Source organism: Aerococcus tenax (assembly GCF_003286645.3).
Taxonomy (GTDB): Bacteria; Bacillota; Bacilli; order Lactobacillales; family Aerococcaceae; genus Aerococcus; species Aerococcus tenax.
Window position 1 is genome coordinate 344,495 of sequence record NZ_CP127382.2, and the last position, 230,686, is coordinate 575,180.

The 230,686-nt window shown below is 43.1% G+C and carries 199 protein-coding genes, 1 tRNA gene, 1 pseudogene and 3 riboswitches (2 of these 204 cut by a window edge); of the genes and pseudogenes, 164 read left to right on the forward strand and 37 right to left on the reverse strand.

Going from position 1 to position 230,686, the window contains the following annotated elements; genetic code table 11:
• The 3 genes from DBT50_RS01585 to DBT50_RS01595 form a co-directional block, all read right to left on the reverse strand.
• Window positions 1-100 carry the 5' portion of a threonine/serine exporter family protein gene (locus DBT50_RS01585; protein ID WP_111852160.1) on the reverse strand. It extends 683 nt beyond the left edge of the window, so the window shows 100 of its 783 coding nt (coding positions 1-100); its start codon is at window positions 98-100; the stop codon falls past the left edge of the window.
• A gap of 66 nt (window positions 101-166) precedes the next feature.
• Entirely contained in the window at window positions 167-1,009 is an 843-nt protein-coding gene (locus DBT50_RS01590) for a Cof-type HAD-IIB family hydrolase (protein WP_181566139.1), read from the reverse strand.
• Between the two features lie 73 nt (window positions 1,010-1,082).
• Window positions 1,083-2,525 carry an RsmB/NOP family class I SAM-dependent RNA methyltransferase gene (locus DBT50_RS01595; RefSeq protein WP_111852158.1) on the reverse strand — a complete coding sequence of 481 codons (1,443 nt, stop codon included), beginning with the start codon at window positions 2,523-2,525 and terminating at the stop codon, window positions 1,083-1,085.
• Between the two features lie 182 nt (window positions 2,526-2,707).
• Here DBT50_RS01595 and DBT50_RS01600 point away from each other — a divergent pair, with 182 nt between their 5' ends.
• Window positions 2,708-3,730 (forward strand): lipoate--protein ligase, encoded by a 1,023-nt coding sequence (locus tag DBT50_RS01600; RefSeq protein ID WP_224785043.1) that lies wholly within the window; start codon window positions 2,708-2,710, stop codon window positions 3,728-3,730.
• Window positions 3,731-3,823: 93 nt separating this feature from the next.
• On the opposite strand, the gene DBT50_RS01605 is transcribed toward DBT50_RS01600, so the two are convergent.
• The 3 genes from DBT50_RS01605 to DBT50_RS01615 all read right to left on the reverse strand — a co-directional run bounded on the left by DBT50_RS01605 (window position 3,824) and on the right by DBT50_RS01615 (window position 7,174).
• Window positions 3,824-5,353, reverse strand: coding sequence for an IS1182 family transposase (locus DBT50_RS01605; RefSeq protein ID WP_195851428.1), 1,530 nt, complete (start codon window positions 5,351-5,353; stop codon window positions 3,824-3,826).
• 179 nt (window positions 5,354-5,532) lie between these two features.
• Window positions 5,533-6,087 carry a biotin transporter BioY gene (locus DBT50_RS01610; protein ID WP_013668916.1) on the reverse strand — a complete coding sequence of 185 codons (555 nt, stop codon included), beginning with the start codon at window positions 6,085-6,087 and terminating at the stop codon, window positions 5,533-5,535.
• Window positions 6,088-6,190: 103 nt separating this feature from the next.
• Window positions 6,191-7,174, reverse strand: a complete 984-nt coding sequence (locus DBT50_RS01615; RefSeq protein WP_111852798.1) for a biotin--[acetyl-CoA-carboxylase] ligase — start codon at window positions 7,172-7,174, stop codon at window positions 6,191-6,193.
• A gap of 187 nt (window positions 7,175-7,361) precedes the next feature.
• Between DBT50_RS01615 and DBT50_RS01620 the strand changes: the two genes are divergently transcribed.
• Window positions 7,362-7,559, forward strand: a complete 198-nt coding sequence (locus DBT50_RS01620; protein ID WP_111852797.1) for a CsbD family protein — start codon at window positions 7,362-7,364, stop codon at window positions 7,557-7,559.
• A 483-nt stretch (window positions 7,560-8,042) separates the two neighbouring features.
• Window positions 8,043-9,431 (forward strand): group II intron reverse transcriptase/maturase, encoded by a 1,389-nt coding sequence (gene ltrA, locus DBT50_RS01625; protein WP_224785078.1) that lies wholly within the window; start codon window positions 8,043-8,045, stop codon window positions 9,429-9,431.
• A gap of 264 nt (window positions 9,432-9,695) precedes the next feature.
• Here the strand turns inward: ltrA and DBT50_RS01630 are convergent, their stop codons facing one another.
• Window positions 9,696-11,243, reverse strand: a complete 1,548-nt coding sequence (locus DBT50_RS01630) for a ClC family H(+)/Cl(-) exchange transporter (RefSeq protein ID WP_111851920.1) — start codon at window positions 11,241-11,243, stop codon at window positions 9,696-9,698.
• Window positions 11,244-11,728: 485 nt separating this feature from the next.
• Here DBT50_RS01630 and DBT50_RS01635 point away from each other — a divergent pair, with 485 nt between their 5' ends.
• From DBT50_RS01635 to rlmH, 9 genes are all read left to right on the forward strand, one after another.
• Window positions 11,729-13,192 (forward strand): LysM peptidoglycan-binding domain-containing protein, encoded by a 1,464-nt coding sequence (locus DBT50_RS01635; RefSeq protein WP_111853074.1) that lies wholly within the window; start codon window positions 11,729-11,731, stop codon window positions 13,190-13,192.
• A 385-nt stretch (window positions 13,193-13,577) separates the two neighbouring features.
• The gene (gene yycF / locus DBT50_RS01640) at window positions 13,578-14,285 is read left to right on the forward strand and encodes a response regulator YycF (RefSeq protein WP_060777751.1); all 708 of its coding nucleotides are present in this window, start codon (window positions 13,578-13,580) and stop codon (window positions 14,283-14,285) included.
• 6 nt (window positions 14,286-14,291) lie between these two features.
• Window positions 14,292-16,163, forward strand: a complete 1,872-nt coding sequence (gene walK / locus DBT50_RS01645) for a cell wall metabolism sensor histidine kinase WalK (RefSeq protein WP_111851916.1) — start codon at window positions 14,292-14,294, stop codon at window positions 16,161-16,163.
• Between the two features lie 128 nt (window positions 16,164-16,291).
• Complete coding sequence (locus DBT50_RS01650; protein ID WP_146742895.1) at window positions 16,292-17,638, forward strand: hypothetical protein; 1,347 nt, start codon at window positions 16,292-16,294, stop codon at window positions 17,636-17,638.
• Between the two features lie 14 nt (window positions 17,639-17,652).
• Complete coding sequence (locus tag DBT50_RS01655; RefSeq protein WP_111851914.1) at window positions 17,653-18,552, forward strand: two-component system regulatory protein YycI; 900 nt, start codon at window positions 17,653-17,655, stop codon at window positions 18,550-18,552.
• Between the two features lie 15 nt (window positions 18,553-18,567).
• A complete protein-coding gene (locus DBT50_RS01660; protein WP_111851912.1) occupies window positions 18,568-20,226 on the forward strand; it encodes a DUF2207 family protein in 1,659 nt (552 codons plus the stop codon).
• A 19-nt stretch (window positions 20,227-20,245) separates the two neighbouring features.
• Entirely contained in the window at window positions 20,246-21,076 is an 831-nt protein-coding gene (locus tag DBT50_RS01665) for an MBL fold metallo-hydrolase (RefSeq protein WP_013669254.1), read from the forward strand.
• 88 nt (window positions 21,077-21,164) lie between these two features.
• Window positions 21,165-22,448, forward strand: coding sequence for a S1C family serine protease (locus DBT50_RS01670; RefSeq protein WP_111851910.1), 1,284 nt, complete (start codon window positions 21,165-21,167; stop codon window positions 22,446-22,448).
• A gap of 377 nt (window positions 22,449-22,825) precedes the next feature.
• The gene (gene rlmH, locus DBT50_RS01675) at window positions 22,826-23,305 is read left to right on the forward strand and encodes a 23S rRNA (pseudouridine(1915)-N(3))-methyltransferase RlmH (protein ID WP_111851908.1); all 480 of its coding nucleotides are present in this window, start codon (window positions 22,826-22,828) and stop codon (window positions 23,303-23,305) included.
• A gap of 451 nt (window positions 23,306-23,756) precedes the next feature.
• On the opposite strand, the gene DBT50_RS01680 is transcribed toward rlmH, so the two are convergent.
• Window positions 23,757-24,734, reverse strand: a complete 978-nt coding sequence (locus DBT50_RS01680) for a DUF1002 domain-containing protein (protein WP_111851906.1) — start codon at window positions 24,732-24,734, stop codon at window positions 23,757-23,759.
• Window positions 24,735-24,948: 214 nt separating this feature from the next.
• Between DBT50_RS01680 and DBT50_RS01685 the strand changes: the two genes are divergently transcribed.
• Together DBT50_RS01685 and DBT50_RS01690 are read left to right on the forward strand one after the other, a co-directional pair.
• A complete protein-coding gene (locus DBT50_RS01685; protein WP_111821431.1) occupies window positions 24,949-25,443 on the forward strand; it encodes an Lrp/AsnC family transcriptional regulator in 495 nt (164 codons plus the stop codon).
• A complete protein-coding gene (locus tag DBT50_RS01690) occupies window positions 25,440-26,609 on the forward strand; it encodes a pyridoxal phosphate-dependent aminotransferase (RefSeq protein WP_111851904.1) in 1,170 nt (389 codons plus the stop codon). Before DBT50_RS01685 ends, DBT50_RS01690 begins: the two co-directional genes overlap by 4 nt.
• A 47-nt stretch (window positions 26,610-26,656) precedes the next feature.
• Here the strand turns inward: DBT50_RS01690 and DBT50_RS01695 are convergent, their stop codons facing one another.
• Both DBT50_RS01695 and DBT50_RS01700 read right to left on the reverse strand, forming a co-directional pair.
• The gene (locus DBT50_RS01695) at window positions 26,657-27,970 is read right to left on the reverse strand and encodes a putative glycoside hydrolase (protein ID WP_111851932.1); all 1,314 of its coding nucleotides are present in this window, start codon (window positions 27,968-27,970) and stop codon (window positions 26,657-26,659) included.
• On the reverse strand, window positions 27,963-28,571 hold the full coding sequence (locus DBT50_RS01700; RefSeq protein WP_111851902.1) for a YkyA family protein: 609 nt from the start codon (window positions 28,569-28,571) through the stop codon (window positions 27,963-27,965). The genes DBT50_RS01695 and DBT50_RS01700 overlap by 8 nt, the downstream gene beginning before the upstream one ends.
• 262 nt (window positions 28,572-28,833) lie before the next feature.
• Between DBT50_RS01700 and DBT50_RS01705 the strand changes: the two genes are divergently transcribed.
• Both DBT50_RS01705 and DBT50_RS01710 read left to right on the forward strand, forming a co-directional pair.
• Window positions 28,834-29,799: an alpha/beta hydrolase fold domain-containing protein gene (locus DBT50_RS01705; RefSeq protein WP_111851900.1), complete on the forward strand. Its 966-nt coding sequence runs from the start codon at window positions 28,834-28,836 to the stop codon at window positions 29,797-29,799.
• A 71-nt stretch (window positions 29,800-29,870) separates the two neighbouring features.
• The gene (locus DBT50_RS01710) at window positions 29,871-30,578 is read left to right on the forward strand and encodes a zinc metallopeptidase (protein WP_111851898.1); all 708 of its coding nucleotides are present in this window, start codon (window positions 29,871-29,873) and stop codon (window positions 30,576-30,578) included.
• A 101-nt stretch (window positions 30,579-30,679) separates the two neighbouring features.
• Here DBT50_RS01710 and glnA read toward each other — a convergent pair whose 3' ends face one another.
• Entirely contained in the window at window positions 30,680-32,017 is a 1,338-nt protein-coding gene (glnA, locus tag DBT50_RS01715; protein ID WP_013669162.1) for a type I glutamate--ammonia ligase, read from the reverse strand.
• A 315-nt stretch (window positions 32,018-32,332) separates the two neighbouring features.
• On the opposite strand from glnA, the gene DBT50_RS01720 reads away from it, so the two are divergent.
• From DBT50_RS01720 to DBT50_RS01860, 29 genes and pseudogenes are all read left to right on the forward strand, one after another.
• Window positions 32,333-32,959, forward strand: a complete 627-nt coding sequence (locus tag DBT50_RS01720; protein WP_111851896.1) for a cyclodeaminase/cyclohydrolase family protein — start codon at window positions 32,333-32,335, stop codon at window positions 32,957-32,959.
• A gap of 133 nt (window positions 32,960-33,092) precedes the next feature.
• Window positions 33,093-33,261, forward strand: a riboswitch (M-box (ykoK) riboswitch).
• A 206-nt stretch (window positions 33,262-33,467) separates the two neighbouring features.
• Complete coding sequence (mgtA, locus tag DBT50_RS01725; RefSeq protein WP_390624492.1) at window positions 33,468-36,113, forward strand: magnesium-translocating P-type ATPase; 2,646 nt, start codon at window positions 33,468-33,470, stop codon at window positions 36,111-36,113.
• Window positions 36,114-36,443: 330 nt separating this feature from the next.
• Window positions 36,444-37,706, forward strand: a complete 1,263-nt coding sequence (gene tyrS / locus DBT50_RS01730) for a tyrosine--tRNA ligase (protein WP_111851891.1) — start codon at window positions 36,444-36,446, stop codon at window positions 37,704-37,706.
• Window positions 37,707-37,813: 107 nt separating this feature from the next.
• Window positions 37,814-39,814: a methionine--tRNA ligase gene (gene metG, locus DBT50_RS01735; protein ID WP_111851888.1), complete on the forward strand. Its 2,001-nt coding sequence runs from the start codon at window positions 37,814-37,816 to the stop codon at window positions 39,812-39,814.
• A 262-nt stretch (window positions 39,815-40,076) separates the two neighbouring features.
• Window positions 40,077-40,871 carry a TatD family hydrolase gene (locus DBT50_RS01740; RefSeq protein WP_111851884.1) on the forward strand — a complete coding sequence of 265 codons (795 nt, stop codon included), beginning with the start codon at window positions 40,077-40,079 and terminating at the stop codon, window positions 40,869-40,871.
• The gene (gene rnmV, locus DBT50_RS01745; RefSeq protein WP_111851931.1) at window positions 40,871-41,452 is read left to right on the forward strand and encodes a ribonuclease M5; all 582 of its coding nucleotides are present in this window, start codon (window positions 40,871-40,873) and stop codon (window positions 41,450-41,452) included. The genes DBT50_RS01740 and rnmV overlap by 1 nt, the downstream gene beginning before the upstream one ends.
• Entirely contained in the window at window positions 41,449-42,333 is an 885-nt protein-coding gene (gene rsmA, locus DBT50_RS01750) for a 16S rRNA (adenine(1518)-N(6)/adenine(1519)-N(6))-dimethyltransferase RsmA (RefSeq protein ID WP_111851883.1), read from the forward strand. Before rnmV ends, rsmA begins: the two co-directional genes overlap by 4 nt.
• Window positions 42,334-42,962: 629 nt before the next feature.
• A pseudogene (locus DBT50_RS01755) lies at window positions 42,963-43,643 on the forward strand (ABC transporter ATP-binding protein); the annotation flags it as partial.
• Window positions 43,644-43,647: 4 nt separating this feature from the next.
• The gene (locus DBT50_RS01760) at window positions 43,648-44,385 is read left to right on the forward strand and encodes a multidrug ABC transporter permease (protein ID WP_111853072.1); all 738 of its coding nucleotides are present in this window, start codon (window positions 43,648-43,650) and stop codon (window positions 44,383-44,385) included.
• Window positions 44,385-45,086 carry an ABC transporter permease gene (locus DBT50_RS01765; protein WP_111851877.1) on the forward strand — a complete coding sequence of 234 codons (702 nt, stop codon included), beginning with the start codon at window positions 44,385-44,387 and terminating at the stop codon, window positions 45,084-45,086. Before DBT50_RS01760 ends, DBT50_RS01765 begins: the two co-directional genes overlap by 1 nt.
• 175 nt (window positions 45,087-45,261) lie before the next feature.
• Window positions 45,262-45,495, forward strand: coding sequence for a Veg family protein (locus tag DBT50_RS01770; protein ID WP_013668576.1), 234 nt, complete (start codon window positions 45,262-45,264; stop codon window positions 45,493-45,495).
• Window positions 45,496-45,653: 158 nt separating this feature from the next.
• Window positions 45,654-46,469: a 4-(cytidine 5'-diphospho)-2-C-methyl-D-erythritol kinase gene (gene ispE, locus DBT50_RS01775; RefSeq protein ID WP_111853071.1), complete on the forward strand. Its 816-nt coding sequence runs from the start codon at window positions 45,654-45,656 to the stop codon at window positions 46,467-46,469.
• A gap of 139 nt (window positions 46,470-46,608) precedes the next feature.
• Complete coding sequence (locus DBT50_RS01780) at window positions 46,609-47,619, forward strand: metal ABC transporter substrate-binding protein (RefSeq protein ID WP_111851875.1); 1,011 nt, start codon at window positions 46,609-46,611, stop codon at window positions 47,617-47,619.
• A gap of 13 nt (window positions 47,620-47,632) precedes the next feature.
• Complete coding sequence (locus tag DBT50_RS01785; protein WP_070558632.1) at window positions 47,633-48,343, forward strand: metal ABC transporter ATP-binding protein; 711 nt, start codon at window positions 47,633-47,635, stop codon at window positions 48,341-48,343.
• Window positions 48,286-49,086, forward strand: a complete 801-nt coding sequence (locus DBT50_RS01790; protein WP_111851874.1) for a metal ABC transporter permease — start codon at window positions 48,286-48,288, stop codon at window positions 49,084-49,086. The genes DBT50_RS01785 and DBT50_RS01790 overlap by 58 nt, the downstream gene beginning before the upstream one ends.
• Window positions 49,087-49,259: 173 nt before the next feature.
• Window positions 49,260-50,072, forward strand: coding sequence for a pur operon repressor (gene purR, locus DBT50_RS01795; RefSeq protein ID WP_111851873.1), 813 nt, complete (start codon window positions 49,260-49,262; stop codon window positions 50,070-50,072).
• A gap of 140 nt (window positions 50,073-50,212) precedes the next feature.
• Window positions 50,213-51,709, forward strand: a complete 1,497-nt coding sequence (locus DBT50_RS01800; protein WP_111851872.1) for a lipopolysaccharide biosynthesis protein — start codon at window positions 50,213-50,215, stop codon at window positions 51,707-51,709.
• 4 nt (window positions 51,710-51,713) lie between these two features.
• Window positions 51,714-52,814, forward strand: a complete 1,101-nt coding sequence (locus DBT50_RS01805) for a polysialyltransferase family glycosyltransferase (RefSeq protein WP_111851871.1) — start codon at window positions 51,714-51,716, stop codon at window positions 52,812-52,814.
• A gap of 4 nt (window positions 52,815-52,818) precedes the next feature.
• Window positions 52,819-54,369, forward strand: a complete 1,551-nt coding sequence (locus DBT50_RS01810; protein ID WP_181566052.1) for an O-antigen ligase family protein — start codon at window positions 52,819-52,821, stop codon at window positions 54,367-54,369.
• An 89-nt stretch (window positions 54,370-54,458) separates the two neighbouring features.
• Window positions 54,459-55,787 carry a polysaccharide deacetylase family protein gene (locus DBT50_RS01815; protein WP_060777784.1) on the forward strand — a complete coding sequence of 443 codons (1,329 nt, stop codon included), beginning with the start codon at window positions 54,459-54,461 and terminating at the stop codon, window positions 55,785-55,787.
• 97 nt (window positions 55,788-55,884) lie between these two features.
• Window positions 55,885-57,642, forward strand: coding sequence for an ArnT family glycosyltransferase (locus DBT50_RS01820; protein ID WP_111851869.1), 1,758 nt, complete (start codon window positions 55,885-55,887; stop codon window positions 57,640-57,642).
• A 99-nt stretch (window positions 57,643-57,741) separates the two neighbouring features.
• On the forward strand, window positions 57,742-59,376 hold the full coding sequence (locus tag DBT50_RS01825; protein ID WP_111851868.1) for a cytidylyltransferase domain-containing protein: 1,635 nt from the start codon (window positions 57,742-57,744) through the stop codon (window positions 59,374-59,376).
• Window positions 59,377-59,386: 10 nt separating this feature from the next.
• The gene (locus tag DBT50_RS01830) at window positions 59,387-60,451 is read left to right on the forward strand and encodes an N-acetylneuraminate synthase family protein (RefSeq protein WP_111851867.1); all 1,065 of its coding nucleotides are present in this window, start codon (window positions 59,387-59,389) and stop codon (window positions 60,449-60,451) included.
• A 73-nt stretch (window positions 60,452-60,524) separates the two neighbouring features.
• Window positions 60,525-62,288 carry a hypothetical protein gene (locus DBT50_RS01835; protein WP_111851866.1) on the forward strand — a complete coding sequence of 588 codons (1,764 nt, stop codon included), beginning with the start codon at window positions 60,525-60,527 and terminating at the stop codon, window positions 62,286-62,288.
• Between the two features lie 116 nt (window positions 62,289-62,404).
• Window positions 62,405-63,361, forward strand: a complete 957-nt coding sequence (locus DBT50_RS01840) for a glycosyltransferase family 2 protein (RefSeq protein ID WP_111851865.1) — start codon at window positions 62,405-62,407, stop codon at window positions 63,359-63,361.
• Window positions 63,362-63,376: 15 nt separating this feature from the next.
• Entirely contained in the window at window positions 63,377-64,192 is an 816-nt protein-coding gene (locus DBT50_RS01845) for a glycosyltransferase (protein WP_111851864.1), read from the forward strand.
• A gap of 7 nt (window positions 64,193-64,199) precedes the next feature.
• Window positions 64,200-65,159 carry a glycosyltransferase family 2 protein gene (locus DBT50_RS01850; protein ID WP_111851863.1) on the forward strand — a complete coding sequence of 320 codons (960 nt, stop codon included), beginning with the start codon at window positions 64,200-64,202 and terminating at the stop codon, window positions 65,157-65,159.
• A 37-nt stretch (window positions 65,160-65,196) separates the two neighbouring features.
• Window positions 65,197-65,269: transfer RNA gene (locus tag DBT50_RS01855), tRNA-Arg, on the forward strand.
• Window positions 65,270-65,331: 62 nt separating this feature from the next.
• The gene (locus DBT50_RS01860; RefSeq protein ID WP_111851862.1) at window positions 65,332-66,417 is read left to right on the forward strand and encodes a bifunctional glycosyltransferase family 2/GtrA family protein; all 1,086 of its coding nucleotides are present in this window, start codon (window positions 65,332-65,334) and stop codon (window positions 66,415-66,417) included.
• A 107-nt stretch (window positions 66,418-66,524) separates the two neighbouring features.
• Here DBT50_RS01860 and DBT50_RS01865 read toward each other — a convergent pair whose 3' ends face one another.
• The 5 genes from DBT50_RS01865 to DBT50_RS01885 form a co-directional block, all read right to left on the reverse strand.
• Window positions 66,525-67,877, reverse strand: a complete 1,353-nt coding sequence (locus tag DBT50_RS01865; RefSeq protein ID WP_111851861.1) for a polysaccharide deacetylase family protein — start codon at window positions 67,875-67,877, stop codon at window positions 66,525-66,527.
• Between the two features lie 177 nt (window positions 67,878-68,054).
• Window positions 68,055-69,719 (reverse strand): ABC transporter substrate-binding protein, encoded by a 1,665-nt coding sequence (locus DBT50_RS01870; protein ID WP_181566051.1) that lies wholly within the window; start codon window positions 69,717-69,719, stop codon window positions 68,055-68,057.
• A 269-nt stretch (window positions 69,720-69,988) separates the two neighbouring features.
• Entirely contained in the window at window positions 69,989-70,276 is a 288-nt protein-coding gene (locus tag DBT50_RS01875; protein ID WP_064292240.1) for a hypothetical protein, read from the reverse strand.
• A 61-nt stretch (window positions 70,277-70,337) separates the two neighbouring features.
• Window positions 70,338-70,787, reverse strand: a complete 450-nt coding sequence (locus DBT50_RS01880; RefSeq protein WP_013669906.1) for a flavodoxin — start codon at window positions 70,785-70,787, stop codon at window positions 70,338-70,340.
• Between the two features lie 141 nt (window positions 70,788-70,928).
• On the reverse strand, window positions 70,929-71,636 hold the full coding sequence (locus DBT50_RS01885) for a GntR family transcriptional regulator (RefSeq protein ID WP_070558615.1): 708 nt from the start codon (window positions 71,634-71,636) through the stop codon (window positions 70,929-70,931).
• 265 nt (window positions 71,637-71,901) lie between these two features.
• On the opposite strand from DBT50_RS01885, the gene map reads away from it, so the two are divergent.
• From map to DBT50_RS01945, 12 genes are all read left to right on the forward strand, one after another.
• Window positions 71,902-72,717 carry a type I methionyl aminopeptidase gene (gene map, locus DBT50_RS01890; protein WP_111853070.1) on the forward strand — a complete coding sequence of 272 codons (816 nt, stop codon included), beginning with the start codon at window positions 71,902-71,904 and terminating at the stop codon, window positions 72,715-72,717.
• 19 nt (window positions 72,718-72,736) lie between these two features.
• Window positions 72,737-74,194: an LCP family protein gene (locus DBT50_RS01895; RefSeq protein ID WP_111851858.1), complete on the forward strand. Its 1,458-nt coding sequence runs from the start codon at window positions 72,737-72,739 to the stop codon at window positions 74,192-74,194.
• A 43-nt stretch (window positions 74,195-74,237) separates the two neighbouring features.
• A complete protein-coding gene (gene coaD, locus DBT50_RS01900; protein ID WP_111821397.1) occupies window positions 74,238-74,741 on the forward strand; it encodes a pantetheine-phosphate adenylyltransferase in 504 nt (167 codons plus the stop codon).
• A gap of 169 nt (window positions 74,742-74,910) precedes the next feature.
• On the forward strand, window positions 74,911-75,879 hold the full coding sequence (locus DBT50_RS01905; protein WP_111821396.1) for a GMP reductase: 969 nt from the start codon (window positions 74,911-74,913) through the stop codon (window positions 75,877-75,879).
• Window positions 75,880-76,063: 184 nt separating this feature from the next.
• Window positions 76,064-76,945, forward strand: a complete 882-nt coding sequence (locus DBT50_RS01910) for a DegV family protein (RefSeq protein ID WP_111853069.1) — start codon at window positions 76,064-76,066, stop codon at window positions 76,943-76,945.
• Window positions 76,946-76,978: 33 nt separating this feature from the next.
• Window positions 76,979-77,863: a DegV family protein gene (locus DBT50_RS01915; RefSeq protein ID WP_111821394.1), complete on the forward strand. Its 885-nt coding sequence runs from the start codon at window positions 76,979-76,981 to the stop codon at window positions 77,861-77,863.
• Window positions 77,864-78,035: 172 nt separating this feature from the next.
• Window positions 78,036-78,497: an NUDIX hydrolase gene (locus tag DBT50_RS01920; protein ID WP_111821393.1), complete on the forward strand. Its 462-nt coding sequence runs from the start codon at window positions 78,036-78,038 to the stop codon at window positions 78,495-78,497.
• 15 nt (window positions 78,498-78,512) lie between these two features.
• Window positions 78,513-79,262: a CpsB/CapC family capsule biosynthesis tyrosine phosphatase gene (locus tag DBT50_RS01925; RefSeq protein WP_111851856.1), complete on the forward strand. Its 750-nt coding sequence runs from the start codon at window positions 78,513-78,515 to the stop codon at window positions 79,260-79,262.
• 81 nt (window positions 79,263-79,343) lie between these two features.
• Window positions 79,344-80,072 carry a YveK family protein gene (locus DBT50_RS01930; protein WP_111851855.1) on the forward strand — a complete coding sequence of 243 codons (729 nt, stop codon included), beginning with the start codon at window positions 79,344-79,346 and terminating at the stop codon, window positions 80,070-80,072.
• An 18-nt stretch (window positions 80,073-80,090) separates the two neighbouring features.
• A complete protein-coding gene (locus DBT50_RS01935; RefSeq protein ID WP_013669688.1) occupies window positions 80,091-80,846 on the forward strand; it encodes a CpsD/CapB family tyrosine-protein kinase in 756 nt (251 codons plus the stop codon).
• 29 nt (window positions 80,847-80,875) lie between these two features.
• Window positions 80,876-81,037, forward strand: coding sequence for a hypothetical protein (locus DBT50_RS01940; protein ID WP_181566050.1), 162 nt, complete (start codon window positions 80,876-80,878; stop codon window positions 81,035-81,037).
• 1 nt (window position 81,038) lies between these two features.
• A complete protein-coding gene (locus DBT50_RS01945; RefSeq protein WP_111851854.1) occupies window positions 81,039-81,506 on the forward strand; it encodes a hypothetical protein in 468 nt (155 codons plus the stop codon).
• Between the two features lie 136 nt (window positions 81,507-81,642).
• On the opposite strand, the gene DBT50_RS01950 is transcribed toward DBT50_RS01945, so the two are convergent.
• Both DBT50_RS01950 and proB read right to left on the reverse strand, forming a co-directional pair.
• Window positions 81,643-82,899: a glutamate-5-semialdehyde dehydrogenase gene (locus tag DBT50_RS01950; RefSeq protein WP_111851853.1), complete on the reverse strand. Its 1,257-nt coding sequence runs from the start codon at window positions 82,897-82,899 to the stop codon at window positions 81,643-81,645.
• 29 nt (window positions 82,900-82,928) lie between these two features.
• On the reverse strand, window positions 82,929-83,735 hold the full coding sequence (proB, locus tag DBT50_RS01955) for a glutamate 5-kinase (RefSeq protein ID WP_111821389.1): 807 nt from the start codon (window positions 83,733-83,735) through the stop codon (window positions 82,929-82,931).
• Window positions 83,736-83,855: 120 nt separating this feature from the next.
• Here proB and DBT50_RS01960 point away from each other — a divergent pair, with 120 nt between their 5' ends.
• The gene (locus DBT50_RS01960; protein WP_111851852.1) at window positions 83,856-84,797 is read left to right on the forward strand and encodes a M15 family metallopeptidase; all 942 of its coding nucleotides are present in this window, start codon (window positions 83,856-83,858) and stop codon (window positions 84,795-84,797) included.
• On the opposite strand, the gene DBT50_RS01965 is transcribed toward DBT50_RS01960, so the two are convergent.
• Window positions 84,787-85,965: a haloacid dehalogenase-like hydrolase gene (locus DBT50_RS01965; RefSeq protein ID WP_111853068.1), complete on the reverse strand. Its 1,179-nt coding sequence runs from the start codon at window positions 85,963-85,965 to the stop codon at window positions 84,787-84,789. The genes DBT50_RS01960 and DBT50_RS01965 overlap by 11 nt on opposite strands.
• A gap of 232 nt (window positions 85,966-86,197) precedes the next feature.
• On the opposite strand from DBT50_RS01965, the gene DBT50_RS01970 reads away from it, so the two are divergent.
• Together DBT50_RS01970 and DBT50_RS01975 are read left to right on the forward strand one after the other, a co-directional pair.
• Window positions 86,198-86,746 carry a hypothetical protein gene (locus DBT50_RS01970; protein ID WP_064292986.1) on the forward strand — a complete coding sequence of 183 codons (549 nt, stop codon included), beginning with the start codon at window positions 86,198-86,200 and terminating at the stop codon, window positions 86,744-86,746.
• A 105-nt stretch (window positions 86,747-86,851) separates the two neighbouring features.
• Window positions 86,852-87,910, forward strand: coding sequence for a tetratricopeptide repeat protein (locus DBT50_RS01975; protein WP_111851850.1), 1,059 nt, complete (start codon window positions 86,852-86,854; stop codon window positions 87,908-87,910).
• 134 nt (window positions 87,911-88,044) lie between these two features.
• Here the strand turns inward: DBT50_RS01975 and DBT50_RS01980 are convergent, their stop codons facing one another.
• From DBT50_RS01980 to alr, 3 genes are all read right to left on the reverse strand, one after another.
• Entirely contained in the window at window positions 88,045-88,875 is an 831-nt protein-coding gene (locus tag DBT50_RS01980; RefSeq protein WP_111851849.1) for a helix-turn-helix domain-containing protein, read from the reverse strand.
• Between the two features lie 129 nt (window positions 88,876-89,004).
• Window positions 89,005-89,892 (reverse strand): 4-hydroxy-tetrahydrodipicolinate synthase, encoded by an 888-nt coding sequence (dapA, locus tag DBT50_RS01985; RefSeq protein ID WP_111851848.1) that lies wholly within the window; start codon window positions 89,890-89,892, stop codon window positions 89,005-89,007.
• Window positions 89,893-89,986: 94 nt separating this feature from the next.
• Window positions 89,987-91,144 (reverse strand): alanine racemase, encoded by a 1,158-nt coding sequence (gene alr, locus DBT50_RS01990; RefSeq protein ID WP_111851847.1) that lies wholly within the window; start codon window positions 91,142-91,144, stop codon window positions 89,987-89,989.
• A gap of 95 nt (window positions 91,145-91,239) precedes the next feature.
• On the opposite strand from alr, the gene DBT50_RS01995 reads away from it, so the two are divergent.
• Window positions 91,240-91,707, forward strand: a complete 468-nt coding sequence (locus DBT50_RS01995; protein WP_111851846.1) for a low molecular weight protein-tyrosine-phosphatase — start codon at window positions 91,240-91,242, stop codon at window positions 91,705-91,707.
• 94 nt (window positions 91,708-91,801) lie between these two features.
• Here DBT50_RS01995 and metK read toward each other — a convergent pair whose 3' ends face one another.
• Window positions 91,802-93,013 carry a methionine adenosyltransferase gene (metK, locus tag DBT50_RS02000; RefSeq protein WP_111851845.1) on the reverse strand — a complete coding sequence of 404 codons (1,212 nt, stop codon included), beginning with the start codon at window positions 93,011-93,013 and terminating at the stop codon, window positions 91,802-91,804.
• A gap of 208 nt (window positions 93,014-93,221) precedes the next feature.
• Between metK and DBT50_RS02005 the strand changes: the two genes are divergently transcribed.
• Complete coding sequence (locus DBT50_RS02005; RefSeq protein WP_111851844.1) at window positions 93,222-93,569, forward strand: hypothetical protein; 348 nt, start codon at window positions 93,222-93,224, stop codon at window positions 93,567-93,569.
• 152 nt (window positions 93,570-93,721) lie between these two features.
• Here DBT50_RS02005 and DBT50_RS02010 read toward each other — a convergent pair whose 3' ends face one another.
• A complete protein-coding gene (locus tag DBT50_RS02010) occupies window positions 93,722-94,834 on the reverse strand; it encodes a M24 family metallopeptidase (protein WP_111853067.1) in 1,113 nt (370 codons plus the stop codon).
• A 209-nt stretch (window positions 94,835-95,043) separates the two neighbouring features.
• Here DBT50_RS02010 and DBT50_RS02015 point away from each other — a divergent pair, with 209 nt between their 5' ends.
• The 4 genes from DBT50_RS02015 to DBT50_RS02030 all read left to right on the forward strand — a co-directional run bounded on the left by DBT50_RS02015 (window position 95,044) and on the right by DBT50_RS02030 (window position 102,318).
• A complete protein-coding gene (locus DBT50_RS02015) occupies window positions 95,044-96,414 on the forward strand; it encodes a Sapep family Mn(2+)-dependent dipeptidase (RefSeq protein ID WP_111851843.1) in 1,371 nt (456 codons plus the stop codon).
• Window positions 96,415-96,966: 552 nt separating this feature from the next.
• The gene (locus DBT50_RS02020; protein WP_111851842.1) at window positions 96,967-98,598 is read left to right on the forward strand and encodes a peptide ABC transporter substrate-binding protein; all 1,632 of its coding nucleotides are present in this window, start codon (window positions 96,967-96,969) and stop codon (window positions 98,596-98,598) included.
• A 250-nt stretch (window positions 98,599-98,848) separates the two neighbouring features.
• Complete coding sequence (locus tag DBT50_RS02025) at window positions 98,849-100,477, forward strand: peptide ABC transporter substrate-binding protein (protein WP_111851841.1); 1,629 nt, start codon at window positions 98,849-98,851, stop codon at window positions 100,475-100,477.
• 212 nt (window positions 100,478-100,689) lie between these two features.
• The gene (locus DBT50_RS02030) at window positions 100,690-102,318 is read left to right on the forward strand and encodes a peptide ABC transporter substrate-binding protein (RefSeq protein ID WP_111851840.1); all 1,629 of its coding nucleotides are present in this window, start codon (window positions 100,690-100,692) and stop codon (window positions 102,316-102,318) included.
• 217 nt (window positions 102,319-102,535) lie between these two features.
• On the opposite strand, the gene DBT50_RS02035 is transcribed toward DBT50_RS02030, so the two are convergent.
• Complete coding sequence (locus DBT50_RS02035; RefSeq protein ID WP_181566049.1) at window positions 102,536-102,916, reverse strand: DUF3899 domain-containing protein; 381 nt, start codon at window positions 102,914-102,916, stop codon at window positions 102,536-102,538.
• A gap of 73 nt (window positions 102,917-102,989) precedes the next feature.
• Between DBT50_RS02035 and opp3b the strand changes: the two genes are divergently transcribed.
• The 5 genes from opp3b to DBT50_RS02060 all read left to right on the forward strand — a co-directional run bounded on the left by opp3b (window position 102,990) and on the right by DBT50_RS02060 (window position 108,648).
• Window positions 102,990-103,934 (forward strand): oligopeptide ABC transporter permease, encoded by a 945-nt coding sequence (gene opp3b, locus DBT50_RS02040; RefSeq protein WP_013669345.1) that lies wholly within the window; start codon window positions 102,990-102,992, stop codon window positions 103,932-103,934.
• Window positions 103,935-103,936: 2 nt separating this feature from the next.
• Entirely contained in the window at window positions 103,937-104,974 is a 1,038-nt protein-coding gene (gene opp3C / locus DBT50_RS02045; protein ID WP_111851838.1) for an oligopeptide ABC transporter permease, read from the forward strand.
• Window positions 104,975-104,985: 11 nt separating this feature from the next.
• Entirely contained in the window at window positions 104,986-106,107 is a 1,122-nt protein-coding gene (locus DBT50_RS02050) for an ABC transporter ATP-binding protein (RefSeq protein ID WP_060777826.1), read from the forward strand.
• Window positions 106,100-107,029, forward strand: a complete 930-nt coding sequence (locus DBT50_RS02055) for an ABC transporter ATP-binding protein (RefSeq protein ID WP_013670088.1) — start codon at window positions 106,100-106,102, stop codon at window positions 107,027-107,029. The genes DBT50_RS02050 and DBT50_RS02055 overlap by 8 nt, the downstream gene beginning before the upstream one ends.
• Before the next feature lie 455 nt (window positions 107,030-107,484).
• On the forward strand, window positions 107,485-108,648 hold the full coding sequence (locus DBT50_RS02060; RefSeq protein ID WP_111851837.1) for a hydroxymethylglutaryl-CoA synthase: 1,164 nt from the start codon (window positions 107,485-107,487) through the stop codon (window positions 108,646-108,648).
• A gap of 159 nt (window positions 108,649-108,807) precedes the next feature.
• Here the strand turns inward: DBT50_RS02060 and DBT50_RS02065 are convergent, their stop codons facing one another.
• From DBT50_RS02065 to DBT50_RS02075, 3 genes are all read right to left on the reverse strand, one after another.
• Complete coding sequence (locus DBT50_RS02065; RefSeq protein ID WP_111851836.1) at window positions 108,808-110,118, reverse strand: hydroxymethylglutaryl-CoA reductase, degradative; 1,311 nt, start codon at window positions 110,116-110,118, stop codon at window positions 108,808-108,810.
• A 132-nt stretch (window positions 110,119-110,250) separates the two neighbouring features.
• Window positions 110,251-110,574: an iron-sulfur cluster biosynthesis family protein gene (locus DBT50_RS02070; RefSeq protein ID WP_013668858.1), complete on the reverse strand. Its 324-nt coding sequence runs from the start codon at window positions 110,572-110,574 to the stop codon at window positions 110,251-110,253.
• 105 nt (window positions 110,575-110,679) lie between these two features.
• Entirely contained in the window at window positions 110,680-111,507 is an 828-nt protein-coding gene (locus tag DBT50_RS02075; RefSeq protein WP_111851835.1) for an alpha/beta hydrolase, read from the reverse strand.
• Window positions 111,508-111,662: 155 nt separating this feature from the next.
• Here DBT50_RS02075 and pyrR point away from each other — a divergent pair, with 155 nt between their 5' ends.
• From pyrR to DBT50_RS02115, 8 genes are all read left to right on the forward strand, one after another.
• Window positions 111,663-112,196: a bifunctional pyr operon transcriptional regulator/uracil phosphoribosyltransferase PyrR gene (gene pyrR / locus DBT50_RS02080; RefSeq protein WP_224785035.1), complete on the forward strand. Its 534-nt coding sequence runs from the start codon at window positions 111,663-111,665 to the stop codon at window positions 112,194-112,196.
• Window positions 112,195-112,294, forward strand: a riboswitch (TPP riboswitch). Its footprint overlaps the gene before it by 2 nt.
• 52 nt (window positions 112,295-112,346) lie before the next feature.
• Window positions 112,347-112,913, forward strand: coding sequence for an energy-coupled thiamine transporter ThiT (thiT, locus tag DBT50_RS02085; RefSeq protein WP_111851834.1), 567 nt, complete (start codon window positions 112,347-112,349; stop codon window positions 112,911-112,913).
• Between the two features lie 330 nt (window positions 112,914-113,243).
• The gene (locus DBT50_RS02090) at window positions 113,244-114,500 is read left to right on the forward strand and encodes a cation:proton antiporter (RefSeq protein WP_111851833.1); all 1,257 of its coding nucleotides are present in this window, start codon (window positions 113,244-113,246) and stop codon (window positions 114,498-114,500) included.
• A 92-nt stretch (window positions 114,501-114,592) separates the two neighbouring features.
• Window positions 114,593-115,246 carry a Crp/Fnr family transcriptional regulator gene (locus DBT50_RS02095; RefSeq protein WP_111851832.1) on the forward strand — a complete coding sequence of 218 codons (654 nt, stop codon included), beginning with the start codon at window positions 114,593-114,595 and terminating at the stop codon, window positions 115,244-115,246.
• A gap of 117 nt (window positions 115,247-115,363) precedes the next feature.
• Window positions 115,364-115,675: a thioredoxin family protein gene (locus DBT50_RS02100; RefSeq protein WP_111851831.1), complete on the forward strand. Its 312-nt coding sequence runs from the start codon at window positions 115,364-115,366 to the stop codon at window positions 115,673-115,675.
• Between the two features lie 15 nt (window positions 115,676-115,690).
• Window positions 115,691-117,565 carry an aryl-sulfate sulfotransferase gene (locus DBT50_RS02105; protein ID WP_111851830.1) on the forward strand — a complete coding sequence of 625 codons (1,875 nt, stop codon included), beginning with the start codon at window positions 115,691-115,693 and terminating at the stop codon, window positions 117,563-117,565.
• Window positions 117,566-117,914: 349 nt separating this feature from the next.
• Window positions 117,915-119,804, forward strand: a complete 1,890-nt coding sequence (locus DBT50_RS02110; protein WP_111853066.1) for an aryl-sulfate sulfotransferase — start codon at window positions 117,915-117,917, stop codon at window positions 119,802-119,804.
• 138 nt (window positions 119,805-119,942) lie between these two features.
• Complete coding sequence (locus tag DBT50_RS02115) at window positions 119,943-120,932, forward strand: YeiH family protein (RefSeq protein WP_111851829.1); 990 nt, start codon at window positions 119,943-119,945, stop codon at window positions 120,930-120,932.
• A 61-nt stretch (window positions 120,933-120,993) separates the two neighbouring features.
• Here the strand turns inward: DBT50_RS02115 and DBT50_RS02120 are convergent, their stop codons facing one another.
• Complete coding sequence (locus tag DBT50_RS02120) at window positions 120,994-121,623, reverse strand: 50S ribosomal protein L25 (protein WP_111821358.1); 630 nt, start codon at window positions 121,621-121,623, stop codon at window positions 120,994-120,996.
• 288 nt (window positions 121,624-121,911) lie between these two features.
• Between DBT50_RS02120 and thrC the strand changes: the two genes are divergently transcribed.
• Both thrC and coaBC read left to right on the forward strand, forming a co-directional pair.
• Window positions 121,912-123,387, forward strand: a complete 1,476-nt coding sequence (gene thrC, locus DBT50_RS02125) for a threonine synthase (RefSeq protein WP_111851828.1) — start codon at window positions 121,912-121,914, stop codon at window positions 123,385-123,387.
• 9 nt (window positions 123,388-123,396) lie between these two features.
• Complete coding sequence (coaBC, locus tag DBT50_RS02130; RefSeq protein WP_111851827.1) at window positions 123,397-124,635, forward strand: bifunctional phosphopantothenoylcysteine decarboxylase/phosphopantothenate--cysteine ligase CoaBC; 1,239 nt, start codon at window positions 123,397-123,399, stop codon at window positions 124,633-124,635.
• Between the two features lie 69 nt (window positions 124,636-124,704).
• On the opposite strand, the gene def is transcribed toward coaBC, so the two are convergent.
• Window positions 124,705-125,283 (reverse strand): peptide deformylase, encoded by a 579-nt coding sequence (gene def, locus DBT50_RS02135; protein WP_070558554.1) that lies wholly within the window; start codon window positions 125,281-125,283, stop codon window positions 124,705-124,707.
• Between the two features lie 441 nt (window positions 125,284-125,724).
• On the opposite strand from def, the gene pdhA reads away from it, so the two are divergent.
• The 9 genes from pdhA to DBT50_RS02180 all read left to right on the forward strand — a co-directional run bounded on the left by pdhA (window position 125,725) and on the right by DBT50_RS02180 (window position 134,657).
• Window positions 125,725-126,828, forward strand: a complete 1,104-nt coding sequence (gene pdhA, locus DBT50_RS02140; protein ID WP_064292729.1) for a pyruvate dehydrogenase (acetyl-transferring) E1 component subunit alpha — start codon at window positions 125,725-125,727, stop codon at window positions 126,826-126,828.
• Between the two features lie 2 nt (window positions 126,829-126,830).
• Window positions 126,831-127,817 carry an alpha-ketoacid dehydrogenase subunit beta gene (locus tag DBT50_RS02145; protein ID WP_070558552.1) on the forward strand — a complete coding sequence of 329 codons (987 nt, stop codon included), beginning with the start codon at window positions 126,831-126,833 and terminating at the stop codon, window positions 127,815-127,817.
• 52 nt (window positions 127,818-127,869) lie between these two features.
• On the forward strand, window positions 127,870-129,495 hold the full coding sequence (locus DBT50_RS02150; RefSeq protein ID WP_111851826.1) for a dihydrolipoyllysine-residue acetyltransferase: 1,626 nt from the start codon (window positions 127,870-127,872) through the stop codon (window positions 129,493-129,495).
• A 15-nt stretch (window positions 129,496-129,510) separates the two neighbouring features.
• Window positions 129,511-130,920, forward strand: coding sequence for a dihydrolipoyl dehydrogenase (gene lpdA / locus DBT50_RS02155; protein WP_013669106.1), 1,410 nt, complete (start codon window positions 129,511-129,513; stop codon window positions 130,918-130,920).
• A gap of 141 nt (window positions 130,921-131,061) precedes the next feature.
• Window positions 131,062-131,487, forward strand: coding sequence for a hypothetical protein (locus tag DBT50_RS02160; RefSeq protein WP_111851825.1), 426 nt, complete (start codon window positions 131,062-131,064; stop codon window positions 131,485-131,487).
• Between the two features lie 276 nt (window positions 131,488-131,763).
• Window positions 131,764-132,498, forward strand: a complete 735-nt coding sequence (locus DBT50_RS02165) for an amino acid ABC transporter ATP-binding protein (RefSeq protein ID WP_013669549.1) — start codon at window positions 131,764-131,766, stop codon at window positions 132,496-132,498.
• Between the two features lie 14 nt (window positions 132,499-132,512).
• Entirely contained in the window at window positions 132,513-133,355 is an 843-nt protein-coding gene (locus DBT50_RS02170; RefSeq protein ID WP_111851824.1) for a glutamate ABC transporter substrate-binding protein, read from the forward strand.
• Between the two features lies 1 nt (window position 133,356).
• Entirely contained in the window at window positions 133,357-133,998 is a 642-nt protein-coding gene (locus DBT50_RS02175) for an amino acid ABC transporter permease (protein ID WP_111851823.1), read from the forward strand.
• An 11-nt stretch (window positions 133,999-134,009) separates the two neighbouring features.
• Window positions 134,010-134,657, forward strand: coding sequence for an amino acid ABC transporter permease (locus DBT50_RS02180; protein WP_013670079.1), 648 nt, complete (start codon window positions 134,010-134,012; stop codon window positions 134,655-134,657).
• A 99-nt stretch (window positions 134,658-134,756) separates the two neighbouring features.
• On the opposite strand, the gene DBT50_RS02185 is transcribed toward DBT50_RS02180, so the two are convergent.
• Window positions 134,757-135,488, reverse strand: a complete 732-nt coding sequence (locus DBT50_RS02185) for a pseudouridine synthase (protein ID WP_111851822.1) — start codon at window positions 135,486-135,488, stop codon at window positions 134,757-134,759.
• A 415-nt stretch (window positions 135,489-135,903) separates the two neighbouring features.
• On the opposite strand from DBT50_RS02185, the gene DBT50_RS02190 reads away from it, so the two are divergent.
• The 11 genes from DBT50_RS02190 to holA all read left to right on the forward strand — a co-directional run bounded on the left by DBT50_RS02190 (window position 135,904) and on the right by holA (window position 150,846).
• Window positions 135,904-136,176 carry a UPF0223 family protein gene (locus DBT50_RS02190; protein ID WP_064293536.1) on the forward strand — a complete coding sequence of 91 codons (273 nt, stop codon included), beginning with the start codon at window positions 135,904-135,906 and terminating at the stop codon, window positions 136,174-136,176.
• A gap of 82 nt (window positions 136,177-136,258) precedes the next feature.
• Complete coding sequence (locus DBT50_RS02195; RefSeq protein WP_111851928.1) at window positions 136,259-137,053, forward strand: inositol monophosphatase family protein; 795 nt, start codon at window positions 136,259-136,261, stop codon at window positions 137,051-137,053.
• A 201-nt stretch (window positions 137,054-137,254) separates the two neighbouring features.
• Window positions 137,255-139,093 carry a translational GTPase TypA gene (gene typA / locus DBT50_RS02200; protein ID WP_111821348.1) on the forward strand — a complete coding sequence of 613 codons (1,839 nt, stop codon included), beginning with the start codon at window positions 137,255-137,257 and terminating at the stop codon, window positions 139,091-139,093.
• 404 nt (window positions 139,094-139,497) lie between these two features.
• The gene (locus tag DBT50_RS02205; protein ID WP_181566047.1) at window positions 139,498-140,778 is read left to right on the forward strand and encodes an FtsW/RodA/SpoVE family cell cycle protein; all 1,281 of its coding nucleotides are present in this window, start codon (window positions 139,498-139,500) and stop codon (window positions 140,776-140,778) included.
• 79 nt (window positions 140,779-140,857) lie between these two features.
• Complete coding sequence (locus tag DBT50_RS02210) at window positions 140,858-144,289, forward strand: pyruvate carboxylase (protein ID WP_111851926.1); 3,432 nt, start codon at window positions 140,858-140,860, stop codon at window positions 144,287-144,289.
• A gap of 35 nt (window positions 144,290-144,324) precedes the next feature.
• Window positions 144,325-144,633 (forward strand): YlbG family protein, encoded by a 309-nt coding sequence (locus tag DBT50_RS02215; RefSeq protein WP_111851820.1) that lies wholly within the window; start codon window positions 144,325-144,327, stop codon window positions 144,631-144,633.
• A 455-nt stretch (window positions 144,634-145,088) separates the two neighbouring features.
• Entirely contained in the window at window positions 145,089-145,835 is a 747-nt protein-coding gene (locus DBT50_RS02220; RefSeq protein ID WP_111853065.1) for an LPXTG cell wall anchor domain-containing protein, read from the forward strand.
• A 184-nt stretch (window positions 145,836-146,019) separates the two neighbouring features.
• On the forward strand, window positions 146,020-146,601 hold the full coding sequence (gene rsmD, locus DBT50_RS02225; RefSeq protein ID WP_224785036.1) for a 16S rRNA (guanine(966)-N(2))-methyltransferase RsmD: 582 nt from the start codon (window positions 146,020-146,022) through the stop codon (window positions 146,599-146,601).
• Between the two features lie 91 nt (window positions 146,602-146,692).
• Window positions 146,693-147,439, forward strand: coding sequence for a helix-hairpin-helix domain-containing protein (locus tag DBT50_RS02230; protein WP_111851817.1), 747 nt, complete (start codon window positions 146,693-146,695; stop codon window positions 147,437-147,439).
• Window position 147,440: 1 nt separating this feature from the next.
• Window positions 147,441-149,765, forward strand: coding sequence for a DNA internalization-related competence protein ComEC/Rec2 (locus DBT50_RS02235; protein WP_111851816.1), 2,325 nt, complete (start codon window positions 147,441-147,443; stop codon window positions 149,763-149,765).
• A gap of 61 nt (window positions 149,766-149,826) precedes the next feature.
• Complete coding sequence (gene holA / locus DBT50_RS02240; RefSeq protein WP_111851815.1) at window positions 149,827-150,846, forward strand: DNA polymerase III subunit delta; 1,020 nt, start codon at window positions 149,827-149,829, stop codon at window positions 150,844-150,846.
• A gap of 75 nt (window positions 150,847-150,921) precedes the next feature.
• On the opposite strand, the gene rpsT is transcribed toward holA, so the two are convergent.
• A complete protein-coding gene (gene rpsT / locus DBT50_RS02245; protein ID WP_060777862.1) occupies window positions 150,922-151,176 on the reverse strand; it encodes a 30S ribosomal protein S20 in 255 nt (84 codons plus the stop codon).
• Window positions 151,177-151,357: 181 nt separating this feature from the next.
• On the opposite strand from rpsT, the gene uvrB reads away from it, so the two are divergent.
• Window positions 151,358-153,352, forward strand: a complete 1,995-nt coding sequence (gene uvrB, locus DBT50_RS02250; protein WP_013668746.1) for an excinuclease ABC subunit UvrB — start codon at window positions 151,358-151,360, stop codon at window positions 153,350-153,352.
• Window positions 153,353-153,480: 128 nt separating this feature from the next.
• On the opposite strand, the gene DBT50_RS02255 is transcribed toward uvrB, so the two are convergent.
• Window positions 153,481-154,371, reverse strand: coding sequence for a phosphatase PAP2 family protein (locus DBT50_RS02255; RefSeq protein ID WP_111851814.1), 891 nt, complete (start codon window positions 154,369-154,371; stop codon window positions 153,481-153,483).
• Window positions 154,372-154,595: 224 nt separating this feature from the next.
• Here DBT50_RS02255 and rpsO point away from each other — a divergent pair, with 224 nt between their 5' ends.
• From rpsO to cls, 6 genes are all read left to right on the forward strand, one after another.
• The gene (gene rpsO / locus DBT50_RS02260; protein WP_013668480.1) at window positions 154,596-154,865 is read left to right on the forward strand and encodes a 30S ribosomal protein S15; all 270 of its coding nucleotides are present in this window, start codon (window positions 154,596-154,598) and stop codon (window positions 154,863-154,865) included.
• A gap of 174 nt (window positions 154,866-155,039) precedes the next feature.
• Complete coding sequence (gene pnp, locus DBT50_RS02265) at window positions 155,040-157,160, forward strand: polyribonucleotide nucleotidyltransferase (RefSeq protein ID WP_111851813.1); 2,121 nt, start codon at window positions 155,040-155,042, stop codon at window positions 157,158-157,160.
• 294 nt (window positions 157,161-157,454) lie between these two features.
• Window positions 157,455-158,498 carry an aspartate-semialdehyde dehydrogenase gene (locus DBT50_RS02270; RefSeq protein WP_111851812.1) on the forward strand — a complete coding sequence of 348 codons (1,044 nt, stop codon included), beginning with the start codon at window positions 157,455-157,457 and terminating at the stop codon, window positions 158,496-158,498.
• A gap of 96 nt (window positions 158,499-158,594) precedes the next feature.
• Window positions 158,595-160,415: a ribonuclease J gene (locus tag DBT50_RS02275; protein ID WP_111821337.1), complete on the forward strand. Its 1,821-nt coding sequence runs from the start codon at window positions 158,595-158,597 to the stop codon at window positions 160,413-160,415.
• Between the two features lie 19 nt (window positions 160,416-160,434).
• Window positions 160,435-161,040: an energy-coupled thiamine transporter ThiT gene (locus tag DBT50_RS02280; protein ID WP_111851811.1), complete on the forward strand. Its 606-nt coding sequence runs from the start codon at window positions 160,435-160,437 to the stop codon at window positions 161,038-161,040.
• Window positions 161,041-161,179: 139 nt separating this feature from the next.
• Window positions 161,180-162,640, forward strand: coding sequence for a cardiolipin synthase (gene cls / locus DBT50_RS02285; RefSeq protein WP_111851810.1), 1,461 nt, complete (start codon window positions 161,180-161,182; stop codon window positions 162,638-162,640).
• A 240-nt stretch (window positions 162,641-162,880) separates the two neighbouring features.
• On the opposite strand, the gene DBT50_RS02290 is transcribed toward cls, so the two are convergent.
• The gene (locus DBT50_RS02290; RefSeq protein ID WP_111851809.1) at window positions 162,881-163,261 is read right to left on the reverse strand and encodes a hypothetical protein; all 381 of its coding nucleotides are present in this window, start codon (window positions 163,259-163,261) and stop codon (window positions 162,881-162,883) included.
• A 347-nt stretch (window positions 163,262-163,608) separates the two neighbouring features.
• On the opposite strand from DBT50_RS02290, the gene gmk reads away from it, so the two are divergent.
• The 45 genes from gmk (at window position 163,609) to DBT50_RS02515 (ending at window position 213,918) form a co-directional block, all read left to right on the forward strand.
• Window positions 163,609-164,235, forward strand: coding sequence for a guanylate kinase (gmk, locus tag DBT50_RS02295; protein WP_111853064.1), 627 nt, complete (start codon window positions 163,609-163,611; stop codon window positions 164,233-164,235).
• A 2-nt stretch (window positions 164,236-164,237) separates the two neighbouring features.
• The gene (gene rpoZ / locus DBT50_RS02300) at window positions 164,238-164,462 is read left to right on the forward strand and encodes a DNA-directed RNA polymerase subunit omega (protein WP_013669681.1); all 225 of its coding nucleotides are present in this window, start codon (window positions 164,238-164,240) and stop codon (window positions 164,460-164,462) included.
• A gap of 124 nt (window positions 164,463-164,586) precedes the next feature.
• A complete protein-coding gene (priA, locus tag DBT50_RS02305; RefSeq protein WP_111851808.1) occupies window positions 164,587-167,019 on the forward strand; it encodes a primosomal protein N' in 2,433 nt (810 codons plus the stop codon).
• Between the two features lie 44 nt (window positions 167,020-167,063).
• Complete coding sequence (gene fmt / locus DBT50_RS02310; RefSeq protein ID WP_111851807.1) at window positions 167,064-168,020, forward strand: methionyl-tRNA formyltransferase; 957 nt, start codon at window positions 167,064-167,066, stop codon at window positions 168,018-168,020.
• Complete coding sequence (gene rsmB / locus DBT50_RS02315; protein ID WP_181566046.1) at window positions 167,995-169,389, forward strand: 16S rRNA (cytosine(967)-C(5))-methyltransferase RsmB; 1,395 nt, start codon at window positions 167,995-167,997, stop codon at window positions 169,387-169,389. Before fmt ends, rsmB begins: the two co-directional genes overlap by 26 nt.
• Window positions 169,390-169,400: 11 nt before the next feature.
• The gene (locus DBT50_RS02320) at window positions 169,401-170,144 is read left to right on the forward strand and encodes a Stp1/IreP family PP2C-type Ser/Thr phosphatase (protein WP_111851805.1); all 744 of its coding nucleotides are present in this window, start codon (window positions 169,401-169,403) and stop codon (window positions 170,142-170,144) included.
• Window positions 170,141-172,192, forward strand: coding sequence for a Stk1 family PASTA domain-containing Ser/Thr kinase (pknB, locus tag DBT50_RS02325; protein ID WP_111851804.1), 2,052 nt, complete (start codon window positions 170,141-170,143; stop codon window positions 172,190-172,192). The genes DBT50_RS02320 and pknB overlap by 4 nt, the downstream gene beginning before the upstream one ends.
• Window positions 172,185-173,117 carry a ribosome small subunit-dependent GTPase A gene (gene rsgA / locus DBT50_RS02330; protein WP_111851803.1) on the forward strand — a complete coding sequence of 311 codons (933 nt, stop codon included), beginning with the start codon at window positions 172,185-172,187 and terminating at the stop codon, window positions 173,115-173,117. The genes pknB and rsgA overlap by 8 nt, the downstream gene beginning before the upstream one ends.
• Entirely contained in the window at window positions 173,114-173,761 is a 648-nt protein-coding gene (gene rpe / locus DBT50_RS02335) for a ribulose-phosphate 3-epimerase (RefSeq protein WP_064293559.1), read from the forward strand. Before rsgA ends, rpe begins: the two co-directional genes overlap by 4 nt.
• Before the next feature lie 15 nt (window positions 173,762-173,776).
• Complete coding sequence (locus DBT50_RS02340; protein ID WP_111851802.1) at window positions 173,777-174,448, forward strand: thiamine diphosphokinase; 672 nt, start codon at window positions 173,777-173,779, stop codon at window positions 174,446-174,448.
• Window positions 174,449-174,548: 100 nt separating this feature from the next.
• On the forward strand, window positions 174,549-174,737 hold the full coding sequence (gene rpmB / locus DBT50_RS02345; RefSeq protein ID WP_041706165.1) for a 50S ribosomal protein L28: 189 nt from the start codon (window positions 174,549-174,551) through the stop codon (window positions 174,735-174,737).
• Between the two features lie 204 nt (window positions 174,738-174,941).
• Window positions 174,942-175,304 carry an Asp23/Gls24 family envelope stress response protein gene (locus DBT50_RS02350; protein ID WP_013668911.1) on the forward strand — a complete coding sequence of 121 codons (363 nt, stop codon included), beginning with the start codon at window positions 174,942-174,944 and terminating at the stop codon, window positions 175,302-175,304.
• Window positions 175,305-175,325: 21 nt separating this feature from the next.
• Window positions 175,326-176,993 carry a DAK2 domain-containing protein gene (locus tag DBT50_RS02355; protein WP_070558491.1) on the forward strand — a complete coding sequence of 556 codons (1,668 nt, stop codon included), beginning with the start codon at window positions 175,326-175,328 and terminating at the stop codon, window positions 176,991-176,993.
• Window positions 176,994-177,057: 64 nt separating this feature from the next.
• Window positions 177,058-178,062 carry an MsnO8 family LLM class oxidoreductase gene (locus tag DBT50_RS02360; protein WP_111851800.1) on the forward strand — a complete coding sequence of 335 codons (1,005 nt, stop codon included), beginning with the start codon at window positions 177,058-177,060 and terminating at the stop codon, window positions 178,060-178,062.
• Window positions 178,063-178,089: 27 nt separating this feature from the next.
• On the forward strand, window positions 178,090-180,129 hold the full coding sequence (recG, locus tag DBT50_RS02365; protein WP_111851799.1) for an ATP-dependent DNA helicase RecG: 2,040 nt from the start codon (window positions 178,090-178,092) through the stop codon (window positions 180,127-180,129).
• Window positions 180,130-180,152: 23 nt separating this feature from the next.
• On the forward strand, window positions 180,153-181,172 hold the full coding sequence (gene plsX, locus DBT50_RS02370; RefSeq protein WP_111851798.1) for a phosphate acyltransferase PlsX: 1,020 nt from the start codon (window positions 180,153-180,155) through the stop codon (window positions 181,170-181,172).
• 39 nt (window positions 181,173-181,211) lie between these two features.
• Window positions 181,212-181,457 carry an acyl carrier protein gene (acpP, locus tag DBT50_RS02375; RefSeq protein WP_060777885.1) on the forward strand — a complete coding sequence of 82 codons (246 nt, stop codon included), beginning with the start codon at window positions 181,212-181,214 and terminating at the stop codon, window positions 181,455-181,457.
• 18 nt (window positions 181,458-181,475) lie between these two features.
• A complete protein-coding gene (gene rnc, locus DBT50_RS02380; RefSeq protein ID WP_083300404.1) occupies window positions 181,476-182,174 on the forward strand; it encodes a ribonuclease III in 699 nt (232 codons plus the stop codon).
• A gap of 14 nt (window positions 182,175-182,188) precedes the next feature.
• Window positions 182,189-185,749, forward strand: coding sequence for a chromosome segregation protein SMC (smc, locus tag DBT50_RS02385; protein WP_111853063.1), 3,561 nt, complete (start codon window positions 182,189-182,191; stop codon window positions 185,747-185,749).
• 538 nt (window positions 185,750-186,287) lie between these two features.
• Window positions 186,288-187,100: a Cof-type HAD-IIB family hydrolase gene (locus DBT50_RS02390; protein WP_111851795.1), complete on the forward strand. Its 813-nt coding sequence runs from the start codon at window positions 186,288-186,290 to the stop codon at window positions 187,098-187,100.
• 14 nt (window positions 187,101-187,114) lie between these two features.
• Complete coding sequence (gene ftsY / locus DBT50_RS02395) at window positions 187,115-188,140, forward strand: signal recognition particle-docking protein FtsY (RefSeq protein ID WP_111851794.1); 1,026 nt, start codon at window positions 187,115-187,117, stop codon at window positions 188,138-188,140.
• A 271-nt stretch (window positions 188,141-188,411) separates the two neighbouring features.
• Window positions 188,412-188,759: a putative DNA-binding protein gene (locus tag DBT50_RS02400; RefSeq protein ID WP_111851793.1), complete on the forward strand. Its 348-nt coding sequence runs from the start codon at window positions 188,412-188,414 to the stop codon at window positions 188,757-188,759.
• 3 nt (window positions 188,760-188,762) lie between these two features.
• Window positions 188,763-190,238, forward strand: coding sequence for a signal recognition particle protein (gene ffh / locus DBT50_RS02405; protein ID WP_111851792.1), 1,476 nt, complete (start codon window positions 188,763-188,765; stop codon window positions 190,236-190,238).
• Between the two features lie 24 nt (window positions 190,239-190,262).
• Window positions 190,263-191,513, forward strand: a complete 1,251-nt coding sequence (locus DBT50_RS02410) for a peptidoglycan bridge formation glycyltransferase FemA/FemB family protein (RefSeq protein ID WP_111851791.1) — start codon at window positions 190,263-190,265, stop codon at window positions 191,511-191,513.
• Between the two features lie 237 nt (window positions 191,514-191,750).
• Window positions 191,751-193,466, forward strand: coding sequence for an ABC transporter ATP-binding protein (locus tag DBT50_RS02415; protein ID WP_111853062.1), 1,716 nt, complete (start codon window positions 191,751-191,753; stop codon window positions 193,464-193,466).
• Entirely contained in the window at window positions 193,459-195,216 is a 1,758-nt protein-coding gene (locus tag DBT50_RS02420; protein ID WP_070558471.1) for an ABC transporter ATP-binding protein, read from the forward strand. The genes DBT50_RS02415 and DBT50_RS02420 overlap by 8 nt, the downstream gene beginning before the upstream one ends.
• Before the next feature lie 333 nt (window positions 195,217-195,549).
• Entirely contained in the window at window positions 195,550-196,152 is a 603-nt protein-coding gene (locus DBT50_RS02425; RefSeq protein WP_111851787.1) for an NfeD family protein, read from the forward strand.
• 58 nt (window positions 196,153-196,210) lie between these two features.
• Window positions 196,211-197,194 carry a flotillin-like protein FloA gene (gene floA / locus DBT50_RS02430; protein ID WP_111851786.1) on the forward strand — a complete coding sequence of 328 codons (984 nt, stop codon included), beginning with the start codon at window positions 196,211-196,213 and terminating at the stop codon, window positions 197,192-197,194.
• On the forward strand, window positions 197,194-197,769 hold the full coding sequence (locus DBT50_RS02435) for a hypothetical protein (protein WP_111851785.1): 576 nt from the start codon (window positions 197,194-197,196) through the stop codon (window positions 197,767-197,769). The genes floA and DBT50_RS02435 overlap by 1 nt, the downstream gene beginning before the upstream one ends.
• Window positions 197,770-197,938: 169 nt before the next feature.
• The gene (rpsP, locus tag DBT50_RS02440; protein ID WP_013668726.1) at window positions 197,939-198,211 is read left to right on the forward strand and encodes a 30S ribosomal protein S16; all 273 of its coding nucleotides are present in this window, start codon (window positions 197,939-197,941) and stop codon (window positions 198,209-198,211) included.
• 15 nt (window positions 198,212-198,226) lie between these two features.
• A complete protein-coding gene (locus DBT50_RS02445; protein WP_064293197.1) occupies window positions 198,227-198,481 on the forward strand; it encodes a KH domain-containing protein in 255 nt (84 codons plus the stop codon).
• A gap of 90 nt (window positions 198,482-198,571) precedes the next feature.
• Window positions 198,572-199,111, forward strand: coding sequence for a ribosome maturation factor RimM (rimM, locus tag DBT50_RS02450; protein WP_111821309.1), 540 nt, complete (start codon window positions 198,572-198,574; stop codon window positions 199,109-199,111).
• Window positions 199,101-199,859: a tRNA (guanosine(37)-N1)-methyltransferase TrmD gene (gene trmD / locus DBT50_RS02455; protein ID WP_111851784.1), complete on the forward strand. Its 759-nt coding sequence runs from the start codon at window positions 199,101-199,103 to the stop codon at window positions 199,857-199,859. The genes rimM and trmD overlap by 11 nt, the downstream gene beginning before the upstream one ends.
• A gap of 118 nt (window positions 199,860-199,977) precedes the next feature.
• The gene (gene rplS, locus DBT50_RS02460) at window positions 199,978-200,340 is read left to right on the forward strand and encodes a 50S ribosomal protein L19 (protein ID WP_013669011.1); all 363 of its coding nucleotides are present in this window, start codon (window positions 199,978-199,980) and stop codon (window positions 200,338-200,340) included.
• 72 nt (window positions 200,341-200,412) lie between these two features.
• On the forward strand, window positions 200,413-200,868 hold the full coding sequence (locus tag DBT50_RS02465; RefSeq protein ID WP_111851783.1) for a MaoC family dehydratase: 456 nt from the start codon (window positions 200,413-200,415) through the stop codon (window positions 200,866-200,868).
• Between the two features lie 154 nt (window positions 200,869-201,022).
• Window positions 201,023-201,556: a hypothetical protein gene (locus DBT50_RS02470; protein WP_111853061.1), complete on the forward strand. Its 534-nt coding sequence runs from the start codon at window positions 201,023-201,025 to the stop codon at window positions 201,554-201,556.
• A 336-nt stretch (window positions 201,557-201,892) separates the two neighbouring features.
• Window positions 201,893-204,196, forward strand: coding sequence for a CAMP factor family pore-forming toxin (locus DBT50_RS02475; RefSeq protein ID WP_181566044.1), 2,304 nt, complete (start codon window positions 201,893-201,895; stop codon window positions 204,194-204,196).
• 356 nt (window positions 204,197-204,552) lie between these two features.
• The gene (locus DBT50_RS02480; RefSeq protein ID WP_111851780.1) at window positions 204,553-205,431 is read left to right on the forward strand and encodes a LysR family transcriptional regulator; all 879 of its coding nucleotides are present in this window, start codon (window positions 204,553-204,555) and stop codon (window positions 205,429-205,431) included.
• Between the two features lie 260 nt (window positions 205,432-205,691).
• Window positions 205,692-208,310 carry an ATP-dependent chaperone ClpB gene (clpB, locus tag DBT50_RS02485; protein ID WP_111851779.1) on the forward strand — a complete coding sequence of 873 codons (2,619 nt, stop codon included), beginning with the start codon at window positions 205,692-205,694 and terminating at the stop codon, window positions 208,308-208,310.
• A gap of 185 nt (window positions 208,311-208,495) precedes the next feature.
• Complete coding sequence (gene tgt / locus DBT50_RS02490) at window positions 208,496-209,635, forward strand: tRNA guanosine(34) transglycosylase Tgt (protein WP_111851778.1); 1,140 nt, start codon at window positions 208,496-208,498, stop codon at window positions 209,633-209,635.
• A 38-nt stretch (window positions 209,636-209,673) separates the two neighbouring features.
• On the forward strand, window positions 209,674-210,057 hold the full coding sequence (gene yajC, locus DBT50_RS02495) for a preprotein translocase subunit YajC (protein ID WP_111851777.1): 384 nt from the start codon (window positions 209,674-209,676) through the stop codon (window positions 210,055-210,057).
• Between the two features lie 2 nt (window positions 210,058-210,059).
• On the forward strand, window positions 210,060-210,353 hold the full coding sequence (locus DBT50_RS02500; RefSeq protein WP_060777922.1) for a post-transcriptional regulator: 294 nt from the start codon (window positions 210,060-210,062) through the stop codon (window positions 210,351-210,353).
• Between the two features lie 120 nt (window positions 210,354-210,473).
• The gene (gene dinB, locus DBT50_RS02505) at window positions 210,474-211,592 is read left to right on the forward strand and encodes a DNA polymerase IV (RefSeq protein WP_111853060.1); all 1,119 of its coding nucleotides are present in this window, start codon (window positions 210,474-210,476) and stop codon (window positions 211,590-211,592) included.
• Window positions 211,593-211,611: 19 nt separating this feature from the next.
• Complete coding sequence (locus DBT50_RS02510; RefSeq protein WP_111851776.1) at window positions 211,612-212,925, forward strand: DRTGG domain-containing protein; 1,314 nt, start codon at window positions 211,612-211,614, stop codon at window positions 212,923-212,925.
• Window positions 212,926-212,952: 27 nt separating this feature from the next.
• Window positions 212,953-213,918: a DHH family phosphoesterase gene (locus tag DBT50_RS02515; RefSeq protein WP_111851775.1), complete on the forward strand. Its 966-nt coding sequence runs from the start codon at window positions 212,953-212,955 to the stop codon at window positions 213,916-213,918.
• 277 nt (window positions 213,919-214,195) lie between these two features.
• On the opposite strand, the gene zwf is transcribed toward DBT50_RS02515, so the two are convergent.
• Complete coding sequence (gene zwf / locus DBT50_RS02520) at window positions 214,196-215,653, reverse strand: glucose-6-phosphate dehydrogenase (protein ID WP_181566043.1); 1,458 nt, start codon at window positions 215,651-215,653, stop codon at window positions 214,196-214,198.
• A 183-nt stretch (window positions 215,654-215,836) separates the two neighbouring features.
• On the opposite strand from zwf, the gene DBT50_RS02525 reads away from it, so the two are divergent.
• Window positions 215,837-217,186: a DEAD/DEAH box helicase gene (locus DBT50_RS02525; RefSeq protein WP_111851773.1), complete on the forward strand. Its 1,350-nt coding sequence runs from the start codon at window positions 215,837-215,839 to the stop codon at window positions 217,184-217,186.
• Window positions 217,187-217,212: 26 nt separating this feature from the next.
• Here the strand turns inward: DBT50_RS02525 and DBT50_RS02530 are convergent, their stop codons facing one another.
• A complete protein-coding gene (locus DBT50_RS02530) occupies window positions 217,213-218,115 on the reverse strand; it encodes a DUF1189 domain-containing protein (protein ID WP_181566042.1) in 903 nt (300 codons plus the stop codon).
• A gap of 177 nt (window positions 218,116-218,292) precedes the next feature.
• On the opposite strand from DBT50_RS02530, the gene DBT50_RS02535 reads away from it, so the two are divergent.
• Entirely contained in the window at window positions 218,293-218,976 is a 684-nt protein-coding gene (locus DBT50_RS02535) for a class I SAM-dependent methyltransferase (protein WP_111851771.1), read from the forward strand.
• Window positions 218,977-219,037: 61 nt separating this feature from the next.
• Here DBT50_RS02535 and DBT50_RS02540 read toward each other — a convergent pair whose 3' ends face one another.
• A complete protein-coding gene (locus tag DBT50_RS02540) occupies window positions 219,038-221,722 on the reverse strand; it encodes a YfhO family protein (protein ID WP_224785060.1) in 2,685 nt (894 codons plus the stop codon).
• 183 nt (window positions 221,723-221,905) lie between these two features.
• Here DBT50_RS02540 and DBT50_RS02545 point away from each other — a divergent pair, with 183 nt between their 5' ends.
• The 9 genes from DBT50_RS02545 to DBT50_RS02585 all read left to right on the forward strand — a co-directional run.
• A complete protein-coding gene (locus tag DBT50_RS02545; protein WP_146742894.1) occupies window positions 221,906-224,026 on the forward strand; it encodes a penicillin-binding transpeptidase domain-containing protein in 2,121 nt (706 codons plus the stop codon).
• Window positions 224,027-224,134: 108 nt separating this feature from the next.
• Window positions 224,135-224,290: a 50S ribosomal protein L33 gene (gene rpmG / locus DBT50_RS02550; RefSeq protein WP_013670055.1), complete on the forward strand. Its 156-nt coding sequence runs from the start codon at window positions 224,135-224,137 to the stop codon at window positions 224,288-224,290.
• A gap of 394 nt (window positions 224,291-224,684) precedes the next feature.
• Window positions 224,685-224,770, forward strand: a riboswitch (TPP riboswitch).
• A 61-nt stretch (window positions 224,771-224,831) separates the two neighbouring features.
• Window positions 224,832-225,869, forward strand: coding sequence for a LuxE/PaaK family acyltransferase (locus DBT50_RS02555; protein ID WP_111851768.1), 1,038 nt, complete (start codon window positions 224,832-224,834; stop codon window positions 225,867-225,869).
• Window positions 225,862-227,280, forward strand: coding sequence for an acyl-CoA reductase (locus DBT50_RS02560; RefSeq protein WP_111851767.1), 1,419 nt, complete (start codon window positions 225,862-225,864; stop codon window positions 227,278-227,280). Before DBT50_RS02555 ends, DBT50_RS02560 begins: the two co-directional genes overlap by 8 nt.
• A 19-nt stretch (window positions 227,281-227,299) precedes the next feature.
• Complete coding sequence (locus tag DBT50_RS02565; RefSeq protein ID WP_111851766.1) at window positions 227,300-228,067, forward strand: SDR family oxidoreductase; 768 nt, start codon at window positions 227,300-227,302, stop codon at window positions 228,065-228,067.
• A 486-nt stretch (window positions 228,068-228,553) separates the two neighbouring features.
• Window positions 228,554-229,219, forward strand: coding sequence for a rhomboid family intramembrane serine protease (locus tag DBT50_RS02570; RefSeq protein ID WP_111851764.1), 666 nt, complete (start codon window positions 228,554-228,556; stop codon window positions 229,217-229,219).
• A 9-nt stretch (window positions 229,220-229,228) separates the two neighbouring features.
• Window positions 229,229-230,194, forward strand: coding sequence for an ROK family glucokinase (locus DBT50_RS02575; protein ID WP_111851763.1), 966 nt, complete (start codon window positions 229,229-229,231; stop codon window positions 230,192-230,194).
• A 3-nt stretch (window positions 230,195-230,197) separates the two neighbouring features.
• Window positions 230,198-230,620, forward strand: a complete 423-nt coding sequence (locus DBT50_RS02580) for a rhodanese-like domain-containing protein (protein WP_111851762.1) — start codon at window positions 230,198-230,200, stop codon at window positions 230,618-230,620.
• Window positions 230,620-230,686 carry the start of a DNA-3-methyladenine glycosylase gene (locus DBT50_RS02585; RefSeq protein WP_111851761.1) on the forward strand. The gene runs 560 nt beyond the window's last position, so the window shows 67 of its 627 coding nt (coding positions 1-67); it begins with the start codon at window positions 230,620-230,622; the stop codon falls past the right edge of the window. Before DBT50_RS02580 ends, DBT50_RS02585 begins: the two co-directional genes overlap by 1 nt.

Below are 230,686 nucleotides of genomic sequence, written 5' to 3' on the forward strand. Positions count from 1 at the left end.
TGGTATCTTCTACCCGATAAGATTCTGCCTGACTTTCACACATAATTTGTCCGGCAAGTAAGGCTAATTCTAAGATTTTTTTGACTTGCTGTTGCCCCATAGACATCACTTTCTAATGGTATTTGCCCTTGTACTTGGCAGAAGGTTAAGTGGCCTGATCCGAGTGCTAGTGTCGCTCTTTAAGTAAGTTAGCAATCACTTGGGCGACCCCATCCTCCTTGTTGCTAGGTGCTAGGTAGTTTGCCTGGTCTTTGACCAATTGACTGGCATTAGCCATGGCATAAGAATATTTGACCGGGTGGAACATGGAAATATCATTATGAGAGTCGCCAATGGTGAGTATTTCATCGCTTTGATAGCCTTTAGACTGGGCATAAGCCATTAAAGCATTGCCCTTAGTGGCATCACGTTGAGTAATTTCTAAATTATCAGTTCCAGAAGAAGAGACCGCTAATTCCGGATGACTATCAAAATGCTCAATAAATTGTTGGAGAATAGCATGATCTTCAGAAAAGACCATGACTTTTAAGGCAGGCTCATTTTCTCCATTAATATAGTCCCTAATATCACGGATATAATTGGTATCAAAAATAAATTGGGCCGCACTTGCCATGGCCTTGGGATCGCCCTGGCTGATGGCCTTAATTTGGTCGATAAAAGTTTCCGGATTATAGAGATAGTATTGGTTTTGGGTCATAATGGAATAATTAATGCTGTAATAGTTAAAGTAATCCAGCAGTTCACTAAGGAGTTGACCGGAAAAATATTTTTGTTGGCTGGCTTGACCATTAATATCAGTAAAAACTGCCCCATTTAAATTAATCATCGGGCAGCGTAAGTCTTGCATATCTAGTAAAGGTTGGGCCGAGTGATAGCCCCGTCCGGTAGCTACCATAAACTCAATTTCCTGGTCCTTTAAGGACAAGATCGCCTGGCGGTTAGCATCAGAAATGACATGGTGGTCATTGAGTAGGGTCCCATCCATATCAGTGACAAATAGTTTAATCAAGTTAGTCATCCTCCTTTGTCAAAATCCGATTCTTTGCCCCTAGTATAGCAGAAGCGCCTCTGACTTCCCATTGTCATGGGTGAAAACGCAATCCCTTGGGAAAGAAGTTTTTAACTGTTCCTTGGACTTGTTTGCCAAAGCTAATGACCATCCCTTGGTAAACTAAGAGGACCCAACCTTGGTTGCCAGGATAAGCTAAGGTGAGACCTTGGACATAGTTTACCCAGTCATCGTAGCTGATTTCAATTTGAGGGTAAGTGGCTTTGGGAGCCAAGGCCATGGCCCAAGCATAGCTGGGTTGAAAACGATTTTTAAGTAAGCTTCCCAGGTGGAGACCCAGACGGAGACTGTGTAATTGATTGAGGGGCCCCTCCACCAGCATCTGATAAGTGATGCTGGGGGGAAGGAGCCAAACCTGGTCGCCTTTAGCAATCAGTTCTCGATCTTGGAAGTCCTCATTAGGGAAGGATTGGCTTAGGGCAGCGAGAGTTTTCCTTTCTTCTGGCTCTAATAAGCGACAGGTTGAAGTATTAGACTTACCTGCATGCCTTTTGCCCTTTTTAGGACGACTCTTCTTAGCTTTTGGTGCTACTTGGTCAGTATTAAGGCTGTCTTTGGCCTTGAGACGGGCAATAAAGTGGCCCTCGCCGATGGAATGATGGGGCCAAATTCTCACACAGGCGGAGAGATCATAGTCAGATTGACACCAGTCGCTTCGTCCCCTAGAGATCGTTTCAGCAGGAAATTGATCAATCCATTCTAAGTCAAAGTCCCCTTGGTCTAATAGCCAAGCGATAATCTCTTCGTTTTCCTCTGGGGAGAAGGTACAGGTGGAATAGATTAATTGACCGCCTGCTTTTAGCATTCGAACAGCTTGGGTCAGAATTTCCTTTTGTCGCTCTTGGCAGAGGAGGGGCGTCTCTTTGGTCCAGCCCTCACGAGCCGCTTGACTTTTGGTAAACATGCCTTCACCGGAACAGGGGGCGTCAACCAGAACTTTATCGAAAAAGCCCGGGAAATAAGTAGCCAGACTTTCGGGATTGTGGTTGGTTACCAGCGCGTTGGAAATGCCCATTCTTTCAATATTTTCAGCTAAGATCTTGGCCCGCTTAGGAATAATTTCATTAGCGACCAAGAGCCCTCGGCCCTGCATATCAGCAGCAATCTGAGTAGACTTTCCTCCTGGTGCGGCACAGAGGTCAAGAATCTTTTCTCCCGGCTGGGCTTGGACCACACTAGCAACCGCCATGGCTGAAGCTTCCTGGCTATAGACCAGTCCAGCTTGATGGAGGGGAGAATGACCGTCTACTTGACCTAAATACCCCCATGGACTATAGGGACAGGGGGTTAATTCTTCTTCAAAGTAAGACTGGCAAATGGCTGGGGCCTTAGCTTTTAGAGGGTTGATCCGAAAGGCTTTCTGGGCCTCTCCTTTATTCAAGGCGGCGAAGAAGTCAGCGGCTTCATCGCCCAGGAGCTTGTTAAATTTATCAATAAATTCTAAAGCTAGCGACATGATTATTTTCCTTTCTGGCTTAATAAGTGCATATTACCATAGAATGAGCCATGCTCCAATAAGATTTCAAGGGACAAAGGAACAGAAAAGAAGGCGGTTTCTATGCTATAATTTAAAGTGTAAAATGTTTAAAAAATGTCCCGGTTAGAGGCTAGAAAATGAATAAGGAGGAAGATCTTTCCATGTTTTTTATTGATACGTCACGCCATGGTCAAGCGGTTTATGATCCTATTGTTAACCAATCGCTGGATAATTATCTGATCAATGACCTAGCTCTTGAAGGCCACGGTTTAATTATGTATATTAATGCTCCCTGTGTCATTATCGGTAAAAATCAAAATGCCTATGCAGAAGTTGATCTAGACTATTTAGAAAAGAATGATATCACCTTAGTCCGGCGTACGGGTGGCGGGGGAGCTGTTTATCAGGACTACGGCAACATTGTCTTTGAGAATATTGTCGTTGGTGACACCTCACATTATGGTGATTTTTCTTACTATGCCCAACCGATTATTGATGCCTTGACTGCACTAGGAATTGAAGGCGTCCAACTCAAAGGTCGTAACGACATTGTGGTGGACGACTTAAAAATTTCTGGCATGTCCATGGTCAAGGTAGAAAATGCCTTGGCAGCTGGTGGGACCCTCTTATTTGATTTGGATACCCAACAAGCAGGTCGGGTACTGACCCCTAATCAAGATAAGTTAAAAACCAAAGGGGTCAAGTCGGTAGATAAACGGGTCTCTAACCTCAAACCCCTCTTAAAAGGTGACTTAGCTGACTTATCTACAGAAGCATTTAAAGAGGCCCTGCTTAAAGAAATCTTCCATACAGAGGACTTGGATAGTATCCAACGCTATAGCTTAACCGATGAGGACTGGGCGATTATTGACCAACGGGTGGCTGATTTTTATGGGAAGGATGAGTGGAATTATGGGTCAAATCCTGGCTTCCATTACTATAAGACAGCCTATTACCCTGGGGTAGGCACCGTGGCTTTTAACTTTAATATTAATGATGGACTTATTACTGATTTCAAGACTTATGGAGATATGAGTTTTGGCCAACCGGACCAAGTCGATCAAGCCATGATTGGAAAGACTTATGACCAAGCTGGAATTGCTGCAGGACTAAAAGCTGGCAACTACCAAGATAATATTGGCAAGCTTCCTATCGAGGACTTAGTCTCTCTTATCTTGAATTAATTATAAATGAAAAAAGAGTCTGGGACAAAAGTCTGCGAACTCTAAAACTAAAAGAGAATCTACAAATTACTTAAGCGTGATTTGTAGATTCTCTTATTTTATTGCTTTTATTTTGCTATATTTTTTCAAATTATTGGCCATGAAGGCCAATCCAACATCAGTTTTAACCCTTGTTTTCCCTCTGAGGTTAAATCGAGTGAACCCTAAAATAGCCTTTATCTGGCCAAAAACTGGTTCAACGTCAATTTTCCGTTTGGAAAAGAGCTTAGATCCTTCTTCAGATAAAAGCTTCTGTGTTTCTATATTCTTTAATTCCTGATAGTTTTTATTATAGTAAAGCGCCTTTTGCGGCGCATTTTTTGGGTCCAAAGGCTTATAAACCTGAATTTCAGAAATATAACCACTCATTTTATTTTTTCGTTTTTGGAGATGACTAAAGAAATAAACCGTGCCGTCAGGATGTGTAAAAGTATTACTTTGCTTATCGTAACTCCAATTATCCATATTTTTAGCTGATTTTTTATGTTTCTTTTTCTGCTCTTTATCAAACCGATTATATTTAATCAAATGGTTAATTTTATGGTTATCTAAATAAGTAAGGTTTTCTTCGCTACCATAACCAGCATCAGCTATAATGCATTTCGGGAAATTAGGAAAACTTTCAACAAAGGGTTGTAAAGTCCGCGTGTCCGTCGGATTGTGGAAAATATCATAATGAAGGACAAACTGGTTTTCAGTCGCTACTTGGATATTGTATCCCGCTTTCAATTGCCCATTCATCATATGATCATCTTTCATTCGCATGAACGTAGCATCAGGATCTGTTTTTGAATAGCTGTTTCTTCCGTTAAATGTTTCAAACTGTTTGGCATACTTTTGTTTGCGGGGTAGAAAATCTTTACTCACTTTACGGTAATGTTTTTTCAAACGACGACGTTCTTGTTTACGTTGATCTGGCCCTTTTACAGGAGTTTCCTCAATATCTTCAGTGAGTTTATCGATTTCTTCCTTAAGAACTTTAGATATCTCTTGAAGCATATTTTCTTCTAGATCTAAATTTTCATCATATTGGATGCCAGCATCAACCATCGGTTGAATTTCATTAAAGTAATATTCACGTGAAGTCACTTTTAATTGCTCTGCATATTTTTCAGTTGCCTTTTTCCAAACAAAAGAATATTTATTGGCATTCGCTTCAATTTTAGTTCCATCTATAAAGCAATTTTCTAAATGAATTAATTTCTCTAACTTTAACTGAGTGGTAAACTCAACGAATAAATTTTCTAATAAACATCTACAATTTTCTGAGGAACGGAAGCGATTAATCGTTCGATAGCTAATAACTTGTTGAGCGACTAGCCACTGCATGGGTATATTTTCAACCATTAATTCTTCTATTTTTCTTCCACTAAATACGCCTTTACTATAAGCATATAAAAGCGCCATAATTAAAGGTTTTGGATGATAGGCAGGACGTCCGTCCTGGGTACTGAAGCTTTCAAAATGTTTTTCATCCAGAGATTCAATAAAATTATAGATTGAAAATACAATATGATCTGGATCGATACATGCAGATAATTCTAGTGGAAGTGTTGTTTGATTCATGTTATATTGTATGTACACAAGAAGCACCCCTTAATCTTTAGTGTGGTTACTAATATTATAGCAGGGTGCTTTTTTTATACCTAATTTTAAGTAAAAGGGATAAGAAATTAGTGAAAACTAACTTCTTATCCCTTTTTATTTCGAGGCTTTTGTCCCAGCCTCTTTTTATTTCGAGGCTTTTGTCCCAGCCTCTTTTTTTAGTCAAGTAAGTTTCTGCGTTTTAAGAGTGGACGTAAACGCAGGGCTAAGATAAAGGCCAGTGCACTTTTGAGGATTTCAGCCAGGATAAAGGGAGTGATCCCAATGGCTAAAAGTCCACCGATGGAAAGCCCCTTGCCCATATAGCTGTTTAAAATAAAGGCCATATAGACAAAACCAATTGAATTGGTCACTAAGTAATTAATGACTAGGGCAATGAGGTATTCTCTAGGCCCTGGATTGGCTTGCTTAGCTAAATAGGTTGAAACCAGGCTAGCGGCAGCAAGAAAGCCAATAATAAAGCCAAAGGAAGGAGTTAGGACACTTTGGAAGCCTCCATGGAAGCCAGCAAAGAATGGTAAGCCGATTAAGCCACCCAGCAAGTAGAGCAAGGTGGTAAGAAAGGCTTCCTTAGGTTTTAAAAATAAGGCAATTAAATTAACTGCAAAGGTTTGTAGGGTAAAGGGAACAATCCCAATCGGAATAGTTAACTGAGAAGCGATAACCAATAAGGCTATCATTAAAGCAATACGAGTAATTTCTTTGGTTTTCATTTTTGTTTTCTCCTTATGCAAAGATCGATTAACAGGGCTTATGAGCCGCTGTCCCTATTAAGTAAGAAAAATTATCTTTGCTTAATAAGTTTTTTGCTTCTAGCTAGTCGCTAACGAATTGTTGACTTCCAAAATGAATATTGGGGCTGACTAGGGCGTGGATGTCCCCAGCGCTATCTTCCACTAAGAGCTGGCCTTGTTCATTAATCCCTTTTATTTTCCCAGTTTTATTGACCTGGTTTTCTTGGTAGCTTACTTCTTTACCCAGACCCAGTAGGTGTTTTTTATAGGTGTCTAGAAATTCACCTTGGGCAAAGTGGTGATGGTAGGTCATAAAGCATTGGATAAGGTCAGCTAAGAATTGATTAATATTAAAGTCTTTAGGCAACTCTTTTCCAAAAAAGGTCCCAGCAATTTCCCTAATATCAGCCACTTTAGACAAGTCACCGGCTAAATTTAAACCCAAACCGACGACAATATAAGACACGCTAGGAATCTCTAAGTCAGAGACCATTTCGCAAAGGATTCCGGCTGCCTTGTGACCTTGGTAGAAGAGATCGTTAACCCATTTGACCTGGATGGATTCAGCTAAGTAACTCCCCAAAGTGTCGATCACGGCACTGGCCGCTAAGAGGGTGTAGAGAGGTACTTCAGCTGGACTAGAACAATTGGGTTTCAGAGCCAAACTGACATACAAGCCATCCTCTAAGGAAGAATAGAAGCTTTTTCCTAGACGTCCTTTTCCGGCTGTTTGTTTTTGACTAGCACAAATAACCAAGTCATCTTGGTGTTGACTCTTATAGGCCTTGATATATTCATTGGTAGACCCCACTTCATCTAAAAGAATGAGCTTCCACTTGGCTTCCCCTTGGTCCAGGTAATAAGTCAATAGACTCTCGTTTAGCCGTTGGGGTAGGGCCTGAATCTGGTAGCCTTGCTTTCCAGATTCGATGACGAAGCCTTCCTTACGTAGATTTTCAACCGCCTTCCATACTGCATTACGGGAGAGGTTGAGTTGGTCGGCTAGGACCTGGCCACTAAGGGGCGCTACCATAAGCTGATCTAAAACCGCTTGACTGGTTGTCATGCAAGTATCTTCCTTTCTGAATAATCTTAACGAATAGCTAGAAGCATTTTATATTTTACAAAGATTGGGATAATCTTGTCAACTCATTTTTAAGAAGGGGTGACGAAAACGATAGGCTAACCATATCATTTTAAAGACCTCTTTGATCGTGTTAAAATGGGAATATAAGATAAAAGGAGGAAAAGTTATGTCAGAAAAATTTGATCAAATTAAGGGTAAAGTCAAAGAAACCGCTGGAAAAGTATTTGATGACAAAGGAACTGAAAACGAAGGCAAGACTGAAGACCTATCTGCCCAAGCTAAAGAAGCAGTTAACGATGTAAAGGACTCCGTAAAGGGAGCAGTTGATGGGGTTAAGAATAGCTTTTCAGACGACAAAGAATAAGAAGTACAGATAAATTTATCATTTAAAAGAGGCTAGGATTTATCCTAGCCTCTTTTTCTTGGTGGTGCGCCTGGCATGGGCGACAACTCGGTGGTGAAAGTCCACTACAGGCCTTTGCAGTAGGAACTGTTAGCCAATGACAAGGGTGTCCACCGTGAGGTGGAATCTGAAGGAAGTTGGAGGCAAATACTTGCACTGACGTACAGAAACTTCATAAAGAAAGGCTGTCAAAAGATGGATGAGCTTGCCAGACAAAGTGAAGTCCAATACTGCACGAATCTGAGACAGTAGATGAAGCAGTGACATGAGTAGAAAGTTGTCGTTCTTACCCAGGGAGATCTCACAGACGGCGCAGGAGTCCCCTTATAAGAAGCCGGTCGAAAAAGGTTTACTGTGAGAAGTCAGCCGAAGTCATAGTAGTTTCCAGAGGAAACGAAGGACTGAACAATATCCATGTTTATTTAGATGGGAGGTAGCTCAATTATGGGAAAAGCAGAAAAGTTGCGGAAGCAACGCAGCCTACAGAGGAATAAGGTGGAACCTGAAAAGTATGTAGATGTGCTTAGTGGTAGAGCTATTGAATATATGAAAAGACATGATGGGTCTCTAATGAGTCTCGTTGTCAGAGAAGAAAACCTCATGCGAGCAGCTCAATTAGTTCGTAAGAACAAAGGAGCAGCTGGTATTGATGGTGTTTCCGCAGAAGCTGCGGAAGCTGAAGTAAGAAAGTATCTTAGACCCTTACAACAGAAATTGATGAATGCAACATATAAACCTCAACCGGTCAAGCGGGTAGAAATTCCCAAAGCCAATGGAGGAGTTCGTCGATTAGGTATTCCTGTGGTCAGGGATCGCATTGTTCAACAAGCCATTCGACAAGTGATTGAACCAATCATAGATCCTCAACTATCACCTTATAGTCATGGCTTTCGTAAAGGCAAGAGTGCACATAGTGCACTGAAACAATGTGTCGACTATTACGAAACAGGCTATAAAGTTGTGGTTGATTGCGATCTAAAGAATTGTTTCGATAATTTTAATCAAGATAAAATGATTCATTACTTGGAACAAATGGTAAAAGATCCAGCGATATCACGTATTCTTAGACGTTTTATGAGTGCAGGTGTTATTGATATGTCTGGTCAATTTATTGACAGTCATACGGGTACCCCTCAAGGGGGTGTTATTTCACCGCTTCTATGTAATGTTTATTTAAATGAATTGGATAGAGAATTAGAACGTCGTGGACATCGTTTTGTACGTTACGCAGATGACTTTGCGATTTTCGTCAAATCTAAGCGAGCAGGAGAACGTGTGCTAAAAAGTATTACTACTTACATTGAAAAAGATCTTCGATTAACCGTTAACCATGAGAAAAGTCAAGTGGGTTCGCCAACCCGTTTAAAATTCTTGGGTTGCCTTATCAAGCCTACCCGAAAGGGTTGTCGTTTTCGTCCGACGAATGAAGCGAAGAAGAAATTCAAAGCAAAGTTAAAACGTCTGACAAGTCGAAAGCGACCAGGTACCTTTAAAACCATTGTAAAAGAGATCAACCAAGTCACACAAGGTTGGATCAACTATTTTGGAGTAGGCTATATTAAAACCTATATTGAAGAGATAGAACAATGGTTAAACCATCGCCTAAGGCAACTCATTTTGAAGCGATGGAAAAACTGTCGAACGAAGATTATACGCCTCATGCGGTTGGGATTGGATAGTGAAAGCGCGAAGCGTATTGCTTTCTCACGCAAGAAGTATTGGCGTCTATCCAAGACACCGGAGGTGCACTACGCTCTGACAACAAAAAGACTCCGTCAGTGGGGATTAAAATCATTAACCCTCCTGGCGGAGTCTGCCTATTTAAGATATTGAACCGCCGTATACGGAACCGTACGTACGGTGGTGTGAGAGGTCCTCTGTCCGACTAACGGACAGAGTCCTACTCGATCCAGTTGCTATAGTTGGTCGAAGTGTCAGCGAGTTACAGATATAGTATACGTAGCGGTCTTGACTTTTGGAGCACGTTTTGAATAGATAGTTCGTGTTTTAAAAAGAGCCTGGGACATTTGTCCCAGGCTCTTATGGTATTTTCCTCCAGCGATTCAAGTTTCTGACGGCGTCCTCACATTCTTATTTTTAATCTTTATTCATAGAGTGGATATATTTTTTACTAGCGGCTAAGTCGTCTTCATCTAACAAGACCTTTACGGTATCTAGGGCTTGGAGTGTGGTATCACCATGTGGGGTGATACTTTGCCCCTTGCGTTCAATATTTAAGAGCAGGGCACTAGGCGGAAAGGCTAAGTCTTTAACGGCTAGCTGGTTAAATTGGGAGAGGACACTCACTTGATAAGTCAGGCTAATTTTTTTCTTGGTGAGCTTTGTCGCTGCTTTGTCCTGCATCCGTTCATAAAGACTTTCATAAATAGGCGCCAGGCCCAGTCTTTCGCAGATGATATAGGCAAGGGCAGCCACAATGGCCAAGGGCAGGAGGTTGTTGAGATTGCCGACCATTTCCACAACGAGAATGATAGAAGTTAATGGCGACCGTACCACAGCCGTTAGAACTCCAACCATGCCTAAAACCATGAAATTAGTTAATAAGGCTGAATTAATAGGAAGAAAAAGCTGAATAAGCATAAAAATGCTAGCCCCACTGAGACAACCAATGGCCAATGTAGGAAGAAAAATTCCGCCCGGAACCCCCGTGCTATAGCAAAAGGCGGTAAAGAAAATCTTGGCAAAGAGAATGATTAAGAGGAGCTGCAGGGAAAAGGGCTGGGCGATAAAGTCAAAAACCAGTTCATGTCCTGACCCGGTGATCCAAGAAAAACCATAGGAAACTAAAGCAGCCAATAGGAAACCGGCCATTACCCGGTGAATTATTTTTGGAAAAAACTTTTGCATGGTGGTTTGCAAGGCTAAAAGTGACTTGGAAAAGCAATAGCCGATAAGAGCAGAGGCTATCCCCAAAAGGATGAGAGCAAAATAAAGTTTTAAGGGAAAGCTTTCTGGTGTTTTTAGGGCAAAGGAGGGCTGTAAACCAAATAGCGATTTAGAGATCAAGTCAGCTAGGATGGCTGAAATCAGGGCGGGAATTAAGATAAAGGAAGAAATACTCTTATGAATTTCTTCTAATACAAATAAGCTTGCCGCAATTGGAGCATTAAAGGCAGCGGCTAAACCGGCAGCGGCTCCGGCGGTAATTAAGAGGCGACTGTCTTCAGGACTGGTCTGGCGTTTTTTACTGTAACCCTTAGCCACAGCCGCTCCGATTTGAATCGAAGGACCCTCACGTCCTAAAGACATCCCGCTAATGATGGCAAAAAGCCCCCCTACAAATTTTGACAATAATAAGGAAAGAACCGGCATATTAAATTGTCCCAGTAATTCTCCCGTCACCTGAGGGATGCCACTGCCTCCAGAGAGGGGAGACTGTTTTAATAAGTAGCCGGTAACCCCAGCCATCAGGATGACCGTAATGATAGTTATAGCGATAAAGCTTAAATGATTTTGGCTAAAGAGCCAAGTGTGCCACTGGGAAGCATAGCCTAATAAATAGCGGTAGAGGACTGCGAAGAATCCCGCTAAGGCTCCTACGGCAATGGCCTCGATGATTGAGAGGGCGTGTGACTTAGCCACTTCGGTCTGCAATTTATTGGCTTTGAATGGACTTGTTTTCACTTTTCAGCCTTCTTTCTAGAGAGTTAATCGTCCAAGACGATATCACTTCCATTATAGCAAGGCTGTCAAGACGATATGAAAAATCTCACTTAGAGCTATTCAGAGCGATTGAGAAAAGTCAGGCTAATTCCAAATAAAATGAGGAAAATTCCTGAATTGTATCGGTCTATTTCGCAAAAAAGACAGGAAATGTTTCAATATTACAAAGTATATTACAAAAATATTACAGAGCCAGTGAATAATTTCTCTCTAAAATTGACTTAAAGGAAAAAGTACCCCAGGAAAGGGGCCATAGCAATATTTAATAATTCTTTAAAAAGATATGGCTTATAAAAGATAAGCTTTTAATTTTTCACTAAGAAGGCGAAAATGAAATAATTTGTAATCGACTTGTTACCCAAAAAAATTCCCCAGCATATATAATAGATATTGTGAATAAATAGATTTTAATAAATTTTAAAAACTTCTGGGGGTAAAACAGAATTATGAAAAAGACAAAGAAAATCATGTTAGGAACATCTGTACTGACTTCAGCGGCCTTAGCTGCTGTTATCGCACCAAATGTTGATGCGGCTGAATATACCATTAAGGTAGGAGACACTCTATCTGAATTAGCACTTCAATTTAATACCACTATTGAAGAATTACGTGACGGTAACAACATTGAAGATGTTAACCTTATCTTCGCTGGGGAAACCTTAGACGTTCCTTCTGCAGAAACACCTCAAGCTTCTAATAAAAAAGAAGTTAAAGCTGAAAAACCAGCACCAGCACCTGCTGCAAAAACCACTACTAGCCAAACTGCAGATGCTAATGGCGTTTACACCGTTGTTGCTGGAGACACTTTAAACAAAATTGCTGCTCAATTTAACACCACTGCTCAAGCCATTCGTGATTTGAACGGTTTACAAGGGGACTTAATCTTAATTGGTCAACAATTACAAGTGAAAGTGGCTTTACAAGAAAGCCCAGCTCCAGTTGCTGAATACCAAGCAGCTCCTCAAGCTTCAGTTGTTGAAGAAGAAAAATTAGTTACTGAACTTCCTGAAGTGACTGCAAATGAAGGACATGTAGAAGAAAACGTCAGTCCAGTTGAAGCACCAGCAAGTCCAGAAGTGGCAGAAGCTGAAGTCGCTCCTAAAACAGAAGTTGTTGAAGCAGAAGTCGCTAGCCCAGCTCCAGCCAAAGAAGTAAAAGTTGAAGAAACTGTAGTTAGTGAAGCTGCTCCAGCAAAAGAAGCTGCTGAAAAAGCTCAGGCAGAACAAGCCCAAGCTGCTAAAGAAGCGCAAGTTCAAGCAGAACAAGCAGCCAAAGAGGCAGAAGCTCAAAAAGCTGCTCAAGCCGCTAAGGAAGCTGAAGCGAAAAAGGCCGCTCAAGCGCAAGCCCAAGCAGAACAAGCTGCCAAGGAAGCCGAAGCCCAAAGAGCCGCTCAAGCCGCTAAGGAAGCTGAAGAACAAAAGGCAGCCCAAGCTGCTAAACAAGCTGAAATTGAAAAATCTCAACTACAAGCCCAAACTTACCAAGCAGCTAATACTCAAGTCCAAGCCCAACCAGTAAGCACAAACAATGCTACTGTCTTATCTGCTTACGATGGGAGTGTTGACCCACGTGGTTTAGCTCCAGCAGGACAATGTACTTATTATGTCATTAACCGCCTACATGCCTTAGGCAAACCAGTTCCTGGTCCTATGGGTAACGCTAACCAGTGGGCATATACTGCAAGTAATCATGGTATCCCAGTATCAAATACACCAACCGTCGGCTCTGTGGTTTCCTTCCCAGCCGGTGTTGCAGGTGCATCTGGTTATGGCCACGTTGCCTTTGTTGAAGGGGTTAACCCAGATGGTTCCATCCGTATTTCAGAAATGAACTTCGGTGGTTCACCAAACGTGACTTACCGTACCGTTGATGCTGGTTCTGCAGCAGCCTCATCCTACATCCATTTCTAATAAATCAAGTAATAAAAAACGAGTGTTTACCCCACTCGTTTTTTATTTAGTCAATTTTTATGGATGATACATGATTATAAGCGAGCTTTTGGCACCACCAAGACTCGCTTTTTTGCTTAGAAGCCATGCGAGAAGTCAGAAATAAAAGGGCCGGCATTGGTTTTTCACCCTTTTCACGGTATAATGTATAAATTAGAGAGTAATCTATTGACCATTCTTTGTCGACCCTGCCGCAGGGGTTGACTTAGATTGGTGGAAATAGGGAAATTTAGATGGAAAATTGAAGTTCTTAAACTAAAACGGGTTCCAGTCATACGATGCTTATGGATTTTCTTCTAGCCATATCGTCCTCTACTGTAACTGTTACACTTAAGGAGTTTTAATAATGAAAAAAATTTTAGTCGTTGATGATGAAAAACCAATTTCAGATATCATTACTTTCAACCTTCAAAAGGAAGGCTATGATACCCTGGCAGCTTTCGATGGCGAAGAAGCCTTAGAAAGCTTTGCCAGCTACCAACCCGACCTTATTGTTTTGGACTTAATGTTGCCTAAAAAAGACGGCTTGGAAGTGTGTCGTGAGATCCGTAAGACCAGCAGTGTTCCTATCATTATGTTAACCGCTAAGGGTGAGGAAATTGACAAGGTGCTCGGCTTGGAAATGGGAGCCGATGACTATGTGACCAAGCCTTTTTCCAATCGGGAGCTTTCAGCGCGGATTAAGGCCAACCTCCGCCGTTCCCAGGTTAACGTTGAGGCTGCAGAAGAAAAAGAAGAAAGTAATGAATTAAATGTCGGTAACCTAACCATTCATGAAGATGCCTACTATGTGTCTAAAAATGGTAAGGAAGTTGACCTGACCCACCGTGAGTTTGAACTCCTTCATTACCTATCCAAGCACTTAGGCCAAGTCATGACCCGGGAACACCTCTTGCAGACGGTATGGGGCTATGACTACTTTGGCGATGTTCGGACCGTGGACGTGACCGTGCGTCGTCTACGTGAGAAGATTGAAGACACCCCCAGCCATCCCAAATTACTCATGACCCGCCGTGGGGTGGGGTATTATCTCCAAGATAATGACCAGGAGTAGGAAGCCATGAAGGAAAAACAAGAAAAATCGAAAATTTCCTTTCTTAATTCGATTCATTTAAAGATTCCTTTGGTCATTATCTTGCTCTTATTACTTGGTTTGCAATTTGCCGGGGCGTATTTTATCCAACAATTGGAACAGGAAATGATGAGCAGCTTTGATGATCAAATGAATGTGCAAATTGGCTTCTTGGAGGATAGCGTTCGCCCTATTATTCAAAATGAAGATAATAAGACGAGTGACCAACAGGCGCAATTAATTAATTCATTGCGTCGTTTTAATGTTAGCAATGTTTTAGAAACCTTGGTGGTTGATGATAAGGGACAGATTCTTGCTTCATCTAACCCCAGCAACCAGGCCAATGTGGGCCAACAAACGACTGATAACATGATCCGTACAGTTCTCTATAATAACACCAGCCTGAGTAAGGAAATGTATGATAATGAAGAGAACTTACGAATTAAACAATATGTTGTCCCTATTTTTTCATCGGATAATTCCGGTCTTTTGATCGGGGTTTTAAGTGTGACGGTCAACATTGAAAGTGTCTACAACCAAGTGCAAAATACGGGTTTGATTTATATCACTTCATCGGGCTTGGCCTTGGTCTTTTCTATCTTACTGGCAGTCTTAATCTCTAGAGGGATTACCGGTCCAGTCCAAGAAATGACCAATCAAATTGAAAAGATTGCCGATGGAAATTATAGTGACCAGGTTAAGGTCTATAGTAATGATGAGATGGGTGTTTTAGCCCAGTCGATTAACTATCTATCAGTTCGAGTACGCGAAGCCCAAGAATCCACGGAATCTGAACGCCAACGGCTAGATTCGGTCTTAAAACATATGACCGATGGGGTGATTGCCACTGACCGCCGCAGCCGGGTCATGATTACCAATAACCGGGCCTGTGAATTAATCGGCAAAAAAGAAGCTGAAATTATGGGTCATTCCATTATGGAAGTGCTTAATTTAAGGGATAAATATACTTTCCGTGAGTTATTGAATAGTGAAAGTGATATTTTAATGCATTTTACTTCTGATGATGGCCAAGAATCCATTATTAAGGGCGAGTTATCTGTCATCCAAAGGGAGTCGGGTTATGTCAGTGGTCTAGTTTGGGTCTTAACCGATGTGACTGAGCATGAAAAGATTGAACGTGACCGCCGCCAATTTGTCTCAAATGTTTCTCATGAATTGCGGACGCCCTTGACCAGTGTCAGGTCCTATAGTGAAGCCCTGGCGGATGGCGCCATTAAGGATTCTGAATTAGCGGTAGAATTTCTTGGTGTCATTCAAAGGGAGACCGACCGCATGATTCGAATGATTAGTGACCTCTTGAACCTCTCTCGGATGGACTCTAACCGCCAGGAAATGAACCTGGAATTGATCGATTTCCAAGGCTTAGTCAACCATATCTTGGACCGTTTCGATATGATGATTCAATCAGAGGATTATGTCAATGAAGAATACCATATCCAACGCGAATTAACCAAGTCACCGATCTGGGTGGAGGCTGACCAAGACCGCCTCACCCAAGTGATTGATAATATCTTAAACAACGCTATCAAGTATTCACCGGATGGGGGGACGATTACGGTCCGTCTCATGACCACTCATAATGAGGCCATATTAAGTGTTCAAGACCAAGGATTAGGTATTCCACAAAAAGCTCTTGGACACGTTTTTGACCGCTTCTACCGGGTGGACAAGGCTCGCTCCCGCCAACAAGGTGGTTCAGGTCTAGGTCTGGCTATCGCTAAGGAAGTTGTGGAATTACATCACGGAAAAATTTGGGCCAATAGTATTGAGAATAAGGGATCAACCTTCTTTATTTCTCTGCCCTTTGAACCTGATATGGGGGAGGATGATTGGGAATAATGCGAAAATTTTGGACAAACTTGCCTCATTTTCTATTAACCTTTTTAGTCTTACTGAGTATCTTTTTCTCCCTTAATATTATTGGGCCTTTCACTAACTTATCTAGTAATTGGTCAGGGGATGAGGGAATGGAAGCAAAAACCACTGCCCTTACCCCGACTCAAATAGCTAATCCGGGGGATAAGACGCCGCTCTTAAAAGTATTCCGGCCAGTTTCTTTGGTCTACTCTGACGGAGAAGGCTTTTGGCAAAGCCGGGAAGCCAATTTGTTAACCCACTTTAATGAGAAGATGACCCAGTTAAAAGTGGATAAGCTTGACTTGGACAGCCTCAAGAAAGAATCGCTGGCTGACTATATCCAAGAAAGTCATAATAAGGAAATGATCGAGCTGGAGTACGCTGATCAAATCCCCCTCCAACTCTTGGGCTTGACTAGTGATGATATTAGTGGTGAATTGGGACAAATTCCCATCAATCTTATCTCCTACCCGCGGGATAGCCGAATGCTTTACTTGATTGACCGGGAAGAGGGTCTGGTCTATAGTCTGCCTTTAAAAGCGCCGGCTAACTTTGATGACTTAAAGACCAGTATCGATGAGAATAAGAATGGTTTTAAGGCCGTTAAGCGGGTTGATTTGAAAACCCCTTACCACTACTTGCTCGACGACAAAGTTGAGGTCAAGGCCCTATCCTATATTTTGGAACGTCAATCCAATGCGGCCTACTTGCAACTCTTATTTAACCTTCCTGACCAAGTCAATGACTATAGTGATGTTGAGTCTGCTCGCTACTATACTGAAAACAAGGGCTTAGTGATTAATAATAGTAATTTTGAAATTTTATTCAACCAGACCGTTGATTACGAGCTTAATACTGATCCTTTGTCGGTCATCTTACAAGCCTACAATGACCTCCAACGCATCCAGGCCAATAATGATAACTGGATCTATAGTCAATATAACCATAAAGAAAAGAATGTCACCTTTAGAAAAGTCGTTGGCGGTATTCCTATTTATGGGTCTAATTTTGTTTCACGGATCCGAATTGGTTTTCCTAAGGACCATACCCTGCAAGCTAAATTTTCAGCACTCAATATTCAAACGCCTTTGAATGATTTGACGGAAAATTTTGAAATGCAACCGGCTACCAGTATTATGAAATTGCTTGAAGTCAACCATATTAGCAGTAAGGATATTGATTCGATAAATATTGGCTATTACTGGGTACCTAGTTCCAAGTCCAATCGTTTAATTTCCTTAGTGCCTTGTTGGATGATTGAAAAAGATGGGACCTATTTCATGCTAGATGAACTGGTCGACATGACTAAAAATGAGGCTTATGTGATACGGAATACGGCAAATGACGTTCCGGTCTATATCAAACACAATCGCAGCGACCAGGAGGCCCAACCAGCAGAAGTTGATAGTAATAATGAAGAAGTCTTTAAAGAAATGAATCAGGCTCAGAGCCGTTAGAGGGAGGAAGTCTTATGAATTTTCGTCAAATTGAAAATATATTGATTATTGTCTTTCTCGCCTTAAATATCTTTCTTGCCTATATTCTCTTTGGTAAGAGTTTTATGGAGACGACTTCCATCCAGTCCAATATTAATATCCAACAGGAATTAAAGAATAATGAAGTGACCATGAACTTTAGCCCTTCTTCAGATGACGTCCAGTTGCCGCTGATCGCAGGCAAACAAAGTCGCCTATCCACCGATGGAGGAGACCGGACCAAGGAACAGAAGTTAGAATGGCGGGATTCGACTGAGGAACTCTATGGCGAGTTCAAAAATCCGATTAAGTTACCCGCGCTGACAGAGAACAATGTGGAAAACCCTACCCAGTTGTCCCCAGAAGCCTTAAAGCCGATTGAGGACTTGTTAGCTTCTGGAGCGATTGAGCATGGCCAAGAATATCACTTCTTGATCTATAACCGCCAACGTAAAATTATTTACTATGGGCAAAATACCTATGCCGACAAACTGGCCATGGATTCTAGTGCTGAATTACTATTTCATTTAAATGATCAAAATGAAATCGTTTCCTATGAATTGAGCCATGTCCATGACGTGAGTCCGCAAGGGGAAGAACGCCCATTGATCACCCAAAAGAATGCCATTGATAATTTATATCTCTATAATGAGATCCCTTCCAAGGCCAATATTTTGTCAGCCAATATTTGTTACCAGCAAACTTTATCAGTTGATGATATTATTGTTTTTAAACCGGTTTGGGCCATTATGATGCAGTTGGATGACCATACCACTAAAACCACCTTTGTTGATGCCATTAATGGGACGATCGTCCAAAATGCTCCCGCTTCTCAGCCGGTTAATCCCACCAATGATGGCGACAAGGCGGGTAGCCAAAATCGTCAAGGCACCTAGGAAGGAGATCAAGCCATGAAAAAAGAATTCCCAACTCTTATCTTAAGCATCCTTTTAGGCCTGCTTTGCCTGCTTCCTGATTCGGTTTTGGCAGCAGATAATCAAGGAATTTCAGTTGCGGATTACCAGGTTAAGGTGGAATTTGACCAGCAAGGGGATATTAAGGAGCACGAACAAGTTCGCTATCAGTTTGATAAGCAAGTCGACCAATTAAGCCATGTGATTAGTACAGGCGAAAGCGGCCACCTACGTCAATTAAATATTGATATGCGGATGGATTCAGCTAGCGAAGCCTTTCCTTTTGTTCAGAGTACTTCCCACACGGTAGGAACCTTTGACCTCCACCAAAACGGCAATAATGTCCAAGTGGACCTCTACAATACCATGTCCGGCGACGATGAAATTGTGAATTATATTGCCAATATTGAGGATGTCTGGACTAAGTACGGCAATCAAGTGATTATGCAAAAGGACTTTTTGCTCTTGCCTTTCGATATCCACTCCGCTCAAATTACCTTTAAATTTCCCCAGGCGGTGGACCAAAACCACTATAAGACCTGGCTAGCTAGTCCAGCCCATATCCAAGAGAAGTGGCTAGATGAGTCGACCTTACAAGTTCAAGTCAGAGATCTGAGAGCGGATAGTAAGTTGAACGTACAAATGGTGCTTCCAGCTGACGTGATGCCTAATATCAAAGGGGAAGGCCCCGTCTCTAAGGGTGAGCAAATTAACCGAGAGATTGATAAGCATATCGGCGCCAGACAAGCCTGGTACCGCCAACGCTACTGGATAGTGATGGGGGTCAGTTTAGCCTTAGTCGTCTTATTGATCCTTTACACTTACTTCTTGCTCAGACGCAAGCAAAAGATTCGGCAAGCAGCTGATGCTAAGCAAGTCAACCACAGCCATGAGCTCAATCCAGTCGAAGTTAGCGAACTATTGAAGAAGAATTACAGCCAGCATGATAAGTTGTGGCTGATTCTTTTATCCTTAGTAGCTAAGGGGCACTTATCCTTACGTTTTGTCAACGCAGATGACCGCTTCTACCCTTACTTTAAAGTCTTAGCTAGTCAAAGTGATGACCCCTATGAACAAGTTGTTCTGGATGCTTTTAGTAAGCAACAGGAGGGTGGAGATCTTGATTTTGCCAGTTTTAAATATAGTCTGGGTCTGAAAAAGAAGGGCAAGACCAGGAACTACCGTAACTTGTTGCATGCCCTTAGCAAGCTGGATAAAAAACGAAAACAGGACCTGCAGTTATTAGATAAGGTTGGAAGTCGCTTTTATGGCTTTTTATGGTGGCTTTATGTCACTGTCTTTATCGTCCTAGCGGGTTTAGTGATTTGGCTGATCTGGGAGATAAATACGGGCCTTATTTGGCTCTTAGCCCTGGCCTTTTGCTTAGTGGGAATCTACTTACTGAGGCGCTATACTCTGCCGATTTATAATGCCCAGGGGCAAGAACTTGCCAAATATTGGAAGACTTATTTCGAATCTCTCAAGGGTCGCGACCAGTCCTTGGGTTACAGTCAAAAGGACTACCTCTACAGCTTTGTGACTGGGGACAACTACCGACTGGTTAAGCAAGCGAAAAAAGCCAACCAGTCGCTAAGCGGCAACTTAGCTCAGGCTTTAGATGCTGTGAACCAATACCAATTAAAAGATTTTATGTAAGAAACGAGGAGAATGAAGTTTGGATGTTTTGGACAAAGACGCAGAGCAAAAAGATTTTACCATGCGCATTTGTATGTTAGCCAGTGGGTCAACAGGAAATGTGACTTATATTGAAACCCCACAGCGGAATATCTTAGTTGATGCGGGCTTAAGTGGTAAGCGTATTGAGGAATTGCTGCAGAAAATTGGCCGGGACGCCAAGGACCTTGATGCCATCTTTATCTCTCACGAACATTCTGACCATTCCAAGGGGGCAGGCATTATGGCCCGGCGCTACCAACTCCCCATCTATGCCAATGCCGATACCTGGTCCTATCTGGAGCAGAAATGTGGCAAGTTAGACGCCGACCAAAAGATAATTATGGAGCCGGGGGAACGGATTAGCTTTGGAGATGTCGATATTCTAAGTTTTCCTGTCAGTCATGATTCTATCAATGCGCAGTTCTATGCCTTTCAAAAGGATGGTAAGCAATTCGCCATGATGACAGACTTAGGCTATGTTTCCGATCGTTTAGCTGGCCTGGTATACAATTCTGATGCCTTAATGATTGAAAGTAACTATGACAATGATATGTTAAGAATGGGGAAGTATCCTTGGCGTTTAAAGCAAAGGATTTTTTCTGACCGGGGTCACCTGTCTAATGTTGAAACGGCGGAAGCCCTGACTAAAATGATAGGTGAGCGAACCAAACGGGTTTACCTGGGGCATATTTCCAGGGAAAATAACTTAAATGCCCTGGCCCTTGAAACCAATACGGCGATTTTAAAGGAGAACGGCCTCGGGGTGGGCTATGATTTTGATCTTTATGAGACCCACCATTACCAACCTACCGATCTATTTACCCTTTAATGAGAAAATATTCATATATTTTTCAAATAATCATTCTAAGATAGTTAAAATCCTTGAAGTGAACAATTATAACAAGTGGAGGAAAAATATGCCTAAAGAAGTTAATCCTGATAAAAATCATAATTTAAAAGATGATACTAAAAACGCTATTAATTCCAAATGGGGAACCGCTATTATCAGTGGCCTAATCGGTGCTGGTTTAGTGGGTGGGGTTTCCGCTTACGCCAACCAAGATAAGGTTTCTGAAGATGAAGTGAAAACCATGGTGGAACGCCAGGTCAATGCCGAAAGCCAAAATAAGAACGAAAATAAGGGGCAACAAGGGACCCAACAAGCCAGTGTGGAGATTCAATCTGATGTTTCTGCTGTGGTGGATAAGGTTGCCGGCTCGGTGGTTTCTGTGGTGAACTTGGCCCGTCCTAACAACCAAGTTTATGACTTATTTGGCTTTACCCAACCCAGCCGCAATAGTGATGAACTAAAAACCGCCTCAGAAGGTTCGGGTGTCATCTATAAGGTCCATGGCGATAAGGCTTATATCGTTACCAACAACCATGTGATTAAGGGGAGCGATGCCCTGGAGATAATCCTTGCTGACGGGACCCAAGTGCCAGTTGACCTGGTAGGGGCTGATCCTTGGACTGACCTGGCTGTCTTGGCCATGCCAGCTGAGTATGCTAAAACTGTGGCAGAATTTGGGGATTCTTCCCAATTGAAGGTGGGGGAACCAGCCATTGCTATCGGTTCGCCTTTAGGGTCTGACTTTGCTTCAACGGTAACATCAGGTATCGTTTCTGGTTTGAACCGGCAAGTGCCGACCGACTTAGATGAAGACGGGCAAAGTGATTGGACCGTGACTGCTATTCAAACGGATGCAGCCATTAACCCAGGTAACTCAGGGGGCGCTTTGGTGAACTCTGCCGGCCAAGTGATTGGGATCAACTCGATGAAGATTTCCACCGCCCAAGTTGAAGGTATGGGCTTCGCCATCCCAAGTAATGACGTGACCACAATTATTAGCCAGTTAGAAAAAGATGGCCATGTAACCCGGCCAGGACTTGGCCTGCGCATGGCTAGTCTCTACCAATTCCCGCTGGAACGGCAAAAACAAATGCTGAAATTGCCTGAAGCGGTTGAGGACGGGGTAGTCGTGATGGAGGTTGACCCTAATTCTCCTGCCGACCAAGCAGGCTTGAAGCAGTATGATGTGATTACCCGCTTTGGCGACCATGAAATTAAGGATACTACTCAATTACGTCAAGCCCTCTATGGTTCAGACCCCAATGGAAAGGTTGAAATTGAATATTACCGCAATGGTAAGAAGCAAATCACTACCATTCAATTACGGCCTCAAGACCACCATAATGCCTAGTTGACTAAAATTTTTGGGATAATGATAGTAAATTAAGCCTCAGGAAAACTGGGGCTTTTTCTTTGTTCTTGGCCTTGGCTTTATCAACATAATCCCCAAGCCTTATGCACAAGATCAGGGTAAAACTTTGTGAAACTGTGGATAACTTTGTTGAAAAGTGGATAAGTCCCGTCACAATGGGCTTCTTTCATGTGGGCAATTATGTGTATAAAAAGTGAAAACTTGGGATAGGTCGAAATTTCTGGGTAAAAACCCCTTCATAATAGGCTTTATTATTAACAACTTGTGGATTTGTGGAGGAAACTGTGGATAAGTCCTTGTGAAAAGGAGGAGTTATGCTATGATGAAGGAGAATTTGAAGAAAAGGGTGACTTGAGATGCGGATTACCATTCTCAGCGTGGGAAAATTGAAAGAAAAATATTTGAAACAGGGGATTGCTGAGTATCAAAAACGAATGCAACGCTATGGGAAATTAGAAGTGATTGAGGTTAAGGATGAGCCTACCCCAGACAATGCCAGCGACTTGGAAAACCAGCAAATCATCGAAAAAGAGGGTCAACGCCTACTGGCTAAGATTTCTCCCCAAGCCTATGTCATTGTGCTTGCTATCAAGGGTCAGGACTTAAGTTCGGAAGAATTGGCCCAGCAAATTGATCACTGCCTGACCTATGGCAAGAGCGACATTGTCTTTGTCATTGGCGGATCCTTGGGGACTAGTCCGGCGGTCAATCAAAGGGCCGATCTCTTACTCAGTTTTGGTCGGATGACCCTTCCCCATCAATTGATGCGTTTGGTGCTTAGCGAGCAAATTTACCGGGCCTTTCGCATTATTCACCACGAACCCTATCATAAATAGAGTGCGACAGTCACAACAAAGGACGAAATCGCTGGAAGAAAATACCATAAGCACAGAATACTGTGCGCTGGAATTTTCTGAAGCGGACGTTCGTCCTGTGGCTGGAGCAGGTTTAAGAAGAGTGCGACAAAAGTCAAAAAGAGCCCTGAACCACTGGAGCGAAAAGTCGAAAGAATTCACGCAGAGAATTCGTCGACGTTTCGTGAAGTGAACGTCAGGGCAGACTTTTGGAACAGGTTTGAAAAGGATGTGAGGACGCCACTAAAGGCTTGAATTGCTGGAGGAAAATACCATAAGCACAGTAGGTCTGTGTGTTGGTATTTTCTGAAGCAACTTCAAGGCTGGCGTCCAAACTCAACTATAGAGTGCGACAAAAGTCAAAAAAGCCACTAGGCTCTGTGGATAAGTAAACTTATCCAGGGCCTAGTGGCTTGGTTTTTACTATAAAATTTTATTGGCCTTGGTTATTTTGGGCATAATTGGTGCCAAAGATTGAATCCCAGATGCCTAAGAGGCTTTGCCAGAGACTGTGGAAGAAATCGGTGATTCCATTTTTATCAGTCTCGTCCATATTATCCCAAGCGGATTTTGCGGAATCCACTAATTGGCCGCTCTTTTCTTTTAAGGTTTGTCCAAAGTTGGAAAGAGCGTTTTTTTGCTCCTCAGTCAGTTCGATTTGGCTAAATTTCGTCATTAAGTCCCGTAATTGTTGAATATTTTCTTCAGAAAGGACGCCATTAAGATTGTAATTATTGATGACGTTATTAACAATGACTTGGATGGTATTGCCATCGATCGATCCACCATTTTGTTCCTTGGCTTGTTGGATTTGGTTTTTCATATCAGCGATGGCAGCATTCAAGGTTTCGTCAGAATAATTTTCTTTGTTTTGGTTTTCCTTAGTAATGGTTGAAGCGGTTTGCAATTCTTCTTGGGCGACAGAAACTGCCTTGCCATCTAAGGCTTGGCCGCTGTCTTGGAAGGCCTTATAGACACCTGCCAAGGCACCGGAACCGTCCACTTGAACAGCGGAAGCGACTTTAATATCAACATTGGTTGCTCCGGCTGTTAGGGCTGCGTTCTCGTATTGTAAGGGCGTAATGGCGGTAATGGTTTTAGGGGTGACGATTTCTACATTGACCCCACTGTGCTTGGCTGGGGCAATATAAGCGGATGAATAAACTTGGTAGTAGGGGTAATTATCATGTAATAGGCCATTCAATTCATTAATATTCACTTGGACAGCCCGGGCATTGGCATCAACCCCTAAGAGCTTTTGAGTCTCCTGGAATTGACCTTGGTTGAGGGACTCACCATAAGTAAAAATAGATTCTTTGATAGCTGCCTGGGCACTTGTTTGGGGAATGAAGAGGGTTATGGCCATTAGGCAAGCGAGTACGGCCAAGAGCCCACGTTTCAATTGATTCATTCGAAAAACCTCCTTAATTGTTAATTCTATTATAACATGGCTAAAAAGATAATCTTTTAGCTTTTCCTTAAGGGGAGGCTAAGGAATGTTAAAAAATTGCGCGAAAACTAAAATTTTATTTTAAGAAATAAATAAGCTTTAAGGAGGTCATAATGCGCTAAAATAGTTCTATCAAAAATTTGTAAAGCGATTGAAGATGAAAGAGGCGATGACAATGAATAAAGAAAAAGCCCATGAATTATTACGCTTATTAGAAAAAGATGCCAGCCTAAGTGACCAAACCTTGGCCGACATGCTTTCCTTAAGCAAAGATGAAGTCGTAGAGATGAAGACGGTGCTCAAAGACGCTAATATCCTCTCTGGTATCCAAGCCATGGTCAACTGGGATGCAACGGATAATGAATATGCATCGGCCATGATAGAAATCACAGTGAACTTGCATAAGGGCGTTTCTTACCAACAAGTCGCTGATGTGATTAGTCAGTACGATGAAGTGGAAGCTCTGTATTTAATGAGTGGGGCCTATGACTATCTGGTCTTAACTAAGCGCCTCCCCATGCATAGGATATCAGGTTTTGTTAATAAATTAGCCACCCTAGATCACGTTCAAGGGACTGCCACCCATATTGTCATGCAACGCTATAAGGACCACGGGACCCAATTTAAGACGAAGACGGATGGTAGAAATCGGTTGGTGATTAGCCAATGAGCCAGTCAATCAGTCATAAAGCGGTCCAACTAGCCCCTTCTGGCATCCGCCGTTTCTTTGAAGTTGCCAATGAAATCCCTGATGTCATTTCTTTAGGGGTGGGGGAACCCGATTTTATGACTCCCATGCCTATCCGACAAGCAGCCATGCAATGTATTCGTGAAGGAAAAACCTACTATACAGCCAATGCCGGTTTGATGGAATTACGTCAGGCTATTAGTCAATATATCGATGTTAAACATGACCTGCATTATGATCCCAGTTCAGAAATCGTGGTGACTGTTGGGGGAAGTGAAGCTATTGATATGGTATGTCGGGCGATTATTAATCCTGGTGATGAGGTTATTTGTATTGACCCTAGCTACGTTTCCTATGCCCCTTCAATCAAACTAGCTGATGGTGTCGTTGTTCCCGTGACTTTAAGGGCTGATCAACACTTTATTCTGACTCCGGAAGATTTAGAAGCCGCCATCACTCCTCAAACCAAGGCAATGATTATTAACTTCCCGAACAATCCTACTGGAGCAAGTATGACTAAGGAAGAGCTGGCTACCTTAGTTCCAGTGATTGAGGCTCATGATCTCTATGTCATCACTGATGAAATTTATTCTGAATTAAATTATAATCAAGAACACTTGGTGTCGATTGCTGCTTTTCCAGGAATGAAAGAGCGAACCATTTACATCAATGGTTTTTCTAAATCCTTTGCCATGACCGGTTGGCGCTTGGGCTACGCTTGTGCCCCTCATGAGATTATGGAACAAATGATAAAAATTCACCAGTTTACCATTATGGCTGCTCCAACCATTTCTCAATATGCAGGGATTGTCGCTCTAAGAGACTGCGACCATGATGTCCAAGTGATGCGGCGGTCCTACCAACAAAGGCGGAACTTTTTGATGGCCCGGTTTAAGGACATGGGCCTCCCTTGCTTTGAGCCCCAAGGAGCCTTTTATACCTTTCCGGATATTAGTGAATTTGGTCTATCCAGTGAAGAATTTGCCTTGAAATTATTAGATGAAGAAAAATTAGCGGTTGTTCCTGGATCAGCCTTTGGCGAAGGTGGTGAAGGGCATATTCGTATCTCCTATGCCTATTCCTTGAATGAACTAGAAGCAGCGGTCGAAAAACTTAACCATTTTATCCAAAAACTAAGACAAGACTAGTAAAAAAACACTTGCCCCTTTTCGGACAAGTGTTTTTGCTTTCTTAATTAGTAATCGACATTACTTGGGTAGTCGTTAGCGGCATTCCAGAGTAGGTACTCGTAAACACCATGGTCACGGAGGGCTTGGATTTGCTCTTCGATTTCAACATTGGTGTACTCTTGGTAAGTCCCATTAGCTAAGTAACTAGCGGTAAAGGCCTGTAACCAAGGACGGGAATGGGCATGGTCGCCATCGATATTTTCTAAGCGGAGGTCTTCGACGTCCATATAATTATCAACGACCCCATAAGGTTCAAGGTCAGGTGCCGTGAAGCCAAAGTCACCATTACTCCAGTGACTCGGATAAATCATGGAAGAAACCACATCGACGGTATTGGCAATATCGGTAAAGTCTTGACCGATGCCTGGGGCTGAACTAATGGTGGTGACGTAACCGAAGATATCAGCTGAGACATCGACACCATAGGGACGGAGCTCTTTTTGAGCATAGGCTAAGAAGTCGGTGATGGCCTGGCAGCGGCCTTCGACACTATCTTTACCATAATGCGCATAATCCCCCATATCGTAAACCAGGCTGGTTCCAAAGTTTTCAAAACCTTCTGGGAAGCGGACATAGTCGAATTGGATATCCTTGAAGCCAAGTTCGGCAGCACCCTTAGCCACGTCGACCACATAGGCCCAAACGTCTTTGTTATAAGGGTTCAGGAAGGTTTGGCCACCGGCATCAGACCAGATTTCACCATTGGATTTCTTAAAGGACCAATCCGGGTAGGCTTGGGCAGCATAGGTATCCTTGAAGGTGGTGATGCGGGCAATCGGATAAATTTGCTTCTCTTCAAAGGTTTGCATCATTTCTTGACCATTAAAGGTAATTTCTTCGTTCTTCTTAACCAAGTCATTATCGGTTGGCAACTGGGTAGCGATTGAGCCCCAGTCAGACTTGACATCGATGACTACACTGTTCAAGCCAGTGGAATCAAGTAAGTTAATGTTACGCTCCAAAATACTTGGTGTCCCCATACCGTGGGCAGACAGGTAGATGCCACGAACCCCTTCTTTAGGGTAGGAAATGTTGACCTGACTGGCCTTGTAGAAGCGTTCGGGTTTAACACTAGGGACTCGGAGTAAGGCCTGGTTACCTTCATTGATTTGTAATTCTTGGTCGCTAACCTCCGCTTTTTCTGCCTTAGCGACTTGGTTAGTGTTATTGGTGGATGAAGACTGGGCTGCTTGATTTTGAAAGCGATCGCGGTTAAAGAAAACAATAATTAAGAGAACGGCTAATAAACACAATAAAGCAGCAGAAATCTGTAACCAACGTCTTCTATGGGGAGGACGACGATATTCTTGCTTAGACAAAGTCATAACCTCCTTTGTGAGTGTACGGGCTAGCTAGGGCTTGGTCTTTGTTTTGCACATCTTGCAAGGCTTGACGGCTCTTTTCTAGCTGACTTTCTAAATTCTTTAATTGGTTTTGCAAATTGACATGTTTTTCATTAAGGGCCGCCATGGTATCCTCAAAGGTGTCGATGGTGGCGTCCTTTTCGCCAATTTCTTGGTAATACTGGTCTTCTTCTTCTAAGAAGTTTTGATAGTCATTGAGGTATTGTTCCACTTGACTTGCGGTTTCATTAAGAGATTGACGCAAGCTTTCATCTTCCACTTTTTCACTGACTTGTTTTAGGGCAGTGAGCTCCTTGATGGCTTTTTGGGTGGCTTCTTCACGTAGTTTGAGGTTCTTCCCTGTTTGACTATTTTTGTCTCCTAAGCGACTCAATGAAGAGTCCTGGCTGATATCTGTTTCAAAGTGACTTTGCAGTTCAGATTCCTGAGCTTGAATCTGATTCAGTTGGCTAGTAATGGTTTCAATATTTTCTAGGGCCGACTGTTCGGCAGGCTGTTTGCCACAGGCGACCAGAGTAAAGACCATGACTAGCAATAGTCCCAATTTCTTTACCATATTTCTCATCCTTTTCTTATAAATAAAATAAAACTGTTTTCAGTATAACAAAAAAAGAAAGGCTTTCCTACTCATCTTCATTTTCCTTTTTACACCGAGTTTTAGCTCAATTTGCTCTTAACGAGTGCTCCATAGTCTTCGTGTCAATTCAAAAAGAAAGCTTAACATTTTGATAACATTGTCCTAGGCTATCGCCCTTGACCGCGCTTTGATTGTATAATAATAGGTAAGTTTAAGGGCTAAAAGAAAGAGGTTAGCATTCATGTCAAGAAAGAAACGTTTATTAGCTTATGCAGCAACGGTGGTTGCCAGTTTAGCGGGCTATGCTTATCATGCCCTTTACCAAGAAGATCGGAGCGTAAAGAGTCGGCTCCTAGAGGACTTCTACCGGCTCAAAGACCGGCTAAAAAATGCCGATGAGGCTGATTACCGCCACTTCCTAGAGGACCAGTTGAAGACTGCTCGACAGGGAGATTTAAACTATCCCAAGAAACATGGCATGAATATCTCACTCTCAAGCTATCAAAATGGGAAAGCCTATGTGCTCAGCCCAGAAAACTCTCGCCCAGATAAGCTAGTGGTTTATTTCCATGGGGGCCATCGGATTGAAGCAATTTCGCCTAAGGAGTGGCGGTTTTTGGAAAATTTTGCTGAAGATAATCAGCTGCGCCTATTAATCCCCTATATTGAACCCCTTTCCTACGCTTATTTTGATGAAGAAGTGGAGCGTTTAGAGGGCTTACTGGATGAAATTAGTCTGGATTATACCGATGAAGACCTCTATTTAATGGCTTCAGATACTGGTGCATTATTTGCCTTACCCATTGCAAGAGATAGCAGTAGTGATCTTATCCTTGAAGGGCTGATTTTACTTTCACCTTGGGTAACGACGAAACATAGCATCACTAGCAGTCAAGATGAGGAACAAAAAGATTACTTGATGACCTTTTCTGATTACCAAGCCATTGCCAGTCTTTGGCAAGCGAGTGAGGGACGGATTATTGCCCTAGACGCTGACCAGGCAGGGGCCTTACCCAAGGTCCATCTCTTTATGGGTAAGAAAGATGTCCAATATTTAGAAGTCTTAGCCTTTTACCGGAAATTAAAGCAAAAGGGACTGGCGGTCGATTTCTATGCTTTTGATTATTTGACCCATAACTTCCATTTCTTGGCTATTCCTGAGCAGGATGAAGTCATTGATTTAATCGCTAAAGTCGTCTTTCCTTAATACTTTTTTATAGTTATCTATTGGCTTTCTTGTTATAATAGTCAATAAAGATCAGAAAGGAAGATGTAAAAGTGTTTGGATTTCCTTTATTCTACATGTTTGATCCTACCATTATCTTGTTAATTATCGGTGCCATTATTGCCGGGATTGCCTCTTGGAATGTCAACCGAACTTTTGATAAATATAGCCGCTATACTAACCGCCGTGGCTTAACTGCTGACCAGGTGGCTCGGATGATGTTGGACCACAACCAAATTGGCCATGTGGGTGTGAGTTCGGTGCGGGGGAAATTAACGGACTACTACGATCCCCGTGATAAGACTCTTTATCTCTCGGACCAAGTTTCCCAAGAGAGCTCGATTTCAGCCATTGGTGTTGCTGCCCATGAGTGCGGCCATGCCCTACAGGATGCTGATAACTATGCCTTTATGCGGATCCGGGAAAAAATCGTTCCCGTGGTTAACTTCGGCTCCAGTCTGTCCATGCCTATCCTGTTACTCGGGGTCCTTTTTGGAATGAATCAAACCCTGATTAATATTGGGATTGCCTTGTTTTCCTTGGCCTTGTTATTTCAATTGGTGACTTTACCGGTTGAATTTGATGCTTCTAGACGGGCCATTCGTTGTCTCGACGAAATGAATATTCTGAGTCAGGAAGAATTACCCTATGCTAAGTCTACTTTAAGAGCGGCTGCTCTCACTTATGTAGCTGGGACAGTCTCTACCTTACTCTCCCTCCTACGGATTATTATTCTTTTCGGTGGCAGCCGGCGAGATTAAGCAGCAAGAAGACATTAGAAAATGCTCTTTCTAAGAATAATTTGATATTAAAAAAGCGTGACCAATTTTTTGGCCACGCTTTCTTTTTGGAAACGGTTTGATTAGTAAGCTTTTAAGTAACGCTCAACTTCCCATTGGGTGACTTGGGTTTCATATTCATCGTGCTCAATGGTTTTTGCTGTAATAAAGTTATTGGATAGATGACTACCGAGAGCATCGAGCACCACTTGGTCTTCTTTGAGGAAGTTAACCGCTTCTTTTAAGTTAGAAGGCAGTTGTTCGATATGAGACTCCCGTAACTCTTTTGAAGTCATGTTGTAAATGTTTCGATCAATGGGTTCAGGAACAGGGAGTTTGTTTTCAATCCCGTCTAAACCGGCATAGATGCAAGCTGCCATAACGAGGTATGGGTTAGCGGAAGGGTCTACTGACCGTAATTCAATCCGAGTCGAATTGCCACGGGCTGCAGGAATTCGAACTAATGGTGACCGGTTTTGGGCAGACCAGGCGATATAGACTGGGGCTTCATAACCAGGAGTTAGGCGTTTGTAGGAGTTAACGATTGGGTTCCCCAGAGCAGTGATGGCTTTGGCGTGTTTTAAGATCCCAGCAACAAATAGGTGGGCGGTTTCGGAAAGGCCGTCAGCACTGTTTTCATCGTAGAAGGTATTGCCGTTTTCATCAAAGAGGGACATGTTGCAGTGCATCCCTGAACCAGCGATACCGTATACAGGTTTAGGCATGAAGGTGGCATAGAGATTATGCTTGCGGGCGATTGACTTAACAATTAATTTGAAGATTTGGACCTTGTCACAAGCATCCACCACATCAGAATACTTAAAGTCAATTTCATGTTGGCCAGGGGCACATTCATGGTGACTGGCTTCCACTTCAAAGCCCATTTCTTCTAAGGTAAGGACGATATCGCGGCGGCAATTTTCACCGAGGTCAACGGGAGCCAGGTCAAAGTAACCCCCATGGTCATTAACTTCAGTCGTTGGTTCGTCACTGTCATTTAATTTAAAGAGGAAGAATTCTGCTTCTAAACCGAGGTTGAATTCCTTAAAGCCATCGTCATTTAGACGTTGGACACAGCGTTTCAGGTTACCGCGGGGGTCACCGATAAAGGGCGTGCCGTCTGTGGAATAAATATCACAGAGCAGTAAGCCGATTTTCTTATTGTCACCAGCGGTCCAAGGGAAGATTAACCAAGTATTTAAATCGGGAATTAAATACATGTCGGATTCCTCGATACGAACAAAACCGTCGATGGAAGAACCGTCAAACATCAGTTTATTATCCAAAACCTTATCTAATTGACTAATCGGCACTTCGACATTTTTTAGGGTGCCGTTGACATCGCTAAAGACGAGGCGGAGAAAGTGGACATTTTCTTTTTTGATATCGGAACGGATTTGCTCTTCGCTAATTTGTTTCATCTTTTTATAACTCCAATCTTCTTAACAGCTTAGTTAATCGATTTCTATGTAAGAAAATATAACACATGTAAAATAAGATCACAAGAAAAAATTATTCATAATTTCTAAAGTTTTTCTTATGTCAGAGCCTGCATTCAGCTATAGTATTATTAATAAGTAAAAATAATTAAAAAAGCTAATGCCTTTCCCTGGTATTTTGGTTAAAATAAGAAAAACATGCTTGATAGGATAGCAAGTGATTTACCTGTCTCCTAATGAGTTTGGGAGTAATGTTTGATTATTTAACCAAATAAAAAGAAAAGAGTGAGCGTTGAAATGGAATTAGAATCATTAATTAAAGCAGTGGCTTCCAAGGCACCTGCCCCAGGCGGTGGGGCAGTTTCCTGTGTCACTGGTAGTTTTGCGTGTGCCTTGGCAAGTATGGCGGCTAAGGTGACTTTGGACCGGACTGACTTTTCCAAGGATGCCAATACCGCGGCTAACTTATCTGACCTAGCCCATCAAATGGACCGAGATAGCGACAGCTTCTTACATTTTGCCCGCGAAGACGAAAAGGTCTCTGCCCGGCTCTTTGCGGCTTACAAGCAAAAAGCAAGTAGTGAGGATGAAAAACAAGCCCGCAGCGAACAAATCCAAGTGACCTTGATTCAAGCAACGCATTTACCTCTGCAAGTCATCGCCTTAGTGGTTGATGATTTGGCCCTACTAGAAAACGTCGCTCGCCTCGTTAAGCCAAGCATCTTAGCTGACGTTGAGGTGGCAAGGGACCACTTGTTGACTGCCTTTAAGGGCTCTAACCATAATGTAGAAAACAATTTGGCCTTAATTAAAGACCAGGCCAGCGCCCAATTTTTAGCTAAAAAACAAAGTGCTCTCTTAGACCGGATTGGAAATCTGGACCAAGCCCTCCTTAAAGCAATTGAAAAACGTAAGGGACAATAAGCTAGCTTGTTTGGCTAAATTTGGCGATTGAGAGCCACTGCATGTCTAGTAAAGTGTTAATGCTCGGACAAATTGTAAAAAAGAGTTTGCAAATAAAGAAAAAGTAGTGTACTATACTATGTGGAAAATTTGAATACCGAAGTGTTAGGCAGAGGCTCCTGTATAAACATAAGCTATCGCCCAAAAATGTCGAGAGACGCCAATGGGTAAAACAGAGATTGTCGAAATAAGGCTTTCTCCAGGTAGCTAAGAAATTTTTCTTTACGTTATACAGTGCTAAAACTCAGACGAAGCAACTCAATCAACTGAGCTTATTAATAATGGAGTCTCTACTTTCTTGGGTAGGGGCTCTTTTTATTTTGCCAAGGAAAAGATGGAGGTGATGGCTATGGAGGAAGAGCAAGAACAGATAGCGGAAAGTCGACAGCAAGGGAGTTTATTGCTTAACCTCTTGAGGCCATTACCAGGGTCTCTGATTAAGCTTTAGGCTCCCACAGAAAGGAGCATAATGATGAAAAAATTTGAAAACCAAGGCCGTTACCGGCAATTTGCTGCTTATTCAATAAGCGAACTTTTTAACTACTATAAAATTGATAAAAACGGCCTTAGCGATGATCAAGTCCAAGCCTTGCGAGAAGAATACGGGGAAAATGTGATCGATTATGGGGACAAAGCTTCCTTAATGGAAGAACTTGTCCAAGCCTATCTCACCCCTTTTACCCTAATTTTAATTGGTCTGGCTATCATTTCATTCTTTACTGACTATGTCTTTGCAGCGGCGGATAGTCGCGATTGCATTAGTTCAGTGATTATTCTGGTCCTGGTCTTTATTTCTGGGACCGTATCCTTTATCCAATCCAAGCAATCCAATGATGCGGCAGAACACTTGAAGGAAATGGTTAAAGTGACTGCCAATGTCAAACGCGCGGGCGATTTCAATGAAATCCCTACCGAAGAGATTGTGTGCGGGGACTTGGTTAAATTATCAGCAGGGGACCTTATTCCTGCTGACTTGCGGATTATTGAAAGTAAGGACCTCTTTGTTTCTCAAGCAGCCATGACTGGGGAATCCTATCCGGTAGAAAAAATGGCCCAAGCCACTGATCATGCTGAGACTGTGGTTGATGAGGCCAACCTGGCCTTTATGGGCTCGAACGTCATTAGCGGTAGTGCAGTCGGACTAGTGATTGCTGTCGGGGAGCAGACCCTCTTTGGTGATATCGCAAAAACCGTGACCACTGAAGAAGAAGTCACCAACTTTGACATCGGAATTAGTAAAATTTCTACTCTTTTAATGCGTTTTATGGGAGTGATGGTTCCGGTAGTCTTTCTGATTAATGGTATCCATATGAAGAATTGGCTGGATGCTTTGATCTTTGCGATTTCGGTTGCGGTCGGCTTGACTCCGGAAATGCTTCCGATGATCGTGACCACTAACCTGGTCAAGGGGTCACAAACCATGGCCAAGGGTGGGACCATTGTGAAGAATTTAAACGCCATTCAAAGCTTTGGCGCTATGGATGTCTTATGTACCGATAAAACCGGGACCCTGACCCAAGACAAAATTGTTTTAGAAATGCATTTGAACTGTGATGGCGATGAAGACAGTGGGGTCCTCCGCCATGCCTACTTGAATTCTTACTACCAAACCGGTTTGAAGAACTTGATGGACGTGGCCATTATCGAAGCCACCCACCGGGAACTGGACCTGGACCCTAACTACTACCACAAGGTCGATGAAATTCCATTTGATTTTGAACGGCGGCGGATGAGTGTCGTTGTCGAAGATAAGGTAGGGAAACGGCAACTAATTACCAAAGGGGCGGTGGAAGAAATGCTAGCCATTTCCTCCCTGGTCCTCAAACAAGGCCAAGCCATTCCTTTAACGGATGACCTCCGGCGAGAAATCCGCCAACAGGTCAAAGATCTCAATGAAGACGGTCTAAGGGTCATCGGCATTGCTCAAAAAACCAACCCACCAGCAGTGGATGCTTTTAGCATCGAAGATGAGTCGGATATGCTTTTGATTGGCTACCTAGCCTTCCTTGACCCACCTAAGGAATCCACCCAACCGGCCCTCAAGGCACTGGCTGACCACCAAGTGGATGTGAAGGTCCTAACGGGTGATAATGAAGAAGTTACCCGGTCGGTGTGTCGTCAAGTAGGAATTTCGGCAGATAGTATCATTAATGGGATCGACCTGGAAGCCATGGACGAGGAAGCCTTAGCCCAAGCGGTGGAAGACTACCAAGTCTTCGTCAAAATTTCTCCTCAACAAAAGGCCCAAATTACCCAAATTCTCCAAGATAACGGCCATGTGGTTGGTTTTATGGGTGACGGGATTAATGATGCCGCTGCCTTAACGACTTCTGATGTGGGCATTTCTGTTGATACTGCAGTCGATATTGCCAAGGAATCAGCCGATATCATTCTTTTAGAAAAAGATTTGATGATTTTAGAAAAGGGCGTCGTTTCTGGTCGGGAAATATTTGGAAATATTATGAAATATATTAATATTACGACTTCATCAAATTTTGGGAATACTTTTTCCATCTTGATGGCTTCCTTATTCTTACCTTTCTTGCCCATGATGCCGACCCAACTGTTAGTCTTGAACCTGATCTATGACATTGCCTGCATTTCCATTCCTTGGGACCGCATGGATGCCTCCTACTTGAAGCAACCTAAGAACTGGGACGCTTCGCATGTGAAGAATTTTATGATTTACTTTGGGCCAATTTCTTCCATTTTTGATGTGCTTTCCTTTGTGGCGCTTTATCATTGGATTATTCCTCAAGTCCTAAACGGATCTTATTGGACCTTATCGACGGGACAACAAGCTATTTTTGAAGCCTTGTTCCATTCAGGTTGGTTCGTGGTTTCCTTATGGTCACAAACCCTGGTTCTTCATATGCTAAGAACGGAAAAACTACCCTTTATTCAAAGCCGGCCATCCTTTATCTTTACCACGATCACGACCATTGGGATTATCTTTGGTAGTTTACTGCCTCGGACCAAGTTAGGCTTCTATCTAGGTTTAGCTCCCTTACCCGGATCTTTCTGGCTCTTACTGGTGGCTATTGTGATTTCTTACTTGGTCCTAGTGACCTTGGTCAAACATTTCTATGTTAAACATTATGGCAAGTTACTCTAAGTTTACCGGGACTTGGATTTGACAATTAGGGTGAAATTACCTATACTGATGAGGAATATTAAGCAAGACAAGCCCAGTAGTGATTAACAGTTGCCTGGATAGCGAGCTAGTGGTTGGTGGAAACTAGTACCTGTTAATGATGAATTACACTTGTTAGAGGAATTGCTAGGTGGCGCTACCTTATCGCGCGAGAGTGGCTTTTTTAAGCAACTTGGGTGGTACCACGGTAACAATCGTCCCTGTCTAATTGGCAGGGACTTTTTTTATTGCTTAATAAGAGAATTGACAGAACTTTAAACAGACTAAAATGAGACAAGAAGGAGTAGTTCCATGAATATTATTGATGAATTAGAATGGCGTGGCGCAATTAACCAGCAAACCGATGAAGCAGGTTTAAAAGACTATGTTGAAAACCATTCGATCAGCCTCTATTGTGGGGTTGACCCTACTGGGGATTCCTTGCATATTGGCCACTTGATCCCTTTTATCATGTTAAAACGTTTCCAATTACAAGGCCATCGTCCGGTGATATTAATTGGAGGAGCGACTGGTTCGATTGGTGACCCATCTGGTCGGAGTGAAGAACGGCAACTACAATCCATGGAGGCTGTTAATGAAAATGCCCGTAAGCTGACTGCTCAAATGGAAAAACTCTTCCTCAAGGATCCTAACGCCCAATTCCGCTTAGTCAATAACTATGCTTGGACCAAGGACTTGTCCTTACTAGACTTCTTGCGTGACTATGGGAAATTATTTAATATCAATACCATGTTGGCTAAGGATGTGGTGGCGTCGCGTCTTGAACACGGGATTTCCTTTACTGAATTTACCTATCAAATCCTTCAATCCATGGACTTCTTACACTTATACCGGGAAGAAGATGTCCGTTTACAAATTGGTGGGGCCGACCAATGGGGCAATATTACCAGCGGTTTAGACTTAATTCGTAAGGTAGAAGGCCCTGAAGCTAAGGCCTTCGGTTTAACCATCCCCCTCATGTTGAAGGCAGATGGCACGAAATTTGGTAAAACCGCTGGTGGGGCAGTTTGGTTAGACCCAGAAAAGACCTCCCCTTATGAGTTCTACCAATTTTGGGTTAACCAAGATGATGCTGATGTGGTTAAATACTTGAAATACTTCACCTTCCTGTCAAAAGAAGAGATTGCTGAATTAGCCGAAAAAGTCGCCACTGAACCTCATAAACGGGAGGCTCAAAAGACTTTAGCCAAGGAAATGACCCTCTTTGTTCATGGGGAGGAAGGTTTAGCCGATGCTTTAAGCATTACTGAAGCCCTCTTTTCAGGAGACATTAAGAATCTCAGTGCCAAGCAAATTGAACAGGGCTTTAATAATATGCCTGGAGGCCAAGTGCCTAGAGAGACGGCTAACTTAGCAGTATGGCTAGTGGATAACGGAGTAGAGAGCTCACGCCGCCAATCCCGTGAAGACATTAAAAATGGGGCCATCTATATTAATGGTGAGCGGATCCAAGATATTGATTATGAGATTTCACCTGCTGATGCCATCGAAGATAAATACATTGTCGTGCGTCGGGGTAAGAAGAAATATTTCTTAATGACTTTTGCCGATTAAGAAGTCCCTATACAAAAACTTGCTCATACTAGCATAAACTATCCGTTCTAAAGGCGACCCGCTTTATGCTATACTGATTTAGAAATAATTAAAGGAGGCACTCATTCGTGACTAATACTAAAGAACCTTTTTATGTAACCACCCCGATTTACTATCCTAGTGGCCAACTACATATTGGTAATTCCTACTCAACCATTGCTGCTGATACCATTGCCCGTTATAAACGCCTAATGGGCCATGAAGTCTTCTTCCTTACTGGGGCTGACGAACATGGCTTGAAGATTCAACAAAAGGCTGAAGAAGAAGGAATTTCTCCCAAAGCCTATGTCGACCGGATGGCTGAGGGCATGCAAAAGTTGTGGAAGAGCTTAGATATCTCTAATGATAAATTTATCCGCACGACCGATGACTACCATGTCAAAGCTGTCCAAGACATTTTTGAACAACTCTTAGACCAAGGGGACATTTACCTGGGAGAATATGAGGGTTGGTATTCGGTTTCTGATGAAGAATACTTTACCGAAACCCAATTAGCGGAAGTCTACCGTGATGACGATGGCAAGGTCATTGGTGGGAAGGCACCTTCTGGCCACGAGGTTGAACTGGTTAAAGAGGAGTCCTACTTCTTTAAGATGTCTAAGTATGCTGATCGCCTCTTACAATACTATGAAGACCATCCTGACTTTATTCAACCCGAATCCCGTAAGAAGGAAATGATTAATAACTTCATTAAACCTGGCTTGGAAGATTTAGCTGTGACCCGGACTTCTTTCTCTTGGGGGATTCCGGTCCGTTCTAATCCTAAACACGTGATTTATGTCTGGATCGATGCTCTGGCCAACTATATTACCGCCTTAGGCTATGGTTCAGAGGATGACTCCCGCTACCAAAAATTCTGGCCTGCCAATGTCCATTTAGTGGGTAAGGAAATTGTTCGTTTCCATACCATCTATTGGCCAATTATGTTAATGGCTCTTGACCTGCCCCTACCAAAACAAGTCTTTGGTCACGGCTGGTTATTGATGCAAGACGGCAAGATGTCTAAGTCTAAGGGCAATGTGGTTTACCCTGAAATGCTGATTGACCGTTACGGACTCGATGCCTTACGCTACTACTTGATGCGGGAAGTGCAATTTGGTTCGGATGGGGTATTTACTCCTGACAATTTTGTCAACCGAATCAATTTTGACTTGGCCAATGACTTGGGGAACTTATTGAACCGGACCATTTCCATGTTGAATAAGTATCAAGAGGGACGCGCTGGTGCTTATCCTGGCCAAGTGACTGACTATGATGCTGACTTGGAAGCCGTTATCGAAGACAATGTCAGAGCCTACTTTGGTAATATGGATAACTTCCACTTCTCCTTAGCCCTAGATAATACATGGAAGATTATTTCGCGGGCCAATAAGTATATTGACGAAACCATGCCTTGGGTACTTGCTAAAGATGACAGTAAGCAAGCGGAATTACAATCCGTTCTTTATCACTTAGTCGATGCGCTGCGGATTATTGCTATTCTGATCCAACCAGTCATGACCCAAACCCCTAAGTTGATCTTTGAACAGTTGGGGATTTCTGATAGTGACCATTCCTTCGCTTCCTTAGAAATTGGTCTCTACCCAGCAGCTACCCAAGTGATTGCTAAAGGAGAGCCCATCTTCCCACGTTTAGATAAGGAAGAAGAGGTTGACTATATCCGCTCACAAATGTCTACTCCAGCAGCTGATGATGAAGACTGGGATCCTGAGGAAACCGAATTAGTTAACGCTAAGGATAAGACCATTAAATTCGAAAAATTTGATGATGTTGAACTTAAGGTGGCTGAAGTCAAAGACTGTGACTTTGTTGAAGGGGCTGACAAGCTCTTGAAATTCCGCCTAGATGCCGGAGACCAACAAGACCGGCAAATTCTATCTGGAATTCGTGAGTTCTACCCAGAACCCAAAGACCTCATTGGTAAGAAGGTCATTATTGTAGCTAATTTAAAAGCCCGTAAAATGAAAGGGGAAGTCTCCCAAGGGATGATTCTTTCTGCAGAAGATGGCGACGATTTGCGCTTGATTTTTGTTGATGAATCCTTGCCAAATGGGAGCCTCTTGGGCTAATGAGAGTGTGACAAAAGTCGAAAGAGCCCTGAACCACTGGAACAAACTATGGAAGATAGGCGAAAGCCTATCGCACATAGTTCGTGAAGTGGACGTCAGGGCTGACTTTTGGAACACATTTTTTTTAATTAGAATGTTCGCATTAAAAAGTTGGGACTTTTGTCCTGATCTCTTTTCCATGAAAACTAAGAGAGGTCTGGATAAACAATCGCTGAGGAAGATTGCTATTCAGCCTTCTCATTGACAAGAGAGGAGTTTAATCATGCTCTTTGATACACATACTCACTTTAATACGGCTGATTTTGATGAAGACCGGGACCAAGCCATTAACCGCGCCCGTCAAGCTGGCGTCTCAGGCATGGGAATTGTTGGTTTTGACCAAGATAGTATAGAACGGGGTCTTCCCCTAGTCGCCGAACACCCAGATATGGTCGGTATTTATGGCTGGCACCCCACTGAGGCAGGCAAGTATAATCAAGACATTGAAAACTTACTCCTGTCTGCCCTGGATACTGACAAGGCAGTTGGGGTAGGGGAAATGGGACTTGACTTCTACTGGGATGAAGATCCCCTGGATGTTCAAGAAAAAGTTTTCCGTCGTCAAATTGCCATAGCTAGAGAAGCCCACTTGCCGGTGATTATCCATAACCGCGATGCTTCGGAGGATGTCTACCGGATTCTCAAAGATGAAAAAATTTGGGAAGTTGGTGGGATCATGCATACCTTCGGAGAAAGTCGGGAGGATGCTAAGCGCTTCTTAGACTTAGGCATGCACTTGTCCTTTTCTGGAGTGATGACCTTCAAGAAAACCAAGGTAGTCCGCCAAGTGGCAGCAGAATGTCCCGAAGACCGTATCTTGATTGAAACCGACTCTCCATACCTGACCCCAGAGCCTAAACGGGGTCACCGGAATGAGTCCGCTAATATCTCCTTTGTCAACAATCGCTTGGCTGATCTCAGACAAACTTCTTATGAAGCCATGGCTAAGATTACCTATGACAATGCCTGTCGCTTATTTGGCATTGAATGGACGGAAGCTGGTTGGAAAAAGCTTTAATGAAGAAAAGATTAAAAGAGGTTATTGTCGTTGAAGGCAGGGACGATAGCCAACGCTTAAAACAGTTCTACCAAGTCAAAACTATCGAAACCAATGGCTCAGCCATCAACCAAGAAACCATGGACAAAATTAAGCAGGCCCAGGACTTATATGGGGTCATTGTCTTTACTGACCCAGATGTTTCTGGGGAAAAAATCCGTCGTACCATCATGCGGGATGTTCCCGAGGTCCAACATGCCTTTTTGGAAAGGCGGGATGCCAAGCCCAAGCACAAGGGCAGCTTGGGAGTGGAACACGCCTCTTTTGCGGCTATCGACCAGGCCTTGAGTGCCGTCTATACGGTAACCACTAGTGGTGAAAGTCAACCGCCCTTTACTGCATCTGAACTGATGGCACTGGGTCTCTTAGGAGGGGAAGATGCAGCGGCTAGACGAGACTACCTGACCAAACGTTTGAAAATCGGCCATAGTAATGGCAAGCAATTAGCCAAACGTCTGGCCCTATTTCAAATTTCTCAAGCAGCCGTTTTGGAAGTCGTCGCAGAATATAATCAAAAAAGAGAAGAAGGAGAACAGCTATGACTAAATCCTGGATTGCTACCCCTAGCCGGACCAATGCCATTTTGAACCGTTATCAGCTCGATGCCAAAAAGAGTTTGGGACAAAACTTCCTCATGGAACCCCAAATCCTGGAAAAAATGGTGGAAGCAGCAGCTATCGACCGAGATACTGATGTCATTGAAATTGGCCCGGGGATTGGCGCCCTAACTGAATTTCTCTGTGAAGGTGCTGGCCGGGTCTTAGCTTTTGAAGTTGATGATCGGCTCTTACCGGTCTTAGAAGCGGAACTGGGCCACTATGATAATTTAACCGTCCTCCACCAAGATATTTTGGAGGCTGATTTAAAGGCTAGCGTGTCCCAGTATTTTCCTGATTCCAAACGCCTAGCGGTGGTGGCTAATCTTCCTTACTATATCACCACCCCGATTATCTTTCACTTCTTGGAAAGTGATTTAGAGGTCTCTGACTTTGCCCTGATGATGCAGTATGAGGTCGCCGAACGTCTGACGGCTCAGGCGGGAACCAAGGCCTATAGTGCCTTAACCATTGTCTTAGATTATTACTGCCAGAGTGAAATAGCTGTCAAAGTGCCAAAGACCGTCTTTAAACCCCGGCCCAAGGTTGATTCCGCTGTCCTTCACCTGAAGCGGCGGCAAGCTCCCCCAGTCAAGCCGCAAAATGAGGCCTTGTTCTTTAAGCTTGTCAAGGGGGCCTTCGCTCACCGGCGCAAGACCTTGTGGAATAACTTAAAAAGTCTCTTTGCCGGCCAATTTCAAGAGCCAGCTGATTTACAAGCAGCCATTGAAGCCGCGGGAATTAATCCCAAGGTCCGGGCTGAACAATTGACCATTGAAGATTTCTCTCACTTGAGTGATGCTTTGAATGAGGCTGGTTTTAAATAAATGCTCTAAGAGAGAGTGTAACAGTCACATCAAAGAACGAAATCGCTGGAGGAAAATCCCATAAGCACAGCTATAAGGATGTGAGGAAGGATCAGGGAGGGAGATTCCTTGGAAGAAAAGATGATAAGATCAGCTATAAGGATGTGAGGGCGCCGTGAAAGGCTTGAATCACTGGAGAAAAATACCATAAGCACAGGAAACTGTGCGTTGGCATTTTTTGAAGTGACTTCAAGACTGGCGTACGAACTCAACTCGCTGGTCGTTCAACTTTTCTGAAAGGACATCCCCTCACCCTTCCGAACTCAACTAGAACTGTGCGTTGGAATTTTCTGAAGCGGACGGTCGTTTTGTGACTGGAACACATTTTGATTAGCTAGTTCGTGTTTTAATAAGTGGCTAGGACATTTGTTCCGGCCTCTTTTTTATTTAACTGAATCGGAAGTAATCCCATCAGCCCAGCGAAGATAATCTTTATTTAATGTAATGACCATGATAAAATGTATAACAATTAAAACTGAAAAGTTATAGAGTAGGAAAGAGATGGTAATTTGGCCAAAGTATTAGAAGTTAGCCATTTAAATAAGCTTTTCCATAATAAAAAGGAAAGCTTCCTGGCCGTCAAAGATGTGTCTTTGACCATTGATGAAGGCGAGATTCTCTCGATTATTGGCCCTAATGGGGCAGGGAAGACAACTCTCTTATCCATGTTGGGTGGCTATCTATTGCCCAGTTCAGGCTCGGTTCTTGTCAACGGGGTTGATGTCTTAGCTAATCCCCACCATGGTTTGATTGGGGTCTCCTTTGGGGGTGATTTAGGCTTTTACGATAAGGTCTCAGCCCAAGATAACTTGTCCTTCTTTGCTGATTTGGCCAATATCCCTACTAGAGACCGTCAGTCTGAAGTCGACCGCGTTCTAGACATCGTTAAACTGACCGATCAAAAAAATAAGACGGTGGAACACTATTCTAAGGGGATGAAGCAACGCCTCCATATCGCCCGGGCCTTATTGGGCAAACCTGCCTTACTTTTACTCGATGAACCGACTAATGGAATTGATGTGGAAATTTCGCAAGACATCCATCAAACCATTAGGAATTTGGCTAGTCAAGAAGGCTTAGCGGTCCTATTGACCAGCCATATGATGGGCGAAGTGGAGAGCTTAGCTAAGCGCATTATTCTTTTAGGTAGGGGCGAGATCCAGTACCAGGGCAGTGTCAAAGACATCGTCAAATTGTCGGGAGTAGAACATATTGACCGACCAGCTACCCTGGAAGAATCCTATCTGGCCTTAGCGCCGCGATTGAGGTGATGACATGGGTCGCTTTTTACGCCTGTATGGTTTTCACTTAAAAGTCTATATGAAAAATTCTTATTTCTTCTGGCTGCCTATTACTAGCACCCTGACTTTCTTCTGCTTGCAGTATATTGCCCTTTATGCTTCTGGGAACTCTAGTGACCCTGACTTGTGGCTGAGGAGTGGGGTTTTTGGCCTCTGGACTTCGGCCACTACAGCGACAGGTTCGATTGGCTACCAGCGTCACTTGGGGACCTTGCCTTATTTAATTAACACCCAAGTGGGGGATGCCTATTCCTTATTAAGCTTATTACTGCCAGCTGCCTCCTTTGGTTTACTGAGTTTTCCCTTGGCTTATCTTTTAGCCCTTGTTTTTAATACGGGCATCCAAGCCTTTACTCTGTCCATGCTAGTTCAGGTGCTGATGCTCTTTTTAGGCGCTGTCGTAATGGATTTATTCATTGCTGGCTTTTTTGTATTAACCCCTAATGCAATTATTTATGAAGAATTACTTCACTTACTCGTCATGCTGCTTTCTGGCTTGCTGGGGACTTTTGCCCTGGCCAGTCATTGGATCAGCTGGATCCAGTGGTTTATTCCGATCATCTATCCGATTCAAAGCCTTTTAGGGCGGGGGAACCACTTATCCTTAGTGGCCTATGTTTTTTCTTTAGTCTTGTGGTTGGTCCTGGCAGTCACTTTAGGCGCTTATCTCTTAAGGTCAGCTCGTAAGCAAGGTTTAGGGAGGCGATTTTAATGCGGATTCAAATGAAGTCCTTACCCTTTTTACAGAATAAGAAATTGATCCTTATCCATTTTGTGATCCTACCGATTATTCAGCTCCTAGTTATTCTCCTCCTCAACCAACAGTATGCTAAGGCGCTTAACCCCCAAGTGGCCATGGCTTCGGTTTATTTGTCGGCCAATAGCTTCTGCTTGTCGACCATGGCCTATCTTTTAGTGGTGGATTATTTAAGCCAAATTTTTAGGGAAGTCCTGGTCCATAAGCCCTGGTCTTTAAGCTATTGGGGGATAAAGATTGCCACAGCTTTCTGCTTAAGTCTGATCATGTTTTTAATTAATGGTGGCCTCTTATTGATGATTGGTGTGGATAGCTTATATTTTTGGCGCTGCTTAGCCGCTTTACCGCTTTCCTTATTATTTAGTGCAGGATTAGGGATCGCCGGTTATTTATTAAGCGTCCAACGCGATAATATCTATCTCTTTACCAACCTCTTTACCGCCATCCTACCGCTTATGGCTGGTGTGGTTGCCCCTATTTCTGCCTACCCACCTATCTTTAAGGAGGCTAGCTATGTCTTCCCTTATGGTCAAGTGGTTGAAGGGATTTACCAGGGGGAGATCACTGCTTTATTAATTTTAGCGTACATCGCTATCATTTTTGTTTTTAATTATTTCTGCTTAAAGGGGCTAAAAAAACAGCTAATGGCAAGTTAGTAATATGATGAAGTCGCCCTCCAAGTGATTGGATCTTAGCTGGTGTTTTGGGGAGAAAATCGTCCTTATAAATCCTTTTAGAAAATGCTTTAGAGGTCTTGACAATGAAGCTTTTATTGTGCTATTGTAAAAAGATTGACTTTGTGTTATAATTGGTTTATCAAGGGGTGATGGCATGCCAAGTAATTTACAAAGTATTAAGGCAGGCTTAGAGGAAAATATTGGTAAACCGATCCAAGTAACGCAACAAACAGGGAGAAAGCGGATCACTATCCGTAATGGGATCTTAAGTGATACCTTTCCAGCCGTATTTGTTGTTGAACTCGACCAAGATGAAAATCAGTTTGAGCGCGTATGCTATAGCTATACCGACTTATTAACTGAAAGCATCGAAATTGAGTTTCCCTAATATTGTGCGTAATTAGTGATTGAGAAGAGGTGTAAGCAGCATGCAAAACCATGCTACTTACACCTCTTTTCTTTATCTCTTGCCTTCTCAGTTGAGGAATCAAGTAGTCATGTTAAAATAAGAATAATTAGACCAGTAAAAGAGAGGGGTGAAGCAAAATGGCTATTCGAGAAAAAGCTTTAGCTAAGATTAATCTCGCCCAAGATATCTACTATCAAGCAGAGGATGACTGCTTTTACTTTGATATGGTCATGGCCTCAGTTGACCTAGCTGATTACCTGGCCATTGAGGAAAACGATAGTGGTGAGGTTTTTATCCGGTCTAATCAACATTTTTTGCCCCGGGACCAACGTAACCACGCCTACCAGGCCGCTGTAAAAATGAAGGATCTTGCCGGAGTAGATCGGGGCGTAACCATTTCTATCCGCAAGTATATTCCGGTTTCAGCCGGACTTGGGGGCGGATCGAGTGACGCAGCGGCGGTCATCCGCGGGCTAAATCGTCTCTGGCATTTGGATTGGTCCCTTGACCAACTCATGAATATTGCCGTAACCATTGATAGTGATGCTCCCTATTGTTTAAGAGGGGGATTGTGTCGGATGACCGGTTCGGGAAGAAATTATGAACCCTTACCGTCCTTACCTTCAAGCTGGCTGGTCCTAGCTAAACCTGCTTTTTCCATTTCCACCCCCAAAATGTTAGCAGCCTTAAAAGACCATCCCCAAAAGCTTTCCACCCATGCAGGTCCAGTAACGGAGGCCATTACGTTTAGTTATTATCCCAAGTTAAAGGCCTTAAAGGAACGGATGCAAAATTTTGGCGCCCAAGGAGTAACCATGACGGGGAGTGGGTCGACCATTATTGGCTTTACCCGCCAGCAACAACAAGCTAAACGGATTTATAATGGCCTAAAAGGCTTTTGCGAAGAGGTTTATGTGGTAAGAATGAATCAAAATCTCAGAAATATTAGTTAAGATTGCTTACTTTTATTGGGGCTCACCTGGGGCAAAAGCCCCAGGTTTTTTATTTTAAATAGGAGAGATTATCTTGCGGCTGGCGAGGATGTGTGCTATATTAAATCGTAAGAGTTACGATTTGTAAGGAGGCTTTGTCATGAAAACGATGATTAAAAAGATAGGCTTTTGCCTAAGTCTGCTGGCTTTACTGGTTAGCTTTGGTTGTAGCCAAGGCAAAGAAGCGGCAGATAATAACGGTAAGGGCAAGCTCACTGTGATGACCAGTTTTTATCCCATGCAGCTATTAACCCAAGCGGTAGTCGGTGACCAAGCTGATGTCCAGGTGATGATATCAGGAAAGCAAGAGGCCCATCACTTTGAACCCAGTGCCAAGGATATGGCCCGCTTACAAGAGGCGGATGTCTTTGTTTATAATAGCGATGATATGGAAGCTTGGGTAGAGAGTAGTTTAAATAGTATTGATACTGACCGGGTCAAGGTCGTCGAGTCCGCTGACAATATTGAACCCATTTCGGGAGCGGTAGAAACGATTGAAGGGGAGGTCCTAACGGCTGAAGATGACCACGATCACGATCATGACCATGAAGGCGACCATAACCATGAAGAAGGCGGTCTCCATGTCCATGAATATGACCCCCATACCTGGCTTAGCCCTAAAAATGCCATGATCCAGACCCAAGCCATTTGTGACGCCATGAAAGAAGTTGACCCTGATCAGGCTGAAGTTTATCAAAAGAATACCGATGCCTTCCTGGAGAAGTTGGAAGCACTTGACCATGACTATCAAACTGCCTTTTCTAATCATCCCGATCAATCCTTTGTGACCGCCCATGCCGCTTTTGGGTATTTGGCTGATGAATATAATTTAAAGCAAATTGCTCTAACGGGAGTCAGTGATGATGCGGAGCCATCACCACAAGCCATGGCAGGAGTGATTGATTATATTAAACAAAATAATCTGCCGGTGATTTATTTCCAAGAAAACACTTCTTCCAAACTCGCAGAGACTTTGGCGGCGGAAACTGGGGTTAAGGTTTCCAGTCTCAATGCTCTCGAATCAGCCAGTTCTGACCAGCCGATTTCAGGCGATACCTATATTAATTTGATGCGGGAAAACCTCGAGCATTTAAAATTAACCATTAATTAGATAGGAGGCTAGCATGCATTATATCCAAGTAGAAGACTTGCGCTTTTCTTATGATAGTGAGCCAGTTCTCAACAATATCAGCTTTACCGTTGACCCCGGTGAATTTGTGATCTTAACTGGGGAGAATGGGGCAGCCAAGTCCACCCTGTTGAAAAATATCCTGGGTTTATTACAACCAGACAAGGGAAAAGTGACGATTAGTAAAAACAATATTTATGGTAATAAATTACAAATTGGCTATGTCCCCCAGATGGTGGCTAGCTTCAATGCTGGTTTTCCTAGCACAGTTTATGAATTTGTCCTCTCAGGCCGTTACCAACAAGATCGTTGGTTTAAACGCCTGACTGATGAAGACCATGAACACGTTAAGCGGGCCCTTAACTCAGTAGGCATGTGGGAACAGGCCCAAGAAAAAGTGGGGGAATTATCCGGTGGTCAGAAGCAACGGATTGTCTTGGCCCGAGTCTTTGCCACGGATCCTGACTTATTTGTCCTGGATGAACCTACTACCGGGATGGATAAGGCCTCACGGGAAGAGTTTTACACTTTATTGAAACACAATACCCGACGCCATGGTAAAGCCATCCTCATGGTGACCCACGAGGATATCCATTTACAAGATTATTTCGATAAACACATTCATCTAACTAGAGAGGAGGGGTCACCATGGCGCTGTTTCAGTATGACTTCATGGTCCGAGCCTTCATCGCCTGTGGAGCCATAGCCTGTTTCGCTCCGGTATTGGGTTTATTGCTTATTTTAAGAAAACAGTCCCTGATGTCGGATACCCTGGCTCATGTTTCCCTGGCCGGGGTGGCTTTAGGTTTCTTATTAGGGGTGGACCCGATCTATACGACCATTTTAGTGGTGGTTATCGCGGCCATGGCTTTAGAATACCTCCGCCGAGTTTACAAAAACTATTCGGATATTTCCATTGCCATGTTAATGTCGGGTGGTATGGCCCTGGCTTTACTGTTAATGTCACGGGTCGAATCAGCCAGCAGTATCGAGGCCTACTTATTCGGGTCGATTGTCACTATTTCGCCTGTACAAGTCCGCTTATTAATTGCTTTAGCAGTCATTGTTCTCCTTGCTTATTTCGCTTTTAAGCGGGTCCTCTATGTGGAAGCCTTTGATGAGAGTATTGCCTATACTTCGGGCTTACCTACGCGCTTGATTTCCATGGTGCTTTCCATCGTGACTGGGGTAGCTATTTCCATTATGATGCCGATTGCTGGGACCTTGTTGGTGTCTTCCATCTTGATCATGCCAGCGGCCATTGCTATGCGCTTGATGAAGAGTTTTGATAGTGTGATTATTCTAGCAATTATCATCGCCTTAGCGGGTATGTTTTCGGGTCTGCTGATTTCCTATGGCTTAGACACCCCTCCAGGAGCGACGATTGCCTTTATCTTTGTCTGTCTTTTTGCCTTGGAAAGTATTGTCTTACGCTTGGTAAGAAGATAGAGAAAACGGTTTCTATGATTACTCCAATAATAAAACGCCCATTGTTAAGTCATGGGCGTTTTCCTATTATATAAAAACAATTATAGTAAAAAACAGACTTTCGACGGAAATTTCTTGAATTTGTTCTGATTTTGCTTATAATGTAATAAGCTAGCAAGTAAAGGAGTACAAGTATGAAAATGAAGCGTAGTCATCGTTTAGTCGATATGACCCATTATTTGTTGAATAACCCTTATCGAACGATTTCCTTACCCTTCTTTATTGACCGCTATCAAGCAGCCAAGTCATCCATTTCTGAAGATGTCGGCATTATTGCTGAACAATTTAAGTTATCTAATATTGGTATTGTTGAAACGATTGCTGGAGCCAGTGGTGGTGTTATTTTCCGCCCTAAAGTGGAAAAAGACAAGGCCATGGAGTATATGAATCAATTAACCGCTAAGTTGACTGATAAGCAACGCATTTTACCGGGCGGTTATTTCTATTTTTCTGACGTTTTAGGCAATCCCTATGATTTACGTCATATTGGTAACATCATCGCTTCCGCTTATTACGGACAGTCTATCGATGTGATCATGACCATGGCAACCAAGGGGATTTCCATGGCCCAAGCAGTCGCCAATTTTTTGAATGTTCCCTTTGTCATCGTTCAACGGGAAGCCCAATTAACAGAAGGGTCTACTGTTTCAGTGACCTATGTGACGGGAAATGACGAAGTGAAAAAAATGGCCTTGACCAAAAATAATCTCTCGGCCGACCAAAACATTTTAATTGTTGATGACTTTATGAATGGGGGCGGCACCATGAATGGGATGCTCAGTTTAGTTGAAGAATTTGACTGCCATACCATCGGAGCGGTGGTCTTTGGCGAAGCCGATAATCAAAAGAACTATATCGATTATCCCTATAAGTCCCTCATCAAGGTTAAAAAGACAGCTGATAATTTAGATGTAGCGGGAATTGAATTAGGGTCCTTGTTTGACTAGGGAGAATAATTAGCAATGTACTGTTAGGACAAAGCTTTCTAAAGTTTTATTTAAAACAATTAGAAAGTCTTGTCCCTTTTTTATTTTACTTCTAATATAGGGTATAATAGTGACTTGATGAAGAAAAAGGAGACGAAGTGATGTCAAAGAAGCAACCCTCTTCAGCAAAGAGTGTATTAATAAATTCTGGAATTTATTCGATCACCTCGATTTTGCAAAAAGCGATTGGATTTATTTTACTTCCTTTATATACTTTATACCTTACTCCTGAAGACTATGGGATTGTTGGTGTGGTTAATTCATTGACCCAGGTATTAACCTTATTGTTCACTTTTTCTCTAAATAGTGCAGTTCAACGTTATTTTTACCGCTATCGGGAAAATTGGCCCCAATTACAATCCTTTTACGGGACCATTATGCTCTTTATTATGGGTAATAGCCTCTTTTTAGGGGGCTTAATTATCCTATTTAAGGATATCCTGGTTGAACCCTTTGTTGATGGGATCGCCTTTTATCCTTATATTTTTATGGGGATCATTACCGTTATTGTTAACCCGATTTATAATATTTATCAGACCTTATTGCAGACTATGGAACAAGCCAAGGCCTATGCCATTAACAGCTTACTCAATTTTGCCATGATGGTGGCTTGTAATATTCTCTTTATTGTCGTTTTCCAATGGGGAGCCACTGGGCAATTATTAAGTTACTTGATCACCGGCTTTACTTTTGGTTTGTATGCTTTGATTAGTTTATATCAGCGTGGCATCATCCGTTTTAATTTCCAATGGAATTACCTGAAAGAGGCCCTTTCCTATTCGATTCCACTCCTGCCGCATTTGATGTCGACCCAAATTGCTGATTTTGTCTCACGACTATTTCTCAACAACCAGGTGTCGACTGCCAGTGCGGGTCTCTATACGACGGCCTCACAGTTTATGTTAATTATTGATACCATGCAATATAGTGTCAATTCAGCCTATGTGCCGTGGTTCTATAGCTTGATGGATTTGGGCGATCAGCACAAGAAAAAAGCCATTCAATTTGCAGATGTTTTGAGTCGGATTTATTTAATCATTAGTTTGGGAATGTCCTTATTTATTAAGGAGGTTGTCCAAATTTTTATTGCCGATGGTTATTTACTAGCTTGGACCCTGGTTCCTATTATACTGGTGGCTTATCAAATTCGCTCAGTCTACCTCTTCTACGTCAATACACTCTTCTATAATACCAAGGCGACCAGGTATATTTTCATTGCTACCCTGTCAGGGAGTTTACTGAGTGTCTTGTTAACCGCAACACTGACCCAGTACCTAGGACTCTTAACCCCAGCTATCGTGCTTTTGATCCAATGGACCGTAATCGCAATCATTATTTATGTCCTTTCTAGAAAAATTGAACCCGTGAATTTTAAAATCAAAAATATGTTGCTTTATATTGCTATATTAGTTCTGGTAAGCGGAGTGGGCTTGTTTTATGATATTGCCCACCCAACTGGACCACTGATTTGGCAAAATCTTCTCTATAAGATCGTTCTCTACCTAGTGACTACTATCGTACTCGTCTATAGAGAAATTCCTACCATAAAGGCCTTATTCACTGATTTTATTGGCAAAAAATTAAATTCAGGAGATTAGATTAATGAAACATGCAATTGTTGCTTGGACACCGCTTCATATTATCAATAGCCTTAATATCTGGAAGAATTGCTTATCTGGGGAAGAGCTGACCCTCTTTATCTATAACGAATTCGCTAACGCTGATTTATTAATTGATATAAGCAGGAAGCTAGGCCAGGGCTTAGAAGTGATTAAAATCAACCACCAGAACTTAGGCGGGAAATTGGCGAAAATTTCTCGTCTTTATTGGAATAAGAACTTGATCCCTCTAGATGATTTTGACCATATTTATTTACCGGGGGATAATTATTTTGGCCGCCTCCTCTATAGCAGCCTCGCTGCTAAAGGTCATGATTTTCACTTGCATTATTATGAAGATGGCATGGGGATTTATCTGGGCGCCAAACCCATAGAAATCAAAAATGCCAATGATGCCTTGCAAAAGAAATTGAATAAGCATTCCATTTTTCACGGCCAATGGGAAAATTGTTATACCTACCAACCAGACTTGGTTCAGTGGCATGATTTCTCAGGAAACTTGATAAAAATTCCTGTTCTTGACCAAAGTAATCTCGCCTTTCCCTTGGTCAAGGCAATTTTTTCTCAAGCCTATAATGAGGAAATAAGTCAAGTCGCCGAGGGGAGTTTAATTTATTTTGACCAGCCCTTCAAAAAAGATGGGGCACAAATCGATGAATTGACCTTGTTTAACCACTTAAAAGCAATATGTGATTCCTTAAATATTAGGATCTACGTGAAGTTACACCCTCGCTCGGAAGCAAATAAATATGGGCAGGTGAATTATTTACAAACTACCATGCCCTGGGAAATCTTTCTCTTGTTTGTAGACCATTCCGACCTGACCTTAGCAGCAATGAATTCAACTGCGGTATTCTCACCTTACTTACTCTATCAACAAAGGATGCCGATTATTATGTTGGCCGGCCTGGTTGATCATGCGATTGGGGAAAAGGTGGATGAGCCGACTAAAATGATTTTAACCAACAGCTTGTCCATGGCTAAAAATTTCAAGGAAATTTATGGACCTTTGTTACAGGTGCCTGAAAACAGCAAGCAGTTAGAAGACTTATTATATGAGATTAAAATTAAAGGAGATCAATAGCTCAATGAAAGAATATGCTAATAAAATCTTTTCAATAATTAATAATGTTCATTTATTTAAAATAATTACTTTGATTATTAATCTTATATATGCAGTTCCTAGCAGTTTTGATATCGAGAACGTTCCCATGAAGATTGTTTTTGTCTGGGGGATTTACTTATTGGCTAAGGACTTCTTGACCAGGCGAATAATGTTTAAGCAAAAGTTTTGGCCTTTTTTATTTGCCTTTTTAATCTCTTTTGCGATTTCGGTCCTCTTGAATTTAACCTATCAATTTCCCGATTCAGCGATTAACTGGTTCTATGTGGCCCAAACTTTCTTCCTGATCTATGCCTTTAACCCTAGTGAAGATTACCAAACAAGTAAAAAATGGATGGCAAGATTTAACGACATCTTTATCGGTATCGTTTGCTTTTTGGGTTTTGTTTCCCTATTGCTCTTTGCCTTTCACATTCGCTACTGGGTTTTAGATGGTACTGGGATTAATTGGATGCGGCAAGGTTTCACTGAAAATCGCCTATTTGGCCTTTACACCAGTCCTAACATGGGGTCGATTATTGGTGTGTTAAGTGTGGTAGCTAGTTTAATGAATAATATCTTGAAGCGGTCAAGTTGGAAGAGTTTCCAGCCATTCTATGTTTTTAATGCCATTATTCAATATTTATATTTTGTCCTAGCTAGTTCGCGGGGTACCACGCTAACCCTCTTAACTGCTGGCTTAGTTATCACCTGTTATGCCATTTATCGTCTCTTTGTTAGACACCAAGACAACTTTAAAAGCCTTGGCAAGGTTATCCTAGGAGCAGGGCTGGGTCTCTTTCTCTTTGTCGCTGTGGAACATCAAGCGGAAAGCATTTTAGCTTATATTCCAGCAACGACCCAAACAGCTGCCCGCTTAGTTACTGGGCAAATCAGTTGGAGTGATTTGAGACATGGTGAGAGCAAGACTGGGGGAAATAAAAGTACGGTTATCGCTCCCGTAAGTATTCAACATGATGAAGGGGACGCTGAAGTTTCAGCAGGACGTTTTACCATTTGGCAAGCCGGGATTAAGGCGGCTGCACAAAATTTCTTGTTCGGTTTAAGTGATATTGACTTATACCGCAATATTAAAGACCAAGAAGCTACCTCCCAGGTTGATATGACCAAGCTCACCACCTTAGATAGAAGCGAGATCAAACGTGCTAGAGGAAACATGCATAATACCTATATTGCAGTCTTTACTAAGGCTGGTTTTGTCGGCTTAATTATTATTGCAGCCTTTGCGCTATTCTATTTAATTTATCATGTAGGCTATCTCATGACAGCAAAGGTTGATTTCAGTGATGCCAACAATCAAATATATGCCTTGATCTTAGTCACCATTATCGCCTTGCTGGCTGAAGATATGGTGGAAAATCATATCTTGTTAGCCAACCGCGATACCATTGGCTTAATTTTTTGGACCTATGCCGGTTTCCTTAATGTCCACCGTTCCCAATTACAAGCACAAAAAAGCCAGGCAATCAATAAAGATCTAAAAAGTAAATTTATAAACATTATTTCGCCTTATTGAAGCTAAAGACTAAAAAAATTATAATAGTAATAATTTCTTTAGACTAAGCACATATCAGGATCAAACTTTAGGTGAAGAAGGGTAATATAATGAACAAAAAAGCTTTATTTATAACCAGTATTTTAACGGTTTTGCTATTAGGCTTGGCTGGAATTTTATACTATAACCACCATATTACGGTGGCCAAAGTTGAAAAAGAAGTTAATGAAATTTATTTTAATAATAAGCATGACTATATCAATCCGAATTATTCTTTGGAGGATTTAGAGAAGGTTAAATATGATAGTCGCCACATCTATGGTGACCATGCGAAGGAATTACAAGAGCTCATTGATCGGGCGATTGACAAGCGGAAGGCCATTCAATTCCTGAATGACTCTGTTCTTGATGATAAGCCGATTATTGAAGGCAACCAGGTCAACAAGGATTGGGTCATTGAAGATGGAGTTTCTGCTGAAGAGGTTGATAAGAAAAAAGATCGCTTTAATTTCGACTACTCAGACAAGTTAGTGGAAGATTTAAAAGCTAACTATGGACTTTTACAGCAGGTGGCCCAATCGAATGAGACGATTGAAAATAAAATTGATCATTTACCAGAGAAGTTTATGATTGAAAGCTTAGATAAAGACCTTGATGCTTTTAACCAGGTTGCTAAGGAAATATCCAATTATATCGACCATACCAATAAGGAAGGTCAAGCTGACCTCTTTAAAAAGCGCTTAATGGACTACGCTTTATCAGTAAAAGAACAGACGGCTAACCAGGATGGCTATAGCAAGTCCCTAGAAAAATTACTTAAGCAGGATGAATTAGCCAGTGTGCTGACAGGGTCGCCAGTGGATTATCGGCCTTTAGTGGCTATTACCTTCGATGATGGTCCTGATGATAATGTCGAAAATGCCATGGATATCTGTGAACAATACGGCATCAAGGCAACCTTCTTCTTACAAGGAAATAATACCGAAAAGAAACCAGAATTAGCCCGCGAGATCGTTAAACGTGGCCACCATGTGGCAAACCACTCTTATGATCACCCTGATTTTGCTAAATTAACAGATAAGCAAATTTTAGACCAAATTAATCGTACCCAAGATATCATTAAACAAGCAACGGGAGTAACGCCGACATTATTTAGAACGCCTTATGGCCAAGATCGAGCGCGGACGACTCAATTAGTTGCCCCCTTAAAACCTTGTTATTGGAATACCACGTCCAGAGACTGGCAATTAACGGACCCCGATGATATCTATGATATGATCATGAAAAATATGCAACACCATTCTGTTATTTTACAGCATTCTAGGTATACGGCGACAACCGATGCCTTGAAGAAAGTGATTCCGGAACTGAAGAAGCGGGGCTATGTGTTTGTCTTTCCTGAGCAAATCCCTGACATCAAAACTTGGAATCATAACTAAAGAAAGATAACTTAATCGGAATGTCTGCTTATTTTAATTGGGAAATAAGCAGACATTTTTATATTTACCATAGCGTTTGGATTAGAAAGGGATTCCTATGTTCAATCTATTTTTATTTATCTTGTCGACCTATGGCTATGTCTCCTGCTTAGAGAAGCGCTTAGCCGTTTCGCCTTATCTGTCTTGGATCTTAGTAATTGCTGGTCAAAGTTTGACGATTTTTGCTTTTGCCTTGTTGAACTTATTGCAACCGACCATGTATCTTATTTATTACTTAGGTTTTATCCTATTAGCTGTTTATCTATTTCAGCAAAGTCGCTCTAGCCAGGAAAGTTTCCTTGACCTTTTCAAAAGAAAATTTTCCTGGATTAGCTTTATTTTCTTGTTAACCTTTTTAATTCGGGTGATTTTTATGAAGGAGATGCCTCTTATTTTTTGGGATAACTTTTCCCATTGGGGGCTGATTGTTAAATTCTTCTTCAATGAACAGCGCTTAGCGACTGATCTAGACAAGATTATCTACTATCGGTCATACCCACCGGCAGTTTCTCTATACATCAATTATGTGGTTAATTTCCTGGGTTATAGCGAAGGCCATATGATTATCGGCAATTTTATGGTCAATTTAGCTGCCCTCTATGCTTTTTTTACCCCCTTTAATGTCAAGAAAAATAAAATCACCGGCTTTTTGGTCCTCTTTTTAATCGCAGTCTTTTATTTAATGGATGACCACGTTAAAATGTATAATTTGCTAGTGGATAACTTGCTGGCTTATCTGACCTTGGCTGGCTTTGCTGGTTTATACCACTATCGGGAGAATAGAAAGATTAGTTCGCTAATTGTTATTCTCCTTGCCGGCTTCTTAGGCCTGGTTAAGGGGAGCGGGATTTTCTTTGCTGTCTTAGTTATTGCTGTTTATTGCTATTATTTGACCAAGTACGACAAGGATAAAGCGCCATTTTCTCTAAAAAAATATTTACCTGTTTTACTGAGTCTACTTCCCTTTGCTATGTGGAAACTCTATGTAAGGTTAATGTATGATACCTCACAATTTCGCCATAGTGTTCACTTTGATTGGAGCCAACTACATCTTAAGGCCAAAATTGTGGCTAAATTTATCCTTCAAAGTTTGGATCCCTGGACGCCTTCAACTTGGGGACTGGTTTTGATAGTAGTCTTAGTTTTAGTGATGCTTTTAGTGACCATCAGAGAGAAGAATTTGCAGAAGCGGCTAATGACTTTTTCTGGAATTCTTTTTGCCGTGTTGTTTGTTTACTATTTGAGTACCATGGCCATGTACTTGACCGCTATGCCAATGGATGAAGCAATTAAACTGGCTCAATTCGATCGTTATACCCTGACAGGGGTATTTGTGGGACTAGGAAGTATTAGTCTAGTGGCGATTAAATATTTTGAGAGTCGAGTCGAGGACAAGAGCGATCATTCACTTTATGGCAAGAAGCTCATCTATAGCGGACTTATTGGCATTTACTTTATCAGTCTGGCCTATGATTTAGTCGATGCCGCTATTGAAAAGAGAAACTTCATCAGTGAGTCTATTCCCTATGAATATCAAAAAATGGGCATTGATAACCATAAATTAAACAATAAAAAGGTCTTAGTATTGGCCAGTGGTAAGTGGAATACCGATAATGCTGGCAATTTGTACCTCTACACCCCCAATACTCATCTCTATAAGGGCAATCCAGACGTGGTTAAAAATTATGACCAGATCCTGATTTTAGATAATAAGGAAGCGACCCAGACCTGGGTCAAGGAATTGACTGGCCAACAATTAGCTCCGGGTTTCTACGACGTGAAGGATGTTGTCAATGAAAAACTTATTCAAAAATAGGTCTAAAATATTATTAAGACCATGTTGACAAGTGATTGCTGACTTATTGATATGCTATAATTAATCCTATAAAGATCCATTATATAAAGGAGTCAAGTGATGAATATATTAGCTGTTATACCAGCACGTGGAGGCTCTAAGGGAATTCCACGCAAGAACGTGAGAATACTTAATGGGCATCCGTTAATCGCTTATGCCATTATGAATGCTCAAAATAGCCAATATCAGATGGATGTCTGTGTCTCAACGGATGATGAAGAAATCGCCCGCGTCGCAGAAACTTACCAAGCTGAAGTGGTATGGCGAGGAGAAAATTTATCAAGTGATGCAGTCACCTTAGATCCAGTAATTTATGATGCTTATCAGAAGATGGAGTCTAAGAAGGGGGTCCATTATGACCTGATTATTACCCTGCAAGCGACTTCACCGCTCTTACAAACCCAAACCCTGGACCAAGCCATTGGCAAAATGATCAATGATCCAGCTATCGACACCTTGATCAGTGTGGTTAACCACCCGCATTTATCTTGGACAGAGGATGATTCAGGCAAGATTATTCCTAATTACAAGGAGCGACTCAATCGCCAATATTTACCAGCTAACTATTCTGAAACTGGCGCTTTCCTGATTACCCGTGACCATGCCATAGAAGAAAATTCAAGGATAGGCCAACACTTAGCTGTTTTTCAGGTTCCCGAATCGGAGTCGACCGATATCGATACGGCTCAGGATTGGTGGGTGGTTGAAAATGAAATGAATAAGAAAAATATTCTTATTCGTGTAGAGGGTTATGCCGAAATTGGTTTAGGACATGTCTACCGTGGCTTAGCCCTAGCTTACGGCTTGATCCATCATAAGGTCCACTTTGTGACTAGTCAGCAATCGAATCTGGCCCAGGAAAAATTAAAGGCCAGTCATTTTCCCTACACAGTAATCAATTCTGAAAAGGAAATTCTTGATCTGATTGACGAATATGATGCTGACATTTTAATTAATGATATTTTAGATACGTCTATTGATTATATGCAAATGCTCAAAAAGCGCGACCTGCGTATCATCAATTTTGAAGATATTGGCCCAGGAGCTGACCTCGCTGATGCGGTGATTAACGATCTATACGCTCCTCAGAAAAAGGGTAGCCAATATTATTGGGGAAGCCCCTATTACATCATTCGGGATGAATTCTTAATTAATTCTCCTAGTGATTTTCATGAAGAAGTGAAGAATATTTTTGTTATTTTTGGTGGGGTGGATCCTAATAACCTAACCCAAAAAGTATTGGAGGCTATTCCCTTTGTCGAAAATGCCAAAGACATTCAATTTACCATTGTTGTTGGCCCTGGCTATCCTTACTTTGAACAAGTGAAGGACCAGGCAGAAAGTATGCCATACGCTATTGATGTGATTCAAAATGTCAAAGTCATGTCTGATTATATGAATAAATCGGATATCGCGGTTTCTTCCCAAGGACGGACCATGTTAGAGTTAGCATCTATGGGAGTACCAACGATTCTCTTGGCTCAAAATGAGCGGGAATTGACCCATGAATTTGGCTATTTATCCAATGGCTTTATGAACCTAGGTTTAGGTCAGGCCATTGACAGCCAATCCATTGGGCGAACTTTGAATTGGTTGATTGAGACACCACAAATTCGTCAACAAATGCACCAACAAATGTTAGCCAATGATTTACGTCATGGTTTAGATCGTGTATTAAAAATTATTTTAGAGTAAGGAGATTAAAATGGGGATTCATGAAGTATTAAAAGAACAGGGTTACTATGTGATCGGAGAAATCGGAGTCAATTACTATGATATTGCCAAAGAAAACGGCACGACTCCAATGGAAGCAGCTAAGTTAATGATTGATAAGGCAAAAGAGTCGGGTATGGATGCGGTCAAGTTTCAAACCTATAAGGCCGAAACCATTGCCTCAAAATTCTCACCTTCCTATTGGGATACCAGTGAAGAAGCGACCACCTCACAATATGAGCTTTTTAAAAAATTCGATTCTTTTGGATATGATGAATATAAGGAATTAGCTGACTACTGTAAACAAGTAGGTATTGAATTCTTCTCAACGGCTTTTGACTTTGAGTCAGCGGATTACCTATATGACCTGATGGATATTTATAAAATTTCTTCATCAGATTTATCCAACCTGCCTTTTATTAAATACCAAGCAGAAAAAGGAAAAACTATCCTCTTATCAACCGGGGCTTCAAGTATGGATGAAATTCACCAAGCTGTTGAAACCATTGAATCCACTGGCAATAAGGATATTGTCATTATGCACTGTGTCTTAGAGTACCCAACCCCCTTTGAAGACGCTAACTTAAACGTTATTTCCAGTCTGATTAAGGAATTTCCTGACTATGTGATCGGCTACTCTGACCATACCCGTCCGGATCCACAAATGGATGTCGTCAAAACGGCTGTGGCCTTAGGGGCTAAAGTTATCGAGAAACACTATACTTTAGATAAGACCTTGCCAGGTAATGACCATTACCATGCCATGGACCCTGACGACATGAAAGTCTTGAAAGAAGGCCTCGAATTCCAAATGAAGGTAAGAGGGCAAGCGGTTGCTGACTTAGAGGCTCAAGCAGCGGCTCGGAAAAACGCACGACGTTCTATCGTTCTTACCCAAGATGTCAAAGCAGGAACAATCTTAACTGAAGACATGCTAACCTTTAAACGTCCTGGTACGGGAATTGCTCCTGGAAAGGTGAAGGAAGTTATTGGTAGAAAGGTTAACCAAGATCTTGCCGAAGACACGACTTTAATGGAAGATATGTTAGAAAAATAGTATAGATGTTGATTAATAACCTAGGGTTTATGCTAAGGCATGACTTTAGGTTTTTTGTTAATAGAGGAAAAGTATGATTCAATTAATTTTATTTACACTATCAACTTTTGGTTATGTTACTGGCGCCATTCGATTTTTAAAGCTTAATAAATATTTTTCCTGGATTTTGGTCATGATCTCCCAAAGTCTTTTCTTATATTTAGCGGCCTTGGCGAACTTATTGCTGCCTACTCTGTGGGCGACTTATTTATTAGGCTTTTTCTTGCTCATTTTGATAAGCATTGATTATTGGAAAAATTCTCGTGGGAAGGGAAATTTTTTATGGCTGTTTTTTTCGTGGGTCAGACAAGAGATCGCCTTTCCTGAAATTATTGTCTTAGTGGCGATTTTAGGTTGGTTTCTTGTTATGAAGGGGATGCCCCTGATTCATTTTGATAATTATTCACATTGGGGCTTAGTGGTCAAATACTTGTTTACGGAGCTCCATTTACCGACAGATATTGACCAGCTGATTTATTATCGGTCTTATCCACCAGCTACTTCCCTTTACATCAGTTATTTTATTTATTTCTGTGGCTATAGCCAAGCCAAGATGATCATGGGTTTCTTTCTCTTTAATATGGCTTGTCTGTATTCTTTTTTTGGCATTCTGACCAAACCTGCCGAGCGCTTAAATGCGGCCTTAATTGCTTTATTGTGGGGAATATTTTTTATCTTAGACAATTCAGTCAAGATGAATAATTTATTAGTCGACAATCTCTTGGCCTATTTAACCTTAGCGGCTGGTATTTATGCTTTTCGCTATCGAAAGCAGCTAGGCTATTTAATCACCGGGACGCTATTGTTTACTAGCATGATCAACCTGACTAAGGATAGCGGTTTATTCTTCAGTTTGCTTATTGTTTTATATGTGACTTACTTAATCATTAAGAATCAGAATTTAATCAGAAAAGATAAGCTCAAGGCTTTTGCTATCCTACTTCCTGGAGCCTTTTTATCGAAGTTAACCTGGTCTCTCTATGTAAAATTTAATTATGACCTATCGGGCTTTAAACATAGTAGCCATTTTAACCAAGAGAGCCTTGAATTAGTCAAGCAAATTGGAAAAAGCTATTTAATCAAGCTATTAGATCCATTAATTCCAGCAACTACTGGGATTATATTAGCCTTTACTCTCTTACTGATTCTTAGCTTATCTTGTCTTTTGACTAAAAAACACCTCCTTACCATGAAAAACCTGTGTTTAGCCATGGGTCTTACTTATATCATTTATTTCCTGGGAGTCTTTTTTATGTACGTTAGCTCCATGCCCAAAGATGAAGCCCTACGCTTCGCTCAATTTGACCGTTATGCCATGACCATCGCTTATGTCTTACTCGGAACAGTTTTTTTAGTAGGGGTATACTATTTTGATAAGGCTTTTCAAAGGGGAGCGAGTGACTCTCATTTCATCAATATAGTGACCTTATTCTTAATGGTGATCTACCTGGCAGGACTGGGTTCTGATTGGTTAATTGCTGAACACGAGACCATTGCCTTTAAAGATCGCTCGATCCCTTACCAATACGAAAAACTTGGCTTAGAGCAGATGAGCTTAAACGATTCACGGATCCTTGTTTTTACCTCGGGAGGCTGGAAAACAGATTTTGCCGGTCGTTATTATTTATATACGCCAAACACCAAGATTTATAACGGAGACCCAGCCATGCTGAAAGATTATGATCAAGTATTGGTTCTTGATGAACTCCCGCAAACTAAAAAGTGGGAGAAAGAACTGACTAAGAAAGAATGGCCTGTTGGTCTGTATCCAGTTGATCGTTTCCTTAATGGCAATTAACTTTTAAAGTTATTGTAAGAATCAGTCAAATTCCTATAAAATCAGCTTTTCTCTTGATCAGATATGATATAATTCATCTGTTACTAAAGCGTCAGGAAATGGAGTAATAGAAAATTATGTTATTAAGTGTAATTATTCCAGCTTATAATGTCGAAAGTACCTTGCAACGTGCGGTCGATAGTGTCTTAAGACAAAGGATGAAGGATTTTGAAGTGATTATTGTGGATGATGGTTCCACTGATGGAACAGGGCCACTTTGTGACGCTATCGAATCCCAAGATCAAAGGATCAGAGTCATACACCAAGCCAACGGGGGCTTATCGGCAGCCCGAAATACAGGCATTAGTCAAGCCCAGGGGGATTATTTGGCCTTTCTTGATTCTGATGATGAATATGTTAATGATATTTTTTCCTTATTTTATCGGGCCTATCAAGAATACCAAATGGACTTGTTCATATTTAATTTTGAACGGGTTTCTGGTGACCAAGTTACCCCTAAGAATGCCATCCGTCAGCAAATATTTAAGAGCCAAGAAGCGGTTAGGGTCCTCCACCAATATAATGGTTTAGATTTCTATGCTTGGAATAAGATCTGGCACCATTCCCTCTTTGATGAGATGAAATACCCTCTTGATACCCTTTATGAAGACATGTATGTGAGTTATCTGGGGGCTAAGCAAGCCAACTGTGTGATTACCACAGATAAGGTTGGCTTAAGATATTATGACAATCCTCTAGGGATCACTGCCCAAACCTTTTCTCCGGGACAGTTTGATAATGTCACTGAAAGGGTAAAGATCTTGAATGATGTACTCATTCATTTCCCTGAATTAGCTAATGGAGCGGCTAGACGTCTATTTGATAGCTTCTTAATCACAGCTTACCAATTGACTCAGTGTGAAGATCAGGAAATCAAGGCAGACTATCATGATCGTTTACTTGAGATTGTTAAGGAATACCAACCTTACTTTAAAGATAATGAAGAAATATCCTGGCAAAAACGTTTGGCCTGGTCACTGTATCAGTTATCGCCAAAACTCTACCGCCATTTATATCGGATGTATTTAAGTTAAGGGAGGAAGAAAGCAGTGAATTTTACAGTGCTGATGTCTTTATATCATAAGGAAAACCCGACTTATTTACGGCAATGCTTGGATAGCCTGGTCAAGCAAAGCCTGCCAGCTGAAGAAATATTAATTATTAAGGATGGCCCCCTAACTGAGGAACTCGACGCTATTCTCGACGACTTTCAAAAGCAATATCCCAAGCAAACCACCATTCAAGCTTATCCTAAGAATCGGGGCCTTGGTTTAGCCCTACAAGACGGGGTGCAATTGGCTCGTAATGAATGGATTGCTCGGATGGATACCGATGATATTTGCCGGGCGGATCGTTTCGAAAAACAAATCAATTATCTTAAAGAACATCCCGAAGTCGAGTTATTGGGTAGCGATGTCTTTGAATTTGACCAATCACCAAAGGAACCAACTGCCAGAAAAGTCGTGCCCCATAGCTACCAAGATATCCTGGGGTATGCTAAGCGGCGTAATCCCTTCAACCATATGACAGTGATCTATAAAAAATCAGCTATCCTAAAAGCAGGCAATTATCAGCCGTTAAAAGGTTATGAAGATTATTATTTATGGGTAAGAATGTTAAAAAATGGGGTTAAGGCTGCCAATTTAGCCGATACCCTAGTTTATGCGCGTGCAGACCAGAATATGTTTAAAAGACGGGGCGGCTGGGACTATTTTGTCGATGGCAGTAAGGCCTACCAAAAAATCTACCAGGTTGGCCTGGCCAGTCCGCTTGATTGGCTAATCCGTATGGGCGGGCAGGCAGTCTTTAATTTAGTCCCTAATTCCCTACGCCAAAACCTCTACAAGAAAATACTAAGAAAGTAGGTTTCTGATGTTAATCTCGGTCATTATTCCGGTTTATAAAGTCGAAAAAACACTAGAGAGAGCGGTAAACAGTGTCTTAGATCAAAGCTACCCGCATTTGGAAATTATTCTGGTGGATGATGGTTCTCCTGACAAGAGTGGGGATATTGCTGACCAGTTAGCTAAAAAAGACCCCCGTATCCAGGTGATCCACCAAGCTAATAAAGGCTTATCGGGAGCAAGAAACACCGGTATCTCAGTAGCTAGCGGAGACTATCTGGCATTTTTGGATAGTGATGATTGCTATGAGCTTGACCTATTTGAACACTTTATGGCTAGTTATCAGGAAGAACGCCCCGATTTATTTATTTTTAATGTCAAACGCATTGGAGTAAAATCCCAAACGGTAAAAGAGTCAAAAGAGATGCTTTTGACCTCTAGCCAAGCAGGGATCGAAGCCATGCTAGATTATTCCGGGATCGATTTTTATGCTTGGAATAAGGTATACGCGCGACAGCTTTTCCGTGATGTCCGTTTTCCTGAAGGTAAATTATATGAAGATACAGCGGTATCCTATGCGACCATGAAAAGGGCGACCAGGATCATGACGACTTCTTATGTAGGAATTAATTATTATGAGAACGAGGAAAGTATTGTGGCTCAGTCATTTAATCCCAAGCAAATGGATAATGTGACGGAAAGGGCGCGCATGTTAGATGACGTTCAGGGCAACTTTCCAGACCTTACTGCTAAGGCAGGAGCGCGCCTATTTGATGGCCTCCTATCTACAGCCTATAAAATGGCTCAAGTCAGTCCCTTCAAGCAAGTAGGGAGTTCTTATCAGGACCTATTGGAAATTGTCAATCATTACCGCCCTTATTTCGAGGGAAATGAGAAAATTGACTGGAAAAAGCGCTTAGCTTGGCAATTATTCCGCCTAAATCCCAAACTTTATGCTAGAATGTATCAGTGGTACTTAGGAAAGTAATTTTCTAAGTAGCCGCTCGATATGATTGATTCAATTTGCCCTCGTAGCTCAGTGGATAGAGCAATCGTTTCCTAAACGATGTGTCGGAAGTTCGATTCTTCTCGGGGGTGTTTTATTATAGGCAAAAAGGTCGTTGTTATCTGCTATAGGTAGTTAATAAGGAGATTAGAACGTGTCAACCAGTGATATTACAATTATTATTCCTGCTTTAGAACCTAATGAGAAGTTAATAGCACTCTTAGAGTCCATTCGCAGACAAGATTCAGATAATTTTACAATTATTATCGTTAATGATGGCTCTTCTGCTGACTATGATTCCTATTTTAAGCAAGCGCATGAAGATTTTGGTGCCATTGTCTTAAAACATGAGGAAAACTATGGCAAAGGGCGTGCGCTGAGAACGGCTTTTGACTATATTCTTCACCATCTGCCTGACTGCCAAGGAGTCATTACTATTGATTCAGATGGACAGCATACCTATGCCGATATGATGAAATGTATTGGAGCTTTTCAGCAAGACCCCAGTGCCTTAGTTTTAGGCGTTAGAGATTTTCAAAATGAAGTGCCTTGGAAGAGTCAATTTGGTAACCGCTTAACTCGCTATATTTTAAAAATGGTTACCGGTATTTCCTTAACCGACACCCAAACGGGGTTAAGGGTGATTCCTAAAACTTATTTGGCCAGACTTTTGGAGATTTCAGGCGACCGCTTTGAATATGAATTAAAGATGATCATTGATGCCGCTAAGCAAAAATTTCCAATTAAAGAAGTGGCTATTGAGACCATCTATCATGATGATAATAAGGGGAGTCATTTTAACCCGATCAAGGATTCCATTGCTATTTACAGCGTCTTTTTAGAATACATGGCTAATCAGACCTATTTTTGGAAATACATCCTGTCTTCGGTCTCGTCCTTTGTAGTAGATATTCTTTTATTTCATTTCTTTTCTGTACTCTTGCCGCACGCTGCAAGTACTCTGACCATTTACTTAGCAACAATCATTGCCCGGACCATTTCATCGGTCTTTAACTACACCTTGAATCGTTTTCTCGTTTTCAAGCAAGAATCCAAACAAAGCTTTATCAAATATGTCAGCTTGGTCATCGTGCAGATGTTCTTATCCGGAGGTTTAGTGTCTCTAATAAGCACCATTATGCAATCTCAAGCCACTACCTTTATTAAGGTATTTGTCGATTCCATGCTCTTCTTGTTGAGCTACTTCATTCAAAAACATTTCATTTTTAAGAGTAAATAGGATAAAGTGCGACAAGCGCAAGAAGAGGGAGCTGCCTCAGAAAAGTGCTGGCATACAAGCTTATAAAAAAATAACCGCGACCAGGTCTTCTTCTGGTCGCGGTTATTTTAGTTGTTAATCCAATTCTTAACTTCTGGAATTTGATCAGCAAAGACAAAGGTATAGCCCTGTTTTTTAAGTTCAGGGATATATTTTTTCATGGCTTCGGCAGTTGCTTTGATGGTGTCGTGATGGAGGATAACGGCATGGTTGTGGGCTTGACTTAAGACACGTTGGGTGATTTGCTTAGTATCCATGGACTTCCAGTCTTCAGAATCGATATCCCAATAGATACCGGTTAAGTCTGGCCTTAAGCGAGCAATGCGCTTTCTTTGAGCGCCGTGGGGGTTACGGATATATTTAGGGCTGAAGCCGGTGGCTTCTTTAATGGCAGCTTCACCTTGGCTAATTTCGTCAACAACCTCTTTATCTCTTAAATTAGAGAAGTAAGGGTGGTCATAGGTATGGTTGCCAAGTTTATGACCTTCAGCTAAAATTCGTTGACTCACTTGAGGGTACTCTTTAACATGGTTGCCTTGTTGGAAGAACATGGCTTTAATTCCATATTGATCGAGAATATCTAGGATAGCTCCAGTGTTTTCGGAAGGGCCATCATCAAAGGTTAGGGCGATCAACTTACGGTGGTCAATCGAACTACCGGTAAGGTATTGGCCCAGCAAGGGTTGGTTTAATAGTTGATTTAAGACATCGTCTTTGAGAGGGGGATTGGCTTGAATCAGGCTCTTGGCGTAGATTTTTGTTTTATTAGTGATTGCTTGGAGGCTATTCTTGAGACGAGGTTGACCTTCGATATTTATCGCAGTATCCTCGAGGATTTGACTAATTTCGTTAAATTTATTTAAGTTAGCGTTAATTTGATCAGCTTGAAAACTGGTGGGCAGGTCGTTAAGAATTGATTGGAGTTTATCATCTAATTGGACAATTTCTAAGGCGTTTTTATAATGAATTTTTAATTCATCGGATAGGGCATCACCCACTGAGAAATCAAAAAGGGGAGCTAGCTTTTTGAGGTCAGCCAAGCTAACGCTATTATTTAGAATATCACGAGGATTCACTTTATCGCCAACCACAAAAGCCTCTGAATCATCATGTTGGTAGATTTGGTCAACGGCTTGGATAGCTGCTTGCTTTTGTTCGACGAGGGCAATTTCTTTAAGAGCTTTTTCTTTCTTCTCGGGCGCTAATTTATTGGCATTATCTTTGGCCGCCTGGATCATATCCTCGTCAATATCAGGGGTTAAATAGGCATGATCGTCATCAATAAAGAGAGCATCCATGGTGATAGTACTTTGGGCTTGGTGCTTTTTATTGATTAGGTGGTGACGATATGAAAATAGGCCTAAGGTTAATAAAATAATGCTAAGTAAAGCAAGGATAAGAACTTTTGATTTAGCTTTCATGATAATCCGTTCCTTTTTAATTAATGCTTTATATTATAACCATATGCCGTTAAAAAATATGAAAAAATTATGAAAAATAAGGCAAAAAATATTAAAGAAACTTAAGTAAATGAAAGAAAAACCAAAAAGGCGAAATTAGATTTCATGACTAATTTCGCCTTTAATTCAGAAAGAACATTAGTTATTAGCTTTTTTCTTATCCGCTTTGATTGGAATGGTTTGGGAGCTCTTCTCATAAGCCATATTTTTAAAGTCAAAGAGAAAACCTTTGTCTGAGTAAGGCGCTTGGTCGATGACTTCTTCTCTTGAGAGATAGCTGTAATCGCCTTTAAGAATAGGGCTTGCGATCTGATGTTTTTGGATCAATTGGTCAGCTTGACTTCTGTCTTCATCAGATAATCTGCCACTAGCGCTCTGCTTCATTAACTCTTGGAAAGCTTCCAGATCATTTTCCCAGGCTTTTTGGTAGTTTGGAGCCGTATAAGGGAGGTATAACTCATTATTGGAATAATTATCGTAGGCTTGTTGTTGACTGAGATAAAGGTCAAAATCTCCTTTTTGGAACCGCTCCATCAAAACTTTTTCCGACAAGGGGAAGATATTAATAACCAGGTGAGGGATTTTGCTTTCCCATTGCTTTTGTAATTCCTTGGCGATTTTTTGCGAGAGGGCGTTGTCATCGGTAATCAAGTCCAGTTCAATGGCCTCAAATTGATAATCCTCTAAGAGCGCCTGCATACTTTTTTCATTGTCAAGAGCAGTTTTTTCTTGGACTTGACCCTCGCTTTGGGGATCTAAGGAGTAGCTGCTTTGTAAACTAGGTAGAGTTTCAGTTAGGGCCTGTCGGTCGATGTTTTGAGCGAGGAGATCTCTTAGGCGCTGGTCATTAAGAATATTCTTCTTTCCGGCTTGATTAATATGGTAGAGGAGATTTTGGTTAAAAGGCCGTTTTAATGCGGTCCAATCCTCTTCTGGTGTACGACTAATCAAAATATCGGTTAAGCGTTGCTGGTAGGATTTTTTAGCTGTCTCAGTATTTTTGACATATTGGACACTGAGTTTTTCAGTGGGATAGTCTGTCCAAGCATGGTATTCTTCATTACGGTCATAGGTCCAAGTATCCCAACCGCTCTCCCAGCCACTTAAGTTATAAGGGCCATTGCTCAAAGTATTGATTGATTTTTGCCCGTAGAGGTCATAGGTAATTTGACCGATAAAGTTTTTCGGTAGGGGGAAGAGGGCTGGAAAGGCTAGGGCTTGTTTGAGGCTCTTATCATCCATGTCAGGATCTTTTAAGGTAATTTTTAGCCGGTGGTCATCTAAGGCTTGGGCATGGAGTTGATCGACACCTACTTCGCCACTTGATACGGCGGAGGCATTATCGACTAAGTCTAATAACTTATAGGCATAAAAATTATTGTGCTTAGGATTAAGCAATTCTTGCCAAGCATAAACGAAATCGCTGGCTGTTACCGGATCATTATTGCTCCACTGAGCCTCTGGCTTGAGATGAATGATGACGTTCTTATCATTACGCTCAATCTCACCATTACTTACCCCTGGACTGATAGAACCATCTTTTTCTAAGCGGAAGAGACCTTCGCCAACCATATTCATGGCACTAAGTTCATAAGCCGTTTGCAGCTTATTGGGGTTTAGGGATTTTAATTTATGAGTAGTCGTAAGTCCCAAGGCTTCACGGGGATGTTGGGCCTGTGGTTCCACTTTTTCCTCGGCCTTTGTCTCTGGCTTTTTAGGATCAGTGAAGCGGATTTGATCACAACCGCCCACAAGAACCAGTGAGCCTCCTAGAAGGAGTAAGGGAATGATTTTCTTTTGCATAATATACCTCTTTATTCCATGATGTTCATATTCTAGCATGACTAAGATGCACTCGCAATTTCTCCCGCTTTAAGGAAAGCTTAAAAAGCCATAAAAAAAGAGAGTGCGACAAAAGTCAAAAGAGCCCTGAACCACTGGAGCGAACTATGGTAGATAGTTGCAAAACTATCGCACATAGTTCGTGAAGTGGACGTCAGGGCTGACTTTTGGAGCACGTTTTGAATAGATAGTTCGTGTTTTAAAAAGAGCCTAGGACTTTTGTCCCAGCCTTATTCCTTATCTTCGAGTTGTTTGACGCGATATTCTAAGTGGTTGACTTTATTTTCGAGTTCCTTAATTTGCTCAGTTTGGCTTTGAAAGTGGGCTTCTGTTTCATTAGGTGAGAAGATTTCTAAGACGCCCCAAACTAAGAGAAAGAGAACGATTAGGCCGATTAATAGGTAGCCCCAATTCAAGTGAGGAGACCCCTTATCTAAGTTCTCCAAGGTTTCATCAATGTTAAGGTTTTCGATATCATCAATAAATTTTGAACGATTCTTTTTGGGTACTTTATTCATAGTGCTCCTCTCCGTTCTTCAATAAACTAGTTTGCTGTCTTATTGGCTAGGGGACATTGATTTAATGTGGTTTTTGCTTAACTAAGTTGACCGCTGCCTGAGCGCCGGCTTCAATGGTTTCAATGTCTTCAGCATTGCAATCAATTTCAATTTTAATAGCTGGACAAGCTGCTTGAGCTCCCGTTTGTAGGAATTGGTCATAGAAGTCATCGACGGATTGGCAATAGTCCGGGTAATCGTGGTCTCCGGACCCCAGGCTGATAAAAACCTTGCCAGTTAAATCTAAATCTTCTAAATCTTCATAAAGGTCGACGACATCATCCGGTAATTCTGAGCCGTAAGTATAGGTGCCTACAACACAGATATCCACATCGAGAAAGTCTTCGCCAAATAGGTTTAAGGAGGAATCCATATCAACTTCCACCCCTAAATCTTCCAAAGCTTCAGCCATAACGTCACAGGCTTCTTCTGTGTTACCAGTCATACTGGCATAAGCAATTAAGGCTTTCATTCTTATTCTCCTTTAATTTATTCATTTGACTAATAATCCCATCAAGTATAGCAAAAACGACTAAGCAGCGCTAGTTTAAGCTTATCAGATGAAAGAAAAACCAATAACTCCTTGTTAAAAGAGGTTATTGGTTGGTTGACATTATTTCATGGCGTAAGGCGAAGCTTGGTCAAAGACCGCTTTTTCTTGGTCATTGAAATATTGATATTGGTGTAGGGTTAATAACTCAATTAAGGTACGTGTTTCGTCAAATTCATTACGTTTGGCTAGGAAAATAATATCTTGAATGTAAATAATATTTCTAGCTTGGTAAGCGCAATGTGTTTTGTTATCACCAGCTTGTAAGTGGTTATGGACTCTTTCCAAAACAGAAGCATAACATTTAATGGCTTCTTCCACTAAGAAGTCATGTTGGGATAAATTGAGCAAGCTCTTAATAATCGCGCATTCCCATTGGACGCAGTCTAAATAATTATCACTTTCGAAGGCAGCGATTAAATTATTTAAGTTTTGGTCAAGATCAGCTGGCAAGTCTTTGGCGCTGGCTTTGTGCTTTAAGGCACGGTCCATTAAGCGGAAATAGCAAATTGCAAAATAACGCAAACGGAAAGCGACCAAGTCGACATCCTCTAAACTGGTTTTGACAAAAAATCCTCGGTAGGGCCGCATTTCTACAATCTCTTCATCTGCTAATATGGCTAGGGCAGCACGGATTGGGCTACGGCTCATATCTAATTTTTCTGAAATAGCTGCTTCCACAATATGATGATCATTTGGCCAATTGCCTTGGATAATTTGGTCTTTCATATATAGGTAGGCGATTTGCTCAAGCTTTTGTTGTTTTCCCATAATTCATCTCCCCATCTATGGTATTCAAAAAAAGTTTGATTGCAGGATATAAAGTATCAGTAGAAAATATTACTATATTGACATAGCTAATCATATCTTGCTTAAGATATTGTATATGATTTGTTTAAAAAAGACCAGAAAAACTTGAAAAAAACTAATTTATTTCATAAATTGTTAATAAATCCCTTAAGGCCGAGAAATAAGCATCTATTTTAAGGCTTTTATTGTATACTTAGCTATGATAATTTATGAAAGGAAGAAATCAATGATTACCATCAAGTCTGAACGCGAAATTCAAGCTATGGCAGAAGCTGGCCGTTTAGTGGCAAGCATTATGGAAGAATTACGCGATATTATCGAACCTGGTATTTCTACCATGGATATTAATGATTTCATTGAAAAACGTACTCGTCAAGCAGGAGCTATTCCTGAAGAAATTGGTTTTGAGGGCTACCCTTATGCATCATGTACCTCAACCAATGATGAAATTTGCCACGCCTTCCCAGATAAAAAGACCATTTTAAAAGCTGGCGATATTTGTTCGGTAGATACTGTCCTCTCGCTGGATGGATTCTTTACCGATACTTGTCATACCTTTAAGATTGGCGAGGTCGACTCTGAAGTCCAACACCTCTTAGATGTCACCAAGAAGAGCCTATACTTGGGAATTGAGCAGGCTGTGGCTGGTAACCGGATTGGAGATATCGGACATGCTATTCAAAGTTATGCAGAAGCAGAAGGCTTTGGTGTTGTTCGTGACTTTGTCGGTCATGGCATTCAACCTACCATGCACGAAGATCCGCAAATTCCTCATTATGGGCGCCCTGGACGTGGTCAACGCCTTCGTGAAGGCATGACCATCTGTATCGAACCCATGATTACCATGGGTGGCTACCAAGCCAAGGTGGATAGTAACGGTTGGACGGCGCGCACAGTGGATGGTTCCTGGTGTGCCCAATATGAGCATACTCTAGTAGTCACTGCAGATAAACCCAAGATTTTGACCATGCAAAAAGCAGAAGCTGGTGACGAAAACTTAGGCATCGACTCCTTGCAAATTGATTTTAATCGAGGAAATTAAAAGCTAAGGAAGTGAAAATATGAAGCAATCGTCAATTCAAGAAAATCGACGGAGCTACCGCCACCATCAACCGGATGATGATAAGAATAAAGGTAAAGGAAAGAAAATTTTTAAGGGACTGGGCCTAGTTATAGGAATTATTGTAGTCGTCTTTATTATTCGCTTAGCCTTTAACTTCTTTAATTTTTCCGGGGCCATCTATCAGAATGTTGACCGGGAAAATATGCGTGATAGTCGGATATCGCTCAAGAATGGCGACCCGGTCAATATTTTACTCGAGGGGATCGATAATGGCGCTTTAATGTATGAAAATGTTAAGGATGGGCGTTCAGATGTCATGATGGTGATTACCATCAACCCCAAAGAGGGTAAATCAACTATCCTAAGCCTCCCTCGCGATACCCTGGCTCCCCAAGGAAAGACTAATGACTTCAATAAATTGAACCATGCTTATATGAATGGGGGCATGGAGGACTCCATTAATTCCATCCAACGTTTCCTTGATGTCCCTATTGACCATTATGTTGAAGTCAATATGCAAGGGTTCATTGATATTATTGATGGCATGGGCGGTATTGAAATTACGTCACCCATGACTTTTGAACAAGATGGAGTCAGCTTTACTGAAGGTGAAACACGGACCTTATCTGGTAAGGAAGCCATGATGTATGTACGGATGCGTAAAATGGATCCTGAGGGGGATATTGGCCGTCAAAAACGCCAACAACAATTGGTTCAAGCTGTTATTGACCGACTCTTATCCATGGATACGGTCTTTAATTATGAAGAAATTTTGAATACTCTCGGTGATAACTTACGGACTGATTTACGGCCCAATGACATGCTGGCCCTCCAACAAAATTATTTACAAGCCCTTAAGAATCCTATCCACTTAGTCTTTGATGACTGGTTAGATTTGAATTTAACTTTTGGTTGGTATTTAGCGATTGAGGAAGAAGACCGCATCCGCATGTCGAATCGGATTCGGGCCTTATTGGAACTGGAACCGACCCAGTCGGCCATTGTTTACCCGGTAAGTTTTAATATTCCACCAGTCTATTTCCCTGTTTCGGATTTAAATGGTAATGGCATTCTTGAAGACGAAGAAATGGCCATTAAACCGGGCGTTTATGAGAAAAATAAACTCGACCGTTTGATTGAAAAAGAATTTGGAGAAGAAGGTTTAAATTATGAGGCCCAAAATCAACCGCAAGGTGACGATGCTTCAGGGGACACGGTGAGACCAAGCGAAAATGGTTTGCCTCAAGCTGAAAGTCAGCAGCCTGCCTATCAGCCACAAGCACCGGTTAGTCCGACTCCCGCTCCCCAGCCTCAAGCTCCCGCACCTCTCCCTCAAGCTCCAACTCCCCAAGCTCCAGGTCTAGGAGCCAACCGAGCCCAACAACCGGCAGCAGGAGGGGGAGCAGTGGCACCAGAAAACACAGTGCCCGCTCAACCAGCTCCGGGAAGCTATTAATTGAATGAGAAATTGAAAACCGATAAAAGAAAGGAAGTCGATCATGGGCATTAGAAATGCACTATACGCTGGTAGTTTTGACCCAATGACTAAAGGTCATGTCGATATGATTGAGCGCGCTAGCCGTATTTTTGATACCCTCTATGTTGCTGTAGCAGTGAACACCACTAAACAAGCCCTCTTTAGCGATGAAGAGAAATTAGCCCTGGCTAAAGAAGCCTTAGCTGGGCTGGATAATGTGGAAGTCATGCGTCTCACGGGTGGTTTGACCATTGACTTAGCCAAATCTCTGAATTGCTGTGCCCTCATTCGTGGCGTCCGCAATGTCAAAGACTTTGAGTATGAGACTAACATTGCCTTGATGAATAAACTGCAAGCGGATGATGTCGAAACCTTACTCATGCTGTCGGATGAAAAATACCGCTTCGTCTCTTCCAGTCTTATCAAAGAGACCGCCTATTTCGGTGGGGATGTGTCTGCCTTAGTACCTGAATGTGTCAATCAGGCCATTATTGCTAAGTTCAAGAAAACACACGGAAAAGATTAATGTTCGGAATTAGCGATTATAATCAAGGGTTATTTCCTTAAATTTCTCTATAAAACGAATATTTTTCTCTAAAATAGCCGATTAGCCTTGATTTTTAATGGCGTGGTGTTACAATGTTAAAGGTTTATTTTAATAGTTTGAATAATTTAGTGAAATTAGGAGAGAATAAATGCAAACTTTTGATTATGAGCAAGTCCAGTTAATCCCTGCTAAGTGTATTGTAGAGAGCCGGTCGGAATGTGATACGGGTATTCAATTTGGACCTCATAAGTTCAAGATTCCGGTTGTCCCTGCTAACATGCAAACGGTCCTTAATGAATCCTTAGCCGAAAAATTAGCTGCTAATGGCTATTTCTACATTATGCACCGTTTTGAACCGGAAAAACGTTTAGATTTTATCCGTCGTATGAATCAAAAAGGACTTTATACTTCTGTTAGTGTTGGGGTGAAGCCTGAAGAATATGACTTTATCGATGAAGTGAAAGAGTCTGGTGAAAAAGTAGACTATATCACCATTGATATTGCCCATGGTCATTCCCATACGGTTATTGATATGATTAAATATATCAAGAAACAACTACCTGATACCTTTGTCATTGCAGGTAATATCGCTACTCCAGAAGCCGTCCGTGACTTAGAAAACGCCGGCGCTGACGCTACCAAAGTTGGTGTAGGGCCAGGTCGGGTATGTATTACTAAGATTAAAACGGGTTTTGGGACCGCAGGCTGGCAATTAGCGGCCATTCGCCTGTGTGCTAAAGCAGCCCGTAAGCCAATTATTGCTGACGGGGGTATCCGTACCCATGGTGACATTGCTAAGAGCTTCCGCTTTGGCGCTTCCATGGTGATGATTGGTTCCTTACTCGCAGCCCATGAAGAATCACCAGGTGAAGAAGTCATTCAAAATGGACAAAAATATAAGGAATATTTTGGCTCTGCTTCTGAATTTCAAAAGGGCGAATATAAGAATGTTGAAGGTAAGAAAATTTTAATTGAAAGCCGCGGCAGCATCTTCAAAACCTTGAAAGAAATGCAAGAAGACTTACAAAGTAGTATTTCTTACGCAGGTGGTAGGGATTTAGGTGCATTACGCACAGTTGACTATGTGGTCATTCCAAGCATCTATAATGGAGATTAATACGGTATTGAAATTGAGGGCTGGAGGAAAACTTCGGCCCTTTTTTATTGCTTAATCAGCCTAATGATGAGCTTATTACCAGGAGAGATCGTTATTTTGTCAAAAGTACGTGGACACTATTTTTCTGCTGCACTAAAAATGAAAGGCACATGAGAAGCTTTATCTTATTAAGGAGGAAAACCTTATGAAAACTGCAATTATTACTGATAGTACAGCGGCCTTACCGGAATCTTTAGCCAAACATCCCGATGTTTACCAAGTCTATTTACAAATTAATTTAGCTGATGGGTCGACTATGACTGACACCAGCGATAGAGACCAAGTGACTGCCTACTATCACAGTCTGGCAAGCATGAACACTTTACCAAGAACCTCCCAGCCCAGCATGGGGGAAGTGGTCCAAGTGATGGATGACTTAGTAGCCAAGGGTTATGATGAGGTTTTAATCATGACTTTTCCTTCGGCCTTGAGTGGCACCTTTCAAAATTGTCAAAGCGTGGCCCAAGATTACCAAGACCGTCTATCCGTTTATTTGATGGACACTCGGCAAACCTCCATTCCCCTAGCCTACTTGGTTGAAGTCGCTTTAAACTTGATCGAGGCTGGGAAATTATCGCTAGCTGAGATTGTTGACCTTTTGAACCACTTGGATGAGGCGATGGTGATCTATGTCATCGTTGGCAATCTTGATAATCTTGTCAAAGGGGGCCGAGCAAGTAAGGGAATGGCGCTCTTAGGTAATTTATTGAAGATATTTCCCATTGTCCGAATCGAACGCAATGGGGCCTTGGAAATGGTCGAAAAAGTTCGCACCCAAAAGAAGGCCCTCAAACGGATGGAAGAATTAATGGAAAAAGAGATGACGGCTTATCCAGAAGGCTTGGAATTAGCTCTTATCACCACTCCAGATAGCCCTTTAGCCGAGGAGTTTGAGCAAATGATTGCTAAGGATGAAAGTCAATATCCTATCCGTCACGGCTTGATTCCCCCGGTAATTGGCACCCACTTGGGCTGTAATAGTGTCGCTTTTTGTGTACTCCCCAAAGTTGAAAATTTTAAGTTATAATATAAGCAAAGCTTAAATAAGGAGGTTGTTTAAATGAAAGCAGCAATTTTAACCGATTCTACGGCGACACTCAATGATCGCTTGCTTAATCATCCTGATATTTATTATGTTTCTTTACAGCTCCATTTTTCCTCAGGAGAGACTTTTATTGAGAGTGAAGATCGTAGCATCCTACCGGAATTTTATCATCGCTTGAAAAATGCCAAAGAGCTACCTAAGACTTCTCAACCCCGCCCCCAAGACTTCTATGCCATTTATGAAGAATTAGTGGACAAAGGTTATGATACCGTCTTCTTTATCCCCTTGAGCGCTGTGTTAAGTGGGACAAGCCAGACCGGACAATCGGTAGCTAGTGAATTTGAAGACCAAATTAAAACCTATGTGATTGATACTGGTCGGGCAGCAACGCCTCTCCGTTACCTGGTGAGTCAGGCTTTAGATTTAGTGGAAGCTGGGGCTGAGCCTGAAGAAGTGGTGGCTAAGATTAAATGGTTAAATGCACACACGACCATCTGGGCTTTAGTAGGTGATATTAATAACTTAGTTAAGGGCGGCCGGGCTTCACGGGCTCAGGGGTTACTGGGGTCCTTATTAAAAATCGTTCCTTTGATTGAATTTGACCAAGAAGGAAATATTTCCGTCTTAGCCAAGGTGAGAACCAAACGTAAGGCCTTAATGAAGCTAGCCGATGCCTTTATCGAAGAAGCTAAGAAATACTCTCAGGGCTACAAAGGCACCATTGCCCATGCTGATGATGAATCAGGGGCCAAAGAGCTGGCAGATTTAATCCGCGAGAAATTACCAGATATTGAAATCGAATTTGATTGGTTAACCCCAGTAGTGGGGACTCACGGAGGCACAGGTACCCTAGCCACAGCCGTATTACCTAGTTTAAAGAATTATTTACTCACTAAATAAGCATCAATTATCAAGTCTCTTAACCATCAAGGTAGGAGACTTTTTTATTAGACTGGTTATTGGGATGGTAATTTGGCAAAGGATTTTAAGATCTCTTTGAAGATATCTTAGTGGATAACTGTTAAAATAGGGCTTAACACGCTATAATAAGTAAGACAGAAGGGGTGGAAGGATGCAATTAACCAGTTTAGTCTATTTGGAGCGTGATGAGCGCTTTTTAATGTTACACCGTATCAAGAAGGCACATGATATCAACCAGGGTAAATGGGTTGGCATTGGGGGAAAGTTCGAACTAGGAGAAGCTCCCTTAGAATGTGCTAAGCGGGAAGTAAAAGAAGAGACCGGCTGGGAACTTGAAGCAGCAGAATTTCGCGGTGTCGTCACCTTTATCTATGCCGAAGATGAGCCGATGTATATTTTTGTTTATACGGGAACCCTAGCTAGTGATGAGGTCAGGGAGAATGATGAAGGGGTTATGGCTTGGATCCCTAAAGATGAAGTCTTAGACCTCCCGCTGTGGGAAGGCGACCGCTTATTCTTAGAGCCCTTAATGACTAGCGATGAGCTGTTTGATATTAAGGTAGTATACGATGAAAACAGCCAGCTACTGGCTTATGAGGATAACCGTCAATAAAAAGGAGAATGCTAGATGTTAGTGGATATGGCCTGTCACATTGCCAAAGTGGATCATACAGACTCTAATAAAGAGCAGTTAGCCATGGCTAATACTATTTGGCAAAGTGGTGTGACCCATGTCCTAGCTACTGCTTCTTATCCGACTGATCCAGCAGCTACTGGGGGGGACTTAGTACAGGCCGCCGAAGCTTTTCAAGAGGACTTAGACCGGCGAGGGATTGCCTTAATGGTCTACCCGGGTCAGATTATTGACTTAGCCCAGGCGATTTCCTGGGATGACTTATCCCAAGATATTCTCTATGCTGATCTCAACCAGCGTTATGTTCTAGTTAAATTAAATCAAGAGGATCCCCAGCGCTACTTTGAACCCTTACTTTTCGAATGGTTGAAGCATGATATCCGCCCAGTCTTAGTCCAAATTGAGGAAAACCAGGCCCTCATGCGCGATATTGACCAAGTTTATCAGTGGGTTGACCAGGGTTGCTACACGGCCTTGACGGCGGGAAATCTACTGGGTCGGCAGGGCAAGCAAGTAAAGAAACAGTGCCATTACTTATTGGAAGCCGGTTTGGCCCACCTGCTAGGAAGTTTCTCCACTGCTAGTGACGACTACCAATTACGCCAAGCCTATGCAGCCTTGGAAAACCGCTATGGACAGAGCATTAGCTTTGATATCCAGCAGAATGCTAGGGCTTTGATTAATGGGGATCCTTTAATCGACCATTTTCAAATGAAAAAGAAAAAGCGTTTCTGGTTCTTCTAGAAAGTTAAAACGGGCCTTTTCTTAATCAATTAGAAAGGCTGCTATGATTATTTTAAAGAAATGAGGATGTGACAGTTAACCATGAAGCAGTACAAAGGACGATCATTGGCTTCTTTTTTCCGGGGGCTTAAGCGGCAGTGGCTGTTTATCTTCTTAGGGGTCCTGCTTGGGATCGTGGTGGCCAGTGCTTATAATTTCTTATGGGCAGAGGCAGAATACGCCTCACAAACTCAAATCGTGGTCACCCCTAAGGACAGTGATAAGGACAAGGCGGACGAAAAGAAAGCGGGCTTAAAAACCTACGACGACCTGCTCCATACGCCACTTATCTTACACCCAGTGGCCCAAGCTCATCAAAGGGACGTTGAAACTTTGAGTGAGAATACCCATTTAGAAGCTGATCAAAAATCGGCAGTCTTCAATGTGATTGTGACAGACGGGAATGCTAGTCAAGCGCAAAGCTTGGCCTCCGATATTAGTAAAGAATTTATCCAACAACTTCCCCAAGTCCTCGCTGTTGAAAAAGTGACCTTATTAAGCCCAGCCAGCTATAATGAGAAACCGGTTAGTCCCAATTACTGGTTGAATCTCCTCTTAGGAGCTGTACTCGGGGGCTTAGTCAGTCTAGTCATCCAAGCGATTCGGGTGCTTAACGATGATACGGTACGGAGTCAAGCTGTGGTTGAAGAAATGGGTTGGTCCTTAATTGGTGTCTTACCGCAAATGAGTGAGGAGTCCATTGAGGTGACCCGCTTTAAACGTCGTTATAGAAGCCAGGATGACAATGATGAGACCAAACGGCGAATTTAGTAAAGGTGATCAAGTCTTATGTTTAATTTCAAACAACGAAAAATTGACAAAAAAAATAAGGAACAACGGCGTGGCGTGAGTTTAATCACGGCTGCCGATCCTAATCATGTGATTTCAGAACAGTTTCGCACGATTCGTACCAATATCCAATTTGCTATTGATGCTTATCATTTGAAGACGCTAATGTTTACCTCATCAGGCCCTTGGGAAGGAAAATCCACCATTGCAGCCAATGTGGCGACGACCATGGCGCATTTGGATGGGGTACGCGTTTTGATGATTGATTGCGATTTACGTAAACCTACAGTGCATAAAACCTTCGATATCCATAGCCGCAAGGGTTTGACAACTTATCTTACTGACCGCGATGTCGATTACATGGATGTCGCCCAATATGTGGCTGAAGTGAACACCTATGTGATACCAGCTGGTCCTATCCCGCCTAACCCGGCCGAGCTCTTGAGTTCTCAACGGATGAGTGACTTATTGGAGGATGTGACGGCTGTCTTTGACTTGGTTATCATTGATGCGCCCCCACTCTTACCAGTGACTGATGCCCAAATTATTGCCAGCCGAACAGATGCCAGTGTCTTCGTCTTGCGGGAGGGTGTGGCCAGTTACCAGGATATTCAAAAATCCAAGCGCCTCTTGGAAAGCGTTGATGCTAATGTAATTGGGGCCATCTATAATGGAGCCGATGGCCAAGGGATGAATGCCTATTATGGCTATGGTTACCGTGATGAAGATATTGATAGTGAGGATTTACAGTCCTAGCTCTTAATCAATTGGGAGAGATCGATAAGATGAATAAATTAGCTTTAACTTTACTGAGCTTAGCTGGACTGCAGCTTTGGGACTGGCGTCATTCCCAAGTTAAGGCTCCTTGCCTAAGTGACCAAGAAAAAATGGACTATAGTAAAGGCGAAGAATCTAGTAAGAAAAATTTAACCAATGGAGGTAGATAACGTGGCTAAACCGATACATGCTGCTTTGACTTATGCGCAGAACGAAGAATTAAAACGCTTGAATACCCAATATGCCAAGAATGATGTCAGCCAAGTGTTAAAAACAATCCAAGAATTTATCAATAACTACCAAGAATACTTTATGGATGGGCAAATAAATATGTTCGCTATTGAGGCCCAACCTAATTTACGGAACCATACCGCTCGTACGGCCTTTGTCATGATTAATTTAACCGGCAAGACCATTACGGAAATGAATGCGCATTTAGAGTTTAAAATTGATGACTTTGACCTCCAGTTCGAGCCAGTGGACTGGGAAATTCCAAGTGATTTTCTAGGGAGTTGGGCGCCTAACTATGCCATTATGGTAGTCGATGACATCCCTATGCAAGGGCAACCGACCAAGGCGAGCTATCTTCTCGATGACATTGAACTATCAGTAACCAATGTTACAGTAGTCAATGGATAAGCTAGGATTTAAGTTGGAGAAAATTATAAATAATAGAAAAAACGGAGTAGCCTGATTGTGGGCAACTCCGTTTTTGTTTGTTTAATTTTTTGAAGGTTTGCTAGGCTTCGTCCTTTGATGTGACTGTCGCACTCTTTTACTCTCTGATTTGGCCTTGGCCGAAGATGGTGTATTTATAGGAGGTGAGTGCTTCTAAGCCCATGGGGCCACGGGCGTGGAGTTTTTGGGTGGAAATTCCGATTTCGCCACCAAAGCCAAAGACCTCACCGTCGGTAAAGCGGGTCGAGGCATTAACGTAGACACAGGCCGAGTCCACGTCATCCATAAAGCGGTTAGCGATGGCATAATCATTGGTTACAATGGCTTCGGAATGGTGACTAGAGTGTTCAGCAATATGGTCAACGGCCTCTTGGTAACCCTTAACTACCTTAATGGCAATTTCATAGTCCAAGTATTCCTCGTCATAGTCGGCTGCAGTGGCTGGAATAACGCCATCGATATAGTCAGCGCTGACTCGGTCACCATGGATTTTAACCTGGTGGTCCTTCAGTGCCTGACCAGCTAGGGGTAGAAAATCTTTGGCGATGGCCTGGTCAACAAGGAGAGTTTCTAGGGCATTGCAGACAGAAACTCTTTGGGTTTTTCCATTGATTAGGATTTTTAAAGCCATATCAAAATCGCAGGCTTCATGAATATAGAGATGACAGTTTCCCACTCCGGTTTCAATGGTTGGAATCGTGGCCGTTTGGACGACTCTTTGGATGAGATTCTTACTTCCGCGGGGGATTAGGCAATCGATGGAGTCATTCATGGTCATCATTTCCCCGGCTAAGTCGTGGCTAGGGTTGTCGATAAACTGGATGGCAGCTTTAGGCAAGCCGACTGCTTCAAGGCCTTCTTGTAAAGCATGGACGATGGCTTGGTTGGTTTGAATGGTTTCCTTGCCTCCACGCAGAATCACGGCATTACCTGTTTTAAAGCAAAGCCCAGCGGCATCCGAACTGACATTGGGACGGGATTCATAAATAATACCGATGACCCCTAGAGGCACCCGGCGTTTACCGATTCTTAGACCATTTTCATTGATCCACATTTCATCGACATGGTTAATGGGGTCGTCTAATTGGGCGACTTTTTCTAGACCTTGGGCCATAGCTTCAATGCGGTCTGGATTTAAGGTCATCCGTTCCACAAAAGCAGCTTTCAGTCCTTGTTCTTGAGCTTTTTGGCACTCTGCCTGGTTGGTTGAGAGAATATTTTCTGAGGCATTTCTTAGGGCCTGGGCCATTTGGATAAGGGCTTGGTCTTTTTTAGCCCGGGATAAATTGCTGAGTTGACGGGCTGCTGCTTTGGCCTCTTGGCCCATTTGTACTAAATCAGCTGAATTAATCATGGTTTTTCACTCCTTAGTTAATGATCTTATTAGTTTTTAGGAATAAAAGCGGTGCCGATATCGGCGCCTTTTAAGACATCAAAGATTTGACTGGGCTCTTCGGAAGACATAATGACTAAGCGACGACCTTCTTCTAGGGTTTTAGCAGCTGCCTTCAGCTTACTATGCATACCACCGGTAGAGAAGGTCGATCCCTTATCACCAGCCATGGCCAGATAATCTGCATTAACTTCATGGATGGTAGAGAAGCGGTGGGCTTGGGGATCAGTATTCGGGTTAGCATCATAAAAGCCATCCACGTCGGTTAATAAGATAAGCAGGTCAGCTTCAACTATGGAAGCCACCAAGGCGGAGAGGTTATCATTATCTCCAAAACGTACTTTATGGTCCATTTCATCGACGGCAATGGCGTCATTTTCATTAACGATAGGGATAATTTGGTGCTTGAGTAAACTGGCAAAATTATTTTTCAAATTGGCTAGAGAATCATGGAAATCAATCACGTCTCTAGTCATGAGAATTTGGGCGACTGATTTATGATAATAAGAGAAAAAGCGGGCGTAGGTATTCATTAGAGCCACTTGACCGACAGCGGCAACGGCTTGTTGGTCGGGAATATTTTTGGGGCGCTTGGGGAGATTGAGTTGGGCACAGCCCACCCCCATGGCTCCCGAAGAGACTAAGATGACTTCTTTTCCACTTTGGGCAAGGGAAGAGATCACATAAGCTAGGCGGTCAATGCGTTGGTAGCGGATATTGTTGGTTGACGTCATCAGGGAATTGGTACCCACTTTGATAACAATTCGCTTGGCGTCTTTAAGAGAATCACGATGCAAGATCTTTACCTACTTTCTTAACTCATTGCCAATAATTGTAGCATAATTTCCTACAATTAGCCGCTAATATTTAGCCGGCATGGTGGTATACTAGGCATAATTAAAAAGGGAGGGTAAAAAATGAAAGATTGGTTAAAAAATCACCCTAAAGCCTATATTTTGGGACTTATTTTACTTTATGCAATCATCCTACTTGGAGTAGATATTTATTATCCCGGTTTCAAAGCCGCCAGCGAAGCCCAACAGGAGGAAAAATTTAGCCCAGACGATGAATTGGCCCAATTGAATCAAAAATTAACTGAGAAAGAGATAGGAGTGGCTGATTTAAAGGACCAACGTATGCAGGGCGTGACCCTAGCAGATGTCCAAGCTCACCATCCCCAATACTCACTCACAGAGCTTATCCAAGCTATTCCGACCGAAGACCAGCCAGGTGATTGGCGGCTAAAAGTGGTTAATCCGCTTTTTCCCTTGACTGAACCAGTGGATATTCAGACCGCTACTGCCTCCAATGGTCAGCTTTATGATGAGCGTATCGAAGACCCTCTCAATCATTTAATGGAAGCCGCTCAAAAAGCCGGCTATCCCTTGACTATTGTTTCCGCCTATCGGGATGTCAATAGCCAGGAAAAGAACCGGCAAAGCATGATTCAGATGTATCAGGCAGGGGGCGCAAGTTTAGAGGAAGCTAAGGCTAAAACTGATGCCTACGTGGCCCCAACCCATGCCTCAGAACACAGCACGGGTTTAGCCCTAGACCTCTTGGGGACCGATTGGGTTCAAGCTAAGCGGGGGCTGGAAACAGACTATGCTAAAGAGGCTTCAGCCCAATGGCTTAGGGACCATGCGCAAGACTATGGCTTTATCCTCCGCTACTTAGAAGGCAAGGAGGCTGTCACGGGTTATGATTTTGAGCCATGGCATTACCGTTATGTAGGGGTTGCCACTGCCCAATACATTAAGCGTTACCAGCTCACTTTAGAAGAATATTTAGTCTTATTAGCCGCCCGCCAGGGGCAAAAACTCACTTACCAAGTGGATCCCTCCTTGCCTACTGATTAAGAGCTTGGCTGAGATAGGCCTGGTCTTGACCAAAGGGGATGGTTTCTTGGGAAGGGCGCAAAGCTCCCGTATTATTGTTCCGGCCCTGGATAAAATACACCTGGTTAGGCTTGGCATATTCTTTTTGGGCCTGGCTGACAAAGTCTTGGGTCTTATCATTTAATAAACGGTTGAAGAGTACCCGGGTGGTGGAGGGAGAGAAGGCTTGAAACATCTGGTAGTCCCCCATACTATCGCCAAAGACCGCCAAAGGTTCTCTGCCTTGATGACGGGGCTGGATGATCTTTTGAATGGCCTGAACCTTACCTGCCGCCTTAGTAATCGGAGCATGACTTTCTAATTGGGCTTGGTAGATGCCGGCTTCATCCTGTTTATAGGACATGCCGATAATCTCGGGTGGGTCAATCGGATAGAAATATTTGACGGCCGTTTCCACCAGAGTTTGGGGACTAGCGCTCACAATATAAGTGGCGATCCCAGCAGTATGCAAGCTCTGGTAGAGCTTAATCAATTCATTGGGAATGCGTAGCCCCTGGCTAAAGTGGGTGGTAAGAGCTTGAGCAGGGTTTCCTGACAGTGAATAGGTCCAAGTGAAGTCTTTAATTGGAGCCCTTAAGCCATAAGCCAGGGCTTTTTTACCGAGGTCGACAAAGTCGACTTCAGTGAAGTTTTGATAGAGAAAACTTGGACAGGAAGTGCCTGCTTGCTTTGGAAAGCGCTGGTTATAAGCCAAGTAAAAGGTCCGTATCTTACAGAAAAAATTGAAGAATAAGGGGTCAGCCTCAAGCCGGTCTTCTAGAGATTTTTGGCTTTTCTGATAGTCATCTCGTTGGGGATAGAGCTTTTGGTAGTCAGCGATAATATCATCGATAAGTGCTTGAAAGCTGATTTGCGGTTTTCGGTCACTTATAGCTTGGTCGAGAGCCGCTTTATTTTGACTTAAGCAGTTTCTCATTTCACTAGGGCTTAATTGATAGGCTAAGTGGGCAGCGGTGTAGACCATACTATGGTCTTCAATATCGTTAAAGATGCTGGTATGGTCAAAGTCAAAAACGACATAGCTTTTTTGGGCTCGGGGAGTATCCCTTGGTTGTTGATGAGTTTTAATCAGCTGGTCAAGTCTCTGGTAGAGCTGGGGTTCCCAATTTTGGGGGGCAAGTTGAGGCATGAGGAGTCTCCTTTCAAGGTGAAAAGTTAGGACATAAGGTCCCTTTGCTTATGCCTATCATACACTAGTTAGTCAAGGGAACCTAGCTTTAAGGGAAAAAGATTAATGGTATAATAAATCTGTAAACTTGACTGAAGAAAGGGTAAAGACTAAGCGTGATCGATTATTTCGACATAGCTTTGCAGGTAGCTATGTTATAATTAAAGTAATCGACTTTGAAGGGGGCTCTATCATGCGAATTGATGAACTATATACCAAACTCAATGAACTAGGTTTTATCGAAAATTATTATGTCGTCAATAAGAAGCATAATGATGAACCAGAAACGGAACGTGTGCTCAAAATCTATGATGATGAATTTAAATTAGCTGAGATCTATATTGATAAACCTTACATGTTAAGAACCAGCTATGGTGGTTTTGATGCCAGAAATCCTTTAGAAAAGCAAGCCCTACTCAAAATCTTAGTTGAATTTGCCTCTACACCAGTTAATCGGCGACAGAGTGAATTATATTTTGCCTACTATAATGATTTAAATAATATTTCTCATTATATTAAACGTTTGAGCAATGGCCGCTTAACCGATGAAATGATTCCGATGGCATACTTTCGCACCCTAAACGATGAACAACTCAATGCTTATCTTTTTAACACAGCTGAGTTTGACGACTTCCCTAAGGATTATCAACCCCGTTTTACACCGGATTCTTTTGTTAAAGTACGCCCTTATGAAGAAATGATTGAACATTTAGAGGGACGTTATCCCCATGACGATGAATAGGGAATAATGACTACATTAAATTCTAAGCTAGAGCATGACAGAACCGACAATAAGGAAATAAAACAGTGATAAACGCTGAAAATGGGAAAAATTGAGGAGATTAGTATGGACGAACAACAGCAAAGTCTGTTAAATGATTTAAGTAAAAACTTTACGGGAAACTTTAAAGACGATATGACCTATATTGTTAGCAAGGTCAAGGATCATTTCCGTGATTTACAAGAGGATGAAGAATTACGTCAGCGGATTGAGAAAGTCCTCCTAGATGCTTATCCTGAAGAAGAGGAACCAATTTTACGTTTATGGACAGATTTGACGGATCGTTCTGATGATGATTTCATCCAACATATGAAAGAATTAATTGATGAAGGGAAGGCCACTGATGCCCAATTTGAAATGAATCTCTTTATCAATGCCATGGAAGCTGACTTTATCGAATATAAGCCTAAGCCGAATGTAAAATATTATTCGATTAATGACTGGATCGACTTATTTATTTTTACTTGGTATGAACCTCAAACACTCGAATTGCGTCCAACCAAACGCGATTATTCCAAAATCTATACTTCCTACGCTGAAGTGCTGATGGCTGCCAATGAATGGCAGGAGGCCGCTGAAGCCTATAAGCAAGCCTTGCTTTGGAATCCTTATAATGCCAAAACTATTTTTAATCTGGCAGGGGTTTACCAATTGATGGAACAATATGGGATGAGCTTTGCAACGATTTTGAATGGTTTTCGCTACGCCGTAAGACGGGAAGATTTCTCCCGGGGCTATGCCTATCTGGCTTATTTCTATGAGAAAAAAGATGACCTAAAAACCGCGACTCAGTTATACTACCTGAGTTTAGCTTGGTCGGATAATTCCCGGGCTAAAGAACGTTTGGCAGTTATTGAAGAAGAATTGGGTCACTTAGACCCCGCCCTTGAAGGCGAAGCCCTGCAAAAATTTAAGAAAGATTACCGTATTAACAACTATCCGAATGCAGAAATGCTGAATGGACTCAAGGCTGCAGCCAGTCGGGCCATGGCCCTGCATTCCTATGAAACCGCCTATGTTTATTATGGACTCTATATGGACTTGGTCGACTCACCCGAAGACTATATTGTTAAGATGATTTGGGAACTGGATTACCGTTTGAAAGGTGACCAGGACTGTGAATAGGCCCATGGACCAGTGAACGTCAATTGATAGATAATAAAAAGTGCTTCAGCTTAGTCCGATTTTCCTGTAGGGAAGATCGGCTAGGCTGAAGCACTTTTCTTTTGACTTGAGAGAGTGGAATTGAACCTTAATTCTTAATGTTTGCGAAGATCGTGGGGTGGGTAGTGGTAGTGCTTTTTGAATGCGCGATAAAAAGAGGAGTAGTCATTAAAGCCCACCTTTTGCCAAGTGTTTTGGATCGACTCCCCTTGACTAATTAATTCCTGAGCGCGGTTCAATCTTTTGTTGATGATGTATTGGTGGAGAGTAGAATGGTAAAATTCTTCAAACAAACGATTGAGGGTGGAACTACTATAAGCAAAGCGCTTGGAAATGAGCGATAAGGGTAAGTCTTCAGCCAAGTGGCTGTCAATAAATTGAGCAATGGCTGTGGCTAATTCATAGCGTTGGTCACGAATATGGGGGTGGAGGTGTTTTTGCTCAAATAAATGACAACAGTCCACCAGTAATTGGCAGGTTAAGGCGAAAAGTCGCTTTTGTTGGAGCTGAGTCTTGGCATAGGATTGGGTTTGGTTCATTTCAGTAAGTACCTGGTTGAGGTATTTCCAATCGTGACGGTCAACACTTAAAATCTGCATTTTAGCAAATAGTTGATTAATTTCAGGAGTAGCGATAAAGCTATCACTGACCGCTTCCAAGTAGGGGTCACCGATAGCTAAAAGAAAGCCCAGATGTTCCTGGTCCTTGTCGATCTTATCAGTCTTAAAGTTGACCCGGATATTGGCAGGGAGGGAAACGACCTGCTGGCTTTGGAGAGTTAGGCTTTGGTTGGGCGTTTGGATTTCTAAATCTTTTTGGCTAAAGAGCATTTCCTGACGGTGATACAGGGAACGATTATAGGTCAGCAAATTGTCTTTTTTTAAAGCAGTGACTTTGATCCGGTAGGGAACTGATAAGAGTGACATAAAGAGAGACTCCTTTTTGTGTTCTATTATTAATAAAGTATTTTAATATAAATACCGAGTCAAGTAAATCGATAATAAAAGGGCTGAGACTCTTGCCTCAGCCCTTTTCTATAATTTGAAGGCATTACATTAAATGATGCCTAGGAAATGCATTTCAGCTTTAATTTTTTCGACTAATTCACTACCCGGAGCCGTTAAAGGTAGGCGGGTAGGTCCCACATTAAAACCAAGTAAGGCTACCGCTGCCTTGATTGGAATAGGGTTAGGTTCAGCAAAGAGTAAGTCAATCAGTGGTTTGTAGTCGGCTTGAATCTTTCTTGCGGTTTTGAAGTCACTCTTTAGTGCCACATGGGTCATTTGATTAACGGCTTTGGGAGCAATATTAGCTAAAACAGAAATAACCCCTTTTGCGCCTAAACTCATTAATGGCACGATGGTATCATCATTACCTGAATAGAAATCGATGGCTTCACCAACAGCATGTAAGTTATCGACAGAATGGTTAAAGTTACCGGTTGCATCCTTTAAAGCGACAATATTATCCACCTTAGCTAATTCTTTAAGACTTTCCGGTTGAATGGTCATCCCCGTTCTTCCTGGTACGTCATAGAGGATAACAGGAATGTCTACCGCTCCAGCAATGGCGTGGTAGTGTTCGATGAGGCCTTGTTGGCTGGTTTTTAAGTAGTAGGGGGTAACAGAAAGAATGGCATCCGCACCGACTGCTTCACAGTCTTTGGTTAATTGGACGCCGTGGCGGGTATCATTGGAGCCCGCACCGGCTATCACAGGAACGCGTCCATTAACATAATCTACCGCAAACTTAATGACTTCAACTTGCTCTTCGTCGGTTTGAGTGGAAGCTTCACCAGTTGTACCGTCGATAATGAGGGCGTCAGTACCAGCGTCAATTTGAAAGTCGATTAATTCTTTGAATACATCAAAATTAACCTTTTTTTCTGCCGTATCCTCATAGGGTGTCACTAAAGCAACGCCTGAACCAGTATAAATTGACATATCTAACCCCTCCGTATATTTATTATATTTTATAATTGTTTGGAATATTATTAACAATTAATTTAGCACGCTAGCAGGGCTTTGTCAATTGTCTTTATGAGTAGACATAGGTGCGCGGGACCCGTTCGCTAATGCCACAGGTAATTTCATAGGCAATAGTGTGGTTATATAAAGCGAGATCCCAGGCCGAAATGTGGTTGCCGTAATCATCGCTACCAATCAAGATGACCTTTTCGTGGAGGGGGAGTTCTTTAGGGAGAGCGACCATGCATTGGTCCATGCATACCCGTCCCACAATTGGGCACTTGTAACCAGCGATCAAGACTTCAAAGCCAGAGGAAGACCTTGGTAGCCCATCAGCATAGCCAATCGGAAGGGTTCCAATCCATTGATCCGATTCAGTGGTGTAAGTCGCTCCATAGCTAATCGATTCGCCAGCTTGTAATTTTTTGACATAGACTAATTCACTTTCCAGGGTGAAGGCCGGTTTTAGTTGCATATCATCTGGAAGGGCAAAATCGGGGCCGGCGGGACTTTCCCCATATAAACCAATCCCTAGGCGGACGATGTCCATGTTTTTTTCTGGGTACCAGAGGGCCAGGGCCGTGTTGGACCGGTGAATGAGGGGCTTCTTATTAAGGTGAGAAAAATCTAAGGCCTGGATAAAGTCTTCAAAACGTTGGGATTGCTTAGCGACATAGTCTTGATCCTTGACTTGATCACTATCAGCAGTGGCATAATGGGTAAAAATTCCGTCTAATTCAAAAGCTTCTTGGTGGTCACTGATATAGTCGATAATTTCCTGGCCCGCCTGACTATCCCGTAAACCAATCCGACCCATTCCTGAATCCACCTTGAGATGTAGTTTTAAAGGGGGGAATTCTTGGTCTGTTGGGCGTTGGGCGTAAGCCGCTTTTAACCAATCTAAAGACGAGATGGTCAGACTAATATCGTGTTGGGCATGAAGCCAGGCATCTTCAACCTCGGTGATCCCTAAAATGAGGATAGGAGCCTGGATACCGGCTTCTCTGAGGGCTAGAGCTTCATCAGTGACAGCCACGCAAAAGCCATCTGCCCCGGCTTCAGTGAGGGCTTTTGCAATCGGAATAGAGCCGTGACCATAGGCATCTGCTTTAATCACTGCATATGTCTTGGCTTTAGGGCTAAAGGCATGTTTAAATAGTAGGTAGTTATCAACAATATTTGGAATTGAAACAACAACCCGAGTAGGGCGATGTTCGCCACAAATCATAAAAATTCTCCTTTCAAGGACTTTTCATCGTAGCTATATTTTAGCATAAATCGGGTCAGGAGCATTAGATTTGTCGAGGCGTAGAGGGAGGCTATATGATTAGAATTTGTTTTGTATGTTTGGGTAATATTTGTCGCTCACCCATGGCAGAGGCCTTGATGCGTGAAGCAGTCAAAAAGAACCACTGGGAGAGAGTGGTTCAGGTTGAATCAGCAGCTATTTCTGACTGGGAAATAGGTAATGGTGTCCATCCAGGCAGCCGTCAAATCTTGGAGAGGGAAGGGATTCCGTGGGAGGACTTGATTTCATCCCCCTTAACTGAAGAGATAATTCAAGAGGCAGATTTATTAATCGGGATGGATGACCAAAATATTGCCGATATCAAGCGGCTAGACGCTGACCCCCAAAAGGTCTTCCGCCTCATGGATTTCACCGACCAAGGCGGCATTATTGATGACCCCTGGTATACCGGAAAATTTGAATTAACTTTCGAGAAAGTCAGCCAAGGCATCCAAGGGCTCTGTGACTATCTCAAGGAGAATTATCCCCAGCAATTAAATTAATCATTTTGAGAATATGTTTTAAAGCGACAAAAAGGCTCCCCCTCGAGTGATCGAGCAGGAGCCTTTTTACTTTGGCGTAAGTATTCAATGAATTCTATTGGACGGCCTTTAATAGGGCTTGGACCCGGTCGGTTTTTTCCCAAGGGAAGTAGCCCTTATCACTAGGGCGCCCAAAGTGGCCGTAGGTAGCGGTTGGTTGGTAGATGGGCCGGCGCAAATCTAAGCTATTGATAATACCAGATGGTGACAGTGGGAAGATTTCACGGATGGCTTCTAATAAGCGCTCTTCAGAAACAGTCCCGGTTTCAAAAGTATCGACAGCGATAGATACCGGTTCGCTCACTCCAATGGCGTAGGCGAGTTGGACTTCACAAGCCTTAGCTAGGCCTGCAGCAACAATGTTTTTAGCAATATAGCGGGCCATATAAGAAGCTGACCGGTCCACTTTAGTGGCATCCTTTCCGGAAAAGGCCCCACCACCATGACGGGCTGCGCCACCGTAGGTATCCACAATAATCTTGCGGCCGGTTAAGCCAGAATCACCCTTAGGTCCGCCAATAACAAAGCGGCCAGTCGGATTAATATAGTACTTGGTATTTTGATCCAATAGGGAAGCTGGAATCACCGGTTTAATGATGTATTCCTTAACATCTTGGTGGATTTGTTTTTGGGTAATTTCTTCAGCATGTTGAGTAGAAAGCACGATCGTGTCCACACGGAAGGGTCTGCCTGCATCATCCAATTCAACTGTTACCTGGGTTTTGCCATCGGGACGTAAGTAAGGCAGTAAGCCACTGTGGCGGGCATAGGCCAAACGTTCAGTTAGGCGGTGGGCTAGAGTGATGGCCAGAGGCATATATTCCTCAGTTTCATCACAGGCGTAACCAAACATCAAGCCTTGGTCGCCAGCGCCTAGGGACTCAATGGCTTCTTCAGCGGCCAAACTATCGTCTTCTTTTCGGGCTTCAAGGGAAATGTCAACCCCTTGGGCAATATCAGGAGATTGTTGGTCAATGGCCACCATCACTGATAAATTCTCAGCGTCAAAGCCAAACTTACCACGCCGGTAACCAATTTTAGTCACGGTATCACGAACAATTTTTTGGTAATTCAGGACGGCTTTAGTAGAGATCTCTCCAAAAATAAAAACTAAGCCAGTATTTACGATGGTTTCACATGCTACCCGACTGTTAGGATCTTGGGCAATAGCGGCGTCCAGAATAGCATCACTAATTTGGTCGGCTACCTTGTCAGGATGTCCTTCTGTGACACTTTCACTAGTAAATAATCTTTTTTCTTTTGACATAGGAACCTCCTAGTTCTCTTGATTTCTCTAGTATCATAGCATACAAGGGTCAATTTGTATCTAAGAAAGTGATTTCAAGGAAGAGTGCAAGTAGAGATTTTTTTCTGTCTGCCTTGATAGGGCCTGTGTTGAATTTCCAAGAGATTAAAGGTAAACTAATCTATACTAATGTTTAAAGTCACAGCTTTTATTTAAGGGTGGTGTGTGGATGAAACGCCGGGATTACAGACGAGCAAAAAAAGCTTATGAAAAAGAAAAACAAAACCAAACTAAGGGCAATAGTGAAGTGAATGATCCTTTGTACAACCAAGCAACCACCGAATTCAATAGTGATGATTTTCGTGACTTATCTTTTGATGACCAAGAACTTCATGACCAAGATACTAATGAAATTTTCTTTGAAAAGCAAAAACGCCGCCAATGGCAATGGTCGTCACCTAACAAGGGAGCTTCCCGTTTCATTGTCTTACTCTTAGCTATCCTAGCGATTATTGTGGCTATTTTAGTGATGCCCATTTTGGTCAACTTTTTCCGCCAGGTGGTTACCTTTATTTAGTAAGCTAATAACATTTAAATATAATGCTAAGCAAAAAGGAGACTGGAATCAAGGTTCTAGCCTCCTTTTTGTCTTCTGTTTTACTATCTTGAAATTGTTCTAGTCACAAGACGAACGACCGCTTCAAGCCTTTAACGGCGTCCTCACATCCTTTATTTTGGTTCAACAATTTGTGCTTGACGGGGATAGTGGTTGATGACTTCAGGGCCATCTTCATGGGCGATGACCAAGTCTTCGATTCTGACTGCGGTATTACCGGTTAGATAGATCCCTGGTTCGACGGAGAAGATATTCCCAGCCTGGATAGGGGTCTGGTTGACTTTTGAAACGTCCCCTTTCTCATGACATTCCCGGCCGATAAAGTGGCCGATACGGTGGGTAAAGTAAGGACCGTAACCGGCTTGGTCGATATGATTTCGTCCCGCCAGATCAACCTCAGCCAGGGCTTGTCCCACTTGGGCTGCTCTAATCCCACGAGCTTGGGCTTCTTCAACAATTTGGTGGATTTTTAGGGCTTCTTCAGAGGGCTGGCCATAGTAGACGGTCCGAGTCATATCGGAACAGTAATAGTTATGGCGGCAACCGATGTCAATAACGACAGAGTCCCCTAATTCTGGTTTAGAGTGATCAGGCACATGGTGGGGGTCAGCTCCATTAGGCCCATAGGCAATGATCGGGTCAAAGCTAAGACCTTGGTTGGCTCCTTCTTCGACAAAGATTTTCTTCAAATGATCGCAAGCTTCAATCTCACTATAGCCATAGGGAATGACTTCTTCAATCACCCGCTTCATCGCCTGGTCGGTAATGGCAGAGACTTCCCGCATGGCTGCCATTTCTGCTTCTGATTTGATGGCCCGCTGCTGGTCAACGATATCACTAGTCAGTAACCAGTTAAAGGCTGGATAGGCTTCCATCAAGGGCAGTAACCATCCTGCAATCAGGTGTTTATCGACACCAACGCTTGCACCTTCTGCCAGGTCCTCAAATACTTTGGTTTTTTCAAAGGCTTCAACGATACTATCACCGTCTTTAATCCAAACCACCTGGCCTTTGTCAGGTTCTTCGAAGACAAAAAGTTCATTGGCAATTAAAACCGGCTCTTGGTCAGCTTGGGCGATCATTAACCAGATTCTCTCATTGGGATCGAATTCGATATTGTAGTAATAAGAAATGGCATAGGGATCACTAATTACTAAGCGACTAATGCCTTGAGATTTGAGATTGTCTTGTAAAATGTCTAAACGTTGGTAGCTATGATTAGTCATTTTCTTCCTCCTTTTTTGCTTGACAATGAGCCCTTAACTAAAGACTTTAAGGTCTGAAAAAAGCCTCCGTTGTCAGACTATTTGGCTTATTATAGCATAAATTTGCCTGGTCTTTACAGGTATTCAAAGTCAGTAAGATGTGCTAAACTGGAAATAAAAGAAAGCGTTTCACAAGGACTGACTTGGCGCTAATTAGGAAGTGAGAATTCATGGTAAAAATTGACTATAAACAATATGTTGACGCATTAATAAAAGATATTCAAAACTTAGTCCAAATTCCTTCGGTCAGAAACTTGGACCAGGCCAGTGAAGGGGCCCCCTATGGCCCCGCTATTGCTCAAGCGGTGGAATGGTTAGAAGAAAAGGCCCAGGCAGATGGCTTTCAGACGAAAAACCACCAGGGGCATGTCCTAACCATTGAGCCTAAAAATAATGGTCAAGGTCAGCGGGTTGAAATCGCCTGTCACTTGGATGTGGTGGATGTGGCTGCGGGTTGGGAGGATGACCCCTTCTCCGGTAAAATCGTGGATAACCGCCTTTATGGCCGGGGCAGCGATGACATGAAAAGGGCTGATATGCTGGTTTACTATGCCTTAAAGATTATCCGTGACTATCAAATTCCGCTCAAAAATCAATTGGTATGGGTTTACGGGACGGATGAAGAATGCAATATGGATGATATGAAATATTTCCGTCAACAGGCCCCTGAGCCGAGCTTTGCCTTTACTCCTGATGGGAATTTTCCACTCTCCATTGGGGAAAAAGGAGCGCTCACTTGGACCATTAGTGGGCAATGGCCGGCAGATTCCTTGGTCCATAGCATCAAGGGTGGGGAAGGAGCCAATGTAGTGGCTTCTTCCTGCCAAATCGCCCTCAAGGCCAATAACCCTGAGGCGGCTGAAGCCTATTGTCAAGCCAAGGGCTGGCCAGCCAAGGTGATTAGCGACAGCGAATTGGTCGTTATCCAGGTCAAGGGGAAGGCGGCCCATTCTTCGGTACCTGAATTAGGGGCCAATGCCATTGTCCGGGCCTTAGATATTGCAGCTAATGCCTACGGCGACCACAACGCTAGCGAGCTTCTTGACTGCATTGGGTCAAGTGATGGTTCTGGTTTAGGAATTGATTCAGCAACAGAAAAAATGGGGGCCTTAACCTTTAACTTAGGAACCTTAGTCGTTGATGGCAAGGGGGCTTACCAGATGGAAGTTGATATCCGCTATCCTGATGCCTGGACCAGTGATCAACTCTATGATCAAGTTAAGACTCATTTTCCAGAAGCTCAGTTTGAGACCACTTTTGATGTGCCGTGGACCTTGGTCGATGCTAAGCGTCCCGCCATTCAAGTCTTACTCAAACAATTTAAAGAGGTCTTTCCCTCAGAAGGCCAAGAACCAGCCGTCAGTGGCGGGGTGACTTACAGTAAATTTATCCCTAATTGTGTGGGCTTTGGGGCAGCTATGGCTGATGATCCGACGGTTGCCCACCAAGCCAATGAATGGATTGATTTAGGTAATTTAGCAGACTTGCTCCGACTCTACACCCAAGTCATTATTGAATTAGGACAAATGGAAGATTTATAAACACGGAATTGAAACTAGAGATAGAAGTTTCTGACTGAATGAATTAGGAAGCCCTAATAGATCCCTATTCCAAAAGTTAGTTCTACCTTCTCATAAAAAAGGCGAGAGTGTGACAAAAGTCAAAAGAGCCCTGAACCACTGGAGCGAACTATGGTAGATAGTTGCAAAACTATCGGACATAGTTAGTAGTTGGGTTCAATTTGGCAGACTTGGAGTGGTTTCACAAGTCAGAAACAAGCGAATGCTTCGCTTTTATTCTGACTTGCTCCAACCATCCAAGCCTATACGCCAAATCTTACACCCTGTATGAAGTGGACGTCAGGGCTGACTTTTGGAGCACGTTTTGAATAGATAGTTCGTGTTTTAAAAAGAGCCGGGGACTTTTGTCCCAGGCTCGTCTTTTTTTTAAGCAGATTGCTGATTTGTCGGACTTGTCGCACTATTTTCTTTATGTTTATTTATAAAAACTTTAAATAATCGTTTATAAGTTATTGCTTTTTTCCTCTTCAAGGCGTATATTTTTGGATAACTTACTTTGAGGAGGTAAAGAAAATGAAGGTAAGAAAATTAGTTATAAGTTTATTGTCCCTTTCAGCTCTTGCTTTAGCGGGCTGTAGTCAAAATAGTAAGTCTAATGAGAAGATCGTTCATCTCACCGAGGCTCAGGAAATCTCCACCCTAGACTCGTCCACGGTTGAAGATACAGGGAGCTCTGCCTATATTGGTCATATGCAAGACCCCTTGTACTGGGAAGATGAAAATAACAAGGTCACTCCGGCTTTGGCTAAGGAAATGCCAGAGAAATCTGAAGATGGTCTAACTTATACTATCAAGATGCGTGACGACGCCAAATGGTCCAACGGAGACCCAATCACTGCTAATGACTTTGTTTATGCGGTCCAACGTCTAGCTAATCCAGAAACCGGGGCATCTTATGCTTACTTGGTGGAAAATTTTGAAAACGCTGAAGAAGTCCTCAAGGGCGACCGTCCAGTGGAAGACTTAGGGGTCAAGGCTTTAGATGATCACACTGTAGAAATCAAGTTGTCCAAGCCAACGCCATATATGGAACACCTGCTTGCCTTCACTAATTTCTCACCATTAAACAAGAAATTCGTGGAAGAAAAAGGCGATGCTTATGGTAGCAATTCCGACAACGTCCTCGCCAGCGGTCCCTTCAAGGTGGAAGACTGGGATGGGACTGGGCTTAACTGGAAATTAGTTAAGAACCCCGACTACTACAACGCTGACAAGGTTAAAATTGATGGTGCCGATGTCCAAGTTATTAAGGAAATCTCTACCCGGGTTAACCTCTTTGAAAATGGTGAGGTTGATAATACAATCTTGTCTGGTGAATTAGTCCGCCAATACAAGGATAATCCTAACTTGAACTTTAAACCCAAGGCTTCAATCTCATACATTGGTGTCAACCACAAGAACCCACTATTGGCTAATAAAGACTTCCGTCTTGCTCTTGACTATGCCTTGGATAATAAGGAATATACAGAACAAATCCTAGCAACCGGCTCGACTCCAATTTCAACCTTTGTGCCTAAGGGCTTAGTTAAGAATCCGGAAACCGGGGAAGACTTAGTCGATGAGGCTAATATCGAACCGAAAGTTGATGTTAAGAAGGCCCAAGAACTTTGGGAAAAGGCTAAAGCCGCTGTCCCACAAGATTCCTATCGCCTACGTATCTTATCTTCTGATGATGAAGGCTCCAAGCGTGTGGGTGAATACTTCCAAGGACAATTAGAAAATAATTTACCTGGCCTCAAAGTAGACTTGATTACTGTCCCTGGTAAGAATCGGATTGCTGCACAAAGATCAGGAGACTTCGACCTTGTGCTCGCTGGTTGGTTGGGTGACTATGCCGATGCTTCTAACTTCCTAGACCTCTTTAAGACTGGCAATCCAAATAACGACGGTAAATACTCGAATCCAAAATATGATGAATTGTTAAACAAGGCTGCAAACCAAGATGCTAATGATCCGCAAGCGCGTTACAATGACTTCCTGGAAGCCCAAAAGGTTCTATCTGAAGACGAAGCTGTCATTGTCCTTAACCAAGGGGTAACTGCTGAATTACGGAACCCTCGTGTCCAAGGGGCAACCTACCGTTCCGTTGGTAATGAATTTGACTACCGTACCGCAACGATTGATAATTCAGCCGCTGAAAAATAATCTCAAGTAAATAAGCACAATATTAAGCAGGAGTAGTTTCCCTGACGCATTAGCGACAGGGGACAGCTCCTGCTTTTTATTTTCACTGAATTTATCTATGAAAATTAGAAAAAATATGGCAATTCCCAGAAAACGCTCACAATGTATCTTTTTGTACTAAAAATTAGTGAAAATGATTGATTTTTCTGACAGTTTAGGGTATATTATCCCATACGAATTATATTTATTTTAGGGGAGGAAAAATATTATTATGAAGTTTAAGAAACTCGCTGTGACGGTCTTAGCTTCTGCAGCCTTAGTACTTAGTGGCTGTGGGCAGGGCCAAAGACAAAACCAGAATGTTATTCGTCGGACTGAATTACAGGAAATGACTACCCTAGACTCTACCCGGGTAGAAGATATTCAAAGTGCTAACTACATTGGTCATATGCAAGATCCTTTGTATTGGGAAGATGAAAATAACGAAGTTCATCCGGCTTTAGCCAAGGAAATGCCAGAAAAGTCTGAAGACGGCTTAACTTATACCATTAAGATGCGTGATGACGCTAAATGGTCCAATGGAGACCCTGTCACCGCTCATGACTTTGTCTATGCCGTCCAACGCTTAGCCAATCCAGAAACTGGAGCTACCTATGCTTACTTAGTGGAGAACTTCGAAAATGCGGAAGAAGTGCTAAAAGGCGACCGCCCAGTAGAAGACTTAGGGGTAAAAGCTTTAGACGATTACACTATTGAAATCAAATTAACTCGCCCAACTCCGTATATGGAACATTTACTGGCCTTCACGACTTTTTCACCACTTAACCAAAAATATGTGGAAGAAAAAGGTGACGCCTATGGAACTAACTCCGATAATGTCCTAGCCAATGGGCCTTTCAAGGTGGAAGACTGGGATGGAACTGGCTTAAATTGGAAATTAGTTAAGAATGATGATTACTACAATGCTGACCAAGTGAAAGTGGACGGCGCTGAAGTCCAAGTCATTAAAGAAGACTCTACTACCGTGAACCTCTTTGAAAATGGGGAAGTGGATAACGCGCTCTTACGTGGTGAATTAGTCCGTCAATATAGTGACCATCCACACCTAGAATACCGTCCAACTGCTTCAACCTACTACATCGAGTTGAACCAAGAAAATCCATTATTAGCCAATAAAGACTTCCGTGAAGCCTTAAACTATGCCATCGATAATAAGGAATACGCTGAACAAATTAAAGCAGATGGTTCAGTTCCGCTAAGCACCTTAGTACCTAATGACCTCGTGCATAACCCAGAAACCGGGGAAGATTTCACCAAAGATGCTGCCATTGAACCAAAATATGACCCTGAAAAGGCTAAAGAGCTTTGGGAAAAAGTTCAAAAAGAACTGCCACAAGACTCTTACAGCATTCGTTTACTCTCTTCCGATGACGAAGGGTCTAAGCAAGTGGGTGAATACCTCCAAGGTCAAATCCAAAATAACCTCCCTGGCTTAAAAGTTGACTTAATCACCGTGCCAGGTAAGAACCGGATTGCCCAACAAAATGCTGGAGATTTTGATATGGCTATTTCTGGTTGGTTAGCTGACTACGCTGATGCTTCCAACTTCCTTGACCTATTCACCACTGGTCACTCGAATAACCATGGTAACTACTCTAACCCAGCCTATGACCAATTATTAGAAAAAGCCGACAATGAAGATGCGAACGACCCTCAAGCCCGTTACAATGACTTTATTGAAGCGCAACGTCTCTTAGCCGCTGATGAAGCAACAATTGTTTTATCACAAAAACAAGATGCTGAACTCCGCAACCCACGTGTTCAAGGCATCACTTACCGTCCTGTAGGCAATGAATTTGACATCCGTACAGCGACGATTGATAATTCTGCCAATGAATAACAGCTAAATGGCTGACTTTAACAGGCGCCACTACTTGCGAGTAGGGCGTCTTTTTTGTTTTTCTGCTTATAAAGGGTGATCACTTCTTATAAAAGAAAGCTTTTTCAAAAAACAGCTGTATTTATTCATTTAAAAAGTATTCAAAATAGTTTGACAATTTATCTCTAATAGGGTATTTTATTAGTTAAATAAATTTTTAAGGGGAGATAAATATGAAAGTAAGACGTAGTGCTTTGCTCCTTGCCACGGCTGCTAGCCTTTTCTTGGCAGCTTGCAGTGGACAAGAAAGTGCAGGAAACAAGAGTGGAAAAAATTCGACCATTAACTATGCTGTTAATACCGAACTATCAACACTCGATTCTGGGACTGTAATGGATATTAACGCGGCCAATTATATTGGCTTAGTCCAGGAAGGGCTCTATTGGGAAAATGAAAAGAATGAAGTCCAACCAGCCTTAGCCAAGGAAATGCCAGAAAAATCAGAAGACGGTCTGACTTATACCGTTAAGATGCGTGACGATGCCAAGTGGTCGAACGGGGACCCTGTGACTGCCCATGACTTTGTCTATGCCATTCGACGCCTAGCTGACCCTAAAACAGGGGCGGCTTACTCCTATCTCTTAGAGAACTTTGTCAATGGTCCAGAAATTGCTGAAGGCAAGAAGGCTCCTGAAGAAATTGGCGTAAAAGCCTTGGATGACCATACCATTGAAATTAACTTGTCCAAACCGACGCCATATTTGGAACACCTCTTATCCTTTGTACCTTTCTTCCCAACTAACCAAAAATTCGTGGAAGAAAAGGGTGACCGTTATGGTAGCTCAGCCGAAAACTCGATTGCTAGCGGCCCATACAAGATGGTGGAATGGGATGGATCGGGCTTAGAATGGAAACTGGAAAAGAATCCAGACTACTATAACAAGGACCAAGTCAAAGTGGATAATATTGACGTCCAAGTTATGAAAGAAGTCTCAACGAACGTTAACCTCTTTGATTCTAAGAAAGTCGACAATTCCTTGTTGACCGGTGAAACCGTTAAACAATTTGCTGACCATCCGAATGCTGTTCAACAAGAGAAAGCTCGGACCCGTTACTTACAACTTAACTATGAGAACAAGGTCTTAGCTAACCGCAACTTCCGTCAAGCTGTTGATTATGCGATCGATAATGATGAATTGACCCAAAAAATTATTGGGGACGGTTCTAAAGGACTTTCAACCTTTGTGCCAGAAAACTTTGTCGCTAACCCTGAAACCGGGGAAGACTTCGTCAGTGAATACGGTAATGAGAAATTTGCAGATAAAGACAAGGCCAAAGAACATTGGGAAAAGGCCAAGTCTGAACTCGGTCAAGACCAAGTGACTATCCGTTTACTGGCTGATGATGATGAGAAGTCCAAGAAGGAATCCCAATATATCCAAGGGCAAATTGAAGAAAATATGCCAGGAGTTAAGGTAGAAATTACTAACGTTCCTAAGAAGAACCGAATGAGTCAAGTGGCTGAAGGGAATTTTGATCTTGTTATCACCGGTTGGGGAGCTGACTATGCGGATGCAAGCAACTTCTATGACCTTTTCAAATCTGATAATTTCTACAATCAAGGGCACTATAAGAATCCTGAATACGATAAGGTCGTAGAAAGAGCAGGCAACCAAGATGCTAACGACCCTAAGACACGTTGGGAAGACTTTAAAGAAGCTCAAAAGATTCTCTCTGATGACAAAGCGGTCTTAGTTCTCTATCAAGAAGTAGAAACCCAATTACGTAATCCAAATCTTAAGGGCATTACTTTCCGCCCAGTCAACCTCGAATATGACTTCAGAACCGCTTATTTTGAATAAGCAATCTGAATTTAAATAATGAAGCATAGATATCCTTCAACTAATCAAGCTTGATCTATAAAATTGAAGGGTGAATGAGGCAAAATTAAAAAGAGGCTCTAGCAAGCCTCTTTTGTCTTTGTTAGAATATATCACGTAAGGAATACTATGATAAGATTTCTATACACTCAAACAGATTAAACGCTACTTTTAAGCCATAAAAAGTAGATGCAATTCTCTAAAATAAGTAGTATAGTAATAGGAATACAAGTGATAAAACTAGGAAAAAACTTCCTATGGCTAGACCTTTGCGGTACCAAGGTCCGATGTGAGTCGACAGATAGTTTTCTTTGTCAGAATCTTCTGTGCTGACTGGAGATGGATCGGGAGCTGCCTTCCACAGCCTCGGTCCATATTTCTTCCACATGGATTGAAACGTATCAAAGGTACCGGCTTTTAATATCCAACCAGCAAGGGAGGGAATCAAAAAACAAGCGGAAAGTATAAAGTAACTGTCACTTAAGCGTCTGGCCCATGGATAGCTGGACTCGATCAGTAATTGGAAGAGTGGCAGGACAGTTAATATACTGACCAAAAGAAGGCCTTTATTTTTTTTCATAGTTGATATCATTCCTTATATTGTGATTTTCAATGTTATTAAATTTACCATAAATTAGGAGGTGGCGCAATTTATGAAATCATATGGCAAGTTTCTATTAAGAAGAATATTCTTTATGGTTTTGACCTTATTTCTAATTGCAACGATCACATTTTTCTTAATGAAGCTCTTACCGGGAACGCCTTATACTAATGAAGATAAGCTTTCTCCTGAGCAGATTTATATTATGAATGAACGTTATGGCTTAAACGACCCAGTATTTGTGCAATATATTCGCTATATTTTAGGAATGCTGAAGGGCGACTTTGGGGTTTCATTCCAATTTAATAATACCCCTGTATCTGAATTATTAGGCGCCCGGATCTGGCCTTCCATCCAATTAGGGGCCCAAGCCTTACTGGTAGGGACCGTGATTGGGACTATTTTTGGGGTGATTTCAGCCATGTACCGGAATACTTGGATTGATTCTGGACTAACCTTTCTCTCGATCCTAGGGCAATCGATCCCTAACTTTGTTTTCGCCGTCCTCTTACAGCTGATTTTCGCTGTTAAACTGGGCTGGTTCCCAATTGCTCTTTGGGATAGTGGGCTGTGGTCCTCGGTCTTACCGACCATTGCTCTCTCGATTTCGCCCTTGGCCAACTCAGCGCGTTTTGTGCGTACTGAGATGGTGGATGTCTTGAATTCTGACTATATCGAATTAGCTCGGGCTAAGGGACTTAGTCAAACCAAGGTGGCCTTTAAACATGGGGTACGGAATGCCTTGATTCCCCTAGTAACCATCCTTGGGCCTCTGTCTGTGGCCTTGATGACTGGTTCCATGGTAGTGGAGAATATCTTTGCTATCCCAGGGATTGGGGAACAATTTGTTAAATCCATTACCACCAATGACTACCCAACCATTATGGGTGTGACCATGTTCTACTCTACCGCCTTGGTAGTTATCCTATTAATTGTCGACATCTTATACGGAATTATTGACCCACGAATCCGTGTAAGTACTGAAGGAGGGCGTTAAGAATGGCTGAAAATACCAAATCTTACCCTAAAATGAGTAAAGAAAGCTTCCGCCCGGTTAACCATGAGGATTATTTATCCGCTGAAACCATCTCAGCACCATCCTTGAGTTTTATTCAAGATGCTTGGCGGCGCTTAAAGAAGAATAAAGCAGCTGTTGTTTCTTTGGTTATCCTAATTATTGTGGCTATCATTGCTTTATTAGCTCCGGTTTTAGCTCCTTACGACTATGCTGCCCAAAATGCCCAATTTGCCAACTTACCCCCTAAGATTCCAGGCTTGGAAGCCTTGTCCTGGTTCGATGGTAAAACAAAAGTGGCTGGTGCAGCGGTTGACGCTTATGCTAAGGCTGGTGTTCCTGAAGGCCAATACTTCTACCTAGGAACGGACGCTTTAGGACGTGACTTGTTATCGCGGATTCTCTACGGGACTCGCGTTTCCCTCTTTATCGGGGTGGTTGCCGCACTCTTGAACCTCTTAATCGGGGTGCCTTACGGGATTGTTTCCGGTTGGATGGGTGGCAAGGTCGATAACTTGATGCAACGTATTCTTGAAGTGATGTCTGGGGTGCCTAACTTAGTGGTAGTTATCCTCTTATTACTCGTCTTACGTCCAGGGATCTCATCCATTATTATTTCCCTAGCCTTGACCGAGTGGATTACCATGGCGCGTTTAGTCCGGGCAGAAACCCTGAAGATCAAAACCAGTGAATATGTTTTAGCGGCACGGAGTCTAGGAGAATCTCCTTTCAAGATTGCCCTCAAGCATATTCTGCCTAATATTGCTGGGGTGGTTATTATTCAAACCATCTTCTCCATTCCTTCAGCCATCTTCTTTGAAGCTTTCTTGAGCTTTATTGGTTTAGGGATTCCAGCTCCTCAAGCATCCTTAGGGACACTGATTAACGATGGTTATAAGACCTTCCGTTTCCTACCTCACTTGATGTGGTATCCAGCGGGTGTCCTCTGTATCGTTATGATTTCATTTAATATGCTAGCAAACGGATTAAGAGATGCACTTGATCCAAAAACAACGGATTAGGAGGCGAGCAAATGAGTGAAAATGTACTAGAAGTAAAAGATCTAGAAATTGGTTTCGATACCTTTGCTGGTCAAGTCCAAGCCATTCGCGGGGTAAGTTTTGAATTGAAAAAAGGCGAAACCCTAGCTATCGTTGGTGAATCGGGCTCCGGAAAATCCGTGACCGTTCGAACGGTGATGCGTCTCTTAGCCAACAATGCTGTGGTTAATGGCGGTGAGGTCAATTTCAGAAATGAAAATTTACTGGAAAAAACTGACAAAGAAATGCAAGCCATTCGGGGAGAAGACATTGCCATGATCTTCCAAGATCCGATGACTTCTCTGAACCCAGTGATGCGGATTGGTGACCAAGTGGCCGAACCGATCCGCCTCCACCAAAATGCGTCTAAGGAAGAAGCTAACAAGCGGGCCTTGGAACTCTTAGAGCAAGTGGGAATTCCTAATGCCAAGGACCGGATGCGCGATTATCCCCACCAATTCTCTGGGGGTCAACGGCAAAGAATTGTTATTGCTATTGCCCTAGCTTGTCGGCCGGAAATTCTGATCGCTGATGAACCAACTACCGCTCTGGATGTGACCATTCAAGCTCAAATCCTAGAATTGATGAAGGAACTCCAAACCACCTCAAGCACCTCAATTATCTTCATTACCCACGACTTGGGTGTGGTGGCTAATGTGGCTGACCGGGTAGCGGTGATGTATGCTGGGAAGATTGTGGAATATGGAACGGTTGATGAGATTTTCTATAATCCTCAACATCCTTATACTTGGGGCTTAATTACCTCCATGCCAACTCTAGATACGGAGGGTAAGCTACTTTCCATCCCTGGGACCCCACCGGACTTATTAGATCCACCTAAGGGAGACGCCTTTGCCTTGCGGAGTGACTACGCTATGGCTATCGACTATGAAGAACAACCGCCAATGTTCCAAGTTTCTAATACCCACTTTGCGGCTACTTGGTTACTTCATCCCGATTGCCCAGCAGTGACGGTTCCTGAAGAAATAAGTTCTCGCTTTGAAACCTATCAACAATTAGTGGCAGAGGGACTAGTAGAAGAAAATGGTACCAGCACAGGCGTACTTGACCAAGCTCATAAGCAAGCCGCACAAAAGGAGGTCGCCCATGACTAAGCAAGAAAAACCTCTCTTAGAAGTTCATCACTTAAAACAATATTTTAATGTGGGACAAAAGAATGAAGTGCGTGGTGTCGATGATATTTCCTTTGACATTTATGAAGGGGAAACATTTGGTCTGGTTGGCGAATCTGGTTCTGGTAAGACCACAACTGGACGGGCTATCATGCGCCTATATCAACCAACTGACGGGGAAATTCTCTTTGAAGGCAAGGATATTGCGGCCATTAAGAAGCGTCAAGATGAATTAGCCTTTAGAAAAGATATTCAAATGATTTTCCAAGATCCCTATGCTTCCTTGAATCCACGGATGAAGGTCGAAGATATCATTGCGGAAGGTCTGGAAATTCATAAGATCTGTAATAGTGAAGCGGAAGCCAAGGAAAGAGTTAAGCAATTACTTGAAGTGGTTGGTTTGAAAGCTGACCATGCTTCCCGTTATCCTCACGAATTTTCTGGGGGGCAACGGCAACGGATCGGTATTGCCCGCGCCTTAGCGGTCAACCCTAAAATGATTATTGCTGACGAACCGATTTCAGCCTTGGACGTTTCGATTCAGGCCCAAGTGGTCAACTTGATGCAACGCCTGCAAAAAGAGTTTAACTTAACCTATCTCTTTATTGCCCATGACTTGTCTATGGTGAAATACATCTCTAATCGGATAGGGGTTATGTACCGAGGGAAGTTAGTCGAGTTAGCCGATTCCGATGAACTCTACTATCATGCCCTACACCCTTATACCAAGAGTTTATTATCAGCGGTGCCGCAACCGGACCCTATTCATGAACGTAACCGGAAACGGATCCCATACGACCATGCCGACTTCACTGGCAATGAAAGCATGCATGAAATCGTTCCAGGTCACTACGTTTACTGTAGCCCTGAAGAAGCTGAACAATATAAAGCTAACTACAAATAATGCTAAACATGAAAAAGCTGCAGAGTCAAAGGCTTCTGCAGCTTTTTTGTGGAAATTTTTCAAAGGCTTCTGAACAAAAAACTCCGTCATGTTTATGGCGAAGTTTTACTGATGACTATTTTAGTCTTCTTGGTGACGTTGTAGGTAGCTTTGGAATAGAAGTCCAGCAATTAAGATAATGTACCAGAGAATTTTACGGTTGCGGGCTTTTTGTGCTTTAGTAACTGCCATTATTTCTCCTCCTTTATGACCCAGGTCAAACTTTTCTTAATTATACCATAAAGTAGAACTGACTTTAATGAATAAGCAGAGTCGGTCTATTCTCTAAAAAAAGGAAAAGTTTCGTTTTTTCTTAAAAAAGCTCTCAAAAATAAATATCCCTTAAAACTATGATAGAATAAAGTTTCTGAAAGAATAACACTAAAAACAATAAATTAAATCGAGGGACTGCTAGTATGAAAATTGGTATTGATAAATATAATTTCTATATTCCAAAGCAATATATTGAAATGCGGGACTTGGCTGAGGCACGCCAAACGGACCCCAATAAGTATCTGCTGGGTTTAGGCCAAGACCAGCAAGCCTTTGCCCCTTTGTCTCAAGATACGGTTTCTATGGCTGCTAATGCTGCGGCAGGCATTCTGACCGACCAAGACAAGGAGACTATCGATTTAGTGATTCTAGCCACTGAATCAGGGATTGACCAATCCAAGGCTGGGGCCATCTATATCCACCACTTATTAGGCATCAACCCCAAAGCGCGTTGTATCGAAGTCAAAGAAGCATGTTATGGGGGGACCTTTGCCCTACAGACTGCCGTCAACCATATCGTTAAACGCCCCCAAGCCAAGGCCCTGGTTCTCACCAGTGATATTGCCCGCTACGGCTTAAACACTGCAGGGGAAGCCACTCAAGGCGCTGGGGCAGTGGCCTTATTAATTACTGCCGATCCTAGGATACTTAGTGTCAATGACGATGCTAGCTATTATACCATTGATGTCATGGATTTCTGGCGGCCTAATTATTCTCGTCTGGCCCATGTGGATGGACATTATTCCAATGACCAATACCTTAATGCCCTAGACCAAGTTTGGGCTGACCACCAGGCACTTTCCGGCCACCAGCTGGATGACTTTGCTGCTTTCTGCTTCCACCTTCCTTACACCAAACTAGGCTTAAAAGGTTTAAAACACCTCACCCAAAAGGCTAAGGATGAACCATTAGGGGAGTGGGAGGAATCCTTTGAAGCCAGTCGGGCCTATAACCGCCGGGTAGGAAATATTTACACAGGGTCCTTATACCTCAGTTTGATTAGTTTATTGGAAAACGATGCTTCTCTAAAAGCAGGTGACCTCATTGGCCTGTATAGTTACGGTTCGGGAGCAATGGCCGAATTCTTCTCCATGAACCTAGAAGCTAATTACCAAGACTACTTGGAAGGAGATAAGCACCGCCAACAATTTGCTGAGCGACAAAAACTTTCCATTCCTGAATATGAAGCCCTCTTTCAAGAAGACCTCCTTAGTGACGGTAGTCAGCAAAGCATTCCAGCCCACGGCGACCAAGATGACTACCGACTACTCGGCCTAAAAGATCATAAACGCATTTATGGTAAATAAGGAAGAGTGCGACAAGCGCGCCAGAAGGCAAGACCTTTAGTGAAGTGGACGCTTGTCTTGCGCTTGAAGCAGGTTTTGATTAAAGAGTTTATATTTTAAAAGGGACTGCCTCAGACAGTCCCTTTTTTAGCGGAAATTTCTCTTATTTAAATTCCGAGCCTATTGACGGAGGTCATCTAAGATCGCCTTGGCGTTTTGTCGGTCCATATGCTTTGCCTTTTGTAAGGCTTGACTGACTTGGTCCACTTCATCGCCCTGGGCACCCACAGCGATGGCCAAGGACCGGGCTTGAAGTGACATGTGCCCCGCTTGGATACCTTCAATGACCAGAGCCCTCAATGCGGCTAGGTTTTGAGCTAGGCCGAGGGCAGCCACAATCTTCATTAAGTCGCTAGCATTGGGCTGAGCGAGTAAGTGGTGGACGAGTTTAGCAGCGGGGTGAATTTTGATTGATCCACCGACACTTCCTAAGGCAAGAGGGAGGGTGATTTCTCCAGCTAATAGGCCATGGTCTTCAAGGTAGTCCCATTTGGCCAGGCCCCGGTATTGTCCGGATTGGCTGGCATAGGCGTGACAGGCTGCCTCCACCGCCCGCCAGTCGTTACCGCTAGCGAGGACCAGAGCATCAACCCCATTCATAATCCCTTTATTGTGGGTTGTGGCCCGATAAGGATCGACTTGGGCCAGTTGGCTAGCTTGACTAATCCGCTTAGCCACTACTTGTGGATCTTGGCCTGGCTTAGCCAGAGCTTCAATAGGGATTTGACAAGTCGCCTTAGCCAGACATTGGGTAGCTAAGTTGCTTAAAATAGCCATTAATTTTTCTAGACGGGGTAGTGACTCATCCTTTTGACTAAGTGCTTCAATGTGACTGGCTAAGGCTTCCAGCATGGTATTCATCATGTTGGCGCCCATGGCTTCTTGGGTATCTACCGTCATATAGACCACAAAAAAAGGCTCGCTTTCACTGGGATAGTAGGCCGTTTCTAACTGGCGCACCCCACCGCCCCGTCGGCTGAGGCTAGGATGTGCCTGGTTGGCGACTTGGATGAGGTCTTCTTGGTGGTCTTTAATGTAACTAGTCCAGGTTTCGGCTTGGCTGGCTTGGTCTAAGCCTAAGAAGACCATTTGCCCAGTCATTTGCCGGTTCAAGACCTCACAATGGAAGCCGCCGCCTGCCTTAGCCATTTTAGCGGCGTAACTGGCTGCTGCAATGACACTCGGTTCTTCGATCGCCATAGGGATCAAGTAGTCTTTTTGATTAATGACAAAGTTCATTGCCAGTCCCAAGGGGAGGGAGTAGGTTCCAATGAGATTTTCAACCATCTTATCAGCCAGGTCTAAGGGCAAACCCTGGTTATTTTTGAGATAATCTTTTTCTGCATCACTAATATAGTGGAGCTCATTTAAGCGGGCCAGACGTTCCTCTAAGGGGAGGCGGTAGAAGCCCTGTAAATTCACTTGAGTCATAATAACCTCCTAAGTACTTTGTTTATCAGTGAGGGGGAAGTCCTTGTACTTTTCCATAAAAAAAGAAGTTGGCAATTGCTTCCAACTTCTAGTTTATGGGTCATTACTTGATTAATCAATAGCCAGTCGGTATTAATGATCGATACAATAGAGATTATCATCGACCATTTGATCGTCAGTTAAGAGGACAAAAACTTGCCGAAATTCATCAAAATCGATCCGATTATCATTGCCTAACATGCTGAGGGCTTGTGTTGTGACATGGATTTGACCGATATGCGTTTCCAGGACCTCATCAAAGCTTTCAAAACTTGGTGCATTGGTTTGTAAGACTAGACTACGATAGGCTCTGTGGCTGGTATGACCTGTTTCATCGGAAGTGGTTAGGCAAATATTATGGAAACGATCTAAGTTTTGTAACTGTTGTATGGCTTTCTGGGTGAAAAATAACTTCATGGCATATCCTCCTCACAACAACTCTTGTAAGGATGATTATATCAGAATTTGTGAGCAGTTTAGTCGGAAAAGCCTAAAAATAATTTTTAAAACGTTTTCACACCTTCACCAGCCGCTACTGAGAAAGCGGAGGCAGTCGGGGAGGTGTTTGGCCCAGTAAAATTCATTATGCTCTTCATCCACATAGATGTTGAAGTCAATATTTTCTACCGGGATACCTCCTGCGATAAGCAAGGCCTGGTAGTGGAGGGAAGCATCGATATAGGCTTGGTCCATATTGCCTGGGAGAAAGAGACGGTCAGTATCGTCTCCTTCTTTGGTGCCGACTTGGAGGTAGATTTTTTGCTCGGGGTCTAAGCTTTGCGACTTGAGATAGCGGTCAAAGGGTTCTTGGGCTATCCATTGGGCTAGGGAAAAAATCCCCAAGCGGCCAATCTGATCGGCATACTTAATTCCCATATAGGCGGTAATATTGGCCCCAAAAGAAGACCCGATCATGGCTGTATGTTTTTTATCGGTTTTAGTCCGATAGGTTTGGTCGATAAAGGGTTTAACCACCTTCATAATGAAGTCACTAAAATCATTACCTAAGCCGCCCAGGGGTCTTGCCTTAGGGTCACTAGGGTTTTCGAAGCTCCAAGCATTATAATCATCCGCCCGAGTCTGAGAGTCATTGTCGATTCCGACCACAATCATCTTGGCTAAGTCGGGATTACGCTTGAGGGTGGGGATGACCTTCCAAGAATAACCTAGGAAGGACTCCTTACTATAAAAAACATTTTGTCCGTCATGCATGTAAACGACTGGGTAGGATGCGGATTCCTGCTGGTAATTTTTAGGGAGTAGGACTCGCACCCGCCGCTTCTTGCCGGAATAGGGCAAGCTTAAGTAGTGGGTTTTCATTTTTAGATAATAATAATCGGCATTGAACATGATTTACCTCCGCTTAATGTGCTATTAGCATACTTGACCCGGGGGGATTAAGCAAGCGCAATCCCCCTGACGATGCTCAAGGTTAAGAAATAATTGCAGACTTCACAATATTTCGCTACAATGATGAGTAGAATAAAGGATAAGGGGGAGATGCCTTGGCAACAGAAGTCGAGCTTCTCAACGAAGCAGAAATGAAGCGCGCCTTAACGCGAATGAGTTATGAGATTTTGGAACGCAACCATGGTACCGCTAATTTAGCCATCGTGGGAATTAAAACCCGGGGAGCAATTATTGCTAACCGGATTAAGGCCCGCATCAACCAGTTAGAAGAGGCTGATGTCTTTTATGGGGAATTAGATGTCCGCGCTTACCGTGATGACCTCGACCAGGAAAAGGATAAGCTGATCAAAGATTTATCCCAGCTGGACTTTGATGTGAATGGTAAACATATCTTTATCTGTGATGATGTGCTCATGACCGGTCGGACCATTCGGGCGACCATGGATGCCTTGATGGATCATGGGCGTCCAAGCAAGATCTCTTTAGTGACACTCATTGACCGGGGGCACCGGGAATTACCGATTCGAGCGGATATTGTTGGTAAAAATATTCCCACTTCCCGTCAAGAGAAAATTCGGGTGAAGATGCGGGAACTCGACAGTAAGGACGCAGTATATATAATTAAATAGTTGGTACTAGGGGAGCCTTTATGGCTGAGATGTATTTTACAGACCCTTTGAACTTGAGACTAGGTAATACTAGCGGAAGAAAGTGCACGAAAAAACAGGTAAGAGGCATTTTCTCTTACCTGTTTTTTGCTAAGAAAGGACTTAATAATTATGGGACAAAGTAAACAAGTAAGAGTTTTATTAGAAGTTGCTATGGTAGCGGTATTAGCTTATTTATTAGGACTTTTGCCGACCACCAATGGAGTAGGTATTGGGGTAAACTTAGGAGTTATTCCCATTTACTTGATCTCTTTAAGACGGGGGATAAAGAGCGGTTTTGCTGCCGGCTTTCTGTTTGGGCTTTTGCAATTAATCACCGGTCAAGCTACGATTCTAACTCCCTTCCAAGTCTTCCTTGAATACTTCTTCGCCTTTATGTTAGCAGGTTTAACTGGAGTCTTTGCTAATCGTGTGAAGAGTGCAGGCTTAAAAGGGGATAAAAAAGGCCTATGGATCGGTATTTTTTCAGCGACCTTTATTGGGATGGTCGCCCAATACTTTATTCATTGGTTTGCTGGCTATGCCTTTTGGTCTTCTTATGCGCCAGAAGGAATGAATGCTTGGTGGTATACGACGATTGTCAATGTACCTACCGGTTTCTTCACCTGGTTAGTAGGGGCTTTAGTGGTGGCCTTGTTATTTAATAATGCCCCCCGACTCTTAAACCCAGAAGATTAAGCTGCAATTTTAACGATTGATTAGATGGAATTATTATTTTGAGACGTCCTTTGAGGGGGCGTCTTTTTTTATTGACGGGGACCTATTTTGGGTAAAAAGAAAGATTTTATGGAATTGTTGGCGCGCAAACACTTTAATAAGAAAGCGTTTGCTATAATATTTTGTGAAAAGGATAACTTAAGTTGAGGCCGACTTAAAGGGAATATCTCTTTTTTTAGCTAAGTTTGTGAAAAAATGCACTAAAAAATAAAATAGATTTTCATCATAATTTTACGATTAATCGATCAGTTAAATGGAGTTAAGAGAGAGTATTTGAGAGGAGTGTTTATTGTGTTTGTCGTACTTTTTTTAGCGGCCATGCTTATCGCTTATTTTGCCGGAGAAGTTGCTAAAAAAATCAAATTCCCGGCCATCATAGGTTGGTTGATTGTGGCCATGTTTCTTGGTGAGCACGGGCTAAATCTTTTAAGCCCTGAATTGATTTCAACCAAGCCTTACCAATCACTCATGGTCTTAATGCAGATCTTAGTGGGGTCCATGGTGGGCTATAAGTTAGTTTACCGTGACATCAAGGATTCCATCAGTAAAGTCTTCGCCATGGGGATATCCGACCTGGTGGTAACTTTTGTGGTGGTGACGGGATCCTTTGCTATTATTCTTCATCTCATGGGTTTACCAATCATAGCTGCCTTGCTTTTTGGTGGGATTGCTATTGCAACCGCCCCGGCGCCACCTGTCTCAGTGGTTGAGCAATATGATTGCTCTGGGCCACTGTCAGATTCAGTACCGTCGATGACAGCCTTTAACTCGGTCATGGTAAATGTTGTCTTCTTCCCCTTGGTTTCCATTATTGGAGCAGTTTTAAATGAAAGCTCGACTTCAGTGTTGGGATCCTTACTCATTATGATCTTGGCGCCGATTCTCTTAGGCGGAGTTATCGGATTTATCGCGGGAAAATTAGTGGGCAAAGGGGCATCCAGACAACAAAGCTTTGCCATCTATCTTTTAACCATGTTAGTGATTTATGGCTTGGATAATTATTTGAACTGGCATGTCTTTACTGAAACTCAAATGATGTCCTTATTAGCAGGAATCGCGGGATCCGCTGCCTTTATGAATGTGGTTGAACCTGAAAAGGTTCCAGGCTTGCAAATGGATCTGGGCCCGGTTCACTCCTATGCCTTAATGATTTTCATTGTTAACTTATCTATCCACCTCAACCCAGCGTCCTTACTCGATGGAGGCATGCTCATGGTAGCCTATATCTTGATTCGCGCAGTGGGCAAATACCTGGGTTGCTATCTGGGTGCCAAAATCAGCCATGCACCAAAAGTGGTTGAAAAATATATGGGGATTATTATGATGCCTCACTCAGGTGTTTCCATTATGTTTGCTGGGATTGCCGCTTATAACTTGATGGGCGTCTATCCTGAGCTAGCCAATCTTCTACAGATTACTATTTCCGCTAGCGCTCTGGTGATTGAAGTGATTTCCTTACCACTGGCAGGAATGGTTTATCAAAAGATTGGCGAAGCTGGCAAGGAAACGGAAAAATTGGCCGCCCAAGAGGAAATGCTTCCCAATTAGAATTAGACCGAAAATCTAGCTAAACGGGGATTATTTAGGACTAAAATAAAGGAGGAAATTTTGCCAATTTCAGAACATAGGGGGATTGGAAGATGTCAACGGCATTTATTGACTACTGTCTTAACCATGAAAAAGTAATCAATCACACCCGCCAGGAAAATTATAAAAAGGGTGATGTGATTGAAACCATTGGTACTCGGATAAGAGAAATTGGAATTGTTAATAAAGGCTTACTCAAAACAGTTAATTATTCAGCAGAAGGAAAAGAGTTAAATACCTCCCTCTTCTTTACCAATTCAATTTTATTGGAATATCTGTATTTTAATGACAATTTAAACTATACCTATGACTTAGTGGTCTTACGGGCCACAACGGTTACCTGGATACCGGCCAAAGTCTTTAAATCCATCGTTTTTGAGGATAGTTTGGGGATGGAGCTCTATGTCCACCATCTGATTGAAAGAGGTTTAGAGTCGCAGCGGATTATTTCGTGTTTGAACTATCCAACGATTCGGGAACGAATTTGCTACTGGATTGCCTCCAAGAATTCCTTAGAAATTGGTCGCAGTGATATTAAGCCCGACATGGAATTGCCCTTCACCCAGGAAATTTTCGCCAAATTAATTAAGGTGAGTCGGGCTAGTCTGAACCAGGAATTACACCGTATGGAAGATGAGGGCTTCTTCACGATGACAAGGAAGGCTTTGACAAATATTAATCAGGAGAAGATTTGGGATAACCTTTAAAGGGGTTGATGTTAAGGAAGATTCATGACTCATGCCATTAGATTAAGGCAGGCATTCAAGCCAGTTAAGGAAAGCATCATCAAATTGAGAGTAAATATTTAATAAAGGAGTGTAGCTATGATAAAAGAATACCAACAGGGTGATTTTAAGGCGGAAATTGCTGAGGGCAAGGTATTGGTCGATTTCTATTCAAAGACCTGTGGACCTTGTAAAATGTTAAGTTTTATCTTAGACGATATTGACAAAAGTCATGGAGAAGACCTAAAGATTCTTAAAGTGAGCTTTGAAGAAAACACTGACATCGTTGAAGAATATGGTGTCGAAGGTTACCCTACTTTAGTTTATTTTAAAGACGGAGAAGAAGTGAGTCGCAAAGCAGGCCTACAACAAAAACCAGTAATCGAGGCCATGATTGAAGGAACACAATAATAAAGGAGTATACCAATGACAGTAAAATACGAATTTAAAGAACACTTAATTGAAACACAGTATAAGAATGAAACTGCCATGTTGAAGGAATTGGACCGTGGAAACTATACCATGGAAAATCCTTTAATTAAGTATAACCCCTACGTGGTGAATGCCTTATCTGCGGTCATCCTATTCGAAACGGAAGAAGAAGTGGGTATGGTTGTCCGGGTGAAGGGAAAGACCCCAGAAGCAGATTTCTACCAGGCCTTCCCTAAAGCAAAACGTCACGTTTTACCAATTGTGGGTCTCTATTCTGATTATGAAAATAAGATTGAAATCCATCCTTGGCAAAAACCTGATCAAGTGGTGACCCATACCATTAAGACACCTAAAACCTCAAATTCAGATTTAGTTCACTCCATGGAAACAACAGCAGAATACATGCAGGATAACTTAATGATTCTATCCTGTGCAACCTCTGATTTCGTTATTGGGGTAGACAACCAAGGAGATGTCCGTCTAGAATTTACCGTTCCGATTCTATGGGATATCAAGCACTTAGATAATGGAAATATCTTAGTGGGTTCTGACCGCCTCATCAAGATGCCCTACTTCGTTAGCGGTATGTATGAAATGAGCTTGGTCGGTAAGATTTATAAGGAATACCGGGTACCAAGAGGTTATCACCATGACCAATGTGTCTTACCTAATGGTGATATTGTCGCCTTGAACTGTGACTGGGACAATGCGACGGTGGAAGACCAAGCAGTTCTTATTGATAAGGATACTGGTGCGGTTAAGAAGGTATGGAACTTCCGTGACTTCATCAAACCAGAGTCGCAGAAATCAGGCTCATGGTCAGACGAAGACTGGTTCCACTGTAATGCAGTTTGGTATGATGAGCAAACCAACTCATTGACCTTCTCAGGCCGTCATATTAACTCTATGGTTAACATTGACTTTGACTCTGGTGAATTGAACTGGATTATCTCTGATCCGGAAATGTGGGCGGAAGAATACCAAAAATACATGTTTACACCAGTTGGAGATGGTGACTTTGGCTGGCAGTATGAGCAACATTCCAACCTAATTACACCTTTAGGCGATGTTATGTGCTTTGATAACCATCACTGGGGTAGTCAGAACCCTGACAAGTACCTAGCCGCTAAGGATAACTACTCTCGCGGAGTTAAGTACCGTATTGACACAGATAAGATGGAAATTGAACAAGTCTGGCAATATGGTAAGGAACGTGGTCATGAATTCTTTTCACCATACATCTGTAACGTGAAATACTATAATGAAGGGCACTACTTGACTCACTCTGGTGGAATTACTTATACAGCTGACGGTGAGCCATCAGAAGAATTAGGGCCATTTGCTCAATTAGATGATCCAAATGCCGATCTACGCTCAATTACTGTTGAAACCATTAGTGAAGATAAGATGCTTGAGCTCAAGGTTAAATCCAACTATTACCGTGCTAATAAGTATCCAGCTTACAACACCTACGGTAACAATCTCGCTTTAGGTCGCGGCAAGTTAGTGGGGGATATCGGTGAAACCTTACAAATGGACTATGATATTCCGGCTGAAGATACTGGAGAATTATTACCAGATACTCATGAAGGACGCCTGGTAGAAGAAGCAGATATGTTTACCTTCCATGCTAAATTCGCTAAGGGACAACTGGTTATGTTACTCCTAGAAGGTGAAGAAGAAACACGTAGATACTTTATCTCGACTGCTAAAGGTAAGCGTGGAGCCATGTGTGCTGGAACCTTCTTGTCTGCAGATGACCGTGACACCCGGACAGGTGTTACTAAGGAAGGCATGAAGGGCGCTTACAAGGTGAAAGTAATCGTTGATGACAAGAAATATGACACAGGCTTAACTATCCACGCTTAATCAAGTTCAGTTCGCTATGCAATAAATCGGAAAATTTTTGACCGATATTGCTGAATCCTTTAAAGGAACTGTATATAAACCTCGGAAACCTTTCATTTTAGTTGAAAGGAATTCCGGGGTATTTTTATGATTATATGTTGGGGAAGACAAGATATTAAAAAAGAGAAACTTTCACGCATTAAAAATTGAGAAAAAACATGAAATGTTGGGGCGCAAACATAAAACGGTGAAAACGCTTGCTATAATAGTATACAAGAAGGTGAAAGGAATGAATTTATAGAACGAGTTTATTTTTTTGGTATAGTATGTGAAAAATAGCACTAATTAAATTGATAGAGGAGGAATAACCATGACAGAAACAGCAACTTATACCTATAAAGAACACCTGATTGAAAAACAAAGAAAAGCCGAAGAGGCCATGTTAGAAGAGTTTCACTTAGGTGACTATACCCTAGACAATCCCTTAGTGAAATATAATGCCTATCTCATTAACCCCTTATCCGCAGTGGTTCTCTTCAAGACCGAAGAACCTACCGCGATTACTGTTCGTGTCTTAGGTAAAACCGAAGAAGCAGATATCTTCCAAACCTTCCCAGTAGGTACTGAACATGTACTTCCGATTGTGGGACTTTACCCTGAATATGAAAACAAGGTGGAAATCTATCCTTACCAAACCCCTTCCAAAAAACATACAGTGACCATTCCAGTGGGCGAAGTGGAAGGTACCGACCTGGTGAATTCGATTGAAACCACCCCTGAGTATATGCAAGACAACATTATGTTCCTCTGCCCAGCCAACTATGCCTTAGCTATTGCGGTGGACTATGCGGGTGATGTCCGTTTGAAATTAGATGTGCCTATGGTTTGGGACGTTAAGGTATTAGATAATGGCCACTTGCTCATGTCCAGTGACCGCTTGACCTCTATGCCTTACTTCATGAGTGGGATGTATGAGTTCTCAGCAGTGGGTAAGATCTACACCGAATACCGGGTACCTACCGGCTTCCACCACGATTGCTGTGTCTTACCTAACGGAGACATCATCGCTTTAACCTGTAACCATGAAAACAGTACCGTGGAAGACCAACTAGTGGTAGTGGATAAAGACACCGGTGTGGTAAAACGGACCATTAACTATATCGATTTCTTAAAACCCGGCGCTCAAAAATCAGGTTCCTGGTCAGAAGAAGACTGGTTCCACAACAATGCGGTTTGGTATGACGAGCACACCAATTCCTTAACCTTATCTGGACGTCACGTTAATGCCATGGTTAATATTGACTTTGATACTGAAGAAATTAACTGGATTATTTCTGATCCCGATGGCTGGCCAGAAGAATACCACAAGTATCTCTTCACTCCAGTGGGTGACGGAGAATTTGATTGGCAATATGAACAACATGCCAACTTAATTACACCTGATGGCGACGTGATGTGCTTTGACAACCACCACTACGGGGCTCAAGATCCAGACAAGTACCTAACACCAGAAGAATCCTATTCACGTGGGGTTCGTTACAAGATTGATACCGAAACCATGGAAATTGAACAAGTCTGGCAATATGGTAAAGAACGTGGCTATGAATTCTTCTCACCATATATCTGTAACGTAGTTTACTATAATGAAGACCACTACCTCATTCATTCCGGCGGTATTGCTTATGACGGCCAAGGCAACCCATCCAAAGAATTAGGGCCATTCGCCATGCAAGAAGATCCTGATGCTAAATTAGAATCCATTACCGTTGAATGGAATCATGGCGTTAAAGAATATGAATTAAGCGTGCGTTCTAACTACTACCGGGCTGAGAAATTTCCACTATATTCTAAGAAGGGTGGCGAATATGACCTACAATTAGGCGCTGGACGTGTTCTCGGTTACTTAGGTGAAACCGCGCAAATGGACTATGACATCCCAGCTGAAGAAGTCAATGAACCCGTTCCTGAAAAGGTTGACGTTCGTCTAACCGATGAAGAAGATATGTTTACCTTTGAAGCCATGTTTGAAAAAGGGCAATTAGTCATGTTAGTCCTTGAAGGCGAAGAAGACACCCGTCGTTACTTCATCTCTACCGCTAAGGGCCACCGCGGAGCTATGTGTGCCGGAACCATCCTGCCAAAAGATGACCGGGAAACTCGGACTGTAGTCACCAAATACGGCTTTGATAAGGGAGATTACAAGGTCAAATTAATCATCGATGACAAAAAATATGACACTGGCCTAACCATTAAGGGCTAAAGAAAGACATTTTAAATTTCTTTAAAAAAATTTGGACAAATTAACCAAACTATGGTCTAATAAAATAGCTACCTCGGAAGCCTTTTCCGTTATAAGAAGCGACTTCTGAGGTATTTTTATCATTTTAAGGAGGAAGATATGGACATTTTGAAGAAGAAGAGCTTCTGGCTCTCATTTATTCTGTTATTATTAGTTTCTTTATTTGCTAAATGGCTCTCAGGCTTCCCTGGCTTATCCTTAATTGGTCACTTAGTGATTGCCTTAATTATTGGGATGGTTTTACAAGCATCCGGTCAATTAAAGGGGATCGCCAAGGGGGGATCAGGCTTTATCTCTAACAAGTTCTTACGTTTAGGGATTATCTTGATGGGTTTCCGCCTCAACCTGGAAGTGCTGGCTCAACACGGGGTCAAGACCATTACCCTGGCTATTGTAGTGATTGCCTTTACTATTGGCTTGATTTATAGCCTAGCTAAGGCTGCTGGAATTGAACGCAAATTATCCCTCTTATCCGCTTCTGGTTGTGGGATCTGTGGGGCTGCAGCTGTTCTCGGCCTATCACCCATTATTGAAACGGATGAGGACGATGAGGTGATTTCTGTTGCCGTGGTCGCTATTCTGGGGACCATTTTTACTCTGATTATGGTGCTCTTACGGCCAGTCATGGGCTTAACCGATGTTCAGTTCGGGGTCCTAGCTGGTGGTTCCTTACATGAGATTGCCCATGCTGTTGCTGCTGGGGCTGCAGGGGGAGCTGCTTCAGAAAATATTGCTGTGATTGTTAAGTTATCACGGGTATTAATGTTAGCCCCTGTCTCCTTGATTTTCTCTTATATTGCTAGTCGCCGGAGTGATGGCAATAGCCATGCCAAGATTCAATGGCCATGGTTCATGTTAGGTTTCATCATTTCTTCAGCGATTGGGACCTATGCCGGACTATCAGATGCTATTGTGGGCCACTTAGTTGACTTGGCCTACATTCTCTTAGGGATGGCAATGGCTGCTTTAGGGGTAAATGTGAACTTTAAAGTGGTCTTTGAAAAGGGACAAAAGGTCTTTGCGGTTTGTTTCGCTGGCTCAGTAGCTCTCTTTGCCCTGGTCTTTGTTGTGGCTAAAATGTTCTTCTAATCAAATAAAGCAAAAGAAAAAACGCAAGTCCATTTGGGCTTGCGTTTTTTGCATGAAGTGATTATTCTTCGTCAGAATCTTTTTCGCCGATAACTTCAGGTTCAGCGGCTACAGCTGGTTCTGCATCTTCTTCAGGTTCGTCATCTGGAGCGCTGACTGATACGATAACTTCTTCTGGGTCGGTAATTAATTCAGCGTCTTCCATACCTTCGAATTTAACTTCTCCGGCAGTAACGCTGTCATTAATGTCTAAGCCGCTAACATCCACAGTGAAGTATTCTGGCGCTTTAGCAGGGTCAATACGTAAGGTAACTTCGTAGACGTTGATGGCTGCCACACCAGCAGGGTTAGCTAGCTTGTCTTCGCCAACGATAGATACAGGAACATTAACCTCAAGTTTTTCACCTTTCTTGATCGCTTGTAAGCTAATGTTATAAACGATTGGCTTAATCGCTGCACGAGAAATCTCACGTAGGAAAACAGTACGGCTTCCTTGTCCTTCAATTTCTAATTCGAAAACTGAGTTAGTCCCTAAGTCACGTTCAATTTTTTCCACGTCTGGGCGTTCCATTGAAATTTTGATAGGGTCTAGGTCACTAGCATACACGACACCTGGAACTAAGTCTTCACGGCGTAAAGCCTTTGAAGCGGATGTTCCTGCAGCATCACGCGTTTTTGCTACAAATTTCATCATTCTACCTCCTGATTATTACTTTTATGAATTCTTTGAATTCCTAAAAACTACTCAATTATAGCACAAAGGGCCATAATAGATCAAGAATCCATAGTTTTTCAATTTCTATTTAACCATAAAAAGGCCAAGAGTTGTAGTCTTTTTGAAAAATATTTCCTGTTATTCGCTTTTTCGGCTGTCTAGAGAATGATAAGGACTTCTAGTTTTTAATTCCTAGTGGACCAACTCAAGGCTGAAGTATGGTAAAATAACGGCAATAATATCTGCTTACCTAGGAGGTTATCCATGTTTTACACCAGTACGAGAAATAGTCAGCTTTCTGTCCGGTCAACAGAGGCGATTTTGCAAGGCCTAGCGCCTGACGGGGGGCTTTATGTTCCTGAATCGATTCCTCATTACCAAGGAGATTGGGAGACGATGAGCAAGTTGTCCTACCAGGAACTAGCCTTTCAAATTTTAAGACTCTATTTTGATGATTTCCCTAAGGACATTTTACAATCCTGTATCCAAGCCGCCTATGATGAAAAATTTGATGATGACCGCATTGCACCGATCGTAGGCTTATCAGACCACTATCTTTTGGAGCTTTTCCATGGTCCAACGATTGCCTTTAAGGATATGGCCTTATCCCTACTGCCTCATTTAATGAAGGCTGCCCAAAAAGTCTTGGGTCGCGATGAAGAAATTATCATTTTAACCGCGACTTCAGGAGACACCGGTAAGGCCGCTATGGCTGGTTTTGAAGACGTGACTGGGACTAAGATCATTGTCTTCTATCCTAAGGGCGGGGTTTCCAGCATTCAGGAAAAACAAATGCTGACTCAAAAAGGAGACAACACCTATGTCTTTGGGGTCAAAGGAAACTTTGATGACGCTCAAAGTAAGGTCAAGGAGCTTTTCAATGATAAGGACTTAGCAGCGGAACTTCAAGCCAACCATAGCCAATTTTCTTCTGCTAATTCCATGAATATCGGTCGCTTGTTCCCTCAAGTGGTTTACTATTTCTATGCCTATGGGCAATTACTGAAACAGGGCGCCATTCAAGCAGGGGACTTGGTCAACTTTACGGTGCCAACCGGGAATTTTGGAAATATATTGGCTGGCTACTATGCTAAGCAAATGGGCCTACCGATTGACCGCTTAGTCTGTGCCTCTAACGATAATACCGTCCTTTATGATTTCTTCACTAGCGGAACTTATGACCGCCGTCGCCCCTTTAAGTTGACTATCTCTCCATCGATGGATATTTTGGTCTCCAGTAATCTGGAACGGCTCTTGTATTACGCCGTGGGCCAGGATAGTCAAGCGGTCAAAGACTTGATGGCTGCATTACAGGACAAAGGTCACTATCAAATAGGTCAAGAAGTGAAAGCGGCCTTTGATAGCTTTATTGGAGCTTATAGTGATGAAGCTGAAACTAGAGCAGAAATTAAGCGCGTTTACCAAGAGGACCATTACCTCATGGATCCCCATACGGCCGTGGCTTCCGCCTGCCTGGGCAAGGTGAAGGACCAGTTAGCGGGTAAAAGTATTGTGGTGTCGACAGCTAGTCCTTTTAAATTCCCCGCTGCCGTTTTAGAATCGATCGATAAGGGCGACAGTCATTTAAGTGACTTAGAACTCTTGGAGGCAGTGCAAGCAGCTAATGGCTTGGACTATCCCCAAGCAATACAAGCCATCCTTGAAGCTGACAGCCGGCCTGAACGGGTGATTGAAGTGGAGAAAATGGAAACAGTGGTAAGAGAGATTGCCAAAGGATAGGAGATTAAGGTGTTAGAAAATAAACAAATCGTTGTGATCGTGACTGGTGGAATTGCTGCTTACAAGGCGCCAGACTTTGTGCGTCTATTGATCAAGTCCGGCGCTGAAGTTAGGGTAGTGATGACTGAGGCAGCTGAACAATTTGTCCGCCCCTTTACTTTCGAGGTCTTAACCAAGTACCCAGTCCTAACTGACCAGGGAGAGTATCCTGAAAGTATCGGTCACATTCATTTAGCTGACTGGGCAGATCTGGTGGTTGTTCTCCCAGCTACCGCTAACACCCTAGCCAAGGCGAGCTTGGGTTTAGGGGATAATGAGGCAACTGCTACCTTATTAGCCATGGATTGCCCACGGATTTTTGTTCCGGCCATGAATAATAAGATGTGGGAAAATCCTGCGACGGTTAATAATGTCGCCAGCCTGAGAGAGAGGGGAGATATTGTTATCGAACCGGCCTCTGGCTTTTTGGCGGAAGGTTATGAAGGCAAAGGGCGGATGCCTGAACCCATTGAGGTCTTGCAAGCAGTGAAGGCTTTGGTCGCTTTGAAGAAGGCCTTTGCCGATCAAGCAAAGAATGTGCTTAAGAATAGCTCATTTAAAGAAAAGAAGATCGCGGTATCCGCTGGAGGCACCCAGGAAGCCATCGACCCTGTCCGCTTTATCGGTAACCATTCCTCAGGGAAAATGGGCCTAGCTTTGGCCCATGTGGCGGCCCTCTTAGGGGCTGAAGTGACCTTAGTGATGACTCCAACGGCCCAAGGCTTGCCCCATTTACCAGCTATTAAGACCCGTCAAGTGAAAGACGCCCGCCAACTCTACCAAGTCATGCATGAATTGAACGAGGCCAGTGATATCATTATCATGGCAGCGGCTGTTTCTGACTACCGGGTCGAGACGCCTAGCACCGAGAAGATCAAGAAGAATAAAGAAAATGACCAGGACCACTTACAAATTAGCCTGGTAGAAAATCCTGATATTCTCAAGAGCCTTTCCCAGGATGGCACCTTCCTGGTTGGCTTTGCAGCGGAAACTAACCATGTGCTTGACTATGCGAAGAAGAAATTAGCCGCCAAGGGTATCGATATGATTGTGGCTAATGACGTGAGTCAACAAGCCATCGGTTTCTCTAGCGAAGATAATGCTGTCACCATCATTAGTCAAAAGGGGGCAAGATCCTTGCCTCAAGCCGATAAGATGATGATTGCTGCTGGAATCTTTGCCCAAATTGCCCAAGAATTGAATGCATAAGAAAAAGGACTTAGCTCCCGGCCAATTTAATGGCTGGATCAGCTAGGTCCTTTGTTTCTTGGTCAAGGATTAAAACTCATCACCTAAAAGATAGGTGTGTTCGCCCAAGGAATATGGATCGGTTTTATTAATTCGCTCGTAGTAGAGGTGACCGTCAAGGTGGTCGATTTCATGTTGCAAAACGATGGCAGGATAGCCTTTGAAACGTTTCTTAAAGTGATTGCCTTCCAGATCATCGTAAGTAATAGTGATGCGAGCATAGCGGGGCACATAACCGGACACATCGTCATCGACTGAGAGGCAGCCTTCGCCTTCTCTGAGGCAAACTTTTTCTACGGAATGACTAATGATCTTTGGATTGACCATAACCCCTTCTAAAATAATCTCTTCATCGGAATCAGGATCTTCGATATTAGGAACCAAAAGGGCGATCATCTTTTCGCCGATACCTACTTGAGGGGCAGCGAGACCAACACCAGCCCGGAGACCAAGTTCAGGGCCCTTTTCTTCATCTTGACTATTATACAGGTATTCCATCATATCGTGAGCGGCTTGTTTTTGCGCTTCATTTAAGGGAAAAGTGATGGTGTCTGCTTCACGGTGTAAAACTGGATTACCATCACGGGTTATGTCATCCATTAAGTACATACAGCTTATCCTCCATTAACTATCTTATATTTTAATTCATTTTCTCAAATTACAGCAAATAAGTCAAAAGGATCTCGCCGTTTTTTAAGGCCATAAATCATCGAATCAGAACAATAAATGTATCCCTTAATTAATAAAACCTTCACAAGGTAAGCGCTTTCCTTACCGAACTGTAACAGTGTTATAACAGTTGCAAACACCTGTATTATTTTTAAAAATGGCTTTATATAAGTACTTTAGCCAGACTTTTAGGAAATCAATCACTACGCGCATGTTAACGTTTACACAAATAAAGCAACTGTTCTAATATAGAAAGTTAGGATTTGGACCTCAATTGTTTGAATTCGCTTCCTTTCCATGATAAATTAGTGAAGTGAAGGGTGAATAAGCCAATGCCAAGGCATGGCAAAATATTTTCTTTACAGAAAGGAATGTGTACAGATGGCAAAACAACCAGTAGATTATCAAGCACAACTTGCTGGTATTGACGAACAGTTCCAAATGGTTCGTATACTAGACGAGGAAGGAAAAGTCGTTAACCCTGACATTATGCCAGATTTAACTGACGACCAACTTGTAGAAATAATGAAACGGATGGTCTTTTCAAGAACCTTACACGAACGCTCAATGGCACTTGCTCGCCAAGGACGTTTAGGCTTTTATGCGCCAACTTATGGACAAGAAGCTTCACAAATGGCTAGCTCTTATGCCTTTGAACAAGATGACTGGCTATTCCCAGGTTACCGCGATATTCCACAATTAGTGGCTAAGGGATTACCAGTAGATAAGGCCTTCCATTGGTCTCGTGGACACGTTGAAGGAAATGATTATCCAGAAGACTTCCATGCAATGCCTCCACAAATTATTATTGGGGCCCAACTTATCCAAGGTATGGGTAATGCTGTTGGTCAAAAATTAAATGGTTCTAAGAATGTCACCTACACCTACACTGGTGACGGTGGTTCAAGTCAAGGGGACTCATATGAAGCTTGGAACTATGCTGGTCGCTATAAAGCACCAATTGTTTTCTTCATTCAAAACAATGGTTTTGCGATTTCCACCCCACGTCAAAAACAATCAGCGGCTAAATCCTTAGCACAAAAAGCCGTTGCAGCTGGTATGCCAGGTGTTCAAGTGGATGGTAACGATGCCTTAGCAGTTTATGCGGTAGCTAAACAAGCACGTGAATGGGCTGCAGCAGGTAACGGACCAGTCTTAATTGAAACCATTACCAACCGCCTCGGCGCTCACTCCACTTCCGGTGACGATCCTAAGATTTATCGTACCGATGAAGATATCCAAAGCTGGACCAGTCGTGAACCACTTATTCGTTTCCGTGCATATCTAGAAGAAAAAGGCCTCTGGGACGAACAAACTGAAAGCGACTATGTCGAAAGCGTTAAAGAAGAAGTTCAAGCAGCCATCAAGAAAGCTGAAGCTGCACCTAAGCAAAAAGTTTCCGACTTCTTGAAGAACATGTTTGAAGAACCAGGACAAAACATTAAAGAACAAATTGAAAAATATGAAGCGAAGGAGAGTGAATAAGGATGGCCAAGAGAACTGGAAAAACAATGGTAGAAGCCATCACTGCAACGTTAGACCAAGAAATGGCTCGTGACGATAAAATTTTACTTTTCGGTGAAGACGTAGGTAAAAACGGTGGTGTGTTCCGTGCTTCTAAAGGTTTATATGATAAATATGGTGAAGACCGTGTAAGTGATACGCCTCTATCTGAATCAGGTATTGGTGGTATGGCAATCGGACTTTGTCTCCAAGGTTTCCGTCCTATCATGGAAATCCAATTCTTCGCTTTCGTATTTGAAGTGATGGACTCCTTAGCTGGACAAATGTCACGTTACCGCTTCCGTTATGGAGCAACCCGTAACTTCCCAATTACCGTTCGTTCACCATTTGGTGGAGGGGTTCACACACCTGAAATGCACGCGGACTCAGTAGAAGGTCTCTTTGTCCAAACCCCAGGGATGAAAGTGGTTGTTCCATCAAGTCCTTATGAAGCTAAAGGTTTACTTGCTTCAGCAATTCGTGACAATGACCCAGTCTTATTCCTTGAACACATGAAGTTATACCGTTCATTCCGTGAAGAAGTTCCTGAAGAAGAATATACCATTCCTCTAGGTGTAGCCAATGTGGCTCGTGAAGGCTCTGACGTTACTGTGATCGCTTATGGTTACATGGTACGTGAAGCGCTTAAGGCTGCGGAAGAATTAGAAAAAGAAAATATTTCTGTTGAAGTCATTGACTTACGGACGATTTCACCAGTTGACTATGAAACCATTGGTAAATCTGTTGAAAAAACCGGCCGTGTTGTCATGGTACAAGAAGCTCAACGTGAAGCTGGTGCAGGTAACAATGTGATCGCTGAAATTTCTCAACGTTTCATTCTTTCTCTAGAATCACCAATTGAATTCGTATCAGCTCCTGATACAGTTTACCCATTTGGTTTAGCAGAAAATGACTGGTTGCCAAATGCTGATGACATCAAAGAAGCAGTTAAGAACACAGTTAATTTCTAGAAATAAGTAATCCTATTGAATCACTTAAGCTAAGAAGGGATGATGAAAAAAGATGACATATACTTTTAATATGCCAGACGTCGGTGAAGGCATGAGCGAAGGCGAAGTTGTTAGCTGGCACGTTGCTGTCGGAGACTCCGTCCAAGAAGAAGATGTTCTTGTTGAAATCCAAAATGATAAATCTGTTGAAGAAATCGCTTCACCTGTAAGCGGTAAAATTGAAAAACTATACGTTGAAGAAGGTGACGTAGCTATCGTTGGGGAACCTTTGATTGACTTCTCAGGGGAAGGTTTACCAGAAAGTGATAATACAGCCTCTGGAGCTCCAGCTAGTGAAGAAGCCTCAGCTCCTTCAGCTAACGCAAGCACCGGATATTACCAATTCCGCCTACCAGATGTTGGTGAAGGAATGGCCGAAGGTGAGATCGCTGAATGGCTAGTCAGTGAAGGCGACGAAGTCACTGAAGATACTGCGGTTGTTGAAATTCAAAATGACAAATCCGTAGAAGAAGTTTACGCGCCAGTTGCTGGTACCATTAAGAACATCATTGTGCCTGCCGGTGAAGTAGCCAATGTGGGTGATGTTCTTGCTGAAATCGACTCACCAGAACATAACAGCGAAGGCTCAGCACCATCTTCGACTCCAGCTTCTCCAGCTCAACTTGAAAAAGCTGACGAAGGCAATGAAGGAGCAACCGGTGCAGCTAATGGCAACGGTGGCGTTCCACAAACCGCTGATCCAAACAAACGCGTATTAGCAATGCCTTCCGTGCGTCAATATGCGCGTGAAAAAGGTGTAGACATCTCTCAAGTTGCAGGTAGCGGTAAGAATGGCCGTGTTCTCAAAGAAGACATTGATAACTTTGACGGACAAGCTGCAAGCGCAAGTGCTCCAGCTGCTGAAGCGACAAGTGCTAAAGCCAGCGAAGAACCTGCTAAGAAAGCTGCACCTAAGAAGGAAAGCCATGAAGACGGCGATGTAGAACACGTGAAGATGACTCCAATGCGTAAAGCGATCGCTAAATCCATGGAAACCTCTAAATACACTGCTCCTCAAGTGACCTTGTTCAAGGATGTCGAAGTATCCAAACTATGGGATCACCGTAAGAAATTCAAGGGTATTGCTGCTGAACGTGATACCAAGTTAACCTTCTTACCATATGCAGTGAAAGCTTTAATTGCTGCAGTTAAGAAATACCCAATGCTTAACGCTTCAGTTGATGATGACGCCCAAGAATTCTTATTGAAGAAATATTACAACATTGGTATTGCTACTGATACTGATCAAGGATTATACGTTCCTGTAGTTCATAATGCAGACCGCAAATCCATGTTTGATATTGCTGATGAAATTAATGATAAAGCTGCCAAGGCTCATGAAGGTAAATTGAAGGCTGCTGACATGTCAGACGGTACTGTTTCCATTTCTAACATCGGTTCAGTTGGCGGGGAATACTTCACCCCAATTCTTAACTACCCAGAGGTTGCCATTTTAGGCTTTGGTGCAATTGTGCAACAACCTGTAGTTGACGACAATGGTGAATTAGCAGTTGGTCGAGTATTGAAACTTTCATTAACATTCGACCACCGTATCGTCGACGGCGCAACAGGACAAAAAGCCTTGAACGAAGTTGGTCGTCTGCTTAGCGATCCTGAATTATTATTAATGGAATCTTAAGGAGGTAGTTAGTAAATGGTTGTAGGTGCAATGGCAATTGAACTGGATACAGTCGTTGTTGGGGCTGGACCTGGCGGATACGTTGCGGCGATCCGCGCAGCCCAAATGGGACAAAAAGTAGCCATTATTGAACGTGAATATATTGGTGGTGTCTGCTTAAACGTTGGCTGTATTCCTTCCAAGGCTTTAATCCAAGCTGGACATGCTTACCACGAAGCCAATGGCGGTTTAGACGTCTTTGGTGTGGATTCAAAAGCTAGCTTAGATTTCACCAAAACACAAGAATGGAAAGACAATAGCGTGGTTAAAACCCTAACCAGTGGGGTAGAAATGCTATTGAAGAAAAATAAAGTGGAAATTATCCGCGGGGAAGCTTTCTTCAACAATGAACGTGAATTAACTGTGATGGGTGAAGGTGATGAACACCAACTCTATAGCTACAAACACGCAATCATTGCAACAGGTTCCCATCCAATTGAAATCAAAGGCTTTAAGTTTGGTGGCCGTGTCATTGACTCCACAGGTGCCTTAAACTTAAAAGAAGTGCCTAAGAAACTTGTTGTTATCGGTGGTGGGGTCATCGGTGCTGAGCTCGGTTCAGCTTATGCTAACCTCGGCAGCCAAGTCACCATCTTAGAAGGTTCTCCTCAAATCTTACCTAACTTTGAAAAAGATATGGTTAAGGTTGTCGAAAAAGGCATGAAAGCCAAAGGCATGGATATCCATGTTAACGCCATGGCTAAGGAAGCTGTCGATAATGGGGACTCTGTAACCGTTAAGTATGAAATTGACGGTAAGGCTAACGAAGTGGAAGCGGACTATGTCTTAGTTTGTGTTGGTCGTCGTCCTAACACCGAAGATCTCGGCTTAGAAGCCTTAGGTGTTAAAAAGAATGACCGTGGCCTAATTGAAGTTGATAACCAAGGTCGCACCAGCGTGAAGAATATCTTCGCGATCGGTGACGTGGTTCCTGGTGCTGCTTTAGCCCACAAAGCTTCCTACGAAGGTAAAATTGCTGCGGAAGCCATTTCTGGTAAAGCCGCTGCAGTGGACTACAAGGTAATGCCTTCCGTTGCTTTCACTGACCCTGAAATTGCTTCTTATGGTCTAACTGAAAAAGAAGCCAAGGACCAAGGGCTTGACGTGAAAGCAACCAAGTTCCCATTAGCTGGGAATGGACGGGCTTTGTCATTGAACCAAAAAGAAGGGTTCGTGCGCCTAGTTGCTACTAAGGATGACAAGGTGATCGTTGGTGCTCAAATGGTCGGCGTTGGAGCTTCAGACGTGATGGCTGAAGCAGGCCTAGCTATTGAAGCAGGTATGAACGCTGAAGACATTGCCCTCACTATCCATGGCCACCCATCCCTCGGGGAAAGCTTAATGGATACAGCAGAAGGCGTTCTCGGCATGCCAATCCATATGTAAGCATAAAATAATACAAGAAAGGCTCTTGCTCCGGCAAGAGCTTTTTTTATTAGCTAATATGTGACTAATCAATGATCTATGACTTGCACTTTAGGGATTTCTTAGCCATACTAAGGAAAAAGACTAGGATGGAGTGTCGCTATGAGTAAAATTACTGATAAATTTAAGGACTATGCCTTAAAAGGAGGCGTTCCGGTTGAAGAATCTAAGCTGGAGGGTGGACAGAAACTCTTCCGGATGGGAATGCAGCTGCCGGATAGGGAGGTTATCCCTGTAGCCATCATTATCGACAGTAAGGAAGACCCGGCGGTAGATTATCAAATTACCTACAGTAAGCTAGCCTATGTGAAGGACTATAACCAACGAGGCGAGGCCTTAGATGAAATTAACCGGCTTAACCGGGTCCACACCGGCTATTTCCACCTGTGTTTAGCGGGTGATGGTGAAATTTATTTAAGAACTTTAGGCCGGGTATCGGAAGATGTGCGCCCCCTTTATGAGATTATTATGGCCGGTCAACAGGTCTTAAGGATCTTAGTCAAAGAATCAAAGCTGTTAAAAAACTAAAGGATTAGACTTGATAGAGAAGACCGCAAGCTAACATGCGGTCTTTTTTAATGCGCTTTTTAGCTGAAAATTGTTAAAAAAAGTAACACATAAAAACCGGTTTTTCTTGGAATAATTAGCTAATAACTTATTTTATTAATAAATAATAAAGAACCCTTAAATTTCTATGGAAAATAGTTTGACAATTCAGAAGTAAATACGTAAAATATAAACAACCATAACAAATATGTTAGAAAATATAACATATTTGATTATCGCAGGATTGGAGTGAGAAAAATGATCATTGAATTTAAAGATGTGGAAAAGTATTACGGTGATTTTCATGCCTTAAAAGATATTAACCTTGGCATTGCTGAGGGAGAGGTGGTCACCTTGATTGGGCCGTCTGGGTCTGGTAAGTCGACCCTTTTGCGGTGTATTAATGGCCTGGAAGAAATTTCTAGTGGTCATCTCTATTGTGATGGCGAGGATATTGCTGATCCTAAAACCAATATCCGTCAAATTCGCCGTGACTTTGGCATGGTCTTCCAACACTTTGAATTGTATCCGCATATGACCGTTATGGAGAATGTGACCCTGGCACCGATTAAGGTCATTGGAAAGACCAAAGAAGAAGCCTATGAGCGTGCAGAGCGGCTACTCAAACGCGTGAATATGTGGGATAAGCGGGATTCTTATCCAAGCCAACTCTCTGGTGGTCAAAAGCAAAGAGTGGCCATTGCTCGGGGCCTGGCTATGAAGCCTAAGGTCTTGCTTTTCGATGAACCCACTTCAGCCCTGGACCCAGAAATGGTCGGTGAAGTCTTAGAAGTTATGCAAGGCATTGCCCAACGTGATCAAATGACCATGGTGGTGGTTACCCACGAAATGCGCTTTGCCCGCCATGTCTCAACCCGGACCATCTTTATGGAGGCGGGTGAAATTGTCGAAGATCGTCCGAGTGAGGAATTCTTCAGTCAACCAAAATCGCGACGGGCGCGTGACTTTATCTCCTCCCTTGAAGGCTTATAAAAGGAGGGACTACCATGAAAAATCCAGGTAAAAAGCTCTTGCTCCTCGCCCTGACAGGCCTGCTGTGTTTGCTCAGTGCCTGTGGGAAATCTGTGAGTGAGAAAAATATTATGGACCGCTTGCAAACTGACCAAGCCCCTAAGATTCGTTGGGGAGTCAAGGTGGATACCAATTTATTCGGCTTTTACAACATTGAAAAAGGAGAAGTTGAGGGCTTTGATATTGATATCGCTAAGGAACTGACTAAGCGGATCGCTGGCCCCAATGCTCAAGCAGAATTTGTCGAAGTGACCTCCAAAACCCGGATTCCATTACTCAAAAATGCCAATATCGATGCTATTATTGCCACGATGACCATTTCTGAAGAGCGAAAAAAACAGGTTGATTTTTCTGATATTTATTTTAATGCCGGGCAAGCCCTCTTAGTAGGTCCAGATGCCAAGCTTAAGGGGGTAGAGGACCTGGGACCTGACCATACGGTTCTTGCGGTTAAGGGGTCTACTTCAGCACAAAGAATTAAGGAACACGCCCCTGAGGCCAAGGTCTTGGAATTGGAAAATTATTCGGAAGCCTTCACTGCTCTGAAATCTGGTCAAGGCCAAGCTATGACCACTGATAATGCTATTCTTTTGGGGATCAGTAAGGAAAATCCTGACTACCATATTGCGGGATCTACCTTTACCCGAGAGCCTTATGGGATTGCTGTCAATAAAGGTCAAGATGACTTCCGCCAAGCCATCAATCAGGGCTTAAAAGACATGGTTGCAGATGGCAGCTATCAAGCCATTTTCAAGAAGTGGTTTGGCGACCAGGCCCAAGAAGCGTCTATTGCTAATGACGTGAAGGAGGGGGAGTAAAATGTTTCAATTATTGAATAACTATTCCAGTGAATTGTTCCTCGGTTTTAAGAATACCATCATGGTCAGTGTCTTAGCCTTAGTTTTCTCCTTAGTTATCGGGAGTTTGGTGGGGATTATGCAAACCAGCCATCATAAGGGCCTACGGATGCTAGGAGACATCTATGTGGAATTTTTCCGCAATATTCCCTTGTTAATTATTGTAATGTTCTTCTACGTGGTGGTGCCCTTATATTGGGTGAAATTAAATGGCTTTACTGCTGGTTTAATTGGTCTCACTATCTATACCTCGGCTTTTATTGCTGATGTGGTGAGGTCGGGGATTGAAGCCGTTCCCCATGGACAAATGGAGGCGGGACTATCTCAAGGTTTCACCGCGACTGAGACCATGGTCTACATTATCTTCCCCCAAGCCGTTCGCATTGTGATCCCACCATTAGGCAACCAGTTCATTAACCTAGTGAAGAACTCGAGTATCTTGGCTATGGTTGCTGGGCTAGACTTGATGTATTTTGGGGATTTGATTGCTAGCGAAACCTTTAATACCTTTGATTCTTATATCTTAGTGGCTTTGTTCTACTTAGTGTTAACCATACCACTGACTGCCTTGATGCAGTATCTGGAACGGTACTTGAGTAACTAGGAGGGATAATCATGAATTTTTCTGATGCTTTTTCTTGGGTAAATATTTCCTTTCTATTAGAAGGCTTATGGGTGACTTTGAAGGTCACCGGGATAACCATCCTTTTGAGCTTACTCTTAGGGACGTTCTTAGGAGTCATTCGTTACCTCAAGCTTCCTTTTATAGCCAAGGGAGTAGGCTTAGTTGTTGATACCATCCGTAATTTACCCTTGCTATTAATTATATTTTTTACTTATTTTGCCTTACCACAAATCGGCCTGCGCTTGAATATCTTTTGGGCAGCGGTGGCAGCGATGACCATCTTTGAGTCTTGCATGATTTCAGAAATTATTCGTGGTGGGATGAATGCCGTGCCTAAGGGGCAAATGGAGGCGGGGCTTTCAACTGGCTTCACCCGTGGTCAGGTGATTATTTTAATTATCCTACCCCAAGCGATCCGGTCCATGCTACCGTCCATTGTCAGTCAGCTGATTGCTCTCATTAAGGACACCAGCTTAGCAACGGTGATTTCCTTGCCAGAGCTGACCCATAATGCCCGGATTATCTATGGTCAGGAGACCTCTTATGTGATTCCAATTTTTGTGGCGATGACCTTCCTCTATTGGATTACCTGCTTCCTCCTGTCACGCCTAGCTAAGCGGTTGAAGTTTGCCGGATAAAATGACAGATAAAAACTCCTCAATGCTTGCTTAAGGACTCTATTGATTTAGAGCCAGAGTGGTAATGAGGAGTTTTTTATTTGATATGGATAGATTGATTTACTTCGTCTCGTTTTGTAGAGCTAACTGGGCTTCCTCAGGGAGGAGTTTAAAGGCAGTACCGAGCTCGAGTTCTTCAGGCAAGTAGAGCGAACCGATTCGAAAGCGTTGTAGGTAGATAACCTCTTTTCCGACCGCTTGAAACATGCGCTTGACCTGGTGGTACTTGCCCTCTGTCAAGGTCACGGTGATTTCCGATCGGCCCTTGGCTGGATCAGTGGCCAAGATATCTAGCTGACTAGGGGCACAGTGGACGCCTTGGTCGATGGTTAAGCCTTTAGCGAAAGCTTCGACATCCTTTTCAGTCACAATACCTTCAATCTCAGCATAGTACTCCTTGCTGACTAATTTCTTGGGTGAGAGGAGGTCATGGGCGAAGTCGCCGTCATTAGTCAGAAGGAGAAGGCCCTCGGTATCCTTATCTAAGCGTCCCACGGGAAAGGGTTGGTAAATCTCAACTTCGTTGGCTGGAAGGAAATCCGTCACAATCTCTGTGGGACCGGGACGGGTAGTAGACAGACAATTTTGCGGTTTATTGAGCAGGTAGTAAATGTAGGGTTCATATCCGATCCATTGACCGTCCAGACTAATGGTATCGGCCTCTTCGTCAATTTGCATTTCTGGTCGGCTGGCAATAGAATCGTTCACTGTAATCCGTTTGGCCTTGATTAACTTTTTGACTTCTTTACGGCTATAGAGGGTAAAATTGGCAATAAATTTATCTAAACGCATAGTAATGCTCCTTTATTAATGACTTTATGGCTGGTATTAAAGTTCCAAACTTCTTTAATAGGAATGTTTGAGGAATGTTTGCTCATTGTTGTGACTGTCGCACTCTATCAAAACGTGTTCCAGTCACAGGACGAACGTCCACTTCAAAAACTGCCAACGCTCAGCCTTGCTGAGCTTATGACAGTTTTCTCCAGTGGTTTCGTCCTTTGGTGTGACTGTCACACTCTATTCAAACCTGCTCCAAGCGCCAGGCAAGCGTCCACTTCAGAAAATGACGACAAATTCTCTTTGAGAATTCTTACGCCATTTTCTTCCAGTGGTCTTGCCTTCTGGTGCGCTTATCGCACTCTATTTCTTTATTAGCTGTTTTTGTTTGCTATAATAAATATAGTTAATATTAAGAGAGGAAATAAACATGAAAGCTTATTCGTATCCCTTTCCCTTTGAATGTTCTAGTCAAGAGATTGCTGATGTGATTGCTTTATGGGTTGCCTTGGAGGCGGCTTATGAAGGCGGTATTGACCGCCAGGAGTTTCTCGACAAGTACAAGGGCTTTAAGAAAATTATACCAAGTAAGATGGAAGAAAAACAATTAGCCAAGGAATTTGCCCAAGCGTCTGGCTATGAGCTCTATCCTACTGTGAAGAAAGCCCAGCAAGAATCCAGTAAAACGATAAAAATGCCTTAAAGTTTTTCACTCTTTTAAGTCTAGCATAAAGAGTGTAGGACAGGATTAAATGGAAACTATCTATATTAAAGGAGGTAATCTTTTGGATTTAAATAAACGTGCCCAATTGGTGAGACAGTGGATTTACCAAGCTGCTGATCAGATTCATGAAGGCTTGAAGAATCCCTTGATCGTTCAAACCAAGTCCAATCCTAAAGACCTAGTGACTAATCTCGATCAATCGACCGAAAAATTTATCCGCAGTCAGATTAAGGCCCACTTTTCTCAAGATAAGATCTTAGGTGAAGAGGGGGGGCAAGGCCAGATTGACAGCTTGGAAGGACCAGTCTGGATCATTGACCCCATTGATGGGACCACAAATTTTGTCTGCCAGCATAACCACTTTGCTATTATGGTGGCCTTTGCCTTGGACGGGGATGTCCAACTTGGCGCCATCTATGATGTGATGAATGACGACTATTTTTCAGCTGTTAAGGGGCAAGGGATCCAACGCAATGGTCAACCCTACCAAGTCCCTTATGACGACTTAGCTATCAGTGAGAGTCTGATCGCCCTTAACCGGCAAATCTTACTCGATGACCGCTACCACGCTAAAGACCTGGTCAGTCAATCCCTAGGAATTCGCTACAACGGCAGTGCGGGTTTGGAAATCCTCAATGTCTTAAAAGGGGAATTGTCCCTATATGCCGCCTTAGCCCTCAAGCCTTGGGATTTAGCGGCAGGGGTGGCCCTAGTCAATGAAAGTCCTTTGAAACTGACCCAGCTCGATGGTCAAGCCCTTAATCTCATGCAGGCCAATGCTTCTGTGATTGCCTATCCTAGCGCCTATCAAACCTTCCGTGACCTCTATGAACGCTCAGTGCAGGAAGGCGATTAGGGGAGTCGCTCTTGTCCATCGGTTGAAAAATTTGCTTTTGCTTGACCGCAGGCAGGTTGAGAAATGCTGTTTTTTCCCAACTGATAAAAAAACTAGGATTTTAGACAGATGAGTGTTACAATGAATCGTCTGTAAAAACCAAAAGCATTAACAGAAAATCAAAACAAGTTCATTATTATTTTGTTTGGAGGAATTAAAATAATGGGAAATCGCAATGATATTCGTAACGTCGCAATTATTGCTCACGTTGACCACGGGAAGACAACGTTGGTGAACCAACTCTTAGAAGAATCAGATACACTGGATGAGCGTACCCAGCTGGCTGACCGTGCCATGGATTCCAATGCGATTGAACGTGAACGCGGAATTACTATCTTAGCCAAGAATACCGCGGTGAATTATAAGGGCACCCGGATTAACATCATGGATACTCCAGGCCACGCCGACTTCGGTGGTGAAGTGGAACGGATTATGACCATGGTGGATGGCGTGGTTTTAGTGGTGGACGCCTTTGAAGGGACCATGCCTCAAACCCGCTTCGTCTTACAAAAGGCCTTCGAAGCAGGTAAACCAGCCGTGGTTGTGGTCAATAAAATTGATAAACCTGCAGCCCGTCCCCTGGAAGTGGTTGACGAAGTCTTAGACCTCTTCATTGAACTAGGGGCGGATGAGAGTCAAATTGAATTCCCCGTCGTTTATGCTTCCGCTGTGAACGGGACTTCAAGCTTGGCTCCAGATCCTGAAAAACAAGAAAAAACCATGGACCCGCTCTTTGATAGTATTCTGGAAAACATTCCTGCCCCAGAAGATAATGAAGATGAACCCCTCCAATTTCAAGTCTGCATGCTCGATTATAATGACTATGTAGGTCGTATCGGAGTGGGCCGGGTCTTCCGTGGAACCATCCGAGTGGGCGATACCGTGACCTTAAACAAGTTAGACGGTAGTCAAAAGAACTTCCGGGTCACTAAATTATTCGGTTATCTCGGTTTAGACCGGATTGAAATCGATGAAGCCAAGGCCGGCGACATCATTGCCGTTTCTGGGATGGAAGACATCTACGTGGGTGAAACCGTGACTGATACTGAAGTTCAAGAAACCCTACCAGCCTTACACATCGATGAACCAACCCTACAAATGACCTTCTTAACCAACGACTCACCATTTGCTGGTCGTGAAGGGGATAAGGTGACCGCACGTAAGATTGAAGAACGGTTGAAATATGAACTTCACACCGACGTTTCCTTACGGGTTGAAGATACCGATCAACCAGACCAATGGGTCGTTTCTGGTCGTGGGGAACTCCACCTGTCCATCTTGATTGAAAATATGCGTCGTGAAGGCTTTGAACTTCAAGTATCGCGGCCAAAAGTTATCCGCAAGGTTATTGACGGAGTAGAATGTGAACCCTTTGAAGCCGTACAAATCGATACGCCAGAAGAATACCAAGGTGCCGTGATTCAATCCTTAAATGAACGCCACGGGACCATGCGTAATATGGAAAACACTGGACGGGGAACCGCGCGTTTAGAGTACTTAGTGCCTTCCCGGGGAATGATTGGTTACTCGACTGAATTTGTGCAAATGACCCATGGTTACGGAATCTTAAACCATACCTTTGAACAATACCAAGCTGTGATTAAGGAAGAAATCGGTGGCCGTCGTAATGGGGCCTTAGTTTCTACCGAAACTGGTAAGGCTACCACTTATGGGATCATGCAGGTTGAAGACCGCGGGACCATCTTTGTTGAACCGGGGACCGAAGTCTATGAAGGCATGATTGTTGGAGAAAATTCCCGTGAAGCGGACATTGACGTGAATATTGTTCGTTCTAAGAACTTAACTAACGTTCGTTCAGCTACCAAGGACCAAACCGCTACCATCAAGGCACCACGGATCCTAAACCTGGAACAATCGCTTGAATTTATGGATGACGATGAATACTGTGAAGTAACTCCAGAAAATGTGCGTCTCCGTAAACAAATCCTGAACAAGAGCGAACGGGCCCGTTACAATAAACGTAAAAAGAAAAATGACTAAGGATGCTGGTTGAAGCGGACTAGTCGAATAAAGGTTGAGACTTTTGTCTTGGCCTTTTTCTTTTGGTCTCATTATTTTTCATGTTAGCTATGCTATAATTGAAAAATAGGTCAGCAATAAATCTTTTATAAATAGAGTTGATAAGCATTCGTTCTGCTTTTGAAAGTTAGGCCTTGAAGAGCCATGGCACCGGTTCGAGCCGAGGTCTCTCACCTAGCGAGCTTCAAAGGGTTCGTACGGCTTGGGCCTACGCCCCCTAATTCACATCGCTTGCTAGTCCATGGCTAAGGCCCAACTTTCAAAGCGCCACTACTGCTCAAAACAAATTTATAAAAAACTAATTTTCTATAATAAGTATTCAAAAATAAAAAACGTAAGATCTTAAATTGATGAGGAGCGTTTTGATGCGATTGATTCATTCAGCTAGTCAAGGCAAGGCTAGCCAAGCAAAATCCAATAAAAAAAGTAAAAAAGCCAGAAAAAAAGCCAAGTTTTCCCATCCGATTTTTCAAAACTTTTCCTGGGGTTTAAACCAGCATATCCTGATTCCTAGTTTTCTCTTGCTAGTGCTCGGTCTGATTGGGGTCTTTTCGGCTTCCAGTTACCGGTCCCTCCAAGAAACCGGCTATGAATCGGCCACCACTTATATTGTCCGCCAGGTTGTTTTTGCCTTCATTGGGACAGTTGTTGGCTTGGTGACTTATCGTTTTAAGCCTGATTACTTCAGAAAACCCAAGTTCAGAAGTGGCTTGCTCTTAGTGATGACAGTTCTTCTCCTGGTGGTGCGTTTCCTGATGCCAGCCATTAATGGGGCCAAGGGCTGGATTATTTTGGGGCCGATTTCGATTCAACCGGTCGAATTTCTTAAGCCCGTGATGATTCTGCTCTGGGCCGACTACCTAGACCGCCACCGCTTGGCGATCTTGAATAAGGGCTTCTTTAAGACGGTGAAGGCTAACCTGGTCCTTCCTTTGGCCTTATTTTTCTGGCTGGGGCTGGTCCTCACTTTCCCAGATACTGGGGGAGTCCTCTTATTAGGCTTAATCTTAGGGGGCATGACCCTAGCTTCAGGCATTTCCAGTAAGTATACCCTTAGAACCCTGGGACTAGGCGCCTTAGCCTATGTCCTCGTGATAGGGCTTTTGAACCTCTTCGATTTTTCGGGTTCAGGGGACGTCAACTACCGGATCCAGCGCTTTATTTCCTTTACTGATCCCTTCAAAGTCGCCAAGACTTCGGGACTGCAATTAGTTAATTCCTTCTATGCCTTAGCCATGGGGGGCTTACTGGGTCAAGGACCGGGCAACAGTATCCAAAAGACCGGCTACCTGCCTGAAGCCCATACCGACTTTATCATGGCGATCATCGGTGAAGAGTACGGCTTTATCGGCCTCTTTGTAATCTTAGCCCTTTATTTCTATCTCACCTTCTATATTTTTTACCGGGCCAAGAAAATTCAAAATAACTTCTACCAATTGGTCATGATTGGCGTGGGTTTCTATTTCCTCAGCCAGGCCATTGTCAACCTGGGCGGGATTACTGGTCTTATCCCCATTACTGGGGTGACCTTCCCCTTTATTTCCTACGGGGGTTCCTCAATCATGACGACTGGAATTATGGTAGGATTGGCCCTAGCCATTGACTACCGTAACCGCCGGATGATGCTTGCTCAACAGTTTTCTTAATTGCTTGTGTTATAATGAGACTATTATAACCGCTTTCATAGGCAAAGCTAATTCAAGCATTAACGGAGGGAATATTATGATTAAAAAAGTCTTAGTCGCCAACCGTGGCGAGATTGCGATTCGGGTCTTTCGGGCCTGCTATGAATTAGGCATTGAAACTGTGGCTATCTTCGCCCGTGAAGATGAAACCAGTGTCCACCGTTTTAAGGCTGATGAATCCTACCTGGTTGGCGCCGGCAAGAAACCTGTTGATGCCTATTTAGACATTGAAGATATTATCCGCATCGCTAAGGAAACCCAGGCTGATGCCATCCATCCCGGCTATGGCTTTCTCTCTGAAAATCAAGAATTTGCTAGTCGCTGTCGGGAAGAGGGGATTATCTTCATTGGACCAAATACCGATACCCTAGACATGTTTGGGGACAAGATTAAGGCCAAGGCTGCTGCCCATCAGGCGGGCATCCAAGAAGTTTCCGGGACTGAAGGGGACGTGGAATCGGTTGAAGAGGTCAAGGCTTTTGCTAAGAAGGCTGGCTATCCGATTATAGTCAAAGCCGCTCTAGGTGGCGGTGGCCGGGGGATGCGGGTAGTCCGCTCTGACGAAGAAGTGGAAGAAGCCTATCAGACTGCCAAAAGTGAAGCCAAGACTGCCTTTGGTTCCGATGAAATTTATGCGGAAAAATACATTGAAAACCCTAAGCATATTGAAGTCCAAATATTAGGTGACCAAGCCGGTAATGTGGTCCACCTATGGGAACGAGACTGTTCGATCCAGCGTCGTCACCAAAAAGTGGTGGAAATGGCGCCTTCCGTTTCCTTAGACCATGACTTAAGACTACGGATCTGTGAAGCTGCTCGGCAATTGATGGAAAATGTGGGCTATGTTAACGCGGGGACTGTGGAATTCCTGGTTTCTGGTGATGATTTCTACTTTATTGAAGTTAATCCCCGGGTTCAAGTGGAACATACGGTCAGTGAAGAAATAACCGGTATCGACATTGTCCAAGCTCAGATCCAAATCGCAGCGGGCAAGACGCTAGCAGAGATTGGAATTCCTAAGCAGGAAGACATGCCCCTGATTGGCTATTCCATCCAATGTCGGATCACGACGGAAGACCCTGCCTACCACTTCTTCCCTGATACCGGGAAAATTAATACTTATCGGTCACCGGGTGGATTTGGTCTACGGTTAGACGCTGGGAATGGTTATACCAACACTGAGGTTTCGCCTTACTATGATTCTCTCTTAACCAAGCTGGTTTCCCATTCCATGACCTTTGAAGATGCGGTGCGCAAGATGGTCCGGGGGTTAAGAGAATACCGGATCCGGGGTGTCCGCAATAACATTCCTTTCTTAATGAATGTGCTCACCCATCCGACCTTTACCAGTGGCCAAGCCACCACCACCTTTATCGATAATACACCAGAACTTTTCGACTTCCCTAAGGAGCGTAACCGCGACCGGGGCAATAAGATCCTCCAATATATTGGGGATACGACGGTCAATGGTTTCCCAGGCTTACAACAAAAGGATAAACCCCACTACCGTCCGGCCCATCTTCCAGATTTAGAAGATGTTTCTCTAGACCGACCAACCGCCAAACAGGTTCTCGATCAAGAGGGCGTATCAGGAGTGCAAAGTTATATCCATGACACTAAGGAAGTTCTCCTAACTGAAACTACCATGCGGGATGCCCACCAAAGCTTAATCGCGACCCGGATGCGAACCCGCGACATGCTCAAGGCGGCTGAACAAATTGAGACGGCTAACCCAGCCATCTTCTCCCAAGAAGTCTGGGGCGGGGCGACCTTTGATACGGCCTATCGTTTCTTAACCGAAGACCCTTGGGTGCGGTTAGAGAAGCTCCGTGAGGCTATGCCTAACACCCTCCTGCAAATGCTCTTTCGAGGGTCCAATGCGGTGGGCTATACCGCTTATCCGGATAATGTCTTACGGGCCTTTATTAAACAAGCGGCTGAAACGGGGATCGATGTCTTTCGGATCTTTGACAGTTTGAACTGGTCCAAGCAAATTGAACGGCCTTTGGAATTTGTCAAGGAAACTGGAAAGATTGCCGAAGCAGCCATGTGCTATAGCGGGGATATCCTAGACCCTAACCGCAGCAAGTATGACCTTAATTACTATGTCAACTTAGCCAAGGAACTCCAAACTATGGGCGCTGACATTATTGCCATTAAGGATATGGCGGGGCTCTTGAAGCCACAAGCAGCCTATGTCTTGATTTCTGAACTAAAAGACAAAATCGATGTGCCGATCCACCTCCATACCCATGACACCTCGGGTAACGGGATTATGATGTATTCCGAAGCCATTCGGGCTGGCATTGATATTGTGGACGTGGCGACTTCAGCCTTCTCCTCAACCACCAGCCAACCAAGTATGACCAGTTTTTACTATGCCTTGGAACACAATGACCGCAAACCAAACATTAACGTGAAGAACGCCCAAGCCATGAACCAATACTGGTCAGGTGTGCGGACCTATTATGAAGATTTCGCCTCTGGATTAAAAACCCCAGAAACCGAAATTTACCGGACCGAAATGCCAGGGGGCCAGTATACCAACCTCCAACAACAAGCCGCTTCAGTGGGCTTAGGAGACCGTTGGGAAGAGGTCAAGGTCATGTACCACGATGTCAACTTACTCTTTGGTGATATCGTTAAGGTCACTCCATCTTCTAAGGTGGTCGGTGATATGGCCCTCTTCATGGTTCAAAATGACCTATCCATTGAAGACTTCTATGAAAAGGGCAAGACTATCGATTTTCCTGATTCTGTGATTGAATTCTTCCAAGGCAAGTTAGGTCAACCGGCAGGTGGCTTTCCAGCAGATGTCCGCGACCTCATCCTCAAAGGGGCTGACTACACTGAAGAACGCCCCGGTGACCTCTTAGAACCGGTTGATTTCGACCAAGTCAAGGAAGACTTAAGCGAAAAATTGGGCGATGAGGTCGATAATAAGGACGTGCTCGGCTATCTCATGTATCCTAAAGTCTTCACCGATTACCGGGAGAAAATTGCTCGTTACAGTGACATCTCGAATGTCGATACGCCTACCTTCTTCAATGGCATGCGGCAAGGCGAAACCATTACCGTTGAAATTGAAAAGGGCAAGGTCCTCCTCATTCGCCTGATTGAAATTGGGGAAGCCGACCACTCTGGTCAACGGATTATTTACTTTGATCTGAATGGTCAACGGCGGGAAATTGCCGTCCAAGACGCCCACTACACCAATGTGGTGGCTAGTCGTCCTAAGGCAGATACCAATAATCCCAACCATATTGCAGCAACCATGCCCGGGTCGATACTCAAGGTGGAAATCAGTGAAGGTGACCATGTCAGCGCTGGCCAAGTGGTCCTAGTGACTGAAGCTATGAAGATGGAAACCACGATCAAGGCACCAAAAGCCGGCAAGGTCCGCCAAGTCACTGTCCAAGCAGGCGAACAAGTTGAAATCGGAGACCTACTCATTGAATTAGAAACTGAATAAGACAATAATAACTTCAAAGAAAGGAGCCTGGTGCCATGACCAATTCATATACCCAACGGCAAGAACTCGTCGTCTGGTTGAATTCCACTCAAAAAACCCGGCAATTGAAACGCTATGGCTACCTTCACTATCTAAATAAGGAACGCAAATACGCCATCCTCTATGTCGATAAGGACCAGGTAGAAGAAGCCGTCGAGGGACTCAAGAAAGTCCGCCAAGTCATCAAAGTCACTGTTTCTCCCAAAGCAACTATTAATATGGATTTTACAGTGGCCTTAGACGGTGAAGAAGATCGCGCCAAAGTCATCAAGGAGTTTGAAGACTTTATCTATCCACCGAAATAAACAAGTCAACGTAGCAGAAAACCTGCTGCGTTTTTTATTTGTTTGGAAATGAAAATTAGCGGAAAGCTAAATAAAGTTATAATAAAACTTACAATGTCAGTGATGTTGACCCAATGATGACAATTGTCATAAAAATGTAATTTATTTAATAATTTACATAAAAACATACAAATCGCCTGCTATGAATGGTTTTTATCGTGTCATATTTTAGTAATTTTATAAAATATGATTAAATTGTGAATTTTATATGCTTTATTCATACAAAAAATAAAAATATCTGTTAAAATGAGAGATATGAGGGAGAGCGGTGATAAAATTTTGCACGGTAATCACAGCTTATAACTAGGCTGAAATTCTTTACTAGTGCACTGGCAAAGAAAGATAAATATTAAATATAACAATTACATATCGTAGTGTATCTATCACTCAATTTTGTAATGGGAGGTCAATAAATTATGAAAGACTTGAAAAAATTATTATTAGGCGCAGCTGCTACAACTGCAGCCGCAGGTGTATTATTCGCAGCTGATGCTTCTGTAGCTCACGCAGCAGACGCATTTGTAACCCCAGTAGACGCAGATGGCGTACCTACAAGCATTTCTGGTAACCCTGCTGTAGCACAACCAGAAGAAAAAACAGTTGAAGATCCTAACCACTCACCATACGAATACGAAGCAGAAACCAAAAAAGCTGCTATCGAAATTGGTGAAGCAATGCTTAAACGTTCTCAATTAGAAGGTACTGCATTAGCACAAGTAAACAACCATGTTGATGCTGTTCAAACTGCTTCAGGTAAATGGACCCCAACTTTCAGCTACGTTGAAAAAGCAGAAACTCCTGCTAAAGAAGATAAAAAAGACGAAGTTAAGAAAGACGACAAGAAGAAAGACGAAAGCAAAAAAGACGACAAGAACAAAGACAGCAAAGACAAGAAAGATAGCGAAGTTAACAAAGACAACAAAGACAGCAAAGCTAAGAAAAACGAATCTAAGAAAGATGACAAGAAGAAATCTGACAAAGATTCTAAAGTTGTCGTAGCTAACGAAAAAGCTAAGAAAGACCACAAAGCTAAGAAAGACGCTAAAGCTCAAAAAGCTAACGCTAAATTACCAGCTACTGGTGTAGTTGCTGGTTCTGTTGCTGGCTTAGGTGTTGCTTTAGTTGCTGCTGGTTCAGCTCTATCTTTCCGTCGTCGTAAATAATTAACTAGACCTTAAGCGAATAGTTAATAGTATCTAAATTGCTTAAATAAAGGTGCAAGATTATCTTACTCTCCCTCTAGCGGACCTTGGTGCTTTAGTGCCAAGGTCTTTCTTTGTTTATAGCCGGAAAAGGCCTATGAATCGGTCCTCTCTGAGCGAATGACTGTGCTATAATGAATAGCGAATTGAGAAGGGATGTGGCAAGATGCGGATTATTGCCGGTGAATTTGGGGGAATTCCCCTACAAGTGGTGCCAGGATCGAATACCCGGCCCACGACAGATAAGATTAAGGAATCCATGTTTAATATTATTGGTCAATATCTAGATGGCGGGATTGTCCTTGACTTTTACGCGGGATCCGGAGCTCTGGGATTAGAAGCTCTATCGCGGGGAGCTGATGAGGTTTATGCCTTTGAACGCTTCCGTAAGGCCCAAGAAACGATCGCTAAGAATGTAGCTAAGGCCCATCTTGAAGATCGCTACCACTTACTTAAAGGTGACAACCAAAAGCAGTTGAAGTCTTTACAGAAGAAGGCTCCTGACTTACAATTTGACTGGGTTTTCTTAGATCCACCTTATAAGGGCCAACATTTAGAAGATTTGCTCCTTCAGTTCCAAGAAGAGGGCTGGCTCAGTGACCAAGTCACGGTGGTTTGTGAGTTAGATAGTCAAGATAACCTGCCTGACACCGTGGGAAATTTACACGCCTTTAAAAACGCAACCTATGGGCATACTCGGGTGGTTTGCTATCGTTTTGCTGCATAGGGCATTCAAGCTGATTTCATGAAATTGAAGTCAGCTTTTTTCGTTAACTGATGCTTTCTTTACGGATGAATAAGTAGAGAGAGGTGACGCTATGCAAGCGTGGTGGGAAGATTTAAAGAACTTATCTTTTGCAGAAATTATTGAAAACTATGGCAAATTACTGGTCGGAGCCTTGGTCGCTGGGATTTTATTGGTGGCTGCTTTGTTTTATTTTGTTTTTGACCGGGTGCTTGGTCCAGCTGGTCAAGCCCCAGTAGCCGCAACCGCTTTGGTGGAGTCAGATGGCCAAGAGGAAAATAGTCAGTCGGAGTCGTCCGTGACAGACCAAACGGAAGGTGGCGAAGCTGGGAATTCAGAGAGGCAGGGAGACGATTTAATCTATGTGGATGTCAAAGGGGCGGTCAAGTCACCCGGCCTCTATCAAGTCCAGGCAGGGGACCGCGTCCTTGATGCTATTGATTTGGCGGGTGGGCTCAATGACCAAGCCGATTCTAAACGGATTAATCTCTCCCAGCGCCTCCAGGACCAGATGGTGGTCTATGTGCCGACCTTGGATGAAGAAGTGGGAGCGGAAGACTTGATGTCTATAACTCCTGTTTTGTCTGAGGATGGCCCAACTGCAGGAAGTAGCCAGGGAGATAATGAGAAGATCAATATCAATACTGCTGATGCCAGCCAACTCCAAGAAATATCAGGCATTGGAGAGAAGAAGGCGGCTGATATTATTCAATATCGGGAAAGTAAGGGGTCTTTTCAAACGATTGAGGAGATTACCGAAGTCTCTGGCATTGGTGACAAGACCTTTGAGAAGATCAAAGAACAAATTACTGTGAATTAAGATGAAGACGAAGATTTTTTGGTTAGCCTTGGGCCTCCTCTTACTGACTGCTCTCATGCTGGCGCCATCAGTCTGGACGCTGATTTTCTACCTCTGGTACTGGGGACGGGTGATTGCCTTAAAGGAGAAGGGACTGGTCAAGTGGCTACTTGTCAGTCACTGTCTGATGGCTGCCTATCTTTATCTCCTTAGTCAAAGAACGTCTCATTTTACTGGAGGAGAAGCTGCTTTAACTTTAGAAGTGGCTATCGATAGCTTGAAGGTGGAAGGCGACTTAGTCCAATTTCAAGGCCAAGAAGTGGCAACGGGAGAAAAATTTCAAGTCTTTTATTACTTAAAATCTGAGGCTGAGCAAGCGGCTTGGCTAAATCAAGGGCGATCCTTTCAAGTAAACCTCCTAGGCCAATTAACTCTTCCTGGAGGTCAGCGTAATTTTCATGGCTTTGACTACCAGGCCTATTTAAGCAGGCAAGAGATTTATTGGGTCTTTGAGGTAGAGACGGCTCAGGGACTGGCTGATTTACCCTATTGGTCTTATTTTTGGCCCAACCTCCGCCAGAGCATCTATACCTATTTACAGGGATTAGACTTAGGAATCTTGGCGTATTATTTCCAGGCCTTATTCCTGAATGATAAGTCAAGCATTGATCCTTCTGCCATGGCTGCCTACCAGGAAATTGGGATTATTCATTTATTTTCCTTGTCGGGTTTTCATGTTAACTATTTATTAGCCCTTTTGAAGCGGTCACTTCTCCGCCTGGGGGTCTTAGTAGAATACTATCAATGGATTGCTTTAATCGTTTTACTACTTTATGGCTGTTTACTCGGCTTACCTTATGGGATGATTCGGGCTATTGGGTCTTATCTATACGCCTTTATTCAAAGAAAAACTGATCGACCTGTCGATCCCTGGGCTGGACTCGCCTGGTCGGTAGTGTTTATCCTCCTTATTCATCCCCAGGCGATTTTTTCTTTAGGTTTTCAGTTGTCCTATGCCCTAACTGCCACCCTATTAATCATTAAACAAGCGCCACCCTTTAAGCATGCTTGGCAGGAAGAGTTCATCTTCTCCCTGGCCTGTACTTTGGTCACCATTCCTTTTCTCATTGTCAGTCAGGCTGGTTTCTCTTGGTTAGCCTTGTGGGTCAATTACTTTTATTCCTGGCTATTTTCCGTCTGTCTCTTTCCAGGTCTTCTCCTGGTAGTGGGCTTAGGGATAGGAGGATTAGGTTGGCTAGTGCCTCTAGTAGCCTTGCCCCTGACCTGGGTGATCCTTCATCTAGAGAAGTTGTCGGTCTTTTTTAGTGACCTGCCCGGATTTTACTGGCTAACTGGCCATATGCCCTTTGTCTTTATCCTGTTATATTGTTTGGTGCTCGCTTATTGGTTAGACCGGCAAGTCTTAGCTTACAGGAAAGGACGGGGCTGGTTGGCCTTGACTTTGGCTCTCTTAGGCTTATATCTTTTCCCATATTTATCCCCTCTAGGGCAAGTAGCTGTCTTAGATATTGGTCAAGGGGATTGTATCCTCGTCAAACCGCCGTTTTCTGCCTCGGCCTACCTGATTGATGCAGCTGGCAGACCCACTTTCCCAAAAGAAGACTGGCAAAAGCGACCCAGACGGACCTTGTTTGAAAGTCAGATCCAGCCTGCCTTAGCCGCCCAGGGAGTTCGCTCACTAGCCGGGCTATTCTTGACCCATGGCGACTTTGACCACTATGGCTCGGCACCTGAAATTATTAAGCAGATTTCCGTTGACACCCTTTATTTACCTATTGGCATGCAGGAAGATCATGAAGTTCTAACCATCTTGGATCAGGCGCTCAAAGCCAGTAAGAATCCCCATATCCAAGTGTTCTGGCTCCAAGCCAGCCAAAGTCTGAGTCTCAGTCGGTCCATGGCCCTAGAGGTCTTGATGCCAGAAGAGGCAGGAGCAGGGAAAAACGAAGATTCCTTAGCCATGTTAGGGGCCATGGGTCCCTTGACTTTTCTCTTTACAGGGGATATTGACGGGGAGGCTGAGGCACAAATGGCAGAAAAGATAAAAGGCCCGATCGATGTCTTGAAGGTAGCCCACCACGGCTCTGACCATTCCAGCCCTAGTGACTTAATCGCTCTCTGGCAACCGCGATACGCCTTGATTTCAGTGGGAGAGAATAACCGCTACGGCCATCCCAGTGACCGGGTTCTCGATGATCTATCTAGGGTTCAGGCGACGACTTTTCGGACTGACCGGGATGGGGCTATCCATTATTTTTACTTGGGAAGGCATTATGATTTTAAGACGGTAAAAGCAGCGGGGGAAGAAGATTCTATTGGAGAATGACTTGTTTAATGACAAAGTCGGCCTTGTCAGTTAAAATAGATGGGATGTGAGGAGGGGCGTCATGACTTTTCAAAGCACGATACAGAAAATAAAAGCAGGACAAGTGGATCCTATCTACCTCTTACTAGGGGAGGAGAAGTTTTTGATCCAAGAATTTGAAAATCAGTTAAGCCGAGCGGTCATTGGGGACCAAGAAGCGGTCAGTGATTTCAACTTTGTCCGCTTAGACTTAGAAGAACATTCCTTAGAAGAGGCCTTAGTCGAGGCCAACACCATTTCTTTTTTCTCTGAGCCCAAGATTATCTGGCTGACCCAGCCGGCTTTTTTAAGTACAGAAAAAGGGAAGAAGGAGGAAAATACCCAAGCCCTCTTGGATTATATGGCTGAACCGGCTCCTGACGTGACCCTGGTCTTTGTTTGTGACTTTGAGAAATTAGACGGCCGCAAGAAGGTGGTTAAGCAGTTAAAAAAAGCCGCCAATCTGGTCGATGTTTCCTTGGCGGATGAGGCGACTACGACTAACTACATCAAGGACTATGTCAGAAATGCGGGCTACTTGATGGATCGTTCGGTATTACAGCTGTTTTTGGAAAGAACCAACTATCAGCTATCGAGTGCCATGAATGAATTGGAGAAGCTCTTTCTCTTTGTGGGTCAGGAAGACCGTATCACTAAGCACGATGTCGAGACCGTGGTGTCGCCTTCCTTGGATAATAATATCTTCCACTTGACTGACTATGTCATGGCCCACCGCCTGGAAGCGGCCTTGGACTTGTATCGGACCCTGATCCAGGAAAAACACCAGCCCATTGCGATTTTAGCTCTCTTAGAGGCTAACTTCCGTCTCTTTAGCCAGATTGCTCTGCTATCCCGTTCAGGTTATGACCAAGGGGCTATTGCTAAGTCTTTAGGGGCCCATCCTTACCGGGTCAAGATGAGTATGAAACAAATGCGCTCCTACGATGGCCAGCAATTATTGGCGGCTTACCAGGACTTGGTGGAGTTGGATTATGAGATTAAGTCAGGCCAGGTAGACCCTAACTTAGGCATTGAATGGTTTATCTTGCGCTTTGCGGCCTAGTCAGAGATAAAAAAATACACAAAAAAACACCGCTTCTTCAACGGCTTAGGCCAGTTAAGAGAAGCGGTGGCTTTTTTATTTGTTTAATTTTTGAGCCATACGTGAATTAATACGGCTTGCTTTATTAGCGTGGATTAAGTTCTTAGAAACTGCTTGGTCCACTAATTTTTGAGCATGTTGGTGTAATTCTTCGACGTTGTCTGCGCCTTCTTGGACAGCAGTTTCGAAACGTTTAATAGCGGTACGCATTTCGCTGACTTTTGCAGAGTTTACTGCAGCGTTCTTTTCGTTTTGACGTACGCGTTTAATAGCTGATGCAATGTTTGCCATGGAGTCCACCTCTTTCTTTTTTCGCTTTTTCAAGTGAACAGGTCACTAACATGAATATTATACAGAAATTTGACCAGGCTGGCAAGAGAAATTTTACTTAGTCCTTGGAAGCTTAAAATAGGGTTTAGGTCCTAGTCGTGATAAACTAGATAGGAGAAAAGAAAAAATGGAGTGAAGTAAAGTGGACGGCAAGTTTGAATTAGTATCATCCTACCAACCCAGTGGGGACCAACCCCAAGCCATCAAAAAACTGGTTGAAGGGGTGGAAAATAACGATAAGGCCCAGGTCCTCTTGGGCGGTACTGGGACCGGGAAGACCTTTACCATGGCTAATGTCATTGCGGAAACCAACCGGCCGACCTTGGTCTTAGCCCATAATAAAACCTTAGCGGGGCAACTGTATTCAGAGCTCAAGGAATTCTTCCCCCATAACGCAGTCGAATACTTTGTCTCTTACTATGACTACTACCAACCGGAGGCCTATGTGCCCTCGAGCGATTCCTATATTGAAAAATCGGCCTCAGTCAATGATGAGATTGATAAGCTCCGCCACTCAGCCACCTCATCGATTTTGGAACGCCGTGATACCATCATTGTGGCTTCGGTGTCCTGTATCTACGGTTTAGTGGACCCAATGGAATATAAAAACCATGTCCTTTCTATCCGCCAAGGCCAAGAAGTTGACCGTAACGACTTTATGCGGCGTTTGGTGGATATGCAGTATGAGCGTAATGACATTGAGTTCCGCCGTGGGACTTTCCGGGTACGCGGGGATGTGGTGGAAGTCTTCCTGCCTTCCCGCGATAGTGAAGCCATCCGGGTAGAGTTCTTTGGCGATGAAATTGATCGGATTCGTCAAGTTGATGTTTTGACCGGTGAAGTCAAAAATGACGTCAAACACTATCCCATCTATCCGGCCACTCACTTTGTGGTTGATTATAACAAGATGCAAAGAGCGGTTGACTCCATTGAGGCTGAATTGGAAGTTCAATTGAAGAAGTTTAATGATGAAGGCAAACTCTTAGAAGCCCAACGTCTGGAACAGAGAACTCGCTATGATATCGAAATGCTATTAGAAATGGGCTATTGTAACGGGATTGAGAACTATTCCCGCCATATGGACGGTCGGGCTCCTGGTCAACCCCCATATACCTTGCTTGATTTCTTCCCTGACGATTACCTACTCATGGTTGATGAATCCCACATGACCATGCCCCAAGTGCGTGGTATGTACAACGGCGACAAGGCCCGCAAGGAACAGTTAGTCGATTATGGTTTCCGCCTGCCTAGTGCCTTAGACAACCGGCCTTTGAAATTAGCTGAATTTGAAGAACGGGTCAACCAAGCTATCTATGTTTCCGCTACCCCTGGAGACTATGAAATTGAGAAGTCTAATGGCGAAGTGGTGGAACAAATTATCCGGCCAACCGGTCTCTTAGATCCCAAAGTGGAAGTTCGCCCGATTAAGGGTCAAATTGATGACTTGATTAGTGAAATTAATGAGCGAGTCGATAGAGGCGACCGGGTCTTTGTCACCACTCTGACCAAGAAAATGTCAGAAGACCTGACCGATTACTTAGAAGAGGTCGGCATCAAGGTGAAATACCTACACTCGGATATTAAAACCCTCGAGCGGACCGAGATTATCCGTGACCTCCGTCTGGGCGTCTTCGATGTTCTGGTGGGGATTAACCTCCTGCGGGAAGGGATCGATGTGCCAGAAGTGTCTCTGGTGATTATTTTAGACGCGGACAAGGAAGGCTTCCTCCGTAATGAGCGGTCGCTGATTCAAACCATTGGCCGGGCTGCTCGTAATGAAAATGGCCATGTGATTATGTATGCTGATACCGTGACCGGGTCCATGCAGGCAGCCATTGATGAAACTGCTAGACGTCGGGCGATTCAAGAGGCTTATAATGAAGAACATCACATCACCCCGAAAACCATCCAAAAAGAAATTCGTGATTCCATCCGCATTACTACCGCAGTGAACAATGCAGAAGAAAATGAATCGCTCATGGATACCATCCGGGGCATGAACCGCAATGAAAAAGAAGAAGCTGTCCACAATGTGGAATTAGAAATGCGTCAAGCCGCTAAAGACCTGAATTTTGAGAAAGCGGCTGAATTGCGGGATATTATCTTAGAACTCAAAGCGGAATATAAGATAAAATGATATTACTCAATTATATAAACTATGCTTATTAACAGTAAAAAAGTAAATAACCATAAAAGAATAGCTCCCCTTTGCCTAATTTAGCAAAGAGGAGCTATTTCCTCTTCAGATTTATCTTTTGTTTTTGACTAGTCCTTATTGTCATCACTAGGGTCAGGCTCTGCTTCCAATTTCTCTAAATCGTCAGCTAAGTCTTGGCCCTCAGCAGTGTCTAAGCTAGTGATGAAGCGGTCCTGTGTGTCTGGATCCTCACTCTTACTGTGGATAACATGGAGCTGGGGCGTGGATTCTTCCTCTTCAGCTGGATCAGGACTTTCTGGTTCATCTCCCCAGTCTTCGGCTTGCTCGCCTTCTTGGTCAGTTGGCTCATCTTTAATAGCCCTCGGAAAAGCAGGTAAGAGAGTGCTGGATAAGCTTAACCAGGCTACCCCTAAGGATAAGCCGGCCACGATGTCGGAAAAATAATGAACGCCAAGATAGACCCGGCTGAGGGCAATGGCTAGGCAGAGGATCCCTGCAGCAATTCCTAAAATTTGTCGCTTCTTGTAAGAACGGACAAAGTAAAAAGCAATTAAGCACAAGCCCCCATACATTAAGACGCTCCCCATGGAATGGGCGCTAGGGAAGGAATAACCGCCTTGTTCAATAAGGGGTTGGATGAAACTAGGGCGTGGACGTTTCACAATATACTTAATACTTTGGTTACCGAGCAGGACACCAAGAATAAGTTGGCTAGAAAACCAAATCCCTAGGAAACGGTACCTGAAGTAATAGAGAATGGCACTGATAATGAGGGCGACAATAATAATATAAACCGTGGTCCCCATTTCGGTGAAGTAAGTGACAAAGGTCTGCCACCACTGAGGCCCCCAAGCAAATAGTGCTCCGCCAATCGCCTGATCAGCCCCTTGGATAAAGGCAGGATGGATGGCTGCCGTTAAACAAATTAAGGCGAAGGGGATCAAGGCAAGTAGCGAGCCGAGTAAATGGGGGAAGAATGTTCGATCTAAATGTTTCATAAGACTTCTCCTTTATTATAATTATCTTTATTTTAAGTGAAAAACTGGAAAAAGGCCAAAAATTGATGGTAATGTCGAGTAAAATTAGGGATATTTCTTGCAAGTTTAACCGATTTCTCGTATAATGACTGCTGTGCTATAGCACAACCATTTTCTTGGTCAGCCGAATCACCAACGGCTTACTCAGACTATGGAAGAATACAAGAGAAAGAAAGGTGAATATAATGGCATTAACTAAAGAAGAAAAAGACGCTATTATCGAAAAATACGCAACACATGAAGGGGATACTGGTTCTGCTGAAGTACAAATTGCTTTATTAACTGCAGATATCAACAACCTTAACGAACACGCTAAAACTCACAAGAAAGACCACCATTCCTACCGTGGTTTAATGAAGAAAATCGGTCACCGTCGTAACTTACTAGCTTACTTACGTAACAAAGACGTTACTCGTTACCGTAACTTGATTAAGAGTTTAGGTTTACGTCGTTAATTGAAGCGAACGGGTTCCAAGCCCACAAAAAGCGAGATTCTTTGGAGTCTCGCTTTTTTTAAAGTAAAATTGAGATAAAGCCCCTATATTGACCTCTTACTAATCAAAGTTATGTGCTTTAGAAAAAACATATAACCTTGCTTAGTAGGTGGTTGGGGTAGAAAAGGAGTAAATATGTCTGAAAAACAAGTATTTAAAATGAATTGGGCGGGCCGTCCGCTCCAAATCGAAGTCGGTCAACTGGCTAAACAGGCTAATGCTGCGGCCCTGGTCCGCTACGGAGATACTGTCGTTTTAACCGCTGTTGTTGGGGCTAAGGAAGCCAAAGAAGGCCAAGATTTCTTTCCTCTTACAGTGAATTATGAAGAAAAACAATATGCTGCTGGTAAAATTCCAGGCGGCTTCATTAAAAGAGAAGGCCGGCCAACTGAACATGCCACTTTAACTGCCCGTTTGATTGACCGTCCCATCCGGCCCATGTTCCCCGAAGGTTTCAAAAATGAAGTCCAAGTGATTAACACCGTCATGTCCGTAGATAATGACTGTAGCCCAGAAATGGCGGCGATGTTAGGGTCTTCCGTGGCCTTAACCATTTCGGATATTCCTTTTGATGGCCCTATTGCGGGAGTCAATGTGGGCCGTGTAGATGGCAACTTAGTGATTAACCCAACCCTAGACCAACAAGCCCAATCTGATTTGGAATTGACTGTTGCTGGGACTCAAACGGCTATTAATATGGTGGAATCCTCTGCCCAAGAATTAAGTGAAGAAGAAATGTTAGAAGCCTTGATGTTTGGTCATGCCAACATTAAGGAACTTTGCTACTTCCAAGAAGAGATCCGTCAAGCAGTCGGCCAAGAAAAAATGCCTTTTGAAGCGGAAGCTTTTGCTCCAGAAACTGAAGCGGAAGTCTATACTCGCTACCATCAAAAAATGGTTGACGCCATCCAAATCTTTGACAAGTTGGAACGTGAAGAGGGCGTTCAAGCGGTTAAGGACGAAATGATTGAGTTTTACGATAGCCAATTCTTAGATGACGAAGACTTTGTCGCTAAACATAATCAAATTGTGGCCCTAGCTGATAAGTTAGAGTATGACGAAGTTCGCCGTCTAATTACCGAAGACAAGGTCCGTCCTGATGGGCGTAAGATTGACGAAATTCGTCCCCTCTCTTCCGAAGTAGGGCTCTTGCCACGGGTTCATGGGTCTGGTTTATTTACCCGGGGACAAACCCAAGTTCTCTCCGCATGTACCCTAGCGCCCCTATCTGAATACCAACCCTTGGATGGGATTAGTCCTGAAACCGAACGTCACTTCATCCACCACTACAACTTCCCTCAATATTCAGTGGGGTCAACCGGTCGTTACGGTTCACCAGGTCGTCGGGAAATTGGTCACGGGGAATTAGGTCACCGGGCCTTACAAAGAGTGATCCCTTCCCAAGAGGCATTCCCTTATACCATTCGTTTAGTGGCTGAAGTCTTAGAATCTAATGGGTCTTCTTCCCAAGCTTCTATTTGTGCAGGGACGCTGGCCTTGATGGATGCTGGTGTGCCGATCAAAGCACCCGTAGCGGGGATCGCTATGGGCTTGATTATGGACCAAGAAGATAACAATAAATATACTATTCTAACCGATATCCAAGGCCTCGAAGACCACTTAGGCGATATGGACTTTAAGGTAGCCGGAACCAGACAAGGGATTACCGCCTTGCAAATGGATATTAAAATCAAAGGAATCACTGAAGATATCCTCCGTGAATCCCTAGCCCAAGCTAAAGTTGCCCGGATGCAACTGCTTGACCATCTCCAAGGTACCTTGGATGCGCCACGTGACCATCTCAGCCCTTATGCACCGAAGATTAAGATGATTCAAATTAAACCTGAAAAGATCGGTGAAGTCATCGGCAAGGGTGGCGAAACCATCGATAAGATTATCGAAGCTACCGGAGTCAAGATTGATATCGATGACGATGGCCAAGTAAGTATTTCTTCCAGTGATGAGGCCATGATTGATAAGGCCATTGAAATCATTGAAGAACTCACCTTGGAAATTGAAGTCGGCCAAGTCTTTACTGGAACCGTTACTCGGATTGAGAAATTTGGCGCCTTCGTCCAATTAACCCCTAAACAAAACGGGATGGTTCACATTTCTGAACTCCAACATAAACGCACCAATAAGGTTGAAGATGTGGTCCAAATTGGTGACCAAGTCAAAGTTAAAGTCATTGAAGTCGATAACCGTGGTCGGATCAACCTCTCCATGAAGGCTTTGACCGACAAAGACGCTGAATAAGTTTATTTTTTTATAAAGGAAGGCTGGGACAAAAGTTCTAGCCTTTTTTAGTAGCAAGGATCTAATCAAAACCTGCTCCAAGCGCAGAGCAAGCGTTCGCTTCAGGAAATCACGAAAAATTTTCTTTAAAAATTTTTACATCCTTTTCTTCCAACGATCTTGCTCTTTGGCACGCTTGCCGCACTCTTTTTTGTCTATTGATACTTTACAATGAAGTTAATTTGTGAAAGCCTTGATAATTTGGTAAAATGAGTTATAAGCTTGATCAAACATGAAAATAGAGGGAGTGTAAACATGACAAAGAAATATAATATCGCTATTGTTGGTGCGACTGGAGCTGTGGGCGAACAACTCCGTTATTTATTAGCGCAATCCAAGATTCCTTATGACAAGGTGCGCTTACTGGCTTCTAGCCGTTCTGCTGGAAAAGAATTAAGCGTAGGCGATGAAAAATATACTGTAGAAGAATTAACTGCTGATTCTTTTGAAGGTATCGATATTGCCTTTTTCTCAGCTGGTGGCGATCGGTCTAAGGAATTTGCGCCTAAGGCCGTTGAAGCTGGAGCAGTTGTGGTGGATAACACCAGCGCCTACCGGATGGATGAAGACACTCCTTTGATTGTCCCAGAGGTTAATCAAGAAGCCATGGATAACCACCACGGTCTCATCGCCAATCCTAACTGTTCAACCATTCAAATGGTGATGGCCTTAAGACCAATTGAAAAGGCTTTTGGCTTAAAGCGGGTCATTGTGTCGACCTATCAAGCGGTTTCTGGTGCAGGGACTCGAGCTGTTCTGGAAATGGAAAATCAATTTCGCGATATCTTATCCGGTGATTCGATTGACGAACCTAAAATTTTACCGGTAGCTGGTGATGAAAAACATTATCAAATGGCCTTCAATGTCCTGGCGCAAATTGATAAGTTCCAAGATAATCACTACACCTTTGAAGAAATGAAGATGACCAATGAAACCAAGAAAATCCTAGGTCGTCCTGATTTACCTGTTTCAGCAACCTGTGTCCGAGTACCAGTCGTTAAAGGTCACGCCGAATCCGTTTATATCGAAATTGACCGTGATGATGTGACCATTGAGGACTTGATGGCTGTTTTAGACCAAGCAGACAATGTGATTGTGGAAGATGACGTGAAGCAACAAGTCTATCCGCAACCCGTTAATGCAGTCAATCGTCCTGAAACCTTTGTGGGACGGATTCGCCAAGACTTGGATGTGAAGAATGGCTTCCATCTATGGATCGTTTCCGATAATTTATGGAAGGGTGCGGCTTATAATTCCATCGAGATTGCCGAAACCTTAATTGCTCGGAATTTGATCTAAAAACTATAAAAGATGAAGTGAGCATCTTTACCAATAGGTTATAAAGATGCTTCTTTCCTTTATAAAGAATTTTTGTAAGAAGAAAGAGGAGTTGTAATGAGTGGAATAAGTATTATTCCATTGGGTGGTGTTCGTGAAGATGGTAAGAACATGTACCTGGTCGAAGTCAATGATAAGATCTTTATCTTGGACTGTGGCCTAATCTTCCCACCTGATGAAATGTTAGGGGTCGATATCATGATCCCTGATTTTACCTATGTCATCGAACACAAGGATAAGGTAGCTGGGGTCTTTTTGAGCCACGGCCATGCTGATGCGATTGGGGCCCTGCCTTATCTCTTAAAAGAGGTTAATGTTCCTGTCTTTGGGACGGAATTGACCATTGAATTAGCTAAGATCAATTGTAAGAAGCGTGGGGTGAAGAACTTCAAAGACTTCTACGTGATCGATGATTCTAACGAGATTGATTTTGATGATGCTGTGGTTAAGTTCTTCAGTACGACCCACACGGTCCCAGAATCATTGGGGATTGCAGTCCAAACTGAAGAAGGCAGCATCGTCTATACCGGGGACTTCAAATTTGATTTGACGGTTGGTGATGGTTATAAGACCAGCTTTAACCGCATTGGCGAAATTGCCTCATCTGGCGTAATTGCCCTCTTGAGTGATTCCCAACATGCGGATTCCTATTTTGAGAATACCTCGGAAGAAAAACTGGAACAGGCCATTTTAAAGGAAGTGGACAAGGCTAGTGGACGGGTCGTCTTAGCCACGGTGGATAGTAATATATTACGGATCCAACAAGTCTTAAATGTGGCGCGGGCAACTAACCGCCATGTCTTCTTATCAGGCGACCAAATTGAAGAAATTATCGATGTGGCCATTCGCTTGAACAAGCTCACCATCCCTTCCAAGAACCTGATCCAACCTAATGACAATTTAAAGAACTTTGCTGACGATGAAATTATTATCTTGGAGACTGGCGAATACGGGGAAATCCTAACCAATTTACAAGCCATGTCCAAGGGCTCGCACAAGAATATTAAAATTCAAAAGGGCGACTTAGTCTTGATTACTTCGAGTCCATCCGTGGGCTTAGAAACCGTGATGGCTGATACTGAAGATGAGATCTACCGGGCTGGTGGCCATGCCCTCCAAGTCTTATCGGCTTATAAATCCAGTGGTCACGCTTCACCCAAGGATTTGGAAGTCTTGATTGGCCTTTTCAACCCAGACTATGTGGTGCCGGTGTCGGGAGAATACCGTCTCTTACATGCTCACGGCAAAATTGCTCAAAGCCTGGGCTATGATGATGACCATATCTTCCTACTTGAAAAGGGTGACGTCCTTAAATATGAAAAAGGTAAGCTCCGCCTAGCCAGCTCAGTTCCGTCTGAGAATGTCTTGGTTGATGGGAGTGGGGTTGGCGATATTGGTAATATTGTCTTACGTGACCGCCGGATTCTCTCAGAAGATGGGATCTTTGTGATTGTCTTGACCATTTCGAGAAGCCAAGGCAAGATTCTTTCCCAACCGGAAATTATTTCTCGAGGCTTTGTCTTTATGAAGGAAAGTACCGACCTCCTTAACGCCAGCAAGGAACTGGTGCGTGAAGAGGTTGAGAAGGCCTTAGCAGATCCGAAGAACTTTGACTGGGCCGACTTAAAGGGTAAAATTCGGGAAGTAGTGGCTAAATACCTCTACAAGGAAACCAACCGCCGTCCCATGGTCTTACCGGTGATCATGGAATCTTCTCACCGTCGCGGTAAGCGTAACTTCAAGAAAGAAAACCAAAAGAATAGTTCCAATCAAAAGAACAATTCCAACCAAAAAAATAACTCCAAGAAAAATAATAAACCGAATCCAAAAAACAAGCGCAATAAAAATCACAAGCAGAAACAAGATGCGAAATCCTAGCATTAGAAAGGACTAAGTTATGAAATCTTCCCAACGTTTAGTGATTATCGTTGAAGGCTTACTTTACCTAGCCTTAGCTTTTCTTATTCAGTTAATTTTCCCAGCGGTTATTTCCGAGTGGGGAATTGCTTTGAGAATTGGCTATACCTTGCTGATTTACTATGCTTTCAGGCGCGGAAATTTTGCCGGAAGTTTCGCTGGCCTCTTGTTAGGAGCCGTTTCCTGCATTGGACTGGATAACCCGGCTGACCATATCGGTCAAATTATTGGTATGATTATCGCTAGTGGTTGTTTAGGCATTGCGGGTCTCTTTGCCCGTAATTTACAACGGACCTTGCATAATCGCCGGATGGGGTCGGCCTATCTTAACTTGGTAACCGGCACTATCCTGGCATGGCTATCCTATTTCTTAGTACGTTTCCTGACTTATGAATATTTAGTCAGTGATCTTAGCCTAACCACCCAGGTTAACTTCCAACAAAATGCCCTGTCAGCCTTGGTGAATATTGCCCTTAGCCTGATTATCTTGATTGTGATTATGAATGTTTCGGCTAAGAACTTTATCCCTAAAAATACGCCTTATATATCAAGGCGTGAGCGTTCTCGCTTACTGAATGATGATTAAAGCAAATACAGCCCAAGGAAGCTGGAGCACTGGCTCCAGCTCTTTTGCTTATTAGGGGAAGTATGCCTTTTAGTTTTTATTTTTATTTATTGTGAAATTTGCTATAATCTTATTTAGTTTGAGAGAGAGGTTAGGATTTATGACCAATTGGGTAAATATTTTAATTATTGCCATTATTTTAATTAATACGGTGTCGGCGATTTATACGGTTTTTCGCCAAGAGCGGCCAGTAGCGACGATTTGGGCTTGGTTACTTGTCCTAATCTTATTACCGGGACTAGGCTTTGTGATTTACTTTTTCTTGGGAAGGAAAATTTCTGATAAACAGATCTTCCAATTGAATGAGAAGGAAGCCATGGGGATGACCACCCTAGTCAATAAAAACATTGATGACTCGGGCAAACAGCGTTTTATCTCTGACTATGATCCTGAACTGCAAGAATTAATTATCTTGCTTTACCGCTCTAATTTTTCAATTTTAACCGCTAATAATGAGGTTGAAATCTTTGATGAGGGCAAGGAAAAAATTGAAGCCCTCTTAAAGGATATCGCAGCTGCCAAGCATCATATTCATATCCAATACTATATCCTTACTCCTGATGAGGTCGGTAACCGGGTCTTAGACGCCCTGACTAAAAAAGCCCAAGAGGGGGTTGAAGTCAGGCTCCTCTATGATGCCCTAGGAAGTCGTCAGTTAAAGGATAAGGATTTAGAAGCGTTGCGAGCAGCAGGGGGAGTGGCTTCGGCCTTCTTTGGTTACTCGACCTGGATTCAAAATTTCCGCTTGAACTTCCGTAACCACCGCAAAATTGTTGTTATTGACGGGCGGGTTGGCTATATTGGCGGCTTTAATATTGCTAAGGAATATATCGGTAAGGGGCCCTTGGGTTACTGGCGCGATACCCATTTAAGGGTAGTTGGCGAGGCGGTTCAAGCCCTGCAAAGTCGCTTTGTGGTTGACTGGTATGCGTCAACGGACGAGGATACTAGTCTTTTACTGGCTGAACCTGAATTGGCCCATGACTATTTCCCCTTATTCCCGGTTGAAGATAAAGTGCCTATGCAAATTGTTTCCTCGGGACCTGAAGATGAAACCGACCAAATTAAGATGGGTTATTTGAAGATGATCACCATGGCCAGGTCACGGATTTACTTGCACACGCCTTACTTTATTCCGGATTCGCCGATTTTGGAGGCCTTGGAACTTGCTGCCCTGTCAGGTATTGAAGTCCATATTATGATCCCATGTAAGCCGGACCACCCCTTTGTTTATCGGGCCACTGAATACTATAGTAAGGAAGTCTTAGCCTCTGGCGTCCATGTCCACCGTTATGACAAGGGTTTCTTGCATTCCAAGATGATGATTGTGGATGATCGGATTGCCAGTGTGGGGACCGCTAATTTCGATATTCGTTCTTTCCGCTTGAATTTTGAAGTAAATGCCTTTATCTATGATAAGGCGGTGGTGGCTGAATTGATTGCCCAATATGAACGTGACTTAGAGGATTCAACGGTTTTGACCCAAGAATACTTCGACAATCAATCCGGTTGGAAGAAGTTCAAACAAAAGGGCTCTCGTCTCTTGGCACCGATTTTATAAAAATATAATTTAATTTCAAAAGCAAAACGGAAGCTCATTACGGAGGCTCTTTAAGATTAATTGATAAATAAAAACCAGTTTACTCTCTGGGGGATTTCTTAGTGCTTCGCTTAGGAAGGACATCAAGAAAGTGAGTAAACTGGCTTTTTCTTAGTTAAACGATGATTGAGAAGTTATTTTGGTGATGGTAGAAGTTTTTATTTAGTAAAGTACTTGAATCGTTATAAATAAGTGCTCATTCTAGGCGTTGGGTTCCCAGATGGCAAGGATTTCTTGCTTAGGAATCATAAAGTTAACCTCGCTATCGATATCTTCAAAGATAACCATTTGACTTTGGGGATGGGAAGAATATTTTTGAAAATAGCCAAAGAGGGTGTCCTTGGTATACATATTCCCCATATTGCGTCTAACGGTAATGTAGACGGGAAGCTGTTGTTTTTGGTAATCCTTGATCTGACTGGATAGGGCATCATTTCCTGAACTAGGCGCTAGGTCTGTAAGCTTTTCAGCGGGGGTTTTATTAATGGACTGTAACGGTCTAGCGACGTTTGTCTGTGAACTTAACGGGATAATATTATGAATTAAGCTATTCCATGAGAACGATTGACTTGGATTTTGCATCTTAGACCCTCCTTAAATAATAAAAATAAACAATTTCAGAACGTTTGTTCTAACTGATTTATAGTATAGCGAACGTTCGTTCTAGTGTCAAGCGAAATTCGAACAGATTTTTTTTATAGGTGAGAAAGCTTTTAAGTGAAGTAAAATCGCTTCAAAGGGATAAATCTATGCTAAAATGAACTTAACTCTAATAAAGATCGTGTGGCTGCCTGTCTATTCCATGCGACACTTAGTCATGAAAAGAATAAGGACTTTTAATTATTTACTTTATTTAAATAATTTACGACAAGTCTTTTAATTTGTGGTATGATACACTTTATAAACTTTTAAAGGATGAAAGGTGTTCTATGAAATCGAAAGGATTATTGGTTGTGCTTTCAGGACCCTCTGGGGTAGGTAAAGGGACGGTCCGTAAAGCATTATTTGAGACTGATCAAGAAAAAAAGCAATTTTTCTATTCCGTTTCAGCAACTACACGTCAACCACGTGAAGGGGAAGTAGACGGAAAGGATTATTTTTTCGTATCGCGAGAAGAGTTCGAGAAAATGATCGAAGATGAAAAGTTGTTAGAATATGCGGAATATGTAGGAAATTTTTACGGGACACCCCTGGATTACATTGATAAAATGACTAATGCAGGAAAGGATGTCTTCTTAGAAATTGAAGTGCAGGGTGCCTTGCAGGTAAAACGGCGGATGCCTGATGGGGTTTTCATTTTTCTGGCGCCACCAAATTTAAGAGAATTGGAATCACGCATTGTTAACCGGGGAACGGACAGTCCAGAAGTGATTGCGGAACGGATGGACAAGGCTCGTACCGAGTTGCAATTAATGACCCAATATGACTATGTGGTGGAAAATGATGATGTGGATTTAGCGGTAAAACGGATCCAAACCATCATTAAGGCAGAACATTTGAAAGTTGACCGTTTTATTGACGATATTGTTGAGAATTATCTAGGAGAGGGAGATTAATTATGATTATTTATCCATCGATTGATTCTTTGTTAAAGCAAGTAAATTCTAAATATTCTCTGTGTACCATTGCCGCTAAACGGGCCCACGAACTTCAAGAAAACCAAAATCCGATGTTAACAGACTATCATTCTCCTAAGTATGTTGGCCAAGCCTTAGAAGAGATTAATTCTGGTGACTTAGGTATTGATCCAGATTCTTTAGCTAAGGACGAAAGCCTTAACTAATAATAAGCACGAACAAAGATCGGTTAACCGGTCTTTTTTTCGTGCTTAAGAAAACTAGAGATAGTTGGAAGCTGATTTAAGTTTTAGTACAATAGATAGAGAAATAGCGGAAAGGAGAATGGATATGGTCACTGAAAGGACAAGAGTCCCCCGTTTTGCCCGGGTCATTGTTGATGTCCCCACCATGCAGACTGACCATCCCTATGATTATTATATTCCCGACCGCTATCAGGACTTGATTCAGGTGGGGATGCGCGTCCAAGTTCCTTTTGGTGTTCGCCAGGTACTGGCCTATGTGGTGGAATTAACCGCGACCAGTGAATTTGAAGGTGAACTTAAGGAAATCACTAGCCTGCTTGATGACCAAGCGGTTTTAACTCCGGAAATGTTGAATCTGGGTCGAGATATGGCCGAGCATTTGTTTTCTTATGTGGTGACTTGTTACCAAACCATGCTGCCCCGCTTACTGAAGGTGGACTACCATAAGTACTTCGTTCCTAGTGAGACATTGACTTACCAACACCGGCAAAGCTACTTTAGAGACCAGGAAGAAGTGGCTTGGGAGACAGCTGAGGAAGCCGACCAGTTAAAAGACTTGCTAGCTTTAAAAGAGGCAGGCGAGGTCAGTGTTGACTACCGGGTTGCTGACCGCAAACATTATAAAACTGAAAAATGGATCCAACCCTTGATGGATGCAGACCAATTAGAACAGGAGCGCGACCAACTTAGAAAAACTGCTAAAAAGCAGATCCTACTCTGTGAAGTGCTTATGGAACTTGAAGGGCGGCGGGTGAGCGTCAAATGGTTGCGGGAGAATTATGACCTCTCCTTACAAACTATCCGCCGTGGCCAAGATTTCGGCTGGTTAAAGTTATTTGAGGTTGAAGTCAACCGTGATCCCTATGCCGACCGCTATCAAGAAAGAACCCAAGATAAACCCTTAACTGACGATCAGAATCGGGTTTACCAAGAAGTCAAACAGGCGATTAGTGACCAAGTTAATGACACCTATCTCTTGCAAGGGGTGACGGGTAGTGGAAAGACGGAAGTTTACCTGCAATTAATCCGCCAAGCCCTCGACCAAGGGCAAAATGCCATTCTATTGGTACCAGAAATTGCCTTGACCCCACAAATGGTGGCCCAACTGAAGGGGCGCTTTGGAGACTTGGTCGCTGTCCTTCACAGTCAATTAAGCGTTGGCGAGCATTTTGATGAATGGCGGAAGATGCGTCGGGGGGATGCCCGGGTAGTCGTGGGAGCTCGGTCATCGATTTTTGCCCCGATTGATAATATTGGCATCATCATTATTGATGAGGAACATGAGACCACTTATAAACAAGAGGAAGCCCCGCGCTACCATGCCCGGGATGTGGCTAAGTGGCGCGCGTCTTATCATTCCTGTCCCTTACTCTTAGGGTCAGCAACACCCGCCTTAGAGAGTAGGGCCCGAGCCCAAAATGGGGTCTACCACTTGCTTAGTCTCCCTGGACGGATTAACGGTAAGTCTTTACCAGCAGTTGACTTGATCGATATGCGGGAAGAGTTTAAGCATAAAAATTACTATCAATTCTCCCGCTCACTCAAAGAAGCCATCGATCAAACCTTAAGCCAGGGCCAACAAGTGGCCCTCATGCTTAATCGGCGGGGCTATGCTAATTATGTCATGTGTCGGGATTGTGGGTATGTTTTTCAATGTCAAAATTGTGATGTTTCCCTAACCTATCATTATAGTGATCGCAGTTTGCAGTGCCATTATTGTGGCTATAGCCGGCCCTACCCCCAAGTCTGCCCCCTCTGCCAAGGCCAACACTTACGTCCCTTTGGTAGTGGGACGGAAAAGGTTGAAGAAGAGATCTACCAACTCTTTCCTGGTAAGAACTTAGTCAGAATGGACAATGATACCACCCGTAAAAAGGGCGCCCATGAGCGTTTGTTAGCCAAAGTAGCTAGTGGCGAAGCGAATATATTATTGGGAACGCAAATGATAGCTAAGGGATTGGATTTTCCTAATATTACCCTAGTGGGAGTGATCAATGCGGATACTTCCCTCTACTTGCCTGATTTCCGGGCTTCAGAGCGAACCTTTCAGCTCTTAACCCAGGTGAGCGGACGGGCGGGCCGAGGCGACTTAGAAGGACGAGTGATGATCCAAACCTTTAATCCCGACCACTATGCCCTACAACTTGCTAAGCACCATGACTATGACCGCTTCTACCAAAAGGAAATGACCTATCGTAAACTCAACCATTATTCCCCTTATTTCTATACCATCAGATTATCTATCTCACACTTTAATGAAAAAGATGCCCTTAAAGCGGCCTTAACCTTGGCCACTTTACTGCGTGAACGCAGCCAGGGCAGTAAGGACTATGTCATTGGTCCCAGTCAAAATGCCATTTCTCGGATTAAAAACCGTTATTATTATCAAATTTTGTACCAGTACCGCAATCAAGCACACATTCAGCCCCTATTCCAAGAAATCCGTGACTTGGCTCAAGACTGGAGTAAAAAGAAACTCTATGTCTCAATTGATGTAGAACCTTTATCTTTCCTATAGAAAGACAGGGGATATAGATTGCACTGAGGAGGAAGTTATTCATTATGAAAAAAATTGTATTTATGGGGACACCAGAATTTTCGGTGAAGAGTCTACAGGCCTTAATTGACCACCCTGACTATGAAGTTAGTGCCGTGGTTACCCAGCCTGACCGACCCGTGGGACGTAAACACCGCCTCCAAGCTTCAGCGGTTAAAGAAGCCGCCCAAGCGGCTGATATTCCCGTTTATCAACCTGAAAAAATCAGTCAAGACCAAGACCTCGACCAACTACTCAGCCAAGGCGATATCGATTTAATCGTGACTGCTGCTTACGGACAATTTTTACCTGAGCGCTTATTGAATTACCCCAAATACGGGGCCATTAATGTTCACGCCAGCCTCTTACCCAAGTACCGGGGCGGTGCACCTGTCCATTACGCCATCTGGAAGGGAGAAAAGGAGACCGGGATAAGTATTATTCGTATGGTTAAGAAAATGGACGCTGGAGCAATCCTAAAGCAAGCCGCTATCCCGATTGATGACCAAGTTACTGTCGCTGAAATGTTTGACCGCTTGAGTGAACTGGGCAGTCAAGTATTGCTAGAAACCTTACCCGCTCTCTTTGATGGAACAGTGACTGAGACTCCTCAAAATGAAGCGGAAGCAACTTTTTCACCTAATATCACCCGGGAAGAGGAGCGGATCAACTGGGACAATACTGCCCAAGAAATCCATAACCAAGTTCGGGCCTTTAATAGCTGGCCAGTGGCCCACACTTTCTTTGATGACAAGCGCTGGAAGATCTGGGCAAGTGAAGTGCTTGAAGACGATGAAACTGATCAAGTCCCAGGAACGGTGATCGCTATTGACAAGAAACCAGCCCGTTTCCTAGTGGCTTGCGGAAGCGGAACGGTCTTAGCTATTACTGAAATCCAACCAGCAGGAAAGAAGGCCATGGATATTACGAGTTTTATTAATGGAGGAGCGGGTCAAATTGAAGTCGGCGACACATTCCAATAAGCCCTCAGGCCTCAAAGCTAGCGCCCGCTACCAGGCTATGGAAACCCTAGACCTAGTCTATAAGGGCGAGGCCTTTGTTAACCAAGAAGTCAACCAGGTTCTCAGCCACAGTCGGGTAGGAGACTCGGACCGAGATCTTTATACCCGCCTAGTTTACGGGAGTCTGCAATTCCATTGGACCCTCCAAGAACTCTTAAAACAGGTATTGAAACGCTATAAGCGGACCAAGAAGTGGCTGCTAGCCCTACTCGAATTATCAGCCTACCAGCATTATTATCTCGATGCCATTCCTGACCACGCCATTGTCGACGAGGCCGTGCGTATCGCTAAGAAGCGCGGTAACCAGACCTTGGGACGTTTTACCAATGGGACCTTGCGCAATCTCTTCCGGACCTATCCGACCATCGAGGACTTTATTAGCCAGCAGGCAAGCGACCAGTCCTATGTTCTTTCCTTAGAGACTAGCTTGCCCTTAGATTGGGTGAAATATTTTACTCAACGCTTTGGCTTTGAAATCACCAAGCAAATTGCCCAAGCCATGGTAGAACCAGCCCAGGTTAATGTGCGAATTAGTCGCGACTATTGGCAGGACCAGGACAAAATTAGTCAGAGTTTAGCCGATCAAGGTTTTCCTAACCAAAGCAGTCAGATAGCTCCTCACCAGCTAAAAGTTAAAACCGGTAATCCAGCGCAATCTGAACTCTTTGAGAAGGGGATCATTACTATTCAAGATGAGGCTGCTAGTCTTGCCGTTGATATCTTGAATCCCAAAGCTGGCGACCGGGTCCTAGATGCCTGTGCGGCACCTGGGGGCAAGACGGTCCAATTAGCTGAATATGTAGGTAAAACGGGCCAGGTCTTAGCCTTTGATATTGCTGAGAATAAATTACCTTTAATTGCTGATAATGTTAAACGCATGCATGTCGATAGTCAGGTAAGTATCCAACAAGGGGATGCCAGCCAACTAGGTGAAAAATTTCCAACGGAAAGCTTTGACGGCATTTTAGTTGACGCTCCCTGTTCAGGTGTGGGCCTCTTCCGCCGTAAACCGGATACCAAGTTAAACAAGGGTTTTCAAGATCTAAAGAATTTGCAAAAAATTCAATTAGAAATCTTAAATAATGTCAGTCCCCTACTAAAAAAGGCTGGCCGCTTGGTCTATAGTACCTGTACAATAACAGCAGAAGAGAATTGGCAAGTGGTCGAAGAATTTCTAGCGACTCACCCAGACTTCGCCCTCAAAGCCATTGGTCCCGAGTGGCAGGAAGTTTTACAGCCATCTTTGATCAATGCTGCTTGCTTGGAAATCTTACCACATCATTTTAATAGCGATGGCTTTTTTGTCGCCTTATTAGAAAAACAAAGTTAGGAGCAATTACTATGGAAGTTAGTCAGTTGACCGATACTGGTCAAATTCGAAGCTCAAATCAAGACCAAGTAGGGGTTTTTTATAATCAAGCCGAGCAGGCCCTACTCCTGCTCTGTGACGGCATGGGCGGCCATAATGCTGGGGATGTAGCCAGTGAAATGGCCCTCTATGCAGTTGGCCATGCCTGGGAGGAGTCTCCAAAGACCGATACTGAAGCGGTTCAAACTTGGTTGGAAGATAATATTGTTTTTGCTAATGACCGGGTTTTACAAGCTTCAAAAAAATATAATGATTTGTCAGGCATGGGGACCACTATTGTGGGGATTGCGATTATTGAAGGGAAGGGGATTGTCGCCCATGTGGGTGATAGTCGGGCCTATTGCTACGATGGGGAGGCCTTGAAGCCTTTGACCCGCGACCATTCCTTTGTCCAAGAACTCTTAGATATGAACATGATTACCCCATCTGAAGCCCAAAATCACCCGCAAAAGAATATTGTGACTCAGACCGTGGGGGTAAGCGAAGATATCAAGGTCGATATTTCGGTATTTACCCTAGAAGCGCAGACCATGCTCTTACTCTGTTCAGATGGTTTAACCGATATGCTGACTGATGACGATATCGGTCAGATTATCGCTAGCGATGAAGATGTTAATCAAGCGGCTCAGGCCTTAATCGCTGCAGCCAACCAAGCCGGGGGCCGGGATAATATTTCGGTGGTCCTCGCCAGGATTGAGGGAGGGGATGTGTCATGAAACAAGGTCAAGTGATTGGTAATCGTTATGAAATTATCCGCCACCTTGGCTCTGGAGGAATGGCAACTGTCTATTTAGCCTATGATCCGATTTTGGAACGGGAGGTCGCCATTAAATTCCTCCGCATTGGGACTTCGGATATGGATGACGCGACCCGACGCTTCAAACGAGAGGCTATGTCGATTTCAGAAGTAAACCACCCCAATATTGTTAATATTTACGATGTCGGTGACGATGATGATGGCCACTATATCGTGATGGAATATATTGAGGGAATTGACCTTAAACAATTTATTCGCAAAAACCATCCCATCAGTAAAGAAACTTATCAAGGAATCATGATGCAAATCCTGGCTGGGGTTGAATGCGCCCATCGCAAGGGGATTATCCACCGGGACTTAAAACCGCAAAATATCATGATTAAACCGGATGGCCAGGTAAAAATCATGGACTTTGGGATTGCCTTGGTCTCTACCGAGACGTCAATTACCCAGACCAATACCATTATTGGTTCGGTCCATTATCTTTCCCCCGAACAAGCCCGGGGGTCGATGGCTAGTTACCAATCCGATATCTATAGTTTGGGGATTGTTTCCTTTGAAATGCTCACTGGCCAGGTCCCCTTCGACGGGGAATCTGCCGTTAGCATAGCCATTCAGCACTTCCAGGAATCCCTACCGGATATTAATCAATTTCGTTCCGATATCCCCCAAGCCATGCAAAATGTTATTATGAAGGCAACGGCCAAGGAAGCTAATGAACGCTATCAGACTTGCGAACAGATGCGGCAAGATTTAGCGACCTGTCTGGATCCCAGCCGGGCCAATGAAGCACCATTTACGCCTTCATTGATGAAGAATGAAACCATCGTTATGGCTAAGGACGCGATCGAAAAACAAATTACTGACGAAACTAAGGTCACTCCCCAAGCCAAGCCAGAGCCCAAAGAAACGGCTCAAGCGACCAAGGCCATGCCGATCGGTGCCGGCTTAGCGAGTCAAAAGGCAGAGGCCCAAAGTGAGCCAAAAGTAAAAGCAGCTCCGCCAAAAGCATCCAGTCGGCCCAAGCGGAGATGGCCTTGGTTCATTGGAGGGCTCTTGGCTATCTTATTGCTTCTCGGCGTCTTTGTCTTTGGCCAGGGTCAAAGTCAACCGGTCCCTGATTTAACCAATATGACCGAAGACCAGGCCCGTAACAGCCTGGTCAATAATGGCTTTAGCCTGGGTGAGAGTCATCAAGAATATAGCGACCAGGTGGAAAGCGGGCGAGTGATCCGGACCGATCCGAGTAGTGGGCGAAAGGTCAAGGCAGACCAGCCCATTGATCTCTATATTAGCCAGGGTAAGGAACCCATTGAAATCCCTAACTACCAAGGACAGACCCTAGAACAGGCTAAAAAAGATGCTGAGAAGAAAGGTTTTTCTGTAAGTAGTGAAGAAGTCTATAGTGAAGAGGTTGAAAAGGGTAAAGTGATTTCCCAAAACCCAGCGCCAGGCGCTAGTGTGGTGGCTAGTGAAACCAACCTGCACTTGGTCGTGAGTTTGGGTAAGGAACCCTTAACGATGGCCAACCTGCAAGGCTTAAACCAAGCAGGTGTCCAACAATATGCCCAAAGTGTAGGCTTGAATGTCAGCTTTAATGAAGCTAATTCAGATTCTGTGGCTAAGGGTTTAGTGGTCTCCCAAAGTATCGCGCCTGGAGCCAACTTTAACCGCGGGGCGAATTTGACTGTGACCCTTTCTTTAGGGCCTGAGGAGGAGCCCACACACAGCTTCCGTCACACCATCACTATTCCTTACAAGGGCAAAAGATCTCGTGGGGATTCGGATAGCGAGTCTACTTCTCAACGGCAGGCAGCTAATGACATTGAGATTTACATTGATGATTTAAACCATTCTTACAATGAAGTGGCTGATCACTTTACCATCACTGACGATAAGTCTTATACTTTGAGTTTTGAAACTGAGCCTAATAAAACCGCTCGTTTCAAGGTAGTCCGTGACGGCAAGACGATTTTAGAGAATCGAGTGAAACCAGGCGATGACTAATAGACCAGCAGAAAAAAAGGGCCAAATCGTTAAGGTCTTGAGTGGCTTTTACTATATTGAAGATCAAGATAGTCGGGAGATCTATCAAACCCGGGCGCGCGGTCTCTTTCGTAAGGAACAGCTGAGCCCCTTAGTGGGTGACTATGTCAGCTTCCAAGCAGATAATCTCCATGAAGGGGTCTTAACTGCTGTGAAGGAGCGCAAAAATGAGCTTGACCGGCCGCCCGTGGCCAATATTGACTTAGCCTTTGTCGTTGCTTCCGTGACTCAACCACACATTCCTAGCAAGTTGATTGACCGCATGTTGGTCTATAGTGAAAGCCAAAGGATCCAACCAGCGCTTTACTTTTCCAAGTTAGACTTACTCGATGAAGCAGAACGTGAAGAATTGCAGCCGCTCTTGGCTAATTACCAGTCCCTGGGCTACCAGGTCTTAACGAATTTAGACCTATCACAAGCAGACGAAGATTTACTGACTGAACTTTTTCATGGGAAAACCATTGCCGCTATGGGACAGTCAGGGGTTGGTAAGACCACCTTGTTAAACCATCTCCTGCCTGATCTCCATAAGGAAACGGCTGCTATTTCTAAGGGGATGGGCCGGGGCAAGCATACCACCCGCCATGTTGAATTACATGATGTCTATGGGGGTAAGCTAGTCGACACGCCTGGCTTTTCCAGTTTAAGCTTAGATAGCATTGAAAAGGAAGACCTGGGAGACTACTTCCCCGAAATGAGAGAGCGGAGTGATTTCTGTAAGTTCCGGGAATGCTCCCACACCCACGAGCCTCAATGCGCCATTAAAGCAGCCCTAGAGGCAGGCGAGATTAGTCAGAGTCGTTATGACCATTATGTGGAATTTTTGCAAGAAATTATCAATAAAAAACCCGATTACCAACAGAAAAATAGGAGGAAGAAAAAATGAAAATTGCCCCAAGTATTTTAAATGCTGATACCGGTCGTATGCGTGAAGAAGTTGCCCGGATTGAAGAGGCTGGAGCAGACTGGGTCCATGTGGATATTATGGATGGCCATTTTGTCCCCAACCTCACGTTTGGTGCGCCCATGGTGGAAGCCCTACGTCCTCACACCAAACTCTTCATTGATTGCCATATGATGGTGGATAATCCAGATGACTATATTGAATCCCTAGCCCAAGCGGGAGCAGATAGCATGACGGTACATTTTGAAGCGGTCACCCACTTACACCGCACCATTCAAAATATTCAATCCCAAGGCATGAAGGCAGCGGTGGCGCTTAACCCAGCGACTCCAGTTTCAGCCATCACACCGATCTTGAATATGGTTGATATGGTCTTAGTCATGACGGTTAACCCAGGCTTTGGTGGACAAGCCTTCATTCCAGATATGGTAGAAAAAATGACTGAACTGGACCAAATCCGTCAGGAAAAAGGCTACCATTATCAAATTCAAGTCGATGGAGGGATCGATAACACCACCATTCGTCAGTGCTACGACCAAGGGGTGGATGTCTTTGTTTCCGGCTCTTATGTCTACAAAGGGGATTCTAACCAAGCCATTGCTTCCTTGCGGGATGCCTGCTGCTAAAAGTGAGTGAGAAAAATGATTCAACGTATTATTGCTGTGGGAAGTTCAATTGCCCATTTGGACAATCCCATTATTGCTAGCTACAAAAGCGACCCCCAAGTGGCCTGGGTAGGCATTGACCGTGGGGCGAGAGAGTTGCTCCGGGCCGGCTTACCCCTCAACCTAGCTGTGGGGGACTTTGATTCGGTGACGGCGGAGGAAAGACAAGCGATCCAAGAAGCGGCCCAAAAATCGATTGTCTTACCCAGTGAGAAGAATGATACTGATACCGAAGCCGCGCTCATGGAAATGATGAAAAATTGGCCCCAGGCTGAATATATCATTTTTTATGGCATGCTGGGTGGTCGTCTCGACCATACCCTTAATAACCTATGGATGGCTTACCAAGACCGTTTTCAACCGGTCATCTCTCGTTTAGAATTTGTTTCCGATACCAACACGGTTCGCTTTTTGGAGCCTGGTGAACATATCATTTATCCCTATGAAGGCATGACCTATCTTTCCTTGGTTTCTATGGGGCCCGTCAGCGGGTTGACCTTAAAAGACGTTAAATACCGCTTAGAGGACTTTGCCTCTGATAACCCGCGGCCCTTTATTTCTAACGAGTTTCTCCCTGATGGACGCCCCATGTCCTTAAGCTTTACTTCTGGTCTCTTGATGGTCTTACAAACCAGGGATGCTCGCTAGTTATTTGCTAAGTATTTTCTAAAAGAACTTGCAACCCAGTAACCCCTATGATAAAATATTCTAGTATGTTCAAAAAACTGTAAGAAGGGAGTTATTCAACATGGCAAAACAATGTTATTTCACAGGTCGTAAAGCAAAATCTGGAAACAACCGTTCACACGCTTTAAACAGCTCAAAACGTACCTTTAAACCAAACTTGCAAAAAGTTCGTGTGTTAGTTGATGGAAAACCTAAACGTGTTTGGGTTTCAGCTCGTGCCCTTAAATCAGGAAAAGTTCAACGTGTTTAGTCAACAAACTAACGATAGAAAATCACATTAGCCATAGAGTGTTAATCATTCTACCGCTAATGTGTTTTTTTATTATTAGCTTTTAATTTAGGCCAGAGAGTGCAATATCCGCCAAAAATTGGTACAATGGGAAAAGGATTATGATATAAGAATCTTCAAGCGTATTCATCAAAAAATGACTCTTATTAACAAGGAGGAAAAACAATGCCTGTAAAAATGGATTCTGAATATGGCGAAATTGAAATTACTAATGACGTGATTGCTAAGGTTGTGGGAATGGCTACCACACAAAATTATGGTGTGGTTGGTATGGCCAGCAAGAACCAAATCCGTGATGGCATTTCTGAAATCTTAAAAATTGAAAATTATACCAAGGGAGTCGTTGTTCGTAGCGAGGCTGATCTGGTGATCGTTGATGTTTATATTATGGTAAACTATGGCACCAAGATCTCAGAAATTTGTCGTAACGTGCAACGCTCTGTAAAATATGATTTAGGACGGCAACTAGGCATCACTGCTAATGTAGTGAACGTCTTTGTCCAAGGCATATATACAGAGGATCAATAAGCGAAGGGAGGAAGACGCTGCATGAGTCAGTTAGTCATTGATGCATCAGATTTAAGAAACATGGTTGCCGTAGGTTGTGACAAGTTAAAGCAAGGAGCAGATTATGTCGATTCCTTAAATGTCTTTCCGGTACCTGATGGGGATACAGGGACAAATATGAACCTATCCTTTTCAGCGGGGTTAGACGGAGTCGAGAAGAACGATGGGCAAAGTGTCGAAGAAGTGGCCGATGCCCTAGCTAAGGGTTTGCTAATGGGAGCACGGGGGAATTCCGGCGTAATCCTATCCCAAATCTTTAGAGGCTTTGCTAAGGGCTGTAAGGGTCTCGAAAAGTTAGATGCCAAGGCCCTAGCCAATAGCTTTGACCAGGCGGTTAAGTCAGCTTATAAGGCAGTCATGAAGCCAGTGGAAGGGACGATCTTGACCGTGGTCCGTGAGGGAGCAGAAGCCGGTCTAGTCCAAGCTGAAAAGAGTGATGACGTCATTGAGGTTATGCGCGCTGTTTCTGAAGGCGCTAACTTGGCTTTAGAGAACACCCCTAACCTGCTTCCTGTATTAAAAGAAGTAGGCGTGGTTGATTCTGGCGGGCAAGGACTGTGCTTAATCTATGCTGGCTTTTTAGAGGCCTTGACGGGTGAAGCGGTTGCTAGTTTCCATACCAATGTTGAAAATACCGACCTCACTGAATTAGCCCATGAAGAAAATTACTATAATACTTCCCATTCCGTGTCTTCAGAAGATATCAAATTCGGCTTCTGTACCGAAATTATGGTGGCCTTAGGGCAAGGCTCAGAAGACTATGAAGACTTTGACTACGAGACTTTCCGGAATTACCTGAGTGAACGCGGGGATTCCTTATTAGTGGTTAATGATGATGAAGTGGTCAAGGTCCATGTCCACACTGAACGTCCTGGTGATGTCCTCAATTATGGGCAAAAATTTGGGACCTTAATCAAGGTGAAAGTGGATAATATGCGCCAGCAACATGAGGATATCTTGACCAATAAGGCCAAGGCAGCCCCTAAAGAAAAGCAGGCCTATAGTATTATTGCTGTTTGCGCCGGTGAAGGCGTGAGCGAACTCTTTAAAGAGGCGGGGGCTAGCTACATCATTTCCGGTGGTCAGACTATGAATCCGTCGACGGAAGACTTTGTTAAGGCCATTGAAGCAGTTAACGCTGAAAATATCATTCTCTTACCTAACAATAAGAATATCTTTATGGCAGCTAAACAAGCGGCTGATGTCAGCGAGGTGCCTACCGTGGTCTTAGAAACCGAGTCGATTACCCAAGGGCTAGCGGCCTTACTTGGCTTTAACCTCAATGATGACTTAGCAAGTAATGAAAGCTCCATGAAAGAAGCCTTCCATGAAGTCAAGAGTGGGCAAGTGACCCATGCGATTCGAGACACTTCGATCTCTGGTTTAACCATCCACAAGGGTGACTATATGGGCCTGGTTGAAGGCGATATACAAGTCTGTGATACTGATAAGAGTCAGGCTGCCCGTAAAACGGTCCAGGCCTTAACCGATGAAGAAAGTGAATTAGTGACTTTAATCTATGGTGAAGACATCAGTGAAGAAGAGGCTAGTCAGTTAGCAGATCTTATCACTGAAGATAATGATCAATTAGAAGTTGAAGTCTATAAAGGGGACCAGCCTGTCTATAGTTATTTAATTTCTGTTGAATAGTTAAGAAACAGGCTGTCTTGCAGTCTGTTTTCTATATTTAGAAGGGTGAAAGAGAAAGAGTCATATGAAAATAGGTATTTTGGATTTTATTCCTCGCGATCGTGAAATGACTGCGATCGAATCCTTTAAAAGCGCCATGAATTTATTACAATTGGCAGATGAAAAGGGACTGGCTCGTTACTGGTTTGCTGAACACCACAGCACTCCGGCACTCTTAGGGTCAAGCCCCCAAGTCACATTAGGCTATGCAGCGGCGATTACCAAGCATATCCGCCTGGGTACAGGTGGGGTGATGCTGGATAATTTAAGTGCCTATCAACTGGCTGAGAACTTTAAAGTCTTAGAATGCTTGGCCCCCCACCGGATTGAAGCGGGGGTAGGTTATAGCAATCCTAAGGAACAGGCTGACCAAAAGGAAATGGGGGGCTTTGACTTTAAGAATCCCAAACCCTATAAGGATGAATTAGTCGCCCTTTATGACTATATGCATGATCAACGGTCAGTCCACCAAGAGGGGAAAGCCCGGGCCATGCCAGTCTTATTTGACCATGAGATTCCTTATTATGTCATGGTAACCAGCACCCGCCATGTTCGCTATATTGCTGAACAAGGCTGGGGCATGCTTTTTGGCCTCTTCCTCAATCCTTCTTATGAAGAATGTAAAGAAGCTATCCGCATTTATCGCAAGTATTTTAAACCCAATGGGATTAGTAATACCCCCCATGTCATGGTGTCGCTCTATGTCATTTCAGCCTATGATGAGAATGTCTTGGAAGGTCTAGAGAAGGCTATTGATGCTTGGATACTGACCTTTAGGAGTAACAAGCGGGCCTTGTACCAACTCTTGAGTGTGGAGGAAGCGGAATTCTATCCTTTTTCCGATGAGGAGAAGGAAATCATTGACCATTACCAAGAGGCTAAATTAATCGCTAGTCCTAAAGAAATTCAGGCTAAATTTAGCCATTTGATGAAAGAATTAGATTGCGACGAATTCCTGGTGGTTAACCAATTATCTGGTTACAATTATCGCCGTGACTTAATTAATATCTTAGCGGACATCGATCTTTAGTAGCCTATAGCGGGAAGGAGTAAGCCAATGACGAGTATCACTGATCCAGTCAGCGCCTTAACTGGAGTAGGCCCTAAAAAAGCAGCCCTGTTGAAGCGTTTGAAGATTGAAAGCATTTATGATTTACTTTGTCAATTTCCTTTTCGCTATGAAGACTTATCGGTTAAAAGTATTCAGGAATTGGCCGACAATCAAAAGGCGACCTTAAAGGGCCGTGTGGTTACTGAACCCGTGGTGAATTATTTTCGGGGACGCAAGGGCAACCGCCTGCATTTCCGTTTGCAGGTGGACCATGAAATTATCAATGTTAATTTCTTCAACCAAGCCTACCTCAAAAAGCAAATTCATAGCCAAGAAGAGATCCTGATTTATGGAACTTATGAAGCCAAGCGCCAGCAATTGTTGGGGATTAAACTTATCAATTTTTCCAGTGAGGATAATGAGACCGCCTCTGTCTACCATACAACTAAAGGGCTCTCACAGTCCGCTTTAAGGCAGTTAATTAAGACGGCTCTTGACCAGTATGAAGATCAGATTCCTGAGCTTATCCCCGAAGAATTGTCAAAGCGCTATCAGTTAATTCCTCATCGCCAGGCTATACGCTTGATGCATTTTCCAAATACTGAGGCTGATAGCCAGCAAGCCCGGCGCCAGATTAAGTACCAGGAACTCTTCCTCTATAGTCTCCGTATTCAATGGCGCAAGCTCAACCAGCGCTACCAAGAAGCGGGGGTACAAATCCAATATGATAATGACCAGTTAAAAGAATTTATCCGTTCGATCCCCTTTGAATTGACCCAGGGACAAAAAGAAGTTACTAATCAAATTTGTCGGGACCTCCTACAGCCCTATCCCATGAACCGGCTCCTTCAAGGGGATGTGGGGAGCGGAAAGACTATTGTGGCCTTGATCGCCCTAGCGGCTACTGTATCGGCTGGCTTTCAAGGGGCCTTAATGGTACCTACCGAAATTTTAGCTGAACAGCATTTTAAAGAGGCCCAAAGTATCTACCAAGCCACGGGACTACGCTGTGCCTTGTTAACCGGGTCTACCAAGGGCAAAGACCGTAAGCAAATCCTGACCCAGCTGGCCCAGGGAGACCTGGACCTGATGATCGGCACCCATGCCCTCTTCCAGGAGGATGTTCACTTTAAGGACCTGGGGCTAGTCATTATCGATGAACAGCACCGCTTTGGGGTCAAGCAGCGCCGGCAATTAATCGATAAGAATAGAGACCGCCACCCCAATGTCCTCTATATGACCGCTACCCCCATCCCTCGAACCCTAGAAATTACCTTGATGGGGGACATGGAAGTTTCCAAGTTAAAGGAACTCCCCGCTGGCCGTCAGCCGGTTAAGACCCTCTGGCTAAGGCCCCAGGAGGCTAATCAGGTCGACTATCTCTTAAAGCAGGAACTAGCTAAGGGGCGGCAAGCTTATATTATTTGTCCCCTGGTAGGCGAGTCAGAAAAAGTCGAGGCCCAAAACGCCGAAAAAATTTATGCCGATTATCAGGCCCGCTTTGGTGACCACTACCAGGTCGGCCTCCTTCATGGGCAGTTATCTAATGAAGAAAAAGAAGCTGTCATGCAGGCCTATAGTGACCATACGATCCAGCTTTTGGTAGCCACCACTGTGGTTGAGGTAGGACTCAATGTTCCCAATGCCAGCTTGATGGTTATTTTGGATGCCGACCATTTCGGTCTAGCCCAACTCCATCAATTACGAGGTCGGGTTGGCCGGGGCCAGGCAGCCTCTTTCTGCCTCTTGTTGGCTGACCCCCATACTGAAAACGGTAAAGAACGGATGCGAATCATGACTGAGTCTAATGATGGCTTTTATTTGAGCCAGCAAGACTTAGAGTTACGGGGAGCAGGGGACTATTTTGGCACCAAGCAAAGTGGCTTACCTGAATTCCAGTTAGCCGATCCGATTGAAGATGGCGAGATTCTGGAATATAGCCGCCAGGATGCCATTCAATTTGCTCCCTACCTCATGGAAAATGCCCAGGACTATCCCTTACTAGGTGCCTGGTTGAATCAAGTGGAAGAAGAACGTCAAGCCTGATCGAGGCTAAAGGAGTGAAGCTCATGATTAAAATTGCAGTAGATGCTATGGGTGGCGACCACGCCCCTCAAGCTATCATGGAAGGGGCCCTGGCAGCAGTCCAGACCTATTCCGATATTCAGATCCTGCTCTATGGGGACCAAGACCAAATCCAAGCCCTGCTTCCTGAGGGGGACTATCCCATTGAAATCATCCATTGTTCAGAAAAAATTGCTGGCGATGATGAACCGGTCCGGGCCATCCGTCGCAAGAAGGATGCCTCCATGGTGGTTGCCGCTAAGGCGGTAAAAAAAGGACAGGCTCATGCCTTGGTCTCAGCCGGTAATACTGGGGCCCTCTTAGCAGCAGGGACCTTGTTAGTCGGGCGAATTAAAGGAATTGATCGTCCGGCCTTATTGGGAACCCTGCCTAATTTAAGAGAATCAGGGGAATCCTTTGTTTTGGTGGATATGGGCGCTAATGCCGATGCCAAGGCCAAGCAACTCTGGGAGAATGCCTTGATGGGTAACCAATATGCTAAGGACGTCTTAGGTAAGCGTCAGCCACGTGTGGGTCTCTTGAATAATGGTTCTGAGGATACTAAGGGTAACAAAGTCACTAAAGAAGCCTTTGAATTACTGAGCCAGGAAGAACAGATCCACTTCATCGGTAATGTGGAATCCCGCGATATCTTAGCTGGGGTCTGCGATGTGGTGGTTAGTGATGGCTTTACCGGTAATGCCGTTTTAAAGGCCATTGAGGGGACGGCTAAAGAGATTCTTACGTTAGTCAGTCACAGCCTCAAATCAGGGAACCTAAAAACAAAGCTAGGGGCCTTACTGATAAAAAATTCATTAAAGGAAACCCTAGGGCAATTTGATATTGAAAGTGTTGGTGGAGCGACCCTGTTTGGAGTAAAAGCCCCAGTGATTAAGTGTCATGGGAATGCCAGTGCTAAGACTGTTGCTGCAACCATCGGCCAGGCCCGGCAAATTGTGAAATCAGGTACCTATGACAGTTTGGCACAACAAATCGCTAATAAGGAAGGTCAAGCAGAAGACTAGGCCTTTGAAAAGAAATTGTTTTGGGAAGGAAGACCAACTATGGAAGAGAGAAAAATTTTTGATATCATTCGGGAAATGATCAGTGAACGATTTGGTTTGGAAGATGAGAAAATCGATAAAACTACCCACTTATCTAAGGACCTTGGGGCAGATTCCTTAGATATTGTGGAGCTGGTCATGACCTTAGAAGATTATTTCAAGGTCTCCATTCCCGATTCAACTGCAGACCATATTGAAACCTTAGAAGAATTAGTTGATGCTATTAGTTTGGCGAAAAAGAGTTAATTATTAAGGAGGAAAACCATGTTTAAAGCGATTAAGCAGCTTTTTAAAGAGCAATTTGATTTGGACATTCATGAAAAGCGTCATTATCAAATTGCCTTTACGCATTCATCCTATGTGAATGAAAAACGCAAAGAAAATTTACAGGACAATGAACGAATTGAATTTTTAGGGGATGCTGTTTTAGAGTTAACAGTCTCTAATTTCCTCTACCATTACTTTCCCCAATTACCAGAAGGCGACTTATCTCGGATTCGGGCCTTAATTGTCTGTGAGGAAAGTTTGAGTAAACGCTGTAAGGAGTGTGGTTTTGACCAATATGTCCGTCTAGGGCACGGTGAAGAGGCCAATGGTGGTCGCGAACGTTCTTCCTTACTTTGTGATTTATTTGAAGCCGTTGTGGGAGCCTTATATCTTGATCTTGGGTTAGATGCTATTGAGAAGTTTCTAGAGCAAACCATTTATCCTAAGATCGAGAGCGGTGAATTTAAGGACCACCGAGACAATAAAACCGCCCTCCAAGAAGAACTCCAAAAAGATGGTCAGATTAACCTGTCTTATCGTTTGTTGAAGGAATCTGGCCCCTCCCATAATAAACGCTTTGAAGTGGCGGTCTGTTTGGATGGTGAAATCATCGGTCAAGGCCAGGGAACTTCTAAGAAACATGCTGAACAAGCGGCAGCCAAACAGGCCCTCGAGGATATACAAAAAGATAAATAAAGGACGGCAAGTGTGTGTATTTAAAAACAATTGAAATGGTCGGTTTTAAGAGCTTTGCAGAGAAAACCCGGGTCGAACTCGACCGGGGTTTTACAGCCATAGTTGGACCAAACGGTAGTGGTAAATCGAATATCACTGAAGCAGTGAAATGGGTGCTCGGTGAACAATCCGCCAAATCACTGCGCGGGAAAAGAATGGATGACGTGATTTTTTCAGGTTCACAAAGTCGGCGGCAATCCCAATATGCCCAGGTGGTTTTAACCTTTGATAACAGTGACCGGGTTCTTGATATGGATAGTGATGAGGTCTCGGTCTTGAGACGCTATACCCGCTCAGGCGACAGTATCTATAAAATTAATGGCCAAAATTGCCGCTTAAAGGATATTACCCAGTTAATGATGGATACGGGAGTAGGAAAGGAATCCTTCTCCATTATTTCCCAAGGCAAGGTAGAAGAGATCTTTACCCAGCGGGCTGAAGAGCGACGCGCTATCTTTGAAGAAGCTGCCGGGGTCATGAAGTATAAGAGTAAGAAGCAAGAAGCTGAACGCAAGTTGGACCGGTCCCAGGAGAATTTAAACCGGATTGAAGATATCTTGTCGGAAATTGAAGGCCGCTTGGAGCCCCTCAAGGAGCAAAAAGAAGCGGCTGTTTCCTACCGGGACAAGAAGCAAGAGCTTAGTCAAATTGAAATTGCTCTCACTGCCGTTCAAATCGAAACCCTTAATGAACAATGGCAACTGGCTAAGAAAGATTTGGAAAGCATCCAGGCCAGCAATGAAGGGAAAAAACGTCAACTTGACCAGGAAGAAACAGCTTTGACCCAAGCCAAGGCCGCTGAAGAACTGTCTGATGAGCGCGTTAACGAGCTCAATGACAACTACGTGGTCAAACTCCAGGCTGGGGAGAAACTACGTAGCCAACTGCAAATGATGGAGCAGGAGCAGCGTTTTATCCAGTCTAACCGGCAAAACCAAGAAAAAGAACAGGCCAATTTACAAGCAAAAATTGAAAAACTGAAAGCAAACTTAAGAAGTAACCAGGCTCAGCTAGATAAGTACCAAGAAACTTATCAAAGCCAAGCCGACTCCTATCAATCCCTCAAGGATCAATTAGCGGCTTTAAGTGACTACAGCGAAGAAGATTTGGAAGACTTGCGTAACCAATATATCGCTTATTTACAGGAAGAAAGCCATTTATCTAATCAAATCCAACAAACTGAGAAGGATATCCAACAAGGGCAAAAGAACCAAGAAAAATATGCGGAGAGGATCCGGAACAGTCAAAAAGAACAGGCTAAGCTGGAAGACCAGCAGGAAGAATTGGACCAAGAAATTAGTCAAAAAGAGCAAAGGTTAAAAGACTTGCTCCAAGAATATCAAGACCAAGCCCAGTCATTAAGACAGTCCCAAGACCGAGTCCAAAAAGCGACCAATGCCAACCAGGCCCTCTATCAAAAGCTCTTGAGAAAACAAGCCCAGTTAGATTCCTTAAAGAATTTAGAGGATAACCACGAAGGCTTTTACTACGGGGTCAAAAATGCCCTGAAATTAAAGTGCCAAAAAAGGGGGATTTTTGGGGCCATTGCGGAATTGATCAATGTGCCTGAGGATTATACCCTGGCGGTAGAAACGGCCTTAGGGGGCAACATGCAAAATATCGTCACCCAGGATGGTCAAGTGGCCCAGGAAGTGATTACCTACTTGAAGGCTAAGAAGGCCGGACGGGCGACCTTCCTCCCCCTGGATACTATGAAAAGTCGGCGAATCAGTGACCAGCAAGTCAGCCGGGTCCAAGCTGATCCCGCTTATATCGGCCTGTTGGTTGACTTAGTAGACTTTGACGACCAATTTCAAACCGTCATGGAAAATGTGATGGGAAATATCATTCTGGCTGAGGACTTAACCGGGGCTCGCCGCCTATCTCAGGCTCTCCATGCTCGTTACCGGATCGTCACTTTGACCGGGGACCTCGTTAATGCGGGAGGATCCTTAACCGGGGGCGCTAATAAGCGGAACCAGACCTCTCTCCTTAGTCGTAAAAATGACATCCAAAGCTTAAGCCGAGATATTGAATCCATGGAAGCCTCTTACCAAGAAGCGGCTAGCCGGATAGCGACCCAGCAGAAAGACCAAGATCAGATGTCCCAGGCCTTAGAAAGCTTGAAAGAAAAAGGTAGTGAGGCTCGCTATGACCTGCGTTCTAGCCAGGCAGAAAGGGAGCACTTGGCTCAAGAGCTGGAGAAATTGGCTAAGGAAGTCCAAGGCCAAGATTATGAGAAAAATCTCAGCCAAGAGGATGTTAAGCAGAGTCAGGCCGACCTGGCCACCAGCCAGGAAAAACTGACTCACTTACAGGAAAAAATTCAAGCAGCCAAGGCCAAGATCGATGCTCGTTTACTCTCTGATGAAGAAAAGGGCCAGCAAAAAGCCCAGCTGCAAGAAGATTTTCAAGAGATTGCAACTGACTTTGCGGTCACCAAGGAGCAAGTTAAGCAGGCTAAGGATCAAAAAGCTAGCTTGTCCGCAGAGCTCGCTGACCAGGAAAAGGCCTATCAAGAACTTGCTAACTTACTAAGCCAAGCCCTGACCAATGATAGCGACCAGGAGGAGAAGAAAAAGCATTTAGAGGCCCAATTGCAAAGCTTCCAAAAGCAAAGTAAAGATATCCAGACCCAGTTAAAAATAGCCAAAGAAGAACGCCAGGAAGCTAGTCAAAAGGTTGAAGCGGCCAATCAAATGATTAGTCAACTGAACTCAGAAATTCAAAGCAACTTACAAAATATTGCTAAGCTAGAGGCCAGTGCCAGTCGCTATGAGGTGTCGATTGATAATCACCTGGAACAATTAAGTGAATCATACGGTTTGACCTATGAACGGGCGCGGGCAGAAAGTCAGTTAACCATGTCGATTGACCAAGCCTCTAGCCGGGTTAAGCAATTAAAGCAGGCCATTGATAGCCTGGGACCAGTCAATATGCAGGCCATTGAAGAATATGATGAGGTGTATGAGCGATTTTGCTTTATCGATAAACAGCGCCAAGATGCTATCGATGCTCGTGAAAATCTCTATCAAACCATTGCTGAAATGGATAGTGAAGTCTCTACCCGCTTTAAGACCACCTTTGAAGCTATCCGTGACGCCTTTGAAAGTATTTTTCCGGCTCTCTTTGGTGGAGGCAAGGCAACCCTCAAGCTCACCGATCCCAATGACTTACTGAATACTGGGGTCGAAATCATGGCCCAACCGCCAGGGAAGAAACTCCAGCTCTTGAGCTTGTTATCGGGGGGTGAGCGGGCCCTTACCGCTATTGCCCTACTCTTTGCCATTTTGGATGTCAAAACGGTGCCTTTCTCCATTTTGGATGAAGTTGAAGCGGCCTTAGATGATGCCAATGTGGCCCGCTATGGACGCTACTTGCAAAAATTCGCCCAAAAAACGCAATTTATTGTCATTTCCCACCGTAAGGGAACCATGGAAGCTGCTAACATTCTTTATGGGGTGACCATGCAGCAGGAGGGGATTTCCCAGCTGGCTTCGGTTCGTTTAGAAGACGTTGATGACCAGTTGAATTAGGAATAATAGATTTAAAAAGTCATTAAGGCTGGGGGCGAGTCTCCCAGCTTTTTTAGTTAAGGATTTGCCGTCAGCTCGCACTCTTTAGTTGAGTTCGGACGCCAGCCTTGAAGTTGCTTCAGAAAATACCAACGCACAGTTTCCTGTGCTTATGGTATTTTCCTCCAGCAATTCAAGTCTCTGGTGGCGTCCTCACATCCTTTCTAAACCTGCTCGTTGACAAAAGTGAACTCCGCTTCAGAAATATTTGGCAATCCTTTTCAAGGATTTCCGCATATTTCTTCCAGCGTTTCACTTTTTGCCGTCAGCTCACACTCTCCTAAACCTGCTCCAAGCGCAGAGCAAGCGTCCACTTCACCAAAGGTCGAAGAAGCCTCTTTGAAGCTTCTTTCGCCCTTTAGCTCCAGTGGTCTTGCTCTTTGACGCGCTTGTCGCACTCTCTTCAAATGGGTTATTTTCTTGATCTGTGATATAATGAGTTAGAAATTTTGGAATGAATGCCTTGGCAGGTGCTAAGGCTTTATAAAGGATAGATTGCATGATTAAACTTATTGCTATTGACTTAGATGGAACCTTATTACGTGATGATAAGACCATTAGTGAGGCCAGTGCTTCTACCATAAGAAGAGCAGTGGAAGCGGGGATTGAAGTGGTGATTTGTACCGGTCGTCCCATTGAAGGCATTCAATTTGCCTTGGACCGCTTTGAAATGAATACCGCCAAGCATTTCTCCATCACTTATAATGGTGGTCTGGTCTTACATAATGAGTCACGTGAGATCATTTCTGAAACCATTATGACGACAGCAGATGTGCTTCGCATTTATGACATGATGTATGGGCTCGATTTACCCATTGATGCGGTAGATATCAATACCGTCCATCGTTTGAAGTATCCCAAGTACTGGCCGGGTCACTATGACCAACAAATGCCTTTTCTTCCCTTTGTTCCTTTTGACTTGGATGCTTTGGGGATGGACCATCATTTCTATAAAACCGTGACCAATACCCCCAAGGAACATATCGAAGACCAGTTAGCCAACTTACCGGAATGGCTCTACCAGGACTATTCCGTCATGCGTTCACATGGACACCAGCTCGAAGTCATGCCTAAGGGCGTGGATAAGGGACAGGGTTTGGCGGCCTTGGCTGATTATTTAAAGATTGATGTTAGCGAGGTCATGGCCATTGGTGATGAAGAAAACGACAAGGCTATGTTACAATGGGCAGGAACAGCTGTTGTCATGGCTAATGGCAATGAAGCAATAAAGAAATATGCGAACTATATTACCAAATCCAATATGGAAGATGGGGTTTCCCACGCCATTGAAGAATTGGTATTGAAGTCATAAGGGAGTGAATCAACTTGGGTTTATTTGACCGTATTAAACAAGCCTTTACCGGTGAAGATCCGCTAGTCGCGGAACAAGCCAAGAATCGTGAGGAAGAAGAAGAAAAGATTGTCTTTGAAAAGTATGATAAGGGTGTCGAGAAAACGCGGAAAAGTTTTTCCGAGCGCATGAATGACCTCTTTGCTGGTTTTCGTGAGGTCGATGAAGAATTCTTTGATGATTTAGAAGAAGCCTTGATTACTAGTGATGTTGGCTTTGACATGACGCTAGCTCTATCGGATGCTGTTCGTGAGGAAGTGCAAAGACGGAATGTGACCAAGGGAGAAGATGTCAAAAATACTGTTATTGAGGAAATGGTCAAGATCTATGAAAAGGGTCAGGATAGCTCAGTTTCCTTAAAGGAAAACCCCGATGGGCCAACTGTGATGCTCTTTGTCGGGGTCAATGGGGTTGGAAAAACCACCACCATTGCCAAGGTGGCCCACCACTACATCAGCCAAGGCAAGAAAGTCCTCCTAGCCGCTGGCGATACCTTCCGGGCTGGAGCGGTAGAGCAATTAAATACCTGGGGCCAAAGGGTCGGAGCCCCAGTGGTTAGTGGTAAGGCCAATGGTGACCCTTCCGCCGTGGTTTATGACGCTGTTCATAAGTCGGTCAGTGAAGACTATGACTATCTATTAATTGACACGGCCGGTCGTTTACAAAATAAGAAGAACTTGATGAATGAATTGGATAAAATGAACCGGGTCATTAAACGGGAAATCCCTGATGCTCCCCATGAAACCTTACTGGTTCTAGATGCTACCACGGGGCAAAACGCCCTGGTACAAGCCAAGGAATTTAATAAAACCGTCGATATTACCGGCTTAGTTTTAACCAAATTAGATGGGACTGCCCGTGGGGGAGTTATCTTTGCTATTCGTTATGAACTAGACCTACCAGTGAAGTTGATTGGACTGGGTGAAGGCATGGATGATTTACAGCCATTTGATGGGGAGAAATTTATCTATCAATTGGTCAAAGATGTCGTTGAAGTTTAAAAATCATGAGAGTGTGACAAGCGCGTAAAAGAGCAAGATCGCTGGAGGAAAATATCATAAGCACAGTAGGCCTGTGCGTTGGTATTTTCTGAAGCGGATGCTTGCTCTGCGCTTGGAACAGGTTTTGATATACAGGGCTGGGGAATGGATCCCAGCCTTTTTTATCCCTTAATCTTAAGGGGATTTTACTGGCCTCTGCATTGACTTTCCCTAAGGACTTCGGTATTCTTAAAGATTGTAAGCTAGAAGTAATCTAGTGATGGAGGCAAATATGGAAATTCAAAAGACTAATGAAATTAACCGCTTACTGGACTTCTATTACCAGTTATTAACCAAAAAACAACAAGATTATATTAGTCTTTACTACCAAGATGACTACTCCCTCGGTGAAATTGCGGCCTACTTCGATGTCAGTCGGCAGGCCGTTTATGATAATATTCGTAGAACGGAAAAGACCCTGGAAAATTATGAGTCCCGCTTACACTTAGCCTCTGACTACCGTAAGCGGCAAGCGGCGATCAAGGAGCTCAGGGACTATGTCAAAAAGAACTATGGTCAAGATGATGAACTCAAACAAACAATAGATAAGTTACTAATAATGGATGATAAAGAGGTGTAAGGAATGGCTTTTGAAAGTTTATCGGACCGCCTGCAAGGAGCGGTAGAAAAAGTCGGTAAAAAGGGAAAAATCTCAGAAGGCGACTTGCGAGAAATGATGCGGGAAGTGCGTTTGGCCTTACTCGAGGCTGACGTTAACTTTAAAGTGGTAAAAAACTTTGTTCGCAAGGTCCAGGATAAGGCCCTAAATAGTGATGTCTTAGAATCACTAAGTCCAACCCAACAAATTGTCAAAATTGTTGATGAAGAATTGACTGAATTATTGGGTGGCGAGCAAGTTGGCATTAACTATAATGAAGATGGACCAACAATTATTATGATGGCTGGTTTACAAGGGGCCGGTAAAACCACCACGGTGGGGAAACTAGCCAATCACTTACGAGAAGAAGACCATCGCAAACCTCTCTTAGTGGCCGCCGACGTCTACCGTCCTGCTGCCATTGACCAGTTAGAAACCATTGGCCGTCAGCTGGATCTACCAGTCTTTCAACTAGGTAACCAAGTGAGCCCTGTTGAGATCGCCCAAAAGGCAGTCCTTTATGCCAAAGAGAATAACTACGATACTATCTTTATCGATACTGCCGGGCGCTTACAGATCGACCAAACCTTGATGGATGAGTTGAAGAACATCCAAGCAGCCGTCCATCCTGATGAAATTCTCTTAACAGTTGACGCCATGAGTGGTCAAGAAGCTGCTAATGTGGCTAAAACTTTTGATGAAGAATTAGCACTCACCGGGGTTGTCCTGACTAAATTAGATGGGGATACTCGTGGTGGGGCGGCCTTGTCCATTGCCTCTATCACTGGCAAACCGATTAAATTTACCGGGGTCGGGGAAAAATTAGAAGACATTGAAACCTTCTATCCTGACCGAATGTCTAACCGAATTTTGGGTATGGGGGACATGATGACCCTGATTGAAAAGGCCCAAAAAGAATTTGATGAAAAAGAAGCCGAAGAAATGGCAGCTAAGATGCAGGCCAATACCTACGACTTTAATGACTTCGTTAAGCAAATGGATCAAATGAACAAGATGGGCTCATTTGAAAGCATCATCAAGATGATACCGGGCTTAAATAAGATACTACCGGTTGATAAGTTAAACATCGACCCTAAAGATATGGTCCGTACCAAGGCCATTATCCAGTCCATGACCGATTATGAACGGACCCATCCGGATGAAATTAACCAAAGCCGGCGTCGGCGGATTGCTAAGGGATCAGCAACCACGGTCAACCAAGTTAACCAATTGATTAAACAATTTAACCAAAGTCGGACCATGATGTCAGCCATGACCAATGGGGATATGAGTTCCTTATCTTCCCTAATGGGGGGCATGCCTAATGGAATGGGGAATATGCCTAATATGCCTGGTATGGATGGTGGCCGTCGCAAGAAACAGCGGGCTCAAGAACTAGCAGCAAAACACATGAAGAAGAAATTAAATAAGCAACGTAAAAAACGTGGCAAAAAAGGGTAAATGTGAAGGAGACTAGTGGGATAAATGAAATTCGTTGAAATAGCAGCAGATGATTTTGACAAGTGGATCAAGCAATTAGGCCGCAGTAACCACTTGCAATCGCTAGACATGGCGCGCTTAAAAGCCGCCCGTGGCCGAGAAATTCATTATTTAGCCTTAGCAGACGACCAAGATCAGATTCTAGAAGCCTGCATTTTGGCCAGCTTACCTACCCACGTGGGTGGGGCCTTTGAATTAGAAGGCTGGCTACCTGGAGATTTAAGCAATCGCGACCAAATCATTACTTTCTTGAATGGGATTAAGGATTTTGTCAAGTCTCATAAGGGGATCTCCTTACTCGTGAAGCCAGATGTTGGGATTATTGTTACTGATGAAAAGGCGCAAAACCCCAAAAAGATTAATGAAGATCTGGTTTCCTGGATTCAAGCAGCAGGCTTCACCTACCATTACCAAGACAAAAGACCAGAATTTGCGGGCTTTGACTGGAATTATAAGAAGGATTTGACCACAGTGGACCCCAACAAGGTGGAAAAATCCTACCTCCATGGCGCCCAACAATCCCTCAAACAAGCCCATAAGTATAGTACCGTGGTCCGAGAGATTACTGGAATTGAAGAAATGCCGCGCTTCTATGCTTGCTATGAGGAGACTTGTCAGCGATTGGGGATTGCGCCTAAGGAATATCCATACTTTGAAGAAGTTTACCAAAACATTGGCAGTGCGGCCCGCTTTGTCATTGCGGAAATTAACTTCAAAGACTACCAAGCGAGTTTAGTTGAACGTCAAGAGGAATTAGAAGGAATCTTAGCGGGCTTAGATGAAGACCTGGCTAAAAATCCCAATAGCCGCAAAAAGAACAACCAAAGACGGGAATACCAATCCCAATATGACGCTCAAGTGAAAAAGATTGCCGATGCCCAAGTCTGGGTGGATCAAGCTAAGGAAGAACAAACCGTTTTAGCAGTGGCTCTCTTTATTGAGAGTCCTTATGAGATGACCTATCTCTATTCGGGTTCAGATGAGGAATATTCCATCATCAATGCTCCTTATCTCATCCAAGATCAATCCATCAAGCTGGCCCTAGATCATGATATTCCGGTCTATAATTTCTTAGGCATCAGTGAGCCTTTTGATGAGAATAACGGCTTGCTTCATTTCAAACAATCCTTTAACGGCTATGCGGAAAGAAATATTGGAACCTTTACTTGGTCACCACATCCCCACTTCCTCGCCCTCTATGAGAAGGTTAAACGTCTCCTCGGTCGCTATAATTAAGCGCCTTGACTCTGAGTGAATAAAAAATAGCTCTCAAAAATCAAGCAGGATAATGAGTCAAATACTTAAGCCTATGATTGATTAAGTTTGGGAGACTATATTCAAATTACCTATTAACAAGCTTCGCTTCTAGCGGGGCTTTTTTAGTGGAAATGTAAATGATTTGCTATGTTTTTTTAGATAGGGTATTTTAGTAGTTAGTCAGTAATCACATTCAAGGGGAGGTTGATCATTTTTATGCAAGTGTTTTCCTATTTGAAGAGTTATCGCTGGCGGATTTTGCTAGTGAGTGCTTTAACTTTTGGTAACGCCCTAGGGGAATTATTTTTACCACGTTTAATGGCTGAAGTGGTTGACCAAGGGGTGGCTCAAGGGGATACCTCATTTATTTTAAAAATTGGGAGCTTGATGCTGGTGGTCGTGCTGTTGACAGTGATTTGTCGGGGATCAGCGGCCTTTCATTCTGCCAAAGTTGCCATGGGTTTTTCTCGCGATGTCAGACATGCTATCTATACCAAGGTCAACCATATGACCTTTGATGACACCGAACATTTTGGCATTTCATCCTTAATCACGCGAACGACAGATGATGTCAGCCAGGTAGAACAAATGGCGCTTATGGGACTAAGGCCTTGGGTGCGTGGTCCGCTCATGTTTATTGGGGGCCTGATTATGGCCATGCTAACCAACATGCAATTATCCGTTATTATATTATTGAGTATTCCCTTTTTATTTTTGGGGATGTGGGTCATTATCAAGAAGGCCCTCCCTTATTTTCCCCGTTTACAAGGGAAGTTAGACCGGATCAACCTGCTCTTTCGCCAGCGTTTGACCGGTTTAAAAGTGATTCGGGCCTTTAATAAGAATGACTATGAAGAAGCCGTCTTTAGTCAGGCCAATGATGAATATTATCAAATCGCCTTAAAGGTCAACAATTTAATGATTACGGTCATGCCGATTCTTTCCACGGTTTTAAATCTAGGAATTGTTGCCATTGCCTATTTTGGGGCTCATTTAATTAGCCAGGGAAGTTTAGAGATTGGTGGTTTAATGGCCTATCTCCAGTATATTACCCAGGTCTTAACGGCCTTAATTATGATTTGTAACTTACTTACTATGTTGCCACGGACCGTGACTTCAACGGAAAGAATCAGTGAAGTTTTAGCTTATCCTCAAGCAGAAATGATTGGCGATAAGCTACTTACCGAGCCCATTAGTCGGGTAGAGGCTAAGGATTTAACTTTTTATTATCCAGGAGCGGCCTTACCTGCCCTAGATAAGATTAATTTCTCTTTAAGTAAAGCGGAAAGCCTAGGGATCATTGGTGGAACCGGGTCAGGGAAATCAACCCTCTTAAAACTCCTCTTACAGTTTTACCCACCCAGTGAGGGCGAGCTCTTAATCAATGGTCATGCCATTGAAAGTTTAGCGCCAGGATCGGTTCGCCAGTACATTTCTTATATTCCCCAACAGAATTTCTTCTTTACCAAGACTGTGGGGGAAAATCTATCTTATGCGGATGAATCCGTCACCGATACTGCTATGGAGAACAACCTAGATATCGCTCAGGCTAGGGACTTTTTATCGGATCGTCCCTTAGCTGACCGCATGGTTCGAGGTGGGGTCAATTTTTCCGGTGGGCAACGCCAGCGCTTGGCCATTGCCCGGGCTCTTAGCCGCCGGGTTCCCCTTTACTTATTTGATGATTCTTTTTCAGCTTTAGACTATCAAACGGATTATCAATTGCGCCAAGCCCTAAAAGATAACTTGGGCGATGCCATGTTAATTATTGTGGCGCAAAGAGTGGCCACCATCCGCCATGCCGATAAGATCCTGGTCTTAGATGAGGGCAAGGTCAGTGCATATGGCAGCCACGAAGAGCTTATGAAGCATTCTAAACTCTATCGTGAAATTGTTATTAGTCAAGGGGAGGAGGATGACATCCATGGCTAGGAAGAAACACCAAAGTAGCCAAGCTAATTTGCTCCGTTTAATCAAACATTTAGGCAAGTACCATTGGCTGCTCATTTTTAGCTTGTTAGCGACTATTGTGATTGCAGCCTGTGATATTATCGCTCCTCGGATTATGGGAGACTTAACCAATGGCATTGCAGCCGACATCAGCCAGGGCCAGGCTATTAATTTTGACCAGATCAAGGTTTTCTGTCTCTACCTTATTGCCATCTACCTGGTCCTGGGCCTTTTTCGTTACTTTCAAGGTCGCTTGCTGACCTATTTGGCTCAATCCTTTATCAAGGAATTGCGCCAAGCCGTCTCGGAAAAAATCAAGAAAATCCCCCTGTCCTTCTTTGACCAACAATTGACTGGGGACTTATTGAGTCGGATGACCAATGACATTGAAAGCTTGGGACGTAATATTCAGCAAAGTATTGACCAAGTCTTTTATGGGGCTATTCTCTTAGTCGGCATTTTGATTATGATGCTTAGAATTTCAGTCACCATGACGGGAATTTTCTTTATTACGATTCCGCTGTCCTTTTTTGCAACCCGCTTCATCACCTCACGGTCGCAGAAATATTTTCGGGCCAAGGCGAAGGGCCTGGGAGCTATTGTGGGCTACATTGAGGAAAGTTTCACCGGGACTGATTTGATTAAGGCCTATAATTATCAAGACCGGGCTGACCAAGAATTTCAGCGTTATAATAACCATCTCTATGAAGTCTCTTACCATGCCAGTTTTATGGCGGGAATCTTACTGCCAGTGATGACCTTTATCAGTAATATTGGCTACGTGGCCATTGCCATTGTGGGAGGGTTACTTGTCCTAGGACAGAGAATTTTAATTGGGGATGTTTTGGCTTTTATCCAATATAGTCAAAAAATTACCCGGCCCATTAATACCATTGCTGAAATGGCTACTCTTCTCCAAGAAACCCTGGCCTCGGCCGACCGGATCTTTGAATTATTAGATGCTCCCGAAGTGGTTGAGGATAGCACTTATGAAATAGAGCCGCCGATTGAAAGTATTGTTTTTGACCATGTTGGCTTTGCCTATGAGGAAGAGATGATTATTAAAGACTTGAATCTCCAAGTTGAAAAAGGTCAAACTATAGCGATTGTAGGACCAACGGGGGCAGGAAAATCGACCCTGATTTCTTTATTGTTGCGGTTCTATGATGTTAACCGCGGGGCAATTCGCGTCAACGGTATTGATATCCGCCAAGCCAGCCGGGAAAACCTGCGTCAGTTTTTTGGCATGGTGCTTCAAGATACCTGGCTCCAGCAGGGGACCATTGCGGATAATATCCGTTATGGGGCCGAGGGAGCTAGCGATGAAGAAGTGGTTCAAGCAGCCAAGGATGCTCATTGCTATCACTTTATTCAAAGCTTGCCTGATGGTTTTAATACCCTATTGAATGAAGAAGCTAATAATATTTCTCAAGGGCAAAAGCAATTAATTACCATTGCCCGGGCCTTTATCTCTAACCCTGAAGTCATGATTCTTGATGAAGCCACCTCGTCAGTGGACACCCGTACCGAACAACTTATCCAGTCAGCCATGGCTAAGCTCATGCAAGGGCGGACCAACTTTGTGATTGCCCACCGTTTGTCCACTATTGTGGAAGCTGATAAAATTCTGGTCCTGGACCAGGGGGATATTGTTGAACAAGGAAGCCATGAAGAATTACTGGCTAAAAAGGGCAAATACGCCCAACTCTACCAAAGTCAATTTAATGATTAATGAACAGAGTACGAGGTGACAAAAAAAGTGAAACGCTGGAAGAAATATGGGGTAATCCTTGAAAAGGATTGCCAAATATTTCTGAAGAGGAGTTCACTTTTGTCACCGAGCAGATTTGAACAGAGTGCGACAGTCACGCTAAATAACAAAATTGCTGGGAAGAAAATAAGCCCAGCTTTTTTATGTATCAAACTTCGTAAAAAATGCCTTTCAAAAGTCGGTTTTGCTCTAGGGTAGGGCTAACTTTTGAAACATTTTTCTTATCTTTCTATTTCTGTATTTTTGGGGGCTGTGCTATTATTAAAGCGAGAAAAGAAGGGGGTTGTTGGTAGGATGGGAAGTCTGCTCTTTCTATTAGGAGTCCTGGCTTTAATGGTCGGTTTAATGACTAGAGAGTATCTTTTTATGGGCTTAGTAAGCCTGTTTCTCTTCGCTCTATACTTTTATTTCTTTGCCAGCGCTTCTTGGTTGGCTATAATTTTATTGGTTTTAGGATTTTCTCTTTTGGCTTTTGAATTTATTTTACCCACGATGGGCCTTTTAGGCGTGATGGGTCTAGGGGTGATTTATCTGTCCTTATGGCTATTGCAGGGAAATTGGCTAAGGGCCTTAATAGACGGTACCCTAGCCTTAGCAATTGCCCTAGTCACGGTTTTAATCTTTACCCGCTTGGGTTTTCAATTGCCTTTTACTAAGAAAATAGTTTTAGACACTTCACTGACTGAAGCGGAGGGCTTCCAGTCCTTAGCTGACTCATCTAAATATCTCAATCAAAGGGCGATCGCAGTAACTGATTGCCGTCCAGTGGGCAAAGCTCGCTTCTCTAATGGGGAAATTCTCGAAGTCCTTAGTCAGTATCACTATATAGAGAAAGGAAGCGAAGTGACAGTCGTTAAGGTGAAGAATGATCGCTTGCTGGTCGCTGAAATAAAATAAGTCGATCAGGTAAAAATTGTTTAAGTTGGGAAAAGTAATACAGAAAGGATGGCAGCCCATGACTAACCTACAAGCTGGAACCTTTTTAATTATGATGGTTCTGCTCTTGACATTAATTATTCTCTTTTTTGTTTTTGTGCCTATTGGTTTATGGATCACGGCCTATTTTTCCGGAGTTAAGGTAGGGATTGGAAATCTGATTGGTATGCGTTTGCGTCGGGTGAATCCTTCCCGCATCATTAAACCAATGATCAAAGCCACTAAGGCTGGTCTAGCTATTGATATTAATGAACTCGAAGCGCACTATCTGGCAGGTGGCGATGTGAACTCGGTGGTTGACGCTTTGATTGCAGCCCAAAGAGCCAATATTGACTTGGAATTTAAGCAAGCGGCCGCCATCGATTTGGCTGGTCGTGATGTTTTTGAAGCTGTCCAAGTCTCAGTTACCCCTAAGGTCATTGAAACCCCAATTATTGCTGGGGTAGCCCGTAACGGAATTGAGGTCAAGGCTAAGGCCAAGGTTACTGTCCGCGCTAACATTGAACGCTTGGTTGGTGGGGCAGGAGAAGAAACCATTATTGCCCGGGTTGGTGAAGGTATTGTCACCACAGTGGGGAGCTCGCAAAATCACTCAGAGGTCTTGGAGAATCCAGATTCCATTTCCCAAACTATCCTCCGCAAGGGACTGGACTCAGGAACCGCTTATGAGATCTTGTCAATTGATATTGCTGATGTTGATGTCGGAAGAAATATTGGCGCGAAATTACAGGCTGAACAGGCGGAGGCTGATAAACGAATTGCCCAAGCTAAGGCAGAAGAACGCCGGGCTTTAGCGGTCGCTGAGGAACAAGAAAATGTCGCCAAGACCCAGGAAATGCGCGCTAAGGTGGTAGAAGCCCAGTCTAAGGTTCCCCTAGCTATGGCCAGTGCCTTAGAATCAGGCCATTTGGGAGTTATGGACTATTATCGGATGCAAAATGTTCAAGCGGATACTGATATGCGCCAATCTCTAGCCCATGAGGATAAGTCAGGTGATAAATAATGGATAAGGCAGAGTGGAGGCAGCTTTTTAAAGAAGTGAAATTGGTCTGGTCCCTCATCAAAGAAGAAATAGCTCATTCTGACAACCAAGGGGACCCGGCCCTCCAGGACGAAGAAGATCAGAAGGAAGAAAACAGTCAAGTGATTGTAAGTGAGGATGAAGCTAGGGAGGAGATCTCTCCCAAAAGTCAGCAAGATTCTTCTCGCCCGCCTCACTTGACTAAGTCTAATCGTCAAAGCATTGCCTTAGAAAGAGACAAGCAGGACCTGAAGAAAAAAATCCTCAAGCTAGCTGACAAAGCTGAAGATTTAGACTTGGATAAAGGGCAAGAAGAGCCTAAGCAGACCAATGTCGTTGACTTTGATTTGATTGCCAAAGACGAACAAGCCTTCAAGGATTATTTAGACCGTGAGCTGCGGGAAACTTATGCGGATCTTGATGATTTTCAAGATCTTCCCCTAACAGCTGAGGAACAGCCCTCTGTTTTAACCACGGCTACTCCCCGCCTTTCTAAAGAAAATTTAGGTCAGGCCATTCGCTATAAAGAAATCCTTGACCGGCCCAAGGGCTGGTAAAAAAACTGGGAGGTTCCGGTTGTCAGCCTGAAAAGAAAAAACGAATAGCTACCAGCAATAAATTTCAGCTGTAAAGAAAAAATACTTTACAGACTCCTTAGAATTTGCTATAGTATAGCAATGTGAATAAAAGATTGGAAAAATAAAAACACAAGGAGGAATTTTATTCATGGCAGTTAAATTACGCTTAAAACGTATGGGATCAAAACGTAACCCATTTTACCGTATCGTCGCAGCAGATGCGCGTTCACCACGTGACGGACGTATCATTGAAAAGATTGGTACCTATAACCCAACTACCCAACCTGAAGAAGTTGTTTTAGATGAAGAACTTGCTTTAAAATGGTTAGGAAACGGTGCTCAACCAACTGATACTGTTCGTAACATTCTTTCTCGTCAAGGAATTATGCAAAAACATCACGAAGCTAAGCATAATAAATAAAGATAGGTGAATTGCATGCCGGACATTGAAAATTTACTAATGACTATTATTCAACCTTTAGTGTCTTATCCTGAAGACATTCAACTCGAAGTGAGTGATGGGGATGAATTCTTAGAATACCATTTAATGGTGCATCCCGATGATGTTGGACGTGTCATTGGTAAGCGCGGACGCGTAGCGAATGCTATTCGCACAATATTATATAGTGTACGCGTAAAAGGTCATCGTCGGGTTCGATTAACGATCGATCGTATCGATGAAGACCAATAAGATGATTGGTATTAGTAAGATTATCAGTTAAACTAGGATTATATCCTAGTTTTTTTCTTAGGCATTAAGCAGACTTGATAAGGAGATACGATGAGTCAAGAATTTTACCGTGTGGGAAAGATTGTCAATACCCAAGGCCTAAAGGGAGAAGTCCGGGTAATTGCGACTACTGACTTTCCCGATAAACGTTTTCAACCAGGAAGCCAACTAGTCATCTTTGACCATAAGAATAAAGAAGCTGAAGTCGAAGTTAATAGTCACCGCCAGCATAAAAATTTTCATATTCTTAGTTTTAAAGGCATGCCGTCAATTAATGATGTGGAAGGCTTTAAGGGTATGGAAGTGATGGTTGCAGCTGAAAATCGGCAAAGTGATGATTTAGCTGAAGGCGAGTTCTTCTATGATCAAATCATCGGTTTAGCGGTCTATGACCTAGCGGGTAAGCTACTAGGCAAGGTCAAAGCCATCACCCAATTGGGCCCCAATGATGTTTGGACTATCCAGCGCAGTCAGCCGGGCAAGAAGGACGTCCTGATTCCCTATATTGATGACGTGGTCAAAACGATCGATTTAGAAGAGAAAAAAATAGTAATCGATGCACTTGAAGGATTGATTGACGATGAAGGTTAATATTTTAAGTCTATTTCCAGACATGTTTACTGGCCCTATGAACCAGTCCATTATTGGTAAGGCCCAGGAAAAAGGCCTAGTCGATATTGAAGTCACTGACTTTCGCCAATTTGCCAATAATAAGCATGGCCATGTCGATGACTATCCCTTTGGCGGGGGAGCGGGCATGCTGCTGCAAGTGGGCCCAATCTATCGGGCCCTGGAGGCCATCGATCCGCTTTTAGTGAGCGAGGATTTATCCCAGCGTCCAGCTAGCCGGGTGATTTTAATGGATCCTGCTGGACAGCGGTTTAACCAAGCCAAGGCAGAAGAACTGGCCCAAGAAGACCAGCTAATCTTTATCTGTGGTCATTATGAAGGCTATGATGAACGGATTAGAAACTATGTGACCGATGAAATTTCCATCGGGGACTTTGTCTTAACCGGTGGCGAGCTAGGTGCCATGACAGTAATTGATGCCACGGTGCGCCTATTGGATGAGGCGGTAGGAAATAATGAGTCGGTGGAAGTGGAATCTTTTTCGACTGGCCTATTGGAATACCCCCAATATACCCGGCCACGGTCCTTTATGGGTATGGATGTTCCCGATGTCCTCGTCAGCGGTGACCACCAAAAGATTGCCGATTGGAAGGGGAAGGAAGCCATCCGTCGTACCTATCTCAGACGGCCTGACCTCTTAGACCGAGCTGAGCTGTCTGATCAAGAAAAACAGTGGCTGCTAGAAGTCCAGGCAGAAAATCCGAAATAAGCCTTTACACAGGACTTGAATTTTGGTATCATTTTACGAGTGAGGTTATTTCACAAATTTAAACAATATTCCGCTGTCGCTATGGAACAAGAATATCTGTTGGAAAAGGAGAATTATCATGAGTCATAACCCAAAGTTAATCGATGAAATTGTTTCCGAACAATTACGCAGCGATATTCCAGATTTCCGTCCCGGAGACACCGTTCGTGTACACGCACGTGTTGTTGAAGGTGAACGTGAACGTATCCAAATTTTTGAAGGCGTTGTTTTAGCACGTAAAGGCCAAGGCATCAGCGAAACCTTCACTGTTCGTAAAGTATCAAACGGTGTTGGTGTTGAACGTATCTGGCCAGTACATACTCCTCGAGTAGCTAAAATTGAAGTGATCCGTCAAGGTAAAGTACGTCGTGCGAAACTTTACTACTTACGTGACCGTCACGGTAAAGCAGCTCGTATTGCTGAACGTCGTCGCAAAAAATAAGCGATTTAAAAACTGTGTCTTAGGCACAGTTTTTTTAATTGTCTGATAATTAGGAAAAAGGAGGAATAGATTGTGGAAGCTATCTATTTAGAAAACTGTCAGGTAGGCCTAACATTCAAAAGTCGTAGCTATCATTTGTCTGAAGAAGAAGCCATCAGTTTTGCAGAAAAATATGATCCCCAACCCTTCCACTTAGATGAGCAGGCTGCTGAAGACAGCTTCTTTAAGCAACTTTGCGCTAGTGGCTGGTTGGTGACTGCCATTATGATGAAATTAATGGTTGAAAGTATTCCTTTTAAACATGGGGATATTGGTGCCGGAGTGACCCTCAATTGGACTAAACCCGTCTATCCCGGCGACGACCTGCATATCGAAGGCGAAATTACTGATTTTAAACCCTCTAAAAGCAAGTCAGATCGGGGTATTGCCTATGTGTCTGTAAAAGTTATCAACCAAGAAAATGATGTCGTCTTAGAAAATGAATCGAAGGTGGTTGTTTTTTCTAAGGATAAAGACTTTAGTGAATAGGGAGAGTGAGATCACTCTCTTTTTTTGCTTTGAATGTCAATTAAAGTCAGTCATATATATTGACTAATTTTGATTAAAAGCTTATACTATAAATGTAGGATGAAAGCGATCCTAATAGTAAGATAATCAAAATAACTAAGAAAGGTGATCATTTATGAAAATGTATACAGTAACTGCAGAAGTTAACAGTGATAAATATGGTAAAGGTACCCTACTTGCAGAACTTAATGAACAAGATTTCATCAAATATGCTAACCTTTCAGACCAAGATAAATTAGCTTTCTTAAAGGATAAGGGCGCTCAGTTCCAAGTCGATGTCAATGAATTAGAAGATGATGATGTAGTTTCTTATAAGGTTGAAGAATCTGCAGGCGCTAATCATCCAAGTCAAGCTAAAAGTTCAAAACCTCAAGTTAGTCGCAAGATGCGGATGAACATTAATGGTCAAGACACTAGCTGGGTGGATGTTACTGATGAAAACCAAGCTCAATATGATCAATTAATGGATCACTTTAATCAAATGCACCAACGCTTCAATGATGAATTCAGTCGTTTCTTTACCGACTTTAGACCAGGTCATTTCCTTGATTTCGGTACCCCCTTCCTAGAAGATGGGAAGAAATCCGGCAAGGAAGATAAGGACTCTCAAGCCGATGGTGAAGAGCAAGAAGAAAAACAAGATAAATAAAGTCGATTCGTTAAGTTATTATCCTCTTAAAATATAAAATCCATACAAGGACTGGGAAAGCCACCCAGTCCTTTTTTTGGTCAAGTAAGGTCATGCTTCTACCATTCCACTGTAAAATACTATATTGTTTTTTGTTGGAAAATTCATCCTTGATTTATCAGCATTTTTAAACTTTTTCTAATTAATTTCCTTGATAAGGGTGACAAATTAAGGCCAAAGTTTTAAAGTAGGACTGTGAAATGGAACAATAAATTGTTTCTTTTTGCCATCTTTGTAAGCGCTTAAGATGTTGCTGATGTTATCACTGGTTTTCATGTGAATACAGGAGGAATGAAGATGAGTCAATCGACCACTCAATTACACATTTTGTTAAGTCGCAAAGTTAGCAAAGGCGCGCTTTCTTTAGCCTTTGGGATGACTATGCTTTTTGCTTCTCAAGAAGCTGTACTAGCAGCTGAAATTGATCAAGTTGAAAGTAATCAAACAGCTGAACAATCATTGGTTATCCCTGAACAGCAAGGCCAAGACCATGATGCTGTATTAGAAGAATCACAAACAATTGAGAGTGAAGCAGAAACTGAAACGGCTCTGCCTGAAGCAGAAATTAAAGATCTTGAAGAAGAACTTGCTGAAAAAGCAGCTGAAGCTCCTCTAGAATATCAGGAAGAAGTTTCTCCTGCGGAAAGTGAAGAGATTGGTCAGCATGAAGAAGTTAGTGAGCCAAAAGAGCTTACTCCAGAAAGGTCAACTAATAAGGAAGAGTCTTCTCCAGTAGAAGATAGCGAAAAAGATCTTGATAAAACATCTCAGAAAGCAGAAAAAGATGAAAAAGAAGAAACAGAAGCAATCGATGAAGAGGCCACTGGTAAAGATAAGCAAGCAGTAAAGGTCGAAAAAGTTGACGATAATTATAAACAAGTCAACCAGGAAAAAGGCCTTGCTAGTGAAGAAGAAGCGATTGACTTTGCCGCTTTAGAAAACTTTGCTAAGGAAAATCCCGCAGGCTTCAATAAAGTTCTCTCGGTTGCTATTGCAGTATCGGTTCAAGATGAAGACCGTGCGACTAGCGAAGAGGTTTTAAAGACCTTAGGGGAAGTTCTCGTTGATAACGAATTAAATCATGAATTATTAGTCGAATTATCTAAATTTGTGATCCGCTACGGCGAATTAGGTCCTGATGAAAGTGACGTTCACCACATTGTGGAAGGCCAACCTAGTGTTAGCCGGGCGTCTGGCTTCTCCTTCTATGCTGCTGGAGAAGACAAACCTGCTGTTAGCTTCGAAGACTTTGAAAAATTAGTGGCTAAAGTAACTGGAACAACGGATAGCGTCCTTAGCCTATTAGAAAACTTACAAAAAGGGGAACGGCCTGCTGCTGGCATCGGAGCGATCATGGATTCGATCCTCCCCGTGAACTTAAACTTTACTAAGATTGGTGAATTGATCCAACGTATTGCTGAACTTAAAGCCGAAGCGGTTCGTCAAGATGTCTATCTCTCCACAGAAGTTGTCGGTGCCATTGCTGAATTAATTCCTTCTGAAGTGACTTTCAACGGGACACCTGTGAACTATGTTTTAGACAAATTAGGGCAAATGGCTTTGGATATTGGTCGTAGCGTTGCAGATGGTATGGTTCTCAGTTACCACCCAGGCAGCTTCTATAACCCAAATACCATCCGTTTACGCGCTCAAGTCTTGCGCAAGGGTGCCGAATTAATTAAAACAGCAACCAGTGAATGGCGGATGAAGCCACAAATCGTTCACTCAAAAGCTGGTCTAGAAATTACCCATGCCTTTATGTCTGTTGTCGATCCTTTCTCAACGGCAGAACGTTTGACTAAACGTTTAAATGAATTAGAAGCCTTAGAAGTCTTCGGTAATGCTTACCGGAATATCACCTCTAAAGATATTGCTACGACTTATATTAAGGAAAAATTGGACAAGGCTATCTGGGACACCCGCTTCAAACGTGATGAATACATTCTTTCTAAAGTACCATTTGACGTTTACCACAAGCTAAACAAGGCCATAACTCGTGCGGTTGGGGTTCAACTATATTCAGAAACTCGCGTTTACCAAATTGATGATGCGGTTGCTGAACTCCAGGCAGCTTACGGGGACGCTCTTGCTTACTTAGAAAGCATCCCAGCTGACCAACAAATCGCTCCAAATGCCCTTAAACGTGAATTGAAAGACCTTATTTGGAACACCCGCTTTGAACGTGATGGGTCAATCCTAGGTAATGTGCCAACTGAAGTTTACACGGCACTCAATGCCACATTAACTAAGGCTGTTGGCCTCCAATTGGACCTTCACGCTAAAACAGTTGATGTACAAGTCGCAATGGAAGAAATTAAGGCTCAATTAGGTGAAGCCCGTGAAATTGCACAAGCGACGTTGAATGCCCGTGCTTCTAAAGAAAGAAAACTTGAACTCCGTGACTTGATCCGTGAAGTTCGCAGCATCCGCGATAGCGAATTACTGGGCAAGGTTTCTTTCAATGTCTACAATCATCTAAATCAAGTAATCACCAAGGCTGTAGGAACTCGCCTCAACTTGAAAGCAAGCAATGCAGAAGTTGATGAAGCGGCTAACGCTCTGCACCAAGCCCTTGCTTCAGCCCGCGCTGAATTGGCTTAATATCTTAGCTTATGATGAGGGATTTTGTTCCAAGCGATTTGCTTTTAGGCTAAATTGTATTGATGTGAATTTTAATTAACAAGAGAGTGTGACAAAAGTCAAAAGAGCCCTGAACCACTGGAACAAACTATGGGAGATAGGCGCAAGCCTATCGCACATAGTTCGTGAAGTGGACGTCAGGGCTGACTTTTGGAACACGTTTTGATTAGATAGTTCGTATTTTGAAAAGAGTCTGAGACTTTTGTCCCAGACTCATTTTTTGTACGGATAGTTGATCCAAGAAAGCTTGCTGCCTAGCCCTTGAAAATTGGATGCGAAATTGAAATAATAAGGACAATCAATGAAGAGGTGGTAAAATGAACTACTATGCTTTGAAATATTTTAAAGCGGTGGCTGAGATAGGCAATATGACCAGTGCCGCGGAAGAATTAAATGTATCTCAACCAGCCATTAGCCGGGCTATTAAACAGTTAGAAGAAGACTTAGGGGTCGATTTATTTATTCGTCAAGGCCGTAGTATTCATTTAAACCACTATGGGGAGACTTTTTTAACTTACTTGGACCATTCTTTTAGCGCCTTAAGTGAAGGCAAGCGGGTGGTTAGGGAAATTTCCGGTTTAGAACATGGTGAAATTATCATTGGCGTTACCCTTCCCCATGTTTTCCCTAATTTATTGAGTGACTTTCTCCACGATTATCCCAAGGTTCGGGTCAAGCAGTATGAAGCAGCGAGTGGCTTGATGCTCGAAAAATTGTTAAAAGATCAACTCGATTTTTGGATAGCGACCCATGAGATTAATCATGACCAAGTCGAGACCCTCCCTATAATCAGTGAAGAAATCTTTGTCACAGTGAGTCAGAAACACCCCTTGGCCCAGGCTAAGCAGGTTTTCTTAAGCGATTTAAAGGCGGAAAAATTTGTTGGTTCGAGTCAGGGTTATAGTTTTCGGGAGTTAACGGATGGTTTCTGTCAACAGGCCGGCTTTACACCTAATTATCAGATCGAATTAGAAGATGCCGCTGCGATCCATAAATTGGTCGAAGCCGGTTATGGGATTTCTTTTACTCCTAAAATTTCCCTCTTATCCAGTCAAGAAAAGATAATTCCACTTAGGGTCGCCGATTATTCCATCCAGCGGACCATCAGCCTGGTCTATAGGAAAGACCATTATTTCTCCCAAGCCGCTAAAGCATTGTTCGATTTTTCTAGGGATTACCTCCGCGACTTTGCTTAACAGAATATATAGCACTCAAATATCTCCTCCAAGTCATACTTATAGACTTGGGGGATTTTTTTAAAAAGGCTATAAATTTGACAACTTTATTAAACAGGACAGGCCGCAGAGAGCGGCTCCTTTTTGTCGTCTAGAAAAATAAACAAATATTTGACTAAGTTTGACTAAATTAGTTGATCAATACTGACCAATATGTTATAATAGTTAATGTAAAGGTTAAAAGATACCTTTAAAATGAATTAATCAAAGGAGCGAAGAGAATGAATAATATGGAAATGACAAGAAGTTTACAAGAAGCTCTTGCAAATACGCAACAAATTGCGATGACAAGACATCATCAAGAAATCTCGATTCCGCATCTCTTCAAAGCATTAGTACAACCTGGACAATTTGCTTATAATTTTTATCATCAAATGAATATTCCAATGGACGAACTCGAAAGGGAACTTGACCGTGAACTGGATAATATTGCTGTTGTCAATGGCAGCAATGTTCAATACGGACAAAATATTTCACGTTCCCTAGCAGAACTATTGCAAACCGCCCAAGAAGAGGCCCAAGGCTTCCAAGATGAATACTTGTCTACTGAAATTTTATTACTAAGTCTTTTTAAATTGAACTATCTCGACCTCACTAAATGGTTAAAAACTTATACCAATTATGACCAAGTGAAGGACAAAATCAAAGACTTGAGAAAGGGTGATCGCGTGACCTCTCAAAACGCAGAAGAAAATTATGATTCCCTAGAAAAATATGGTAGCGACTTAACCGCGATTGTTAGAGAAGGTAAAATGGATCCTATCATTGGCCGCGATGATGAAATTCGTGATGTTATCCGGATCCTCTCTAGAAAGACCAAGAATAATCCTGTCCTCATTGGGGAACCGGGTGTTGGTAAGACCGCGATTGTAGAAGGCTTGGCTCAAAGAATCGTCAAGGGTGACGTGCCAAGTAACCTGCGCGATAAGACCATCTTTTCCCTCGATATGGGTTCCCTATTAGCCGGAGCCAAGTACAGGGGTGAATTTGAAGAACGTCTGAAAGCGGTGCTTAATGAAATTAAGAAATCAGACGGAGAATTTATTCTCTTTATTGATGAAATCCACACCATAGTTGGAGCCGGAAAGGCAGAAGGAGCTATGGATGCCGGTAACCTCTTAAAACCTATGTTAGCCCGTGGTGAGTTACATTGTATTGGGGCGACTACCCTAGATGAATACCGGGAATACATGGAAACTGATAAGGCCTTAGAACGCCGCTTCCAAAAGGTTTTAGTTAATGAACCGACTGTCGAAGATACTATTTCGATCTTACGTGGTTTGAGAGAAAGTTTTGAAAACCACCACCACGTTAAAATCCATGACCAAGCTTTGGTTACGGCAGCTGAATTATCTGACCGCTACATTACGGACCGCTATCTCCCTGATAAGGCGATTGACTTAGTCGACGAGGCCAGCGCTGAAATTCGGGTGGAAATGAATTCCATGCCAACGGAACTGGACCAACAACGGCGCCGTCAATTGCAATTAGAAATCGAAGAAGAAGCCTTAAAAGAGGAAGATGACCCTGCTTCTAAGGAACGCTTAGAAGAATTGCAAAAAGAATTGGCTGAAGTCCGTGAAAAAACTAACCAACTGACCTTGGAATGGGAAGATGAAAAAGCCTCCCTCAGTCATATCCAAGATAAACGCCAAGAAATTGACGATGCTAAACGGCAACTTGAAATCGCGCAAAATAATTATGACTTAGAAAAGGCTGCCCAATTGCAACATGGGACTCTACCTAAGTTGGCTAAAGAATTAGAAGACATGGAAGAAAAATACGAAGCTGAAGCCAGCGGTAAACCGAGCCTGGTCCAAGAATCGGTAACCGAGGACCAAATTGAAGAAGTGGTTTCTCGCCAAACCGGTATCCCAGTGACTAAGTTAGCCCAAAATGAACGGGAAAAATTACTTGACCTGGCTGACCGCTTACATGTACGGGTGATCGGCCAAGACCAAGCCGTTAACAGTGTAACGGATACGGTTCTTCGTTCCCGGGCAGGCATCCAAGATCCTAACCGCCCTCTTGGTTCCTTCCTCTTCTTAGGACCAACCGGGGTAGGTAAGACGGAACTGGCTAAGGCTTTAGCTGAACAAGTCTTTGACTCTGAAGATAATATGATCCGTATCGATATGAGTGAATACATGGAAAAAGCCAATGTGTCGCGTTTAGTCGGGGCTTCACCTGGCTATATTGGTTATGAAGAAGGGGGACAATTAACCGAAGCCGTCCGCCGTCATCCCTATTCTGTTGTTCTCTTGGATGAAATTGAAAAAGCCCATAGTGATGTTTACAACATCCTCCTCCAAATCCTTGACGATGGGCGTTTGACAGATGGCCAAGGTCGGACCGTGGACTTTAAGAATACCATCATTATCATGACCAGTAACATCGGATCTGACTTACTCTTAGAAGATGCTAAAGATGGGAATACTTCAGAAATATCTACTGAGGCTCGAGACAAGGTTAAAGAACGCCTCTATGGCTATTTCAAACCTGAATTTCTTAACCGGATTGATGATATTATCCTCTTTACGCCATTGTCACAAGACAATATGCATGGGATTGTTGCCAAGATGCTGGCCGGACTCAATAAACGTCTCAAAGACCAACACATTCAATTGCACTTTAGTGATGAATTAATTGATTGGATTGCTGAGACGGCCTATGAACCAGAATTTGGTGCGCGGCCACTCCGTCGCTTTATCACCAATGAAGTGGAAACGCCATTGGCTCGCGCTATTATCGCCGGAGATGTCGCCGCAGGCCAAGAGGTTGAAGTGGACTATGACAAGGCTCAAGACCGGGCTAGTTTTGAAAAAATCAAAGAAGCTTAAGCGAATGAATACCGATTAATATAAGGAGTATGTAAGGGGCTGTGACCAGAGTAGCAGCCCCTTTTATTAACGACTAGCTAGTAAAGACAATTTCCTTTTTCACTGGTCTAGTCCTAGTTAAATGCTGAAATCTTTGCTAAAATAGTCTTGTTCATTATTTTTTCTTAGCTAGAAAGGTGTAGGAAATGCCAGCACTTACTTATGAATTAATCAAAACGGAAAAGCACACGGGTGCTCGCTTAGGGCGGGTGACCACGCCGCATGGGTCATTTGAAACACCTATTTTCATGCCAGTCGGAACCCTAGCCACAGTCAAGGGACTGTCTCCTGAAGAGTTGAAAGGCTTGGGAGCAGAAATCATTCTTTCCAATACCTACCATTTGTGGTTACGCCCGGGAGATGATATCGTTAAAGAAGCTGGCGGTCTACACCAATTTATGAATTGGGACCGTCCGATCTTGACTGATTCTGGCGGTTTTCAGGTCTTCTCGCTAACTAAGATCCGCCGCCTGGAAGAGGAAGGGGTCTATTTTAGAAGCCACCTGAACGGCCACCGGCTTTTCTTAAGTCCTGAAAAAGCGATTTCCATTGAAAATAACTTAGGGGCAGACATTATTATGAGTTTGGACGAATGTCCGCCATTTGATGCTTCTTATGATTATATGAAGAATAGTATTAATCGTACGACCCGCTGGGCTGAACGGGGCTTAGCGGCCCACCGGCGTCCGGGAGACCAAGCCCTATTTGGAATTATCCAGGGGGGTGGCTATAAGGACTTAAGACTCCAGCATGCCAAGGATTTAATTAATCTCGATTTTCCGGGTTATTCCATTGGTGGCCTATCAGTAGGGGAGTCTAAGAATGAAATGTATGCAGTCCTTGACTACCTGACACCAGTTATGCCTAGCCATAAACCGCGTTACCTGATGGGAGTGGGCAGTCCAGATGCTTTGATTGAAGGCGCCATTCGCGGGATAGATATGTTTGACTGTGTCCTTGCGACCCGGATTGCCCGTAATGGGACCTGTATGACCAGTCAGGGCCGCTTAGTGGTAAAGAATGCCACCTTTAAAAGTGATTTTAGACCCTTAGATGAAGCCTGTTCCTGTTATACCTGTCAAAATTATAGTCGGGCCTATATCAGACACTTGATACACACTAATGAGATCCTAGGGGCGCGGTTGACCAGTATTCATAACTTGCACTTCTTGACCGATCTCATGGCCAATGTTCGTCAAGCCATTCGTGACGATAACTTGCTTGATTTCAAGGAAGACTTCTTTGAACGCTATGGCCTTAATATGAAAAATCCTAAGAATTTTTAGTATAATTGAGTCAATAAATAGATGGAGGTTTATAAATTATGGTAAGTATTTTATTATATATTGTGATTATTGGTGCGATGATGTATTTCTTAATGATTCGTCCTGCCAAGAAGCAACAAGAACAAAAGCAACAAATGATGGATAGCCTAACTGTTGGCGACGAAGTGGTGATGGTTTCAGGTTTACACGGGGTAGTCTCTGAAATTGACCAAGATAATAATACCGTAACTCTCGACGTTGAGGGCGTTTTCCTAGTTTTTGAACGTATGAGTGTGGCTCAAATTAAAGGCCATCAAACGGGTACTGGTCAAACTCCGACTGAGGAAGAAGATATTCAAGCGGACAGTAATGATGATAAAACTGTTGATGTGGTGACTACCGATGAAGATACGATCCTAATCAAGGATGAGGATGAGCAATAATTGTGAAGAAGACGAACAATAGCTTATCCAAATGGCAAAGTTTATTAATTCAGCCGCTTTGTCAAAAGAAGGCGCGTGAGTTTAAACGAGCGGGTTATCCAAAAATCAGTCGTCATGATGTCGAAAAATATTTTACTGACTTTGCTTGGAAACACCAATTGCCAGCTTCTTACCAGGAACGTAAGCAAGCCATTAAGCAACTGTCGATTAATCAATATTTTGATTACTTGCAATTGGAGGCAACGGTCTATGATGTTCCTTCATTAGACCACATCGATATCCAAAGTCTATTGTAATGCTTAAACAGGTTGGGTGAGAGCTCAGCCTTTTTATTTTGGCTTGGAAGAGCGCCATCATGAAAGCAGGGACCAAATTTATGCTATGATAATTTTATTAAGGAGATGAGGAGGTGACTTATGCGTCGTATTGGTGTTTTAGAATTTAGGGAGCCTAAAATCGATCCTTCTAGAAAAATTCTTCACGTGGATATGGATGCCTTCTATGCTTCAATTGAACAACGTGACCATCCCCACCTACGGGGTAAGCCGGTCATCATAGCCCAGCATCCTAAAGAAAACAGTGGCAAGGGTGTAGTGGCAACGGCGAGCTATGAAGCACGAAAATTTGGCGTGCATTCTGCCATGAGTGCTAGTGAAGCCTACCGCTTATGCCCCCAGGCTTACTTTGTTAAGGGCAATAAGGATTATTACCGCAAAGTCGGTGAAGAGGTCCGCGATGTCTTCCGTGAATATACTGATATTATTGAACCTCTCTCTATCGACGAGGCTTTTCTGGATGTGACTAACAACCACTACCAACTCCTCTATGCCATGGACGTGGCTGAACGGATTCAAAAGGATATCTATCATAAACTAGGCCTTACCTGTAGTATTGGGGTATCCTATAATAAATTTATCGCAAAATTAGCCTCTGATTTTCATAAACCTCATGGCATGACCATCATTACGCCAAAACGGGCGCTTGCCTTTTTAGAAGAGCTTCCCATTGAAAAGTTTTACGGTATTGGTAAGCGCACCAGTGAAAAAATGCATGAGTTAAATATTTATAAGGGAAAAGATCTCAAGCAGTTGTCCCAAGAGGATTGTATTAATTATTTCGGTAAGGCGGGTTTTGTCCTTTATGAGCGGGTTAGGGGAGTCGATGACCGTCCCGTTAAAGCACGGACTAGTCGTAAGTCGAATGGCACGGAAACGACCCTATATCCCTTTCTTTATCATGATGACCAAGTTAATGATGTCTTAAGACATCTCGCCCAAAAGGTTGCCAATAGCTTGCAAGACAAAAATATTCAAGGGCAAACAGTGACCTTAAAATTTCGCTATGGCAATTTTGAAACCACCACCCGCCAACGGGCCTTGAAAGATCCGATTAACTCTTATGATGATATTTATTTCCATGCCCAAGACTTGTGGGAACAATATGGTGATGTTAGTCAAGGGGTTCGATTACTAGGTATAACCTTGAGTGATTTATTAACCGTGGATTTTGAAAATATTCGGCTACCCTTGTATTAGTGAACGAAGAGGAAGAAAAATGACTACTAAGCATGAACAAGTAATTCAATATATTAAAGACCTTCCCGTCGACCACAGCATTTCGGTCAGGAGTCTAGCACGCAACCTGGACGTGTCCCAAGGGACCGCCTACCGGGGGATTAAGGAGGCGGAGAACCGCGGCCTCGTTCAAACCATAGACCGGGTAGGAACAGTCCGGGTTGAAGAGGCGGAAAGTCCTAAATACCAAGCTATGTCAGTAGGAGAAGTCGTCTCTTTGACCAATGCTAAGGTCTTTGGCGGTGAAGAGGGACTGGACTATATGATCCGTGACTTTATTATTGGAGCTATGAAGGTCTCTTCGATTGCTAGCTATTTGAAACCAAACCTCCTCATGATCACGGGGAACCGGGACAATGTTCAAGAACTGGCCTTATCCCACGATGTTCCTGTTATTATTTCTGGGGGCTTTAGCCCGAGTCAAAGGATGGTCGACTTGGCTAACCAACGCCAAATTCCTTTGCTTGGCGTGAGCTTTGACTCTTATTCGACGGTTAAGATTATTAATAAGGTCCTGGTTGAGCGAGCAATTCAACAAAATATTGTCCTGGTCGAAGATATTTATGTCCCCTTAGACCGGGTCAAGTTCCTCTTCCAAGACGACAAGGTGAGCCGCTACCGGCAGTTGAATGAAGAGAGTAACCATACGCGTTTTCCTGTCCTCAATCATAACTATGAAGTGGTCGGAGTCATTGCAGCCAAGGATATTCTCGATGCGAATGCGGATACCCCCATTGTTGAAGTCATGACCTCTTCGCCCTTGGTCGCTAAATTAAAAATGAGTGTGGCCAGTATCACCCAGCTCATGCTGTGGGATAATTTAGAAATGGCGCCTGTGGTCGATGACCAGGGCAAGTTAGTGGGAATTATGTCCCGGCAAGATGTCCTCTATACCATGCAGTTTAACGAAAACGCTGCCTACAAAGATTACCGCTTAGAGATTCTATTAAACGATAAGCTCAAACGTGCGGCCAGTGACCGGTCGGAATTATTTTATACCTTCCAAAGTGATGGGTCTTTTGCTAACCACCTGGGGACCCTATCGGAGAGTCTTCTAGCCACTCTGATCAATGTGGCAACTTGCCGCTATGTAAAAGACGCTATCGGGGAGTTAGCCATTATTGAATCAATGAATTACTATTACTTTGCCGCTGTTGACTGCGACAAATCCATTCAAATCTATCCTGAAATGCTTTATCATAGTAGACAAAATTGTAAGATAAGTATTAAAGTCTACTACCAGCAATTAAATATTGCCCAAGCCATTATATCCGTCAACTTATTTAGACAGTAAGAAGCCATATAGAAAGAGTGAAAACTTATGATTAGTGATATCATTCAAGCCATTAAAGACTATGAAACCATAATTATCCACCGCCATGTCAACCCAGATCCAGATGCCCTGGGATCACAAATGGGACTCAAGGCTGTCTTAGAAGCCACTTATCCTGAGAAAAATATTTATGCTGCTGGGGAAAATGAACCTTCCCTAGATAATTTTGGTCAAATGGATGATATCCCTGACGAACTTTATCCTGAGGCCTTAGTCATCATCAATGATACGGCCAACACCGAACGTATTGATGACCAACGTTATCGAAAAGCCAAAATGGTGATTAAAGTGGACCACCACCCTAACCATGATTCTTATGGGGATATCAACTATGTCCTGCCAGAGGCTAGTGCGGCTAGTGAAATTTGGGCGGATATTCTTTTGAGTCATCCGGAGACCTTTACTATGACTGACCAGGGAGCGGAATATTTATTCTTAGGCATCGTCGGCGATACTGGGCGTTTCTTATACGACAATACCTCAGTAAAAACCATGGCCATTGCCACCGAATTACGTAAATACGATTTTCCAGCCAGCGAACGCATGCAGGCATCCTTAACTGAAACCATGGGCCAAGCGCGCTTGAAAGGCTATGTCCTAGAAAACTTTAAATTAAGCGAAGATGGTTTGGTTAATGCGGTCTTTATTAGCCAAGAAGTCTTAAAGGATTTGGGAGTGACCGAGGCGGAATCCCATAATATTGTGCAAACACCGGGATCGATCCAAGGGGTGCTGGCCTGGGTAATCTTTGTTGAAAAGTCTGATGGTTCCATGCGCTGTCGCATTCGCAGTAAGGGGCCAGCTATCAATCAGATTGCCCAAGCTCATGAAGGGGGCGGCCATGCCAAGGCATCAGGGGCCAATGCCTATTCAAAAGCAGAGTGCCAAGAAATTGTGGCAGAATTAAACCAAGCCGCTATAAATTATTTAAAAGAAAAAGGCAATAAGGAATAGTTTTAGTCTTACTTAAGGAAATTTTTCTATTTCTTGAGACTAATCTTTCTAAAGTTGAATATTTTAAAAGAGGCTGCAAACTAATCTTGCAGCCTCTTTTTTCAGATATAGTATGTGCAGTGTTTTCGTCCTTTGTTGTGACTGTCGCACTCTGCTCAAATCTGTTCCAAGCGCGAGGTGAGCTCCATTTCAGAAGTCCTTGCAAATCCTCTTTGAGGATTTACTGCGCACTTCTTCCAATGGTCTCCCTTCTTTTTGCGCTTGTCACACTCTATTCTTAGTATTGTGGGTTGATCCAGCGGCGGCCGTCGCTTTCGATGAGATCTTTGGCAGCTTCGGGGCCCTTAGTCATGGCGGGATAGTTAGGGAAGCTTGGGGGATCGAGTTGTGACCAGGCCTCCTTAATGGAGTCGGCGATCCGCCATTGTTCTTTGAGCTCGTCCCAGGTCGTAAATAGCATCTGATTACCAAGGAAGGCGTAGTAGATGAGAATTTCGTAGGATTCACTGGCCACCCGTGATTGGAGAATTTCCTTATCGGGCAGCATGCGCATGGTTTGCGGTTTAAAGCAACCTTTAAAGGCTTTTTGATTCATGGAGACTTCTAAGCCGTATTCAGGGGTAATCACAAAGGTCATCCGGTTAGGTGAATCGCAGGTCGACAAGTTATCCTTGAGGACCGCTTCAACTGTGGTATATTTTCCGCTGCTGAGTGCCTTACCCGTTCGGAAATAAAAGGGGGTTCCTTGCCAACGGTCATTGTTGATACGGAACTTACCAGCGACAAAGGTTTCGGTACTACTGTCTTCACTAACCCCTTCTAGGTCGCGATAGGCCGGCTCACTCCCATCTGCTGCTTGACCATATTGGCCCCGGACAATGTTCGTTTGGACGCTTTCGAGGTCAAAGGAAGGGATTTCTCTTAAAAAGGCTTCCTTTTTTGGATGGAGGTCGTCTTGAGACCTGGGTAAGTCCATGCCTACAAAGGAGATCACTTGTAGGATATGGTTTTGGAACATATCTAAGAGGGCTCCAGTTTGATCATAATAGCCCCCCCGACTGCCAACTGGTAAATCTTCGGATAGGGTAATTTGGAAGTGGTCAATATACTTGTGGTTCCAAATGGCTTCGAAAAAGGGATTATACTGGCGGGTTGCCCAAATATTAAGGACACTTTCCTTGCCTACATAGTGGTCAATCCGGTAAATATCACTTTCTTCAAAGGAAATATTAAGGGCTTGGTTTAGTGATTGGGCAGAATCCAGGTCAACACCAAAAGGTTTTTCTAAAATAACCCGGTGGTTACCTGGAATATCGATAATCCCAGTTTTCTTTAAGTGGTGTGAGGTGATCTCAAAGAGACTAGGGGCAATGGATAAGTAATAAAGAAAGTTCTTATCAGTTTGATATTGCTTTTGCAGGGCTAGCATTTTGTCCTTGAGTAGGATATAATCCTCTGTTTGTGAAGCATCATTTGAGATATAATAAAAATGCTGGGCAAATTCACCAGCTACTGCTCTCAAACTGTCATCCTTGGTATAGTTAATAATTGATTCAACGATGATCTCATGATAATGTGCATCTGTCCAAGGGCGACGAGAAGTGCCGATCAAGGCAAAACGTTGGCTTAGCCAGCCTTGTTGGTAGAGGTGAAATAAAGAGGGATATAATTTCCGTTGGGCAAGGTCACCGGATGCCCCAAAGAGGACAATGATTCCCGAAACTTGTTGGTCCATTGTGATAAGTCCTTTCATTTTTCATTTTCAGAGTGGTTTTATTATAGAATGTCTATCAGCTGAATGCAATCTGGCGAGCAGGTCTTTATAAACCCTAAATTATAACCACTAGTCGCCGGCTTGGCAAGCTGTATTTTAATCTAACAATCATTGCTTAAGTCTTAAAAGCTAAAGGAGAATTTTATGTCATTTAAAGAATACCATTTCCAGCCTTTTATTGAGGCGGCCTTAGAGAAATTAGCCTTTAAAGAACCTACCCCGATTCAAAAGAAAGTTATTCCCGTTATTCAAGCGGGAAAAAGCCTAGTTGCCCAAAGTCAAACCGGATCAGGAAAGTCCCATGCTTTCTTGCTCCCCTTAATCGACCAATTAAAGCCTGAGAATTATACCCAATTAGTTATCACGGCACCCAGTCGGGAATTGGCTGACCAATTGTATCAAACTGCCCAACAGCTTGTGGGGGATAGTGACTTTGATTTTCATATTGAAAGAGCCTATGGGGGAACAGACACCAAGCGGCAAAAAGAACGCCTAGAAAATCAAGATCCCCAAGTGGTAATTGGGACTCCGGGTCGCTTATTAGACTTAGTGACTGAAGGCTCGATCAATGTCCATAAAGTAGAACACTTTGTTGTGGATGAGGCGGATATGACTTTGGATATGGGCTTTTTGCATACGGTTGACCAAATCGCCAGTCGGATGCCCGATGATTTGAAGATTTACGTCTTTTCTGCCACCATTCCGGAGAAATTACATCCCTTCCTTAGAAAGTACTTGGAACATCCAGAATGGATCCAAGTTGCTAACGAAAAGCTGATTTCGCCAACCATTACCAATATCTTACTCCCCTTAAGAGGGCGGTCCAAAGATGACCTGCTCAAGCAAGCCTTAACCATGGGGGCACCCTATTTGGTCCTTATTTTTGCAAATACCATCGAGGAAGTGGACCAACTCTATTTAAAACTCAAGCAATGGGGGCTATCGGTAGCTAAGTTGCACGGCGATCTCGACAGTCGTGAACGCCGGCGGGTGATGCGTCAAATCCAACACCTTGATTATCAATATGTGGTGGCTACGGATCTAGCTGCCCGCGGGATTGACATTGAAGGGGTCTCCCATGTGGTTAACTATGATATTCCTAAAGAGTTAGAATTCTTTATCCACCGGGTAGGCCGTACGGGACGGCAAGGAATGAAGGGCATTGCCTTGACCTTCTACCATCCTGACCAAGAAAAGGCGATTCGCTGGTTAGAAGATCGTGGGATCCACTTTGAGGTGAAAGACATTAAAAATGGTCAATGGGTCGAAGTCAAAGACCATAAGGAACGGCAGTTAAGAAAAGACCGCCACCAAGAGGAAACGGACCACGTTGTTAAGGGTATGATTAACCGTAATAAGAAAAGGAAAGTTAAACCCGGTTATAAGAAAAAACTCGACCGGCAAATTAAAGCATATAAACGAGACAAATATAATAAAAAACAAAGACAAGCTGCTCGGCAAAAACGCAAGCAAAATAAAGAAAACAACCGTTAAAAAATGCGCTCGCTGGAGCGCATTTTTTAGTCATCATTTTTATCGGAATGATCAGGGCCATCTTTTTGGTCTCGGTCAGTCTCTTCATCTTGTTTGTCTAAGTTTACCAAGTTCTTATCGTTTTTTACTTGATCTTTGTTGGCGTCCCATTGCTTAGGGTCAATCTTTACCACTTTAATCTGTTTGGTAAAGGCCCAGATACGGATTAAAGCAGTAAAGAGGATGATGTAAAAAGAAAAGGTTACCTGGTAGCCAAAGAGATGAACCAATTGGATAAGAACTAGAGGGAAAGTCATGGCCGTTAAGGCAAAATTATAGCGCTTGCCAAAGGTCAATTGCAATTTACGGGTAATGGCCATGGGTGCCATAAACAAGGCAATCACTAGGGCTAATAGACTTACCTGTAAGCTATTAAATAGAAAAATCCCTAAAAAGACTAAGAGATAGACCCAAGGTTGGAATTGTGTCAGGCTTTGGATGATTTGCTTTTGCCCTTGACTATCTAAGTCCGTGCTAAAGTCAGCATAAGGAAAGCTTTGTTGCTGACCCATAAAGGAGAATGTGATATTTTTCGGGTTGGTATAAATGGTTAGAGCTGATGAATCGATTTTTTTAAGGTCTTCTTGACTGATTTGATCTTTGGGGTTATAGACATAGTTTAAGAAATCAGTCTTATTGATAAAGGCCTGGTCCTTTTCACTGACTAATTGGTTATTTTCAATTGTAAAATCGGGTATGGATTGGATAATGCTGGCCCCATTGCCTCTCACCGTATGAAGTAGCTGGTAGCTGGGTTGGATAGCCGGTAGGGTCATCACTAGGCTCAATAATAAAATGTAGACTAATTTATGCTTCAAAGTCATATAAAAAGCCACAAGTGTATCTTTAAAGCGAAAGATACTATCAAAGAATAAACGTAAGGTTTTCAAAATTTTCCTCCTCATTAAACAGTCTTTGCATCAGTTTAGTATAGCAAAAAATTAACCGAGTCCGCTTAGAAAATCGCTTTTTTACTAATATTTAAAGACTCTAGCCTGGTTAAAAAGTTCTTACAAGCACCATTTTATCAATAAATAGGATAAAATAAACTATATTGAGTAAAGGAGATGAAGTCAATGGCCTTATTTGATGATCTAGCAGGAGATTATGATAGCTGGTACCAAGGGGAAGTCGGGGCTTTTGTCGATCAGATTGAAGCGGACCTGGCTTTTTCCTTAGTTGATGTTCAGGCAGGCATGTCGGTCTTAGATGCAGGTTGCGGTACAGGCAATTATAGCATCCGCCTGGCTCAAGCGGGGGCTCAAGTGCAAGCGATCGATATTTCCAGCCAAATGTTAAAAGAAGCAAAAAGGAAAGCGGAGGCGCTGGACCTGCCCATTGCCTTTCAAAAAATGGATATGAATCACCTAGATTTCCCCAGGGAGAGGTTTGACCTGATCTTTTCTATGACCGCTATTGAATTTATTGCGGATTTAGAAGCCTTTATTGCTTCATGCTTTGACTTATTAAAACCGGGGGGCTATCTCTTAATCGGTTCTATTACTGAGTCTGGAGACTGGGGGCAATACTATCAAGAGAAAAAAGACTCCATTTATAATTATGCCCATTTCCGAGATACCCAAGACTTTATAAAACACTACCCTAAGCAGGTTCTTGGCTACCGCGAAGGGTTATATCTCCCTGTTCACCCTGATGTTGACCTTGATTTAGCCAGTCAGGAAGCCAACTATGCTAAATCCGCTAGTCCAAGTTTCACCTGTGTGCTCTGGCAAAAAGCTGGAGAGAAATAATATTCATCAAGCAAAAAATGCATCCCTTCAAAACGATGATTGGATGCATTTTCTAATTGTTTTATTTCCGTTTGATTGAGTAAAGTAAGCACAAAACAAGGATATGGGATAGAGAAATAATCACACCTAAGGTTAATCCTTGGGGACGAAAACGGAGTTCTAGTTGATTTTCTCCTTGGGGGATTTCTTTAATGACCATCATACTCCGGTCTAAAACCGGTTCCAAATTGACTTTTTTACCATTGACCTGGGCCCGCCAGCCTTCATTATAGGGGATGGTAAGGAGGAGGGCTTGGTCATTCGCTTTGCCTTCAAAGCTTCCTTTAATGTGGTTATCAGCGAAGCGGTCAATATGTAGTTTTTGATCCGCCACGCTATGCATCACCTGATCGAAAGTTTGGTTAGCTAAGGAATAGAGGTTGAGCTGAGAAAGGTTGATACTATCCGCTTTTACCTCGATGGTAAAAATCCTTTCTCCCGGAGTGGATTGGTTGGCGATATTAAAGACTTGGGTAGAATTGTAACTTTTATCATAGTTTAGCTTTTTGCCATCTAAGTAATAAGTCACATCCTCCTCCGATAAATCTCCTGGTACAGTCAAGTAGTAGGCTTGCTTGCTATCAATTTTTAGGGTAAAGTCGATAAAACTTTTACTTTCTCGGTCCGTCTTATGGTAGCTGGTATTAATCCGACTGGGGTCATCACTTTCTAGGTTTGTTAAATCCATTCGCTTAAAATCTCTGACCTGGAAGAAATCCAGAGAGCTGTCCTTAGTCGATCGATCGTCTTGACCATTGAGACAGGCCAAGAGTTTATCTTGGTTATCGATCGTTTGGTCAGGCTTCAAGTCCATTTGAATGATCGCTTTATTGACCAGAAAGCCGAGCGACAGGGCGTAAGGGTTCTTAAAAACAGAAAAACCTTGGATCTGGTCAAGCAGAGGATAATGGTTAAAATCGGGACGGTGGCTAACTAAGCGGCGTTCATAGGCCTTATCTTCGACCTCTTTTTGGCTTTGGACTTGACTATTAATCAGATACCTAACATTAAAGAGGCTATCCGTTACCAGGCTGCCATTCGAGTAATTGACTGAACCAGTGGTTGTCGGTTGGCCCAAAGCTTTAAAAAGCTCGGTGGTCGATCTTTCAATGGTTGAATTAAAATGGTCTAAGCCATAGTAGGACAATTGCATGGGGTCATTTTTAGTCCGTTGAAAGGTCTTAGCAATGCGGTAGAAATCTTCGCCGGAATCATCCTGCAAACGAGCTAAAAGCGGTTGACTGACTTCTAAATACTGAGCGTAGCTATCATAGTTCAGGTAAGAAATAGAGTTTAAGGTTAAAGCAGTATTGGTCATGCTTTCAATCAAAGCCAAGGTAGACAAGAGTAGCAAGGGAGCCGTTTTCTTACTGGAGTGACTGAGATAGTAAAGGCCAAAAAAACTAAATACAAAGGCTATTGTTGAGAAAAGTAGGCTATTAGGGCTAATATAAGAAAAATCCTGGTAGTGTAAGGCCAAGGTCAGGGTAGATAAACCAATTAGGCAAAGGGTCACAAAGGCTGACTGATTACTGAGAGGTTCTACTTTTCTTAAAGTCCGATAAGCTAGGTAAAGGACGAAAAAGGAAAAGACAAAGGAAAAACGGTAGGGATACCAGATAGGATATTGAAAACCATGCCAAATTAAATTTAAGGCTTTAACATTCATGGATAAGAGTAAGAAAGCTAAGACTAAAAAGCTCATCAGTTTTTCCTGCCAGCTGAACCGCTTTTGCAGGAAAAACACTAGGCCAGCTAAAATGGCCAGGGAAGGGACAAAGATATTAGGTAACCCCTCCGGCATTTGGTCAAAGTTAAAGGGACCGACCACCAATTTGCTGATAAGCTGCCAGAGTGGATAGGCAAAGGACCAGTCAAAATGAAGCTCTTGGTAGCTGCCTTTACTTTGGGCCAGGGCAAAGTAAGTCGGAATAAGGGTGAAAGCCGCTAGTCCGGCGGCTGCCACGGAAGACAAAATAAAGCGCAGGACTCTAGTAAAATATTGCTTGAATGGGAATCTTGCTTGTTTAAGCCTCTTGGTAAATTGGGCGCCAAAGAGTTCATAAAGAAAGAAGAGCACAGCAAAAGGACAAACCATATAACCGATATAATAATTGGCTATCAATAAGAGAGCCAGGCTAATGATATAATAAGTGCTCCTTCTGTGGTGGATAAGGTCCTGGATGCCTAGGATGATTAAAGGCAAAAAGACCAGGCCATCTAACCACATGATGTTGAGTTGGTTAGCGGAAAAATAGCCCATTAAACTATAGAAACAGGCAAAGCTGATGGTCAAGGGGCCGTGGTCGCCATAATTTTTGTAAAGTAGCCAGAGAAAACTGGCACTAGCAGCAGCGCTCTTGGCTAGGATCAGGCAGACACAGGCTATGGGTAGGGCCTTTTGGGGAAAGGGAAGGAGTAGGAGGTTAAAGGGACTCATTAAATAATAAGTCCAAGTTCCTACCATCTCTCCTCCCATTCCCTTTTGGAAAGAGTAGAAGATTTGCTGCCAATTGCCTAGCAGGGACTCCCGGTAATATTGGAAGAAATCAATATATTGCTGGCCTAAGTCCACAGTTAAAATCGTCTGATTGCCAAAGGGAAAGAGACCCTTAACCAGGTAAATAAAGACCAGGATTAAAACTGGGAGGCCGGCCGCTAATAAGAGCGACCGTTTAACTGCATTCATTTTGGAAAAATTCTTCATTAAAGACACCGTGCTAACTCCTTAAAGATGCTTGATTTCACCTTAGCTTAGCACAAATTAATTTATCAGAACATGGCAAGGCCAAGAGATCTTTCAAAGAATTTATAAAAGTCTACTTTCAGTCAGACAAAATCATAGAAATCGATTATAATGATAGGTGACTTGCTTTTTAGAAAGTGAGTGTTGGCACTTAATGACGATAAGAAAAAGAAAGTAGGTGAAGGCATGTCGCATGACTTTGATAAGTCAGCTAAGCGCAAGGGGAGAGAAAAACAAGCCCAGGTTAATTCCAAGACTTTACGGCGGAAATCGCCCCATTGGCATAATTACCTGAATCGGCTAAACATTTTACTTTATATTGTATTTATTTTATTTGCCCTGCTTATCTTCCGCTTAGGCTACTTACAGGTTGTTAATGGTCAAGCCTTCCAAGAACTGGTCCATATGACTGAAAAGAATATGTCTGAAGAAAGTGTTCCTAGAGGTTATATTGTGGACCGTAACCATAAGATGTTGGTGGATAACGAGGGACTCCAAGCCATTAATTACACCCGAGGCCCCAATGTCACGGGGGAAGATATGGCCAAGACTGCCCGGAAATTAGCTAGTTTTATTCATTTAGATACTGAAGAAGTTACTGAACGAGACCGAAAGGATTATTGGATTGCCAGCAATCAAGACCGATTAAATGAGCGGATGTCAGAAGAAGACTTGCGGCTAAGGGATAGTGAACTTTATGAGAAGCAATTATCCTACGTCTCTGAAGAGGATATCAATTTTTCTGGGGATGATCTCGAAGCGGTTCTGATTTATAAGCGCATGAATGGGGCCTACGCCCTCACACCAACCTTGATTAAAAACAAGGATGTCAGCAATGAAGAAATTGCCCTGGTCAGTGAGCATAGTAATGAAATGCCTGGGGTCAATACCACCATGGATTGGCGCAGAGAATATCCACAAAAAGATTTACTCCGTTCAGTAATCGGTAGCGTGACTTCTGAAGAAGAAGGATTGCCGAGTGATAAGGCTGAATACTACCTGGCCCAAGGTTATGCCCGCAATGACCGGGTCGGTAAGTCTTACCTGGAAGCCATGCATGAAGATATCCTGCACGGCGCCAAGACCAAGTACGAAACTGAAATTAACCAAAGAGGCGAGGTCGTTAGAACCGACAAGGCATATCCTGGCTCCATGGGAAATACCGTTCAACTGACCATTGATACTGATTTTCAAAAGAAAATTGAAGAAATTTTGGAAGGCTACTTGCACGGGTCAAGTACCGGTAAAAATAATTCCATCTATGTGGTAGCCAGTGACCCTAATAATGGGGAGATCCTGGCCATGGCTGGTAAATACCGCAATGAACATGGCGAAATCATTGACGACGCCCTGGGAACTATTAATTCATCCTTTACCATGGGATCTACAGTCAAAGGAGCCACAGTTGGGGCCGGTTACCATTATGGCGTCTTAAAACCGGGTCAAGAAAATATCTTTATTGACCAACCGCTTTACTTTACTGGGACACCAAGGAAGGCTTCCTGGTGGGCAGCCCACAATACTAGCCCCGTTCCTATTAATGATGTCATGGCTCTGGCAAGGTCTTCCAATGTCTATATGATCCGGACTGCCATGGCTATCGGGGGCTTACCCAACTATGAAGCAGGGATGTCCTTGGCTGGTTTAGATCCAGAAACGGGTAATAAGTTGCGTAATTTTTACCATCAATTTGGTTTAGGAAGCTCGACCGGTATTGACCTACAAAATGAAGTGACTGGTCTGGAAGGTGAAGGGGGTAACCCTGGTAACTATATTGACTTGGCTTTTGGTCAATATGATACCTATACGCCCATGCAATTGAACCAATATGTCGCAACTATCGCTAACGGTGGTAAACGCTATGCCAGCCATGTGCTTAAACAAGTGCTCAGAGAAAATGGTGAGCATGAGTCTGACACCCCTCAAGTGGTTTATCAAAACCAACCTAAATTGTTGAATGCCGTACAATTAAGTCCAGAAGAACTGGGACGAATTCAACAAGGTTTCTGGTCAGCAGCCAACCATCCGCAAGGTCTCTCATATAATGAATTTAGAGGCTTCCCGGTGACTATTGCTGCTAAAACTGGTACGGCGGAAACAGGGACCGAAGGGATAATTAACTCGACCTTTGTTTCTTACGCGCCTTACGAACAACCTAAGATTGCCTTATCGGTAGTCATTCCTGAAATTAGTGCCTCAGCTTATGATAAGACAGCAGAAGTTATTGGACATAAAGTCTTGGATGCCTATTACCATAAAAAATAATTAAAGGGCATTTTTATAAAAAGTTTGAAAAGCACTGAGAACTATGGTAGACTTTTAAGGTATGATTAAAAATCTATGATAAATTATTGATCTGATGGAGGGAAAATAATGCGTATTAACATTCTTTTAGAAAATACGGAACTTAAGGGCGAACGCATTTACTTAACAGAAAAAAATCGTCGTAACAACCCTGACCGTATCGAATTAAAAAAATATAGTCCAAAATTACGTAAAGTATGCTTATTTAGAGAAGTTAAAAAATAGAAATATTTCTATTGCTAAAAAGAGAATGTGCCGATAGTCTTCAGACTATTGCTCGATTTGCTGATATTCGTTGGAAGCTCTTATTCAGTTAAGGCTGAGATTGCTTTTAGAATGACATTTTCTTTTTAGACATTAATATAGTGAAAAGAGGCTGGAAAACTTTCCAGCCTCTTTTTAAAAGCTTTCTAATCGAAATAGCTTGCAAAAATCTGACCTGAGCTAGTTGAATTAACTATGGAAGGCAATCGAAAGTCTATCGCACATAATTCCTTCATGAATATCAGGGCTTTTTTACTTTTAGCACACTTTCCTCCTTACAAGTCATTTTTTATGAAATCATTAAAAAAAACCTTACATATTGATGCTATGTAAGCGCTATGATAAAATCTATGTGAATTGAGATTCGGGGTGCCGGATGGCTGAGAATATACCCGTAGAACCTGATCAAGTTATTGCGTAGGGAAATCTATTCAACGGGAGAAGGCTACTGTCGTCTTGAACTCAAGAGGATAGTGGCCTTTTTATTTTGTAGGAGGGAAAAATGAAAAAGATTATTAAACATTTTATAGAGCATCCCGAAGAAAAAGAAAATTTTAATGATATGGCTCTACTTTTATTTGAATATTTATATAAACATAATCAAGATTATCAGCAATTCTGTCAAAGAAGAGCTGTAGGGATAAGACAAGTGCGTCATTGGAAGGACATCCCGGCAGTGTCAACCGACGCCTTTAAAAATGCATTTCTGAGTGCAACACCACATGAACAATGTTCGCGTATATTTATGACAAGCGGGACGACGACAGGAATCAGTGGAAAACACTATCATAAAGATCTAGGAATTTATGATTTGTCTGCCTTGTTAGGTTTCAAGCAGTATGTCACTGATCAATGTTTACCTACGGCAATTCTTTTTCCTAATGAAGAAGAGATGCCTAATTCTTCACTGGCTCACTATTTAGAAATATTGAAGGCTAATGGTCAGCCGGATTCCATGCATTTTATCACTGAGAAAGGCCTAGAAGTCGCTGCTTTAAAAGAATGGCTAATAGCGCATCAAAAGCAACCAGTAATTATTTTAGGAGCTAGCTATAGTTTCGTACACTTGTTTGAAGCTTTAAGCCAAGGAGAAGTGCTTCCGATCCATCCGGATAGTCTATTATTTGATACGGGTGGGTTCAAAAATTTTTCTAAGGTTTATCAGCTAGATACTTTTTATCAAAAGCTGCTTTCGGTTTTTCCGGTAAGAACAAATCCAGTGAATATGTATGGTATGACAGAATTATCCACAGAATATTATACCCAGTTTGCTTTTGATAAAGTGCTATTAAAACGAGGGCCACATTGGATAAAATACAAAATTATTGACCCCGCGACGGGTCTAGAGGTTGAGCAAGGGAAACCAGGTTTACTCGTTCATATTGATTTAGCAAATATTAATTCTGTCCCTGCTATTCAAACAGGGGACTTAGCCATTGACCATGGAGAAGGGTTTGAATTATTGGGACGAGTAAAAAATGGAGAGCCTAAGGGCTGCTCGATAGCAGCTAAAGATTGGTTAGAGGGTCACCATGATTGACATAAACTGTGGCTATTTGCCGCCTATAGTAAATGACCTTGCTATTGAAAACCGTGAACTGATATTTGATTCAATACGGATCCAAGTCCCAGCTCCTAATGTTGAACAGTTAAAAATAATGATAGAACGCATGAAAAATGATACTTCTGAAATTAGTTTAACAGAAACCGTAGTAGCTATCGATAAGGCGATCCTTTGTTTATTAGATCGCCAGAATTCTCTTAGAAAGAAATATGAAAAAATACTTCCTATTGTTACCGGCTATGATTCAGAAATTCTACGCTTAGCTTTAACTAAATTTTTATTGAATTTTAGGCAACATGAGTTAAGGCGCTGGCTAGCTGAAAATTTTGAAAATCCTAATATTTTAGAAGAATTTGTGCCCAGAATACATGGAGGATATAGTCGCGCTTTTGCCCCTCAATTGTGTGCGCATATATGGGCAGGAAATGTGCCTGCCTTACCCTTATGGAGTTTGGTCGCTAATTTATTAGTGAAAGGGAAGCTAATTGGAAAAGTATCTTCTAGTGAACCGAGTTTTATTGGCTTATTTTGTCAATTACTGATTCGAATTGAGCCTAAATTGGCTAATAAATTAGCAATCCTTTCCTGGCAGGGAGGAGATAAGGAGCGTGAGCAAACCTTAATTGATTCTTCTGATTGTGTCCTTGCTTATGGAAATAATCAAACTATGGCAGCTATTCAAGCCAAGCTGTCACCAACAAGTCATTTCATTGCTTTTGGCAATAAATTGAGTTTTGGACTTATTCATCATCAAGTATTAAATGCTGAAAAAGTAAATCATATCGTCCATGAAGCAGCTAAAGCAGTCGTTTATTATGATCAACAAGGATGCTATTCCCCTCAGATTTATTTTGTGGAAGGAGGAGGTCAAGTTTCTCCCAGGGAGTTTGCCCTCATGTTAGCAGGAGAATTAAGAGCTTATGAAAATCGTTATCCACTCAGAAAGTTATCGCTCGAAGAAGCTTACTTACGATCTCAGTGGCGCGAAAAAATCGAATGGCAGGGAGGGTGTGAGATCTTCCCAGCTCATCCTGAGAAGTGGTTAGTGACTTATAGCCAAGCATTGACTTTCAGTCCTTCGCCTTTGTCTCGCGTGATACAAGTGATTGCTGTAGATCAATGGGAGGATATTGATAATTTACTAGTGAATAAATTATCCATTTTACAGAGCGTAGGGGTAGCAGCTCCTACAGAAAGTTTATTTAAAATGGCTAACCATTGGGGAAAATTAGGGGTTACTCGCGTAACGAGTCTATCTGCGATGATGCAAGTCCATTCAGCTTGGAATTCTGATGGTTATTCCCTACTAAGAGAATTAGTTCGAATAGTAGATATTGACTCTGCTTCTCTTAGAGATTCTGAACGCTGGAATTCCTATAGAGATTAGAAATGAAGGAGTGAGTAATTTGCTGGCTGGAAAAGTTGTTTTAATTAGTGGATCAAGTCGAGGGATTGGGGCCGGAATTGCAAAAGCTTTTGCAAAAGCAGGCGCTAATGTCGTCATTAATTATCGCAAAAGTGAAGATCATGCAAAAGCGGTGGCAGAATATTGTACCTCTCAAGGTGTTCAAGCTATTCTCGCTAAGGGAGATGTTACAAGGCAAGAAGGAGTCCATCAGGTTGTTAAAAAAGCATTAGATAATTTCGGTCGTCTTGACGTTTTAGTAAATAATGTCTTTTCTCCTTTTCAATTCGATGCCGAGAAAAGGAAGAAAGTTTGGCAGCTTTCTTGGGAAGACTATGAAAGGCAGCTTAAAGGGGGCTTAAAATCAACTTATCTACTCACCCAAGCGGTTTTAGATACTATGATGGAAAATAATTCAGGCAGTATCATCAATATGGTATCTAATTTGGTTGCTGATCCTGTTGTCCCCTATGCGGATTACATCACTACTAAGGCCGGCATTGTTGGCTATACGAAAAGCATGGCTAAGGACTTAGGTGTCTTTAATATTAGGGTGAATGGTGTAGCACCAGGTTTGGTCTATCCAACAGATTCAACTAAAACAACGAAAGAAATATTGAAAGAAAAGATTATTGAATCAACTCCTTTAGCTCGAATGGTTCAAGTCGATGATGTAGTTGGTCCAGTATTATTTTTAGCTTCAGATTGGAGTAGGATGATGACCGGGCAAATATTATACGTTGATGGTGGCTTAGTAATGCACGGTTAAATTTTTGCCCGTGTAGGAGAAATATAAAAACGACTTGTGTATAGTCCCCCCCAAGACTTGGACCAAGCATTCAAGTCTTGGGGGTTATTTTCATGGCTAAATATTCCTTATCATTTACTAGCAGATTATACTACCAAAAATATCGCTAAGTGCTATTCAAACAAGATACAATCTTATCAACTTTCCTATGAAGAAGGAGAACGTTTAGCAGTATAATGAAAGCTACCAAGCTAAATTACCTTGTGGGTCCCTAAAGAAGTCTTTTACATTTGATAGAATCACTTATATTAAGGATAGAGTCGCTTTGACTTGGTCGCTTGATCTTATCATCGGCACCATAAAAAAATTCAATTGTAAAGCCCAAATATTTAACGTCATCTTGTCTATTGTGCTTTATTTGATTTACCTATTTATTGACAGCTTGTCTAGAAAAAGTATGGTAAAGTTAATAGGTAATTAGACTTAGTTGACACAGAAGGAGTTAAAATGCAAAGAAAAGCTTATATCACCTATGCTTTATTAGCTATTCAAATTATTATTTATCTCTTGATGGAAGTCACGGGATCGAGTCTCAGTATCTCAACCCTCCTGCATTTTGGCGCTAAGGAGAATGCCTTAATAGCTATCTATGGGCAATACTGGCGCTTAATTACGCCAATTTTTGTTCATATCGGTTTTTCTCATCTCTTATTTAATTCCATTACTCTCTGGTATCTAGGGAGTGAAGTGGAAGGGATTATTGGTTCCTGGCGCTTTTTATTTATCTATCTTTATTCGGGAATTATGGGGAACTTATTTAGTTACCAATTCTCAACGAGCGTTTCAGCAGGAGCTAGTACGGCGCTATTTGGCTTGTTTGCTTTCTTCTTAGCCATGCGCTATCTCAACCCCCATGACCGCTATTTTCAGGCCATGGGCTACCAATACCAGACCCTAATTATCTTGAATATTGTTATGAATTTGTTCATGGCCAATGTGGATATGTCAGGACATATTGGGGGCATTGTCGGTGGTTTCTTAGCCACCCTCATTATCACCAATAATCCTAAACACCGTCTAAGCAGTATCCTCTTATCAATTCTTGTTTATTCAGTGATTGCTGGTATAATTATTGCGAATCATGGGGCTTTTAATACCCTATTTATACATTAGGAGGCAAGTATGGCATTTATAGTTGGTATTGATTTAGGAGGAACAACCGCCAAGCTGGCTTTGTTTACTCCGGAGCTTGAAAAAATCGATCAGTGGCAAATTCCCACGGATACTTCTGACCATGGGGCAAATATTATTTCTAATCTGGCCAAAACCATCCAAGACCATGTTGAGGCGGCCCATTTAGACCTAAAGGACTGTATGGGGATCGGTATGGGGTCTCCTGGCGCTATAAATCGCGAGCGTGGAACGGTTACTGGGGCCTATAATCTTGGTTGGGAAAATGAGATTGCTGTCGTCGACCAGTTTCAAAACCGCTTAGGCCAGCTTCCCGTTTATATTGAAAATGATGCCAACGTGGCTGCTCTGGGTGAACTCGCTAAAGGAGCAGGAAGTAAGAGTCAAAATATGATCTTGGTTACCCTGGGAACGGGTGTGGGCGGTGGCATTATCTGCCAGGGTGCGCTCCTGCTAGGTCAAGGTTCTGCAGGAGAAATTGGCCATATGACTAGCGAAGTCGATGGCTACTTATGCACTTGCGGATCCAGAGGCTGTGTGGAAACCCTGGCTTCAGCGACAGGTATTCTTCGCCTCAGCAAGGACTATGCCAGGGACTCGCGCTTTGATTCTTCCTTAGCCAAGCAGCTTCGTGGAGGCCAAGAGGTGGACGTCAAAAGCATTGTTGATGCGGCTAAGGTGGGCGATTTATTAGCTGAGAAGGTGATGGAACGGTCTCTGAAAGCCTTGGCGCTTTGTTTGAGCCAGTTAACCTGCATCTTTAACCCCGAACAGATTGTTTTGGGTGGGGGAGTAGCTAATGCCGGCCAGTATCTGATCGACAAAATGACACCTATTCTTAAAGAATATACTTACCGCCCTAATCTCCGGCAAGTCAAAATTTCTTTAGCCCAATTGGGTAATGATGCGGGAGTGATTGGTGCGGCCAATTTAGTTAGACAGAAAAGTAAGGAGTAATTTATGTTATTAGCACAAACAATTGGTGGTTTTACTTTAATTTATCTATTATTAGTCGTGGCTTTATTAGCTTTCTTGATTTATCAAGGGTATTTTTGGATCAAAAGAAAGCAATCAGCAAGTATGATTGACCAAGCAGATTTTCAAGCTACCATGCATCAAGCCCAAATTATTGATGTTCGGGAAGCCCAAGAATTTCGTTCATCCCATATTCTTGGCGCCCGTAATATCCCTTATAGTGAGGTCCGTCAATTGAAAAAAACCCCTGGTCTCAACCGGTCCCAAAAGATTTACCTCTATGACAATGGGGTAAATATTGCCACGCGGATGGCTTCAGTCCTAAAGCAGGAAGGCTATGAAGATATTTTTATCTTAAAGGGCGGCTTCAATGAATGGGAAGGTAAAACTAAAGGAACGGCTGACTAATGGCTGAACTTTTCTTTAAGAACCCTGATTTATCGACTCCGGAAATCGCCCAAAAATTATTAGGTT

Coding starts and splice junctions, on each gene's coding strand:
- DBT50_RS01595 (WP_111852158.1), bottom strand. CDS start 2,525: ATGTCGCTAGCTTTAGAATTTATTGATAAATTTAACAAGCTCCTGGGC.
- DBT50_RS01600 (WP_224785043.1), top strand. CDS start 2,708: ATGTTTTTTATTGATACGTCACGCCATGGTCAAGCGGTTTATGATCCT.
- DBT50_RS01610 (WP_013668916.1), bottom strand. CDS start 6,087: ATGAAAACCAAAGAAATTACTCGTATTGCTTTAATGATAGCCTTATTG.
- DBT50_RS01615 (WP_111852798.1), bottom strand. CDS start 7,174: ATGACAACCAGTCAAGCGGTTTTAGATCAGCTTATGGTAGCGCCCCTT.
- DBT50_RS01620 (WP_111852797.1), top strand. CDS start 7,362: ATGTCAGAAAAATTTGATCAAATTAAGGGTAAAGTCAAAGAAACCGCT.
- ltrA (WP_224785078.1), top strand. CDS start 8,043: ATGGGAAAAGCAGAAAAGTTGCGGAAGCAACGCAGCCTACAGAGGAAT.
- DBT50_RS01635 (WP_111853074.1), top strand. CDS start 11,729: ATGAAAAAGACAAAGAAAATCATGTTAGGAACATCTGTACTGACTTCA.
- yycF (WP_060777751.1), top strand. CDS start 13,578: ATGAAAAAAATTTTAGTCGTTGATGATGAAAAACCAATTTCAGATATC.
- walK (WP_111851916.1), top strand. CDS start 14,292: ATGAAGGAAAAACAAGAAAAATCGAAAATTTCCTTTCTTAATTCGATT.
- DBT50_RS01650 (WP_146742895.1), top strand. CDS start 16,292: ATGGAAGCAAAAACCACTGCCCTTACCCCGACTCAAATAGCTAATCCG.
- DBT50_RS01655 (WP_111851914.1), top strand. CDS start 17,653: ATGAATTTTCGTCAAATTGAAAATATATTGATTATTGTCTTTCTCGCC.
- DBT50_RS01660 (WP_111851912.1), top strand. CDS start 18,568: ATGAAAAAAGAATTCCCAACTCTTATCTTAAGCATCCTTTTAGGCCTG.
- DBT50_RS01670 (WP_111851910.1), top strand. CDS start 21,165: ATGCCTAAAGAAGTTAATCCTGATAAAAATCATAATTTAAAAGATGAT.
- rlmH (WP_111851908.1), top strand. CDS start 22,826: ATGCGGATTACCATTCTCAGCGTGGGAAAATTGAAAGAAAAATATTTG.
- DBT50_RS01680 (WP_111851906.1), bottom strand. CDS start 24,734: ATGAATCAATTGAAACGTGGGCTCTTGGCCGTACTCGCTTGCCTAATG.
- DBT50_RS01685 (WP_111821431.1), top strand. CDS start 24,949: ATGAATAAAGAAAAAGCCCATGAATTATTACGCTTATTAGAAAAAGAT.
- DBT50_RS01690 (WP_111851904.1), top strand. CDS start 25,440: ATGAGCCAGTCAATCAGTCATAAAGCGGTCCAACTAGCCCCTTCTGGC.
- DBT50_RS01700 (WP_111851902.1), bottom strand. CDS start 28,571: ATGGTAAAGAAATTGGGACTATTGCTAGTCATGGTCTTTACTCTGGTC.
- DBT50_RS01705 (WP_111851900.1), top strand. CDS start 28,834: ATGTCAAGAAAGAAACGTTTATTAGCTTATGCAGCAACGGTGGTTGCC.
- glnA (WP_013669162.1), bottom strand. CDS start 32,017: ATGAAACAAATTAGCGAAGAGCAAATCCGTTCCGATATCAAAAAAGAA.
- DBT50_RS01720 (WP_111851896.1), top strand. CDS start 32,333: ATGGAATTAGAATCATTAATTAAAGCAGTGGCTTCCAAGGCACCTGCC.
- mgtA (WP_390624492.1), top strand. CDS start 33,468: ATGATGAAAAAATTTGAAAACCAAGGCCGTTACCGGCAATTTGCTGCT.
- tyrS (WP_111851891.1), top strand. CDS start 36,444: ATGAATATTATTGATGAATTAGAATGGCGTGGCGCAATTAACCAGCAA.
- DBT50_RS01740 (WP_111851884.1), top strand. CDS start 40,077: ATGCTCTTTGATACACATACTCACTTTAATACGGCTGATTTTGATGAA.
- rnmV (WP_111851931.1), top strand. CDS start 40,871: ATGAAGAAAAGATTAAAAGAGGTTATTGTCGTTGAAGGCAGGGACGAT.
- rsmA (WP_111851883.1), top strand. CDS start 41,449: ATGACTAAATCCTGGATTGCTACCCCTAGCCGGACCAATGCCATTTTG.
- DBT50_RS01760 (WP_111853072.1), top strand. CDS start 43,648: ATGGGTCGCTTTTTACGCCTGTATGGTTTTCACTTAAAAGTCTATATG.
- DBT50_RS01765 (WP_111851877.1), top strand. CDS start 44,385: ATGCGGATTCAAATGAAGTCCTTACCCTTTTTACAGAATAAGAAATTG.
- DBT50_RS01770 (WP_013668576.1), top strand. CDS start 45,262: ATGCCAAGTAATTTACAAAGTATTAAGGCAGGCTTAGAGGAAAATATT.
- ispE (WP_111853071.1), top strand. CDS start 45,654: ATGGCTATTCGAGAAAAAGCTTTAGCTAAGATTAATCTCGCCCAAGAT.
- DBT50_RS01780 (WP_111851875.1), top strand. CDS start 46,609: ATGAAAACGATGATTAAAAAGATAGGCTTTTGCCTAAGTCTGCTGGCT.
- DBT50_RS01785 (WP_070558632.1), top strand. CDS start 47,633: ATGCATTATATCCAAGTAGAAGACTTGCGCTTTTCTTATGATAGTGAG.
- DBT50_RS01790 (WP_111851874.1), top strand. CDS start 48,286: ATGGCGCTGTTTCAGTATGACTTCATGGTCCGAGCCTTCATCGCCTGT.
- purR (WP_111851873.1), top strand. CDS start 49,260: ATGAAAATGAAGCGTAGTCATCGTTTAGTCGATATGACCCATTATTTG.
- DBT50_RS01800 (WP_111851872.1), top strand. CDS start 50,213: ATGTCAAAGAAGCAACCCTCTTCAGCAAAGAGTGTATTAATAAATTCT.
- DBT50_RS01805 (WP_111851871.1), top strand. CDS start 51,714: ATGAAACATGCAATTGTTGCTTGGACACCGCTTCATATTATCAATAGC.
- DBT50_RS01810 (WP_181566052.1), top strand. CDS start 52,819: ATGAAAGAATATGCTAATAAAATCTTTTCAATAATTAATAATGTTCAT.
- DBT50_RS01815 (WP_060777784.1), top strand. CDS start 54,459: ATGAACAAAAAAGCTTTATTTATAACCAGTATTTTAACGGTTTTGCTA.
- DBT50_RS01820 (WP_111851869.1), top strand. CDS start 55,885: ATGTTCAATCTATTTTTATTTATCTTGTCGACCTATGGCTATGTCTCC.
- DBT50_RS01825 (WP_111851868.1), top strand. CDS start 57,742: ATGAATATATTAGCTGTTATACCAGCACGTGGAGGCTCTAAGGGAATT.
- DBT50_RS01830 (WP_111851867.1), top strand. CDS start 59,387: ATGGGGATTCATGAAGTATTAAAAGAACAGGGTTACTATGTGATCGGA.
- DBT50_RS01835 (WP_111851866.1), top strand. CDS start 60,525: ATGATTCAATTAATTTTATTTACACTATCAACTTTTGGTTATGTTACT.
- DBT50_RS01840 (WP_111851865.1), top strand. CDS start 62,405: ATGTTATTAAGTGTAATTATTCCAGCTTATAATGTCGAAAGTACCTTG.
- DBT50_RS01850 (WP_111851863.1), top strand. CDS start 64,200: ATGTTAATCTCGGTCATTATTCCGGTTTATAAAGTCGAAAAAACACTA.
- DBT50_RS01865 (WP_111851861.1), bottom strand. CDS start 67,877: ATGAAAGCTAAATCAAAAGTTCTTATCCTTGCTTTACTTAGCATTATT.
- DBT50_RS01870 (WP_181566051.1), bottom strand. CDS start 69,719: ATGCAAAAGAAAATCATTCCCTTACTCCTTCTAGGAGGCTCACTGGTT.
- DBT50_RS01875 (WP_064292240.1), bottom strand. CDS start 70,276: ATGAATAAAGTACCCAAAAAGAATCGTTCAAAATTTATTGATGATATC.
- DBT50_RS01880 (WP_013669906.1), bottom strand. CDS start 70,787: ATGAAAGCCTTAATTGCTTATGCCAGTATGACTGGTAACACAGAAGAA.
- DBT50_RS01885 (WP_070558615.1), bottom strand. CDS start 71,636: ATGGGAAAACAACAAAAGCTTGAGCAAATCGCCTACCTATATATGAAA.
- map (WP_111853070.1), top strand. CDS start 71,902: ATGATTACCATCAAGTCTGAACGCGAAATTCAAGCTATGGCAGAAGCT.
- DBT50_RS01895 (WP_111851858.1), top strand. CDS start 72,737: ATGAAGCAATCGTCAATTCAAGAAAATCGACGGAGCTACCGCCACCAT.
- coaD (WP_111821397.1), top strand. CDS start 74,238: ATGGGCATTAGAAATGCACTATACGCTGGTAGTTTTGACCCAATGACT.
- DBT50_RS01905 (WP_111821396.1), top strand. CDS start 74,911: ATGCAAACTTTTGATTATGAGCAAGTCCAGTTAATCCCTGCTAAGTGT.
- DBT50_RS01910 (WP_111853069.1), top strand. CDS start 76,064: ATGAAAACTGCAATTATTACTGATAGTACAGCGGCCTTACCGGAATCT.
- DBT50_RS01915 (WP_111821394.1), top strand. CDS start 76,979: ATGAAAGCAGCAATTTTAACCGATTCTACGGCGACACTCAATGATCGC.
- DBT50_RS01920 (WP_111821393.1), top strand. CDS start 78,036: ATGCAATTAACCAGTTTAGTCTATTTGGAGCGTGATGAGCGCTTTTTA.
- DBT50_RS01925 (WP_111851856.1), top strand. CDS start 78,513: ATGTTAGTGGATATGGCCTGTCACATTGCCAAAGTGGATCATACAGAC.
- DBT50_RS01930 (WP_111851855.1), top strand. CDS start 79,344: ATGAAGCAGTACAAAGGACGATCATTGGCTTCTTTTTTCCGGGGGCTT.
- DBT50_RS01935 (WP_013669688.1), top strand. CDS start 80,091: ATGTTTAATTTCAAACAACGAAAAATTGACAAAAAAAATAAGGAACAA.
- DBT50_RS01940 (WP_181566050.1), top strand. CDS start 80,876: ATGAATAAATTAGCTTTAACTTTACTGAGCTTAGCTGGACTGCAGCTT.
- DBT50_RS01950 (WP_111851853.1), bottom strand. CDS start 82,899: ATGATTAATTCAGCTGATTTAGTACAAATGGGCCAAGAGGCCAAAGCA.
- DBT50_RS01960 (WP_111851852.1), top strand. CDS start 83,856: ATGAAAGATTGGTTAAAAAATCACCCTAAAGCCTATATTTTGGGACTT.
- DBT50_RS01965 (WP_111853068.1), bottom strand. CDS start 85,965: ATGCCTCAACTTGCCCCCCAAAATTGGGAACCCCAGCTCTACCAGAGA.
- DBT50_RS01970 (WP_064292986.1), top strand. CDS start 86,198: ATGCGAATTGATGAACTATATACCAAACTCAATGAACTAGGTTTTATC.
- DBT50_RS01975 (WP_111851850.1), top strand. CDS start 86,852: ATGGACGAACAACAGCAAAGTCTGTTAAATGATTTAAGTAAAAACTTT.
- DBT50_RS01980 (WP_111851849.1), bottom strand. CDS start 88,875: ATGTCACTCTTATCAGTTCCCTACCGGATCAAAGTCACTGCTTTAAAA.
- dapA (WP_111851848.1), bottom strand. CDS start 89,892: ATGTCAATTTATACTGGTTCAGGCGTTGCTTTAGTGACACCCTATGAG.
- alr (WP_111851847.1), bottom strand. CDS start 91,144: ATGATTTGTGGCGAACATCGCCCTACTCGGGTTGTTGTTTCAATTCCA.
- DBT50_RS01995 (WP_111851846.1), top strand. CDS start 91,240: ATGATTAGAATTTGTTTTGTATGTTTGGGTAATATTTGTCGCTCACCC.
- metK (WP_111851845.1), bottom strand. CDS start 93,013: ATGTCAAAAGAAAAAAGATTATTTACTAGTGAAAGTGTCACAGAAGGA.
- DBT50_RS02005 (WP_111851844.1), top strand. CDS start 93,222: ATGAAACGCCGGGATTACAGACGAGCAAAAAAAGCTTATGAAAAAGAA.
- DBT50_RS02010 (WP_111853067.1), bottom strand. CDS start 94,834: ATGACTAATCATAGCTACCAACGTTTAGACATTTTACAAGACAATCTC.
- DBT50_RS02015 (WP_111851843.1), top strand. CDS start 95,044: ATGGTAAAAATTGACTATAAACAATATGTTGACGCATTAATAAAAGAT.
- DBT50_RS02020 (WP_111851842.1), top strand. CDS start 96,967: ATGAAGGTAAGAAAATTAGTTATAAGTTTATTGTCCCTTTCAGCTCTT.
- DBT50_RS02025 (WP_111851841.1), top strand. CDS start 98,849: ATGAAGTTTAAGAAACTCGCTGTGACGGTCTTAGCTTCTGCAGCCTTA.
- DBT50_RS02030 (WP_111851840.1), top strand. CDS start 100,690: ATGAAAGTAAGACGTAGTGCTTTGCTCCTTGCCACGGCTGCTAGCCTT.
- DBT50_RS02035 (WP_181566049.1), bottom strand. CDS start 102,916: ATGAAAAAAAATAAAGGCCTTCTTTTGGTCAGTATATTAACTGTCCTG.
- opp3b (WP_013669345.1), top strand. CDS start 102,990: ATGAAATCATATGGCAAGTTTCTATTAAGAAGAATATTCTTTATGGTT.
- opp3C (WP_111851838.1), top strand. CDS start 103,937: ATGGCTGAAAATACCAAATCTTACCCTAAAATGAGTAAAGAAAGCTTC.
- DBT50_RS02050 (WP_060777826.1), top strand. CDS start 104,986: ATGAGTGAAAATGTACTAGAAGTAAAAGATCTAGAAATTGGTTTCGAT.
- DBT50_RS02055 (WP_013670088.1), top strand. CDS start 106,100: ATGACTAAGCAAGAAAAACCTCTCTTAGAAGTTCATCACTTAAAACAA.
- DBT50_RS02060 (WP_111851837.1), top strand. CDS start 107,485: ATGAAAATTGGTATTGATAAATATAATTTCTATATTCCAAAGCAATAT.
- DBT50_RS02065 (WP_111851836.1), bottom strand. CDS start 110,118: ATGACTCAAGTGAATTTACAGGGCTTCTACCGCCTCCCCTTAGAGGAA.
- DBT50_RS02070 (WP_013668858.1), bottom strand. CDS start 110,574: ATGAAGTTATTTTTCACCCAGAAAGCCATACAACAGTTACAAAACTTA.
- DBT50_RS02075 (WP_111851835.1), bottom strand. CDS start 111,507: ATGTTCAATGCCGATTATTATTATCTAAAAATGAAAACCCACTACTTA.
- thiT (WP_111851834.1), top strand. CDS start 112,347: ATGGGACAAAGTAAACAAGTAAGAGTTTTATTAGAAGTTGCTATGGTA.
- DBT50_RS02095 (WP_111851832.1), top strand. CDS start 114,593: ATGTCAACGGCATTTATTGACTACTGTCTTAACCATGAAAAAGTAATC.
- DBT50_RS02100 (WP_111851831.1), top strand. CDS start 115,364: ATGATAAAAGAATACCAACAGGGTGATTTTAAGGCGGAAATTGCTGAG.
- DBT50_RS02105 (WP_111851830.1), top strand. CDS start 115,691: ATGACAGTAAAATACGAATTTAAAGAACACTTAATTGAAACACAGTAT.
- DBT50_RS02110 (WP_111853066.1), top strand. CDS start 117,915: ATGACAGAAACAGCAACTTATACCTATAAAGAACACCTGATTGAAAAA.
- DBT50_RS02115 (WP_111851829.1), top strand. CDS start 119,943: ATGGACATTTTGAAGAAGAAGAGCTTCTGGCTCTCATTTATTCTGTTA.
- DBT50_RS02120 (WP_111821358.1), bottom strand. CDS start 121,623: ATGAAATTTGTAGCAAAAACGCGTGATGCTGCAGGAACATCCGCTTCA.
- thrC (WP_111851828.1), top strand. CDS start 121,912: ATGTTTTACACCAGTACGAGAAATAGTCAGCTTTCTGTCCGGTCAACA.
- def (WP_070558554.1), bottom strand. CDS start 125,283: ATGTACTTAATGGATGACATAACCCGTGATGGTAATCCAGTTTTACAC.
- pdhA (WP_064292729.1), top strand. CDS start 125,725: ATGGCAAAACAACCAGTAGATTATCAAGCACAACTTGCTGGTATTGAC.
- DBT50_RS02145 (WP_070558552.1), top strand. CDS start 126,831: ATGGCCAAGAGAACTGGAAAAACAATGGTAGAAGCCATCACTGCAACG.
- DBT50_RS02150 (WP_111851826.1), top strand. CDS start 127,870: ATGACATATACTTTTAATATGCCAGACGTCGGTGAAGGCATGAGCGAA.
- lpdA (WP_013669106.1), top strand. CDS start 129,511: ATGGTTGTAGGTGCAATGGCAATTGAACTGGATACAGTCGTTGTTGGG.
- DBT50_RS02160 (WP_111851825.1), top strand. CDS start 131,062: ATGAGTAAAATTACTGATAAATTTAAGGACTATGCCTTAAAAGGAGGC.
- DBT50_RS02165 (WP_013669549.1), top strand. CDS start 131,764: ATGATCATTGAATTTAAAGATGTGGAAAAGTATTACGGTGATTTTCAT.
- DBT50_RS02170 (WP_111851824.1), top strand. CDS start 132,513: ATGAAAAATCCAGGTAAAAAGCTCTTGCTCCTCGCCCTGACAGGCCTG.
- DBT50_RS02175 (WP_111851823.1), top strand. CDS start 133,357: ATGTTTCAATTATTGAATAACTATTCCAGTGAATTGTTCCTCGGTTTT.
- DBT50_RS02180 (WP_013670079.1), top strand. CDS start 134,010: ATGAATTTTTCTGATGCTTTTTCTTGGGTAAATATTTCCTTTCTATTA.
- DBT50_RS02185 (WP_111851822.1), bottom strand. CDS start 135,488: ATGCGTTTAGATAAATTTATTGCCAATTTTACCCTCTATAGCCGTAAA.
- DBT50_RS02190 (WP_064293536.1), top strand. CDS start 135,904: ATGAAAGCTTATTCGTATCCCTTTCCCTTTGAATGTTCTAGTCAAGAG.
- typA (WP_111821348.1), top strand. CDS start 137,255: ATGGGAAATCGCAATGATATTCGTAACGTCGCAATTATTGCTCACGTT.
- DBT50_RS02205 (WP_181566047.1), top strand. CDS start 139,498: ATGCGATTGATTCATTCAGCTAGTCAAGGCAAGGCTAGCCAAGCAAAA.
- DBT50_RS02215 (WP_111851820.1), top strand. CDS start 144,325: ATGACCAATTCATATACCCAACGGCAAGAACTCGTCGTCTGGTTGAAT.
- DBT50_RS02220 (WP_111853065.1), top strand. CDS start 145,089: ATGAAAGACTTGAAAAAATTATTATTAGGCGCAGCTGCTACAACTGCA.
- DBT50_RS02230 (WP_111851817.1), top strand. CDS start 146,693: ATGCAAGCGTGGTGGGAAGATTTAAAGAACTTATCTTTTGCAGAAATT.
- DBT50_RS02235 (WP_111851816.1), top strand. CDS start 147,441: ATGAAGACGAAGATTTTTTGGTTAGCCTTGGGCCTCCTCTTACTGACT.
- holA (WP_111851815.1), top strand. CDS start 149,827: ATGACTTTTCAAAGCACGATACAGAAAATAAAAGCAGGACAAGTGGAT.
- rpsT (WP_060777862.1), bottom strand. CDS start 151,176: ATGGCAAACATTGCATCAGCTATTAAACGCGTACGTCAAAACGAAAAG.
- DBT50_RS02255 (WP_111851814.1), bottom strand. CDS start 154,371: ATGAAACATTTAGATCGAACATTCTTCCCCCATTTACTCGGCTCGCTA.
- rpsO (WP_013668480.1), top strand. CDS start 154,596: ATGGCATTAACTAAAGAAGAAAAAGACGCTATTATCGAAAAATACGCA.
- pnp (WP_111851813.1), top strand. CDS start 155,040: ATGTCTGAAAAACAAGTATTTAAAATGAATTGGGCGGGCCGTCCGCTC.
- DBT50_RS02270 (WP_111851812.1), top strand. CDS start 157,455: ATGACAAAGAAATATAATATCGCTATTGTTGGTGCGACTGGAGCTGTG.
- DBT50_RS02275 (WP_111821337.1), top strand. CDS start 158,595: ATGAGTGGAATAAGTATTATTCCATTGGGTGGTGTTCGTGAAGATGGT.
- DBT50_RS02280 (WP_111851811.1), top strand. CDS start 160,435: ATGAAATCTTCCCAACGTTTAGTGATTATCGTTGAAGGCTTACTTTAC.
- cls (WP_111851810.1), top strand. CDS start 161,180: ATGACCAATTGGGTAAATATTTTAATTATTGCCATTATTTTAATTAAT.
- DBT50_RS02290 (WP_111851809.1), bottom strand. CDS start 163,261: ATGCAAAATCCAAGTCAATCGTTCTCATGGAATAGCTTAATTCATAAT.
- gmk (WP_111853064.1), top strand. CDS start 163,609: ATGAAATCGAAAGGATTATTGGTTGTGCTTTCAGGACCCTCTGGGGTA.
- rpoZ (WP_013669681.1), top strand. CDS start 164,238: ATGATTATTTATCCATCGATTGATTCTTTGTTAAAGCAAGTAAATTCT.
- priA (WP_111851808.1), top strand. CDS start 164,587: ATGGTCACTGAAAGGACAAGAGTCCCCCGTTTTGCCCGGGTCATTGTT.
- fmt (WP_111851807.1), top strand. CDS start 167,064: ATGAAAAAAATTGTATTTATGGGGACACCAGAATTTTCGGTGAAGAGT.
- DBT50_RS02320 (WP_111851805.1), top strand. CDS start 169,401: ATGGAAGTTAGTCAGTTGACCGATACTGGTCAAATTCGAAGCTCAAAT.
- pknB (WP_111851804.1), top strand. CDS start 170,141: ATGAAACAAGGTCAAGTGATTGGTAATCGTTATGAAATTATCCGCCAC.
- rsgA (WP_111851803.1), top strand. CDS start 172,185: ATGACTAATAGACCAGCAGAAAAAAAGGGCCAAATCGTTAAGGTCTTG.
- rpe (WP_064293559.1), top strand. CDS start 173,114: ATGAAAATTGCCCCAAGTATTTTAAATGCTGATACCGGTCGTATGCGT.
- DBT50_RS02340 (WP_111851802.1), top strand. CDS start 173,777: ATGATTCAACGTATTATTGCTGTGGGAAGTTCAATTGCCCATTTGGAC.
- rpmB (WP_041706165.1), top strand. CDS start 174,549: ATGGCAAAACAATGTTATTTCACAGGTCGTAAAGCAAAATCTGGAAAC.
- DBT50_RS02350 (WP_013668911.1), top strand. CDS start 174,942: ATGCCTGTAAAAATGGATTCTGAATATGGCGAAATTGAAATTACTAAT.
- DBT50_RS02355 (WP_070558491.1), top strand. CDS start 175,326: ATGAGTCAGTTAGTCATTGATGCATCAGATTTAAGAAACATGGTTGCC.
- DBT50_RS02360 (WP_111851800.1), top strand. CDS start 177,058: ATGAAAATAGGTATTTTGGATTTTATTCCTCGCGATCGTGAAATGACT.
- recG (WP_111851799.1), top strand. CDS start 178,090: ATGACGAGTATCACTGATCCAGTCAGCGCCTTAACTGGAGTAGGCCCT.
- plsX (WP_111851798.1), top strand. CDS start 180,153: ATGATTAAAATTGCAGTAGATGCTATGGGTGGCGACCACGCCCCTCAA.
- acpP (WP_060777885.1), top strand. CDS start 181,212: ATGGAAGAGAGAAAAATTTTTGATATCATTCGGGAAATGATCAGTGAA.
- rnc (WP_083300404.1), top strand. CDS start 181,476: ATGTTTAAAGCGATTAAGCAGCTTTTTAAAGAGCAATTTGATTTGGAC.
- DBT50_RS02390 (WP_111851795.1), top strand. CDS start 186,288: ATGATTAAACTTATTGCTATTGACTTAGATGGAACCTTATTACGTGAT.
- DBT50_RS02400 (WP_111851793.1), top strand. CDS start 188,412: ATGGAAATTCAAAAGACTAATGAAATTAACCGCTTACTGGACTTCTAT.
- ffh (WP_111851792.1), top strand. CDS start 188,763: ATGGCTTTTGAAAGTTTATCGGACCGCCTGCAAGGAGCGGTAGAAAAA.
- DBT50_RS02410 (WP_111851791.1), top strand. CDS start 190,263: ATGAAATTCGTTGAAATAGCAGCAGATGATTTTGACAAGTGGATCAAG.
- DBT50_RS02415 (WP_111853062.1), top strand. CDS start 191,751: ATGCAAGTGTTTTCCTATTTGAAGAGTTATCGCTGGCGGATTTTGCTA.
- DBT50_RS02420 (WP_070558471.1), top strand. CDS start 193,459: ATGGCTAGGAAGAAACACCAAAGTAGCCAAGCTAATTTGCTCCGTTTA.
- DBT50_RS02425 (WP_111851787.1), top strand. CDS start 195,550: ATGGGAAGTCTGCTCTTTCTATTAGGAGTCCTGGCTTTAATGGTCGGT.
- floA (WP_111851786.1), top strand. CDS start 196,211: ATGACTAACCTACAAGCTGGAACCTTTTTAATTATGATGGTTCTGCTC.
- DBT50_RS02435 (WP_111851785.1), top strand. CDS start 197,194: ATGGATAAGGCAGAGTGGAGGCAGCTTTTTAAAGAAGTGAAATTGGTC.
- rpsP (WP_013668726.1), top strand. CDS start 197,939: ATGGCAGTTAAATTACGCTTAAAACGTATGGGATCAAAACGTAACCCA.
- DBT50_RS02445 (WP_064293197.1), top strand. CDS start 198,227: ATGCCGGACATTGAAAATTTACTAATGACTATTATTCAACCTTTAGTG.
- rimM (WP_111821309.1), top strand. CDS start 198,572: ATGAGTCAAGAATTTTACCGTGTGGGAAAGATTGTCAATACCCAAGGC.
- trmD (WP_111851784.1), top strand. CDS start 199,101: ATGAAGGTTAATATTTTAAGTCTATTTCCAGACATGTTTACTGGCCCT.
- rplS (WP_013669011.1), top strand. CDS start 199,978: ATGAGTCATAACCCAAAGTTAATCGATGAAATTGTTTCCGAACAATTA.
- DBT50_RS02470 (WP_111853061.1), top strand. CDS start 201,023: ATGAAAATGTATACAGTAACTGCAGAAGTTAACAGTGATAAATATGGT.
- DBT50_RS02475 (WP_181566044.1), top strand. CDS start 201,893: ATGAGTCAATCGACCACTCAATTACACATTTTGTTAAGTCGCAAAGTT.
- DBT50_RS02480 (WP_111851780.1), top strand. CDS start 204,553: ATGAACTACTATGCTTTGAAATATTTTAAAGCGGTGGCTGAGATAGGC.
- clpB (WP_111851779.1), top strand. CDS start 205,692: ATGAATAATATGGAAATGACAAGAAGTTTACAAGAAGCTCTTGCAAAT.
- tgt (WP_111851778.1), top strand. CDS start 208,496: ATGCCAGCACTTACTTATGAATTAATCAAAACGGAAAAGCACACGGGT.
- yajC (WP_111851777.1), top strand. CDS start 209,674: ATGGTAAGTATTTTATTATATATTGTGATTATTGGTGCGATGATGTAT.
- dinB (WP_111853060.1), top strand. CDS start 210,474: ATGCGTCGTATTGGTGTTTTAGAATTTAGGGAGCCTAAAATCGATCCT.
- DBT50_RS02510 (WP_111851776.1), top strand. CDS start 211,612: ATGACTACTAAGCATGAACAAGTAATTCAATATATTAAAGACCTTCCC.
- DBT50_RS02515 (WP_111851775.1), top strand. CDS start 212,953: ATGATTAGTGATATCATTCAAGCCATTAAAGACTATGAAACCATAATT.
- zwf (WP_181566043.1), bottom strand. CDS start 215,653: ATGGACCAACAAGTTTCGGGAATCATTGTCCTCTTTGGGGCATCCGGT.
- DBT50_RS02525 (WP_111851773.1), top strand. CDS start 215,837: ATGTCATTTAAAGAATACCATTTCCAGCCTTTTATTGAGGCGGCCTTA.
- DBT50_RS02535 (WP_111851771.1), top strand. CDS start 218,293: ATGAAGTCAATGGCCTTATTTGATGATCTAGCAGGAGATTATGATAGC.
- DBT50_RS02540 (WP_224785060.1), bottom strand. CDS start 221,722: ATGAAGAATTTTTCCAAAATGAATGCAGTTAAACGGTCGCTCTTATTA.
- rpmG (WP_013670055.1), top strand. CDS start 224,135: ATGCGTATTAACATTCTTTTAGAAAATACGGAACTTAAGGGCGAACGC.
- DBT50_RS02555 (WP_111851768.1), top strand. CDS start 224,832: ATGAAAAAGATTATTAAACATTTTATAGAGCATCCCGAAGAAAAAGAA.
- DBT50_RS02560 (WP_111851767.1), top strand. CDS start 225,862: ATGATTGACATAAACTGTGGCTATTTGCCGCCTATAGTAAATGACCTT.
- DBT50_RS02570 (WP_111851764.1), top strand. CDS start 228,554: ATGCAAAGAAAAGCTTATATCACCTATGCTTTATTAGCTATTCAAATT.
- DBT50_RS02575 (WP_111851763.1), top strand. CDS start 229,229: ATGGCATTTATAGTTGGTATTGATTTAGGAGGAACAACCGCCAAGCTG.
- DBT50_RS02580 (WP_111851762.1), top strand. CDS start 230,198: ATGTTATTAGCACAAACAATTGGTGGTTTTACTTTAATTTATCTATTA.